Source organism: Clostridium sp., assembly GCF_050717545.1.
Classification (GTDB): Bacteria; Bacillota; Clostridia; order Clostridiales; family Clostridiaceae; genus Clostridium_AD.
Genome location: NZ_JBOITN010000008.1, coordinates 1 through 230,686, shown reverse-complemented (window position 1 = coordinate 230,686; position 230,686 = coordinate 1). Strand labels below are relative to the sequence as shown.

Genomic DNA, 230,686 nt, shown 5'->3' with positions numbered 1-230,686 from the left:
TATTATATTTCTTATAATGTCTTAGAATTAAATCTGAGCGTTTATTAAGCATCAAGGCATTTTCTAATTCTGTCTCATCATACCTACCATTTCTAAAAGATATTTTTGTATAATCTGTTTCATCAAAGACTCCATAATATCTAAATGGAACAAGCCAGCCCTTATCTATTGCTCCTTTTAATCTAACCTCATAAACAATATTGTAATCACAAAGTGCAAATACATCTTTGTTATCCATTCTCTCAGGAGTTGCAGTAAGTCCTAGTAGGAATTTCGGAGTAAAATAATCTAATATGTTTCTATAGTTACCTGCTGCTGCATGGTGAAATTCATCTATTATAATGTAATCAAATTCATCTTTTTTAAAATATTCATCACATAGATACTGCTTTTGCCCTATGGTTTGTACTGTAGCAAATAACACATCTTTATTTCTATCTTTATTTCCACCACTAAAGAAACCAGTTTTAATATTAGGCCGAATATTTTTAAATGATACCTCTGCTTGATTTAATATTTCTTCTCTATGAGCTACGAATAATATTTTATGAAAATTCAGTGAATCAAAGGCTGCAAGATATGTTTTACCTATACCTGTTGCTGCTACAACTAGTCCTTTATCTAATCCATCTTCTCTACATTTTTTAAGCTCATATAATGCTTCGATTTGCGCCCCTCTAGGTTCATATAATGGAATTACCGTTCTCAATTCTTCCTTGTTATCTTCAATTGCCTCTATTGCGCTAAAAAGTTTAGGTCTTTTCCAAACTGATGAATAACGCCGCATCTCATCATCGTCAATAATTATAGAATGATTTAAAAATAAGTCTTCAAAAACGCCCTTAAAATGTGTAAAATCCTCTAAGTTTTTATTCTTATTTAATCTGTAATTCCACTCAATGCCACTAGTCAATGCAGAATTCGACATATTCGATGATCCTATAAAAACATCTCCATCCTCTTCATATTCAAATATGTATGATTTAGGATGAAATGATTTATTAGCAATATTATAGAACCTTAGATCTACTTTATCTCCTAGAGCATCCTTCACTAAATATAAAGCTTGAGGTTGAGTAATATTAAGATAATTTCCTGTTAATATTCTTATCCTTACGCCACTACCAGCCACCTGTACTAAATCATTAATAATCAGCTTTACTCCCGATTCCATTAAAAATCCTACAATAATATCTATTGTCTTTGCCCTTTTTAGAGATGCTTTTAATTTGGGAAGTAAATAATCATTGTCTCCAGTAGAGCAGTTTGAATCACAATCTAGAGTAGCCTCTTTAAATGCTAAAGAATCACTTGTAATTATCCCTTTATTAATTATATCTACCTCAATCAATATGCTCAACACCTTTCATAAATTCTTATTATTAAATCTATTGTTAAATTTAATTAAGCTTAATAACATTTTTAACACTTACTTAACTCTGCTTAAGCTAATGTTTTCAACATGTTGATAAATGCTACGCTTGAATGTTAAGTTATATTATTGTTAAATTTAACTAAATTATAATTAAATTATAATTAAATTAAATGTTGTTACTTTAGTAATTCTTCATAGTTGTTTTTTATTTTTTTAATACAACTTCAGCAAATTCAGATTCCGACTAACTTAAGTATTATAAGGTTTTGAATTATCTATGATATGCTTATAAAAGTTAATAATATCAATTTGAATTAACCTTAGTTATAGTATTAATACAAATAATGTAATTAGTGCATTATGAAAACCATGAGCAATAATTAGAGAAAGTATCGTGCAATTTTTGATTTTACCTCCACTATTAAATTTTCTTGGTGATTTTAATAGTCATTTGAGCACTTACAACATCTGTTGTGCCCAAACTCTTTTTTTTCGTCTTATATTATAAAATTATTTCTTCTACTTATATTATAACATGTCCATAAATGCATCACATACATGACTCTGCAATTTAAATAAATATTCAAAAGCAACAAACATTTTCAGTGCAAAATTTGTTATACTTAGGAGAGTGAAAAAACTATGGGATATGATAAAGATTAAAAAATTAAAATTAATATATATATAAGTCATATAATCTCTAAGGTGGTGAAGTAAATGGAAGATAAATCATTTGAGCTAATGAGCAAACTGTATACGGAAATGAATTCAAAGTTTGATAAAATGAATTCAAGATTTAATGGAATAGATTCAAGGTTTGACATAATAGATAAAAAGCTTGATGCTAAAGCTGACAAAACTGATATTGTTCGAATTGAAGATAAATCGGATAATAATTCCAAGGCTTTGTTTGACGGGTATACTTTAAATTATGAAAATTATCTGATCTTGAGAAACAATTAAAGGATATTTCATCAAAGGTAGAAAAACAAGATATCGAGATTGGGGTTATAAAGAATATTGCAAATTAATTTTAAAAAACGAAAAAACCATGAAGATATTCGTAGCTTTTTCGTTTTTTTCTATGGGGTCGATTCCGTTACATATATTGGTAACTCAGTGGTCAATTTATGTTTGCAAGCGCAAAAGCATCACATACATGGCTACCGCAAGCGAAATCGCAATACCTGCACTGCCCACATTAAATCTATTGTTAAATTTAATTAAGTATAATAACATTTTTAACATTGACTTAACTCCACTTAAGTCAATGTTTTCAGCATGTTGTTATATGATGCGCTTGAATATTAAGTTATATTATTGTTAAATTTAACTAGATTATTATTAACCCTACGAGACATACATTGTGGAATAAATGGCATATAAATCTGTATACCACCATATACAAGACCCCCTCCTTAGTGCTATCAAAATATTATTACATTTCCATAGCTTTGATAATGATTTTGTAGGCTGTTATGCCTATTCAAATAATTCTTTAATAATTATTGATAATTTTTAAAACACTTCTGACCTTATAGTTTCAATGTGATGATATACATCTACTTTAGATGGCATATTATTTTTAAAGCTATCACAAATAGCATTTTTGTTCATTGGGTTAATAATCCAAATTACAGCTTCTAAGAAGATGATTTAATACAAGAAAATATGATACTTCGATTTTATAAACAAGTCTAAATTTATTTTTTTTCCTAATGTTGCATCTGAAGAGCCTGGTAACAATGCTTTTAACATAAAAGTTTTATTATTTTGGGTTTTAATCTTAAGTGTTGCACTGTAGTTCATACCCATATAGGTAAAGTTAACAATAGTACCTTTTAATGCTCCATTTTTATTTATAAGCACATCTTCTTCCCGTATCATAAATTTAGCTATAGTTCCCTTTTTATAAGGAATATCATCATTACATGATATAAGAATATCTTCCCACAAAATAGAATTTGAATCGTGAACTTTTCCAGTAAATAAATTTGATTTTCCTATAAATTCAGATACAAAAACATTTGCAGGTTTATTGTAGATATCATGTGGGGTACCTATTTGCTGAATCTTACCTTCATTTAATATGGCTATCCTTTGGGAAATTGATAATGCTTCAATTTGATCGTGAGTTACAAAAATCGCTGTTGTCCCTGTTTTTTTTAAAAGTTTTAGTACTTCAGTTCGCATGATTTCTCTAAGTTCCATATCTAAATTACTAAAGGGTTCGTCCAAAAGTAGAATATCAGGCTGACGGATTAATGCTCTTCCAATGGCAACTCTTTGTTGCTGACCACCTGATAATTGGTGGGGATATTTATCTTTAGACTCATAAAGACTTACTAGTTTCAACATATCATTAGTTTTATTCTTATAGTCAGCATCTTTATTAATTGCAAATGCTATATTTTGCCATGCTGTCATATTGGGGAAAAGAGCGTAATCTTGAAAGATCATGCCTATATTTCTTTTTTCAGGAGGCATCCATAGGTTCTTACTTGAAATCACGTTGCCATTCAATATAACTTGACCTTCACTAGGTACTTCAAAGCCAGATAATAATCGTAACAATGTTGTTTTACCGCAGCCGCTTTTACCTAGAATTGTTATTAATTCTCCTTTTTCCACTGTTAAATTTAGTTTATTTATAGTGAAATCGGGAGCATTATTATATTTTTTTGAAAGATTTTTTATTTCAACATATGCCATAATTAATCCCCTTTATAGTTTTTCAACATCAAATAAAGTGGTAAAATAGATACAAGTACAATTAGTAATCCAGCAGGGGCAGCATGAGTATAAAATCCATCGCTTGATTCTATCCATATTCTCACTGCTAAAGTATCAAAACCAGCGCCTCTTAACATTAATGATATAGGCAATTCTTTTAATGAACTTACTAAAACTAAAGCGCCTCCTGATAAGACTCCAGGTAATATTGAAGGAAGAATTACTTTCAGCAGTACGACATTAAAATTTTTTCCCAGACTATAGGCAGTTTCATCAAGATTTTTGGATATAAGTGCCATTGAAGCTTCTGTAGATTGTAAATTTCTTGACATATATCTTATGCTAAATCCTACCATTAATATTATTTGACTACCAATAAGCCATGAAAAATACTGACTTACAAAGAATACCATACCTAAAGCTAGCAGTGTTCCAGGTATAACCAGGCCCATGTGACAAATATTATTCATAATAAAAGTTAGTTTTGAAGGATTCCTTAACTTTAGATAAGCAACAGGTACTGAAATTATCATTGTAATAAAAGCTGCTCCTATACTAACAGTCAAGCTGTTTTTGATATATCCTAAAGTTTTTAAGGTGACAACACCATCATTAATACCTTTAATGCTCCAAACTGTTAAGGTTGATAAAGGTAGAATAACTGAGAATAATAAAACAATCCCTACAAAGGCTAAAGAAATATATTTGAACTTTCCTAAATTAATAGGATTTATTTTCCTATTTGATTTCGAGTTTTGATAAAACACTTTTTTATTAAGGATATATGCTTTAATCAAAAGTATGGCCGTTCCGAGTGCAACAAGAACAATACTTAAAATTGCAGCGGAGGATCTATCCAAACTTCCTACCATTTGAAAGTAAATGCTACTTGAAAAAGTAGTATATCTGAGCATGGAGATTGCACCAAAATCAGATACAATATAGAATAAAACAATAATGCTACTGGATAATATTGCAGGTTTCATTAGTGGTAGAATAATCCTTCTAAATATGATATAGTAGGACGCTCCACATGAACGACCAGCTTCTGCATAGTTTGCGCTAATTTTTCTAAGTGAAGCGCAAACAATTAAAAAAACATAAGGAAAAGTGAACATTGATAATATAAATGCAACTGAAAAAAATGAATATATATTTATAGGGCTTTCTCCTAAGGAAGAGTAGAGGATATCTCTTGGACCAAAGAAAATAACATAGGTCAATGCACCTATATAGGGCGGTATTAATAATGGAAGACTTAATGCGATTTTAAAAAACTTTCTACCCGGCAAGTTTGAGTGTTCAACAAGCCATGCAAGGGCAACGCCAATTATTGTAGTAATTAAAGTAACTGTTAATGCTAAGCTTAAGGTATTCCAGAGAAGAAAAGGAATACGTGTTTTAAATATTATTTCCCATTTTTCTATTGGAGCAGTTAATGCCCGCGAGAAAATATAAACTATTGGAATTGACATTATTAGTACAGTTATAATGTTTACAAGTAAAAGCATAGAGCGAGGTGGAGAACCATGCCAGGCTTTTACCCACATGCTTTTAATACTATTCATTTTAATCCCACCCTAATCAGAATAACCTGCATTTCTCATTAATTCTGTGGTTGCTTCCCATTCAGCACCAATTTCTCCAAGTGATGCTTCTGAGGCTTTAAATTCTTCACCATATTCGATTCCTTGAATATTTGGTATTATTGGAGTCTCTTCATTCATTTTTTGTTGCTCCTCTTGAAGTGAAAACTCTATAAATAAAAGAGCATTTTCAGTATTTTTTGCATGTTTGGTTATTGCAGCACCAGATACATTAACAAAGGTACCCATTCCGTTTTCACCTTGATCTGGATAAATTGCAGCAACATTATTCATACCATCTTCTGTTAGTTGTTCTTTAAGATGATAGTTATTAACAAGACCAAATTTAACCTCACCACTGCCAATAGCTCGTCTTACATCTGTATGACTTTGCAGAATTAATGGGTCATTAGCCATAATACCTTTCATCAATTGAAGTGTTTTTTCTTCCCCTATTATTGTTTTAATTGAAGTAAAGTAGGTAACCATAGATTCATTACCGGCTCTGTTTATAGCAAATTGTCCTTTATATTTTGGGTCTGTCAAATCAAACATTGATTTTGCCATTTCTTCTGCAGTTATAAGATCCTTATTGTACATAAAAATACGGGACCTTACAGTTATGCCTGTCCAAGTGTTATCTTTTCCTCTGTAATTCATAGGAACTTTTTCTAATTCTTCTGAATTGATCTGTGCCAACATATCCTGAATACGAAGATATTCTAACACACCAGCGTCATTTGCTAAGAATATATCCGCTTGTGTATTTTTACCTTCTTCAATAATTCTGTGAGCGTATTCAGTTGCTTTTCCTGAGATTAAATTAACTTTTATTCCAGTTTCAGCTTGAAACTTCTCAACAAGTGGAATTATAAATTTTTCTGTACGGCCATTATAGATAGTTAATTCCATAATTTTATCATTATCATTATTTTTACTTTTATTATTTAAAGATGCTGTGCATCCTGTGAAAGTCAGAATAGATATAACAAGTATAGATATAAGGACTTTTAAATTCTTCTTAAATGATGTTTTCATAAATTTTATCCTTTCTAATTTATTTATTCAATTTAATTCAATAAGCTTGTCTATATTTATTCAACTATAGAATTTATAGTTTTAATTTTAATATATACTCGTCCGCAATATAGTATATTAAGAGTTATCTATTTTAGTGACTATTTTTATACTAGATTATACTTTTTAAAGATAAAAAAGCCTAGCAATTACGCTAGGCTAAATTTAACACTAATCTATTTAGAAGTCCTCACATGGATATATATAATTGGCTGCGGTACGAACATCTAATTCAAGTGGGTCACATGTAATATCGTCGGGAAGTACAAACACTAATTTACGTTCAATAGTGCCACATTCGCCACATCCATTTTCTCTACATACAACTGTAATAAAACCTCTGAATGCAAGTATTCTATGACAGCTATCATATATAATGCATGCAACAGCTACTTTTTTATCAAAGCATACGTTCCTTACTTTTATTCTTACAGTTAGTAATCTTGCACCATGCTTTTCCATATCTACTGGATCTGCATTAATAACACTGCATAAATCGCATGAACTTTTACTGCACTTATTACAATTATCATCTTTACTCATTTAATACAACTCCTTTTTAAATTTAGAACAAGGCAATCCTTATTAATACTGATTTGGTCATTTAGATTTCTTATAGCTATATGCACCATTAAAATATTTTCAACATAAAGGTTCTACGTTAAAAATATGTTCCACTAAATCAGATTAATATGTTTAAGTGTCTTTATTATAAATTTTAAATGGGTTGATTAATGAGCTTTTATAGAGTATAGCTAATCAAAACTTATATTGGTAATTATCTCCATGCCCTCAGAGTTCGTATTAGAGTTTTCTTTAAATTTTTCAGCTAGTTTAGAGTTCTCATCGAATTCTTCATATTGATTTAATTTATTAGATGGTTTATTTTGTTTTTCTCCCCAATTAACTGTAATTGTAAAAACGCCATAATTAATATCACTATCAAGTTTAAATTCGTAATTTAATTCCTCATTATCTGGTATTAAAACACGTGTACCATCTATTTTGAGTTTATCCTTGAATAGCCTTATAACTTCATCCTTTAAGAAAAAATAAAATTCTTCTTTGCTCCCGGTATACTTTTCGATATAATCCATGAATAACTCCACCTTTCATTATAATAATATTCATATTCAACTATAAATGTGACTGTAATTGTCTTATTTTAAATAAAAAAAGTTAATTTGATTTTTCTATTTCACCAAAATAAAAAACCATCTAATATTAAGATGGTTTTTCAATACCTATGGCTAATTAGTTTCTTTAAATGCTAAGGAATCACTTGTGATTAGTTCTTTATGAGCAAGATCAACCTTATCCATCATACTCAACTAATGCCTCTTTTAAATTCCTCACTCCGCCCCTTGGGTCATCCACATCACCTATATATCTAGGAATTAAATGCACATGCAAATGATTTATAGTTTGTCCTGCATAAGTTCCCACATTAATGCCTATATTATATCCAGATGGTTCATATTGAATATCAAACATTTCTTTTACCTCATGCATTAATTTATATATTGCTTTAACCTCTTCCTCAGTTGCCTCAAAGAAGCTAGCAAAATGCCTTTTGGGTATAATTAAGCAATGTCCATTATTTACTGGGAAATGGTCAAGTATTGCAATTGCTAATCTATTTTCTACTATTATTTCTGATTCGTTATAATCACAAAAGATACATTCAGGCATTATTCTTATCTCCTTTATCTATAAAGTTTATTTTTATGTTGTTTTTATATTTATTTACATTCTTCTTTTATTTTACCATATATAAGGTTTCAGTTTTCACTTTCTACTTTTGCCTTTTCTTTTAACAAATCATATCTATCATTTTCAAAATACCATTGCATTAGCGAAGTTAGAACCCCTAAGACAATACCCATTAATAGTGCATAATACACTGTTTGGCTTTGTGCCTCACCATACAAGTTAAGATTGTTAAATAAAAAGAATAAGCCTATTACACCCATCATAGCAGTCATTATAATAGTACCTTTGATGACATGCTTTAAAATGCCTTTTTCTTTTATTTTTTTCCAAGATTTTTTAAAACTTTCATCATCTCTATAAAATAACTTTGATACTTTACTAGGTTTATAATTTCTTGCAGTAATTAAATGTCTATAAATTAAGGATATAACATTACATATAACAACTACGAGAAGAACTATTTTAAATATATTCATATAAATACCTCCTTAAATCTTTCATTATTAAAGTATCACCCATACTCATCATCTATACTAATTTGTACCAATTATATCATATATGTTTTATATTTTCACAACTCTAAAAAGCCCTAACCCATAATATCATTATTTTTTTCATCTTTAAATGTCGCCTGTGCTTTAGAACTATTTTTCGTCCCTTTATTTTGATTTATTTCTTTCTCGAAGTTATTTAGTTTTTCATTCTGCTCTGAATCACTGTACAGATTCAAAAGTCTACCTACTACAGCATCTCTATCAGCTAAATTAGATACATTAAGAGCCTTTAAAAGCAATTCTTCACCTTTAGAAAAATCAGGTTCTATCGTTCTATTAAGCCAATATTGATCAGACCATCCTATCCAGCCCCATCCCCATCCTGGATTTTCTAATAAATATTTTCCAAATAACTCCTCACTTTTTTTTATATTTCCTAAATAAAAGTGGGTTTCTGCTATAGCTCGTTTTGCATTTTCCAGAGTTAAATCTTCGCTATCATCTGTAAAACTTATAATTTGTTTATTCATGCTAATACGCAGATTCCCATAAACATCTAATATCTCGCCATTATTAGCGTTTGAAACTACGTTCCATAGGCAATCATCAAAATCATTTAACCAATTTACTACAAATTGAGTACCGTTATAAATACTGTCAAAACTAGCAAATGTTATTAAATTATCATTTTTCATATAATCCATTAATTTATTCCAAACGTCTATCCAACTTTTAACAGCTTTATCATATTTATTATCAGTTAAAGATTGATATCCTGCTTGCATCTCTTCATCAAACTCTATAAATTTATCTGAGGCTAACTGATGATTATTATACAAGTTTTTATTATTAATCCAATTGTTTTTCATGTGTGCACTACCTCTCTCTTCGTTTCTATCTAAAAGATGACAAGCACCTTTCAATAATAGGAAATCAACTTACAGTTTTTGTTTACTGTAGGACCGACTGAATCATAATCTAGAGTGGCTCTTTAAATGCTAAAGAATCATTTGATTATATTTATTTTTATGTTATTTGTATGTTTATTTATATTCTTCTTTTATTTTACCATATATAAGGTTTCAGTTTTCACTTTCTACTTTTGCCATTTCTTTTAGCAAATCATATCTGTCATTTCCAAAATACCATTGCATTAGCGAAGTTAGAACACCTAAGTCAACCCACATTTAATCTTTCACTATTCCATACTACTCCATATGGGACATATTAAATAATATAATATTAGTGATATTATTAAGTAAACTAACATATTCATAATTGCACCTAATATATAACTTGATGAAGTTATAAAACCTGCTACTATTAACATCAAGTTGACAGATAAACACAAGTACAGTCCCAATTTTTTCCACTTCAATATTAGCATTAAACCTATAAGTTAAATTAAAGGTAAAATAATTATTTTTAATTCAAAAACATTCATTAATCCTCCAGATTCTCTTAAAACACTATATATATTATCTAGTATACATAAAATATAAAATATGATAATAATCAATAAAACAGCCAAAAAAGACTCACCCACTATAAAAAAACCATCAAAATATTTATTATATTTTGATAGCTTTGATAATGATTTTGTAGGCTGTTATGCCTACTCAAATAATTCTTTAATACTTATTGATAATTTTTCAAACACTTCTGACCTTATAGTTTCAAAGTGATGATATCCATCTACTTTAGAAGGCATATTATTTTTAAAGCTATAACAAATAGCATTTTTGTTCATTGGGTTAATAATCCAATATTCTTCTACACCAGCTTTAGCATACAAATCTAGCTTGGTAATATAATCGTGACTACTGTTAGAAGGTGAAACCACCTCAACTATTAATGTAGGTATACCTTCGTATTGATTATTTTTAATATTTTCTGTATCGCATACAACAAATATATCCGGTTGAACTACACTTATATTGTTGTTTTCATCTATAAATCTAACATCAAGGGGAGCTACATATGGTTTACATTGTTTTCCTTTAAAATATTTTTTAAATTCAAATGCTATGTTTAAAACTACATCTTGGTGCACAGTACTTGGTGAGCCCATCATGTGTATTTCACTCTTAATATATTCACATCTGTCATTTTCACTTATTTCTAAATACTCTTGGTATGTATAAATTTTTTTTTCATTAGCAAGCATTATATCAACTCCTTTGCTATCTAATATTCAACTTCTCTTTTACCATATTATAACCAACACCTATATTTTAAATCTATTGTTAAATTTAATTAAGTTTAATAACATTTTTAACATTGACTTAACTCCACTTAAGTCAATGCTTTCAACATGTTGTTAAATGCTGTACTTGAATGCTAAGTTATATTATTGTTAAATTTAACTAAATTATAATTAGATTATATGTCCTTACTTTAATAATTCTTCATAGTTATTTTTTATTATTTTAAATACAACTTCACTAAATCCAGATTCAGACTTTAACGACTTGAAACCTTTTAATGTGTCATTTATAATTTCCTTTATCTCTTGCACATCAATCCTAGGTACATTATAATCATATTCTTTTAATAGTGGTTTATAATTATTTCTTGTAAATGATGTTGAATACCATGTGTTTTCTAAACCTTTATTATTAAGTACTCCTGATAATCCTAAATTATTATCAAAATTCGGTGCAAGTCCTACTGGTGCACCATCTTTTCTTAATATACCAAAATTAAAAGTGTGTCTATCTATGTTATAGCACAATGCATCCATAAATGTGATATTTAAAAATTCTTCTATATATCCAAGTTCTTTTATAATACTTATAGAGTCATCTATTTCCCAGTACTCACGAACAAAGCTGAACATTGGCTCAAAGTCCACTTCACAATTATTAGTAAAGTCTTTACATTTAACTAATGCTCCATCTTCAATAGGTTCATATTTAACAGCATTAAATCCCAAATTAATAGCAATATTAGCTATTAATACTTCAGCAAAATTTTCCTTATACGTACCTTTTTTTATCATATACCAATATCCATCAATGAGCTTCCAACATTTTTCAAAACTTCCTATGTTGGTAAGTTCAGGACTTATATCATCTTCGTTAAATTCTATTTCCGAAGCATTACCATATAAGGCTATAGTATTTAGCCCATCTGATAATCTACTTCTCACCTGCATATAAGTTATATCTTCATTAATCCATTTTAACCAATAACTATCTGTTATACAAATAGCTCTAGCTTTAATAACTATTTCCTTAGGAACATCTGATCTAACACTTAATCTACGCCTTACTTGCCTAGAATTTGTCCTATGAGTGTCTATTACTCTTGTTTTCAGCCATGCTTCTAAAGAACCTGTATTCTTATTCATCATTATTATGGGCAATAAATTATCATCCAAAGATTTTACAAACTCTGTATCTTTTATTTCAGCTACCGGTTTGTCCTTATACATCAAATACCCAGTAAAATTATATTCTGTATTTTTAGAATATTTATTTGCTATGTTTATCAAATCTTTTATCTCCATATAGCTCCTCCCCAATTTAGTACATCCATTACAATTCCCCTGTGCAAATTTAATCTTCGCTCTGTTTGTTTTGTATAGCTTTCTTATGAAATGTTATAATTCTAATTATAATCGATTTTTAGTTTCTTTGCATGTTCCCTTAATTATTATTAGATATTAACTACTTCAGTATTATAAGGCTTCGAATTATCTATGATATGCTTATGACAAGTGAATAATATCAGTTGGAATTCCGATCCTTTTTCCTCAGCATAATCTGTTATAAATTTTAAGGCTGCATCCATTCTTTCGTCGTCATACTGTATCATCACATCATCTAAAAATAAAGGTAACTGAGCGTTCTTATCAGAAATTAGTTCTGTAATGGCTACTCTTAATGCTAGATAAACCTGATCAACTGTTCCACCACTTAAATATCTCCATTCTCTATAATGAATACCTGACTTAATTGATATATCATAATCCTTTGTAACAAGTATGTTTCCATATTTCCCATTAGTAAGACTTTTGAATATTCCGGCCGTCTTCCGGTTAAGTTCTGGTCCAAAACTCTGGCGCATCTCATCTGTTGCTTCCTGCATTACCTCTGATGCAATTTTTAGGCAATTATAGTACTTTTCCTTTTCATTCACCTCTTTTTCCTTATCATTTATTTCTTCTTGAACCTGACTTAAGTTTTTATCTGGTGTTTTAATTTTTTTGCGTAACTCAAAAAATTGTTGATCCAGATTTTCTGATGCAAATTCCTTTTCTTTTTGCTGTAGTTCTTCGACTTCATAGCTATTTACACCAACTTCTAGTGCTTTAATTGATGGTTCAAGTTTACTTGTTTCCGACCTTAAATAATTAAGTGTTGGCGCAACATATCCCATACCCTTAGCAATATTAAGTGTTTCATCTTTTTCTTTTTCCAATTGAGTAACTTGCTGCAAAAGCTCTTGCATTAAAAGTTTAGCCTCTTCATAGCTTTGTACAATTTCGTATTCATTCACTTTACTTAAAAATTCTTCAACTTTCTTTGTGTATTCTTGCTCTACCTCAGTTATAGCTTTTCGATTTTTAGAATCAGAAGCATACTCAAAATATTTATTTTCAAACTCTTTCACTGATAGGCAGGATTTTTCTTTCATTTTCCCCTCAATATTACTACTCAAAGTATCGCAGAACTGCTTCACTCTATCTCTATATTCTCTAACAACAATTTCCTCCAAATTTTCTTGTTGTAACACTGTAATTTTAGCATCTTCATTAAGGCTTAAATCCTTGGAATATTTCTCAATAAGCAAGTTACTTTCTTTAAGATAAGTTTCTTGCCTAACATTAAGAAGATTTAATGCCATCTCTTTCTTGTTTTTTAATTTTGGAATCTCCGCTAGGGAATTTTGATAATTGTTATTCTTTTCTGTCAAAAAATTGAGCTTTTTTTCTAAGCTAGCAATAGTGTTTGAGATGGTTGATATAATTATTTCATTGTCTTCAGTTTTTTTTATAATAGCGGCTTCTTCATTATCGTTTTCTTCCCTTAGAGTTTTTAATTCCTGTTTTATGCTATTTATATCATCAGAATTAGTATCCTTTTTCGTTGCAATGTTTTGTTTATCGGACCTCACTGCCCGCGCGCCTATAATAATTGCAATAATTACACCAATTAAAGCCGGAGGGATAAATACAGCTAGTATTATAGAAATAATACCTATTACAATGCTAAGTGTTAGCATTGTATTTTTCTTTTTACTCTTTTCACTCCCAGTATTTTTTACCTGGGCCTTAATTGATAGTTTTTCAATAGTAAAATTAATCTGCTGCTCCCTTAGCTTTTTATCAGATTTCCATTGAACCTTTTCACTGTCAAAATTATTCATAAGCTTCACTTTATCATTAATATTAATATTTTTTTCATCTTGGTACTTCTGGAACTCTTCATGGAATTTTTGTAGTTCTTTAGCTAAGGCTTCTTCTTTATTTAGAAGTGTCTCGGAAGCTTTGTGATTATTCTTTGCCTCTATAAAAGAATTAAAAACTGGAATAAAGCCTTCATCTATTCTGTTTAATAGTTCTATAAGTGTTCTTTCCGCAAGGACTAACTCATTTATGTGCTTGTACTCATTTTCACATATAGGGACTAAACTACCTCCATTTTTTATATCACTGTCAATTGAACCTTTGAGTTTTTCAAGGCTGCCCTTAGTTTTCTCGCTTTCATCCATTAAAGAATTACAATCCTTTAAAAATCCTGTAAGACTCTCAGAGGGAATATTTTCTTTTTCTAATGTTTTTTCTAATTCTTTATATTGGGTTATCTTTTCAATAAGGGAGGTGAGTTGCTGAAATTTATTTTTATTTTTATTTAATTCCAATAAATTTTGGATATTTTTTTGCTGCTTAATCTGTTCATCCAAACGATGATATTTTTCCATGTTTTCCTGTTGCTCATTCTCTAAAATTTGAGTTTCAGCTCTTTCACTGCGTAACAATTCAAGTTCATTTTTAGCCTCAATAAAAATTCCTTTTTTTCGATTTTTTGACTCCATATCTTCAGCTGCATCATTTAGACGATTCATTACAAGTTGCTGTGAGACATTTTCATCTCCTGAGAGAACTAGGTTTGACATTAATTTTTCTGCAACCTCATCACTCTTAACCTTTGCGCCAAAACTTCCAATCTGGCTTATAAAAACGCTTCGTTCAAATCCAGCTAAATCAAGTCCAAAAAATCTTTTTCCAACTTCCTCATTCTTACCAAGTGGTACCATTTCTCCCGTACCCATTTTAATTAACTTCACTTTATCCCCGCCCGCAGTAGCACCTATATCTTTCTGCAATCGATATGATATTCCACCATGTGCGAATTCAACTGCGCCATTCATCATAGAACCATCCCATGGCTGGTATTTCTTCCTTGCATTTTTATCGATATCTCTTCCTCTTTCAATTTTGCTGTAAAACATCATTTTAATAAATGCCATAAGGGTTGATTTCCCATCTTCATTCTTGCCGTATACTATCTGAAATCCGTTTTTTAGCTCTAATTCGTAATCCTTGAACTTACCAAAACTGCCAATCTGCAATTTATTAATCTTCACTATATTTTACCTCCCCGAAAAATGCCTTTACTCCCAGTCTAAGTGCTATGTTTAAATCCTCTTTATCATTAGGAGCTGCATCATTTACCCGTTCAATCATTTTTCTCATAAAAGTATTCCTAAGGGTTGTTTCTGTTGAAACCGAATCAAAATCAATTTTTATTGTTGTATGATCTTTAATCTTAATAAAATATACTTCATTAAGGGAGGTTTTCATATCCTCAATATTAATACAAACATTATCGGAAATCATTCCCTCGAGGATCACCTTGTATAGATTATCAGAGTAATTCTCACCATATTTTGATTTCATTTTATCTAATATAATATCAACTGCCATTTTAGAATTAACAGCTTCAGAAACATCTACATGAAGTTCAATATTCATGCGCTGACACATCCTGTGATATTCCAGCTTGCAAATTCCTTTGGCTACTATTCCAATGTAAACGCCTTTTTCATCAAGTTCATCAAACCCTCTTCCCTCAGGGCAGCCAGAATAAGCATAGTATGTATCACCAGTCTTTAGCACCTGCGTCTGTTTGTGAATATGTCCAAGTGCCACGTAGTCCATTCTACTCTTTAACAGCTGCGTCTGAGTAATTGGATTGTAATTACTTCTTTGACTCGTTGCAACGAGCTCACCATGAATTACACAGATATTAATTAGCTCATCCCTAGGAACAGTAAAATTCGCAAGCATTGAAGTTGATACATAGGTTCCTGTAAAGGCTGCCCCCCAAAGACGAACACCTAATTTTTCAACCTCTACACTCTCTAAACCACTTTTAAAAATAATGACATTTTCAGGCCAAAAATCTTTTTTTAAATATGGGGAATCTTCCGTAAGAGGATCATGATTTCCTGGGGCAATTGCCACAATGGTACCCTTTATGCTTGCTAACCCATTTTTTATCTCTTCAAGCACATTATCCTCTACATTAACATTATCAAAAAAATCTCCTGCTATTAACAATAGCTGAACTTGCTCCGCTATACACAATTTTAAAATATTCATAAATGTCCCTTTGATTTCAGACTTGCGAGTTGCAGCTTTCCTCCCTAATGTTGTGAGTTCTGCTCCTAGATGAATATCTGCACAATGTAATATCTTTACCTGTTTCACTTCAATACCCCCATATATATTAAATTCTATTTTCTTTTCCATCCGTGCTAGTCCGCCTGGAATGCCTTTATTTTTTTTGCAAACAGCATTTATTACATAGTTTTCATAAAATATATCTGGAAGCTCAATAACGCTTCAACCTTAGTTATAAAAATTCACTACATTATCAATTTCTTTAGCATAATTAGTATGTATTAATTTAAATTGATTAATCACTCGCCGTACCCGTGGACGATTATACCTTTGGACAATAATAGGGTATATATTCAGAACTATATTTAGAAATATTAACCATATTGATTCTTTAAATGAATATACCCTGCAAACATATACGGAAATGATTGAAATTATTATAGCAATAATTACGTGTCCAAACTCAGAAGTTCGAGTTCTGTATTCATAGTATTCTAATAAAATTAAAGATTTTCTGATAGGAGTTTCTTTTTTTCTACTTCTTTCCCACCCACTTAACACCAGCAATTTTCTGAAAAAATGAACACCAAGATACCTGTATATTCTACCTTCATCTTCAATACGGTGACAATTAAAATAAGATGATTTGAGTTCTGGTTTCAATAATGTTTCCACTATAGACATCCAAATCATAAGTAGTAAATTTAATATAATGCTATATAATAACGAACTCATACTCATAAAAGGGAATAGAATAAAAGAAGCTATCCCACATGTGGTCATAGCTACAATAACACACTCGAGAAATGTGTTTTGCTTTGCAATCATGTTGTATTCACCGCCCTTCTTATATCAAGGATTATATATAAGTATTATTTTACATCAAAGTTATTATTCATCTTCTTCAACAATTCAAGGAATACATCTTTTTCTTCTTTCGAAAAATTTTTATATGCTATTAAATTAACCTTTTCAGAAATATCATTTACTTTCCCCTCTGTTGCTTTACCTTTTTGCGTGAAAATTACGTATGTTACTCTTCCATCTTCTATACATTTTTCCTTTTTTACATATCCTAATTTTGATAATTTATTGACTAATGCTGTAATCGTAGACTTATCTTTTCCTATTGATTCTCCTATTTCCTTCATGCTTAATTTTCCATTATTATTAAATAGTACTGTAAGGATATTGCCATATGATGGCACTAAATCATCCAAACCTTTTTCTTTTAATGCTTTTTCAATAAATCTAGTCATTTTTTTCTTAGTTTTACTTATAAAATATACTATATATTTATCATTCATAATGAGGCTCCTATACTAAATTTAATTTATAGATTTAATTATAGTATGGTATAAATTAAATAGCAATTGTTAAAATTATAGTATGGTATAAATATAAGTAGAAATTGTCTAAATCATGGTTTGACATAAAACTATATTTCTACTATAATTAGTTTTATACCAAACTATATTTATAAAGGAGTTTTGAAATGAATAACAACGAATTTACAGCAATGCTTGTAACAGAAACAGAAAATAAGGAATTTAAGAGAGAAATTACAACTAGACATATAAATGATTTACCAGAAGGCGATGTAATAATAAATGTAAAATATTCATCATTAAACTATAAAGATGCTCTTTCCGCTACAGGAAATAAAGGCGTAACTAGAAATTATCCACACACACCAGGAATCGATGCTGCAGGCATTGTAGTCCAAAGCAATAATGATAATTTTAAAATTGGGGCTGAGGTACTTGTAACAGGATATGGGTTAGGAATGAGTACATCAGGTGGTTACGGAGAGTATATTAGAGTCCCTGCGCAGTGGGTAGTAGAACTTCCTTCAAATCTTTCTCTAAGAGAGAGTATGATATACGGTACTGCTGGATTCACTGCTGCACTATCAGTATATAAATTAGTTAACTCAGGTGTTAAGCCTAGTGACGGTGACATATTAGTAACGGGATCAACAGGTGGAGTTGGAAGTATGGCCATTTCAATTTTAAGCAAGATTGGTTATAATGTCACTGCTGCTACAGGAAAATCTTCTGAAAAAGATATGCTACTTAAAATTGGTGCAAAAAACATAATTGATAGGAATGAAATAGATGACACTTCTGGCAAAGCACTCTTAAAGAATAGATGGTCCGGTGTAATAGACACAGTAGGCGGAAATATATTAGCTACAGCCATTAAATCAACCAATTATGGTGGTAGTGTAACTTGTTGTGGAAATGTTGCATCTGATGAATTTAAAACGTCAGTCTATCCATTTATTTTAAAAGGAATCTCAGTACTAGGAATAGATTCTGTTAAATGCCCTATGGATATCAGACTTGAAATTTGGGATAAATTATCCTTAGATTGGAAGATTACTGATTTATATACTGATGTAAATGAAGTAACTTTAGAAGGATTAAATAAAGAGATAGATGCTATACTTAGTGGAAATCACAAAGGTAGAACTATAGTTAATCTCGATTTATAGATTGTAAAAAGCCATACAATAAAAGGAACAAGAAAGTATATACTTTCTTGTTCCTTTTATTTCATAGTTAAATTAGATATTAAAGTGTTATAATTTAATTAACCTATAATATTAGATCATATTGCTATTTAATTTATTAGGTTATTATATTTAAAAAGGAGAAAAAAATGAAATTATTATTTGAAGAAGCTAAATTAGGAAAGATTTTATTAAAAAATAGATTTGTTAGAAGTGCTACGTGGGAAAATATGACTACAGAAGATGGTCATCTCACTAAAAAGCTTTTAAATATATATAAAAACTTAGCAACATCTGAAGTTGGATTAATTATAACAGGATATGCAAATATCATAAAAGAGGAACAACCTAACCATGGAATGATGGGAATCTATGATGACACTTTCATTGATGAATATAAAAATTTGACTAAGTTAATTCATAAATTTGGTTCGAAGATAATAATGCAAGTAGCGTATGGTGGAACAAAAACAACATATAATGTTGGGAAAAGATTAATCTATGCTCCAAGTGAAGTTGCCCAGAGGAGTACAGGTGTAGTAGGAAAAGTTATGACTAAAGAGGATATAGATCTTGTAATAAATGCTTTTGCAGATGCAGCACAAAGAATACAGAAATCAGGCTTTGATGGTATAGAGATACATGGTGCCCATTCATATTTAATAAATCAATTTCTAAGTCCTTATTATAATAAAAGAACTGATGAGTATGGTGGAAGCTTAGAAAATAGAATGAGATTTTTAATAGAAATTTATTACAAGATAAGAAAAAAAGTTGGGAATGATTTTACGATACTAGTAAAACTTACTTCCAGTGAATTTTTTGAAGGTGGAATGACATTTGATGAAACTAAGTTAATCTGTAGAAAACTAGAGTCCATTGGCGTTGATGCTATAGATATTACTGGCAATATTCATGGTAAAGCTAATTCAATGGTTGGCGAAATATTTGACGGCTATAAATTGCAAAAGGAAGGTTATTTTGTTGAGTATGCCAAAGTAATTAGTAATGAAGTTAGAATACCAATAATTACGGTAGGTGGATTTAAAAATATAATCAATATAGAAAATATCTTAAATGAAAGTAATATCGATTTTTTTGCTCTATCAAGACCTTTGCTTTCAGAACCTAATTTAATAAAAAGATGGAAATCTGGAGATAGAAAGGCAGCTATCTGTCTTAGTTGTTCTAAATGCAGAACGAACGAGGGAAATTATTGTGTTGTTTTCAATAAAGCAAACAAGTGAATTCATCTAATTAGAAGTTTCTTCCATAATCCTACTAAACGAAACATAGAGCAGGAACAATATCAAAATAAATCCAGCAAATGCAAACATAAATTCAATTGCGAATATATTAATATTAGTGAATATATTCCTAAATAAAGACAATGGCATAAGTAAATCGCAGCTATTAAATCTTAGAAATCTTCCAATATAAACTGCAAAGCCACTTAATAAGGATACTCCTGCGATTAAGAATACCCAGCAGTTGCTTGATGCCACACTAATTCTTCACTGTGTATATGAATCATATCAGTAACCATATACACAGAATTAGGAAAAAATATAAGCCACAGTACCGAGCACACCATTCCCCACCTATTAAAAATAATTATACAACTACGGCATAACTCTAACTACTCTACTCTATGAATTTAATATTATGTGCATTAAGTATTTCTTCAACATGCATTTGTTGTTTTAATACCCAGTCAATAACATTGTCTAGGTTATTGCCATTTGTAGCTTCTATATCAAAAGAATAACTTTGACTAATCTTCTCTAAAAAATCTTTATTTAATCTATCATAAAATACAAATTCAACATTTAATTTTTTTAGTTCACGTACTATGAACCTGAGTTTACTTTCTAAAGTTTCACCATATCCTAAGGAACAATCTAAATTTTCCTTATACCTTGATGATGCAAATAACGATAATCCATTATCGTACAATCTATAAAATTGTAAAATTTCATTTGTTTTATAGAACGAAAAATTAGTATAATTCCTATCCATCTGCCTTGTTATAACATCAAATAACCCCATTTTGAGTACATCTAGTTTAGTCTTACTAGGAGACTTAATCTTTAAGAATAATTTATAAAAATCTTCAAAGCTTCCTTGGTCGAGTCTAATTAAAACATTTGCAGGAATTAAGTCTTTAGTTTCATCTATTACCGAGAAACATAGACCTCTGGGCAATGCCCCTGCTGGTGAACATTCTATACCTAATCTCTTTGCTATTTCATAAGCTAACTCTTCTGATATATTATCATATGAATTAGTTTGTAGTCTTTCCTTAACCACACATAAATTCCCTTTAATTCTTGCTAAGTCTTTATTACATGCTCCATCAATATTTAGTCTTGTCTTTGTTTCATTTAACTTTATTACATCAAAAGAGTGGTTTATTACCTTACCATCATCTATCATTATTGATGCCCAAGGTGAACATTCCTCATAATTCTCATCTTCATTAAATGCTAACCATAATTTATCTTTAACGTTTATTGCCCTAGTTGCTATAAGCACCTTAAAATATAAATCTTCTTCATCTTCCTTTAAATCTAATGATGCTAAGAATGAATTAAATCCAACTTGGCTTACTGGTCTTATTCTATTTCTAACCCATTTATCAAAATGGACAGAGTCCATTATATTTTTATCTCTCATATCAAAAAATAAATCTAAATTTATGATTTCCATTGTTCTATTATCTATATCAATTTCTGCAACTGTTTTATCATAATATTTTAAATAATAATATCTGCTCATACAACACATCACTCCCATACATTTATTGTATCATAATTTGTCACAATTCTATGTTGTTTTTTAAACTTAAAATAGATGAATAATATCCATTCCAAACCTAAATGAGTGTGCTTTTATCACAAATCATTGTATAATAGAAGATATCAGATTATATAAGGAGACTATAATGAAGGATCTAAGAAATCTCAATAAAAAAAGGATAGATATTGATGAATTACGACAATATCTTAACATATCAGAATATATAGAACTAGCACGTACAGTCGCGAATTTAATTAATGATGAAGTTATAATGCCTATAAAAAGTAGTAAGCTAAATGGCAAAAAACCTGCTTTATATAATAGATATACAATAATAGATGAGAAAGAAGACATATCTATGTATATATCTGAATTATCATATGGTATTAATATTAGGTTAGATAAAACTTATTATATTAAAAACATTGATAGATATAAAGATGATAGAAAATTCATACTTTCTTTGAGTAACTTTCTTGACACGCAAATGATTCTGCTTAATACACAAGTATCAGCCAATGAAAGAAGTTTTCAAATTTGGGAAAGAGAAAAGTTTCTTAACCGCGAAGGTGGAAAAAGAATACTCAAAAACCTTAACTTATCCGCCCATTTTCTAAATATTTATGATACTACAGAGCCTCTTTCCTATTATTCTTATAGTAAAAACTCACCACAAAAGATATTAATACTTGAAAACAAGGATACATTTTATAGCATGAGAAAACATCTTATTTGCGGGAAAAGCAGAATATTCGGTGAGGAAATATCTACATTAATATATGGTGGTGGTAAAAATATATATAGAACCTTTGAAGATTTCGAGGTTTGTGCTGAGCCATATCTTATAGATAAAGATAATGAAATTTTATATCTTGGAGATTTAGATTATGAGGGTATAATAATTTATGAGGGGTTATATAAAATTTTTAAAGATGATTTTAATATAAAACCCTTTGTTAAAGGCTATGAATTTATGATAGATAAATTTACTAATGAAAATATAAGTTTACCAAAAACAAAAGATGGGCAAAATAGAAATATAGGACAAGTATTTACAAAAGAATTTAGTAAGTTGTATAGAGATTCTATTATGAATATACTTACCTCAAATAAATATATTCCACAGGAAATATTAAATATTAGTGATTTTTGAGAGATAGTACATATTAAGATTCTTAGAAGAGTTGGGAGGATTTAAAAATGCGAGTAGATTTTCTTAAAGATTTTAACGCACGAATGAAAAAGGTTGGAGCTTATGTTCTGCTTTGCAAAAATAGTATGTTTAAAAATACATGGAAGAATTATGGCTTTGAGGAGACTCATGAATACATAAATTTAATTTTTGCAGTTATGCTTTACATAATGGAGGAGTCTTTAAAGGATGAATTCTGCACTATGGATAATATAGGCAGTTTCATTGATGATATTAATATGAAATACTTCAAAAAACCCCTAAGTTATGAGCAGTGTAAGGACCTTGGTGAGTTCATTGTAAATATAGTATTGTGTGATGAAGGTAAAGCAATGTATTTTAAAGGTTTTGACTTTAAAGAAGGAGAATACGCTGATATATACATAAGTTTTGTTTCTAATAAGATAGTTTATATTGATGATGTTGTAAAGAGAACTTCTTATTATTTAACAGATGATGGCTATTCCCTCCTTTTATCTACTTTAGAAATTGAAAGCAACATGAAACTCACCATTCATGAAATGATTTTTAAACTTCACCTAGAAAAAGCTAGTTATGATAAGGCTGTAGATGATGTTAAGAATATATTTAATCTTCTTCGAATACAACTTCAAAAAATGCATGATGCTATAAGGAGAATAAGGCAAAATGCTCTTAATTATTCTGTAGACGAATATAAACAATTATTAGAGGGTAATATGGACTCTTTAACTGCAACAAGAAAGAAATTTAATGAATATAGAATTATGGTTAACCTTAGAATACAAGAAATTAAAGAGAAGGGAATAAATATTAAAAAGCTTAATGAAAAGGAACTTGAAAACTTAAAATTCTTAGGAATAATTGAACAGTATCTTGGCCGTGCAATTGAAGAGCAGCAAAAGATATTAAACTCTCATTTTGATTTCAAAAGCGTTTATTCAAAAGAATTAGAAGAAATGGCCTCTATGTCTCTTATAAAAAGATTTAATATTGGATCAGATCTCTACGACAAAATCAGTGCAGACAGCTCAAAATTAGGTTCTATCGATTATATTTTAAGATCTTTATATAGATCACCTATTAATAAAAAGTATAATCTTAATAAATGCTTGCAGTATCAGAAGCCTATAAAAGCAAAAGAACTTGAAGAAGATGAATTGGTATCCTTTGAGGAAGGCCATTGGATTGAGGAAAAAAGAGAAAAAGCAAAAATAAAACTAACGAAATACAAAAATTCTTTAAACTTAATTCTAGAATTCGCCTCTGAAAAAGGAGAAGTATCTCTTAAGGAAATATCTCAAAAACTTAAGGAAGATCAAAATACTCGTGAAGTATTAATACCCACCGTTGAGATATTTAGGGAAATAATAATTGAACTTTTAAAATATAATCATGTTGATATATCTGAACTTAAGAAAGAAAAAGAAGAAACTATATCAGTAAAAGAAAAGTTTGAGTTTGAATTAAATGAAACTATATTAGACTTAGTCCAGGACAATATTGAACTCAATGATATTAAATATATTTATATTTCTAAAGTATTGCGCAGCGAAGAAAAAATTAAATTTTACGGACTTCCAAGCGACAAAGGTATAGTTAAAACTGTTATATGCTCAGACGTGGCTTTTAAAGTAGAAAGGTAGTGATGAAACGATATGTACAATACATACGATATAAATACTAGCAACAAAATATTTTATTACTTAATTCAAAATGGTGAGCTTTCAGAAGAAAAGGAGAAAGATTTTTTTAGAATATATTCTGAAAGTGAACAGATAATGAATTTAGTCAAAAGCCAAGGGGAAAGCTGTAACTGCAAGGTTGAAAAATACAGTGGGGTTATATATCTTATACCAAATGAGGACAATGACTTTTTAGGATATTCTAAAGGAGAACTAAAAAAAGAACTCTGTAAGTCTAATAGCAATGATAAGGATTACTATCTATCTCAGTTTGTGATACTTACTCTATTAGTTGAATTCTATGGCTCACAAGGTAGAACCAGCAAGTGCAAATATTTTCTAAAAGGAGGAGAACTTTTAAATATAATAAGCAATAGATTAAAAGAAAGCGTAGAAAAAGAGGACTTAGAAGAGGTACAAATCAAAACAGGTATTGCCTACGCTAATATTTTAGAACGTTTTGAAGCACTTAAAAGTTCTGATAAGCAAACCACTGCCAGAACTACTAAAGAAGGATTTATATATACTATTCTTAACTTTTTAGAGAATCAAGGACTTATAAATTATGTACCGGTGGATGACATGATAACTACAACTTCAAAACTAGATAATTTTATGGATTGGAACATATTAAACAAAAATAACTACAGTAGAGTAGTTACAGCTTTTGGAGGTGAAATTAATGAGTAAAATAAATGCTATTAGGATCATAAACTTTAATTATAATAACAATTCAATGAAAATAGATGATGAGACATTTAAGCTGGGTGGAGAGAGTACCCTTTTGAGCCTTAGAAATGGTGGGGGTAAGTCTGTAATGGTTCAGCTAATGATGGCCCCTTTTGTAAATAAGAGGTATAGAGATTTAAAAGATAGAAAATTCAAAAGTTACTTTACTCAAAACTCACCAAGCTACATATTAACAGAATGGGTTTTGGATGGTGGTGTAGGTTATGTGCTTATTGGTATGATGGTTAGAAAAAGATTAGTCTCATTAGATGATGATTCCGGGGAGGATTTAGATATTATAACCTTTATACATGAGTATAGGGAAAGCAGCAAATATGATATTAATAATTTTCCAGCAGTTGAAATTGAGAAAAATATTAAGAAAATAAAAAGTTTTATGAGCATTAAGAGTTTACTTGAGGATCTTAAAAAAGATAAGAACATAAACTTTAATTACTTTGATATGACTACGCCATCACAGACTAAAAATTATTTTGATAATTTAAGGCAGTACAAGATAAATAATAAAGAATGGGAAAGCATAATAAAAAAGATTAATATGACAGAATCAGGGTTATCGGAGCTTTTTCAAGAAGCTAAAAATGTATCAGGTCTTGTGGAGAAGTGGTTTATTAAAGCTGTAGAAGATAAGATTAATAAAGATGAAGACAAAATAAAGAATTTTAGCGAAATAGTTAAAAAATACATATATCAATACAAATATAATCAATCCAAAATACAAAAAAAAGATGCTATTGAAGAGTTTAAAATCTGTGCAAAGGAAATATTAGATGTTGCAGAAAAATGCAATGAGCATAAAATTTATAGTGAAAGTTTAAAAAATAAAATAGCGAGTCTTATAAAATATCTAGAAGACACTTTAAATTTAGAAAACCATAAAAAAGAAGAAGTCCTAGATAAAATTTCAGAAATAGAGTCCTATATTAATGAAATTAAGTATGAAAAAATATCATCAGAGATTTACAGACTGTACGGCACCTCTGATAAAATAAATTCAGACATTGAACTAGCTAAGCAAGACGCATTAGATACTCATTCCAAAATAGCTATTCTTGAAAAAAAGAAAAGCATACTAGAATGCTCAAAGTTATATGAGGAATATGTTAAAGCATCAAGGGATGTTCAAAAGCTTGAAAACCAATTAGAACTTGCAAACGAAAAAAATAAGGATTTACAACCAGAAAGAGAGAATACAGGGTTTAGTTTGAAAAAATATTATCAAGGCCGCGAAAAAGAAACCTCAAATCTTTTACAAGAAAATGATGGGAACATAAAGTCTACAAAAGTAAATATAAATGATATTAAAAATGAAATTGATGAATTAAATATGCTCCTTCAACAAAAAAGTCAGTTAATAGGTGGACTTAAAAGTAATATAGCATCATTTTCGGTAAGTGAAGAAAATTTTAACAATAGATATAAAAAAGCTTTTACTCGAAACTTAATGGGTTATTGTAATGACAATTTTATAAATAAGCAGTCTTTATCATACAATGAAAGTCTAACTAAAAATAGTGAAATTCTTTCTAAAAGTAAAAAGTTAAGTCAATTAAAATCTATGGAAGTTAAAGTTAAAGAAAGAGAAAAAGAAGATGTTTCACAAGAAATAAGCAATATATCTCATGAACTTACCAATATGAAAAAAGAGAGAAATATTTTCCTTAAAGAAATAGAAAACAGAAAACACATTATAAAATACATAAATATAGATGAGAGTAAACTTTTCGACAAAGAGTATATAATAAATGAATTTAACAGTAAAATTAAAGTTTTAAAAGAAGAAGAAAATAAATTAATTATTAAATTAAATAAACTTCAAGAAGAAAAGAAAAAACTTCAAACAGGAAGAACACTTGAAATTTCTAAAGAAATGGAGGAAAAACTTCACCAAAAAGATATAACCATAATATATGGTATTGATTGGCTTAAGAAAAATAAACACAGCGAAAAAGAAAATATAAAATTTATAAAAGATAATCCATTTTTACCATACTCTCTAATTATGGAGCCTGAGGATTTAATAAAACTTCAAAAGGATGATCTAGGCATTTTTACGTCTTATCCTATTCCTATAGTAAAAAGGGAGAGTTTAACTAATAAATCTAGTGAAAAAGTTAATAGCTTGTGTTCTCTAAATGATATCACATTTTATGTTTCATTTAATAATAAACTTATAAATGAAGAAGAATTAAAAAAATTATTAATTGAAAAGCAAGGTGAAATAACTTCATTAGATGGGTATATAACTCAGAAACTAAGCGATATTGATTTTTATGAAAAAAGCCGAAGTGAAATACAATTTTCTGTTTTAGATAAAGAAACTTATGAAAATTTAGAAAAACACTTGTCAATAAATGAAGAGTTATTAATATCAAAGAAAAATAAACTTAATAATATTCGAGATACCATAAATGACATCAATATAGCTATAGAAAAGGCATATAAAACTATAAGAACCCAGGAAAGTAAATTACAACAGCTAACAAGAGAAATAGAAGATTTTAATTCATTGGTAAAAAGCTATGAAAAATATACTTTTGATAAGAAAAAGTTAGATAACCTTTCTGAAAATATAATTGGACTTAATGATGATAAAAAAATTAAAGAAAAAAATAAAATTAACTTAGAAGAGTCATTGTCAAATCTTCAAGAAGGATTTAGAAATTTATTAGGAAAGTTAGAAAAAATTCATGATAACGTAAGTAAGTACAATCAATATAATCAAGGTGAAATTTTGCAAAAGGATGTGGAAGACTTAGAAGCTAGATATGATAGTTTAACTAAGGAAATCTCCACTGATATTAAACTTTTAGAAGAGAGCTTGCAAGGTGCAAATGAACGATTTATAGTTAAAGAAAGAGATCTAATAGCCAAAGGGAAAGAATATTGTTTAAATGAAATTGAATATAGAGAAGTAACCTATGACAGATTTAAAGAAGAAGAAATAAAAGCATCATTAAAATCATTTGATGAAGCCAAATATAAAATCAATAAAACCATAAATGAATTAAATATAGAATATGCGAAAATTGAAACAACTATAAAAAATCTTTTACAAAAGATGAAAGATGATTTTAATAAAGAAACTCCAAAACCAAAAGAAGAGATACTAGATATAGATTTTAACAAAAGAACCTTTGCGAAAAATCACGAATTAGAACTGGCAAAAAAAGAAAAAACATTAACAGAAAATGCTATAAAAAAACTTGAAACTAATTTTTCTAATTTAGAAGAGTTTAGCGATTTTGTTATAACTACCACGCTTTCAATTGATGTTGAAATTCAAGAGCTTAGCAAATATAGCGGAGAACTTAGGCGGGACTATAGACTTTCTTTAGAAGAAGAATCAAAAAAGAGTCTTGATTTAAGTAATGAAATAAACAGAGTATCAAGAAAACCGCTGTTTTCAAATGATGATTTCTTTAAAAAATCCTTAGAAATCATTGCAAAAAGTATTGATAAGCCTGATATTGTAATAGAAAATTTAAATATTACGCTAGCTGCGCACAATGCGTTAATGGCAAAACTTCAAGCAGACATTGATTTAATTACTAGGGAAAAAGATAATGTATCTCAAAGCATTTACGAATATGTTTTAGAAGTTCATACTAATTTAGGGAAAATTGATAATAACTCTTCGATTAAAATAAGAGATAAATATGTAAAGATGCTTAGCATAAAACTACCAGAATGGGACTCAAACAGTGAACTTTATAGATTAAGAGTTAATGATTTTTTAGAAAGCCTTACTATAACTGCACTTGAAAGACTTCAAAACAACGAAAATATAGAAGATTTAATATCTAAGAGCATTAACACACGTGATCTTTATAATGAAGTTGTTTCTATAAGCAATATTGAGGTTAAACTATACAAAGTAGAAGAAGATAGACAAATTCTATTGGGTTGGAATGAAATTGCACTAAACTCAGGGGGAGAAGGTTTTCTTTCAGCTTTTGTAATATTATCAAGCTTGTTATCTTATATGAGAAGAGATGAGACAGATATCTTTGCAAGAAATGAAGGCGGAAAAGTTATCATAATGGATAACCCTTTTGCTCAAACTAATGCAGAGCACTTATTAAAACCTCTTATGGATATAGCTAAAAAAAGTAACACTCAACTTATTTGTTTGTCAGGACTCGGTGGAGAATCTGTGTTAAATAGATTTGATAATATATATGTACTAGATTTAATACCCTCAAAACTTAAAAGCGGGTTAAAGTATTTAAAATCAGAGAATATTAAAGGTGAAGAATTCATAGAAAATATAGTTGCTTCGAGATTTAAATTAGAAGAAGAAGAAGTAGCAATTGATCAAATGGAACTTTTTTAAAGTTAAGTAACACTCTTTTATTTTCAACATATTATGTAGAAGGTCTACTCTATTTTGTTTCTTATACCTAACTTTTATAATAAAGGAGTACTTATAATATGAAAGCATACGATAACCGTGACAAATTAAAGCTGATAAAAAGGTATTTTATACTTAATATGTTACAAGATCCATCTTGTTTTATAAATATTAATAAAGCATCTAAAAAAGGCTCAACAAATATCAAACAAGAAAACAGATACACAAATAATTCATCTACAGAATTTACACCGGAAGTTCAACAAGAAATCCCTGAAAATGATTCAGAATTTATGCTCCCTATATCTGATAAATTAAGTATGGCAAAATTTCTTATTACTTTAAGACTCTTACAACGAACACGTTATAACAAAAATATTGACAAAATATCTAAAAACAACTCAATAAATATTAATCATGAAAATAAGACAACTGAAATTAAGTCAAGTTTGATTAATAATTTAAAAAATAAATTTAATCCAAGCTTTACGTTTTTGATTCGACAAGTAACTTTTGGAAATATTTCAGATTTTATAAATACCATGAGTGAAATTAATACTACTACCGATGGCATTTATGAACCTTACGAAAATGAAAATACCGATTATTTAGAAAGCTTAATGCAAACGCCGCCCATTATAATAGAGGAAGAAGATATAGATATAGTTAATCCTAATGAATAACACTTGCATAGATTAACAAAATTAAATTTAATTAAGTTTAATAACATTTCAAACATTGACTTAACTCCAGTTAAGTCAATGTTTTTAACATGTTGTTATATTATTTATTTTCTACCCGTTGATTCTTCAAGTATACATATTGTTTTTGTTAAGGAATCTGTGAATTCTTCATCAGAAGAATTTTTGAAAATAAGCAGATCATCTTTTACACTAGGATCATCCAACGGAATAGGAACATCGAAATTAATACCTTCAATATATTCATTCCAATGCTCAAGTTTCCATGTATCCCTTTCAGAATTCCTATCGATCATTCTTTGCTGCGTTACTACAATTGAAGTTTCTACCCAAATAACGACTAAAGATGCATTCTTATCTTTTAATATTGCTTTTAAATTTTTGATATAGTTCAAATCTCGTATTTCTTTTGTAAATGGTGCATTAATTAACACAATATCATCATAATTTAAGGCTTCCAGTGCAATCGCTACTATTGTTTCGTATTCATAATCACGTATAATTTTATTAAAAAAATCTGAACTTCTATTGTATTCTTCACCTGCTGCAGCAAAAATTTGTTTCGATAGTGTTATGAGTGTATCCTTATCAAGATAGACAACATGTTTTAATTCCTCTGCAAGCTTTTTTGCGATATAAGTTTTTCCACTTGCTGGTGGAGATGTTACTAAAATTAGTTTTTTCACAACAATCCTCTCCTAATCAAAAAATATTAATTATAGTTTTTTTTATATAACGCTTATTATGCCCTTTTTCCTGTTTAATAAGTTATATTCCTGTAATTACGCTATATTATTTTTTTATTAATATTTTTATCCACATATTCTAATAGGCTTTCATCGTATTTCCCAAACAAATCCTTTAGCTTTTTTTTTGCCTTATGTTTTACTTTATCATCAATAAACATACAAACCGTTCCAATAGCTAATATCAACACTCCAAGATCATCAGTATACCCCATTGCAGGAATTATATCTGGAATTGCATCCAATGGTGAAATAAAATATCCCAATGAACCAATTATTGCTGTTTTTGCCCAACGAGGTGTTGTGGTTTTTTTAAAAGTGTAGAATAATAATAACCCGGCATAAACCACACTAATTCCTGCGGTTTTTGCTGTATTCTTTATTTTAGTAAAAAATGAACCCTCTGAAAATTTTTTAGCATATCTACTTACATCTAATATTTTATTCTGTTTCATATTCTTACCTAACATAGTCAACTAACACCGCCTTTAATTTTTTATCTCCTTTATTAATAAACTTAATAGAATATTAATTTATATTTACCTTTATTTTACCATATAAAAAGTGAAAATTATAACCTTCTGCGACAAAAATGAATATAATTTTTCAGTAATGTATCTTATAGTGACTACTACAAATAATAGTTGCCTAAGAAACTACTATGATGTATAATAGTTTCTTAGGCAACTATTATGAGAGGATGAAAATATGCGTGAATTAATAGGAAGAAATATTTCAATATTATATAGAAATGAAAATAATTTTATAGATGCTAAGCTTAAAAAATATAATCTAAATAAAGTTCAAGCGGAAATATTGTTATTTTTAAGGGAGAATAATGGGGCTAACCTAACCGACATAAATGAATTATTTTTATTTAATAAAGCTACTATAACAAAAATAATCACCCATCTTGAAAACTATAATTATGTTAATAGAGTAGTTAGTGAAAGTGATAGACGAGAAAAGGGCATATATTTAACCGATAAAGGAAGAAATATATGTCCTAGCATTACAGAAGCCTTGAAAGGATGGGAAGACATTCTCATTGATAACATTCCTAATGCTGATATTGCAAAAATAAGAAGTATGCTAGCCAAAATGGTAGATAATATAACCATATTAAAGGAGAATTAACAATGAAAGACAATATGTATAAACTAGGGAATATGGATATAAAGAAGCTGATAATAAAAATGTCATTGCCAGCAATGTTATCTATGATTGTGCAAGCACTATACAATGTTGTAGACAGCATGTTTGTTGCAAAAATATCAGAGAAGGCACTTACGGCTTTATCCATATCTTTTCCAATACAATTGATAATAGTATCAATATTTGTGGGGCTTGGATTGGGAATTAACTCATTTATGTCAAGAAAACTAGGTGAGGGGAACAAAGATGTTGCTATAAATACGGCGGAACATGGATTTGCAATAGGTATTGGTTTGTGGATTATTCTTGCGATTTGTTCGACATTTGTACCCGAAATGTTTTCTAAACTGTTTACAGGCGACCCTGTTGTTATTAAGTATGCAGTACAGTATACTAGAATTATTATGCTATTTTCATTTGGTAGCATTATAGCAGAAGTGTGTATGAATATTTTAAGATCTACTGGTGACATGTTAAGTTCTATGAAAATACAATTATTAGGTGCAATAACCAACATTGTTCTTGACCCAATCCTTATTTTTGGATTGCTATTCTTTCCTGAATTTGGTGTACAGGGGGCAGCACTAGCAACGGTGATTGGTCAAATATGTGCTATGCTGTATTCACTTAAACTCGTACTAAGAAACAATAATGGACTAAAACTAAATTTAAAGAAATTTCATTATAGTAGCAACATCACAGTTGAAATATTCAAAGTTGGAATCCCTGCTATGTTTATGACAATGTTAGGATCCATAATGGTATCTGGTATCAATTTGATTTTAGCAGGATTTTCTGGAACTGCTGTTGCAGTATTTGGCGCATACTTCAAATTACAGTCTTTTATATATATGCCTGTATTCGGTTTAACTCAGGGGATCATGCCTATAATTGGCTATAATTATGGCGCTAAGAATAAGCGTAGGGTCCTGGAAACTGTCAAGTATGGTTGCATATTTGCATGCGCAATAATGTTGGTTGGTACAACTATATTTGTAATATTCCCGAGGCAACTGCTTATTTTGTTTAGCAGTACACCACAGATGGAGGTAATTGGGATTGAGTGTTTGAGAATTATCAGTATAGGTTTTGTGTTTTCTGGAATTGTAATAGTTCTTTCTACGACTTTTCAAGCGCTTGGTAAAGCAAACGCAAGCCTTGTTATATCTTTTGCAAGGCAGATTATTATTCTATTACCATTATCATTTATTCTAAGTAATTTAATTGGATTAACCGGAATATGGATAGCGTTTCCAATATCAGAAGCAGTTGCTTTAATAATTTCGGGGTACTTTGTAATTAAAATATATCGAGAAAAAATTCAAGATTTAGATGTGGAAATACACGTTGCTAGTAACTGCAATTTGATAGAATAAATATAAAATTGCTTCAGCTGGTGCTTTAAACTAATATAAACCCAATAAGTTATATTGGGTTTTTACTATTTTTCATCATCTTCATGTTTTATATAATGTTTATCAGTTTTATCAGTTCTATTAGTTTTTTCGTTAATGTAGAATTCCTCGCCCCTTTCAACTATTCTAGAGCTGTAACCCTTAGAATCCAATAACTGCTTAAAGCTCTCCTGTGCTTCTTTATCTCCATGAACAAGCAGAATTTCCTTTGGTTTTTCCATAAATCCTTCTATCCAATTGAATAAACCGTTTCTATCAGCGTGTCCTGATAACCCCTCTAAATTATAAATATGAGCTTTAACAGCAATGAGTTCCCCAAATATTTTAACCATTTTTGCACCACCAACTATATTTTTGCCTAAGGTACCTTCTGCTTGATATCCTACAAAAACAATTGACGATTCTTCTCTCCACAAATTGTGCTTAAGATGATGTTTTATTCTACCTGCATCGCACATACCACTTGCAGAAATAACTATTGCATTTCTTTTAACTTTATTTATTTCAACTGAATCATGTGCAGAAATTGAGAATTTCAAACCATCAAATCTAAAAGGATATTCCCCCTTCATTACAAATTCTTTAGCCTCTTCATCATAATCCTCATTATGGATTTCAAATATCTTTGTTGCTTGAATAGCTAAAGGACTATCGATGTAAACTTTAATATCCTTCAATTCATCATTTTCTACATATTTATTTAATTCATATAAAATTTCCTGAGTTCTCCCCACTGCAAATGAAGGTATAATAACATTTCCTCCTCTTGCAAAGGTCTCCTTAATTATTTTCAATAAATCCTTTAAATCTTCCACAATCTCAGGATGAACCCTATCACCGTATGTGGTCTCTATTATCAAATAATCAGCATTATTAATGATGGTTGGATCTTTTAAAATCGGCTTATTTATATTGCCCAAATCACCACTGTATACAAGTTTTACTTCTTCTTCATGTTTTTCCGTGATATATAATTCAACAATAGCCGAACCCAAAAGATGCCCCGCATCTCTAAATCTTATTTTTAACCCTTCAAAAACCTCTGTAATCTCATCATAGCGAACTGCTCTAAAAAGATCAAGCGACATCTCAGCCAATTTAACTGTATATAGTGGTTCTAAAGCTTTTAATCCTCGGCGTGCTCTTTTTCTATTTTTCCACTGAACCTCAAATTCATGAATGTGTCCGCTGTCTGGAAGCATAATACTACATAAGTCCTTTGTTGCTTCAGTTGATAAAATTTCTCCCTTAAATCCCATCTTATAAAGTAGCGGTATTCTTCCACTATGATCTATATGGGCATGTGATAAAATCACATAATCTATTTCTTTAGGAATAAAATCAAATTCCTCATTTCCAATTACCTTTTCATCTCTGCCCTGATATAAACCACAATCAAGCAAAACAGTCTTTCCGTTTATGTGTAAAATGTGACATGAACCTGTAACAGTTTTTGCTGCTCCATAGAATTGAATTTTCATAATAATCCTCCTCTTCATCATGTAATAGCTTCTTAATATACTGTTAAGAGTCTCAGATTTACTTTTCTTTGAATAAGAATTCTCATTAATACGCTAGCTTTCATCTTAACTTTCAAAATATTCAGATATTTACTTATATTATATCAGAAATGTTATAATATATATAGCTTGTCTTTGACTATTTTTAAAATACTACGCACAACAATTTCTTTCTTTAGACGAAAAAAAACAAGGTACGATTTTTTGCTAAAATCGTACCTTGTTTTACTTGATCTTCCCTTTTTAACGACTTCAGAAGGAAAGTCTCCTCCTTCTGAAGTCGTTAATGCTTAGCTCCGCAGGAGATGATTTAATTAACTCTACGTCCATATGTAAAGCCACTATGTAATGGTTGAATTTTAATTACATCACCTGTGTGTGGCGCATTTATCATGCTGCCGTTTCCAACATATATTCCAACATGATGAGCAGGACTTCCGAAAAACACCAAATCCCCTGGTTGAAGGTTAGCTCTAGATATACGTGTTCCTACGTTTTGTTGTGCTTGTGCAACCCTTGGTAAGTTTACGCCAAAATGTGCAAATACATATTGTGTAAAACCTGAGCAATCAAAGCCTGAAGGGCTTGTCCCACCCCAGACATAAGGAATTCCCATAAATTTTGATGCATATGCTATAACTGCATTAGAAGAGACTGAAGCTCCACCTCTTGAAAGACTTACACTAGGAGCCGTAGCTTGACTTGCTACTAAAACAGGTTGACTAGCGGCAGCTTGTCTTTCTTCACTAGCTTGATCTGCTGAAAGCTGAGCTGTATATTGATTTTCCTCCGCATTTAACTGTGCTACTAATTTTGTTTGATCTGATTTTTGTTTTGTTAAAGTAGCGAGTTTGCTTTTATTATCAGTTCTTAAAGCTAATAACTTTGTATTTTCTGCATCTAACGTTTTCTTTTTTAAAACAATTTCTTCCTGTTTTGTTTTCAAATCATCAATAACAGCTTGATCAAATTTTATTATAGTTTTAACAACTTCTAATCTAGATATAAGATCCTCTACACCATTTGCACCTAATAAAACTTCTACATAGCTTGATGACCCATTCATATACATTACTCTCATTCTTTTATTATAAATAATTTGCTCTGCTTTAATATCAGCCTCTGCTTTTGAAATATCTATTTTATTTTGCTTGATGTCCTTTTGTGTTTTAGTTATATTACTTTCATTACTGTCTATTTTAATCATAACTGATTCAATTTGATTGTCCATCATCTGTACTTTATTTTCAAGATTGCTTCTTTGAGTTCTAACTTGCTGAATTTTTGCCTTATCTGATGCAGTATCTGCATGTGCAACACTAGTAAAACCAATGCTTATAGTTACCCCAATTGCCATTATAACTAAACCAATTTTTTTATTCAATTCTTCATCCCCTAATGTTATTTCATTTTACAATATATTATCCGTGAATATATTTATTAGTTACACATAAATATATTACTGCACATAAATATTATAATACACAAAAATATAGAATATGTAAAGGGACAAACTATACATCTAAGTAACCCCTACTGGATTTATATCCTCTAATCTCTTATATAGCCCTACTTAAAGTACTCTATAAATATTTTATTTGAAATTCAATCATCACGACTATGTTACACATGCAATAATAAGATAAACTATAAAGCTGTTAAACTGTAGTAATCCAAAAAGGTATGATAATGGTATAAATATATAACCTAGAAACTCTACAACTGGCATGAGCGTGATGTATATCTCATGCACCTCCACTAAAAATCGTCCTTAAGCAAATGAAAATTTTTAAATAAGAAAGATGGATCTTCTTCCCTATCGCTATAGAAGACAGTATCCTTTGTTTCACCTAATTTAGCCTTTTAGCCTTAAAACTAACATAAGAATCTTTATTTATCCACTTTACTTCAAATAATATTTTATTGTCTACATTCGATTGTAGTCTTAAGGAGTAACAATCTACATAAACTCATTCATAAACCCACTAATTTTATCTATATCAATTTCACTATCTACTAGTGGTTTACCATTTTTAAGAAAATCTAGTTTATCAGTATAATGAGGTTTTTCTTCTGCAAATAACACTCCTATTGGAATTTTATCTCCCCACTCCATTGCTTTCTCCATTGCCTTTAATTTATTTGCTCTATCATAGTTTTTATCAAGATTATATATCCTGTCTTTATACCACTTATGCGTATTGATTTTATTAAAACTTACACAAGGCTGAAGAATATCTACAAGTGCATATCCTTTATGATTTATTGCTTGTAGCATTATCTCATTGAGCGTTACCTTATCATTACTAAAAGCCCTTGCCACAAAACCAGCCCCAAGTGCTATTGCAAGTAAAACAGGATTCATTGGTATATTATTTGAACCAAATGGTTGCACCGTGGTTACGTGCCCTATATCTGAAGTCGGAGATGCCTGACCTTTTGTTAAACCATAAATCTGGTTATTATGGATAAAATGAGTTATATCAACATTACGCCTAACATTATGAATAAAATGATTCCCCCCCTCTCCATATGCATCACCCTCTCCTGTATTAACAATTACTGTCATTGCTTTATTAGCAATTTTAGCTGCAACTGCTGGGGGTAGGGCCCTTCCATGAAGGCCACAGAATCCATTTGTATTTATATACTGCGCTGTTTTAGCGGCCTGCCCTATTCCTCCTACTATTAATACCTCATGAGGTTTCTTTCCAAGCTCTATAAGAGTTTCTTTTAATACCGAAAGTATGTTTATATCTCCGCACCCTGGACACCATGCTGTTTCTGAAGTAGAAATATTACAATCAACCATGTTATATAACCCCCTTTAATCTTTTAACTATATCTTCAGAGGCTATTGGTCTTCCATCATACCTTAAATAACTTCCATCCATTTGTATTCCCGTATTTTCTCTTATAAGTAACGCAAGTTGCCCAGTTGCATTCTGTTCAACATTTATTGTTTTTTTGGCTTTAAGACTCTTCTCTCTAAGTAATTTCTCAGGTAATGGCCAAACATCTCCAAATACTAAAGCGCCATATTTCTCTGATCCCTCTGAGTTTAAAAGTTTAACCGCCTCTTTAATCGGTCCGTACAATGATCCCCAACCAACTAATAATGTATCTATATCCTCTTGCCCTATATATTCTGGTTCTAATAAATCTATCTTTAGAGATTCCATTTTTCTTAATCTTTTATCATTCATTATAACTCTTACAGGTCCCGATTCTGTTATGTGGCCAGTTTCATCATGCTCATCACTATCCACTAAAACAGTTTTACCTGGCAATCTACCCGGAGTTATTCTAGGAGAAACACCAGATGTCGTTACTTCGTACCTTCTATATAACTTATCCCCGATGTACTCCTCCTCACTTAAATATCTTTCAATTTTAATTCTCTTAAAATCAAAAGGTACTACTGTTTTAAGACAATCTGCAAGAAATTGATCCCCTAGCAAGATAACTGGAATTTGGTATTTATCAGCTAAGTTAAAAGCTCTCATAGTTTGGTAAAAACAATCCTCAGGGTCTCTTAAAGCTATTACCATTTTTGGGACTTCTCCTGGAGTTCCCGATATAACAAACTTAAGATCTGCTTGCTCTGTCCTAGTTGGAAAGCCCGTTGTAGGACCAGGTCTTTGTATTTCAGCAACCACTAGAGGCACTTCTAACATACTTGATAGTCCTATTGCCTCTACCATCAAAGCATACCCACCACCAGAGGTTCCTGTCATTGCACGTACTCCTGAGTAAGACGCTCCAATGGCCATATTTATTGCAGCTATTTCATCTTCTGCTTGTTCAACTACTATTTCAGCTTCCCCCATTTTTGAAGCAAGATAATCCATTATAGTCGTAGAAGGTGTCATAGGATAAGCTGAGTAAAACTTACACCCTGCAGCTAAAGCTCCTAAAGCAATGGCATCATTACCATTAATTAATATACTTTGGTCCTTTTTATTAGAAACAATATTATAAATAGGCGAAACTTCTTTATATCCAACCTCGAAAGCAGCAAAATTTTGACCAGCCACTTCAGCCTTAAAGGTTTCTTTTAATAAATTCTCCACAAAACTTAAATCTAAATTAAATAATTTAAGTAGTGCTCCTAGTGCTACACTTCCAAAAACTTTTGGGTTTCCTAGAGTTTTCGCAAGTGATATTAAAGGAAGACTGTACACTCTATCATCTTTATAATCTATCGCTCCATCTACAATAATAAAACCATTATCTTTGAGCTGATCTACATGTAATTCAATGGTTTCACTATTTAAAGCTATAATACCATCGATTTTATCGCAATGAGAACATATCTCTTCATCCCCAAAACGAATTTGAAAAAAATTATGCCCTCCTCTAACCCTTGACATGTAATCCTGCAACGTAAAAATTTCAAACCCTTTCCTTTTTAAAAGTTTCTCGAGTATTGTAGCAAGGGTTTCCATGCCTTGACCCGCAGCTCCTCCTATTAAAACATTATAAATCATTCTCTCAACCCCTTCTTATATCTATATATATATATAAGAAGGGATAAGATTATTCACAAAATACAAAAATGGCTTACCAGGCGGTAAGCCACATTCTTCAAATACACATAATATTTTTTTCTCTTGCAGCATTCGCATAATATTTAGCCCATTCTAATCTTCTTCCATTTTTGAGGAATATGTCTTGTATTGATTTCCATCCTTTCTCTTACTCTTGTAACTATAGATACCCAAAAATAAGTAAAAAACAAAACATATACATAATACTGCAAACAATGTATTTCTAATAATATCGTCTTGTGACATCGTCCATTTCCCCGTACTGTAAAATGTTACTTAATATATAACCTTCCAATTGTTATTAACCTCTACCTTAACTGTTTTTCTTACTAGGATATAGTTTGCAATTAGCTCCGCCATATCTATAGTTATATCTTTAAGAATAGGTTTCCCCTTAAACATTGAATAATTACCACCTCCACCTGCTCTGTAATTATTCATTACAACAGCATAGTCTCCCTCCATATTAAGAGGTTGGTTTTTATAATTAAGCTGGGTAATTCTTGAGTTTATAGGTTTTGAAACATCTATAACATATTCTATTCCTTCCCACATGTCATAATTATAATCATGGAGTTTAGAATATTTCCCATTCATTTTAACCTTTATTTTCCCATCCTCTATGCAAAAGTATCCTGCAGATTTTTCAAGAGCCGTTTTAATGTCAACGCCTTTTAAACTAATTACCTTAAGTGTATTGGGATATTTATAATTTGCTATGATATCTCTCATAGTAACATTGCTTTTAAATCCATGGGAGTTATTGTCAAAAATGGCTGCATTTGATATATCAACCTTTGCAATATCCATCTGAACATTATTTATAAATTCAGTATAAGCATTATCTTTAAGCCTTGCCTCAAATGTATCTTTAATAACCATGTCACCTTCTATATGTCCAATTGGAGTATCAAGCCATGTTTGCGTTGAGTCTTCTATGTTATGGGTCACATCTAAAATCTCTTTATTAACTTGTGTTCCATTTGCTTCAATAACAGAAGATTTTTTGCGCGTTATAGACCACTTCCCAGAGTTTTTAGTAAGCTCAATGTTTGCTTTGCCAATAACACTACCGTTATGACCTGGCTGCAAAACCAAAACACCATTTAAAAGTATATTTTCTACAATTCTATGTTGATGCCCAGTTAAAAGTACATCTATATTATCCACATTCATACATAATTCATAAGCTTGATTTTCTCCTGTGAGTATTTCCGAGGCCTTACCGGTCTCTAAATCTCTTTCAAACCCACCATGATAGGATACTATATTTATATCAGTGCCTTCATTTTTCATTATATCAAGCCATTTTTTTGCACTCTCCACTACATCTTCAAAGTTTAAGTCAATAATAGTTTCTGGATTTTCCCAATTAGGAATATACTTAGTTGTTAGTCCTAAAATACCTACTTTTAATCCATTATCAAAGGTTTTAACAATGTACGGTTTGCTCGTAAATGGCTCACCTGAAATTTTATTTGTTATATTAGCGCATAACCATGGAAAATTTGAAGTTTTAATAGCATAATCTAAATATGCCCTACCATAATTAAATTCATGATTGCCGATTACCGCAGCATCATAACCCATAAGATTCATGGCTTCGATCATTGGATTTGGAAAATTATTATTTATTTTAGCATGGAAATATGATAACGCCGAGCCTTGAAGCATATCTCCATTATCTATAAGTAAAGTATTACTGTTTATTTGTCTCTCTAAATTAATTATGTTGGATAAAGCAGCAAGTCCTAAACTGGCATATGAGTTATCGGAATAATTCACAGGTAAAACTGATCCATGAACATCACTAGTCTCTAGGATTGTTAGTAAAAATTTTTCGCTAATTGACATATTACACTCTCCATTCAAATCATATAAAATTTTATTACATATTCTCTATAGCTTTCCATATCTTTTCGTCTACTGGTATACCATTTTCAAAATTTTTATTTCTAGTATTTAATGTTCTCTCACCTGGGTAAAAGATTTCATTCTTTTCATCAACTCTTTCTGAATTTTTAATATTATTAATTACTTCATCAACTGCTGTTTTTAAAAATTCATTTTCGGACACTTTACTTGTATCAATTGCTATAAATATTTGTGACACATTATATTCTACATTGCCTTCAATTTTGCCTATTTTATAAGTTGAGTTACCACCAGATAAAATCGTAGCTATTAAATCTAGTAATATTGACATTCCAGAGCCTTTCCAATATCCTATGGGTAATACTCTGCCTGTTTTTTCAATTTCCTCTGGATCTTTAGTAATATTTCCCTGGGAATCATAACCTCCATCTACTGGTAATTTCTGATTGTTTAATTTAGTTACTGCAATTTTACCATAAGAAAACTGAGCCATAGCTAAGTCTACTACTACATGACCTCCTTCTCTTGGCACTGCAAGTATTAGAGGGTTATTTCCTATTCTACTATCCTTTGCACCCCAAGCTGGCATATTTGGAAGAGTGTTAGTCCAGCAAATACCAATGCAGCCAGAATCAGCTGCCTGCCATCCGTAACTACCACCTCTCAACCAATGGTTAGTGTTTTTTAATGCCACACATCCAATTACATTTGCTTTTGAAAGCTCAATAGCTCTATCCATGCAAAATTTAGCATTCAAATTACCCATTCCAGTATTTCCGTCCCATTTTTCAAAAGCTCCCATTCCTTCTATTTTACTTGGAACAGCTTCTATATCTATATATCCTTTATCTATATACTCAATTATTTTTGGAAATCTAATATATCCATGTGAATAAACTCCATCACAGCTAGTTTGCGTAAATAACTCAGCTGATGCATCTGCTCTTTCGTCACTAAGACCTTTTTTTATTAATACTCTTTTAAATTCATTTTTCATCTTTTCAAAAGAAACTCTCATTATAATACCACTCCTATAAATTAATTTTAAGTAACCTTTTTCCTTATCATTAATGTTGTTTATATTACCAAATATCATAATTACACTGTTCTAAATTTCATTATACCTTAATCTACATTTTTATGAAATATAGATTATAGAAAAGTAGCCTCTTAATTAAATAAGAGGCTACTTTTTTGTTTTTAGAAAATATTTCTAAACGTATATTTGATTAGTCAACATATTTTTTCAAAGTTTTTCTAATTGCACCTTTACCTGCTACCAACTGCTCAAAGTAATTTTCTACTATTTCGCCAAGTCCAACTTCATAAAGGTTTACTCCAAAAATATTAGAATTTGATAAAATCGGCTTAAGTTGTGCATTAAATGGTCCTTTATCTCCAAGAGTTATACCCGAAACGAAAGGCGTAACTTCTTCAAGCATTGGATCAGAACTTATCTCCATTTTATTTCCATTATCATCAATTCCCATTAGATATCTGCACCAACCAGCTAAAACAAGAGGAATAAGCTTTAAGTCCGTAACTTTAAGGTCATCTCTTTCTTTGTAAGCCTTTATTGTTTCACCAAAACGAATACCCAATTTAGCAGATGTATCTGTAGCAATTCTTTGTGGCGAGTCAGGCATAAATGGATTTGGAACTCTTACATTAAGTACTTCATCAATAAATTTCTTAGGATCTATAATACCTGGATTTACAACTACAGGTAATCCTTCTACATATCCTATTTGCTCTACAAGGGCTCTCAAATCATGATCTTCCATTTCCTTATAAATCAAATTGTAGTCAAGCAAACAACCATATATAGCAAGAGCTGTGTGTAGTGGGTTAAGGCAAGTACAAACCTTCATTTTCTCAACCTTATCAACAGTTTCTCTGTCTGTAAATATTACTCCACCCTCTTCAAGGTTAGGTCTTCCATTAGGAAAAATATCCTCTATTACTAGATACTGAGGTTCCTCAGCATTTACAAAAGGAGCTACATAAGTATTTTTTGAGGTAACAACATACTCTACATCTTCAAAACCAACTTTTGTTAACATCTCTTTTACGCTTTCATCAGGTCTTGGAGTAATCTTGTCAATCATGCTCCATGGGAAAGATACAAATTTGGGATCATTAATATAAGCTTCAAATCCTGCATCTACAATGCCGCTTTCTGCCCATTTTTTAGCAAATGTACTAACTGCATTATAAAGTTTAGTTCCATTATGTGAGCAGTTATCCATACTTACTAGTGCTAGTGGTATCTTCCCACTTACATATCTCGAGTAAACAAGAGATGTAAGTTTACCAATATAGCTTACTGGAGCATTAGGTCCATTCTTAAAGTCTTCAATAACTGAAGGAAGAAATTCACCTTTAGGACTTACTAAGCTATATCCTTTTTCAGTGATTGTGAAACTTACCATCTGAAGGCTGGGATTAACAAAAATCTCTTTTAATCTAACCCAGTTCACAACATCTCCTGAATCCACAATTAGAGATTCTACAATACTTGCTACAACTGTTTTTTCAATGTTTCCATCTGCCTTTAAAGTAACAAGCAGACTTAAATCATCATGAGGCTTATACATACTCTCTATAATTTCATAGTCATATCCTTCTGCAACTATAATCCCAGTGTCACTTTTACCTTTATTTAAAATATTCTGTTGCAGATTAGCAGTAAACGCTCTAAAAATATTACCTGCTCCAAAATGAATCCAATTAGGATTTGCCATAGTATTTTGTTTTATTTGCATGCGGTTAAACTTAGGGAGTTTAAATCCTGCATTTTCCCAAGTCGCAACATCTTTTAATGCATTTTCATTTAATTTCATACTAGTCACCTCTTCATAAAATTTTGTATTTCTTTATTTAGATGATTTATCTATTGCTTCCCATAACCCATTTAAGTATGTTGCTCCGAGAGCTCTGTCATATAATCCGTAACCAGGCATTGCAACTTCGCCCCATATCATTCTTCCGTGATCTGGCCTTATTGGGCCTTCCATACCAATATCATAAAGTGCTTTCATAATTTCAAACATATCAAGTGAACCATCAGATGATAAGTGCGCTGCTTCATCAAACTTACCTGGTGCAAGGTGTTTAATATTTCTTAGGTGAGCAAAATGAACTCTTCCTTTAAAACTTCTAATCATATCAGGAATATCATTATTTGGGTTAGATCCTAAAGATCCTGTACATAATGTTAGACCATTATTCATAACAGGAACCGCATCTAGCATTCTTTGGATGTTTTTCTTATTATTTATAATTCTTGGTAAACCATATACTGACCATGATGGATCATCTTGATGAATAGCCATCTTCATTCCTAATTTTTCACAAGTTGGCATAATTTTTTTTAAGAAATACACAAGGTTTTCAAATAGTTTTTCTTCATCCACATTTTTGTATAATTCAAATAATTCCTGTACTCTTGCAAGTCTTTCCGGTTCCCATCCTGGCATTACAAATCCATTAGAATTAGAATCAATTTGCTCGAACATTTTAGTTGGATCTATTTTATCTATAATTTCCTGATCGTAAGAAAGAACTGTAGACCCGTCTGTTCTCATCTTTGCAAGGTCAGATCTTGTCCAGTCAAATACAGGCATAAAATTATAACATACAAGATCGATTCCTTCCTTTGCAAGGTTTTCAAGTGTCTTAATATAGTTTTCTATATACAGATCTCTTGTAGGAAGCCCGATTTTAATATCATCATGAATATTTACGCTCTCAATTCCGGACACCTCAAGACCTGATGCTTCAACTTCATCTTTCATTGCTTTTATTGCGTCAGTGCTCCAAACCTCACCAGGTTTTGAATCATAAAGCGTTGTAATAACCCCAGTAACTCCTGGAATTTGTCTTATTTGCTTAAGTGTAACCGCGTCGTACTTACTACCAAACCATCTTAAAGTCATCTTCATAAAATTTTCCTCCTCATATTAGTTACTTTATTAATATTATTTTGTATACTAAGTATACTTGTATGCAAGTCTTATTAAATATGTAGGATACTTCCTACTTAAAATATGTAGGATACTTCCTACTTAAAATATGTAGGATACTCTCCCACTAATATCATTTTATCAACGTTTACTTTTGTCAGATGCTGACGAATTAATCTTACGCCAAGCGCGTTATCTTTGGCTTTAATAGCATTAATAATATTTCTATGTTGGGTAAGTACAGTCTTCATGTTCATGCTAGATATTATATTAAGTGCCCTTACACGATCAAAATCACCATTCATAAAATGAATTGCATTCCAAATTCGATCTTTTGAGCATCCTTTGAAAACAAGTTCATGGAATGAATTGTCCAAATCAAAAGCTCCAATATAATTTTTTTTATTAATAAAAAATTCTTGCTGATTAATAGTTGCTTCTAAATCAAATAAAGATTTTTCAGAAAAATCTTCACATGCGAGTATTATAACCGCTTCTTCTAGTTTTAATCTCATAAATCTTGCTTCTTCAACACGATTTAAATCTATATACGAAACCTGAGTACCTTTTTGAGGATAAATCTCTAACAATTCCTCCGAAACTAATCTAGCAAATGCTTCTCTAATTGGTGTTCTACTAACCTTAAGACTAGTTGCAATTTCATTTTCAGAAATAATTTGTCCTGGTTTAAGATTAAGATCAATAATATTTTTTCTTAAGACCTTGTATGTATAATCTTTTATAGACTCGGAAGGTTTCTTTTCAAATAATTCAATTTCCATAATTAAACCTCCCTTTATATTTAAATCTTGTATACCTAGTATGTTAGCATTATAAATTGATGCTGTCAATATCAGTATTAAATTATTTGGATGTTCCTAAAGAAACATCCAAAAATTCAAGTAAATAATTTTTTTTTATACATCATAAACAATATATTACTCCATTATATTTTGTTTCTGAATTTTGCTCATACTCTTCATAATCAATAAACGCACCTTTAAAATCAACAACACTTTCATATATACCAAATTCTTCTATACTTATTGTTTCTATTTCATGATTCTCATTAACGCAGGTGGCCAATGTATAATAGAAATCCTCTTCTTCATTATATATTATTGTTGTGTCTAATATTCTAAAGATTGCCTTTCTTATAATATTTTTATTTTCATTTAAGATTTCTACAAAACTAATTTTTCCCTCGCCATTTTCTTTTTCTTTTTCCTCACACATCAAATTCATGTTCCCCCTCTTCATTTTAATTATATTTTCTTCTCTACTATATCTTAAATTTTTTTCAAGATTAACAAAATTAGTAACCACTATATAATATTCATGGATGTTTTAATTCATTCCTTATATAGTATGAAACTAAAGTATAAAAAAAAGCCAACACATTAACGTCGACTTTTACATATCTCACTCTCTACTAAAAGAGTTTTTATTTAATTTAGTTTATCTTTTTTTATAAGTTTTTAGCATCTCATTATACTTACAAAAATATTTTCCTCCGTTATTTCTAATCATTCCTTCGCTCTTTCCCATAACTAAAAAACCATTACTATCTAAAGAATTATGGAAGTTTTTCAGCATTTTCTCCTGTAAGCTATCATTAAAATATATAAATACGTTTCTACACAATATCAGATTAAACTCGTTTAACGTCCCATTACTAATCAGGCTATGCTGGAAAAATAATATATTTCTTTTAAGTTCCTCTTTAACTTTTATGCAGGTATGATTAATATCAAAATACTGGGTAAAGTTTTTTTCTCCATGGGCGCTTTTGTAATTACTTATATCTTTCTCCAATGTAGTTTTGGAGTATATCCCATTTTTTGCCTCCTCTACAACAAAAGGATTAATGTCCGTTGCATAAATTTGAGTTTTTTCCAGTATTCCTGCCTCTTTTAACATTATAGCCAATGAATAAGCTTCTTTTCCATTAGAACAACCAGCGCACCAAATTTTAATATGATTATATGAATTTAAATAGGGCAATATTTTGGTTTTTATTAAATCAAACACGCTAGGATCTCTAAAAAACTCCGTAGTATTTATTGAAAAATCAAGAAACAAGTTCTCAAAATATAACTGATTATTCAAAACTCGCTCTCTAAATAAGTTAAAACTTGTGGTACCTTCCTTTATCATAGCTATGTTTAAACGCCTCATTATACTATCTATTTGATATTCGGTGTAATCATAACCGTAGACATTGTTTAGCTCCTTTAAAAAGCTATAAACTTCTTCCTTATCTAAAACTTCATTTTTACCAGATAAGTTTGACTTTTCTAATGATGACTTTCTTAAATCGAATTTTCTTTCAATGTATCTACATTTTAGTCCTATGTTTTGTAGATATGAGTATAAATATCTTTTTAAAACAAAAACTGTACATTTCTCTTGCTCTTGTATCATAAAAAACTTTTCTAATACAACCTTAGGAATTACATTAGCTCCTAGAAACGTTATATTAAAATTTTGTTTGCTGGCATAGTCCAAAAGCTCTATTAATCGTACCGCCTGCTTAGAGTCTTCAAACTCTCCCATAACAACTATATCAGCTTCTGCCTCATTGTAAATTATTTCAAACTCCAAATTTGTCCTCCATCACTCTTTAATCTTTAGTAATCCATGCTTTTACCAAGGTTATTAGCACATCATAATCAATTGGTTTTGCAATATAATCATTGGCTCCAGCTTCTAAACACTTTTCGCTATCACCTTTTAGAGATTTTGCTGTAGTCGCTATAATTGGTATGTGTTTGATTTTATCAGTATTTCTTATTTTTTTAATTGTTTCATACCCATTCATCACAGGCATCATTATATCCATTAAAATTAAATCCACTTCTTCATCTTTAAGCTTTTCTAGTGCAACTTCTCCATTTTCAGCTTCAATAATTTCTGCGCCATAATCTTCTAATACGGCTGCAAGTGCAAATATGTTTCTAGGGTCGTCATCTGCAATTAGTATCTTTTTATTATTAAGATTTAGGGCTATATCCTTATTAATTTTCGAAGTAATAATATTGTTATATTTTTCTTCATTTTTAACATTATGAAATATTAAAGTTAATTCATCAAGTAGACGTTCATAGGAGTTTGTAGTCTTAATGATAATGCTATGAGAATATAACTGAATCTCTTTTTCCTGCTCTTTACTTATGTTCATCTCCGTATAAATTATAATAGGTATTACTAAATTATTTTGTTCTAATATTTTATTAATTTCTTTAAGTAATTCAATTACATCTTTGCACGGTAATGCTAAGTCCAATAAAATACCATCAATTTTATTGTTTTTTTCATTTTCTTTTATAAGTTTAAGACCTAGTTCTGCACTAATTGATGTAATTGTTACAAAACCTATCCCCTCGGATATTGTATTAATAGATTGAATTGAATTTATATCATCTTGAATAATAAGCAATTTTTTCTGATTATGCTCGCTTACTGCTGCCACTTCTTGCTTTGCAACTTGCTCATGCTTATTAATAAACTCTTGCTCATGAGCAAGCGCTTGCTGCGCGACTATACATGGTAAATATAATAAGAACGTACTTCCCATTAAAGGCTCACTAGTTACTTTTATTTTCCCCTTCATAAGAGCACATAACTTGCTACTTATAGATAGTCCAAGCCCTGTTCCACCGTATTTCCTTGAAATAGATCCATCTCCTTGGTGAAACTCTTCGAAAATTGTCTCTAAGTTATTTTTTGGTATACCAATTCCTGTATCCAACACAGAAAATACTATGTTATTTTCATCATCTGTATCTCTTGCAATCTTTAGCTTTACAAGACCCTTCTGCGTAAATTTAAATGCATTAGATAAAAAGTTTCTTACCACCTGTGAAATTTTTTCTTTATCCCCATAAATTTTATCTTTAAATTGATCTTCCACTATAAATTGGATATCCTTCTCTCTTGCATTTTCATTAAACAAACCACTAAGTTCAGAAATTAGTTCACTTGAATTAAAATCCCTATAATTTATATCTATTTTCCCTGCCTCAATTTTTGATAAGTCTAAAAAATCATTTATTAAGCTAAGCAGATTCTGCCCTGAATTAAAAATAACCTTTATTTTTTCTTGTGCATCCAACGCAGTAATGTCCGTGCAACTTCTTATTAAAAGTTTAGATAACAATATAATAGAATTTAGTGGTGTTTTAAGTTCATGAGAAACATTTGCCAAAAATTGAGATTTATATATATTTGCCATTTCATATTCTTTTGATTTTTCCAAAATCTCTTGACCATATTTTTCTAATTCTTCATTTTTGATATTTAAAAGCTTTGACTGTTCTTCTATTTGAGATTGATTTTCCTCAAGCTGAGCGTTAGTTTGTTGCATCTCTTCACTTTGCTGCTGAAGTACCTGCTGATGCTCTTCAAGTTGAGCATTAGTTTGCTGAAGTTCTTCCGTTTGAACCTGAAGTTGTCCTTGTTGCTGTTCTAATACTTCATTTGCAGTTATTAACTCAACTGATATTTCTTGTGCCTTTTTAGTTGCCTTTTTACTTATCTCTAATAGTTCTTTAATCCTTTGATTTTGAATTGTAGTATATAGGTTAATAGCAATGGTGTTACTTGCTATTTCTATAAATTTCTTTTTTAATTTAGTAAAAGTTCCAAAGGAAGATAACTCAATAACTCCATATAAAGTATCCTCATAAATTAATGGGAAAGCATAAACATTAAGTGGAGCCTCATATATAGTTCCAGTGCAAATTACTGCTTCAGATTTTGTTATATTGGTAAGAAGTATAGGCTTTCTTTCTAAAGCTACTTGTCCAACTATTCCCTCACCAAGCTCGTATATGTTAGATAATCTATCTCTTTGCGTAAAAGCAAAGGATGAATTTAGCATAAGTTTCTTATCTAAATCATTATATAAGTAAAACGTTCCAGCTCCAGCATCTAATGATCTAGATAAAAAGTTTATTGCCCTTTGCGATAATTCTTTTACAGATATATTCCCATCCATTTCATCATTTAATAAGTTTAATTTATCATTTATCCAAAATTCATTTTTTAATTTATTTATCAATATATTATATTCCTGCGCCATTGCAGAAATTTCATTCTTTTGGGTGATTATAAATTCTTCTAAATCCCCTGACTCAGTTGTTTTAAACATATGCTTACTTAATCTTTTAATAGGATCTAAAACACTTCTTGACACCATTATAAATGATAATATTAGTATACTTATTAAAATTACTAAAGTAAAAATCAAGGCTATTCTCTGTGAAGATTGCAGTTTATCAGATTGCTGTATTAAACTGATTTCATTAGTCGCGGAACTTGAATATATATTATTAAGATCAAGTTCAAGTTGGGAAACGAAATCCGAACTAATCCCTTGAGATATATCTATTGCAACATCTTTCTTACCTGTAAGTACATTTCTTATAATTTCATCCCTTTGTGGCTTCCACCATTTAGATAGAAGATTATTAGCATCTTTTAAATTTCTTTTGGTGTTATCATCAGCTGAATTTGCTCCTATAGTATCTAAGTTTTTTTGAAGATCTATTTCATATTGATTAACTTCATCTATTTTCCTTTGAATCTCATCCTTATTTGATAATAAAATTACATCCTTAATAGAACTTTCAATTTTAATCAAATTCAATTTTCCTTTGACTGTTGCGTCAGAAACCTTTGATGATTGATTATATAGATTGTTAGTTATTTGTGCTAAGTTACTAAGCCCTGTTAAAGCAAAGGTTCCAAACCCTATGAATGTTATAATACAAATAAAAAATAATATAAAAAATCTTTGCTTTATACTAATGTTTTTAAACCTATTCATAAATTTCTCCTTAAAAGTAGACATAGAAAATCTATATCGCTTTGAATTTGTGTTAATATTCTATTTTTTTAATTTAGCAATATATTTATCGACATCCTCTGGAACAACTAATTCATTTGGAAAAACTACTATTTTCTCTACATTTTCGCCCTTTGCTATTTTAACTGCAGTATCTATGGCACACCTAGCCTGCAGTACCGCATTTTGGAATATTAGAACAGCTAAGTCGCCACTTTTTAAATAATTAAGAGCTTCAGGAGTAGCATCTATACCACCTACCGATATCTTGTCATGTTTTCCCGCAGCCTTTATAGCTGTTAATGCGCCAATTGCCATTTCAGAGTTGCTAGAGGCTACAACATTAATCTCTTTGCCAGATTCAAGCCAACTTTCCATTAACGCCATCCCTTTAGACATGTCCCACTCAGCTGTTTGCTCAGCAACAATTTTCATGTTCGAGTATTTTGCTATTACCTCTCGAAAACCTTGAGTTCTTAATCTCTCTGCTTCTTGACCCATGGTACCCATCATAATTGCTACATTACCCTTGAAATTCATTTTCTTTGAAAGATATTCCATTTCCAGTATTGCAGCCTGTTTTGAATCTGAACTTATATAACATGATGAATCATCTGGGTTTTCAAACGGAGTGCCAATACTTATGATTGGAATCTTAGAACGCTTTGCAATATCTGTTACAGGCTTCGATGAATCCGTATCAACGGGCCTTACAACTATAACATCCACTCCCTTAGATATTAACTCTTTAACATTTGACAATTCTATATTAGAGTCATGTTTTGAGTCCACATATTCTACTTCAACATCGTCTAAAGACTTAGAATAATTCTTCATCTCATCAAGTAAATATGAAGTGAATCTGTCATTAACATCCGAAACACAAACACCAATTTTAATCTTTTGGGTAGCTTTCGATGTATCATTTACTTCTATATAGCATCCAGTTAGTAATGACATTGTCAGAGCGATAATAAGGGTAATTGATAATATTTTTCTCATTTGTTTTCCCCCTTAAAAATAGATATCAGAAAATTCTACTTTAGTTTTTGAAACTACATCACTAAAAATATTACTAGAACTATTTTGAGAAATTTCAACATTGCTATTTTTAACAATAGGAATTTCAACAATGAATTCACTGCCCTTTAAATATTCACTATTAACCTGAATAGTTCCACCGTGCATTTCAATTAAAGATTTAACAAGATTAAGTCCAATACCTGTTCCCTCACTTCTTCTAGTAAGAAGCTTGTCCACTTGTTTGAATCTTTCAAATATTGACTGTTGCTTATCCAAAGAAATTCCTATACCTGAATCTTTAATTTTGATTTTGATTTTATTATTATTATTACTAATATTCACGTATATATTTCCATGCTCTGAGGTAAACTTTATAGCATTTGATAAAAGATTTAACATAATTCTTTCAATGGCATCTAAATCGCAATCCATCATTATCTCTTCAATATCCGTATCAAATGTTATTTTAATATTTTTAAGTGATGCATGTCCTACTACAGATGTTACAATTGTCTCCACAACACTTATAATATTATATGTTGATTTGTTAAGAGTAAAATTACCAGAATCTATTTTTGTGATATCTATCAAGTTGTTAACTAATCTTATAAGCCTATAACAATTTTGAACCTGTGTTTTGGTTTTTGTCTTTATTTTTTCTCTATCTAATACTTCATCATTTTCAAGATAATATTTTGTTAATTGCGAAGCTCCAAGCAGAATGTTTAAAGGAGTTCTAAGTTCATGGGATATATTTGCAAGAAACATATCTTTGGCTTCATTAGCTGCCTCAGCTGCATTTTTCGCTGCTTTTAATTCTTCAGCTTGCTGCTTTAGAAATATATTCATTTTCCTTTCTTTTTCAATAAGTCTTAAATATACGTTTATTCTATTTATAAACAAAAAGTCATCAATGGGTTTTGTAAGGTAATCTACTGCTCCTATTTTAAAACCCTTTCTTTTAAATTCATCATCTATATATGAAGCAGTTAAAAATACAATGGGAATATGTTGTGTCTTTTTTCTGCTTTTTATAATTTGTGCTAGTTCGAAACCTTCCAAGTCTCTTTCCATATGTACATCTAAAATTATTAAATCCACAGGATATTTTATGAGTGCTTGTAATGCGTTTGTGGAGTTTTCTGCAAGTATCACCCTAGCATCTATGTACTCTTTAATAAGAGCTTTTGCAGTAAATAAATTATTTTCGTCATCATCTACTACTAGAATTGTATACAAATTACTTGTTATCATTTTGAATACCTCACTTAATTCTTAATAATCTTTAGGGAGTACTTATTAAAGGCATATTTTCCTAAATTTATTTACGTTTCTACTTTTTCATCCAATTATATCATAAATTGCTTTAATTTTACAATGTTTAATTAGAAAATTATATTATTTTCATATTTTTTTTTACTTATCTACTTTAACGACATTTCAGCTCCGCAGGAGCTGATATAACGACAGAATATAACCCTATATATTAAAATAAGCAAAATACAAAATTAATTTGTATTGTGCTTATTTGTTTCTGGAATGTTAATGACGTATAAAACAAAAGCACAAACTAATATAACCATAGCACCCCATATTGCTTTAACTCCAATAATTAATGTTAACAGTCCACCTAAAGATGATCCTATTAAAAATGATAGAACAACTATAAAAAGTCTAATAGCGCGAATAGCCGCTTCATGGTTTTTTTGGGTAAATGCAATATATATTTCACGCGAAGCAGTTCGTAAATTTCCTGTGCACATAGTTGAGCTATATGATGAACCAGCTAGTTTAGGAAATGAAGATACTTGAATTGCTGCAACAAATGAAATTGTAACATTTACAATAATATCAGGAATGGTCTTAGGAATAAATCCTATTATAAATAGCACTATAATTTCAAAAATTAAAACAATTCGTGGCCAATCAAGTATAAATAGACGAGACGAATTACCTTTTATTATCTGAACAACTATTACTCCAATTACAAACGCTAATATAGGTGGAATATAAGTAAGAGAACTAATCCATTCTCCTTTTGAAGCGTATATACCCACAAGTACAATATTTCCAGTTTGAGCATTAGCAAAGACACCGCCGCGACTTATGAAAGTATAAGCATCCAAAAATCCGCCAGCAATTGCCAGGAGTATTCCAAATCTAAATGATTCATGGACGGGATGTTGTGAATGTAACTTTCTAATATATTTTTTAATAAAATTAATATTTCTGTTAATCAAAATTTATAGACTCCTTTATTTCTTTTAACTTTATCGCTTAACCCAATATTGCTTATCTCTAATATAAATGCCATAACTCCAATATACTCCATAATGCTACATTCCCCCCTAACAAATAGTATTATACTTATTTAATTAATATCTCTTATATCAATATAGTTCTTATTAATGTAGTTTTCATCCATATACCCAACCTGATATGATTTGCCTACGATGTCTCCGGCTATAGTCACTTTAAATTTAGCAATAGATTTTTTCTTTTGAAAAATATTTTGTATCTTCTCCATTGACTGAACACATTCTCTTTGAACTATAACTGTTTCCCTTGATAATTTTCTATATCTAAGTACAACTAAATCATCACCGGTGTACATGCCATTATCACCGAACTGTATATATTGCCAGATCACTATTATAGGTAGCAGTATAAATACGTAATATCCATAAGGCGCAAATTTAACTATTAAAGCAATTGCTATAATATAACCTATCAAATTAACCAAAAGGAATCCCTTTAAGGCTCTTCTAGGTGACTTCATTAAATCATAGGTAATATTCATTTCTGGTATTATATCCTCAAAAAACTTATTAAGAATCTTCTTCTTAGCAATAGGACAAATCATTGTGCTTTCACCTTTGTCTTTACCATACCCTATTGTCTCAACATTTAGCGAAAAATATCCAAATGACTTTTTAATAAGTCCTTCTACTATTGTTATACTTTGAATTCGCTTTACCGGAATAGTTACTTCTTTTTTATCTAATAAACCATATGATAATTTAATATTATCCTCTTCGCGTACAACCTCAAATTTATAATATTTTATTACAGTTATAAGGACAGATATTATCCATGATATAAGTAAAATAATAAGAATTAATATAACTATATATTTTATTATGTCGACCCTACTAACGTCTTTTACGCTATCATTAATAGACGACTCAGCCCAGTTTTTTAGCTCATCTGGTAGTATATCTTCTATCTTAGAATAGAATGCAAACATTATAAAAAATCCTGCTATAATCTTTGTAGACATTGTTGCCATCACAAATAAGTCTTTTAAAGAACAAGTAAATTTACGTGTATTATCTTTTTGCGCAATTTCAACCTTATTTTTCTCTTTACTTGCATTAAATATAACTTCTTTTACTCTTAATGCTTCATCTTTAGATAACAAAATAGAAATTTCAGACTTTTTATCTCCTCCAAGTGTGTCAATTTCAAGCTTACAAACATTAAATATTCTTTGAACTAGAGATGAGGATATATCTGCACTATGCACTTGTGAAAAAGGTAATGTTCTCTCATGAACTTCAAAAACTCCATATTTTAGATATATACCTTCATTATTAAAGCTATATTCGTTTTTCATCCATCTTAATATAGATAAAACAACAATTAAAATCAAAAAAATAATTACTATAAGAATTTCAGTATAATTCCCACCGTACTTCTTTGGAATTTTAGATCCTAATGATACTAAAAATATAATGAGTGGAAACATGCTGTCTTTTAAAGATTTAAATATTTCAGAAAATATAGTGAATTTATGAGGATGTATAAGTTCTCTCATATACTTATATCTCGCACAATATTTGTTATATCCAGTTGGAGTTTATCCCCTATCTCTTTTCCTAAAAAAGGAATCTTATAAGCTCCCCCAGCTGTATGAATTGTTAGGTTTATTAAATTATATCTTTTTATAATTATTCCTTGCTCTGTGTCGACATACTGTACCCTTTTCATAGGAATAATTACATTTCTTTGGCTAAACACTCCAAATATCAAACTAATTTTTTCCCCGTCAATATCATATCTAAATTTTTCATATTTATATTTTGGCATAATCCGTGAATATACTATTACTAATAATACTATTCCATATATACTTCCTACTAATATGTATTTCCATAAAGCATTAAACTCTAAAAACACATTCAAAATAACTGCAATTATCAGAAATATCCCCCCTGAGATAAATCCATCTAATGCCCACATCTTTCTTGAAAATGGTGAAATTCTTTTCATAATAACCTCCTAAAAATAATACAGTCAAGTCTTATTTAACTTAATTATACACATTATAATATAAATATGCATAAGAATCAAAGTTCCATTTGCTTTCATGGCATTATGTATGCCTTTGTATTTGCTGGTTTTATACTTACAATGATGAGAACCTATTTGTAAAAAAAATAAACGTCAAATTCGTATATAATATTAATGTAAATTCTTTAAATATATGGTAATATTAAAGGATATATTGACGCCATTATATGGAAATGGTTATATTAGTTTTGTGAGGTGTTGAGCGTGGAAAATACTGATTTATCTATAGAGTATAATAAGTACCAAGAATTGATGGAATCACAGACCATAAAGCATATTAGTATAATTAACGATTATGAAAAGCAAGTAGGTATGTTAAATGCCATACTTGAAATGTACAAATATTTAAATAACTTTCAGTTTTCAAATGATTTGTACGAAATATTAAATGATATGATAGTTGGAGTTCTCGGTGTTTACTATTGCACTATAGCAATAACTGTAAATAGAGAGTTAATAATAATGGCCTCAAGTAATCATAAAACAGGTACGAAGCTTGATACTAAAAGTTTAAAAACTAACTGTATCGTTGAGTATATAACTAAAAACAATGTAATTATTGGTGCTATTGAGGTACTTGCAAATAAGGACGCTACAGCTCAGAAGTATACAAAACAATTTTTAAAGCTCATCTGTGCGCAATTATTACTTATATTAGACAATAGGTCTCTTAATGAAAAAATATTGGTACAAGCTAATACCGATTTACTTACTGGTTGTTGCAATAGAAGAGCTTTTTATAACATGATAAAAACTAAGCATATTTATGAAAACGACTATTGCATTTTAATGATTGATATAGACAAATTTAAGCTTGTAAATGACATGTATGGGCATGAAGCAGGAGATATTGTATTAAAGAAGCTTGGTGAAATTCTTCTGAGCAGTACCCGCACAGATGATATAGTGTGTAGATATGGTGGGGAAGAATTTGTAGTATATTTATTTGGAGTATCTTCAAAAACATTATCATTTGTTAAAGCGGAGGCAATTCGAAAAGCAATAGAAAACTCTATTGTGCTAGTTGATGAATTTGAGATAAAATTTACAGTTAGTATAGGTGTAGCAGTCGCGACTACCATGGTGAATGCCATACAGGATGTAATAAAAATTGCAGATAATAATCTATTTGTAAGTAAAAATACAGGAAGAAATAAGGCTACCCTTAGTTTTGTTTAAATATTTAGTACTTATCTAATATATTATAACTTGGGACCTATTTCTTGTTGCCAAAATGTCTTAAATTATATATACTTTAATTAATAAATGTAATTTAATTAATACTATTAAATTTTGACATTACAAGTAACTGAATTACAAAAAAAAACGAAAGCTAAATGGTGATAAAATGGTAAAAGGAAAAAAGTTTAACAGGTACAATGTCCTACTCATAATTATGATAGCAATATTTTTCGCAATCGGTTCAAAGTTATATTATTTGCAAATATTCAATGGTCAATATTACAAAGACAAGGCAAAAGCTGCTGATAATACTCATAAGCTTTCAGTAGAAGCACCAAGAGGTCTCATAACCGATAAAAATGGAATTAACCTTGCAAATGAAACCCCTGGTTATAACCTTACATACACCAATACAAATAAATCAAGCGAGCAATTATTTGCAAATCTACAAGAAGTATTTAGCATCTTGGATGAAAATAAAGAGGTTCAGACTGATAGTTTTCCCCTAAAGATTGATCCATACAGATTTGAATTTAGTTCAAGTGATCCTGAGACAATACAAGTCCTATTGTTAAGATTTCTAAAAGATAGGGGACTTCAAGATGATATATTAAAAAATAATTTTGAAAATAAAAAAGAAGAAGATTTAACAACGTCTGAAAAAACGGTGCTTAATAATGAACTTTTGAAATTAACACCCCAGGAAATATACGAATACCTACTTAAGGAATATGGAGTAACAAAAGGAATTTCAAGTTTAAACATAAAAACAACTCCAAATTTAATTAGAAGATATTTAATTGTAAAAGATGCTATAAAATTGAATTTTTATACTCAATACAAGTCCATTAGCATAGCAACTAATATGAAAAAAGATACCGCTCTTATACTTGAGCAAAGTCTAGCATTATTACCTGGATTTAAGGTAGAAAATGTACCTTTGAGACAATATCCCTATGGGGAGCTCGCCTCATCAGTTTTGGGATATATAAGCAAAATAAGCCCTGCTGATAAAGCTAAATATTCAGCAAAAGGTTATGATACAAGTGTAGATTATATTGGTACTTCTGGAATTGAAGCTGCAATGGAAAGTAGCCTTAAAGGAGTTAACGGTGAAGAAGAGGTTATTATTGATGATGAGGTCACTTCCAAGGATGGTGCTTCTAATAAAGAATCAACTCCTGGAAATAATGTTCAACTTACAATAGATGCAAATCTTCAATATGCCACGGAAAGCGCTTTAAACACAGTAATGAAGAATTTACAAAAACAACAAATTACTAGTAAAGTAAATTCGTCAAATGCTACAAGAGGTGGAGCTGTTGTCATAGATATTCATACTGGCAACGTATTATCACTTGTTAGCCTGCCAGGGTACAATCCAAATGATTTTTCTACATCACAAGGTCTAACCCAGGCTCTATCAGAAAAGTACTTTAATCCTGACTACGAAAAGTTAGCAAAAGCTGATGGAATGTCACGAAGTTTAATTAATTTTATGTTCCCAATAGATAAAAACATAAAGGAAAATACTACGATTAGAAAAGATAAGTATGACTACTTCCCAAAATATCTATATAATTATGCAACAATGTCACTAATTCCTCCTGGTTCAACTTTTAAGCCAATGACTGCTATTGCAGGTCTTGAAACTGGAGTTATAAATGCTAGTTCGACCTACAATGATATAGGTGGTTATGACATTGGTGGCGAAAATAAAATAAGAGGTAATAATTGGACTTCTTTCGTTACAGATGGTGCACAAGGTGTTGTTAACGTAGTAAAGGCAATAGAAAAATCCAGTAACCCATTTTTTATGAATGTAAGTCAAAAATTAAGAGAAAAATTTGGCGATGATATTTTAGCTAAATATGCATGGATGTTTGGACTAGGAGCTAATCCTAATGAAAAAAGCCCTGGTACAGGAATAGAAATAAGTGAAAATTTCGGGCAAGTTTATAATAAAGAATCTCAGAAAAATATTTCTGCAACGCAATTTTTTTATAATATTGAGGAAGCTTTAACTAAGGGAGTTACTAGTGACAAATATAGAACTAAATTTCCCCCATTAGATTTGTACGATAGAGAAGGAGATAATATTATTGTTTATAATAATAAGAAATTATCTGAAATTAAAAGCGAAATTAAAAATATTATAAAGGACTCTGTAAAAACTGGAAGTTTTTCAAAGACTAACTATGAGGTTTTGTTTAAGCAGTTAATTGCTGCAGATCCCATGTATAAAGGAAAAAAGTTTACAGCTGCTAATATTCAATCAGTTCTAACTGAAGTGAAATACCATGTTAATGAAGGGCATAGTTCTTTAAGTCGACCATCTAACATGTTCTTTGCATCTATTGGGCAAGGCATGGACACTTTCACCCCTCTTCAGATGGCAAATTATATAGCAACTATTGCAAACGGTGGAACAAGATATAATCTTAATTTGGTTGCTAACGTAAAGGATTATAATGGCAAGTTAATATCTGAAACAAAACCTAAGGTTTTGAACAAAGTTGATATGGGTGCAGAAACAAGAGACTTAGTTTTGCAAGGTATGAACGACGTTACAGGTGAAGGGGGTACTGCTAAATCACTTGCTGATTTCCCTATCCCTACAGGTGGTAAAACAGGTACCGCACAATCTAATCTCCTTATACAAGATAAGATTGGTAGGGGAGATTATTCGTGGTATGTAGGCTACGCACCAGCTACTAATCCTGAGATTGCAGTATCTATAGTTATATTTGACGGTGGTTTTGGTAGTAGTGCTGTAGATGTTGCTAAAGGTATGTACGAAAGTTATTTTAAAGATGATCCACGAATGGCAAAGTATAATAACAAATATGATATAAAATTAAAAAAAGTTAATTAAATTATCTCCTTCAGAGCTAAAATTAAAGTTAAAACCAGAAGATTTATGAGCTATGCTCATAAATCTTCTGGTTTTTTTATAAAATAAATAAATCACAAATTTCTTTTTTAATAATCTGAAATTTTCATATTATATTTTTTGGCTAGTTTAAGAAGTTTCTTTTCACTTGCGTTACTTTGGTTTACGCCAAGAGCCGTAATTGTTAATGTACCTACTTTTTTAAGCAAATCTTCTTTTAATTTTTTGTAATTCAAATTTTCACCCTCCTAATTATCCATTTCCATAGTTTTTGTCTTCTACAGTTTTAATAAAATTTTTAGCAAGAATAAACATTTTCATATATGTACAATTATATATATTCTACATTAAATCCTTGATTCCTCTACAAAAAAACAAATATTCATAAATACTTTATTTTCTCTTGATGTATGCTTCGCTACGGTCTATACTGTTTCTAATAGATTTTAAATTATGGAGGTGCAAAATGATTAAAGATTTGGTATTGAAAAATAGATCTTACAGAAGATTTTATCAAAATGAAATAATAGAATTAAGTGTTATAAAAGAATTAATTAACCTTGCTAGGTTATCAGCATCAGCTGCAAACCTTCAACCACTTAAATATATTATTTCTAACGAATCTTGTGAAAATGAGAGTATATTTAAAACATTAGGATGGGCTGGTTATCTAAAAAATTGGGAAGGTCCTATTGAAGGTGAAAAACCAAGTGCATATATAATAATGCTTAATGATTCTTCTATTAGCAAAAATCCATCTTTGGATACAGGTATATCAGCGCAAAGCATACTACTAGGAGCTGTAGAAAAAGGTTTAGGTGGTTGCATGATTGCTAATATAAACAAAAAAGAGCTAAACTCTGTACTTAACATAGATGATAGATTTGAAATCACCTTAGTAATAGCACTGGGAAAACCTAAAGAAAAAATTGTTATTGATGAAATGGAATTACCTGATGATGTTAAATACTGGCGAGACGATAAAGAAATTCACCATGTACCTAAACGAGCATTGGATGAAATAATTTTAATATAATTTACTGTTTTACTAAGTTTCTTTAAGATTTTAGAATATTATTGAAGATAATATAGTAATTTAATATTAGGTTATTATTTTATCTATGTTCTAAAATTAAGATTGTAAAGCAGGTTGAAATATGAGAACATCTTTCAGCAGAAAAAAATCATTGAGGCTTTGGCCTTTAATATCAATAATAATAATATTAACCCTAGTATATATGATATTTACTATTTTCTCGAATTCTAAAAATCCATTAAGAGTCGACAAAGATTTAACAAACGGAGAGCAATACAGCGTTTTAATAGATGGAAATGATATAACAATGTATTCGGATACTTTTCTAGGCACTAATTACTTATGGGGTGGCACAACGCCCGCAGTATCCGATTCCACTGGTAAATATATAAGTGGTGGATTTGATTGTTCTGGATTTGTACAATACACTTATAAACATTTTGACATAGATTTGCCTAGAACATCCATGGACCAAATAAATAAGGGAATCTCTATAAGTATTAATGATCTTAAAAATGGAGATTTAGTCTTTTTCAAAACAAATCCAGCTCTGCCAAATCAAGTTTCCCATGTTGGTATTTATATTGGAAATAACGAGTTTATTCATTCTCCAAAATCAGGTGAAGTTATAAAAACCTCTGAATTAACTGGATATTACAAAGAAAGATTTGTTATAGGTAAAAGGATTATAAAATAGATGTTACTGTGTCTACCTCTAATGATTGAAAGTCTAAACATTCAGAAATAATTGCCTCTAGTTTTTAAATAAGTAATTAAAATATTGATTTCTATATAAAAAACATATAGAATAATATTGTATTCATAATCCAAAGTGCAGAGTAGGAAATTGTGCGTTAAGTGCCAGATGGACGGGAAGTTGCCACTGGACGAAAAATCAGAAATGATTTGCGGTATAATTTTTGCATTCCGCTGTCACAGAAGAGCACCATTCTCTTTGTGTGGCTATTTGTCATAAATAAAAAAAGAAGAGGTGCTTTATTTGAAAAATACACGAACTTTTATCTTTATGGGATTACTAATTTCAATTCAAATTGTTTTAACGCGTTTTTTTGCTATACAGACCCCAATTGTTAGAATAGGTTTTGGGTTCATACCAATAGCTATAGCTTCAGTTATGTTTGGTCCAGTTTTAGGAGGGATAACCGCAGCATTTTCAGACATACTTGGGATGATGTTATTCCCCAAAGGAATTTATTTCCCAGGATTTACTCTTAGTGCATTATTATCTGGCATAATTTATGGAATATTGCTTTATAAAAAGCCAAAAACTATGCTCAGAATAATTATGGCCGTAACTATTATCATAATATTTGTTGATTTAGGATTAAATACTTATTGGCTTTCGATTATTACAGGTAAAGGGGTTCTAGCTCTTTTAGTTTTACGTTTAATAAAAAGTATAATTATGTTGCCTATACAGAGTTTATTAATTTATAGTTGCCTTAAGTTCATACCACAAACAAAACTAGAAATTTATAATCTTTACCCTTTGTCAAAAATAATTAAATAAAAATGTATTGTAAATTTAGTGTTGGTAAGTGCATAAATTTTTGAGACCAAATGCTTAACTTAGGGCTTAGTTTGATACATAGTTTGTTGTATTAGAAGTTTGCATATTATCACCAGTTTTAAAATAAACCGTTGTTTTTAATGAAAATCTATTACAATGTTAGCTTTAGATGACTCATAAATACCAAACATTAATTGTAGCGCTTTGTGTGCTTCTTCAATATCTATTGGAAAATGTTTATTATTTTCTAAACACTCATAATAATGACTTATACAATTAAAATGACCATTCCCCCAATAGTTTTTTCCTACTACCTGTTCTTCTTTAAATGATAATTTTTCTTCTGATTTATCCGAATTTACGATAGTTACCTGTGTTTCTTCCATTTTAATAATCATATCTTCACAAACCAATTCAATTAATACTGGTGAATCAGTGCAGTATGCATTTGTTCCATAAAAACTTGCTGTAGCTTTATCAAACTGTATATATGCTTCTGCTGTATCCTCAACTTCTATAATACCTTTCAGATGGTGGTTTATAACAGTTCCTTCTACTGATAAAGGTTTTCCAAGAAAATAAATCAACAGGTCTAAGGTATGGATAGCTTGATTTATTAAAAGCCCTCCACCTTCAGTCTTAAGGCTTCCTCTCCAACCACTTTGCGTATAATACTTTTCTGCGCGGTTCCATGTAATAAATGCTCTTGCCCCTATTATTTTCCCTGTTTTACCGCTCTGCAAGAGTTCACGAATACATTGGACACTTTTATTATATCTATTTTGAAAACATACTCCAATTTGAACATCGTTTTTCACATCTCTTAGTTCAAGAAATTGTTCCTCAGATATAGCAAGTGGCTTCTCCATAAAAACATTTATATTATGGTTAGCTGCATAGATAGCCATAGGAACATGTAGATAGTGAGGCGTACAGATATGCAAAACATCAATTTTCTCCTTTTCTACCATTTCTTCTAGGCTTTTATATGCTTTACTTTCTATATCTCCATAATCATCAACAAACTTTTCCGCTTTTTCAAAATTAATATCTGCAAAGGCCACAAGTTTATGTTCTTCCAAATTATTAATATTATAAGCATGAACATTACCTATACCTCCACATCCTACAATTGCACTTCTCATTTATTTCCACCCCTTAAATATATTTATAGTAGCCTAATCATAAACGTTATTTGTTATTTTCATTTAATTTATTAGCAATTCCTTTTATCTGAGATTTAACTTTTTCATTTTCACTAACTGGAGAGTTATCTGTATCAAATGCAGTTACTATGCCCATACAATCCGCTCCCAAATCACCCAATACTCCTGTTAATATTATTTTGCCTGCTAAAAATTGCCTTGGAAAGGACGGTACCCCACCACACATCAATGCAATACCCTTTTTACTGCCTTCCTTAACATGATCTTTCCTTAAACTTCCTGCCCAGTATACCTGTAATCTATCAATAGTATTGATCATATCTTTTGTATGTCCGTACCCTCTCGCTGATCCAAACAAAATTAATGTTTTCACTATTATTTCCTCCATACTTATCTAATATTAAAAAACTACCTTTTAAATCATAACTTGGTAACTAGGTAGTGTAAACACTACCTCTAACCATTAGTTCTTTTATTCCCATAAATATTTATTACCAATAATACAATTCCAATCATTTGAATTAATGAACAAGTAACAAGTAGTGCCCTTATACCTACACTATCAACCATAAGTCCAGCTAAACTATTACTAATTATACCAGCCAAACTCAAATATGTGGCATCACTTATGCTTTGTGCAGTTGTATGAAACTCTTTCGGTGATGATTGGAATATATACTCCCGCATTGCAGGAAGCATTAAACCAAATCCTACTCCATTAAGAATGCTACAAAATACAATAAAGTCAGGCGTCTTAGCAATTGATGTTAGTATCAATGATAGAAAATACATTAAACCAGCTAACAACATCCTTTTTTTTGCTGAGATAAATGATAATTTATTTGAAAAAATCATAAACGGTACCTGTGCTAGCCCACTTGCAAACATTGTAAAACCAACGTATTTTACTGTACCTCCTACATTTGACATGAGTAATGGCATCATTTGCATCATTGGCGAAGTAGAAATACCAGTACAAAGAATTATAAATAAAATGAATATAAATGATTTATTTAAAATCAACTTCTTAAATGTATTTTTATCTGCTGATTTATCTAAATTCATAATGTCACTAATCTCTGCGTCCGGTATAAATATTGCAATGCAAATTGACATAATTACAAAAGAGGATGAAAATACAATCATAAAAAAGTATCCGTATTTTTCAAGTATGCCACCATAAAACAATGTAAACACTGCAAATCCTATCGAAGCACTGGCACGTATCGGACCATAAGCTTGAGGTGTTTTATGATATATTTTCAGTATCCAAGTATCAAGATTTGCTGCAACAGGTATTTCTATAAATCCTAAAATACCAAATGTAATAATTATAAGAGTCCAATTAGGCATATAAAATACAACAACATGCATTATTAATATTAGTATATTTGCAATAATAAATATCTTTTTATTCGACTTTAGTTTGTCACTCATTCTACCCCAGAATAATTGTCCCCCAAAAGCGCCACAGGTACTTATCATTAACATAACTCCAATTAGTGTAGCAGTCATACCTTTTGACTGCATATATGATACAATAAATGCACTAAATGCACCCACATTACACCAATATGTTATTTGTAGCAAACTAAATTTAATTTTTAACTTCTTTAATATATTTATATTTCCCATGTTTTTTACTCTCTTTTATTTATATTTTATAAAGGTATAATCTTTGTTAAATAACTAATAAAATATCAGCTTGATATGGCTTTAAAACTGAAGATGAACATTTACCACTATGTCCATAATTTGAAAGCAAATATTCAAAACTTTTTTCCGATTTAATAGGAATTTCAACATCAATTTGTTTATCAGTCAAATTAACAATCACTAGCCACTTTACATCATTAAAAGTACGCATGTACATATAGACATCTTCTCTTTCACATAAATACTCATGAAAATCACCATACACTAAAACTGAATTATTTTTCCTCAACGAAATTAAATTTTTATAATAGTAGTAAATGCTGTTCTGGTCACAAATAGCCTCAGAAACATTAATATGCGTATAATTTGGATTTATCATAAGCCATGGCGTTGCTTTAGTAAAACCAGCATTTTCACTGGAATCCCATTGCATTGGTGTCCTAGAATGGTCTCTGCTATATATATTTAAATAATCTAATGCTTCCTTAGATGTTTTACCACTTTTCAAAAGTTCAGTATACGTAAATTTCGCATTTATATCATTAAACGCTTGGATAGATGGGAAAGGTGCATTTGTCATACCAATTTCTTCTCCTTGGTATATATAAGGCGTACCTGGTAGTGTATGTATTATTGTTGCAAGCATTTTAGCAGATTCTACTCTATATTTTTTATCATTGCCATACACAGATACACTGCGAGGGTTGTCATGATTTCCCATATAATTACTATTCCAACCTGTACTGCCAAGCCCTTTAATCCAATTCCTTTGAACCCTTTTATACTTTGACCAAGTGAAATTTTCTTTCATTCCAACGATTTCAAAATGAAATATCATATTCAAACATTTATTATTCTCGTCAACATATGGTAATGCAATTTTTGGAGTAACCTCCACTGCCTCTCCTACTGTCATTGTATTGTACTTTGAAAATGTTTGTTTATTCATTTCTTGCAAAATTTCCAGTAAACCTGCATTATTTGCATATAGTTTAGGGTCAAAAGAAAAACCATCTGCACAATTTGCTGGTAAATCTGAATCCATTAATCCAGCTGGTTTTTTGTACAAATTTACAACATCCATTCTGAAACCATCAATCCCTTTATCTAACCAAAAATTCATTGAATTATATATTTCTTCACGTAATTTTGGATTTTCCCAATTAAGGTCTGGTTGCTTTTTTGAAAACAGATGTAAATAGTACTCACCAGTTATATCATCATATTCCCATGCAGAAGGCGAAAAATATGATCCCCAATTATTTGGCTCTCTTCCATTTTTAGGTTGTTTCCATATAAAATAATCACGATATTTATTATCCTTAGACTTTCTGCTTTCAGTAAACCATTTATGTTCATCGGAACAGTGATTAACTACCAAATCCATAATAATTTTAATATTTCTCTTATGTGCTTCATAAAGCAAATTATTAAAATCATCCATACTTCCAAATTCATCCATTATTTCGCGATAATTAGATATATCGTATCCATTATCATCATTTGGAGATTTATAGCATGGATTTAACCAAATAACATCTATACCTAATGTTTTAAGATAATCAAGTTTAGCAATTACACCATTTAAATCACCTATTCCATCATTGTTACTATCGTAAAAGCTACGTGGGTATACTTGATATACTACTGCTTCTTTCCACCATTTCTTTTTCATACAATATCCTCCCTAATTGTCTAGATAGCGCTAACACTATGTAAGAATAAAAAGCCTGCAACTTACTCATTAATTTTATATAGAGAGGGAATTCACTTGTTTCCCTCTCTACACAAAATTACTCTACTATTTCTGCTTGCATTTGAGCTTTAATACATAGTTCAGCTGCCTTGAATGCATGTTCTTGAGTCATTGCATTTTCTGTTCTATTTAAGCAATCCAAAATCAATTCACCGAAATATGGGAATCCAACTTTGTTATCTACTTCAAAGTGCTCTTCTCCAGCCTTATTTACTAAATAAACATGATTAGCTGTACTCTTATTTGCCACATCTATATATTTTCTAAGCTCTATATATCCCTCAGTACCTAAAATAAATAAACGTCCGTCACCCCAAGTACCTAAACCATCTGGAGTGAACCAATCTACTCTAAAATACCCAGTGGCTCCTGTATCAGTTATTAAAGTAGCATCTCCAAAATCCTGAAAATTTGGATATTGTTTGTGATTATAATTTCCCATCTTACTGTGAAGTACCTTTGCGTCCGTTGACCCTGTATAGAATAAAATTTGTTCTATTTGATGACTACCTATATCGCAAAGGATTCCACCGAATTTGTCCTTTTCATAAAACCACTCTGGTCTACCTAACCCTTCTCTGTGTGGTCCCATACCTAACACTTGAATTACTCTTCCTATAGCTCCTTCTTTAACTAATTGTCCTGCAAATACTGAGCTTTCATTGTGTATACGCTCTGCATAGTACACTGCATATTTTTTGCCAGTCTCCTTGACCTTTGCTTTTGCCTTAGCCAATTGTTCAAGTGTTGTAAGAGGAGCCTTGTCAACAAAATAATCTTTTCCGGCGTCCATTGCTCTTAAACCAACTGCACACCTATTTGATGTTATAGTCGCACTAGCAATTAAATTAATACTTTCATCCCTTAAAATTTCTTCCTCTGAACTTGCTATTTTAACTTGGGGATATTCTTTGCAAAATGCTTGAACTTTTTTAGGATCTGGGTCATATACCCACTTTAATTCTGCACCTGCACCAATAAGTCCTGCACTCATGCTGTAAATATGTCCATGATCAAGACCTACAGCAGCAAATTTAAAATCACCCTCTTCGCAAACTTTTTCAACTTTGCTCTTTGGTACATAATACATTCCATTAGCGTTATTCATTTTTACCTCCACCATTCCTCTATTATATTTTTTTATTTTATATCTCTACCTAGTGTAATACTCTCATTACTAAAATTTTCTATACTTTTCCCTTTTTCATAGAAATGAGGTGCATTTCTCTGTAAGCCATCAACAGTATAAAATTCATCTTCCTTTTGTAATGGAAGCTTTACTGGCTGCTTTGTTATAGAAGCTTTATAAATGGAAGTTATAAGTTCAATAGTATTTCTTCCATCTTGCCCACCAATAAACACATCTTCACCTGTCTCTAATGCGGTCAATACATTGTCTATTTGAGCTGTATGTCCTATATATTTTAAAGTCGTTAATCCATTATAAAAATCAGTAATTGCCTTTTCTGTTTTTTTATCCTTTACAGGAAATCCGTTTTCTAATTCCTTTGAAGCACTTACTTTAAATGGAGCGGATATTCTGGCTCTTTTACCTTGTAATATCACTTGTTGCTCCTCTCCATGATGGACAACAGAACTTGTAATTTGTCCCAACGCTCCACCTTTATATTTAAGCAATGCGATTGAAATATCTTCTACTTCAGCATTATCATGAGAGGTATTGCTCATAATAGCTTGTACTTCCTCTGGCATGCCCATCATCCAAGATATCATATCTATATGATGTACAGCATGATTAAGTGTACATCCACCACCTTCTTTTTCCCAAGTTCCTCTCCACCATAGATCATAATAAGAATGTCCTCTCCACCAGAATGAATCCACCTGGGCATGTACTATATCTCCCGCAAGTCCTGAATCCAATGTCTTTTTTAAATTCATAAATTCATTTCTAAATCTGTTTTGAGCAATTATTGACAATACTTTATTATTTTTTTTAGCTGCCTCTATCATTTTATCGCACTCTTCTAATGAAGCTGCCATAGGTTTTTCACTTAGTACATTCTTACCTGAATTTAAAGCATTTATGGCAATTTCTGCATGTACATAGGGTGGAGTACATATATCTATAAGATCAATATCATCTCGGCCCAAAACCTTTTTATGGTCATCGAATATCTCTACATTTAATAAATTATTTTTTTTTGCCTTTTCTCTTGCTTTGTCAGGATATATATCCACAAGAGCTACAATTACACATCTATCTTTTAATGCTAAATATCCTTCTATATGTGACTGAGAAATACTTCCTGTTCCTATAATAGCCACTCTTATCATATTTCCATCTCCTTTATCATATTATTTTACTATTTATTTGCTTTATCTAATGATTTTTGCATTTGATCTTTTATTGTTTTTGCAGTTTCTGCTGGAGTAGTCTTCTTATAAGCCACCTTTTGAGATTCTTGACGTACAATATCTACAAAATTTATACCTGCACCTTTTGCGAAGAAATAATCATCTGGTTTCATTGCGATTTTAGTAATATCGTTAATTGCTGTAAAAACCATTGCATTAATTGGTTCTAATGTTGGCTTTAACATTTCTTGTGATTTTGATGATGTAGGAACTCCTCTTACTGTTCTTAATATTTTGGCAGCATCTTGATCATTTATCATAAAGTCTAATAGTTTAGCTGCTGCTTGTTTATTTTCACTACTTCTGCCTATAGCTAGTGGATTAGTCCCTATAAGTGCTTCTCCTGATGGATTTGAAGTAGATGAATCTGGCAACAACACTATTCCCACTTCCCCTTTGTCCTTTAGAGAAACAGCATATCCATCAGCTGCAGCTGTGGCATCAATTTTCATTGCACTTTTGCCTGTAACGAATGTATTGTTTTGTTGTGTGTTTTCTATAATTGAAATATCAATTGGTGGAGCTAATTTTTCAGTCCTTAATTTCATGCCGAGCTCCAAGCCTTGCTTAAGTTGTTTTTCTGCATTTACCTTTAAATCTTTATCAACAAAAATGGCTCCTTTTTGTATTGAATAAATTATTAAATCATCAGTTAACGTAAAGTCAGATATAGCATACTTACCTGGGTTTCCTGCAACTAATTTTTTACTTATATTATAAAAATCTTCCCACGTCCAATCATTTTTAGGATATGGAACCTTTGCATTATCAAACATCTTTTTATTAAATAGTACTACTCTACTATTTATTGCTGTTGGAATACAGTACTGTTTACCCTTTATTTGTCCAGCTGAAAGTACACTTGATGATATATTGTCTATATTTATTTCTTTTCCTACAAATTCATCAATACTAACTAATCTTCCAGCTGATACAAAATCTCCTAAATATTTATCGTTTGCAAATTGAAATAAATCTGGTTCTGTTCCTGCTGCTATTTGTGTAGTTAGTTTGTCATGAAAACCAGCAAAACCAGATGGTTCTCTAATAACTTTGATATTCGGGTTTTTCTGTTCAAATAGTGTTAATGCTTTATTTGTAGCATCATGTCTTATTTGATCTCCCCACCAAGCAAACCTAATTTCAACTACTTTATCTGAGGTTGCTGACGAGTCAGTTTTTTTCTTACTTGAGCATCCTGATAATGTTACATTGGATAATAACAAAGTACTTAATAATAAACTAGTAATAATACGTGTTTTTTTCATACATATCCCCCTCGTGTAATACTTTAATACTTTAATTTGTTTTTAGTTTTATATTTAATTTTTCATAACTAACCTTTTATTCCACCGCTTATAACTCCGTCAACGAAATATTTCTGTGCTGAGAAAAATATTATTATACTTGGCAATAATGTAATTAAACTTATTGCGAGTATAGGTCCCCAAGATACTATTCCGGTGTTATCGATGGTCATTCTTAATGCTAATGGAACGGTTAATTTATCCACTCCAGTTATATAAATCAATTGATTCTGAAAGTCATCCCAATTCCACATAAATGCAAATATTCCTACTGTAAATAATACTGGTTTACAAAGTGGCAGTATAATTTTATAAAATATTTGAAAGGTATTGCATCCATCTATTTTTGCAGCCTCATCAAGTTCTTTAGGTAGTCCCCTCATAAACTGAACCATTAAAAATATGAAGAAGCCTCCGCCTACTCCTGCTCCTAAAAGGGATGGTATCCAAAAAGGAAGGTATGAATCTGTTATTCCAGCCTTTGTAAACATTATATACCTGGGAATTAAGGTAGTTACTGGCGGTAGTAACAATGTACCAATCAAAATTGTAAACAACGGTTTCTTTAATCTAAAATCTAACCTTGCAAATGCGAATGCTGTTAATGAACTTACTATCAAGCTTCCTACTAAGCATCCTATAGTTAACAAAAATGAGTTGAAAATAAATATACCAAACGGTCTTCCAGTTATAATGTTCCATCCTTGTGTTATATTACTAAACATAATCTTTTTAGGAAGTAAATTTATTGTAGTCATTACATCTTTGCTTGGTTTAAGTGCTGCAAATACCAACCATATAAATGGATATATTAATATCAATCCACATACTATTAGAGTAATATGTTTAAATATTGTTTTATTCTTTTTCATTTTTTTGCCCATCACCTTCCCTATTAATTATTAATTATAAAATACCCACTTATCTTCGCTCTTAAACAAAATAAAAGTAAATGTACCAATTATGGCTAATAATATCCAAGAAATTGCTGATGCATATCCCATATCAAATACTTGGAAAGCTTGATTATATATATACATAACTATCAAAAGCACAGAATTAAGAGGTCCATATTGTCCTCCATAAATTACAAACGGTCCACTAAAGGTTTGAAATGCACCAATAATTTGCATTATGAGATTAAAGAAAATTATTGGAGTTAATAATGGTATAGTTACATTAAAAAAACATTTTACTTTCGATGCTCCATCTACTTGTGCAGCTTCATAAAGTTCTGATGGTATTTGTTTTAGCCCTGCAAGGAATATTACCATAGATGATCCAAACTGCCATACTGCCAATAATGAAACTGTGAATAAGCTATAATTAGGATCTCCTAACCATGAAGGCCCTGTTATTCCTATTTTAGCCAACATTAAATTTATCATTCCACTATTTAAAAACAAAGCTTTCCATAGTATGGCAACACCCACAGAACCACCTATGATTGATGGAAGGTAGTAAACTGTTCTATATGCGCCTATTCCCTTAATTTTACTATTTAAAATATATGCAATGAACAATGCAAAGACTAGTTTCATTGGTACAGTTATAAATACATACTTAACGGTATTAATTAATGATTGAATTACCAATGGATCTGTTGCAGCTTGTATATAATTATCCATCCCTATAAAACTCATATTATTTCCTAAATTGTATTGAGTAAACGATGTTATAAAACTAAATATAATTGGTCCTAATTGAAGCGTTATTACTCCAATTAACCAAGGCATTAAAAATAAATATGGTGCCATTTTACTTAAGGTAGATTTATACTTTACATTCTTTTTCTTTATATTTTTGACAGATACATTCAAATCATTATCATTCATACTATCCCTCCTTATGTAATTGATTTCATAAGGATTGTATCATGTTGGTAATTTATTTTAATCTAGCTAAAACAACAATAATTCCATAAAAACAATGATTATTTGCCTTATATTACATTTTAACAACGTTTACAATTATATTTTCTGTATTTTATGGTAATATATATTTTATAAAAATGCATTTAATATTCTGAGGGGTTTATTCCCGTTATTTTTTTAAAACCTTGCCTGAAATTTTCATAGTTTTTATATCCGACCATATCGGCAACTTCAAGATTCTTATACTCTCCTGTTTTAATCAATTCTTTTGCTCTATTAATTCTAATATCCACTAAAATCTCTTTATAAGATTTATTAACGACATCTTTAAATATTTTCCCTATATAATTCGAGGATAAATAGAAATTACTAGCTATAATATTAAGCGTAATTTCCTTGTCATAATTTTCTTCTAAATATTTAATTATGTTATCACAAAGCCGCTTGTGTTTATTATGGACATTTATATCTTCATAATCGTTTTTTTCATCCATTGTAAATGAATATTTTACGCTCCTAGCCTTGATTTTTTGCATCATTTTCTCTATAATTTTCTCTATTTCATCTGGAGTCGTAGGTTTTACCAAATAATCTATTACATTATATTTTATTGCTTCTTTGGCATAGTTAAAATCCTTATAAGCAGTAAGTAAAAGTATTTCTATATTATCATAGCCGGTTGCTCTTATATTTTTTATAAGATTTATTCCGTCTATTCCTGGCATCCTTATATCTGTTATTAGTATATCTACATCGTTATCATTGATAAACTCAAAAGCCTGTTTACCATTATTACATGTATTAACCTTGTTGATTTTAAATTTATTCCAATTTACACATTTTTTTATTCCATTCGCAATTATGTCCTCGTCATCCACTATCAATGCGCTATATCCCATAATCCTCACCCTCCACAAAAAAATTATTATATCTGCATGGTAGTGTTATTTCCACATTTACTCCACTCTTATCACACATGTATGTAATTCCATAACCTTTTCCAAAATAAAGTTTTATTCTTTCTTCAATATTTTTTAATCCGTACCCATTTTTAACATAGGTTAAATCATTCAATTTTGAACCTTTGCATCCTACACCATTATCAATTATATTTATTACCAATACCCCTTGCTTATTATATGCCTTTATTGTAATCTTACCCATATATTCAATTTCATCAAAACCATGTATTAGACTATTTTCCACTATCGGTTGAAGTATTAGCTTTGGTACTATTGCATTTTTAACATCACCTTCTATCATTAAACCTACCTTAAATTTGTTTGGATATCTATATCCTTGTATATCTAAATAAGCCATAACATGCTCTATTTCCTCTTCAAAGGTGTAAAATTCAAATCCTTTATTTAAGCTTAACCTCATAAGCTTACTTAACTTTACAACCATAGCACTAATATCTTTGTTACCATTACTTAAGGCTAACCAGTTTACCGAGTCTAACGTATTATATAAAAAATGAGGATTTATCTGTGACTGTAATGCATTTAATTCAATAGTACGTTTTCTCTTTTCCTTATTTTCAACATCTTTTAAAAGCTTATTAACCTTTTCATTCATATTTTGAAATGAATCATACAAAAATTCAATCTCTCTTACGCCAGTTAACTTCTTAAGATTTGTTTTATTACTTTTATAATTATTCATTAAATTTGTAAGCTCTAAGATGGGTTTAAAAATCATTTGAGACAATACTCGAGATAATAAAATAGTTAATAAAACCGTAATAAATATTATTATTAAAACCCTTATATTCATTCTTTGCAACTTACTTTTAATGTAATCCGAATGAACAATAAAAATAATTTTCCAATTATATCTTTCAATTTGTTTTGAGTATATCAGGTTATTAAATTTCAATTTTTTTAAGGTATTCTCATCAGTACTAATTGCGCTCCCTATTACGTTTCCCTTATCATTGCTAAATACAACAATATCATTTTCATCTAAAATTGTAGCTTCTCCAAGAATACTGCTATTACTATTTTTAATAACACGTTCTAAATAATCTAATTTAATGTCTATCATCACATATCCCACAATTGTGTCGTAATTACTAGAATCATAAATTTTTTTAAAATAACTTACAATTTTTTGTTCTTTATTTTCAAACATATCAAAACTAACCATATTAAAATCTATTTTTCTTGGTTTTATCCACCCTGAGGAATTTTGATATATTTGGTTGATTTCCTTATTGTCCATGTTATTAATGTTACAATAACTATTTTTATTCATTTGCTTTCCCAAATTATTGTTGTCTACTATAATTCTTATGTTTAAAATATTAGGGTTTACATATTCCTTTGGTGAAATTGCAGCATTCATTTTTGCAATTTGCATAGCTCTATCTTCGTCTGTGGTGCTTGCCTGTAATTCTTTTATTTTGTTAACGATATCATAATCTACAGAAATATTTCCAGCAACGACTTCTAGATCATAGAGTTTATTATCTAATTCTTTGCTAATTATACTCAAATAGTTTTTGTATACTAAATCTGTTTGAGTAATTATGTTTTCTTTGTAATTCAGGTAGTAAATAGAATACATAATTGTTAGAACCATAATTGTTGTAGAAAATGTATACAAAAATATTATATTTTTAAAGGATCTGTTATTATGTTTTCTTTTCAATTAGTTCACCAACCTTTTATATAATTATTAAATAATATAATTGCCGAAATAGGACGTTGATATATCTAAGATTATAAATAATAATATGAGTAGTTTTGCCTATCCCCTATAAGAGGTATATCAGATAGGTACAAAATTTCCGCTTTAATTGTTCTAATCATGTTGATTAATTGATTTATAAAATGTTCTTTTCTATAGTTCCAATATTTTCATAACATTAATCACTTTTATAGTGTTTTCCTTGTACATCTTGAACATCTTGTCTAATGGTATTTTAGCCCTTTCAACTAATTCTACCATAAAAGTATGTTTACATGTAATCGCGTCTTTATGCTTATTATATTAAAACGTTTGTTTAAAGTCCATATACTAAATGAACGTTTTATATGTATATTCACCACCATATACTACTACATTGAAGGCTATTAGGGGTAGAGTTCGCAATTTATGCAAAATTATCGTTAAAAAAAGTTTTCTACATTTAAGTAAATATATAGTAAATATAGTGTGTTCCATAAAATTCTAATGTAATAAAATACAATAATCCCACCCTAGTATCTCTTGCTATATCAACCATTTATAACAGGAATATCTAATCTACTTTCTTCTATTGATACTCTTTGAGTTTCTGTCTACGCTTAATATGGACATGTCATGCTATCTTTTTTAATATTCTAATCATAGAAATCCACACTCTCTATATTTTCTAAGTATGTTAATAAAAGAACACCTAAAAATTCAGGTGTTCTAATTAATAAAACCATAATTTATTTCTTCAATGCAACATCCGTTTGAGTTTACAATTCTGTAATACACATATCAATACCAGCATCATAAGGTGAATTCATAGTTTTCATAAAATCTTTGAATTCTGACATTTCATAAGTCTTATATAATTTGCCAGTTTTATCACTTTACTTGTAAGACACTGCATTCATGAAGTTAATTTTAGGACTACTTATTCCATATTTCTGCGTAACCAACCGCCTCTTTACTGTCATTTACCTTGTTTATTTGGATCATCCAATGCTGTGCTTTTACCAAAATAATATGCAATAACAGATATTAAAATAGTCTTAAATTCTTCTGATATATTATTTGTCTTATTGAAAACTATAAAATAAATTTGCAAGCATATATATATAAATACTAAACTTAAGGTGATACTTCTTCTAGTTAGCCCTTTTGTATCTCTAATCTCATGAGTTTTTCTCATATTAATTATATCTAATATTATCGGAAAAGAAATAATAAGAAATGTTGTAAAAATTAAAATACAAAATAATATATAATCAGGCATTATTAAAAACACCCCCTCTATGCACTATTAAAATATTAATATTTGTATATATCATAATATTCTAATGGGGTGCTATTTGTCATATGATCATCATTAATTTAAGCTAACTTTTGCACATAATAGTTTTCATTGACATAATATTTATTGGTAATAATTGGATAATAATAAAAATAATTAATACGTTAATTACCTATTCATTAGTAATTTCATTCCTCGATAAACGAAGCTAATTCTTCATTAAATTTTTCTTTCTCATCAAAAAACAAAGCGTGACCACTGAATTCAAATGGAACAAGTCTAGAATTCTTAATACCTTGATTTTGTGCCTGTCCCAATGGAAATAAGCAAACCTTGTCATGAATACCATGAAGAATTAAAGTTGGAACACTAATCATTCCAAGGTCATAAAATAAGCGTTCCTCACCAAGCCAAGTCTTTGCCGTAGCCGCCGTGCCCCAACTCGATGCCTCAAGTCCTAACTTAAAAACCCACTCTGAGAATGCCCCAGTTTTATGTTGGAAGTAAAATATATCTCCAAAACCCTTAAGCATATTAGGTCTATCATTATATGTCCCTTTTATGATGTCATCCACAGCTTCCTTTGGCAGTCCATAAGGAAAATATGGACGCTGGATAAGACTAGGTGCTGCTGCTGCAAACAGAGCAAGTTTCGATACGCCGTGCTGCTTATGTCTGGCCATATATCTAATAGCAATCGCTCCTCCGGTAGAATGACCCGCAAGTGTAAAGTTTTTTAATTTAAGTGCATCAACAACTCCCCTTACATCATCAGATAATCGATCATAGTCATAACCATTAAAAGGCTTATCAGATTCGCCAAATCCTCGCTGATCTATACCAATGCATCTGTATCCCATATTAGGAAGTTCATTAAATTGATATTCAAATAACTTGTGATTTCCAGGCCAACCGTGAAGAAACAAAATTGTTTTCACGCCATTTGGGTTAATATCCTCTACATAAATCTTTACATTTCCTTCTACTTTAACATAATACCCCACTCAAATACCTCCAAAATAATAATCTTACATTGATATATTATTCTTGTTAAGTTAATTATGTTAATTGAATTATAAATAATATATTACTCCTGTAATATTCACTTTTGTATCCTCTTCATAGTCAATATATGCCCCCTTAAGTTCTATTACATTTTCATGTATTTCAAATCCTTCTATGCTTATAGTTTCTATTACATTATTCTCATTAACACATGTAGCCAATGTATCATAATACTCTTCTAAATCATTATATATAATCGCTGTATTTAATATTCTAAAGGTTACTTCTCTTTTAATTGTTTTATTATTTTTACCCAACTTGTTTTTTTGCTGTCCATTAATATTTTCTTTATCTTTAAATAAAAAGCTCATTTTCTTACTCCCCTTCATGTTAAATATAGAGTTAATTTTCTATTTAACAGATACCCATATATTATCTTTTATATAAAATCTCCACAAAAAGTCTTTCGCCTCCTCTGCATAATCAATTCCTACCCTTTTAACTTCTGCAACTGTAATTTTACTTTTATTCTCTACCTCTTCAATATATAGACCACTTGTACATAAATCTTGTTTGTTATTTCCCTTATTTATATTCATAGCAATGCATAACTTAGATGGACCTGTTGTTAAGTTTTTAATTTGAGCTTTTGTAAGTTCGTTATAATCTTTATTAAATCTTAGATTTGCCATTTCGCTTAGTCCATCTATTGGCTCAATTGCTCTAATTAGAACTCCTTCTGGCGACCCTTCTTCTTTTGTTATTATATTAAAACAATGATACATGCCATAGATAAAATAAACATATGCTATTCCTGGAATTCCATATAAAGTTTCCACTCTAGGTGTCCTTTTTCCCCCATAAGCATGGCATGCCTTATCTATTGACCCAATATATGCCTCTGTTTCAACTATCTTTCCTGTTAATATTACTCCATTCACCTCATGTACAAGTATTTTGCCTAAAAGATCCTTAGCAACTCCTAAAGTATCTCTAGCATAAAATTCTCTAGTAAGTCTCATTACTAATTCCTCCTTTGTAATATTATATGCCAAAATAACTACAACACTAAAACCAGTTAATATGCCCATACATATATTATCTCATATGTTAAAAAGAATAGAAACATAGAACACTGTGATTCTAAATTTATTTCACCTCCTATCAAAATATAGAAAATAACTTTGAGAATATACTATGTATAACTATGGAACCTCTAATCATTCATAATCATATAATAATATGCATGATGGCAATTGGTAAAATTGGAGGTCTTTATATGAGTAATAAATATAAAATTTGTGTATATGCAATTTGTAAAAATGAAGAGAAATTTGTTGATCGTTGGATGGATCATGTCAGTAACGCCGATATTGTAGTAGTTGTAGATACGGGCTCTACAGATAATACTATTAATAAACTTAAAGAAAGAGGAGCTATTGTTTATTCTATGAATATTAATCCTTTTAGGTTTGATTATTCTAGAAATGAATGTTTGAAATATATTCCAAGTGATATCGATATTTGCGTATCCTCGGATCTTGATGATGTTATTGAGGACGGCTGGAGAGAGCATTTAGAGAATGTATGGACTAGTGAAACTACAAGAGGATCATATCTATACAATTGGAGCCTAAATGAGGATGGTTCGCCCTCTGTGCAATATACCTGGTCAAGAATCCACGCAAGGCATGGATATAAATGGATCTACCCAACACATGAAATTTTAGAATATCAAGGTGTAGGCTTAGAGAAAGAAGTTTATATTACAGGTCTGGTTTATAATCATAAACCAGATGTTAGCAAAAATAGAAGTCTAAATCTTCCACTTCTAAAACTAGCTTTAAAAGAAAATCCTGATAGTAGTAGAAATCTATATTATCTAGGCCGCGAGTATATGTTTAATAGTAACTGGGATGATTGCATTTTAACTTTAAAAAAGTATTTAAAGTTACCAACATCAAATTGGGATGATGAAAGATGCTCGGCTATGAGGTTTATTGCGAAATCATATTATCAAAAAAAAGAAATATTAAAAGCCAAAAAATGGTTTCATAAAGCAGTAGGTGAATCTATTTCATTAAGAGAGCCCTATATAGACTTGTCCTTATTAGCTTACGATGAAAAGGATTGGATTAGTGTTTATTATTTTGCAAACGAGGCACTAAAAATCAAGGAAAAATCATTTTCTTTTGCAAACGATGCAAATGCTTGGGATTCTACTCCTTATGATTTAGCTGCTTTAGGCTGTTACAATTTGAATATGATAACTCGAGCAATAGAATTTTCAAAAGAAGCTATTAAGCTTTCTCCCACTAATGAAAGGTTATTAACTAATCATAAAATCTATTTATCTAGTCAACTAATATAATTATTTTACCTTATTTTTTAAAAGTATAGGTTATACTCTTAATCTATATTTTTAAAAATTATTGACTTTATATATATTTGAAATTTATTTGAAACTTGTATATATATATTTAACAAAATCAAATTATCTGCATACTATGTAAGGAAAGGTACAAGCATTATAAATATAAGGTACAAACTTCATAACTATAAAGTACAACCTCTTTTAAATAAAAATTTAAGAATTTCAAATATAAAAATATTCTTATTAAGGAAGGTGTCTATATTGAGTAAAAACAAATATTATTCTGACGAGGAAGACGGTTCTTATGATATTTTCGGCTATAAAAAGCAAGATTGTGATTATAAACATGATTGTTGTGACAAGCACGATTGCTGTGACAAACATGTTTGTTGTGATCCTTGCCATCCTTGCGAAGTAAAATGTATTGTTGGACCAACTGGTCCAAAGGGCCCTACTGGACCTACTGGACCTACTGGACCTACTGGACGAACTGGACCTGCTGGTCAAACGGGACCTACTGGCCCAACTGGAAGAACTGGACCTACTGGTCCTCAAGGTAACCAAGGTAACACTGGTGCAACCGGTCCTACTGGTCCTCAAGGCAACCAAGGTCCTCAAGGTAATACTGGTGCAACTGGACCTCAGGGTCCTCAAGGTAACCAAGGTCCTCAAGGTAACCAAGGTCCTCAAGGTAACCAAGGTAATACTGGTGCAACTGGCCCTACTGGTCCTCAAGGCAACCAAGGTCGCCAAGGCAATACTGGAGCTACTGGTGCAACTGGTCCCGCTGGCCCTCAAGGCAACCAAGGTCCTCAAGGAAATCAAGGCAATACTGGTGCAACTGGACCTCAGGGTCCTCAAGGCAACCAAGGTCCTCAAGGAAATCAAGGTCCTCAAGGTAACACTGGAGCCACTGGTGCAACTGGCCCTACTGGCCCTCAAGGCAACCAAGGTCCTCAAGGAAATCAAGGCAATACTGGTGCAACTGGACCTCAGGGTCCTCAAGGTAACCAAGGTAATACTGGCGCAACTGGCCCTACTGGCCCTCAAGGCAACCAAGGTCCACAAGGTAACCAAGGTAACACTGGTGCAACTGGTCCCGCTGGCCCTCAAGGCAACCAAGGTCCTCAAGGTAACCAAGGTAATACTGGCGCAACTGGTCCAAGTTTTAATTCCTATGCAAATGGTATTATAACAACACAAAAAGTATCAATTCCAGTTGGAGGCACTATCATTTATGATAATGTGGCCATTGTAGGAACTGATTTAAGTTATAATTCAGCAACAGGTATATTTACAGTTAATACAACAGGTGTTTATGTAATTGACTGGAAACTTTCTGTAACTCCAAATCCTGGAACTGTTTCTATAGAAGTTGATTTAGTATCATCCCTACGTGGCACTATTGCCGGTATATCTATTACAGCAACAAATCCACTAATAACTGGTTCTAATAGAATTTATGCCGCAACAGCAGGAGAAACTTTCAGATTTGTTAACAATTCAGATGGTCCTATTAGTATAGTATTGGTAGGTCTAGCAGGCCCTATTGGAACAGTATCTGTTTTTAGAATAGTTTAAGTCATTTAGTTAGCTTTTAATATAATTTATTTAAATTTTAATAATAAAATATTAAACAATCTCATTACCCTAAAAGGCTGCCTGTCGAGGCAGCCTTTTTTCATAAGCAAAATACATAAAGTTCACATATTAATTTGATAGTGATGCTACAATTTCTACACTTTTATGTGTAATAAATGCTAGTGTTGCCGCATACTAACTCCTATTATTTATATGTTAAGAATCTTTTCAATTTGCTTTTGCATCTCATCTTTTTTGCACACAGTTTTGTGAAGCACAGGTCTTGTTTCTAAATCCCTTATTCCTGCTGGAATATCTCCCTTTGTTATTTTGCTAAGTTTCTTTATTAGCTCAAAGTCATTTAATCCAATATATTTTGCATCTATTGATTTCATAACATCTGGAGTAAATTTATACGGACTTGCTGTAGACACAATAACTGTTTTGGTAGTATCTTTTGTTTGTTTCAAATATTTTTGATAAACTGCATAAGAAACTGCAGTATGAGTATCAATTACATAATTAGTATCTTTATAAACCTCAGTTATTGCACCTGCAGTCTCATCCTCACTTGCGTATCCTCCAAAAAAGTCTGCAAGTTCTTCTTTCATCTTATCATCAATCTCATATTTACCATCTTTTTTAAGCTTATCCATAAGATCTTTTATCTTGCTAGAATCTTCTCCACTTATGGCATATAAGAGCCTTTCAAGATTACTTGAAATTAATATATCCATTGAAGGAGACATTGTTATTACAAAATCCCTTAGTCTATCATATGTACCTGTATTTATAAAATCGAATAAAACTTTATTTTCATTTGAAGCACATATCAACTTTTTAATTGGTAATCCCATCTTTTTAGCATAATATCCTGCTAATATGTTGCCAAAATTTCCAGTAGGCACACAGAAATTTATCTCCTGACCTACTTCAATCTCTCCATTATTACACATTTGATTATATGCATAAAAATAATATACAACCTGAGGTATTAACCTTCCTATATTTATAGAATTAGCAGATGAGAACATTTTATTATTTTTCTGTAGAGACTTAAGAAGATTTTCATCAGTAAGCATCTGTTTAACTCCATTTTGTGCATCATCAAAATTCCCTTCAATCCCTATTACAAACGTGTTATCTCCTGCTTGAGTTAACATCTGACTTTTTTGAATTGCGCTAACTCCCTCTTGTGGAAAAAATACAATTATCTTTGTTCCTGGCACATTTGCAAACCCTTCAAGGGCTGCTTTTCCAGTATCGCCAGAAGTTGCAGTAAGAATAACCATTTCTTTTTCAATGTTAAGTTTTTTCACTGCATTTTTTAATAAATATGGCAATATTGATAGTGCCATATCTTTAAATGCTAGTGTAGGGCCATGATATAACTCTAAAAAATATGATTGTCCATGTTTTGTAAGTGGAGCTATAATATCAGTATCAAACTTTTCATCGTAAGCCTTATCTATGGACTCTAATAAATCTTTTTCCTCATAATCAGTCAAAAACTCACTCATTATAGTATACGCTAATTCCTTATAATTCATTTTTCTTAATTCTTCAAGTCCTATAGTTAACTTAGGAACCTGCGTTGGTACAAAAAGACCTCCATCATCGCTTAGTCCCCTTGCAATAGCTTCTGCTGATTTTACTAGTTTTTCATTCCCTCTTGTGCTTTTATAATATACTTGCTTCATAATATTACCCTCCTAATTATATAGCCCTTTTATATAGTTCCTTTTACAAAATAGTCCATTAACTTATATCCTTCTGGGAAATATAGTCCAGTCTCACTTGCCGAAAATTCATTATATCTTTCGAATGCATTGTCTTTTTCATCATTACTTTGATATATTAAAAAGGGAACTGGCTCACTTGTATGCGTTCTAAGTGAAAGAGGCGTTGGATGATCAGGAAGTATTATCATTTTATAATCCTCACCTATTCTATCCATTTCATCTTTAATAACCTTAACTATTTGGTTATCTATAAATTCTATAGCTTTATATTTATTTTCTATTTCATATCTATGACCACACTCATCAGGAGCCTCAACATGAATATAAACAAAATCATTACCTTTTACCATTTCACTAAGAGCTGCCTTTGCTTTACCTATAAAATTAGTATGAATGTTTCCAGTGGCGCCTTCTACATCAATAACATCCATTCCTGCACACATACCTATGCCTTTTATTAAATCAACAGCAGAAATTACTGAACCTTTTAAATTATACTTTTCATAAAAGCTAGATAAAAGTGGTTTCTTTCCTTCACCCCAAACCCAGATTGAGTTGGCTGGTTTAAGTCCTCTTTCAACTCTTTTTTTATTTATCTCATGTTCTGATAAAAACTTGAAGCTTTTCTTCGTCATCTCTTCAATTATTTCACTACCCGGTCCTTTAGGCATATAATCTTTTACCTTTTGACCTAATATATCATGTGGTGGTGTAAGTTTCCACTCATATGGTCCATTATCCCATATAATAAGGTGCCTATAACTAATGCCAGGGTAAAATTTTATCTCCTGAGTGCCGCCTAAATACTCTCCTAATGCTTTAATTAATACCCCTGCCTCATCTGTTGTTATTTCATCAGAACTATGATCAATCATAGTTTTCTCCTCATATGGCATATCCCCGGACACTGTTACCAAATTACATCTAAATGTTATGTCTGTATCTTTCATAGGAACTCCCATACTTGCAGCTTCAAAAGGTGATCGTCCACTATAATACACAAATGGGTCATACCCAAAAACAGCCATGTTTGCTGTATCACTTCCTGCTGGCATGCCTTGAGGTACAGTTTTAACCATGCCTAAGGTTCCACGCTTTGCCATGTAATCCATAGTAGGCGTACTAGCATATTGAAGCGGTGTTTTGCCTGCAAGCTCCTTCACAGGATAATCTGCCATCCCATCCCCTAATACTACAATATATTTCATATTAACACTCCTTCTGGTGATTTTTATTATCTAAAATCTTTATAAATATTATAATTTCATTGTTCTTTACCATATTACTCCTAATTTGCATATAACAAAAACTGCTTTCAGTTAAGAAAGCAGTTTTCCATATTACTATCCGTAAAAAACTGATTTTCTTATTACTCAGAACTAAGTTCTGCAGGAATTGACACCGCTGCATTCAAAAATGAATATCGGTTGTCGGGTTTCATAGGGCCAGTCCCTCCACCTCTCTAAATAAGAAATTTATTAAATTTTTGTTTGTTTTTTATTTTAACTCATATAGAATTAAATGTCAATACAAACATATACTTTACGACTAATTTTAAGATATTTATAATTTATTAAATAAATATAATATTTGCAATTATTATATTTATACTTTATTCTAATATAAAACTGATTGGAGGCTACTATGGAAATTGATAAAAAAGAAGTATTAAGATATTTAGGTTATAAAAACCAAATCATGGATGAAAAAATGATGAATTTAGTAAGTGAATGTTGCGCTGAAATTATAGATATATCTAAAGAACGTTCTGTATATGAAATTTTTGATATTGAAACAAAAGATGATAAAATATTACTTACTGGTAGCACTCTTGCACTAAAAGACAACGATATAAAAAATTTTCTTGCAAGCTCTAAAAAATGTGTTGTTATGGCTGCAACGCTAGGTTCAACAGTAGATAGTAAAATAGCATATTACTCAAGATTTAACATTACAAAAGGTGTAATTATGGATGCCTGTGCAAGCACCGCAATAGAATATGTTTGTGATCAACTTCAAGATGAGATTGAGAAAAATGCATTGATAGATAACTTATATATCACAACTAGATATAGCCCAGGCTATGGAGACTTTTCAATTGATAATGGGAAAGATATATTAAATGTTTTAGATGCTTATAAAAAAATAGGCCTATCTATTACTGAAAATAATATAATGTTACCAAGAAAATCGGTAACCGCACTTATAGGACTTAGTAAATATAAAAGTTCAAAACAGCATGCAGGTTGCGAAAGTTGCAAAAATGTAGGTTGTGAATTCAGAAAGGACGGGGGATATTGTGTACAAAAAAATAAATTTTAATAATTTTCTATTATTTGACGGTGCAATGGGAACTATGCTCCACAAATATGGAATTCAAAGAGGTGAATTGCCAGAAAGCTACAATGTACTTCACCCTGAGACCATTGAAAAAATACACAAAGAATACTTAGATGCTGGATGCGACGTTATAACTACTAATACATTTGGTGCAAATAAATATAAGCTTAAAAATACACAATATACTGTTGAACAAATTGTTGATAGCGCTGTTAAAATTGCAAAAAAAGTTGCTGGGGATAAACTTGTTGCACTTGATATTGGACCTATTGGTCAGTTAATGGAGCCACTTGGAACTTTATCATTTGAGAGTGCCTATGAGGTTTTTACGCAGCAGATCAAAATAGGGGCAAGAGCCGGCGCGGACATAATCCTAATTGAGACAATGTCGGATATCTATGAAGCTAAGGCTGCTATTCTAGCTGCAAAGGAAAACAGCAACCTACCAGTAATTTGTACAATGTCATACCAGGATGATGGGAGAACCTTAACAGGTACTGACCCGATAACTATGGTAAATGTACTTCAAAGTCTAGGAATAGATGCACTTGGAGTAAATTGTTCTCTAGGTCCAAATGAAATGCTTCCAATAATTACAGAAATACTTAAATATTCAAGTATCCCAGTTATAGTTCAACCCAATGCAGGCCTTCCTAAACTTAGTGGCACAGAAGCAGTCTACGATGTTTGCGCACATGAATTTGCACAGTATGCAAAAATCATGGCCGAAATGGGCGTTAGTATTTTAGGTGGATGTTGTGGAACCACTAGCGATCACATAAAAGCTATAAAGGATGTACTTTACGATTTATCACCTTTAAAACGCAACGTTAAAAAATTTACAGCAGTTAGTTCCCCTTCTTTAACAATATTACTTGGAGAAGAAGTGAAAATTATTGGTGAGAGAATAAATCCTACCGGTAAGAAAAAACTTAAAGAGGCATTAAAAAATAACAATATTGACTATATACTGCAAGAAGCCATTAATCAAAGAGATGCAGGAGCACATATACTAGATGTAAATGTTGGTCTTCCTGAAATTGATGAACAAGAAGTTATGATAAGGGTTATAAAAGAACTTCAAAGCATTATAAATCTACCGCTTCAAATTGATAGCGTCCGTCCTGATGTTATTGAATCAGCAGTTAGGATATACAATGGGAAACCCCTAATTAATTCTGTTAATGGTAAAGATGAAGTAATGGATTCCATATTTCCCATAGTAAAAAAGTATGGCACATGTGTAATAGGACTAACCATTGATGAGGATGGGATTCCTCCAACGGCAGAAGGTCGACTTAAAGTTGCAGAAAAAATCATAAAAAGGGCAGCTGAGTTTGGAATAGATAAATCTGATATTATAATAGATTGTCTTGTTTTAACTGCATCAGCTCAACAAAGTGAGGTTAAAGAAACTATAAGGGCTGTCCAGCTTGTTAAGAATACATTAGGTGTCAAAACTACTCTAGGAGTAAGCAATGTATCTTTTGGTTTGCCGCAAAGAGGATTATTAAATAGAACGTTTCTTGCCGCAGCCTTAACAGTCGGTCTTGATGCACCAATACTCAATCCACTATCTGAGGATATGATGACCACAATTAATGCATTTAATGTTTTATGGAATAACGATATTGCTTCAACAAAATATATAAATATTTATTCATCATTTGAAGGTAAATCCGTCACACATAATCCTTCTACAACTAAAGATTTAAGCACCATTATTATTGATGGTATGAAGGAAGAAGCCTCAAAAACAACAAAAGAACTTTTAAAAACAATGCCAGCAATGGAAGTTGTAAATACCTACTTAATCCCATCACTTGATATCGTAGGCAAAAAATATGAAACTGGCGAAATATTTCTTCCTCAGTTATTACAATCTGCTGAAACGGTAAAAAAATCATTTGAAGTAATCAAAGAAAAAATGATGGAAAGTACAGACAAAAAAATAAGTAAAGGCAGCATTGTGCTTGCAACTGTTAGAGGCGACATTCACGATATAGGTAAAAATATAGTTAAAATATTACTCGAAAATTATGGTTTTGATGTAATCGACCTAGGAAAAGATGTACATGAGGATGTCATCGTTAACGCTGTTCGCTCTGGCAACATTAAATTAGTTGGTTTAAGTGCACTTATGACTACAACCGTGAGAAGCATGGGAGAAACTATAAAAGCCCTTAAAGACAATAATTTGGATTGCACAATTCTTGTTGGAGGAGCAGTTTTAAATGAAGAGTATGCAAAAATGATAGGTGCAGATTATTATGCTAAAGATGCGACTCAAACTGTTAAATTCGCAAGAAAATTATTTGATTGTGAATAAATAAAAAAAGTATATATTACGAATTTATACGTAATATATACTTTTTTTTGAGTAAAAATATCTATTGTATTATATTCTTATTTGAAAGATTCTATTCTTATTACGCTTTCTACTTCGTTAACATTGTCTAGTTTTTTTATTTTTTCAAGTGATTTTCTTATATTTTTTTCTGCGCTTTTATGTGTAATAAATGCCAATAATACATATTCTTTATGCACTACATCTTGAGTAAGAGATGTAATACTAACATTATTGCTTCCAAATATTGCAGCTGCATCTCCTAAAACTCCTGCTCTGTCTTTAACGTTAAGTCTGATATAAAATTCTGATTCATTTTCATCTGATTTTTTTATTTCTTTAAAATCTTTTTTGTCATCTATATCTTTTAATTCAGAAGGTTTCACATTGTTCCTTAATATAGATATTATATCGCCCACAACTGCACTTCCAGTTGGCATATCTCCTGCACCTTGTCCGTATAGCATTAGCTCTCCAACCGCATTCCCTTTTATTAAAATCGCATTAAATGCATCATTTACATTTGCCATTGGGTGGGTTGATGGTATTAATGTTGGATGCACTCTTAACTCTAACTTATTATTTTCTTCTTTTGCTATTGCCAATAGTTTTATTGTATATCCAAATTGTTTAGCATATTCTATATCAACATCACTAATATTTCTTATTCCTTCCCTATAGATGCAGTCATGATCAACTTTAGTGCCATAAGCGAGTGATGCCATTATAGCAAGCTTATATACAGCATCATATCCATCTACATCAGATGTTGGATCTGCTTCAGCATAACCTTTGTCTTGAGCCTCCTTAAGCGCATCGTCAAAGCTTAGGCCTTCTGTTGTCATTTTACTTAATATATAATTAGTTGTTCCATTTATAATGCCTATTATATCCTCTATTCTATTTGCTGTAAGACTTTCGTTAATTTCTCGTATTATTGGTATTCCGCCAGCCACACTTGCTTCATAATAAAATAACACACTTTCCTCTTCTGCTACCCTAAATAACTCTTCACTCCAGTTTGCAATAACCAATTTATTAGCAGTTACAATATGTTTTTTAGCTTTCATTGAGCGTATCATATACTCCTTAGCAACATCACGTCCGCCAATAAGTTCAACAACAATTTTTATGCTCTTGTCATTTATAATATCATCAATATTATCTGTTAGAATTCCCACAGGTAGTTCAATATCCCTTTTCTTATTTATATCATTTACTAATATTTTAGCTACCTCTATATCATAACTTGAGCGTTTCATTATTTCTTTTTTATTTTCTTGTAATATTTTCCACACTCCTGTACCAACATTTCCAAACCCTAAAATCGCTATTTTCACCTTTTCCATATTTATTTCTCCTTTCTAAATCCTAAATTTATTATAACTTATTTTTCGAATACTTTATACACTGCTCTTATTGCATCTTCAAAATCATCGTTTTCTACTCCAATAATAATGCTTAATTCACTTGAACCCTGATTAATCATTCTAATATTTATATCCTCTTTTGATAATGCGGCAAATACTTTAGCAGATATCCCCTTTGTTCTTATAATACCTTCTCCAACAACTGCTATAAGCGCCATATTAGGGTGCGTTATCAATGAATCTGGTTTGCATTGGTCTTCAATTTCTTCTAATATTTTGTCTACCTTATTCTCTAGTTCTAAATCATCAATTACTAGTGATATTGAATCAATTCCAGATGGTATATGTTCAAAAGATACATTATTACTCTCAAGAATTGAAAGAATCCTTCGACAATATCCTATCTCCTTGTTCATTAGTGTCTTTTCTATTGCTAAAACTGTAAAATCTTTTTTTCCTGCTATTCCTGTAATATTTCCAGGTTTAACCTCTGACTTGTTATTTAAAATAAATGTTCCCTTGCATTTCGGGTCATTAGTGTTTTTTATGTTTATTGGGATGCCATCCTTTTTAACAGGGAAAATTGCCTCTTCGTGAAAAACATTTGCACCCATATATGAAAGTTCCCTAAGTTCTTTATAGGTTACTTCCTTAATAGGCTTAGGACTTGCTACAATTCTTGGATCCGCCATTAAGAATCCCGACACATCTGTCCAGTTCTCATAAACCGATGCGCCTACTCCTCTAGCAATTATTGCACCAGTAATGTCGGAGCCACCTCTTGAAAATGTTTTTATTATACCATTTCTATAAGCACCATAAAACCCCGGTATTACAGCTTTTGGAACCTTTGATAATCTACTCTTTATAGCATCATAAGTTGCCACTTCATCAAAACTTCCACTTCTCTTAAAAACAATGATTTCAGCAGCATCTATGAATTCATATCCCAAATATTCGGCAAGTATTAAACCATTTAAATATTCTCCTCTACTTGCTACAAAATCCTCTGAAACTCCCTTAATTATCTCCGCCTTAAGCTCTCTTAGATATTTTGATATATCTATAGAAAGCTTTAACTCGCTACATAAAAGAGTGTACCTTTCTTCAATTAATATTAATAATTCATCAAATGGAAGAGATTTTTTTGCATGTTGATGACATAGATATAAAAGGTCAGTGATTTTATAATCACTTGAACTCCTCTTACCTGGAGCTGATGGCACAACATAACATCTCCGAGAATCTGATAAAACAATATCTTTTACTTTCTTAAATTGATCGCTATTACATAAAGAACTTCCACCAAACTTTGCGACTATAACTTCCATAATTTCCCCCCTCGTATATACTACTATTTTCTACTTTCATATATTATAGTATAAATTTTGCTAATTATCAAAATTTTTTACTAAATTAACGAAAAATAAATAATATTGCAAGTATATTGCCAAATAAAAGTCATTTGTTTGATATTTAACAAATGCTACACACCTTCTTCATTGTTTTGACATATTTGTATGTTATCATTAATTTATAGTATTGTAGATTAGTAGATTAAAGTGAAGTCCCCCTTTACTTTAATAATAAAAGGTTGTGAATTAATAATTCACAACCTTTTCGTTCGTTTAAATTATAATTTATTTCTAATATATTTAAGCGTTATACTTGGATTCCTTGTTTTGGTTGATCTTATCTCAAATTGATTAAGCGATGCTACAAAAGGTGTAAGTTTTATATACCCATAATTTCTAGTATCAAAATCAGGATACCTCTTGTTAAGAGTACTACCTAATTCACCTAAAAACGCCCATCCATCTTCATCTGAAATTTCAGTAATAATAATTTTAATTGCCTCCACTAATTTAGCCGAACTTAACATCCCACCCTTTAACTCTGCTCCTCTATTAGTAGTTGCTTCATTTAGTATTGGAGCCATCGACGCCAATACTTCCAGATATTTAAACTTCTCACAAGCTGCAATAAATGGAGACGGAGTTTTCTTTTCTCCCATACCAATAACATACATACCAGCTTCTCTTAGGCGTGCTGCTAGTTTAGTAAAATCACTATCACTAGACACAATACAAAATCCATCAACATTATTTGAATAAAGTATATCCATAGCATCTATTATAAGTGCAGCATCAGTAGAATTTTTACCTGTTGTATAATTATATTGTTGTATTGGACTAATAGAATAATTGAGTAATACATTTTTCCATGAAGCTAGTTGAGGTTTAGTCCAATCACCATAAATTCTTTTATAAGTAGGTGTGCCATGATTTGAAATTTCATCAATTATATACTTTATATACTTATCGGATACATTGTCAGCATCAATTAAAACCGCAATCCTCATATCTTTTTCCATTGTTTTCTCCTTCACATTTTAATCTCTTTAAAATACTACAGTATAGTCTTCTACAAAATTCTAAATATTCCTTCTTTGTTTATGAAAATTACTCGTTAGAATGTTGTTAAGTACGTTTTGTTATAATCTTCATTAAGAAAAGTTTTATTATACCTGCAATAGGTACAGATAAAAGCATTCCAAGTATACCTGCTAAACTACCACCAATAGTTATTGCCATAATTACAAAAATCGGATGGAGTCCCATGCTATCCCCTACAACTTTCGGTGATATAACAGCGCTATCAAGTTGTTGAACAGCAAGAAGCACTAGTACTGCCCATAAAGCAATAATAGGATTTGGGCTAAGAATACCCACAATAACCGCTGGAACACATCCAATTATTGGACCAACATAAGGTATAATATTTGCAATTCCAGCAGTAAACCCAATAAGAATAGCAAAATCAATCCCTATAATTGATAGTCCAATACTACTAATTAGTCCAACTATCAAACCATCAAGCAATTGTCCTCTTATGAAATTTGATACAACACAATTAATTTCATGGACAGTTTTATTTATACTCTTAAATTTACTTTCTTTCATTATTAGGCTAACATTATTTAAATATAGCTTTTTAAAAAAATCATAATCCTTTAATAGATAAAAAGAAATAAATAATCCTATGAAGCTATTTACAATTCCATTGCCTATCCCCGCAAATAGATTTATTATGCTATTTATTGAAACTGATAAATAAGAGTATACCTGCTGTATAGCTTGTGATAAATAGCCTTTTAGATCAATAGATAATCCACTATCAGTTATTTTTTTATTAATATAATCAAATAACTCATTATAGCGTTTTACATAATCACTAATAGTTGCAAACATAACTGATAGGGTTTCATTACTGCTAATTTGTCCACCAATCATTGCATAAATACTGTAAATAAGTATAATAAATAATAAAATCACTGATAAATATGTTAGTATTATGCTAATTAAATGCGTCTTGTATTTAAGTTTTAAAGAATTATCAAGAAACTTATTTATAATCTTTGATAATGGATATAATAGGTACGCAATTATACTTCCAATAATAAGTGGAGAAATAATTGAAAATACTCCTTTTATTATAGCAATAATACTATTTAGAAATACTTTAAAATTAAAGACTACGTTATAACTTATAAAAATTAATGTCGCCGCAAGGGTCACATATAATACATACTTAACATATTTTCTATCTAATCTATTTTCCATCCTTCATCCTCCTAACAATTAAACAAAATATATAGCTGATTTAGTTCCTAAAAATTCTATTAAATGCCTTGCTTTAATAATATATCTTTATATAGTGTCACCTGACCTAATAGTATTATACTATTATTTTCTATTTTCAACTACCTAATTTTCTAAATTTCTCGTCATATCCTGGAATATATATCTCTATCTCTTAATATAAAATAAAGACATAGAATGTTATAATGGACATATAGGAAATAAATGTAGGATATCCTTGGCGATTATTGTATAAAAATATGAATAAAGAAGGAATTATAATGGGTGAATTATTATTTAAAGCGAGTAATGTTAAATACAAAACAAATCTTATTTATAATGATGTAAAGATTAAACAAGGTAAAGTTAATTTTATTGTTGGAGAAAGCGGTTCTGGTAAAAGTACTTTTTTAAAATTATTAAATCGCTCTATAAATCCAATATCCGGAACATTATCATATAAAGGCTTACCTCTAGATGAATATGACCCCATCTCTCTTAGGCGTGAAGTAAGTCTAGTTTCTCAGGAGGTTTTCCTTTTTGATGAGAGTATAACCGACAATTTTAAAACCTTTTATTCATTGAGACAAAAACCAATCCCTGATGAAGAATATATCACGAATATTACAAAGCTTTGCTGCGTAAATGTTCCGCTTTGCCAAATTGCATCCACGCTTTCTGGCGGAGAACGTCAAAGAGTTTATATCGCAATTTTTTTATCAATGTGCCCAAATGTTATAATGCTTGATGAACCAACCTCAGCACTGGATGAAACAAACAGCCATAAAATGATGATAAACATAACAAATTTCTGCAAAACTAAAGATATTGACCTTGTAATTGTAAGTCACAATAAAACTATTATTGATGAGTTTTGTGAACATAAAATCGAAATAGTTAAGGAGGTATGAATATGGAAGGCGCAGTAGAGCTGAGTATTTTGCAGTTTTCACTTATTTATTTACTTTTAATTATAGTACTTATAATTCTAAAAAAATCAAAGGTTAATCAATCAAAACTTCTTTTAGTTGCAAGTTTAAGAATGACAGTTCAACTTGTAATTGTTGGTTACATACTTCAATATATATTTGGTAATCCAAACCCAATATTAACTATAATTTTTTTAATACTTATGATAACATTTTCTATTCATAGAGTAATTACAAGTAGGCGAGACTTAAACCCTAAATTCAAAATAGCAATAGGTGTTTCTTTAACCTTTTCAGGGCTTTTTGTTCTAATCTTCTTTGTCACTGTAGTTGTTGGGAAATCTATATTTAACCCTCAGTATACTATACCCTTAGCTGGTATGATTATTGGTAACGCTATGACGGGTGTAACTATTGCAATAAAAACCTTTATGGATGACATAGGCAAAGAAAAAAATAAAATTAATACTTTACTCAATTTAGGTGTGGAGCCTAAAGATATTCTAAAACCTTTTGCTAATAATGCTTTAGAAACTGCCTTAATCCCTACGATGAATTCCATGCTAGGAATGGGAATAATCTTTTTACCTGGAATGATGACAGGTCAAATGTTATCTGGAACATTACCTACCACCGCAATTATGTACCAAATAGCCATTATGATTGCAATTTGTACTTCTGTTTGTATAACAGTTTTTTTATCTCTAAACTTAGGATATAAATCATTGTATAATGTTAAAAAACAGTTCTTATAAATAAAACCTGCAACTTAAAATATAAGTTGCAGGTTTCATTGTTTACTATTTTCTCTTATTCTCATTTACCCAATCATGATGAAATATTCCTTCTTTATCAACTCTTTCAAATGTATGAGCACCAAAATAATCTCTTTGCGCTTGAAGTAAATTAGCTGGAAGATTTGCAGTTCTATAACTATCATAATACATTAGAGCACTTGAAAATCCAGGTACTGGTACACCTAAATTTATAGCTGTAGATACAACTTGCCTCCAGTCTTTTTGATAACTATTAATAATTTTATTAAAATATGAATCTAACATTAGATTTTTAAGATCATCATCATTTTCATAAGCTTCGTTTATTTTATTAAGAAATTGTGCGCGAATTATGCACCCACCTCTAAATATTTTAGCAATTTCACCGTATTTGAGATCCCAATGATACTCTGCTGATGCAGCTTTCATAAGTGCAAATCCCTGCGCATATGAACATATTTTACTTGTGTAAAGAGCTCTTCTTACTGATTCTATAAACTCATCTATATCCCCATTAAATTTAGATTCTGGGCCTTTAAGTTTGGAGCTTGCTATCACTCGTTCATCCTTTATTGCAGACAAACAACGTGCAAAAACAGCCTCTGTTATTGTTGGTATTGGAACTGCTAAATCCAATGCACTTTGACTAGTCCATTTTCCTGTTCCCTTTTGCCCCGCTTTATCAAGAATAACATCAACCATATATTCTCCAGTTTCAGGATCTTTTTGAGCAAATATTTCACTTGTTATTTCTATTAAATAGCTATTAAGCTCACCCTTATTCCAATTTTTAAAGATATCATGGATTTTATCATTAGAGAGACCTAAAACGCTCTTTAAAAGTGCATACGCCTCACATATAAGCTGCATATCTCCATACTCTATACCATTATGAACCATCTTTACGTAATGGCCTGCACCATTTTCCCCAATATAAGTACAACACGGCTGCCCATCTACTTTTGCTGCTATCGCTATAAGTATAGGTTCAACTAACTTATATGCTTCAATCTCTCCACCTGGCATAATTGCTGGTCCTTTTAACGCACCTTCTTCTCCCCCTGAAACTCCTGCACCTATGAATTTAAACCCCAAGTCTTGAAGCTTTTTGCTTCTACGCACAGTATCCATAAAAAATGAGTTACCACCATCAATTACTATGTCACCCTTTGATAGATATGGTATTAATTTATCTATAGTTTCATCAACAGGTGCACCTGCTTTAATCATAATTAATATTTTCCTTGGAATTTCAAGAGAATTCACAAATTCCTCTATAGAATATGTGCCCTTAATATTTCTTCCTTTTGCCTCTATTAATAGATCATCTACTACATTTTTATTCCTTGAATACACCGAAACAGATACTGCATGGCTTTCAACATTAAAAGCTAGATTTTTGCCCATGACGCCAACGCCTAAAACTCCAAATTGCTGTTTATTCATATATATAATCCTCCTCAAAATAAACCTACTTTAACCTACTTATAGTTCCTATTATATTATAATATACCACATTATATTCAAATACATGATTAAAAAAACGTTATTGTATTAATAAATCACAATAACGTTTTTAATATTGAACTACTCTGCGCTTTTAAGTGATTCAATCATATCTATTTTACCAAATTCCTTATACATAGCCAAATTTACAATTATAGAAAAAGAAATTGTAAGTAAAACTGCATACAGAAAATAAATAGGATTTATTTCTCTCATAAACATCATTACATTGGTTTCTGATGTAGTAATAACATAATTGCTTAGGAGTATTCCAACAGCTATTCCTGTTAAACTTCCTATTACCGTTAATATTATGTTTTCACGGTATATATATAATGCTAGTTCACTATCATAAAACCCTAACAGCTTTATTGTTGACAATTCTCTTTTCCTTTCATTTATATTTATATTTGTAAGATTGTATATTACAACAAAAGCGAGTACCCCAGCTGATATTATTAATACTAACACTACTGAATTAATACTATTTGTAGTTTTGTTAAAACTAAATTGTGATTTATTTTTATAATTTACAGATCCTACATTGTCTATAGCTGTTAATGTCTTCGTGGTTTTATCTTCTGAACTATCTGTAATACTTTTTAAAAGTCCATAAAACCCATTAAATTTAATGCTATCTCCAGTTATTTTTTTATAATAATCAGGACTCATATAAATGTAATGTTGCAGATAATGCTGAGTTATACCTGAAATCGTAGCTTTTACCACTTTATCATTTATGGTTATTTGAAATGTATCACCAATTTTTTTATTCATAAGTTTTGATAACTTTTCAGTGATAATTACGCCATTATCATTAAGTTTAAGATCCTCACCTTTCATAGTAAGATTAATATACTTATTAATCTCATTTTTATCCTCTGCAACCACAATATAAGCATCTTCACGTCCAGATTTATAAAGATCAACTGTTGAATTTTTAGTATAAGAAAATAAAACTGACTTTACGTTGGAATCTTCCATTACTTTATTTTTTGTAGTGTCTTTTTCATTTGCGGCTATATCATCTCTAAATGTTGACAACATGTCATATCTATATATATCAGTAAATTGACTCTTAGCAGCCCCGAGTATTCCTGATTTAAGACCAAACCCTGTTATCATAAGACCTGTGCACACTGCAATACCTATAACCGTCATGAAAAATCTTTGTTTATATCTAAATATATTTCTTGCAGTAACTTTATTTGTAAAACTTAATCTTTTCCATATAAAAGTTATTCTTTCAAGTAATATAGTTTTCCCTGCCTTTGGTGGCTTTGGCCTCATAAGTGACGATGGTGCTTCTCTTAATTCTTCAAGAGATGCTGCAACCGCTGCAAGCGACGTGAATATTATAGCGATTAATGAAGATTGAAGCGCAAGACCCGCATTAAACGGCGTTAATGAATTTGGAATAGCATAAAGAGTTCCATAAGCATTCATTATAAGTGGCGGAAATAGCCTAAATCCAAAGGATATACCTAAAAGCGTTCCAGTAACACTTGCTAATAGTGCATATATCAAATAGTGCGTAGTTATTGCAAGCCTTGAATATCCTAAAGCCTTAAAAGTTCCTATTTCAATTCTATTTTCTTGAACCATTCTAGTCATAGTAGTAAGACTAACTAAAGCTGCTACTAAGAAAAATATAAGTGGGAATGCCTTTCCTATGTTGTCTATTCTGTCACTATCTTGCCTATATGTCTCATATCCAAGATTAGCACTCCGTCCTAGGACATACCACTCTGGAGTTTTAATATCCTTAATCTTATCTTTATTTTCTTTAATTTTTGCTTCTCCATCTTTTATTTTAACATTTGCTTTTTCTTCTTCTGCTTTGATTGTTTTCACATTTTCATTTAATTCTTTTTGTCCATCATCAAGCTTTATTTTCGCTGCCGCAAGATCCAATCCCGCTTGCTTTAGTGATTTTTCCTGCTGATTTAATTGTGTCCATCCTGAATCAATTTTTGTTTTTGAAAGATCAAAATTATTTTTTAAAAGCTCCATATCAAAATAAGGTTTCATTTGAACTAAAGCTCCGCTACCTTTTAATGAATTGTACATAGTTTCAAAATCTTTTCCCTTTATGTTTCCTAAATAAATTTTGTTTATTCCATTGTACTGAGCGATAAAAACTTCATTATTAGGATCTGAATCTAATTGTTTTTTTGCATCACCAACTTTCAAAGCAATTTCTGCCGATATTTGGGATGCAACTTGCTTTTTTCCTAAATCTAATTGTTTCTGACTATAAATAAGTTTGTTTTTCCCCAAAGCAATTTGCTTTTCTCCTTGTCCCTTTTTTTGATTATATAATGTTTGATTTTTTGCAAGTTCAGCTTTGCCCTTATCAATTTTAGTTTGCGCATCGCTTAATTTTTTATAACCATCTTTAAATTTATCCGCTGCTTCTTGTTTTGATTTGTTTAGTTTGTCCTCCGCTGTATTTATTTCGCTGTTAGCATCTGTTACTATTTGTGTATATTGTGCTTTACTTCTAATAACTCCTATATCCTTAAGACTTTGCTCCATATTTTTTGAATCAATTTTATACTTATCATTTAATATAAGACTATTCTTTGATATGCCGCTGTCCATTTTTAAGTACATTTCTGTATAAAACTCACTTTTAAATACATCAGGTTGTATATAAATAAATCCCTTTACTGATCCATTTCCCACAGAACTTAATTGCCTTTGAGCCGATAAATATAAAGGAGAGAGTGCCTCCCCCACTATTTTAAACTTACTAATTTTAAGGCTATCACCTATTGAAGTATCTTCACCTGATTTAAGTTCTATAACGTCTCCTATTTTAAAGTTATTAGCTTTTAGAAATCCTTTTTCAACTACAACCTCATTACTTGACGTTACTGCTTTTCCTGTAACAATTTTCATTTGGTTTATTCCGTTTTTAACAGGCACTGAATTAACATTAAGAACAAGTGAATGTTTGTCTTTTTCAACTATAACATCTATTGAATATGAGCCCTCAACCTTATCTACACCTTTTAACTTGCCTACTTCTGACAAATCATCTTTTGTAATTCCAAATGTAGAAATTAATTTAAAATCCATAAATCCAGCTTCATTAAAATAAGCATCTGCAGACTTTTTCATATCAGGGCTAGTGGCTCTTACTCCAGCATAAAAAGCTACTCCTATTGCAATAATTATTACTATAGATAAAAACCTTGAAAAAGTTTTTTTTATATCCCTAAATAGATTTTTGAAAAATGTCTTTTTCATTCCTACCACTCCAAGCTTTCAATTGCTATTGGATTATCGTTTTTAACAACGCTTTCAACTTTACCACTTTTTACTGTTATTATCTTATCTGCAATTGGTGTTATAGCAGAATTATGCGTAATAATAATAACAGTCATCCCATCTTTTTTAGATGTATCAGATAATAACTTAAGGATTGATTTGCCAGTATTATAATCAAGTGCTCCTGTAGGTTCATCACAAAGAAGTAGCTTAGGACTTTTAGCAAGTGCCCTTGCTATTGAAACTCTCTGCTGTTCTCCTCCTGATAACTGAGATGGAAAATTTTTCATTCTATTTTCAAGTCCAACATTTTTAAGTACTTCTACAGGACTCATTGGATTTTTACATATTTCAACTGCAAGTTCTACATTTTCAATTGCGTTTAGATTCTGTACTAAATTATAAAATTGAAACACAAATCCTATATCATCACGTCTATATTTTGTAAGCTTTTTTTTATTATATTCACTTATATCATTACCATCTACAATAATATTTCCAGTTGTAACTTGGTCCATGCCTCCAAGAAGATTGAGTATTGTAGTTTTCCCTGCTCCACTAGCTCCGATAACAACAACGAATTCACCTTTTTCTATAGTGAATGAAACATCATCCACGGCTTTAATGATAACTTCCCCAGTTTTGTAAGTCTTTTTTAAATTTTTAACTTCTATAAATTTTTTCATTTTTATCTCCTAACTTATATTGTCATAATCTAACTTGCTTATACCGCTTATTTTATTAAGCCTTGTTCTTATTCCTGTAATATGTAATTATTTATAGCATAAGCTATGCCCGATTCATTATTAGACTTAGTTATATATTTAGCATTTGACTTAACTTCCTCCACTGCGTTTCCCATAGCTATAGGCATACCAACACATGAAAGCATTTCCATATCATTATAATTATCTCCAAAAACAATGACTTCATTTAAATCTACACCTAATTTTTGTGATAAAATTTCTAAAGCATTTCCTTTAGTAATGTTTGATGCCATAATATCTAAAAGACACTCTGATGAACTCACTACGGTAAGATTATCATATTTTATGAAATATTTTTCTAACAATAGTACATCTGCATGATTTTCACAAACTAATAAGACTTTCAAAGCATCTATATCATTAATATTCTCAATTATATCATTGTCTATATATTTTATTGGTACTCGTAACTCTTTTTCTAATAGTTTATTGCGACTTTCATATTTTTTACCTAAGGGATTGTTTTTATTAGAATATACTATTTCATCTGTATATACAATATAATCTACATTATTACTAACGCAATAATCAACAATTTCTTTTACACTTTTTTTATCCATTATCTTTGAATAAATAATTTCTCCTGTTTCAATGTTTCTAATTAATCCGCCATTACAAGAAATAACAGGTCCCTTAAGCTCTAATTGCTTAATATAAACCTTCACCATAAGATCAATTCTTCCTGTAGCAATAATTACAGAAAGTCCCATCTCTTGAAGTTTCTTTAGTGCTACTTCATTCTCTTTTGAAATTTTATTATCTGCATTAAGTAAAGTTCCGTCCATATCACATACACACCATTTATATTTAATCATTTTCACATTCTCCTCTGCTTGCTCGCTATCATTTAAAAAAGTATATTATATCTAATAATCTACCCTTATATCATATATTTCAACACTAACTTTTAAATATTATTTATTTATGATTTTATTTAAAAGTTTACCAAAACTTCTTGATATTAACATCCTAAAAATATTTATTTTACATTTAAAATAATATGCCTCGGAATTCCAACCTTTACTTTTCCAATACTCACTATCTAATCCTATTAATTTATAAGCAAGTACCTTTTGAACTTGAAAATTTATAAGTTCCTTTAGTAAAGGTTTATAGCGCTCATTATTCATATTAAGATACTTAATAAAATTCTCACATTCCCTTGTCGAAATTTCATTATCTATGTTTCCAATTGATCTACCTATTTTACCCGCATTAATGCCACCCCATTGAATAACAACTCGATCTAAATATTTAAGAGTAGATTTAAGTCCGGAGCCTTTGGTTGTTGAGATAACTAGAACTGGTTTACCATAGATTTCTGGTCGATGAAACCATCTACAGGTTCTATCTATAAATGTCTTTAGCATCCCAGATACATTTTCCATATAAACTGGTGAACTTAAGATTATTCCATCGCTAGATTTTATTTTATCAATGATATCTTCAATCTGGTCATTCAATACACATCCACCTTTAACCAAACAATGTTCACAACCGATGCAAGTTTTTATATCATAATCGAAAAGATTTATTATTTCTACATCAATATTATTATCTATTAATATTTCTTTAACTTTCTCAATGAGTCCATAAGTATTCTTTTTCCTACTACTTGAATTTATAGCTATTACCTTTAACATACGTACTACCATCTCCTTCCTTTTTAGTATATCACTACATTTCATACATTCTATATAATAACAAAATTGATATAGAATATATAGTTAATATATAGTAGATTTATATTTAATAGGTGGTTTTTATGCCAAAACATAAAATAATCACTATAGCAACCTAATTTCTAAGTTACTATAGTGATTATAATTTTTCTTGTTTCATATTTTTTAATATACAGTTAGATAACTTATTTATTAAGCTTTTTCTATTACAATTTGATCGTCTTTGGCATCTACACCGATGGTAGATCCATCATTTATATCTCCCTTTATAATCTTTTTCGCAATAGATGTTTCTAAAACATTTTCAATATATCTCTTAAGTGGTCGTGCTCCATAAATTGGGTCATAACCTTCCTCTGCCATTAGCTTTTTAGCAGCAGTTGTTACTTTCATTAATATATTTTTATCTTTAAGCCTATTTTGAATATCTGCAAGGAATATATCAACTATTCCTTCTATTTCTTTTGTCTCTAAAGGTTTAAATAATATAATATCATCCAACCTATTTAGAAATTCCGGTTTAAATTTTGACTTTAACTCTGTCATAACTCTATCCCTAATATGTTTCTCTATACCTCCACTTTCTTTGTTTTCTAGGAGATAGTTACTTCCAATGTTTGAAGTCATAATAATTATACAGTTTTTAAAATTAACAATTTTACCTTGGTTGTCTGTTAGCCTCCCATCATCTAATATCTGAAGAAATATATTAAACACATCTTCATGAGCTTTTTCTATTTCATCAAATAATACTACGCTATAAGGTTTACGACGTACTGCTTCCGTAAGCTGACCACCCTCTTCATACCCTACATAACCTGGTGGTGCCCCTATAAGTCTTGATACAGAATATTTCTCCATGTACTCTGACATATCTATTCTTATTATATTTTCACTTGACTCAAATAAAACCTCTGCTAGAGTTTTAGCAAGCTCTGTTTTTCCAACACCAGTAGGCCCAAGGAATATGAATGAACCAATTGGTCTTTTCGGATCCTTCATGCCAGCTCTTGCCCTTATAACTGCATTTGATACCGCAGTTACTGCTTCTTTTTGACCGATTACTCGCTTAGTTAGTTCATCCTCAAGCCTTAGAAGCTTTTGTCTTTCACCTTCTTCTAAATTTGTTACAGGTATACCAGTCCATTTTGATACAATTTGTGATATTTCTTTTTCAGTTACCTCCTCTTTAAGCATAGCGGTTTCGTTATTTTGGTGAATTTCTGCCTCTTTTTGTTTTATCTGAGCTTCAAGTTTTGGTATTACTCCATATTTAAGCTCTGCCACTTTACTTAAATCATATTCTCTTTCTGATTTTTCTATTTCACCTCTTGAAACATCGAGTTCTGCTTTTAAATTTCTAATTTCCACTATCTTAGATTTTTCTTTTTCATATTTTGCTGTCATTTCATTATCTTTATCTTTTAAATTACTTAGCTCTTTATCAAGTACTAAAAGCCTTTTCTTTGAAGCATCATCTTTTTCTTTTGACAGTGCTTTCTTTTCAATTTCTAATTGAAATACCTTACGTTTAATCATGTCCATCTCAGTTGGCATGCTATCTATATCGGTCCTTATCATTGCACATGCCTCGTCAATAAGATCTATTGACTTATCTGGTAGAAACCTTGCGGTTATATACCTATCTGAAAGTTTAGCTGCTGCAACAATAGCTGAATCATGGATTCTTATCCCATGATATATTTCAAATTTTTCTTTAAGGCCTCTAAGAATTGATACTGAATCTTCAACTGTTGGTTCCTCAATAGTTACTGGCTGAAATCTTCTCTCTAGAGCTTTATCCTTTTCTAAATATTTTCTATATTCATCAAAAGTAGTTGCTCCGATGCAATGCAAACTTCCTCTTGCAAGCAGTGGTTTTATCATGTTACCAGCATCCATAGAGCCCTCTGATTTTCCTGCCCCAACTATGTTATGAATTTCATCTATAAATAAAATTATTTTCCCTTCACTTGTTTCTACCTCTTTTAGAACAGCTTTAAGTCTTTCTTCAAACTCACCTTTAAATTTAGCTCCAGCAATAAGAGCTCCCATATCTAAAGAAAATATTATTTTATTCTTAAGACCTTCTGGTACATCTCCTTTTACAATTCTTTGGGCAAGTCCTTCAACTATAGCAGTTTTACCTACTCCAGGTTCCCCTATAAGTACCGGATTATTTTTAGTTCTTCTAGAAAGTATTCTTATAACCCGCCTAATTTCCTCATCTCTTCCTATTACAGGATCTAATTTATGCTTTTTCGCTTGCTCCACAAGATTTGAGCCATATTTTACTAGCGCCTCATAAGTACCTTCTGGATCAGCACTTTCTACCCGCTGATTCCCACGGACGCTGGAAAGTACACTTAAAAATGCTTCTTTAGTTATATTGAATTCTTTTAATATATCAACAATTTCTTTAGTTTTTACACCCATTAATCCAAGCATTACATGTTCAACACTAATAAAAGAATCTTTAAATTTTTTAGCTTCTGCTTCAGAACAGACGAAAACTTCTTCAAATCTTCTAGTAGCATAGACGGACCCACTATCAACACCGCTTCCTGACACTTTTGGCATTCTATCCAGTGTATTTTTAATATCATTATTAAGGCTAATTATGTCCACTCCCATTTTACTGAATATATTAGGAATGAGCCCATCCTCTTGAGCTATAAGCGCTGCAAATAAATGAATTGTATCTACCTGTTGATGATTATTTTTTACAGCTAATAATTGAGCCTCATTTAATGATTGTTGAACCTTTACTGTTAATTTTTCTACATCCATTTAAATAACCCTCCCTTTAGTTTATTAAATTATTATTACCCATTTTATTTTGAAATATAAATTAATCACCATAGTCGCTTAAAATTCAAGTTACTATAGTGATTATTTTTTTAAATTATATGTAATGATATAATTTACTTTTACATTACTAATTTTATTGAAATTATTATTTAAGAAGTACTTGAGTTATTCTAATAAGTTGTTCTTTGCTCAGCGCTTCTAGATACATTTGACGTTCCGTAAACGTGCACTCTTCTAAGAGTTTTCTTACTCTATTGGTTTCTATATAAATACCTGAAACCATTAAGTCATCAGTATTTGTGTCCATATAATGCCTTTTCCAAATATTGTAATATTTTGTGGCAGTAGTCTCACTAAACCCTTTATTTATTAATTTCATAATACCTGTATTTCTATCTTGTTTTTCAAAACATTCACATAGTTTATATATTTTCGAAAGCATTATCATCTTTTTTTCCTTCCTTCTTGGTTAGCGAGGAAACATAGAAAACTTCAATCCCTTGTTCATTTTATCTTTCCGTACACAATTTCTATTTACCTTATATTATACCATAATTCAGATGAAATAAGTGCTCTTTATAGCAAATACTATATTTATTTAAGAAATATACTAAAAAAACACCGATTTACAATTAATCGATGTTTCACTATTTTTCACTATTTTTCACTATTTTTACTCAATACTTTTAATTGCATTTTCAGCCCATTTTGAATCCTTATATATAGCCCTAGCTACTCCAATTAGATCAGCTTTTCCATCCGCTAGGAGTTTTTGCGCAGCGCCGACCTGCGTAATTCCTCCTGCAAGTAAAACTGGGATTTTCGTAACTTCCTTAATAGCCAAAGTTATCGGTGCAAAATATCCTTGACTAGTATTACCTGGAATAGTATATCCGCAAAATCCTCCAGAAATATCAAGCATGTCTACTCCTACTTTTTCAAAAGCTATTGATGCAATCATACTATCTTCAATAGTAGTTCCACCCTCTATATAATCACAACCACCTAGCCTTAAAAGAATTGGAAAATCATTACCAACTATCTCACGTACTGCCTTGATAATCTCTAAATGAATTTTTATTCTCCCAGCTATTTCTCCACCATACTCATCTTCTCTTTTATTAGTAAGTGGTGAGAAAAATTGATTTAGGAGATATCCATGAGCAGAATGAATTTCTACCCCATCAAACCCAGCTTCCTTTGTTCTCCTTGCTGCGCTTGCAAATTCTGAAATTATAACTTTAATTTCTTCTATTGTAAGTTCACTTGGAACCTTACCTAAACGTGGATTTGCAATAGCCGATGGTCCAACGGGCGCGTGTCCTGTAACCTTTTCATTTGCTGCACTTCCGGCATGATTAATTTGCATTACTGTTTTAGATCCGTTTTTATGAATAACAGCAGCAAGTTCTTTTAACCCTTTCACCATACTATCATCTGCAACGCAGAGCTGTCTATCACTAGCCTTTCCCTTAATTGTTATAAAACTATGTTCTATAATAATAAGTGATATAAATCCACCTCTCGATTTTTCATCATAATACTCTAATATACCCTTACTTACCTTTCCATCTTCCTCAGACTTTGATGTAGCCATTGGTGGCATAACCAACCTGTTGTTTAGAGTCAATTTACAATTTTCTAGTGGTTTAAGCAAATCTAACATTTTGTAACCTCCATGTGATTATTTGTTTTAATTTCTACTTACTATTTCATTATCAATTCACCATCAGTATAATACTTATTCTTAATGCACACATATTTTAATCCATGTTTCAATAAAATCATATGGGTGTAATAAATTACGTACCACTAGTGCATCTATATAGGTTAGGAGTAGTGCCAACTGTTTTCTTGAATGCTCTATAAAAATAAGTTTCACTTGTAAACCCACACTTCCCAGAGATAACAGAAACATTGTCTTTAGTTTCTATTAATAGCTTTTTTGCCATCTCTATACGTTCTTCGTTTATATATTCTATTATAGTTTTTCCTGTATACTGCTTAAAAATTTTAGTTATATAAGTTGCAGTAAAACCTATATTATTAGAAATACCTTCAACAGATAAATTAACATCATTGTATTTTGTATTAATAATTGTGATTATATCCTTAGTCATATTCTCATACTTGAGTGAGCTCACGCTTTTAAAACTTTCATTAATTGTATCAAACAAATGAAACACTACTTCATTAAACATATCTAATGTTTCAATACTTCCCATTTCTGATGTAAAAGCGCCTAACTTTTCTGATAAATTATTATTTGGTGAAACTTTTACATTTTTGATGGCTTCACTTATTTCCCAAAATAAAAACGTCGTATAAATTTGAAAAGCCGCATAGGTACTTTTCTTCAATTCATTAACTACTTCTAAATACATATCTTTTGCTTTTTCACTTTTTCCTGTTATTAGCGATGATATAATTTCTCTATCTTTGTGTACTTGATAAGCATATTTTGTTTTACTTCTTTTTTTTATATCATCATAAAATATTACGCAACCTTGCCCATAGAAAAACCTATTTTTAGAACCCTCTTTTAACATGGATAGTGTATTTTCTAAATCCTTAAATCGAACAATTTTTTCGCTAATTGTCATGGACACTGAAATGTGAAAATAATTATTTATTAACCTTTGAATTTCGGTTACTTCTTTAGTTATGCTAGCATTGTTGTAATAATCATTTTTGCCTGTATCTACTAAAAACAGCATCTGATCTTCAGATATATAAATTATTTCAGTTATATATTGAGGTCGTAATGTGTCTTTAGTTATATTAGATATTGCAAATTCTATTAAATCCTTATCCTTTATATTTTTAGAAATTATATTCCACTTATCGATTTGCACCAGAATTAAAGTATATGTTGATTCTAGTGAAATGCTTATATCATACTCATCAAAACCCTTTTTAATAAACGATTCCTCCATTTGTTTACTGTGACAAATAAAGTTTATTAAAAATTTCTTCCTATTTTCATCTTCTATATCATGTTGCTGCGACTCATATAACGTTAATCTATTTAGCAGATTCTCTACAGGGTCATATAATCTACGTGATAAATAAATAGCTGCACCAATACCTAAAAGCAATATTACGCTGCAAATTGTTATAACTCTTATAAGTATACCTGAGATACTTTTATTAATAATTTTATATGGTATAACAGATATATAATTCCATTTTAAAGATGATATCTTTGTATAAGTAATTAGGCATTTATTTCCATTAACATCATCTACTATGGATCCACTAGTGTTTGGTTCAGCTACAACTTTTTGAATATATGGGTCGCTTAACACACTTAAAAATTTTTCTTTCCCATCGCTTGCAACCACGCTTCCCTTATTGTCAATTATTAGATTTTTTACACTTCCTACTTGCTTCATTTGCTGGAGTGTTCTTTTTAACCAAGCATCCTTCAAATTTATTATGACTATACTATTAGGTCCAAGTAAAACTTTATCATATAATAAAAAAGTATATCCATCAGCTTTTTTACCAGTCTTAAGATTTGGTACTTCTCTTGGAATAGGTGTAAATGTATTATACAACTTATAATCTTCAACGATGGATATTATACCCTTATCTAATAACTCATTCTTTGGCACAATAAGATTTGGTGCTGACTCATCACTTATATAAAATGTATCAGAATTGTAAATGAATATGGAATTTATATCGTTTACAGCTCTTCTATAATTAGTCATTTGCTGCAAAGCTGGTATGTATTGAGTGGCATCTGGTTCATTATAACTGCACAAAAGTTTAATATAATAATCATATTTTAGCTGTATACTTGTACTACGTATCATATCAATAGTCGACTGAGTATCTTTTATTGACTTTTTTATATCTTCAACATATATTACATAAAGTTGATTCAACATATTTTTTTTCATATTAAAAAATAATAAACATGAAACAAGCAAAATTGCTATCTCTATAGTTGATATAAGCATTATTAACATTCTCAAATATAACTTATTTTTAACTTTATGCTTAATTATAATATTCACCCCCAACCCACAAAATAAGTAGTTATCCTACTTTAATTGCTGATTTATAACTCTTAATAATTTTAATCAAATATACTAATTAATAGCTGATAAAAATAATAAGTAAACACCCATTATTTTCACCAGCTAATTTTTATTTAAGCTTTAACATGATTATAACATATTAAGTCAGTTATTTATTTTATTCCTTTCTTATTTAAATATTCATCAAGTTGTTTTTGAATATTATCACGATAATTCTCAAACCCAGCTGCCTTTAATTGGCCTTTAAATGTCTCATATGACTTATCTACATCCTTTACAAGTCCAGCCATTAGTGGATTACCATATTGATTTTTTACCTGATTAACTGCAGCATATTGACTCTGAATGGCATTTGTATCAAGTACAAATGCATCTAATACATTTAGAGTAGCTAATTTTTCATTAGCTGCCATACGGTTTTCCCAGTCACTCCATACTCCAACCTGAGCTTTAGCAAGTTCTTTATTTGTCCATGCCCAACTTGAAGGTGCTGTATGATTAGCAGTATCTATCTTACTATAATCTAACCTTCCATCAGCTGTCAAATTGTAAGTTAAATCTTTTATTCCATATTGCATTAAATCATAATATTCTTTGTCATTCTGAAGTTTATCTATTAATGCCAATGCTCTTTCTGGATTTTGAGATATTGTAGGTATTACTGTCAAGTTCTGAGTTGCGGATGATCCATGAACTTTATTTTGTATTCTGTTATATTCAAAAACTCCTATTTTCCAATCTGGATGTGCTTTTTCTATTTTTTCAACTTCGCCTTTTGCTTTTGGTAAAGTCGAATTAAAGGAAGCTGCTGCTTTTCCAGTTTCCACTGATACTACACCGTCTTCAGTGCTTGAAAGTGCACTCTTTGACCAGAATCCTAGATCTGCCCATAATTTCATTTTTTCAACGAATGGTTTGAATTCAGGTGTGTTTACAGTTTCAAGCAACTTATGAGGACTCTTAGGATCCATTACAAGATTCTTTCCTGAGGGATCATCAACTAATTCATAAGGTGTTGTATACAAGAACATGTTATCATAAGCTGCTGCCCCTACATCATTTGTAGGCATAATACCTTTCTCATTCTTTTTAATGGCAGTTAGATACTGCTCAATAGTATCCACAGAACTAATTTCAGGCAAATTATATTTGAGCCTCAAATCTTCTCTATATATGAATGCATTTTGCACATATTCTGGATTTTGATTCGGTACTGCATAAATCTTATCATCAACTTTAACACCCTCCCAGCTCTCCTTTGATATTTTGGAATTTAATATTGGAGCATATTTAGGAATTAAATTTGTAAGATCTAAAAAAGCACCTTTTTTTGCATATGTTGCATAGGTAAGCCAACTTGCGGAATACACAAGGTCCATATTTTGACCCGAAGTAAGCATTAAATTATATTTAGTTTGAAAGTCTGTCCAAGTTGAATAAGTCGCTTTTACTGTGCAATTTAAATCTTTTTTAGTAAGTTCATTTAATTTAGCCATTATAACAGCATTATCTTTAGCTGCATCTCCCATAAGGTACAAATTTAGTTCAACACTTTTACTTGTGTCTAACTTATTGGTTGCATCTGTTTTAGCAGCGCCTGCACCTGTACTAACATCATCTTTCTTTGCCCCGCATCCTACAGTCAAACTAGCTACAAGTGACAGTATGGTAATACAAGAAATAAATTTTTTTAATTTTTTCATGGTATTTCCCCCTCATATAATTTGTTTTATTAAATTGGAATTATATTAAATAATATTTTCATATTATGTTTAAACTTTTAAATAACTATTATCCTTTGACTGCACCAATTGTTATTCCTTTTACGAAAAACTTTTGAACAAATGGATATAACAAAATTATTGGTCCAGTTGCTACAACCGCTGTTGCCATTTTTAAAGATTCAGTTGGCACATTAGTGGACACAACGTATTGCGATGCCTGCGATGCATTTAGAAATTGAGCACTTTGAAGTGTTTTATATAATAAATATTGCAGCGGATATTTATTAGCATTTTTTATAAAAAGTGATGCCATAAACCAATTGTTCCAATAACTTAAAGCAACGAAAAGACCAACAGTTGCTATTACTGGTTTTGATAGTGGAAGCATCATTTTCCAGTATATTAGAAAATCTCCAGCACCATCTATCTTCGCAGATTCTATTAATGAGTCTGGTATAGACTTCATAAAATTTCTAAATAGTAATATATTAAACACTCCCACAAGCTCTGGTATAATAAGTGCTGAATACATATCCTGCATATTTAAATATTTACTTATAAGCATATACCAAGGAATTAATCCCCCACTAAAAAGTGTTGTAAAGTATAAGAAAAAAGCTATTTTATTTCTTGCCTCAAAATCTCTTCTCATGAGTACATAACCTGCCATGGACATGAGAATTAGTCCTGTAACGGTTCCAGAAACTGTTACTAGTATACTTACGCCATATGCTCTAAGTATTTGCTCTGGAAATGAAAAAAGCATTTTATAAGCTGCAAGTGAAAATTCTTTTGGTATCAATGAGAATCCAAACTTTGATATAGCCTCATCTGATGTAAAGGAACCGGACACAATAAGTAAAAATGGTATGAGGCATAGTAACATAATTATTGTTATTATTATATAACCAACAATATTAAATGCTATTATATCAGTACTAACCTTTTTGATTTTACTCTTTACCATTTCTTTCTCCCCCCTTTTTAGCTAAAATAGCGCATAGTCTTCATTTATCTTTTTAACAACAAAATTGAAAGAAAGGATAATTATAAGCCCGACAAATGACTGATATAACCCTGACGCAGTTCCCATTCCAATATCAAAATTAACAGTCAGTGACCTGTAAACATAAGTATCTATAATATCAGTAGCTTTAAATAATACCCCATTATTCCCAATAACCTGATAGAATAAATCAAATTGTCCACGTAATATTCCACCTAAGCTAAACAATAACAACATAACAAAGGTTGGCTTTAATAATGGCAATGTTAAAAATTTTATCTTTTGAAATATGTTGCAACCATCAATGTCCGCAGCTTCATATATCTCTCTGTCAATTCCCATAATCGCAGCTAAATATATAACAGTACCATACCCCAATCCCTTCCATACATTGAAAAATACAAGGATATATTTCCAAATACCTGGCATTCCATAAAAGTTTAAGGGTTCTTTTCCAAAACTCTTCAATAATCCATTAATGGCTCCGAATTCAAAATTGAATAGATTATATGCAAAAACTCCAACCAATACAAATGATATGAAAAATGGTAAAAACATTACTGATTGAGCAAATTTTTTGTATAATTTTCCTGATAGCTCGCTTAGTATAACCGCTGTAATAATTTGAAGAGAATTTCCTACAAATATAAAAGCTAAATTATACAGCACAGTATTTTTTGTTAAAGTCCATACAATACCTTGAGTCCCTCCCTGGAATAAAAACTTAAAATTCTGGAGTCCAACAAAATCACTTCCAAATAATCCTCCACGAAAATTGAATTTTGTAAATGCAAAATATATACCAATCATTGGCAGGTACGCAAATACTATAGACATACATATTACAGGAAGAATCATTAAATAAAGAGTTTTATGTTTTTTAAAGTCTTTAATAAATCTACCTTTCTTCTTTATTTTTTTAAACTTAATACTTATAGAGGGTTCTACATTAATATCACTCATATTTTATTCCTCCTGAACTAATTATTCTTTAAACGAATTAGCTAACATCTGACTATAACGATACTGTAAAACGTTTACTTTGTAAATTATACTTATGTTAAATCACCTATACATTTCATTGAAAAAGTACTGCACTTTTCCAATATAACTAACCTTTTAACGAATTCAATACTATTTTCTCATAAATAAGAGGAATATAGATAATATTGTTTTACTTCCATACAAAAGTCACTGCACTTTCTCCTGTTATTAAATATTCAAATGATTTTGAATTAACTTCTACTTTTATTAGCTTATCCTCTTTTTTTCTATTTGATATTATTAATACTTTAGTGTCGTCCGGATTTTTAAACGCAACATTTTCAATATCATCCTCATAGGTATTTGAATCTATTCTATATGCACCAGGCACTACAAATTTACTTATATGACCCATAGTATAGTAATCAAGGTTATATTTAATATTACCAGTATTTTGATTAATTGATACAATTCCGCGACAAGTACTATTCTCCAACAAGCTTGGTCCATTCTCATCATCAAGAGCTATATTCCACCACACAATAGATTTAGACCAATTTCTTGGAATTCTTATAATATGTTTCATCTGATCTAAGAATGCATCATGAACAGGTGGAATCCATTCTCCTCCTGACCCTTCTGTAAACCAAATATCTTTACCATGGTATTTATTATGAACTTTAGACATAGCTTCATGAGAACCATTATAGTAATGCCATGCTGAACCTGCAATAAACTTGCTTGCCTCAACATCACTAAAAATTAAAAGAGGATAAGACTCCATATCCCAATTGTGATCATAGCACATAATTTTTGTATCTATACCATTTATTTTAAAGGCTGGCCCAAGATTATTTTTTATAAAATTCAGCTGTTCTTCCGGTTTCATAATCATACCTGGATATTTTTCCGGGTTAAAAAGTGGCTCATTCTGTGGTGATATAGCATAAATTATGATACCTTGTTTTTTATACTCTTGTATAAATCTTGTGAAATATTGAGCATAGGAATCATAACAATCTAATTTAAGAATCCCACCTATCAAATTATCTGATGTTTTCATCCAACCTGGCGGACTCCATGGAGTAGCCATTATTTTAATATCCTTATTTATATCCATAGCTTCCTTAATGAGAGGGATAATATATCCTTTATCGTGGTCTATAGAAAATTCATCTAAATTAAAATCTGTTTCTCCCTTTCCCACATCATCATAGCTGTAAACATCTAATGCATAATCACTCGCCCCAATTGGTTGACGTAGAAAAGACATACCTATACCTTTATTCTTGTTAAAGAGCTGATGCATTAGTTTCATGCGGTTCTCTTCACTAAGCTTATTATGTATTAACCAAGCTGATGCATCTGTTAATGATGCGCCAAACCCATCCATCTGTTGATATGTCTTATTTTCATCAATATTAATTGTATACTCTTGTTTTTCACCATTTTCTTTAAAATTTATTTTCTCTTGCTTTTCCAGTAATTTTTTTTGATCTATTGTTGTTGCCCATACATCTATAGAGATTTTATCCATTTTTCCCCTCCTCTATTAATTCTTTATTAATTCTGTATAACATCTGAGTATAGGATAGTTTAAAACGTTTACTTTGTAAATTGTACATATAATAAATCATATATACATTTCATTAAAAAGGTACTACACTTTTGCAACATAACTAACCTTTTAATAAATTTAGTGCTACATATAGCATAGGTTGTGATAAATCTATTACAATGAAATATTTAACGCTATCTTAAATCTATTATTACAAAAAAATACAAAACGTAAAAAGAGAAGAAAAATTTAATTTCTTCTCTTTTTACGTTTATTTATAGATTTACACTTAAAGATTATTTTATATCTTTAGTTAATACATGATCCATATCTGTAAATTCTTGATTTTCGCCAACCATACCCCAAATGAAAGTATAGTTCTTAGTTCCAACTCCTGAATGTATAGACCAACTTGGAGAGATAACTGCTTGCTCATTTTTCATAACAATATGTCTTGTCTCTTGTGGAGTTCCCATAAGGTGGAACACAACATTATTTTCATCCATATCGAAGTATAAATATACTTCCATACGTCTATCATGAGTATGGCAAGGCATAGTATTCCATACGCTACCAGGTTGTAATATTGTCATTCCCATAACTAATTGACAACTTTTACAAACTGCTGGATGTACATATTGGTTTATTACTCTTTTATTACATTCTTCATCAGAACCTGCTTGAACCTTATTAGCTTGCTCTAAACTAATTTCTACTGTAGGATAATTTCTATGTGCTGTAGCACTATTTACGTAAAATTTAGCTGGATTTTTAGCATCTTTACTTGTGAAACTAACTTCTTTGATTCCTAGTCCAACATAAAGTCCGTCCCTAGCTCCTAGTTCATGTTTTTCACCATCTAAAGTAACTGTGCCTGCTCCACCAATATTAATAATTCCAAGTTCACGTCTTTGCAGAAAATAATCACAACCCAAAGCTTTACTTCCTTCTAAAGAAAGCGCTTTGTCTGTTGGCACTACACCTATTACTATTATTCTATCAATATGGCTATAAACCATCTTTATTTCGCCGCATGCGAATAAATCCTTGATTAAAAAATGTTTCCTAAGCTGAGTAGTATCGTACGACTTTGCATCTTCATTATGACTTGAATATCTAATTTCCATTATAATTCCTCCTAATATGTATTTATTACTTTTAGTTTATTCATTACATGATTTTCTTATAATAAGTTCAGGTTGCAATATAATCTTTTGTTTTACGACCTGATGATTATTTATCTCATCTATTAAGATTTTTGCCGCAATTCTCCCTAGTTCAAATTTTCTTTGATGAACTGTAGTTAACGGAACGATTAACATGGCAGCTTGCTCAATATCATCATAACCTGCAAGGCCAATATCTTTAGGCACAAGGATATTATTAATGTGAGCGTATTTCATTACTCCCATTGCTACAAAATCATTTATAGCGAAAATAGCATCTACATTTTGTTTTACTAGTATTTCAGCAAGTTTAAATCCATCCTCAAAACTTGCGTTACTGTTTAATAAAATTTCATTATCAACTTCTATATTGTTCTCCATTAATACATCTTTATACGCCCTTAATCTTTCATTACTTGCAGAAGATGTTTCGTCTCCAAGTATTACTCCAATTTTTCTATATCCCTGAATTATCATGTGATTTAATATTTTTTTAGCCCCAGCATAATTATCATTACCTACATAACTTATTTCTAAGCCATTAACATAATTTTCTGCCATCACAAGTGGCATATTTTCAATAATTTTCTTATAATCTGCGGCTTTAGGTTTTACAGGAACTAGAATTATACCATCAACTCTTTTCTGCGCTAAAAAATCAATATACCTATTTTCATTTTCTTTGTTTCTATCACTATTACAAAGTAATAGTCCATAACCGATTTTTTCTAAATATGAACTAACGCCTTTGCTCACATATGCATAATATTGATTAGTTATATCAGGTATTATAAGTCCAATCATATTAGTCTTGTTTAATATAAGACTTCTAGCAGCTGAATTTGGAATATAACCTTTTTCCTCACAAGTTTTGAGTATATATTCTCTTGTTTTTGTAGAAATTTCTTTACTATTATTTAATGCTCTAGATACGGTAGTTGCAGAAACATTACATTCTCTTGCTATATCCTTTATACCTACCATATTTCTCCCCTTAATATTAAATAATATATTTACGTTAACGTTAACGACTTATTTAAAGTATAACACCAATTAGCATATATTACAATAATCTTTATAAAAAACAAAAAACTTTAGCAAATATTTTTCTATTTGCTAAAGCTCAATTTTCTTAATTAAAATTTACTTATCATAAATTTATAAGATATATCTTTCTCTTTAAGTCTATATTCATCTAACAGGTCTGGTCCGCAACTACCTGAACCAATCCCAGAGTTTTTATAATCTATACGTACTATAGTATTATCATTTTCTATTAATTCATTTGTGTGTTTTGCGTTAGTAAGAACTTCTGATGTATAATTTGATACATTAAATTGAAATCCATTAGATTTTGGTCCTTCTGATTCAAATTCCAGACCTTTCGATTTGAATTTTAGCCCACCGATACATAGTTCTTTAGTTTTTATGTGATTACCATGTTCTTGTGGAACAATATATGGAACGTATTCTTCTTTTGGACTACTTTCGTACATTCCAACTTTAGTATGATGACACATGTCCATATAATTCTCAAATGGTCCCATTCCATAATATTTAAACTTTTCATTTGTTTTAGGAATCTCAAATTCAAAACCTAATCTTGGAAGATAAACACAAGTTTCTTTTACTTTTCCTTGAAGCTCAATCTCAATTTCACCCTTTGCTGAAACAGTGAAAGTGGTAGTAAATCTTAAAAATGGCGAACGTGAGATCCCAGCAAGGCTGCCACTAATTAAAATCTTATTCTCTTTTAATTCACAAGAATATACTTTTGAAAATATTCTATTGAAATTTTCACCACTTCTGTTATCTTCAAATAATCCCCACTTATATTTTATAGTTCTATCATTATCTGTTGGTGCACGCCATACAGTTAGCTTAACAACATCTGATAGTCTTTGGGTGCCATCAATTATGAGGCTCTCAAAATTTCCATAGTGTTTGTTAAATATATAGGTGAAGTTCTCACCAGTTATTTTTATAATCTCCTTTTCATCTGTAAAGTTTGCTGAGATTACTAAATCGCTAGTCTCATTTTCAACATCAACATCTAAAGAATGTTGCTCCATAGCGACTTCATATTCTCCCTCTAAGCTCACATCCATATAGCATCCTAATTTACAGCTCCTAGGCAATATAAAATCAAGAGTATATTCTTTAGTCATATGGGGCTTTATATCACAAATAAGTTCTCCGGTTTTTATAACTTCCCCGTCGATAGCGACCTTCCATAATAATTTATATTCATTTAAATTTGTGAAATCATAAAGATTAGTAACTGTTAACTTATTACCTATAATTTTAGTCTTTATATATTGATATACAGCTTTAACTTCTAGTGACCCCGCTTTAAACGTGCGATCAGCAAACACCATACCATCACAACAAAAATTCCCATCATGAGTAACTTCTCCAAAATCTCCACCATATTTATAGGTACCATCTACCATAACAGCATGATCTGCCCATTCCCATATACAACCGCCCATAAGTTTAGGATATTGATAAATCTTTTTCCAGTAATCGAAAACATCCCCGGGACCATTTCCCATAGCATGAGAATATTCACATAAGAAGAACGGTCTCATATCGCCGTTTTTAGCAAATTCTTCTATTCCATCTGGACTTGTGTACATTCTAGATACTACATCCACTGATGACTTATCATTAACTAAAGAAGCTCCCTCATAATGAACTAATCTTGAGCTATCTCTGCCTTTTGTCCATTCAATCATAGCATCATGATTACTCCCATAACCACTTTCATTTCCCATTGACCACATAATAACACATGAATGGTTTTTGTCTCTTTCCACCATTCTTTGAACTCTTTCCACAAAAGCATTTTCCCATTGATTTTGATTGCATATCCACTCTGGATTTTCAATATCGTATTTATAACCAGTATCTCTTGAAACAAATCCATGTATTTCAATATCAGTTTCATCCACCACATAAAAACCTATTTCATCGCATAGATTTAAAAACTCAGGAGTTGGCGGATAATGAGAAGTTCTAATACAATTTATATTGAGCTCCTTCATCTTAAGAAGTTCTGCTTTCATATCGGCGTAAGGTGTATAATGCCCTAAAGTTGGATGCGTCTCATGTCTGTTAACTCCTTTTAGCTTTACGCTAGTTCCATTAATTAGTAATTCTCCAAGAGCTGATACGGAAATATCTCTTATTCCAACTTTAAATGGAATATATTCATTCCTGTTTTTTACTACAACCGTATATAAAAAAGGTTTTTCTGCATTCCATAAAATAGGGTTGTCCAGTGTTTCTATTTTATTTTTTCCATCATAAATAACATAGTCCCTTTCAGAAACAATTATAGATTTATTCTCTACTTTAATCTCAATGTTCGGTCTGCTACCCTTAGCCCTGGAAAGCAAATAGACATCTCTAAATATTCCTGATAAACGGAAGAAATCTTGATCTTCTAAATAACTTCCAGAACACCATTTTAAAACTTTAACTGTTAATTTATTGTTGCCCTCAATTACATACTCCGAAATATTAAATTCACTTTGAAGATGAGACCCTTGGCTACTCCCTACAAATTTATCGTTTACATAAAGATACAAACAAGAATTAACTCCTTCAAATACGATATAAGCGTCTTTCTCACTCCACTGCTTATCAATATTAAAATTCATAGAATAAATACCGCAAGGATTATCATCAGGTACAAAAGGTGGATCAACAGGATGTGGATAATTTACATTTGTATAATAAGGGGCTTCATATCCATGCATTTGCCAATTAGATGGAACAGGGATCTTGTCCCATTTAGTAATAACCTCCGGCACATTGATATCTCTTTTAAAATAAGCAAAATCCCATACGCCATTTAATAATTTATAATACTTTGACTCCGCTTTATTACCTTCTAATGCTTTTTCTAAAGTATCATAAGGAATATAATAAGAACGCTGCACTTCGCGGTTTTCTTGAATTGAATTTAAATCTTCATAAATTCTCATTTATTCATACCTTCCTCTCTATAGTAAAAATTAATATCTAATAAATACATACTTTTTCTTAATTATAATACTATTGAACAAGTTTCTAAATACATATTATTGACTATAACATGCACAATATGATACAATTTTGCTTTTTTATTCAATTGAATTTTCAATTTCAGTTATTTTAGCTTCTACCTCTTCTTTTGATATAGCACTTAGAAATGTAAAATCGCACTTTAAGGCTTGATTTAAGTTTTGAAGTGCTTCCTCATTTTTATTTAACTTTAACAGTGTAAAAGCATAGTAGTAATATGCTGATGGAAAAGACGGTTTTTCTAACATTAATTCCTCATATATCTTTAAAGACTTATCATATTCTCCTAACATATAATAGTTCGTTGCTAGGTTGTCTAATATACCTGCATTTGTAGTATTATACTCATATGCTTCAAGATTCATCGCAAGCGCCACATCATATTTCTTTTGTAATATTAAAAAATATCCTAAATTTTGGTATATAATAGTGGTTTTATATTTTTCATATAATGGCATAAGTATATCTACTGCTTCATCTATATTATTCTTTTTCCACATTACAATTGACAAATTAAGTTTTATACTAATTTCATCATCTGAAGTTAATTTTTTCGATGAAAGCTGTTTCAATAATTTTTCAGCTTCTTGCAAATCACCGCGTAGCAACAAATGGTATACATAATATAATTTTATTTTCATTGGTGAGTTTTTTATTTTATAAGCTTTTTCAAAATAAATATAAGCCTCATCAATTTTATTTCTTTTATATTTATTGCTACCAATGTAATAAGTAATTGTTGCATAATTTTTATATATTACATATCCAATAATAAAAGCAATGGCTAGTACCTTGTTGTAAGCTATAAACACAACTAATGCCAAAATGACAACTATAATATTCGTGTATTTTTTGATGTTCATTTTTTATTACCCCCATATTCCATATTCATTCTAATTATAACTCAAAAAACTAATAATTTGTAAAAAAGTGATAACTATCGTAAAATAACAACTTTAGATGCTAACAAGATTTTAGGAGATATATTTTAAGTGATTTTATTTAAATTATTTTGTAGCAAGTATTTCATCTATTAACTCTTTCCATTCTGGATGTTCTGCATACGTAGGCTTAGCTGCATCCTGGAATTTAGCTTGTTGATCACTAGTTAGTCTAGTAATAGTAATGTCACCCTTTGAAACTATTGTAGCCTGAGCTGCGTCAGACTGTTTAATCCATTCAGCTCTTTCTACAGTAGCACCAACAACAGCTGCTGCTTTTAATATTTTCTGATCATCTGATGATATTTTATCCCAAGACATTTTACTAAATGCTATCATTTCTGGAACTCTTGTATGTTCATCTATTGTGATATATTTTGCCACTTGATAATGATTAGAAGATAAATAACTAGGCCAATTGTTTTCTGCTCCATCTACTACACCAGTTTGTAATGCATTATATACATCACCATAAGTCATTGGGGTAGCAGATGCACCTAATGCTTTAACCATATCCATCATAGGTTTACTTTCCTGAACTCTAATCTTTAAACCCTTTAAATCAGATAGCGATTTCACATCCTTTTTAGTATTATAAAAATTTCTTGCTCCAGAATCTACCCAGCTAAGTCCTACTATTTTACTATTTGCCTGTAAACTAGCAAATATTTTTTCTCCTACAGGTCCTTCTAAAACTCTAAACATTTGATCTTTATCCTTATAAAGATAAGGTAGCGTTAATACGCCAATTTCTTTATTAACCTCACTTAGTGGTGCAGCACCTACACGTATTGCATCAATAGCACCAAATTGAACTTGTTCTATAGCACTTTTTTCATCCCCAAGTGAAGCTCCTTCATATACTTTAATTGTTATCCTTCCATCTGTATTTTTTGAAACCTCATCTGCAAAAGCTTGATCTCCAATTACTGTGGGATACCCTTCAGGTTGACTATCTGATAATCTTAAAGTAATTAATTTAGTCTTAGATGTTATACCTTTTGTTGTATCAGTAGTTGCTTTTTTTCCACAACCAGAAAGTACCCCTACAATAAGAACTATGCATGAAACTATTGCCATAAATTTATTTTTTTTCACCATTTTTACCCCCTTAGCAAGTTCTAATTTATAAATCCATGTCTTTTAAAATATGAAAATCCCCGTTATCATATGTAAAACAAATGATAACCGGGAATAGTATGTTTTTAATTTTATTTAAGAAAATCTTCTCTTTGAGGTGTAAACACATCTAATATAGTTGCATCCTCTAGTGCAAAAACACCATGTGGTACATTGGGATTAACATAAAAAGTATCACCGGCTTTTACTATTTCTTTTTTATCGTCAATACTTACTTCAAAACTTCCTTTTATAATATAACTGATTTGTTCATGTACATGCTGATGAATATCTCCAACTGCACCTTTTACAAAATTAACCTCTACCATCATAATACTTGGAACATGTGCTAGTACTTTGCGACATACCCCTTTGCCAAGATCACTAAGTTTAACATCATCATTTCTTACTATCATATTTCTCTACCTCCTTGTATTTCGTTAGAAGTTATAGCAATTATTAATTATTATTTCTCCTACTTTTTAAATTGTTACTCTTACTAGTGATTATTTTAACTTATTAATATTATTTATGCAATTTATTGTTTCTAATTTCTAAATATTAATTTATATTTTTATTCACATTAACTATAAATTACAATATTTTTTTGGTGACATATTAGTATACTTTTTAAATGCTTTGCTAAAATAATTTTGGTCCGCATAGCCAACTTCAAAGGCAATCTGTTTAACAGATTTATTCCCTTCAAGTAGCATACTTTTTGCTTTTTCCATTTTCATCTTAATTACATATTCCTTAATGCTTATTCCGTATGCTTTAGAAAAAATTCTACTTAAATAAAAACTACTCATAGATACATATAAAGCCAAATTATCTAAACTTACATCCTTCATATAATTCTCTTCAATATAAAGTTTTACTTTTTCAATAACATCAATATTTTTGCTTCTTTTATAATTCGAAATGTAAGTAATAATATTTTTTAGAATTAGGCTTATACAATTCTTTAACTCCGATATTTCCCCTAGTTCAATCAATTCTTTTAATATTTTATCTTTACTGAAATGTTTAAAATCTTTTCCAATAAATTTACTAATGTCCTCAATAATATCATCAAACATTATAAAAAACGTTTGTTTTACACTTATGATATCAAGAGTTCCATTTTTGTTTAATAAATTATTTAAGATCATGTCTAATTCAATTATTACTCCATTTAAATCTTCATTTATAATTTTTTCGGTTAAAATATCATTAAATTCATTAATATTGTAAGTATTATCATAATTATTAATAGCCTTAGTCTCAGGAGCATATTCTTTATTTCCCTCTACTTTTAAGCACCTCTTTGCATCTTTATATGAAATATTTAATTGATTAAGCCCTTCATGCATGGCGGAATATCCTACTGATAATGTTACATCGTATTTTAATTTAAAATCATCCCTTAGATCATTTATCAAGTTCTCAAACATCGAACTTAACATCTTACTCCCAATAGCTTCGTCAAAAATAAATAATATAACATTATTTAGACATAAGCCCCCTACAATTTTGGGAAATAATAGGTTCAACTTCTGTTTTATTAAGACAACACTATTGTCATTGAAAATTTCTTTTTCACTTAAATTAAATATAATGCAAGAAAACTTAGCACTAACAATCTCAAAAATATCCTTATATTCATTAAATTGGTTGTCAGTTAATGTTACTCCATAAGCTATATTTTCAATCATTTGCTTTTCACCATAAGGAGAAATTTTCTTATAGTTATCCCTCAATTCATCCGACTTATTTACCATTAATTTTTTAGAATTTATTTTATTAATTACTTTATTTAACGAGTTTATGAACTCGTCATTTGAAAAGGGTTTTAATAAATAATCACTTACCCCAATATGTATCGCTTGTTTAGCGTAATCAAAATAATTAAAAGCAGTTAGTATTATGAATTCAGTTTTTTCATAACTTTTTTTTATAATATTACATGCCTCAAGCCCTCCCATTATTGGCATATGAATATCCATTAATATAATATGGGGTTTAAGTAATAGAGCCATATCAACAGCATCTCTCCCATTACTTACTTCACCTATGATTTCAATACTTTCAGAAAAATATTTTTTCAAAATAAATCTAAGTGCTTTTCTCTCTAATGCTTCATCCTCAGCAATTAAAAGCTTTAACACTCTCATCACTCCCTTCCCTTGGAATTGAAATTATAACCAGTGTACCGTAATTTTTTTTGCTTTTGATTTTAATTAAATCATTCCTATTAAAATATAGCTCCAACCTTTTTTTAACATTATAAACGCCAAGACCAGTTGACTTACTTTTGACATCACAAAGCAAAGCATTTATTTTTTCATCATCCATTCCAACTCCATTGTCGTAAATTGTAATCTGTATAAAGCAATCTACCTCATTTATAGAAATCTTTATTATACCACCTTTATCTTTTTCCCTTAACCCATGAATTATAGCATTTTCTACTATAGGTTGTATTAGCATGGGTGGGACTTTAATAGAATCCAATTTCTTATCAATATCAAATTGAAAACGCATTTGATCTTGAAATCTAGTTTCTTGTATAATAACATAGGCCTTTATCATGTGCATTTCTTCTTTTAGTTTTACCATCTTATCTTTACTATCTAAATTATACCTAAGTATTTTTGAAGTTGCCTCTATTAATTTCACAGTTTGGTCTGCATCCTCAAACATAGCCATTCTGCTAATAGTATTTAAAGTGTTAAATAAAAAATGTGGATCCATCTGTGATTGCAGGGCCGATAATTGTATTTCCTTAATCAATTTATCTTTTTGCGTACTTTTAAGTTTTTCTTCATGATAATTATTTTCAATTTCAGCTTTTTCATTTATTTTCTCAATAAGCTTACGAATACTGTGTTTCATTTTATCAAAGGCCTTGGCAAGACTATTTAATTCATCATACTTTTGATCTTTCAGATCAGGTATCTCCCACTCTGCATTCGATAGAAGTTCAGAGTATCTTCGAAGTTTACCTATAGTATTTTTAAGATCTCGACTTACCAGCATTGTGTAAATAAAACTCACAACAATTATAATTATTAACGTAATATAAATTTTTATTTCTGTATTTTTGTATTTTTGAACTGTTGTTGAATATAACAAATTACTATAGTCTAAATATGAAACAAGTAAAGACTCAGAATGTTTGGTTATATAAGAATTTAATGTCTTTATGTCAGTTAATTTATCATAACTATTTTGATCCAATATTTCTGAATTGATAACTTCACTCATCAAATGATAGGACTCAGTTTTATATGAAGCGAACATATTATTTAAATTTCTTAAATAAATACTACTGTTTTCAACCTTTTCAACATAAGGCTCAATTTCAATTACTAAATCTTTTATTTTGTCATTTGAATCATTATATTTTTTAATGTTTTCGTCATCTTTAGTTTTTACAAACATATCAAAATAACCCCAACTGTTGCTAAATTCTAATGAAAGCTTACTCAATTTGATATTTATACTCCTGTACTCTTTGTAATTCTCAGAAGTAATTTTTCTTTCATATAATGAAAAAATAAAGCCAATACTCATAAGTAAAATAATAAGTATGAAATTATTAAAAACTCTACTTCCTATTGTTTTTTTATTAACAATCCTCTTAAGTTTCATTGTAAGCTCCTTTAAAATAACAAATGTCTATTATAGATAATAATTTATGAACTATAAATTATGTCCTAATTCTACTCTAATTATACTATTTAATATATTTATAGTCTATTATTTAGCTCACAAAAAAAAGTGATACAAATAATAACTCATTGCATCACTTTTAAAATAAATTTTATAAATTTTCTTTAATTTTATTTATTAACTGATTATACTCTTCTTCTTTAAGAAGAACTTTTTCGCTAGGCATCATTTCAAATGTTCCTCCAAAACTAGGTCCATTCTTATATTTAGGAACTATGTGATAATGAAGATGAGTCATGGTATCAGCATAAGCACCGTAATTAATTTTATCAGCAGAAAATGCTATGCTTATAGCCTTTGCAACTCTTGCAACATCCTTCATGTAAAGTACGCGCTCCTCATCACTTAAATCGAATAGCTCGCTTTTATGTCCATTATATGCTACAACGCATCTTCCCTTATAAGTCTGTTCTTTAAATAAATATAAGGTTGAAGCCTCAAGTGTACATATTTCAATCATTAAATTAGTAAGTCGTGCGTCTTTTACGCAGTAAAAGCAATCATTATTAAAACTCATGTTTATTTCTCCTTTTATTATATATTTTGTTTAAAGGGTTACTCCACTCTTAAAAATAGCTAATTCCCTAAAATCATTTTTTTCATTATTAACTAATTTTCCATTTGCTACTTCAATGATATATTCTATAAATTCTTCTGTCATAGCTTCTAAAGACTTATCTTGAACTAGTGTTCCAGCATTAAAATCTATCCAATGAGGTTTTAATTCAAATATTTGAGTATTTGTTGATATCTTCATTGTTGGTACGAAACTTCCAAATGGAGTACCTCTGCCCGTAGTGAAAAGAACCATTTGACAACCAGCTGCAGCAAGTGCAGACGCTGCTACTAAATCATTCCCCGGAGCACTTAATAAATTAAGTCCTTTGGTGCTTAATGTTTCTCCATATTTAAGCACGTCTACAACAGTTTCGGTACCTGCCTTTTGCGTACAACCTAGTGATTTATCTTCAAGTGTAGTTATGCCTCCAGCTTTATTTCCTGGTGACGGATTCTCATAAACTGGCTGATCGTACTTCATAAAATATTCTTTAAAGTCATTAATTAAAAATACTGTTTTATTATATACCTCTTCATTTTTGGATCTAGCCATTAGAAGCATTTCTGCCCCAAACATTTCAGGTACTTCTGTTAATATTGTGGTGCCACCTTGAGCTACAAGAAAATCAGAAAGTTTTCCAACAAGAGGGTTTGCAGTTATTCCTGAGAGTCCATCAGAACCACCACATTTCAATCCTATTTTAAGTTCTGATAAGCTACACTCTTCCCTTTTATCAGATTTCATAACTTCATAAAGTTCTATAAGCAAATTAGCTCCTTCTTGTATTTCATCAGAAACTTCTTGAGAAATTAGAAATTTAACCCTCTTTTCACTAAAATCACCTAAAGATTTTTTGAAATCAGCCATACCATTATTTTCACATCCAAGTCCTAATACCAAAACTCCGCCGTTATTTGGATGTTTAACTGCATCGCCTAATATCGTTCTTGTGTTTATATGATCATCACCAAGCTGTGAGCAACCATAATTATGCTTTAATACCTCTACATTATCTATAGTTACAGTGCACACCATTTCTTTAAATCTATCAATAATTCTATCTGCTATACCATTAACGCACCCTACAGTTGGAACTATCCAAAGTTCATTTCTAATACCCACATTCCCATTCGATCTTTTATATCCATTAAATGTTAAATCTCTTTTTTTATAACTATTCTCTATAAGTTTTTGATCAAATTTGTATTCCTTTATTCCTTCTAAATTTGTTTTTATATTATGAGTATGGACCCATTGACCTTCAGTTACATCAATAATAGAATGACCTATAGGAAATCCATATTTTACAATATCCTCATCTAATTTAATATCGCTAATTGCTATTTTATGTCCTCTTTTAACTTCTTCTTTTAATGTTACACTTTTACTACCTATAATAATTATTTCATCCTTTGATAAATCAGTTAAAGCCACTACTATATTATCAATTTCATTTATCCGGATTATATTTTTCATTCACTTAACCTCACTTTCATTAAATCATCTCCTGCGGAGCTGAAATATTAAGATTTATTATGATATAGTATTTATCCCCCACTTATAAAGGTGGAGGATAAATACTATAATATGGTTAAAGAACTTGTTTTATTGCTTCTACAGTTCCAACTTTTTCAATGCTAAATAAATACTGTGTTACTGCATCTGTTAATCCTTGAACTTCATTTAAATCCATTTTCCAAACTTTTTTATATGAAAGTACAGTAGTTACTAGTTTCTTTATACCTACTTCACTTCCATCACAATTATCCCATGCAGCTTTGTATAGTTCTAAAACATCAGCATCATCAGATAATTTTATTACTTCTTCTCCCCTTTTGCCTTTATAGAATTCCATAAGTGCAGCTAAAGAGAATACTAATCTTTTTGGTAATTCATTCTTTACTTTTACAAATTGTAATAATGAAGGTAAATCCCTTGTTTCATATTTTGACATTGAATTCAAAGATATACTCATTAAGTAATGTTTAACATAAGGATTCATAAATCTTTCAAGAACAACCTTAGCATAGTATGATAATTCCTCTTCTGGAAGGTCTAATGTTGGAATTATTTCCTTGTATATTGTATCTTTAATGAATTTCCCCATAACTTCATGTTCAACAGACTCTGCAACTGTGTTTAATCCATAAAGGTACGATACTGGCACAAGTGATGTATGTGATCCATTAAGTATTCTTACCTTTCTTGTTCTATATGGAGTCATATCGTCAACAAATTTAACATTAAGTCCTGCTTTACCTACTGGGAATTCATTTTCAATCCATTTTGGTCCTTCTATAATGAAAAGGTGGAAATGTTCTCCAACATTAACTAAATTATCTTCATATCCAAGTTCCTCTGTTATCTCTTTTATAGTATCTCTTGGGTACCCTGGAACTATTCTGTCAACAAGTGTGCAGCAAAATGTATTTGCTTCATTTATCCATGTAACAAACCCAGCTTCTAAATTCCAAATCCCAGAAAGTTTTAGAATTATCTCTTTAAGTTTGTCACCATTTCTATCAATAAGTTCACAAGGAATAATTATTAATCCCTTTTCTTTTTGACCGCTAAATGTTTTAAATCTATGATACAATAATGCTGTAAGTTTTCCTGGGAAGCTCTTTTGAGGTTTATCTTCTAGCTTATCAGTTTCATCGTATGCAATTCCTGCTTCAGTAGTATTAGAAAATACAAACCTCAATTCTGGGTTTTCAGCTATCTTCATGTACTCATCATGTTGCGTATAAGGGTTTATTCCACGACTTATACTGTTTATTACTGAATGCTCAGCTATTGCTTTGCCATCATTCATTCCTTGTAAATAAAGAGTGTACAAACCGTCTTGCTCATTTAATTTGTCTACAAGTCCAAACTCGATAGGCTGAACTACTACTACACTACCATTAAAACCAGCTTCTTTATTCATCTTATCAATTTGCCAATCTACGAAAGCTCTTAAAAAATTACCTTCCCCAAATTGAAGCACTTTTTCAGGGAATTGTTTATATTCTTTATAGGTTGTTTTATTTAATTTCATTTTTAAACCTCCCTATCTTTCGATTGTTTTAGTTTTTCCAATAAACGCCATTAGTTGTTCATTATTTGGATAACCTTCCATGTCACCCTTTACAAGGACTGCCATGGCGCCAACCCCATTTGCATATTCTGCGCATCCTTTTAAATCTAATTTATTTAACATCCCTGATAAGAAACCTGCAGCAAATCCATCACCTGCGCCCACTGTATCTTGTGGATTTTCACATATATATGGATTTACATATAATTTATTTACTGAGTCAGTTACATAACATCCTTCTTTACCAAGTTTTACAGCTACAATATTACATCCCATATCCTGAAACCTTTGTGCAATGTCTTCAGGTTTAGTAAGTCCAAGGAGCATTTCACCCTCATCAATACCTGGAAAAATTATGTCCGATTGTTTTGCAATTTCAAGTAGAACTGGAACTGCATCTTCCTTGTTCCATAATTTAAGTCTAATATTCGGGTCAAAAGACACCATAACATTATTACTTTTTGCAATTTCTATAGCTTTAAATAAAGTTTTCCTGCAACTCTCAGAAAGGGCAGGAGTTATACCAGTAATATGAAGTATCTTTGTGTTTTTAATATACTCTTCATCTAATTCCTCTGGCCTTAATGTGCTGGCAGCGGAACCTTTTCTATAATAATATACATTAGGATTAGAATGCATAAATCTTTCCTTGAAGTATATACCTGTACTTTTCCCAGGTTCAAAAATTACTCTGGATACATCTACGCCTTCTCCTCTTACTGTAGTTTGAATGTACCTTCCGAATTCGTCGTCTCCAAGCTTTGAAAACCATCCAGCCTGATGTCCAAGTTTAGCTAGAGCAATTGATACATTTGACTCTGCCCCAGCAATAGACTTGTTAAAATTTTGAACGTATCTTAAAGGCCCTGAAGAATCTGGACTAAATAAAACCATGGACTCACCAAAAGTTACAACATCCATAATTATCTTTGCACCCTTCCTGAAGCATCACCATTCATAAGCGTCTCTACTTCTTCTTTAGACACAAGGTTAAAGTCACCTTCTACAGTATGCTTAAGGCAAGAAGCCGCAACTGCATATTCAAGAGAATCTTGATTAGATAGACCTGATGTTAAGCCGTATATAAGTCCTGCTCCAAATGAATCGCCGCCTCCAACTCTATCAACTATATGCATTTTATATTTTTTTGAACTATAAAATTCTTTGCCATCATAAAACATTGCAGACCAACCATTATCTGAAGCAGAAAAGCTTTCGCGAAGAGTTATAGCAACATACTTTAAATCAAATAAATCAGTAAGTTTTTTAGCAACATTTTTATAACCTTCACCACTTAAAGTTCCACCAGTTACATCTGTTCCTTCAGCGCTAATACCAAATACTTTTTCGGCATCTTCTTCATTTGCTATTACTAAATCACAATATTTAACGATTTCGCCCATTACTTTGCCGGCTTTTTCACTGCTCCAAAGTTTTTTTCTGAAGTTCAAATCTACACTTACCATAACTCCAGCATCTTTTGCTGCTTTTACTGCGTCTAATGTTATTGCAGCACATTCATCAGATAGTGCAGGTGTTATTCCTGTAAAATGGAACCACTCAGCATCAGCAAAAATTTCCTTCCAATTAAAATCTTCTCTTTTAGCCTGGGCAATAGCTGAATAAGCCCTGTCATAGATTACTTTAGAAGGTCTTTGAGATGATCCCTTTTCACAGTAATAAATACCAACACGATCTCCGCCACGTACTATCATCTTAGTATTTACACCATATTTTCTAAGTTCATTTACTGCTGCTTGACCTATTTCATGTTCAGGTAATTTTGTTACAAAGTAAGCATCCTTGCCATAATTTGAAAGTGATACAGCAACGTTTGCTTCTCCTCCACCATAAACAGCACCGAATTCTTTTGATTGTGCAAATCTTTCATAACCAACTGGTGCAAGTCTAAGCATAATTTCACCGAATGTAATAAATTTTCCCATAATATTGCCTCCTATAAATTCAGTACACACCAATTGGTATGTACTGCCTTGATATTTATTCTATCTAATATGTAACCAAATTATTCTTAAGCTCTTGCTTTTTTAACCGCTTCAACAAATTTAGCAGCAGTCTCTGTTACTAATTTATAATCTCCAGTTTTAGCACCTTTTGTTAAGTCTCCGCCAGTTCCTACTGCTACTGCGCCAGCCTTAATCCAATCCTTAACATTATCAAGTGATACTCCACCTGTTGGCATAAAGTTAGCTTGTGGAAGTGGTCCTTTTAAAGAACTTATTATTTGTGGTCCAAAAACATTACCTGGGAATACTTTAACTATTTCAACTCCAAGCTCTAATGCTTCAATAGCTTCTTTAACTGTCATAATTCCTGGCATAACAGCAATTCTATATCTGTTACATAATTTTATAGTTTCTGGATTTAAGCTTGGACTTACTATATATTTTGCTCCAGCTAAAATACATGCTCTTGCAGTTTCTGGGTCAAGAACAGTTCCAGCACCAATAAGTATTTCTGCATTATCTTTATATATCTGCGTTAATTCTTTTATTACATCTATTGCGCCTGGTACTGTCATTGTAACTTCAATTGCATTTATTCCGCCTTTTGTAACTGCATCTACAATTTTCACGCCTTCTTCTTTAGAATTTGCTCTAATTACTGCTACTAACCCATACTCAGTTAATTTTTGAACTATTTTAATTCTTTTCATTATTTACACCTCTTATTTTATATTTTGAAAATATTTGTCTTATTATATTATATCATATTTTGCATTATACTTCATACAAATATGTTAACGTGTGTTATTTAATATTATTTACTATATCCCATTAATGTTGGCAACCACATTGTAATTGCTGGTACGTATGTTGTAAGCAGTAATACAGCAAAAATAGCAATGTAATATGGTATTAATTTTAGCATTACATTTTCTATCGTTGTTTTAGCAACCTTAACACCAACAAAGAGTATATTTCCTACAGGTGGTGTAATTGTACCTATACATAAGTTAAATGTTACCATTATACCAAACTGAATTGCTGACATCCCAAAACCCATACAGATTGGTAAGAATATAGGTGTAAAAATAAGTATTGCAGGTGTAATATCCATGAACGTTCCTATAAACAATAGTACAATGTTAATTATTAATAGGATTATTATATGATTACTGCTAACAGTTAATAATGCAGTTGAAATCGCAGAAGGTATTGCAGTGAATGCCATAACCCATGCCATAACACTTGATACACCTATTAAGAATACTATAATACCTGTCATTTCAGCGCTTTCTTTATATATATCATATAAATCCTTAACTTTTATTGTCTTATAAAAGAATATAGATAATATTAAGCTATAAGCAACAGCTACTACTGAACCTTCCGTAGCTGTAAATATACCAGTGACAATTCCACCTATAACAATTAAAATCAATAACAAACTTGGTACAGCCTCAAGGGTTATTTTTAGCGCTTGTTTAAGTGTAACACGCTCCGAAGTTCGATATCCTTTTTTTCGTGCTATGAAGAAAGCAACGACCATGCAGCTAAAACCCCAAAGAATTCCCGGAACATAACCTGCCATAAATAGTGCTGCCACTGAAGTTCCTCCACTTACAAGCGAATATGTTATTAACACATTACTTGGAGGTATCAATAATCCTGTTGGCCCTGTTGCTATATTTACAGTTGCCATATAATCACGGTCATAACCATCTTCCACTGCAATTGGTCCTATAATAGAACCCATAGCTGATGTCGCTGCAACTCCTGAACCTGAAATAGCTCCGAACATCATATTTGCAACTACATTAGTATGTGCCATTGCCCCTGGTATTCTACCTGATAAAATTTTGGCAAAATTAATTAAACGTATTGCTATTCCACCCTTATTCATAATGTTTCCTGCAAGAATAAAGAAAGGTATTGCTATTAATGTAAATACAGATATTCCTGAAAATGTTCTTTGAGCAGCTGTCAAAACGGCAGCATCAAAATTTAACGTCGGCAATATAGCCAATAATGATGCTATACCTAATGCTACTGAAATTGGAATTCCTGCAAGTAACAATATTATTAAAACAATTGCTATAATTAGTCCTGCTGATAATGCTATAGACATATATTTTCCTCCTCTTTAGTTAATATTTTCTTTTTTTAGTTCGATCATCAATTCATTTATATTAAGAATGTTATAGATGACCGTTAAAACTCCACTGATAGGAACTACCACATATACTAACGCCATAGATACTCCAAGCGACGCTGTAATCTGTATAGTTGTAAGTTTTGTAATTGAGATTCCACCATAAATGAGTATTAAAACAGCAAATAATAAAACTACTACTTCGGAAAAAATACTTAAATATATTGAATTTTTACCTTTAAAGAAATTTGCAACATATGACATTCGCATATGCTCACGTTTTCCAAACACCAATGCAGCTGAAAGCAAAGCCATCCATGTGAATAAAAATGTTAACAATTCTTCTGAAATTGTACTAGGTGAATTAAATACATATCTTGTTATAATTTGATATAATCCAATAATTGTTATGATTGCAAATAAAGAGATACATATTATTTCTAATATTTTAGTTAGCTTCAATTTGAAATTTGCCATATTATTTCTTCTCCTTCATTTGTTTATTAATATTTTGAATTTTATCATATATAGGTTGTAATTTTTCATTTTTTAATAATAACTCTTTTTGTAATGGTAGAACTTTATCTCTAAATAATTCAACATCCGGTTTTATAAATTCAACTCCCATTCCTTTTGCCTGTACAACAGCATCTGCTATTTGAACATCCCATTGTGAACGCTCAACTTTTGTACATTCTCTCGCTGCATCATCAAAAATTTTTCTCTCCTGCGGTGATAAACTATTTAGAAATTTAACATTTCCTATTAATAAATCTGGAACCATTTGATGTTCATCGTATGTATAAAATTTAGCAACCTCACCATGTTTGTTGTTAGTAAGTGCCAATTCATTATTTTCTCCACCGCCAATTACTCCTGATTGTATAGCTGTATATACTTCTCCGAAACTCATAGGGGCAGCCGCTGCACCAAATAATTGCATCATCCGTACATTTGTAGCACTTTGTTGCACACGAATTTTTTTACCGCTTAAATCTTCTGGTTTTCTAATAGGTGTTGTAGAATAAAAGTTTCTTGTACCTGCATCTAGCCAAGTAACTGCTTCAAACCCAGCTTCACCTGTAGATTGGTAAATACCATTCATTAATTCTTTATTTTCCATTACCGTGTGGTAGCTATCTACGCTATCAAATAAATATGGCATACTAAATATTTGATAAATATTGTCAAACGATTCAAGATTACCAGTACTTGCAACCGTAAAATCAATTGCTCCGGTTTGAACAAGTTCTATAGTTTTTACAGAAGGTCCTAGTAATTCATTGGGGAAAATCTGAACATCATACTTATCACCTAATCTAGATTCTATATATTTTTCATACGCCAAAAGCCCTAAATGGTCAGGATGAGTTTCCGATTGTGAGTGGGATATACGAACAATTCGTTTTCCATTAGTAACACTACTGCACCCAATTAAACCAAAAGCTAATGTTGATATTAGTATAAAAGCCATAGTTTTTTTCATAATTTTAATCATGTTTTTTCCTCCTTTGTTTGCCTCTTACAATATTAATCTTATAATTACAAAAATATTATTACTAAAAAATTCCATAATAATATTTTATTGTTAACGTGAACAATTTTTCACAAATCAGTGGCAAACTATCTTATTCTTAACACTGATTCTCTTTCAACTAGTTCTGTATTAATGTAAATCTTTTCGCCTTTAAGACTATTACCACTTATAATGTTTAATAGACTTTCTGCGCCTTTTCTACTTACTTCATTAATAGGTCTTTTCACAGTAGTTAAGGCAGGTGTTAAATAATCACCTAACTGCCCACCATCAAATCCAATAAATGAAATGTCGTTGGGAACATTTAATCCTGCCTCTAATGTAGCTTTCATTGCTCCAACCGCCATATCGTCGTTAGAACAGAAAATCGCTGTTGGCCGAATGTTTAATGACAATAGCTTTTTCATTGCATTGTATCCACTGACTATAGTATAATTTCCTTCAACCATATATTGACCGCTTACTTGCAATTTATTTTCAATTATTGCTTTTAAATATCCATTTTTTCTCTCTGTAGTAGATGTAAATCCCTGTGCACCTTCTATTATAGCTATATTTTTATGCCCATTATGTATCAAGTATGTTACAGCCTCATAAGCGCCCTTTTTATCTGCCGATAATATATTAACTACTGAACTCTCATCTATATCCGTATTTAGCACAACTAAAGGGATTTTTTCATCCATTAAGTAATATATAAATGGAGTATCACTGTTACTTTGGCTCATTAGTATAATTCCATCAAATCTTTTGCTATTGACGAATCTAAAATCCTTATAATCATCAATTCCTCTAACTACTAGATTATAATTTTCCTTTATAATACTATTAACACCACGCACCGTTTCATAAAAAAAGCTAGAAGAAGTAACCTCGCTTATTGTTGTAAAAATAAGCCCTATGTTATAGGACTTATTTAACACCAAACTCCTAGCACTATAATTTGGTACATACTTAAGCTGTTTTGCTATTTCTTTTATTCTAATCTTTGTGACTTCGTTAATAAAGGGGCTATCATTAAGTGCTCTTGAAACCGTTGTATGTGATACATTTGCAATTTTAGCTATATCTTTTATTGTCACTTGCATTTTAGCACCCCTATTTCACTAATAGACACCTATACGTTAGAATTCAAGAGAAGTATAATTGTTTTAACGTTTGATATCCATAGTTTTTTTAGCAATCTAATCCGAAATATGCCTTTGCATTATCATAACATATTCCTTTAATAATACCACCTAAAAGCTCCATATCATCAGGAAATTCTCCATTTTCAACCCATTCTCCAATTAAATTACACATTATTCTTCTAAAATATTCATGTCTTGTGTAAGATAAGAAACTTCTTGAATCAGTTAACATCCCTACAAATCTGCTTAATAAACCAGTATTCGCAAGCACCTTCATTTGTTCTATCATACCCTCTTTATTGTCTAAGAACCACCAAGCAGCACCAAACTGTATTTTTCCTGGTACCTCTGTTCCTTGGAAGTTTCCAATCATAGTACTAAGAACATAGTTATCTTTTGGATTCAAAGTATATAAAATGGTTTTAGGAAGCGAGTTATTTTTTTGCAATGAGTCTAAAAATTTCGATAAAGCAGAAGCTATTTGTTCATCATTAATAGAATCAAATCCAGTATCTGGTCCTACCTTATTAAGCATCTTTGTACTATTATTTCTTTGAGCTGCAAGATGAAGCTGCATTGCCCATCCAAGTTCTGAATATAACTTACCTAAGAACTGTAACACAGCCGTTCTATATTTACTTTCTTCGTCAGGAGTTGCAACTCCTCCATTTAATACCTTTGTAAATATAACAGATACTTCCTCTTTTGTAGCCTCCATATATGTTAAACTATCCAAACCATGATCAGATATCTTACATCCAACTTCGTTAAAAAATCTTACTCTTGATTCTAAAGCTACTAAAAATTCATCATAACTTTTAATACTCATGTTAGATACTTCTGCAAGCTTTCCTACCCATGGTATAAATGTCTCTTTATTTATTGAAAGTCCTTTGTCTGGTCTTAATGCAGGCAAAACCTTTACAGTAAATTTTGTATCTTCTTTAAGTTTTATATGATATTCAAGTGAATCAATCGGATCGTCTGTAGTACATAAAGCTTTAACATTAGATTTCTCGATCAAGTCTCTTGCGCTAAAACCTTGACCATTTAATTGCTTATTAACTTTTTCCCATATAGCTGGTGCTGTTTTTTCGTTAAGAACCTCATATACGCCGAAATATCTTTGAAGTTCTAAGTGTGTCCAGTGATAAAGTGGATTACCTATAGCCATTGGCATTGTTTTTGCCCATGCCATAAATTTTTCATAATCACTAGCATTCCCAGTAATGTATTTTTCATCAATACCATTACTTCTCATAGCTCTCCATTTATAATGATCTCCATATAACCAAGCTTCAGTTATATTTTTAAATTGCTTATTTTCAAAAATTTCTTTTGGATTTAAATGGCAATGATAATCAATGATTGGCATATCTTTTGCATAATCATTGTATAAATTTATTGCAGTATCGTTAGATAATAGAAAGTTTTCATCCATAAATTTTTTCATAAACTCACCTTTTCCTTAATAAATTTGAATTAATGTTAACGTGAACATTAGTTTATGTTTTCATTATAAACTAATGTTTTTTATAATGCAATAGTGAATTTTTTATCATCCTATGTTATTAAAAAAAAGAATAAGAAAATTCACTCTCTAATTTTCTTATTGTAAAATAACTTATTGTAAAATAAAAGAATATATTTAAATATTTTTTATATATTTTAATGCTATTTCTTGTGATTTAATTACATTATCACAAAATAGGTCGAACACTTTATCTTCAATTTGCAGTTCTGGATGCGCTAATATGTATTCAATTGAAAGTCTGACGCCTTGATCGAATCTTGTAGTAGCTATATATTCTGGTACCAACCTCTTAATTTTACTATTATCAAAAACTACAGTGTTTGCTTTATCTCCAACTAATCCGCCTTCTAAATCAGCTTTAAACTTCACTAAAAAATCTGTAGCTACATGGTATTTGATAACTTTAACATTAAGTGCCTCACCAATGATATCGTAAATTTTATTCCAAGTTATAGATTCATCTGATGTGATATGGATAGCTTCACCAACAGCTGCTTGATTTCCCATAATTCCAACAAAAGCCTTTGCAAAATCAGTATTATGAGTAATTGTCCAAAGTGAATTTCCATCCCCAGGGACTATTACAGGTTTTCCTTTAATTATTCGGTCTATTACCTGCCAGCTACCTTTCTCTCCATGAATAGCTACCGGTACACTTCCCACTCCATATGTGTGGCTAGGTCTAATTATTGTTATAGGAAAATCATTTGATCTATACTGGGCAATTAATAATTCCTCACAGGCTATTTTGTCTCTAGAGTATTTCCAGTATGGATTAGCAAGTGGCGTGCTCTCGGTAATTTTGTAAAAAGCTAATGGTTTTTGGTAAGCTGATGCTGAGCTAATAAAAATAAATTGTTTTGTCTTTTTACTAAAAAGCCTTATGTCTCTTTGTATTTGCGATGGTTCAAATGAGATAAAATCTGCTATAACATCAAAATCAATATCCTCAATTAACCTTGCTACCTCTACTTCATTATTTATATCAGCAGTTATTACCTTTACGCCTTCTGGAACTCTGCTTGATTTATTTCCCCTATTGAGCAAATACAATTGCCAACCCTTTAAAACTGCAAGTTTGGATATTTCAGTACTAATCGTTCCTGTTCCACCTATAAATAAAGCTTTCATTAAACTTCTCCATTCTGCCATATTTAAATGGCATAAAATTTATATTAAATTTATTAATATATAAAAATAACTCATCTACAAAATCTTCTATTTACAATATATCCTTAAAAGTATTTCCTTTATGTTTAATTTTAAAAGCAAACAATGCTCCACAAAGCCCACCAATAATATGAGCAAGTTGAGATATATTATCCTGAGCAAACGCACCACTAAAAATTTCTCTGCCTATGAACACAAAGAACACAATTATTAATGTCATTGGAATTTTCCCTCTCTGGGCATTTGTAAATGAACTTAAAATAATAAACATATAAACAATCCCGCTTGCACCTAGAAGTGCCGTACTGGAAAAAATTGTATGTATTAACCCTGTAACTAAAGCCGTTACTAGTATTAACTGCACTAAAACCTTTGAACCATACTTTTCTTCAAGCATAGGTCCTGTTATTAAAATTATTATAAAATTACCAGAAAAATGAGCCCAATTAGCATGGCCAAGTATATAAGAAAAAAGCCTCACATATTGCATAGGATCAAGAAAAGATGTTCTATAATTTGAAAAAACAAGCTGAGTAGAAAGACCGCTTGTTAAGTAACCTAGTAAGTAACTACCAAGAGCTAAAAAAGTAAAAGTTAATATCACAGGTGAATTATATTGTATTTTCTTTAGTTTCATATTTTTTCTCCTCCACTTAAAATTACTAAGTTATACTTCCCTACTTTAGATTTTATAATACCTTGATATAACCAATAACGTAATTGAAACAAAATATATAACTAGTGGAATATATTGTTTTTTATCTATAGGTTTATCATATATTCTTGTATTATTTTTTTCAAGTTCTAATCCATTTTTTTTCTCTTTATATTCCTTTAGTTTTCTTAAGTTTATAAATAATATAGCTCCCCCGATTAGAAAAAATAACGAGGCTCTAAGTATTACTACTATAAAACTTGCATTCATAACCTCATTTGTGGCCGCCACTTGTGCTGGGTCTAGCACTCCATCTTTTATTCCAGTAGCACTCATAATCATAACTACCTTACTTAAGACAAATGATATTGCATTATTTGCTGCATGAAATGTCATACTCCCTACGAGTGAACCACTATATTCACGTACCTTAAGTATAATAAACCCCAAAAACATTACATATACAATTTGCATTATATTACCATGAAATGTTGCAAATATTAAAGTTATTATAAAATATTTTATTTTTCTATTTAACCCTTCATAAGCATCTAATAAAACTCCTCTAAAAAATATTTCCTCAAAAAATGCAGGAACTAAAACTACCACAATCAACCCTAATAATGTTGAACTATTATTTAATAGGTTAGATATTTTCATACCATCTTCTATTGCAATTGGAAATAACTTCATGCTTACAGAATTAACACCAACTGCAAAAATATAAGTCCCAAATGCTACAAACATAATTGTAATAAGCTGTTTTATTGATATTTTCTTAATTACCATTACCTCGCTAAATCCTCTCTTAGTAATTCTGCAATATAATAATGTTATTCCCCCAAATGTTATAACAGTAGTTACACCAGAAAGGAGTAGTGAAATATCCCCACCTAAAGAACCGCCTAGATTAAATAACGTATTTACTATAATAGGAACTAATACAAATAATATTAAAGCTAGTATTAATAAACTATTTGCCAATAGTATTTTTTTACTTCTCATAATTTTTTCTCCTCAAAATATAAAATTTTTTCAAATAAACTGACTTAATCAAAATCTTTGTTTTATTTATTTATTTTAATTATATAACAATAATTCAAATAGTGCCAACACCCCTAAATATTAATTAACTAAAATTAAATAGGTTTTCAATGTACCAAAAGATATCCTTTAAGAAAGACTTGAAAAAACACCGTACCCAATGTACAGTGCGTACTATAAGGTACGTTGCGTACTATAGGATACGGTGCATAGTGTTCTTCAATTACATTTTTACAATTACACTCTTATCATCACATACGATTTTAATTTTATTTCCAATTTGTGTTGTTTTTAAATTTACGGTATGTCCCCATAACTCATGTATATATTTTAATGTGGCTTCTGCATATGCAATATTTAACTCTCTTCCATCAAAAACATGTTCTAGAGTTAACATTTTATCCTTTAGAGACATTTCTGTTACCCTAATAAGCGGTATAGAACCCACACCACAAGTACTAGCTAATGTGTTCCTAATACTTATAAACCCGTTATCATCTGCCACTTCTTTAACTACATAATTTCCATTTTTAGCAGCATATTCAAATAAATTAAGATCTTCACATAGTTCCTTTGTTAAATATTTTCTTAAAAAAGATTCATCTCGTTCAATGGCACGAACTTCAAATATTTTATTCATTCCATATCTTTTTAAAATATCTTCGAATATCTTAAACCCAACGAAATATGGATTTATAGATCCTTGCCCTGGTGCTATAACATCATTGTGACGCTTAATGAATTCTAAATATAATTCATCTGGCAAATTCAATTTCTTTAGTATATTATAATGCCAAAAGCTAGCCCATCCTTCATTCATTATTTTCGTTTCTATTTGTGGCATGAAGTACGAGGTTTCCTTTCGTACAATCTCCAATAAACTTTTTTCCCAATCCTCCATATCCCCATGTTTTATTATAAAATATAGAATATCGTCTTCTGGTTCTATTGGTATTTTATTTATTTCTGGAAATTCTAATTTTACGTAAACATCTAAGTTGCTATGAATTTCATTATTATTTTTATAATCATCTAAAATTCTTTGCTTTAAAACTTCTTCGGGTATTCTCTTTTCTCCAACGACCCTTGATGTTTGAAACTTTATGGCGTGGGCCGCATCTAATATTCTTTCTACCTTTTCGTAACCTATACTTGGGTCATTTATAAAACTTCTTACCGTATCTGCATGAAATTTAAACATCTCAACTGTTGATGCAGCTCTAGTTCCCTCTTTAAAAAGTCTATTATTCTTAAAAAAGTCATTATGTCCATATACATGAGCTATAGTTAATATTTGTAATAAAAATGTATTTTCCTTCATTAAATATGCTAAACAAGGATCAGAGTTTATTACCATCTCATAAGGCAATCCACTTAAATTATATTTATATAATGTACTATTCTTTTCATAAGATTTGCCAAAACTCCAATGTGGGTAACTCGACGGCATCCCCACATAAGATTCGTAAGCTAGCATATCTTTATATCCGATTATTTCAAATTCTTGAGGATAGTGATCAAGTCCTATCTCATTTACTATAGCCTCAATTTTTTCATTCCAATATTCTAAGTCCTTTAAGGTATACTCCAAAACCATATCACCTCTCTTGATCTTTTTTTAACATATATTTAAGTCCTTTCCATAAATCCTGTTTCTGCTTTACTTCCACAGAAAGAAAGTTTTTATTAGTTACTCCCTTATCAAAAACCTGTTTCATTGAAGCAGCATAGTAGCCATTCATAAGTTCTGCATACCCAAAGAGATTGCTTATCTCGCAAATATTTTTTGCAGCCTTTATTGCTTTTTGATTGTCTTCATTCCAATTGTCTCCATCACTAACGTAAAAAACATACACATTCCAATTATCAGGATTATACCTTTTTTCAATTATTTCTAGAGCCTTATTTAATCCACTTGAAATATACGTCCCCCCTGATTCAACTTTATGGAAAAAATCAACTTCGTTTACCTCCTGGGCAACGGTAGTATGCGCAATAAAACTAACCTCAACATTTGAATATTTGGACTTAATAAATTGAGAAAGTACAAAGAAGAATGAACGTGCTAAATATTTTTTTGTTGTATCCATTGATCCCGATACATCCATGACACATATAATAACCGCATTTGATTCTCTTTTTAAAACTTTTTTTACTCTATGATATCTCAAATCTTCATTTTTAAATGGTAATCTTTCAATTTTTTCATTATCTGATGCCTCTATTAACGCTTTATTTTTAGCCTGCTCTCTTTTAATTTTCTCAGCTACTGTTCTTTTTTTAGCAAGACGTGGATTAATACCATGTTTTTGATATCCTGCTCTTTTGATACCATTTTCTGTTAGAATTTCTGAAAATTTTGTTTTATCTATATCTGGAAGTTCTAAATCCTCTAATAGATAATTTAGTGCATCCTCCAGGGTTATCTCTGTTTCATAGATATCTTCCCCTTCTTTATCTCCTGCCTTAGGTCCACCTTTTCCATCACCTTCAGCCTTTTCTTTACCTATAACTTGATCTCTTTTTTCACTGCCATCGCCACTTGAGACCCCACCCATATTTCTCCCAAATATAAATTCATATTCCTTTAGACCTTTTATTGGTATCTTAATTTTTTTATCCTTGCTTTGACCTATTATACTTTCTTCTGACAATATATCTCCAAGGTTTTCTTTAATAGATTTCTCAACAAGTTGACGATGACGCCTTCTATCCTCAGAGGCTCTATCATGATCAATTGGAGTTATATTATAGTCCCTAAATATTGTCATTGGATTAATCCTTCCATAAATTGTTCGCTGCGTATTTAAGTATTACGTCACAACAATGATCACAATAGCCATTTTCCTTCATTTGCTCAACCATTACATTATATTTTTCATCTTGATCTTTGTCTCGAACTCTAGACCTAGTTACAATTCTTGATAATTCTTTTACGGAGCTTGTTAATTTCTTCTCAATTGCTTCCTTTAAAGGTTCATAAGACTCATATTTAATTTTCCCACCATTTCTAACCACATAAAACATATACGAAGTTACATCACTTCTAAACCCTTTTGAAGAGCTTTCAGATATTCCAATCTGTTCTTCAATAGACCTCATAAATGACTCATCTGCCTGAAGTTCCTCACCAGTAGCTTTATCCTTTAATTTCGCCTTATTAACAAAAGCTTCTGCATTATCTATATAGTTATCGAATAAACTTTCGGCTTGTTCTTTATAACTGTGTATAAAAGCCTTAGTTACTTCTTTCTCCAATATTTTATTATATTCTTTTCTTATACTGTCCTGAATAAATCCCATATATTTCTTCTTCTCATCCTCAGCAATATCCATTTCCCTAACGGATTTAATTATACTTTCCATAATGCTTAAGGGATTTATACAATCTGATTCTGAATTTGAAATAGCATTGTCTATCGCCTTTACTATAAATCTTGTGGAAATACCATGCATACCTTCATCAGGTCCTGCTTCTTCCCTTAATTCACTAATGTCCATTTTCTTAGTAGTTCCCTTTTCTACTATTTCTTCACCATTATAAATCTTGAGCTTTGTTATAGGATCTACCTTATTTGAAGGTGTAAACCTTGAGAGCAAAGCGAACATCGCAGCAGTTTCAATGGTGTGTGGTGCTATATGAGGCTTAAAGTTGCTCTTCTTGAGTATTTTATCGTAAATTTTAATTTCCTCATTTAGCTCAAGACAATAAGGAACCTCTACCTTTACAATTCTATCTAGAATAGCTTCATTTGTATGATCTGACTTAAATCTATTCCATTCTGCTTCATTAGAATGGGCAATTATTATACCATCAAAATATATCATAGATCCCTTTCCTGGTGATGGTATTGATTTTTCTTGAGTAGCGGTTATTATGGTATGAAGGTATTCAACATCATTTTTAAATACCTCTATAAATTCTACAAGCCCTCTATTCCCAACATTGAATGCACCATTAAGAGAGAAAACTCTAGGGTCATCCTCTGAATACATATCCATTTTAGATATATCAACCGATCCTGTTAAAATAGAAGTATCTTGGTTATTAGGATCTACTGGTGGAACAACACCTATACCTTTTCTTGATCTTATTGAAAATGAAGTAGTGGTAACAGGGAATTTTTCATATTCTCCATTGTATTCATTTAGTAACCTATACTTGCATGCTGGACAAAGATCCCCTTCAATTTTCACCCCTAGCATTTCCTCAAAATCACGTCTAAGATGCTTTGGTACTAAATGTAATGGCTCTTCATTCATAGGACATCCTTTTAAAACGTATACTGGTTCTGTATTTTCAAAAGCATTCTTCAAAGCTTCCACGAGTGATGACTTTCCAGCTCCTACAGGCCCTGCTAAATACAATACTTGCCTTGATTCCTCTCCCCTCATAGATGCAGAGTAAAAGTAACTTACGAGTTTCATTAATACTTTATCAATTCCGAAAAAGTCATCTTTAAAAAAGGCGTACCTTTTTATAATATCATTACCATATATTTTCCGAATTCTTGGGTTTTCTTCTGGTTTTAAAATTTCAAAACCACCCTTTATTATTGTGTCATACATCCTTTTATGCGATAACTTAGCTTTATCCGGATCTGCTTTAATTATATCTAAATACTCTAAAAAAGTTCCTTGAAATTTACTTTTAACTTTATTTCCTCTATCATTTTCTATTATATTTTTAAAGTCCATTAAATACCTCCTAAAGTATAATTATTTTAATGTTATTATCTATATGCATTAACATCTCCTGAACATGATTAAAAACAAAAAATACTTTTAAAATATAAGCAATAAAAAAGCAAGCTCATATTAATATGAACTTGCTTATCTTAATTATCAAATCTATCCACTTTAAATAACTTTAAATCTTCATTTTTTCTACCTAAATATAGATCACTAAGCATCATTCCACCTAAAATTGAAAATAATATGCCATTAGCTCCATACCCTAGACAATACCATAATTTATCATTATTTGGGTCTTCTCCTAAAAAACCTAAATTATCCTTAGTTGATGCAAAAGCGCCACAATATTTATATTCGATTTCTATGTCGTTAATATCTTTAAACATAGATTTTAGTCTTTGTTCAAGTATATTATATTTCTCACTAGCAACTTTTTCATTAAAGATGCCCTGAACAAAACTTATATCTTCTCCACCTATTATTATTCTATTATCCGAAGTAGTTCTATAATAATTATAAATTAAATTATTATCTCTAATAAGGGCTCTATTGTGCCACCCTGAAAAATTACTAATAGGTTTTGTTGCTATATTAAATGTAGTAGTTTTAGTTCCAAAATTTCTTTTACTAAATAATTCTGTATTATATCCGCAGGCCACTATAATTTTAGCTGCACGTACCTTGTAACCATAAGTAGTCTCTACCACTACACCACTATTTTCATAATCAACTTTTACAACTTCTGTATTCTCATAAGCCCTAACTCCATTTTTTAAACAAACCTCTAATAACTGATGAGTATATTTATATGGATCAAATTGTGCTCCACCATTGTTACAATAAACACCTGCTTTTAAATCAAAACCAAACGGATTATTTTTCTCGTCTAAGAATTGTACATTAAATCCGTTTTCTTTCCGAGCTTTATACTCCTCATATATTTCATCAATTTCTAATTTTTTAGAAGTGTATAATAATGTGTCTTTCCTTTTATAATCACAGCTATTCCCATATTCATTTACGAAACTATCTATCTCACATAGGGCTTTTTCGCCTAATTCATAGGATCTTATTACATTTCTCTTTGTTGTAGCCTCCAGTAAATCATTGAGATTATCATCAAGTTCATATTGAAGCAGCGAAGTGGTAAGACCTGTACTGCAATAACCCATTCTATGTTTTTCTAAGATTACGCATTTAACATTATGTTTAGAAAAGTAATATCCTAAAATACTTCCTGTAACTCCTCCACCCACTATTATTACATCTGTTTCTATATCACTTGTTAAATAATCATACTGCCTAGGCACCTTATTTATATTCGTAAAGAGGGGTTCACCTTGAACATATTCCAAATTCATTTTATCCCACCTATTCAATTTTTATAGTTTTTCATTTTACCCCATTTCAGACTATCTTTAAAATAAATTATTTTATAAACATTAACGTTAGTGTTTCTTAGTTATAAAATCTATATACCTTATAATTAATATTTATTTAAATTTTTTATTTTATGTGTTTCATATTCATTTTTGCCTCTTAATATTTTTATGGTACAATATAGACTAATATAAAAATACTTATTATTATTAGTAATGTTACAACTTAATTAATAATAGACTTTATAATTTTACATATATTAAAAATTTTAAATATGTTTTAAAACAACATATTGAGTGTAGAGGAGATGTACCCCTTTGGAAAAGTTATATTATGAGAATCAATATTTAGCGGAATTTACAGCTGAAATTGTAAATGTAACCCTAAAAGAAAACAAATACCATGTTGAACTAGATAGGACTTGTTTCTACCCAGGTGGAGGTGGCCAGCCATGCGACACTGGCTATATTAATAGGTATGAAGTTACTTATGTGTATGAAGAAGAAGGCATTATATATCATGTAGTGAATGTTAAACCACTAAAAATTCACAAGGTTAAATGTAACATCAACTTTGAACTCCGTTATGACTATATGAAACAACATCTAGGGCAACATATACTTTCGGCATCTATTTCTAATTTATTCAATGCTAATACTATAGGTTTTCATCTTGGCGATAGTTCTACAACTATTGACCTTGATAAAGTTATTAGCAATGACGATATCAAAACTGCCCAGACAACTGCAAATGAAATAGTAACAAATAATATTAATGTAGAAATTTTATACCCAACCAAATCTCAGCTAAAAAAATTATCACTTAAAAAGATACCAATAAAAGCTTTCCAAAAAGTAAGAATAGTCAAAGTTGCTGATTTTGATATAAACCCTTGTGGTGGTGTGCATCCTAATTCAACTATTGAAGTACAATTGATTAAGGTTATAAAATTTGAAAAATATAAAACTGGCTTAAGAATTGAATTTTTATGTGGACAAAGAGCAGTTAATGACTATGTTTTAAAACATGAAACTCTTGATAAAATTTCTAAACTTTTATCTTGTAATAATGTTACGCTATTACCTGTGATAGAACGCCTCTCCAGTGAGCTAAGTAATGCACTTTCGCAAAAAAGAGCCCTAAAGGCTACTGTAGCTGAATATGAAGTTCAAAACATGTTAGATGCGGCTCAAAAAATAGAAGATATAAAGGTGCTAAAATTCGTTTATGACAATGGAGATTTAAAATACACTAATACCTTAGCCACAAAACTAGTATCAAATCCTAAGGTTATAGTTTTATTCGGAGTAACCTCTGATGATAAAGCAAATCTTTTATTCATGTGTTCAAAAGATTTAAATATTATTAACATGAGTGACCTACTAAAAGATGCCATAACTTTAATTGATGGCAAAGGTGGGGGAAACGCGAATTCTGCACAAGGTGGAGGAAAAAATAATAATAATTTAGATTCATCACTAGATTATGCAATGAGTAAAATTAAGGAGAGTCTATCCTCTATTTCAAATTCAAAATAAATTAAATTTCATATACTAGTAAATATTGATGGACATAAATATTAGGCGTTTCTAAGTAGATAGCACTGTAGTATGCTTTCTATATAAAAACGCCTAATGTTTTTATTTGGTTAGAATTTTTGGAACTCTACTTGCTCTAAGTCTATGTGCATAATGCATGTCTGAACCTAATAGCGGTCTTGCATAACTTAAAAATGCATCAGTTACATTATTGCACTCTTTATTAATGAAATCATCAGGCATAATCTTTGTTTTACCTGCTACTTGCTCTATTGGTGTAAGTCTATAGTCTACTGAATAATGCCCCGTTCTATGAATAGTAATTGAACCATCAACATTATCCCATAACGCAAACTGTGCAGCTTTTTCTCCTACTTCACGAGCTTCATTCATATCTACATCTGAGACACATCCCATAAAACTTCTTTGAGGATATCCAAATGTATCCGATCTAACTCTACTAATATTTAATTTGTTTCTAATATACTTACATAGGAGATCACCTAATGCACCAGTTCCTGAGAGTTGAATATTTCCATGAGCATCTTTTTCTATTTTTTCCATTAGACTTGCAATAATTGGTACTCCATTTTCATCTGCAATGCCCTCTGAAACAGCTATGACACATCTTCCATATTTTTCATAAACATTTTTTACATCAAGTAAAAATTTTTCAATTTTAAATACTTTTTCTGGTAAATATATTAAATGTGGCCCATCATCTTCGTACTTTTTTGCTAGTGCTGATGATGCTGCTAAAAAACCAGCATGACGTCCCATAACTACCCCAATGTATACACCTGGCAGTGCTCTATTATCAAGATTAACTCCAATAAATGCATTTGTTATATATTTAGCTGCAGATCCATATCCAGGGGTATGGTCATTAATCATCAAATCATTATCTATGGTTTTTGGTATATGAATTGCCCTAAGATCATAATTTGCTATTTTAGCTTGCTCATTTACTATTCTAACTGTATCCGCTGAATCATTTCCGCCAACATAAAAAAAATATCTTATGTCATGAACTTTAAGTACAGTAAATATTTCCTTACAATATGCTATATCGGGCTTGTCCCTTGTAGATAAAAGCGCCGATGACGGAGTCATACCTACTTGTTCCAAGTTATGAGTTGTTTCACGGCTTAAATCAAAAAAATTCTCATTAATAATTCCATGAACTCCATTTATGGCACCGTATACTTTTGTTACCTGCGCGAATTTTCTCGCTTCAAGCACTGCCCCCACTAATGATTGATTAATAACGGCAGTTGGCCCTCCACCTTGAGCAATTAAAACTTTACCTTCCATTGTCATAATTTTCCACTCCTCGTTGTCTTAACTTAGTTTCTTATTTTAATAAATAACTTTGTTATATGTCTTACCATATATCTTACCATATTTTTCAATATTACTCCATACGTTATAAAATTATAAATTATTATAAAAAGCCCAATAGAATTAAATTCTATTGAGCTTTTCTTTTAATATTTAGTTTTTCACTTCATATGACTCAAAAGTTCCTCCGCTGCTTCTTTTATATATTTCTTTCCTAGAATGTCTGAAACTACTGCTATTCCATCAATATTTGCTATTTTCAACAATTCTACATTTTTTTGAGTTATCCCACCAATTGCAACCACAGGAATAGAAATATTATTTTTTATTTCCTTTAATACTATCACAGAAACCGCTTTTGCATCTCCTTTAGTAGTTGTCTCAAACATTGCCCCAACCCCTACATAATCTGCCCCTTGCCTTTCTGCCTTTTGTGCCTGCTTAAGTGTTGAGGTAGAAACCCCTAATATCTTATTATTTCCAATTATATTCCTTGCAATATCTACTGGCATATCGCTTTGACCCAAATGAACACCTGCTGCATCTATAGCTAGTGCTATATCAATTCTATCATTTATTATTAATGGAACATTATATTTATCAGTGATAGTTTTTATTTTCACTGCAATATTATAAAATTCTAAAGAGCCTAAACACTTTTCTCTAAGCTGAACTAATGTAACTCCACCTTTTAATGCCTGCTCCACTCCACTAAATATATCACAATCAATTAGTACATCTCTATCTGTAACAAGGTAAAGGTTGTAATTTAGATTATTCTTCATTTATTTTCCCTCTTTTCATTATCAAATCTTTTGATAAATTATAAATAACATCTAATATTCTCACTTTTAAAGTTCCTGTACCTTCACTACCTTTATCTAAGCCTTCATATGCTGTTTCTCCTGCAATGCCCATAGCGCAAGTTCCAGCCACAGCAGCTATTAAGTTATCATCTCCTGCTCCAAGGAAGCTGCCAATAAGTGAAGTACACATACATCCTGTACCCGTAACCTTAGACATTATCTTGTGACCATTACGAATTACGTAAATAGTTTTACCGTCTGTTATAATGTCTCTAGCTCCAGTTATAGCTATTACGGTATTTAACTTAATAGCAAGACTTCTTGCCATTTCTTTATCCACTAAAAATTCATCATTACTAGTATAATCACTCTCAATAGAATCTACACCTTTTGTTTTGGTTTCTATTCCATAAAGTGTTTTTATTTCAGACAAGTTCCCACGAATAACTGCGAATTTTACTTCATTTATAATTGTTTTAGCGGTTTCTGTTCTGTAGTTTGTTGCACCTACTCCAACAGGATCTAATATAACAGGAATATTTAGCTCATTTGCTCTTTTCCCTGCCACTATCATAGATTCACTACTATTCAACGTTCCTATATTTATAACAAGTGATGATGAAATTGAGACCATCTCGCGTGCTTCATTAATATCATCAGCCATAACTGGCGATGCACCAATCGCAAGCGTAATATTCGCACAATCATTGACTGTAACATAATTTGTTATATGATGCACCAGTGGATTTTTCTCTTTAACATTATTTAATAATTGTACTATTTTTTTATTAATTTCCATTTAGACGTCACCCTCCAACTTATTGTATATATAAATCCTGTAATAACCATTACTGGAACTGTAGCTCCAAGTATCAAATCTTTTTTTATAAATATATTATAAGTCGCTATTCCTATAATCCAAATTACTATTGCTCCGTAGTTTATAAGTACATTAGATTTCACTTTTGTATTTTTCTTTATTATAAAATAATCAGTTATTAATATTGCAAATAGTGGTGAGAATACCGATCCTATAGCATATAAAAATCCCTCATAGTTTCCCATAGGAAATATTAGAGCCGCAATTGTTCCAATAATAGCCATAATAATACCGATTTTTCTCTCACTGATTTTAGGGATAATATTTAGGAAAGATACCCCTGCTGAATATACATCTAAAAATGTAGTAGTTACAGTAGATAATACCACTATCCCTAGTGCTACTATTCCTAAATTTGCAGCAAGCATCATAACTGATGGGTCAGAATTATTTGAAACTATAGCAGCCCCAAGACCTATAATAAACATCCAGCAACTACCTAAAAAGTAACCTATAAAACTTCCATATGCTCCTGCCTTTTCACTTTTTGCAAACCTTGTGTAGTCTGCAATTAATGGTAGCCAAGAAAGTGGCATAATTATACTAAGTTCAAGTGCACTTCCAAATGAAATTTCTCCCTTACTTGCCTTTATTAATAATGTTTTATCTTTAAAAATAATTGTTCCAAGGACCAATGTTAGTATAAAAAGTAAAGATACTGCTGTAATATTCAACTTTTTTATACCCCTATTTCCAAAGCTAAGCCACAATATTGTAAGTATTCCAATAAGCAATATACATACTAAAACATTATCGAAATTCCATAGACTTTGTGATATTAAGTTTACAGAACTAGCTGCTACTTTTATCATAATTGCTGTCCACCCAATTAGCTGAAGTATATTTAAAATTGAAAATAAATAAGTACTATATACTCCAAATGAAATATTGGTTGATGTCATTGATGGCACCTTCTCCCTAGTACCTATAATTCCTCCTAGCACTAATATTCCAGTTCCAATTAAGTGTCCAAGTAAAATCACTATTAAACCCATTTTAAATCCTAAGGGTGCAATTAATCCTCCCGTAAGTATTTCCGCAGCAGAAACCGCAGCTCCAAACCATAAAAATACAAAGGTCCAAAACCCTAGTTTTTCATTATCCTTAATCATTTTTCATACCTGCCCTTTTGTATAATTCGTAAAAGTGATTTGTAGGTCCTACTCCGTGACCAATATCTAAAGAATGTTTTATAGCTGTTGTTATATAATCTTTTGATTTTTTTATTGCATCTTTCATCTCATGTCCCAGTGCTAAATTTGCAGCAATTGCTGAAGATAACGTACATCCAGTTCCATGAGTATTTTTTGTATTTATACGACTTGACGTAAAATGCAATATTTCTTTTCCATCATAAAATACATCTACCGCATCTCCTAACATGTGTCCTCCTTTTAAAAGAACACTTTTACATCCTAGTTTGTATATTTCTTTTGCTGCTTTTTCCATATCTTCTACTGTTTCAATGCTTTTAATATCTGAATTTATTTCTTGAAGAATTTCTTCAGCCTCGGGTACATTGGGAGTAATAAGTGATGACATTGGAATTAGTTTTCTAATTAAAGCAGATTTTGACTCTGGCTTTAAGAGTGAATACCCACTTTTTGAAATCATTACAGGATCAAGGACTATATTTGTGGGTTTATAGAGTTCTAACTTATCACTTATAACATCAATAGTTGAAATTTTAGAGACCATACCTATTTTAACTGCATCTACATTTATATCTGTAAAAACTGCGTCAATTTGTGCCTTAATGATTTCTGGTTCTAAATCATTTACTGCAAAAACGCCCATAGTATTCTGCGCTGTTATCGCTGTTATAACACTCATTCCATATACTCCGTTTGCGCTAAAACTTTTTAGATCCGCTTGAATACCTGCACCTCCGCAGCTATCAGAACCTGCTATTGTTAAGACTTTTTTCATATAAATTTTCCCCCTTCTCGTATATAATTAAAAAGAATAAATACTGAACATTACTGCTATGGAAGGATAATATAAATTAGGCAACGAAAAAAACACAAATCCATAGGATTTGTGTTTGAATTATCGTGCTATATAAAAAAATTATATAATACACCAATAAACAACTTCCTACGCTGGCATTATCCAGTTCAGGTCATAGGGTCAAAGAATTATTGTTCTTTATCTCAGTTGGCATATCCAACTCCCCTGTGTTAGGTTATTCTTTTTTACTTTATATTATAATAACATATCTAAGTAATATCCACAATTGATTTTAGTTATTTTTACTCAAGTCTTATCCCTGATCTCTTAACCGCAATATGCCATCCATGAAGTAATTCTTTCCTTTTCTCGTCTTTCATTTGTGGTTTAAAACTCCTTGATATTGCCCAGTGTTTGGCTACTTCCTCTTTACTCTTCCAATACCCTACTGCAAGACCTGCAAGATAAGCTGCGCCAAGGGCTGTAGTTTCAGTAACTTCTGGTCTGTCTACTTGAACCCCTAAAATATCAGATTGAAACTGCATTAAAAAGTTATTAAGGCAAGCTCCACCATCTACTTTAAGTTCTGTAAGCGTAATTCCTGAATCTTCTTGCATTGCCTTTAAAACATCATGTGTTTGATATGCAAGTGCTTCAAGAGTGGCTCTTATTAAATGTTCTTTTTTTGCTCCTCTTGTAAGTCCTACAATCGTTCCTCTTGCATAAGGATCCCAGTATGGAGCTCCAAGTCCAACAAAAGCTGGAACTACATATACTCCATTTGTATCCTCTACAGCATTTGCATACTGCTCACAATCAGCCGCATTATCAATCATGCGCAGTTCATCTCTTAACCACTGTATTGCAGCTCCTGCTATAAATACACTACCTTCAAGTGCATATTCTACTTTACCATCTATTCCCCAGGCAATGGTCGTAAGTAATCCTTGGGTTGATTCAATTGCTTTTTCGCCTGTATTCATAAGCATAAAGCATCCTGTACCGTAAGTATTTTTAGCAGTTCCAGGAGTGTAACAAGTTTGACCAAACAATGCTGCTTGTTGGTCGCCTGCAGCACCAGCAATTGGTATTTCTCCACCAAACAATGAAGCATCAGTATGACCGTATACGTAACTTGAAGGTTTAACTTCTGGAAGCATTGATTTTGGTATATTTAATGTTTCTAATATTTCCTCGTCCCATTTAAGTTCATGAATATTAAATAACATTGTTCTTGATGCATTTGAATAATCTGTTACATATGTTTTTCCTTTTGTTAAATTCCAAATTAACCAAGTATCTATATTACCAAACAATAAATTGCCCGCTTCTGCTTCTTCTCTCGCGCCTTCTACATTGTCCAATATCCATTTGACTTTTGTTCCAGAAAAGTAAGCATCTAGAATCAATCCTGTTTTAGCCCTAACAACTTTATCAAAACCTTTTTCCATTAGCTCATCGCAGTACTCTGCTGTTCTTCTACATTGCCATACAATTGCATTATATACTGGTACGCCGGTTCTTTTATCCCAAACTACAGTTGTTTCTCTTTGATTTGTAATACCTATAGCTGCTATGTCACTAGCTTTAGCACTAACTTTAGCCATAGCCTCGCATGCAACACTAATTTGGCTTGACCATATTTCCATTGGATCGTGTTCTACCCAGGCAGCTTTTGGAAAAATCTGAGTAAACTCCTTTTGAGCAGATGTTACAATAAGTCCCTTCTCATTAAATAGAATGCATCTAGAACTGGTTGTCCCTTGATCAAGTGCCATTATATATTTAGCCATCTTAGCAAAACTCCTTTTTGTATTAGTTTTAATTAATTATTTACATTTTTAATATAAATCGTTTACAATTTGACATATAAAAAACCCGTATTAAAATAAAGCATAACACTTTAAAATAATACGGCTCATCTTCTCTGCCACTTCTTATATATCATTAAATTAATTATAACTTATTTTAAAAATATTTGCAATGAAAGTTATAAATTTAACAGTCTGGCTTTATTATTGAAATTTACAATTTATTAATTACTACAATACCATAATTTTTATAATTTTTATGGGAACAATATTATTGGAGGTTTGATTTATGAAAAAGAAGAAAATTTTTTGGCTTTTTTCAATTCTTATCTTATCTATAACAATATATAGTTATTTTTATATTAAACATTTAACTACAACAACTTACGGGAAGGTTGATACAATATTTTGTGTAATGCTAAAACTAGGAAAATGTTTTAACCCTATCTCCCTTGAAAATAAATCTATATATGAAATTCGTGCTTCACTGCACGATTCAATAGCAATGTGGAGTTCTAAACCTATATCATTTGCTAATATAAAAAACAGGGAGGTAAAAACGAGTTTAGGCCAAGTGCCAGTGAGAATATATACACCTGATAAAGGCAATAATTTCCCTATTATTATATATTCTCATGGTGGTAGCTGGGTTAGTGGTAATCTTGATGATTATGAAAATGTTTGTAGGAAACTTTCAAAACAATCAAAAGCTATAGTTGTATCTGTAAATTATCGTCTTGCACCGGAATATTCCTTTCCAGCAGGACTAAACGATGTGTACAATGTATTTTTGTGGGCTTCTAAAAATGCTGAAAGTATTAATGGAAACTCAAACCTTATATGTCTTGTTGGTGACAGCGCTGGAGCAAATCTTTCCGCTGTAGTTTCACAAATGACCCGTGATAAGGTTGGGCCTCACGTTACTTCCCAAGTACTAATATACCCATCTACAAATATTTCTGAGCTAAACACTAAATCTTGGCAATATTTTGGAATAGATTATAATCTTAATAGAGATAATTGTTATGATTTTATATCATTATATGCTCCAATTTTAGAGGATAGAAAAAATGAATATGCATCCCCTCTATTGTCTAAAAGTTTTAAAGATTTACCTAACACCTTAATAATTACTGCCCAATTTGATCCACTAAGAGATGAAGGTGAAGCATACGGCAATAAATTAAGACAAACTGGTATTGATGTGGTATTTAGAAGATATAATGGCGTGACACATGGCTTTATCACAATGGACAAAATTACAAAGAAAGCTGATCAGGCTATAATCGAAATTTCCAGCTATCTACAGAAACAATTTATTAAAAATAAAATTAAAAGCTAACTTTTAGTTATAATATTCCCAATACTTACACCTATATTTTATAAATAAATGGGTAAACTATTTATGCACGGGAGTTTATTTAGTGTAATTTTTATATCGAAGGGAGATTATAAATATGAATAACAATTTACAAGAAACAAAAGCAAATCAAAAATCAGCTTCAAACGGAGGATCTAACAATTACTCTAAAGCAGGAATGACTAACAGTACAAATAGTGCTGATTTACAAGAGACAATACAATTAAATAATCAATCAGCTGCAAATAAAGGTACTAGTGGTATTTCAACTAAAAATGTTAACAGTGCATCTAATATGTCTAGCAGCACAAGTGATGCTAGTATAGAAGAAACAAAAAAATTAAATGCTCAATCAGTTGCAAATAAAGGTACTAGTGGTGCTTCAAATTCTGGTATGTCTAGTAGCGCTAGTGATGCTAGTATAGAAGAGACAAAAAAATTAAATGCTCAATCAGTTGCAAATAAAGGTACTAGTAACTAGTAAAATTTTATTTATATATTTATTAAAATATAAAAATTAAGGGAAGCCAATCGGTTTCCCTTAATTTTTGTATTGCAATTTATCCATACTTAAATATTTAAATATAATCACAATATAATACTTTGGAATATAATAAACCGTACTTAACTATATATTGGAGGTTTAAATTGGATCAAAATGAAAACAGAAAAAAAACAGTAAAATCTTCTACAATGAATAATTGTATTCCACAAGAAACCGTAATTAAAAATGTTAGATTAGCAGCAGCATATGTTCCCTTTCAAAAACTTTGCACGCTTTTTTCGCCTTTAGAAGCGCTTAAAAGAGGAACTGCTTTTCCGGAACTTTTTAGTCCTTACGAAGGCGAAGATAAAAAACATCGTCCATCAGAATCAATGAAGAAGGGGAAAACTTATGCAGAATAAAATGGAGCTCTTAAAACAAATTGTCTCCTATGAATTTATGAAAGATGACCTGGGCTTGTATCTTAATACTCACCCTATGGATCAGGAAGCTCTTGCTAAGTATAACTATTATGTGATGGAGTCAAAGGGACTAAAAGAACACTATGAGATGAATTATGGAATGCTTACTGAACATTCTTCTCTGAGCCCTTACCCATGGCAATGGTCAAATAATCCATGGCCATGGGAACCCGAAGCTAATTTTAGTCTTAAAAAGGAGGATATGTAGTTATGTGGACATACGATAAATTTTTACAGCATCCCGTTAAAATTAAAACCCCAAACCCTGCAATGGCAAAAATCATTATAACCCAATACGGCGGACCAGATGGTGAATTAGGTGCTTCATTAAGATATTTAAGTCAGCGATTTTCCATGATTACACCTCAAGCAATATCATCTTGTAATGATATTGGGACAGAGGAACTAGCTCATTTAGAGATGGTTGGTGCTATGGTTAGGCAACTAATGAAAGGTGCAAGTCTTGAAGAAATTGAAAAAGGTGGCATGGCTGGCTATTATGTAGACCATGGCAGGGGAGTATATCCACTAGGGGCTTCAGGCGTCGCATTTGATGCTTCTTATCTTCAATCAAAAGGTGATCCAATTGTAGATCTTACTGAAAACTTAGCTGCCGAGCAAAAAGCAAGGGCAACTTATGAATATCTAATAAATATGGCTGACGATCCAGATGTACTTGAACCTTTAAGGTTTCTGCGAGAGAGAGAAGTTGTTCATTATCAAAGGTTTGGTGAATGCCTTAGAATTGTTCAAGATTACTTACAAGAACCTCATCTATTTACTATGAAATAATTAAGTTCAATCCCTAATAAAGTATTAATTAAATGTGCATATCCGCACCTCAAATTAGGGATGCAGGATATGCCTTTAATTTTTCTTTTGTTGCTTAAAACGTGAAGGTTATTTTTGCCTCCTAGCATTTCATCTATTAGATATCTTCTTCCACATAAGTAATGTTACCATCAAAAACATAATTTAGTGAAGTTTTTGTCCCTTCTAGAGCATACATCATTTTTTCAATTATTACTTGTTCTTCCTTGTTAGTTGTTATTGAAAGTTTATCTGCTTCATTAACTTCAGACTTTAACTCAAATTCATATATAAAATCATTTATTAACCTTACCCACTCTGCAGTGTCATACGACACTACATTCTCCCTCTTTTTAAACTCTTTAAAGGTTCTGTCTAATTGTTTCTTTGTATATCTTAATATATAAGCCATTATTTTACCTCCTAATAATAAAACTAATAAAAAAAAGGATGAATTTTTTCTTTTCATCCTTTTTTGTTGTATATTTTATATTTTATTATGCTTTAACTTCTGGTTCAACAACTGGTTGAGCAACAACTTCTTCATCAGATTCATCTTCAACTACTTCTTTCATTTGTACTACAGCTGCATAAACTTCATCTTCATTATCAGTAATTTTGATTTTAGCATCTAAATCAAAATCCTTTATAGTAATTGTATCTCCAAGTTTCATTTGTGATACATCTATACTTACTCCATCAGGCATTAATTGCATATTACCAGAAACATCTATTTCAGATTTATATATGTTCAACTGAAGTAGGTTATCTATTATATTGTCTTCACCATTAAAAGTAATAGGTAATTGTACCTTTACTTCCTGACCTTTAGATACAAGTTGTATATCTATATGGTTTATCATTGCTGATACTGGATGTCTTTGTATTTCTTTAACAAATCCAAATTTAGTATCGTCTCCGTATTTAATCCATACTTTAGCATTAGAACCATGTTTTCCAAGAATCTTTTTAAGTTCTACTGTTTCAAATTTAACAGGAGTAGCTTCTTTAACTCCACCACCATAAAATACGCCTGCAATAAAACCTTCTTCTTTAAATTTTTTATTTCCTATTGTTCTTTCAAATGCATTCAAAATAATTTTTTCCATAATAATTCGCTCCTCTTGGCTTCACGCCATTCTGTTTATTCTTTTGCATACATATGTTACCAATAATAATTTCCAGTTAAATTTAGGTTGAACTTAAAAATAATTTGTTTTTTAACCAACAGTACTTATAAAATTTAATATATATAATCATAAACATTAAAAGACAACAAACTACTCTGCTGCCTCCTCTGTCATTGTAAATACATATGTTAGATTTCAATGTTATATCTATTATTTATATAAACAAATAAAAAAACCAGCATCACTACGCAAAAGGTAACATTAGTAATTAAAACATAATTTTATTATAACATATTATATCACATATTAGCAAACACAAGTTATACACAAGTATATTACATTTTGTTAATTTTTTTAAATATATATGCATATTATATCATATTTTTTTTATAAATCTAGGTTTATAAGTTCTTTTAAAATGTTATAATTAAATAAGGCATTTATTTATTATTATTCCATATTTTTGAAATCCATTATTACATTTGTATGTATATATACTGATCGGAGGGATTCTATTGATTCAATATAAAAAAATACCATATATAAAGTTTCTACCTATAATTATAATTACTTTCCTTTTATATAAAATAGTAATTAATATAGAAAATATATGGTCGATGTTATTAAACTTTTTTTCCGTGCTTAGTTATTTTATATGGGGGTTCGTTATAGCATATATACTCAACCCACTTATGGTGTACTTAGAAAAAGAAACGAAAATCAAAAGGGTTTATAGTATAAGTATAATTTACACTATATTTATAGGCATAATACTTTCGTTAATAATTTTAGTTACACCTAATGTTATTAAAAGTGCTGTTGATTTATTTAACAATATTCCTCAATATGCTAATATTGCCTACTCCTGGTCAATTAGTTTTTTATCAGAAAGTGAATTGTTAAATAAATTTAACATAACCACTTACCTAAAAAATTATCTAAGTACTTTTAACGAAGATATAACTACATATTTTACTCCAGGCTTACAAATTATCATTGATAATTTAATGGGATTAAGCTCTTTATTTATAAAATTAATGTCTGGAATTGTAATTTCTATTTACTTGTTAATTGACAAAGAAGCTATTATTTTAAATTTAAAAAAATTCATTTGTTGTATTTTAAGTCAGTCCTCTTCTATTAAAATGATTAATTTTTTAAAAATAGTTAATCTTACTTTTAAGCAATATTTTGTGGGGAAAATGATTGATTCTATTATCTTTGGCATTATTACTTTTATTGGACTTACAATATTAAAAATACCCTATGCTCTTCCTTTTAGTTTATTTATATGTGCAACAAATATGATTCCTTATTTTGGAAACATTATAGGAATGCTTCCCGCTATTATAATAACAATGTTTTATAATCCAATAAAATCTGTAGAAATAGTGTTGTTTATTACAACCTTAAGTAATATTGATGGATGGTTCATATCCCCAAAAATCATTGGAGATAAAGTTGGAATTAGTCCTTTACTTACAATACTTGGAGTTGTAATTGGTGGAGGATTATTTGGAATTATCGGTATGTTACTTGGAGTACCAGTTATTGCCTTAATAAAAACGCTACTTGAACATTTTATGGATAACCAAATTAAAAAGAAGGAAATACAATAAAATCAGTAAAATGGGAACCACAGCGAACTCCGATTCCCATTTTTCAACCTTTTTTGCTCGTTTTTAAAGTTTCTTGCAATGATTTTATTCCAAGGTGACCGCTGCTAATTGCAAGTTGTGCAAGTTCATCAACAGTTGAATTTTCCCTAGCTGAAAATACTTGTAGCAACATAGGAATATTTATTCCAGTTATTATGTCCATGTTTTTTTCTTTAGCTACTAGTCTGCTAGCAGCGTTAAAAGGGCTTCCACCAAACAAATCTACCATAAACAACACCCCCTCTTCGCATCGCAACGTTTTCAAAGTGCCCGCATATTTTCTTTTTAAATCATCTGCATCTTCGCCAGGTAAAAAGGTTATTGTAGCAATATTTTCTTGCTCTCCTAAAATCATTTCTGCTGATTTTAATATTTCCTCTGAAAACTTACCATGTGTTCCTAATACTATAGCTATCATAAGTTAACCATCTCCTTCAAGTATTTGATACATTATCAACTCTTCTTAAATCTCGATTGCACCGCTCGCTTTACAACATCAAAAAAACTTAACGAATTAACCATATTATTTGGATCAACATATTTTCGAACAGCACGGAGTACTTTTTTGGGTTCTTTAGAAGAAAAAATATAAGTAACATTTTTCTTCGTTTTGATCGCATATCGTGGAATCCACTTTCCTTTTAGCAATATGGATGCAATGACCTTGTCAACCTCTTCCCAAGGAATTTGAATATATTTGCGAGAATCACGAGAATTATAAAACTCAAAACCTTTGTCACCAATCATTATTTTACCATACTCTGTAAAACCCGTTAAAGATGTTGCATCAATTACTAAATCCACCTTTGTATTGAGTGATTGAACCATACTATCTACCTCTTTTCTGTTATATGTTTTTTATTTATTTCTATTAATTAATAAACGGCTTTATATTTCAACAAAAGCCCGAGCTAAAAAGCCCAGGCTGATTAAAAAATATTACATTAAACCGATTAAGTGGAAACCAATGCCGACTGCGAATAGCCCAAAAATAATTGTAATTGGAGATACTTTCTTCTTAAGCAACCACATACAAAGTAATGTAAGTAATAATCCTGCAAGTCCAGGAATCAAAGAATCCAAATTATTTTGTAATGTTGTAACCTTATCAGCAGTTAATGACAAACCACTTGATTGTTGCAAAAGAGCTTCTTTAATACCAGCCGCTCCAGCAGGAAGTTTGTCCCAAACAATGAAGGCACCGTCAGCTAACTTAACGGATGATACTATCGGTGTGAATATAACGGTTACCCACCTGTTAACTAATGATCCCAAAATGAACATACCAAGGATGGATGCTCCTTTTGTAACATCTTGTAGTAACCCACCTGATACATCATCTGTAATATGAGAACCTGCTTTGTAACCAAACTCTTGTGTATACCACATAAATGACATACGAATAATATTCCAAGCGAAGAAAAATATAATTGGTCCAAGTATGTTACCAGCCATAGCAAGAGAAGCAGCTAATGCCCCTAAAATTGGCCTAACAGTAAACCAGAAAACTGGATCTCCTATGCCCGCTAAAGGTCCCATCATACCAACTTTAACACCTTGAATAGTTATGTCATCGATTGGTAGACCATTTGCACGGTCTTCTTCTAAGGCTAATGTTACACCAATGACTGGTGAAGCTACATATGGATGAGTGTTAAAGAACTCCAAGTGACGTTTCAATGCATCTGCACGGTCTTCTTTAGTCTTATATAATTTTTTGATTGCGGGTATTAATGCGTATGCCCAACCACCGTTTTGCATTCTTTCATAGTTCCAAGAACCTTGAAGGAAAAATGAACGGAACCAAACAGAAATACGATCTTTCCTAGTTAATTTTAATTTATTTGCCATTTTCGTGTTCTCCCCCTTCTTAGTAAGTGTCAATAATATCGCCTATTGGATCACCAGTATTTGAGCTTCCACCATCACCTGAGCCGCCTTGTTTAGTAAGCGCCAAGTAAAGAAGAGCCACACATACACCGATTGTACCTAGTCCGATAAGTGTAATCTCTGAAATAGTTGCAAGCACAAAACCAATTGCAAAGAATGGCCATACTTCTTTTGTAGCCATCATGTTAATTACCATTGCATAACCTACAGCTACGACCATTCCACCACCGATTGCGAGTCCACCTGTTAACCAAGTAGGCATAGATTCAAGTATTGAACGAATCGGAGCAGCACCAATAGCTAAGATAAGGCCTGCTGGAATTGCAATACGTACACCCTGCATACAAATAGCAATGATGTGCCACATTTCAACTTTTCCAAAATCTCCTTGTTTAGCAGCAGCATCCATGAAATGTACAAATGCTGTAGCGATTGTACGACAAATAATTGTTAGTAATAGCCCTGCAACTGCTAGTGGAACAGCAATAGCGATAGCTGAACCAACTCCAGCTGTACCTTGTCCACCTAAAACTAGAATAATTGCAGATGCAACAGATGCAAGCGCTGCATCTGGTGCTACGGCAGCACCGATATTTGCCCAACCTAAAGCAATCATTTGAAGAGTACCACCTAATATTAGGCATGGTAGTAAGTTACCTGTTACTAAGCCGATTAACGTACAAGCAATTACTGGTTGGTGGAATTGAAATTGATCCAAGATACCTTCCATACCAGCTAGAAATGCCACGATAACGACTAATAATATTTGGATAATATTTAAATCCATGATTATTAATCCCCCTTTTTCATTTAATTAATTAGATTATTTTAGTTTTTTTAATTCCTCTTGTGCTCTTTTAATGATTTCGCCCATATTTCCTTTTGAATCATTTGGAACTTTACGAACATCAAAAGTAAGTCCAGCTTGTTTAAGCTTATTGAAGGTATCAATATTTTCTTGACTGAAAGCAAGTACTTTGTTTGGTTGAACTTTACCCAGAGAGTGAGCCATAGAGCCAACATTGATTATCTTAAGTGGTACTCCACCTTCTACCGCGCGAAGTACATCTTCTGGATTTTCAAAAAGAAGCAATGCACGTTGTCCCCCAAAATGTTGATCATCCTTTGCAAGTTTAATCATTTGATTAACTGGAACAACATGAGCTTTAACACCCGGAGGAGCAGCTTGAGTAATCAATTTACTACGAAGCTCATCTTTGGCTACTTCATCTGATACCACAATAATACGGGTCGGTAGCACATCTTTTGTCCAAGCAGTAGCTATTTGTCCATGAAGCAAACGAGAGTCAATACGAGCTAAAACATATTCAAATGATCCAGGTGCACCCCCATTCGATTGCTTAGCTGAAGCTTCTGACGATTTACCATTATCTTCTGGCTCTAATTCTTCCGGCTTAACTTTAACTCCTTCTTTAGCTGGTTTTAATATATAAGCCGCAAGCTCCTGTGCGGATTCCATTGAAGAACGAGAAGCATAAGCTTCAATTACCATTGGTAGATTCATACCAGATACGATTGCCCATTTATCTTTGTGTTCTTCAAATAGACTGTTCGCTTGGTTGAATGGTGTACCGCCCCAAAGATCAACTAAGAATAAAACCTCATCTTGGTTGTCAAAGGATGCGATTGCTTCTTTCATTTTTGCTTTAAGATCATCAGGACCTTCACTAGGCATCAGCGTAACAGCTTGAACATTTTCTTGTTCTCCGAAAATCATCGCACCAGATTGCAAGATGCCTTTAGCAAATTCTCCATGACTAGCAAGAATTATTCCTACCATCTTTATACCTCCTATTTTTTATTTGTTACAGTAATATCTATAAAAAGTTTCGAAAAACCTGTAACCAAAATTAATGATTATTATAGTTTTGACATTAAATATACTTTTGCATCTGAAGAAATTTTTCTTATTTCTAGTTCAATGCCTTTTTCATTTAATTTATTGAAAGCTTCAATATCTGTATCATCTACTGATACTACACTAGTTATTTGTTTCTTTCCTACTTTAAATGACATACCACCAATATTTACACTTTTTATGGCTACTCCACCTTCAACCATTCGTGCGACATCAGTTGGATTAGTGAATAGAAATAGTACTCTATCATCTTGGTATCTTGGATTATTGTAAGCTCTTATTGCCTCATCAATTCCTAGTACACTTGATTTAATTCCTGGAGGTGCAACTTGCTCCAAAAGTATCCTTCTAATTTTGTCCTTTTTTACATCATCATTACATACAATCATTCTTTGACATTTTGTGTATCTTGACCAAATTGTTGCTACTTGACCATGTATTAATCTGTCATCAATTCTTGCTAGTGTAATTATCATTTTATAATTCCTTCCCTTTGCTATTTGCGCAAGTTCACCTATCGTTTAATCTTCTCAATTTGAAAATACCCCAATCAACATAATTAATACTTTATTTTATATATATTAACATAGCAAAAATAATGCCAATATAGTGTATCAAAATATAATTTCCTTGTTAAATCCCTAACGAGCGTATATTTTCATAAAAATTATTTTATTACACATTACAATTAATACACTATTTATTGATTTTAATACTGTATTAATAATATTATAGGACATTCTTATTAAACGTCACTAAATTTCTATGCTAATTTTCAATATATATACTTTTATTACATAATCCTAAAATATATTTAAACTTTTTCTAAATACCATTAGGTTCTTCTTCAAAAATTTCACAAATATAATATATTTCGTCATCTGTTAAGCTAATATTAAGTGTCTCCTTAAATTCGTTAGCCGCGTTTTTAACATATATTAAAACATCTGATTTTACGGCACTTTCATCTTTATTATAAGTAAGTGGTGCTTTTATAACCATTCGCTCTAAGGCACAGCCTACATGAAGCATTAATTTAATTTTAAAAGCATTACTAAAATCCTTAGTAGCTACTTTTTCTAATGCACATGTAAAATTCATTAATACACTAATAATCTTATGTGGATTTAGAAATGTTAGGAATTCATTTAAACTATCTTCACATAGCTGCTTAACCACTATATTTTCTTCTTTCTTATCTGTAGGTATATTATTTTTCTGTATTACATTCATAAGTCGTTTTTCACCATTACCACCAATAAGATCTTCTAATGATATAAATGGCGCATCAATTTTAGGGTTCATAACACCTACAGTGGCTAGGATGGTATAGTTATTCAATAAACTTTCTAATTCTTCTTTTATATTCATAATTCCTATAGGTATAACGCTTATTTCATCTCTTGTTATATTAATTACAATATTATGAACTAATTCTTTAAGTTTTTTTGCTGTTCCCTCGCCAGTTGAACAAATGGTTATTATAGCTGCACTCCTTTGCACCACTACATCTTTAAACTCTTTACTATAAAGGCCATAACCTCTAAAGTCTTTTAATGAATCATATAATGTATCTAAATCCATATCAAGCATATTAGCCTTTCTAACAGCTTCAAGAACTAATGCCGTTGATACCATATCAATAGTTTTAACCCTTATACCTGTTTTCTCCATTATTATACTATCAAAACTCGTTAGAGAACCCATATCAGCAAGTAAAAGCACGCCACGTCCCATATCAATTTTATTTACCTTTTCTATTATATCTTTAAGTACCGTCTTAGGACTTACATCCAGTGGCATATCTATGCTTTCAACAATTCCTTCACCTAGGAGATTTTTAGCTACATTAACCATAGAACTGGCGCTACTACTACCATGTAGTGTTACTATTACGGCTACCCTTTCATTGTTTTGTTCTTCTTGCACTGAACTAATAAGAAGGGTTAAGTAAATTACCTCCATATCAGGTACTATTATATTATATTTTTCCTCAATAAGATCTTTTATTTTAAGCGATATATTAAACTCCTCCGGTTTATCATTAATTATATTCTTTATATTGGTGTATTGCAGACTACGTCTGCTTTCTATTCTTTTTAAAAATGCACTAAGATGAAGACTAAAAGCGTATAAAAACCTTTCATTGAATTTCCTTTTAAGTTCTGTTTCTACAAAGTCCCTAATCTCTTCAGCAAATTGAAGAGTATCTTCATTTACAAGCTTTAGAATTTTTTCTCTACCATGAGCACTATTTATACTCTTCTTGTAAAAGCTTTTAAGATGAATGTTAATATCAGTTGTTATAAATTTTTTTATATATTCATCATCTGCACCTTCGTCCTTTAAAATAGCTGCCTTGTCTTCAATTATTTTATATAAATTAAATGTTGGCTCAGACGAATCCTCATCAATTAGAACCTTATATCCTTGTGGTAATACTACCATTTGATCATCAAAATACTTAGAGAACTCTTCCATATCTATCTTTTTACTACTTGAAGAAAATAAACCATTTTTTATGTCAGATGGTAATGATTTAAAATCTATCTCAATAAAATCTTTATTATTTATACTATTTAGAAATCCAGTAGCACACACCAATTGTATATTAGATTTCATCTGACCAATATTTCCATATGATGCACTTCCAATAATTGCCTTTACAGCCTCAGCTTCTACCTTTATTGGCTTGTTTACTCTATGAGCTTCATTTGTTAAAAGAAATTTCATTATATCAAATTTATCCTTACCTGATCTTTCCTCAAGTGATGGTAGTGATATAACTATAGGAATTCTACGAACAAAGGTCTTTAGGAGTGATGATGCAGGATTTTCGGTGGTTGCTCCTATAATAAGCACTGTAGATTTTCTGTTTCTCTCTGTTTCGCCAAGTTTGTTATAACTTCCAGTATCTATGAAATAAAATATCATTTCTTGGCCTTCAGGTGGAAGTCTATGAATCTCATCAAGAAATAAAATCCCTCCATTAGCCTTAGCTACAAGTCCTTCCTTCTCACTATCCGCCCCAGTAAATGCACCTTTTATATAACCAAATATATGTGCTAATAAAAGCTGAGGGTTATTATAATAGTCTGCACAATTAAATAGTACAAAAGGAGCATTAGTTTCCAACCTTTTAACATATATTGCATATTTATACATCATATTAGCAAATAATGTTTTACCAACTCCCGTAGGGCCTACTATAAGTGTGTTGAGTCCATGTGGCGGATAAAGTACAGCCGCTTTAGCTTGCTCAATATGAGTTCTTAAACTAGTACTATATCCTATAAGACTATCAAACGGGTTCTTATCTGACTCATCAACCTTCTCCTCACCTAAAAGTTCATGAAAATCTTCAAATTCTAAAGGTCCAGTTTTCAATTTGTATTCTAAAAGCCTCTCTATAGTTTCCCTGCTTAAAAATAGTACAGGCCTACCTTTTATTTTTATTATTTTATCTTGTCTAAGTAAATTATTTAACTCAAGACTTACATTATTTCTAATCATAGAAAGATCTTTTGCTATGTACCCAGCACTAAAACCTTTCCCTTCTTCAATATCTTTTAAAAGGATCCCTTTAGATTCTTCAACTATATAATTATATATTTTCTCAATCCTTTTCATAGCTATCACCTTACCTATAACAAATTATTTTATTAATTTTATATTTAAATGATTCAAAGTAAATACACTACCTATTATAATACTCTTTTATTGATACACTAATCAATAGCGTATTAACATTAAACACAAATTTATGTTAATAACTCACTAAATATAAAAAGCACAGTAGAATTATTTTTCTACTGTGCTTTTTATATCTATTTTTTCCGCTAATGTATTTTCCCACTCAGGCCTTAATAATCCGTATAAATACATATCATACCGCTTGCCGTCCCGGTGAATAAATTCTCTATAAACACCTTCTCTTTTAAATCCTAATTTTTCATATAGTTTTATAGCAGGTTTATTATATTCAAGCACAGTGAGATATATTCTATGGAAGTTTAATTCCTCAAAGCCAAACTCTATTGTTAATTTTAGAGCTTCTTTTCCATACCCTTGTCCTCTATGTCTATCTTCTCCAATTCCTATGTATATTAGAGATGTTCCATTGTTCCAAGATATATTTTCAAATCCTGTAACACCAATAATTTCTTGATGCTCAATTTCTTTTACAGCAAAAATATATGCATTACTACATTTGTTTACATCCATCACTAGTTCTTCTATATCTTCTATGTTTTTAGGCGATGCGATTGTAGTATCGTAATTACGCATAAAAGCCACATCATTGTGCCACTTTTGAATTACCGAAATATCCTCTTCATTTATAGATGTAAGTTTTATTTTTTCTCCAACCAAAAGATTTTTCATTTTTTCTCCTTTCTCAATGTTAATAATGACTACAGTTAACAAAATAGACTAGCTGCATGCTAGCCTATTTTGTTAACTTAATCTAATTATATATTATTAAAACCAAAAATGAACTTTTTCTCTAATTTAAATGGATGATAAGATAATTTAGATTTTCTAAGTCCTAAAATTCCAAGGTCTTGTTCCCTGTTAATTAACTTAACATCACTAAAATTCCTGTCAACAAAAGCTCTATTTACAAAGCTATATACTCCATTATAAGCAACATCTGCTTTTTCTATATGAACTACCGCCAAATTATCATTTAACTTTTCCCCTAAACTAAATGCCACTATAACGCCTTCTACATACACAGCTATTCCAATAGCATTTAAAAATTCCCTATTTTTCAATACATCTTTTATTCCCTGCAGTTCGTACTTAAGTATATAATCATCCTTATTACCCTCATACCATTTTTCTGCTACTGTTATCACATTTCTTATTACTTCTTCATCTTTTATATCTTTAACCTCATAATTATATTTTTTTACAAAAGAATTATAATGATTCTTTTTTCCGTGAAGTTTTTTCCCTGAAAGTTTTATAAGTTTTTCCGATTCATATAAATAATCAAAATTATCTCTATCTTCTTGTATGTCTAAATCATTTGTATCTCCATAAATATCTTTTATTACTTCCATAAATTCTTCATCTAAATCTTTAAATAAATACTCCATGTTATGTTCTTTTTTATACTCAATTAGCGTATTTATTATTTCTTTAAGGTTTTCCTTGTTATAACCTAGAGGTTGCATAAAATAATATTTTCCGTCAAAATCCGTTTTCTTTATTATTAATGTCCTCTTATGAATAATATAACAAATATCACAAGCCTCTCTCCATATATACAAAGTTGTAAATGAATATTCACAACTTAGAAATTTATACGGATATATAAATTTTTCCAATATGTTCTTATCTTCAATAGTAAGTCTTTTAAAAATCATAATCTCAACCTTTCACCTTAGAGTATACCATTAACGTCTTTATTCTTTTATATTCTAATTTTATTTTAGACCGTAAGCTCGTTTTTTACAAGTAGATACTTTTTTGAACCCTAGTTACAAAAAGGGTACCTTATTGTGATAATAATATGTATTATTTACTACAATCCCATTGACGGCCTTTAAAATAACTAAACTTTACACTTATAGTATTACCTAGTAATAATATATTAATATATTAATACTATATTATTATATTATTTCATTATTGACACACTTTCCTGATTTAAATTAGTCCTATTCATAGGTAACTCTTATATATATATAAATTACGATGATAAATTTTTTATATGCTGTGTGCAATACTATGCATTAAGACTATGCGTTAATGATAATTTCATTTAAAAAACTTTTATTTTATGATATAATTACCTTGGTTATATCTTAAGGAGTGTGAAATAAATTATGGACCCCGACGGTACGTGGCAAATTATATCTTTAATAATTTTATTAGGATTTTCAGCTTTTTTTTCTGCCTCTGAAACCGCTTTGATGACTTTGAGCAAACTAAGGTTAAGGCACATGGTAGATTCACAAATCTACGGCGCTGAGTTAATTAATAAATTACTTAAAAATCCAAGTAAACTTTTAGGTGCTATTTTAGTTGGAAATAATGTTACTAATATTGGTGCTTCAGCACTTGCAACTTCTCTTGCAATTAAATATTTGGGAGACTCTGGAGTGGGCATAGCAACCGCTATTATGACAATTCTTGTTTTAATTTTCGCAGAAATTACACCAAAGTCCTTAGCTGCACAAAACTCTGAAAAAATTTCGTTGAAAGTTGCCAGGCCATTAAGCATGCTTACTTTCGTTTTAAACCCACTTATTGTAGTATTAATTTATATAACAAATTCGATTGTAAAAATATTTGGTGGAGAAATTAATAAGCAGAAACCTTTTATCACTGAGGAAGAACTAAAAACTATGGTTAGTGTAAGTCATGAAGAAGGTGTACTCGAAGGCGAAGAGAAACAAATGATATATAATGTGTTTGATTTTGGGGATTCTAAGGCTAAAGACGTTATGACTCCAAGAACTGATATGATTGTAGCAAACAAAAATTCAACATACGATGAGCTCATAAAAATTTTCAAGGAGGAACAATTCTCAAGACTTCCTATCTATGAAGAGACTGTTGATAATATTATTGGAGTTTTATATATTAAAGATTTGATTTTTTACGAAGACGGTAAAGATACATTTAATATAGAAAAACATATGCGAATTCCATACTTTACCTACGAGTTTAAAAGCACTGTTGATTTGTTTGCAGACATGCGCTTAAAACGAGTTCCCATAGCAATTTTACTTGATGAATATGGTGGCACTTCAGGAATTGTTACTATTGAAGATTTAGTAGAGGAAATCGTAGGAGATATAGATGATGAATACGACGATGATACAGATAAAATTGTGGTTATTAAAGAAGATGAATTTATTGTTGATGGTGATACAAAAATAAGCATGGTCAATGAAATGATAGGCTTAAATATCGAGTCAGAAGATTTCGATTCCATAGGTGGTTTCGTTACAGGAATACATGGAAGACTTCCAAAAACAGGTGAGACAATAAATTATAATGACACAAAATTCATTATACAAAACACCAGCAAAAATCGTATAATTAAGATGAAAATTATAACTTAATATACAAACAATAAAAAACCTAAAGTTGGTTTAAATATCAACTTTAGGTTTTTTATTGTTTAGTCTAATATTTTTCTAGGGATCTTAACTTTTATCTTCTTTTCTATAGCATCTAAAAGGAATTTATCTTTTGGTGCTGAAAATAAATATGTATATCCATCTTCACCAGCTCTTCCAGTTCTTCCAATTCGGTGTATGTATCCTTCCGCGCTCTCAGGCATATCGTAATTAAAAACATGACTAACGCCATTAATATCGAGCCCTCTTGCTGCTACATCTGTGGCAATCAAATACTGAATATCACATTTTTTAAATTCCTTCATTATTTTTTCCCTCTTTGACTGAGTTATATCAGAATGAAGTTTTTTACAATTATATCCTTTTTTATAAAGAGCCATTTCAAGATCATCAACTCTTCTTTTAGTTCTACAAAAAATGATAGCCATAAATGGGTTGCTCTCATCCATTACTTTGCATAAATCCTCTTGCTTTTTTCTATCTGTAGTTTCTATCAGAAATTGTTTTATATTTTTAAGTGTCGTCTCTTCTTTTTTGATTATAACTTCAGTAGGATCGTTCATATACTTATAAGCAAGTTTTTTTACCGCAGGACTCATAGTTGCTGAAAAGCATAAAGTTTGTCTTTTCTTTGATGTTTTTTCTAATATATCCTCAATATCATTTTTAAATCCCATAAGAAGCATTTGATCTGCCTCATCTAATACTAATGTCTTTAGGTTTTCTAGATTAATTGTGCCACGGCTAAGATGGTCTAATAACCTTCCTGGTGTTGCAATTACTAAATGAATACCGCCCTTTAACTTTTTAAGTTGTACTCCAATGTCCTTGCCACCGTAGGCTGCCAAAATATTTAAGTTTTTACATGATGCAATTTTTTTAGCTTCCTGGGTTATCTGAAGTGCAAGTTCCCTTGTAGGTGTCACTATTAAGCCCTGAATTGTGTTTACATCAGCAGACATATTATCAAACATGGGTAGTAAAAACGCAAGCGTTTTCCCTGTTCCTGTCTGTGCCTCCGCTATGACATCCTTACCGTCTTTTATTAGTCTAATGCTTTGCTCTTGAATAGGTGTCGGCTCAGTAATGCCTTGAATTTTAACCATATTTAATATATCATCGCTTAGTCCTAGTTTTTTAAACTTTATCATTTTTATTTACCTTTCTATTTAAACATATTTTTGTTGTTTTTTTTACAAACCAATTAATTATATCAGACATTCATTATAATAAGAAGAGTTTTATGAATTTTCTTCATTAAATCATCTCCTGAGGAGCTGAAATGGCGATAAAGTGTAGATTGCATTAAAAAAAGCAAATATCCATTAGTTTTACTAATGGATATTTGCTTTCAATTTGAGTAATTTTAAAATTATTCATTATGCTTTATTTTTTTAATTTTTGAACTCCAGTTACTGAACTTTTATCATCCATTTTAAATGTAGATTTAGCTTCATCTGTAGTAAAGTATATGTTTCCATCTACCTTAGCATCTTTTAACTGAAAGTTACTAGCTGTTACATAAAGGTCACCTTTAAAAGTTCCATGTTCTATGCTTCCTGCCGGACTATTAAAAGTTAATTTTGGAGCAGTTAGAGTAAAACTTGCAGTTACTTTACGATCATCATCTTGTGTATATAGAGCTATTTTACGTTGTGCAACTGCTGGATCTTTAGTGTTTTTAAAATCACCATCAACTACTATATCTTTGTCATAAGTTAAGTCCTTTAATGTTGAAATAATCCATGTACCTTTACTGCTTATTGCATTTTCAAAAGCGGCTTCAGTATTTACTAATGAAGCTGTTGTTACAACATCAGCAGTTTTTGTTTCTTCTTTTGCTGGAGTAGTAGTTGTTGCCTCTTCTTTAGCACCACAACCTACTAATAAAGTTGCACCTAGAGCTAGTGTTAATAATATTGCTTTTATTTTCATATGAATACCCCCTATAATTTTGTTTTCAAACATGTTAAATCTCTTAACAATCATAGTATAGCACATGTGATAAAAAAATAACAAGATGAACTATGACTAGTTCTCAATTACAATATGAACAAAATTATTAGCCACTTTATACTCATAACAACCCACATTTTAAAATCCATATAATGTTACCTTATTATGATTGCATCGTATTAATATCCATATTAATTCTTCCATCTTTTATTTCAATTATTCTATCAGTTTTTTCTGCTATCCTCCTATCATGTGTAATTATTACGAAAGTTGTCTTGAATTTTTCATTTATATCTCTAAGTATGGTATAAATATTCTCCGTTGACTGCGAATCTAAATTTCCAGTAGGTTCATCTGCAAGTATTATTTTAGGGTTATTTATTAAAGCCCTAGCAATAGCAGTTCTCTGTTGCTCTCCTCCAGACATATTAGACGCCAAGTTATCCTTTACTTTGTAAATTCCAACCAAATTCATGAATTCTTCTGCTCTCTCTATTATTTCTTTAGGAGGCTTCGGATTATTCATCATGTATGGAATAAGTACATTCTCTATAGCCGTAAATTCTGGTAGCAAATAGTGAAATTGAAAAACAAACCCCATAGTTTTATTTCTAAGCTCAGCTAATGCATTCTTATTCATGCTATCTGTTCTTTGTCCGTTTATATAAACCTCCCCACTAGTTGGTTTATCTAAAGTTCCCATAATATTTAATAAAGTACTTTTACCACTCCCTGATTGACCTATAATAGAATTGAAGGATCCTTCTTCAAAACTTAAATTTGTATCAAATAAGACCTGAGATTTAACAACAGATCCGTAAATTTTATTTATGTCCTTTAATGTAATAATACTAGCCATTTTTAATAACCTCCATTGGTTCTAGTTTCGAAGAGCTCCTTGCCGGTATAAGTGCAGCAAGAGATGCAGACACTACTGCTATTGCTCCTGATATAGCAATGAATTTATAGTCTAAATAAAGTGGTATTATTGATGTTCCATCAGGATTTAAAGCAAATTTTGTAAAAACAAGCATAAGTGTAATTCCAAGAATTATTCCAAGGATAGCCCCCGCAATCCCTAGTAAAAAACCTTCATACAAGAAAATTTTACTAGCATCTCTATCTTTTATACCCATAGCTTTAAGTATTCCAATTTGCTTAGATTTTTGAACAACTGTTATAGCAAGTACGCTAGCTATTCCAAGAGTTACAGAAATAAGTACAAAAACCTGTATCATTAAGCTAGAAACACTTTGTCCATTAAGTCCACCAAGCAATTCTTCATTTTGATCTTTCCAATTTTCAACCTTTATATTATTATCCGATAAATTTTCCCCTATTTTTGTTGCAATTTCATCTGCTTTAAATACATCTTTTGAATTTAATTGCATTTCTATAGAGGTTACTTTGTTGTTAAACCCGAATATTTCCTGGGAAGTTTTGAGACTTGTTATAATCCATGATTTATTTATATTAGATACTTTTAGATCATAAAACCCAGTTACTATAGATTCTTTAGTTTTTCCAGTTGGAGTAAGCAAAGAAATTTTTTCTCCAATATTTATATTCAATTCCTCCTGTAAATTCTTGCCTATTAGTATTTCATATGGTTTTTTAGGAATATTGCCTTTATATATTTTGGATTTTATATTGTATAAATCATTTTCCTGCTCTAAATTTAAACCTCTTATAATTATTGGAGCAGTTTTATCACTATATTTGATAAATGCAGGTGAATCAGCCGCAGGAGATATCTTTTCTATTGTACTGTCTGTTGCTTTTATTTTTGATATCTTTTCTTCCCATTTTTCTATAGTTTTATCATCTTTGTTAGATATAACAGTTATTTGAGAAGAATTGCCTATAGTTTTATCTATAAGACTCTTTTGCAGCCCTTGTATAAGTGATCCTATAAAAATTTGTACCGATACCCCAATAGCTATTCCTGTTGCTATTAGAATTGTTTGTCCTTTACTAGACTTTAAGAATCTTACAGCAATTTTAAATGGTAATTTCATTTTAATTCCCCTTTTGCAATTTTTTTATGTCATCAAAATTATCTATAACCATATCTGCCCCAATGTTTCTAAAAGCTTCAGGATTATTTTTAAAAGCATGGCCTCCAACTAATATAATTAATTTTTTATTACTATAATTTCTTATTTTCTTAATAGTGCTTTTAACTTCTACAAGATTATAATAATTTGTTACGCTTATGGCCAAATACTTCGGATTTATATAATCTATGGCTTTTAAAAACTCATCTTTAGGAGTGTTACTACCTACAAAAATAGTATCGTAACCACACAAAGTAAAGAAATCCGATACAATCCTAGCACCTATGTCATGGTACTCTTCAGATGGGCAAATTATAATAACTTTTCCGTAATTTGTATTTTTATACATTTCATTTTTTTGTTTAATAACATAAGGATAGCAACATTCAATAATAGTCCTGATTATCGAACTCCTAACATGCTCTTTCCATATTGACACACCCACATCATCAATATCACCTTTCATATTATTTAAAGAAGGAGCTAATATATTGTTGTATAACGAGATTATATCAATTTTTTTCTCTTCTAAAGAAGATAATATTAAATTTACAGCATCTTCTTTGTCCTCTAGCTCTAATAAATTTATAAAGTTATTATAAATAGTTTCCATATCAATTCCCTCTTTCCTTTAATATTTAATTATTATAAGTCTATTATAATTAATATTACTTTCTTTTACAATACTATAACTTTCGATATTTGTAAATACATATTATTATCTAATATCTTTTGTCTTATTAATTATTTTAAAACTTACCCGCTACAAAGTTATATAATCAACTAAAAAAAACAAAAAAACTCTATTTAACATCAATTACATGTATACTGTTTTATTTTATGTCCATAATTGTAATATGTGACAAATTATAATATATAATTTTACATGAGAGGAGAACTTTAATGAAAAATAGTATTAAACTAATAGATGATGAAGTTTTAATTAAGGAATACATAGAACGTGGCAAAAGGTTATTCAATGACTGCGAGTTTGAAAAAGCATTTAGGTATTATAACAAAGCTATATTTCTTGATAATGAATATGCCGAAACTTATTTTGTCAAAGGCAATGCCCACTTACTACGATTTGAAGCAGAAGAGGCAGAAAGTTGCCTAAAAATGTATCTAAAATTAGTTCCAAGTGAACCAAAAGGATACTGGAAGTTAATTGATCTACACGATTTAACTGGTGACTTTGATAAATGTATTTACTATTGCGAAAGGCTTATTAAGATGGACCCTACAAACTCAATTACATATCTAAAAAAAGCAGAGTTTTTAGCCCTTCTTAATGATTTTAATGAGGCTATAAATTGTTTTGATATTTGTTTAAGTTTAGATTCTAATTTTTATGATGCAATGTGTGGCAAAGCTAGTGCTTTACTCTCGCTTCGAAATAAAAAGGATGCTCTTGCATTATATATTAAGGCTACTTACGCAGATATTACAAAAAGTGCCGCATATTTTGGAACGTCCGAAGTTTATATGTCTATGGGGTATTTCCAAAAGGCCTTAATATTTGCAGAAAAAGCATATAATATAGAACCTGAAAACGAATGGTATAAATGTCATTATAGTGTGTTAAAAAATATGTCTGTTGGTATTAGATAATTAAATGCTCCAGCAATTTAACAAGAATATGTTTAATTACTGGAGCATTTCGTTATTTACACTTTTCCACAACCAATCGTATTTTTTTTAAATGATTATCATAATCACTTACAATAGCTTTGACTTCACTCATAAGGCTAACATCTAGATCCTTATTTTCCTTTATAAACTTTTCTCCTTGGGTTATCCCCATTTCCATAGCAGATATTGCATGCTGACACACCTGCAAATCAGTATTAACAGGTATAAGCTTAATTTTTTCAAAAAAATCTGCCATAGTGCCTATTATCCCCAGAGTATCTGCAGCATTACCATCTAGCATTTCTATCCTATTAGTAATTGCCTCTTCATGTTTCTTAAATGATTCTATAACATTAACTAGTTCATTTTTAAGCTCTGGATTTTTAGATTTACTTAGGTAATCTTTAAAGGTAGCACCTCCCATGTGTATTCCTTTTAAAAATTTATTCATTTCTTTTACATCAATATTTGTATTCATAATCTCACCTCAGTTTAGTGTGAGCATTAATTAATTTCATTATACACATTAAATTTATGCACTGTTATTTATTAATCATTTCTTACCTGAAAATTATTCCTTTATTTCAAATAATCCAAATATATCTTCCTCGCTCATTGATTTAAATCCTTCACCACCAGACATCTCATCTCCCATGAGTTCAGCTGCAAGCTTTTTCTTTTCTTTTTGAAGCGTAAGAATTTTCTCCTCAATAGTTCCCTTCGCTATAATTTTTATAACGCTCACAACATTTTTTTGTCCTATCCTATGAGCTCTATCTGTTGCCTGTTCTTCCACTGCTGGGTTCCACCAAGGATCAAAATGAATTACAACATCTGCTGAAGTTAAATTTAAGCCTGTACCTCCAGCCTTTAAACTTATTAAAAACACAGAATTTTGTCCTTCATTAAAATCTATCACCATATTCATTCTTTTTTGAGCAGGAACAGCTCCATCCAAATAACTAAAGGATATCTTCTCAACTTTAAATCTCTTTTGTATATTTTTAAGAACAGATGTAAACTGTGAAAAAACAATTAATCTATGTCCCTCTTCTATGCAATTATTTATATATTCAACTAGAGCCTCTATTTTTGCACTACCCCCACTATAATCATTCATTAGAACTGTAGGGTCTAAACATATTTGTCTAAGCTTTGTTATATAAGATAAAATTTCTATCTTGCTATTCTTAAACTCCTCATCACGTACCTTCTTTTTAATAAGCTCCATAGCATGATTTGCATATGTTTTATAAACTTTCTTTTGCTCCTCATTCAAAGTTACCAAAAGAGTTTTTTCTATTTTATCAGGTAGTTCCTTTAAAACATCTTTTTTGTATCTTCTTAAAATAAATGGTTTTATAAGTCTATTTAAATCCTCTATTACCTCAGGATTAGCCTTGATTTTTTTATGATATCTTACACTAAATCTTTTTTCATCATATAAATATCCTGGCATTATAAAATCAAATATTGACCATAAGTCCATAAGCGAATTTTCTATAGGTGTGCCCGACAATGCAAATTTTGTTTTAGCTACTATTTCTTTCACAGATATTGCATTTTGAGAATTTGGATTTTTAATATTTTGTGCTTCGTCTATTATACAATAATCAAACTCTAATCCCGTGTAACAATCTAGATCTCTCTTTACTAGGTTATATGTAGTTATAATTACATCATAGTTTTCTATGTTTTTAATTATTATATCTCGGGAATCCTTATGACCACATACAGCCGCAACATTTAAACCAGGTGCAAACTTTTCAAATTCAGAAATCCAGTTATATATTAAAGAAGTAGGTGCTACTATTAAAGTCTTACTTTCTTTAATTGATAATATAAAAGTAATAGCTTGCAATGTTTTACCCAGACCCATTTCATCGCCTAAAATACCCCCAAATCCTAAATAACTCAAAGTTTTAAACCAGTTATACCCAATTTTTTGGTACTTTCTTAATTTTCCATTTAGGTCTAATGGCACATCAAAGTTCAGCTTACCAATATTTTTAAGCTTGGTAGTTACTTCCTTTAATTCTTTTTTACCTTTTATATATCTCATTTTATTATCTTCTAAATAACTATCTAAAAAAACAGCTTTACTTTTGGATATTTCAATATGATTGTTATCAGTACCATTTGGACTAACCACATCTAGCAGCTTTAGAAATTTGTTAAGTTCTAATTCTTCTAAATCAAGATACTCCCCACTTTTCAACTTATAATATTTAAGGTTATTTCTAAATGCCCTTAGTATGTTTTTTGTTTCTAAGGGATTTATATCTCCTAATTTAAAATCCATTTCAAAATAATTATACTTTCCACTTTTTATATCTCCACTAATACTTTTGGTTCCTAAAGATTTTATACCTTTAAAGTTCTGGGAGTAATATACATCTCCTATTTCTTGAAGCCTTGTTATATCACTTTTAAAGAATTTAAATATATAGTCCTCTCCCTTTTGAAAATAAAACTTATTTTTTATTTCCTCAAAGCTCATTGATTTTAGAACACCGATAATCTGGGCTTCTTTTTTTGAATCCCTATATATAATCTTCTCTACGCAGTCTTCAAATATATTAAACTCATAAGTTCCATACTTAACCTTTAATGTTAAATTTATTACTTTACCCTCTTGGTCAAAATAAAAATTAAATTGACTCTTCGCCATTATTATTTTATCGTGGATAGACTTAGATAAAACAACGTTTGGTGATAAACCATTAAGATCTGGTATCAGCCGTCTTAATATTTTCTCTTCCTCAACAGCAGGCATTGTTACAACTTTTGCCTCATTAAAAACTTTAAGGTATGGACTTATTTTATAACAAAACTCATAATCTGGAATATATATACTACTTCCATACAAAAAAACATCATTTTTAAAGCCTAACGATACCGGCATTCCACTTGATGATTTAAGCACATAATTATCTTTTATAATTTTCAAATCGAAATCTAGTGGTGGGGCCTCATATAAAATCTCAGTATCCACAGGCCTGTAAAAAAAGCCTTCATTAAGATATACCCTATGTTTATTTATAACATCAAAAAATTCTCGAACGCTATATTTCGGAATATTTATAATTTTCCCTTCTATGTACTGACATTCACCTCTATTTAAGTTTCTTTGTGCATCACCCATTTTTTTTACCATTTCAATAAAACCAATAAGCCTTTTATCCTTTGTTGATAGCTTTTGATTCTCCATGTTAAAAGTGAAATTTTTGCTGTAATTTACAGGAAGTTTATTATAGTAAGCAAGTAAAAAGTGATTTATATCCTTTAGCACATATAAATTACTTGCACTCATGGAGCTTAAACCTATCTTAAACTCAGCTGTGATATTTCCAGTCCATTGATTTTTATTTATGTATACTTCTATTTTAGTTTCACTTTTATGTTTTTCATCACCTAAAAGCATAGATAATATATTTGTATCACAACGCTTTATACATGCCTTCACAATATCGTCTTCTCTTAAAAGAGGGTGGACGACAAGTTCCTCTAGAGCTTTATAAAAAGTTGCCACTAAATGTTTACAACAATAATTTTCTTTCTTAAATTCATTAGTTTCAAAATCAGCGCAACTGCACGAAGTAGAGAAAATACTTCTTAGGGCTGTATCAATCTCAATTTTCGTATGATATTCATTAAAAAGCTTCTCCGAAATCACATTGCCATCTACGCATATCAATTTATCTTCAGTTGTGATATCTAGTGAAGAAACCAAATCATTACTAAGGACCCTTTGCCCTTTAGAATTATTATTACCACCGGTTCCTTCATTAAATATTTGTAATAGCATATCTTCTTTTAACATATTTTCTCCCTAGTTCTTTAAATTTTATACTGTTTTAAGTATACCATAAATATAGAAAGAACATAAAACTAACGCTTTATGTTCTTCTAGAATTCTATTCCATTGAAGTTTCACAATTATTACTTTGTTTTCTTAATAGGTATTATTACCTTATCAAATAGCTGTTTATTTTCATTTACTTTAGTTTCACTACCAACAACACAAAACATATTCTGCTTTAAAACTCTTTCAAGTACAACAGCAAATTCTCTAATATCATTTTGCGTTGTAGCTAATACTTCATCACGGATTGTTTGAATATCTTGATGAGTGATTCCCGCAAAATACATGCTGTCAGCTAATAATCCTTTGTCATTTGGACTCATTAAGTGATCAATACTGCCTATTGTTCCTATTATATAGTTAGTCATTTCGGAATCAGTTGTTTTAAAGCACTTTAAGAATTTAACTGCCTCATCAAATGTATTTAAAGTTTCCTTTAAATTAGGGTCTCTGTAAGAGTAGAATATTAATTCATCCCTTGTGAATCTCATTGCTCCCCCATAAGCACCACCCTTGACTCTGAGTTCCTTCCATAAATAATCGCTATTTAATATATTTTCAAGTACCAACATGTGTCCATTATAGGTATACCCTGATTTTTTAAAAATCCCAGCCTTTACAACATACTGAACTTGAGACGGAATCACGAAGGCTTCATTTTTATCTGCGAAATCATATTTATATATTTGACTTGGAAATTTTTTATTATTAATCTTTTCAGAAAGTTTATTAAAAGAAATTGCGAAGTCTTGATAATTTTTTTCATCACCAGTGTAACTTACTACTAATCCCTCTTTGTTAAACACTAGATCATTTACATCACTTAGATTTTTTATGATATCATCGAACTTGTTATCAAAATTGTCATCCAAATCACAAATAAAATTATAGTAAGGTAAATAATTTAAATCCTTGTACTTACCAACATCTGATAAATAAGATAAGGTACGATTTACTGCAAGGGTATTGCCTCCATTTACAAGCATAACCTCATAATTTGACCTTAATGATTTAATCAAAACCTTCATACGTTTTTTATCATCAAATTTACTATGATTAATTACTTCGTCTATTAGCTCAAACGCCTTTGGTACTTTACTATTAATAGCATTTACTGAAACATCCATTTTCGGATAATACTCATGCTGCTTCGTCTCATCATTATCATTATTTTTAAATACGGTGGAATTAAAACTAATTCCACCAGTATACTTCATCATTTCATTTGACAACTCCATTACATTATATTTTTGCGTACCAACATTTCCTAAAACACTTGATAGCAATTTTAGATATAATAATTTGTTCTGAGGCACCTTTGAGCTATCAAAGTATAAATTAGAATATGCAATTCCATTAGTAAATATAGGATGACTTAATATTTTAGTTCCTCTCTCTAATTTTTCTACAGTTGGAAGTTCTTCCGATTTCAAGTTTAAATCATTTCGTTTAAGTGTTGGTACTTTAGATATATTTTCCTTAGTATCAGAGGTTATCTGCCATTTTTTTAATTCTTCTGACTCTTTTATAATTTTAGCAAGTTCAGGCTTCGATAGCGATTTTTTATACAATGCAAGTTTTGTTTTCACCTTTTCTTCTTTAATTTCATTTAATCCCTTAGAAGGTTTTAACACAACTAATGAATTATGTTTATTTTCAATCAAATATTTTTGCACTAATTTTTCAAAGTATTTATCTGATATTTTAGACTTTATAATGTTCAGTGTTGGCGTAACATCCAGATATTCTGTAGGATCTACATCATAATTCCAGGAATTTAAAGCTGATGACATGTAATTCATACCTCTGTTGGCATCGGAATTTTGAGTTTTCAAGCTTAATTCTATTGCTGTTACCACCGAGTTCACTAGTTCCTTATCAAAACCATCTTTTACTACTTGCTCAAGCGCACTATCCACTAACATTTTAAATTTATATTTTTCTGTCTCATTTGCATTCGTTGTTATTATACTGAAAGTAGGTTGTTTAGTTGATTGATTGAAACTTGCATAAACATTTGTACCAATTCCTCTCTCTATCAAAGCTTTTCTTAAAGGTGAAGATTTTGTATTTAAAAGAATTTCTTGTAAAATTTGAAAACCCAAAATATTTTCAACGTCTATTTCCTTATCTATTACATAATTAGATGATAAATAAGTCATGTTTGACGTATTTGCATCAGTAGACACTGGGTAAACCTCTGTTTTTTCAACATTTTCTTCATACTTTTTTTGTGATTCAATTTTGCTATCTACATTAGTTTTTTTTTGTTTACTTAGATAATTATCATCCATAAATTTCAATGTACTTTCAATATCTAATTTCCCATATAAATATATGGAGCTATTTGATGATGTGTAATATTTTTTATATGTTTCAATAAATCTATCATATGTTAAATCAGTAATATTTTCTGGATTTCCACCAGATTCATAACTATATGAATTATTATTAAAAAGTGATTCATTAATAGTATTTGACAATATTATTTCTGGTGAGGAACTAGTACCTTTCATTTCATTGTATACTATCCCATTGTAACTTAACTCTCCTGTTTTATTATTAATTTCATAATGCCAGCCTTCCTGTTTTAGTATTTTAGGGTCTTTAGACATATTTGGATAAAACACAGCATCCAAATATACACCCATTAAGTTTTTAAAATCTACATCATTTTTACTTGCTACTGGATACATTGTAAAATCAGCCCCTGTAAAAGCATTTAAAAATGTACTGAGTGATTGTTTAGTCATAATTAAAAATGGATCTTTTACAGGATACTTTGCTGAACCACATAAAACAGAATGTTCAATAATATGATTCACCCCAGTATTATCATGGACTGGTGTTCGAAAATTTATTGAGAAAACCTTGTTTTCGTCATCATTTTGAACGTAAATAAGTTTAGCTCCACTTTTAATATGTTTAAATATCATGGTAGTAGAATGTATATCTTCAATCCATTTTTTAGATTCTAACTTAAATCCTGATATATTTTCACCTATTTTTATGTTTCCCTTAAGACTTATCTGGGATTTATCATACATTGATAACGCTTGCTTATTTTTCACACCTTGTGCACCTAGTGCCACAACATTAGCTGAATTATTAAAAAATAATCCTACTACTAATAAGATGGTTGTTATTTTTGTAACCTTCTTCATCTGATTCCCCCTTAATTATCATTTTTTGATAATATTATTTTTTTATGCTACAAATAGTATGTTACAAATAGTATGTTTGATTTTTAATATTAAATGCATATGTATTTTTTTATTTAGTAATTAATAAATTTTCACCTAGATATATCTTTTAAAATAAAAAGAACACTACAATATTTTAAAATTTCAAATATTGTTAGTGTTCTTTATAATTTATTTTATTTATATTTATTAAATTTTAATAAGAATAGCATTACTTTTTTTTACACATATTAATATAGTTCAATATATATTATTTAAATAACTCTTTGTTCCCAAAATCATAACATTATGAGAATGTAATTTGTATGCAGTTAGCTTATTTATAAATTATTTTTTTTAATGTAAAATTAGAATATTATTTATAGTTTAGCTTATAGAGGGTGAATAATGTGCAGAATGAAATCAATTATGTGAAAATTGGAAATAGAATAAGGATTGAACGAGAAAAATTCGATATGACCCGTGAAAACTTGTCTGAAATTTTAAACATTTCCACCTATTTTTTAGGGCAAATTGAACGAGGAGAAAGAAAAATGAGCATTAATACCTTGATAAACCTTTCTGAATGTTTACATATTTCAATTGACTATTTGTTTTTTGGAGATGTAACTATTAATACTAATAATGATGTACTTCATTCTTTAATTGATAAATGTTCAGAAAAGGAAATAAAAGTTATTGAAGGACTTATAAAACTTATATTGCCACACCTTACAAGGTAAAAAGTATTAATAACATACGTTTAGCGACATCATTAAATAAAATGTGCTAACTATATTCATAAGTCATTAGCACATTTTATTTATATTCTTTCAAATATATTAAGATATGAACAATAGGTAATTGAACATAAGTTAATTTTTACTACTATTATATCCATTCTTTTAAAATACATTTTATCTTAATATTAAATAAAATTGTAGAGCATGTCCTACTTAATCTTAATTTCAACTCATACTCATATTTGTCAAATGTAGGTCCCATCTTTTGTTTAATTCTATTATGTAAAACATCATGACTATAATCCATATCTGCATAAGGAATATTATCTATGATGAGAAATTCTAATTCGCTACCCGCAACCCCTTTAATTTGAAAATTATTTGCCATCTTATTGAACATGAACCATTTCTTTATATTTTCATACTCTTTTAACATTTTTGCCATAGACATATTATATATGGCCTCTTCCAAGAACGGAACTTCATGCAAACAATTCACATTCATTGTATTTTCTTCTATATCTTCTACAAAATAAAACATTTTATACCCCTCCAAAAACTATACATATATTTTCAACCTAACAAGGTTATCAATTATAATATTATAACGTACTTTCATCCTGTTTTCTATTAATACATTAACCCATAAAATAAATATAATTACAATTTATTAATATTTTTCTATTTATTCATAACTATATCTTATTTTATTTATGAATTATGGGTAGCTTAAGTAATAGTATTATTGATTTAATTATAATGTTTTTTTTATTTGTCTTTATTCTTTTAGAGTGCTATTATTTATATATGTACATTATAAAAGGGGGACAGATGATATAATGAGTATAAAAAATATTACAACACTTTTTGATACAAAGTATCTAAAACTTTACAATGCTGAGTACTTAAATAAAAACGGTGAATGTAAAAATTGGTCCATTGCATCTAGAAAAGATTTAGATACCTTAAAAACAAATTATTTTCAAGGTATTGAGGACCAAATAGATGCAGTTATAATAGTAGCTACTCATATTGATGAAAATAAATTAGTTATTATAAAACAATTTAGGATTCCTCTAAATGATTATGTTTATGAAATACCAGCAGGGCTTATAGATGTTGGAGAAGATTTTGAAACTACAGTAGGGCGCGAATTAAAAGAAGAAACCGGTCTTGATTTGCTCAAAATTAATTATGATCAGACTAAATCTAAGGCATATATTTCAACTGGCATGACTGATGAATCCGCTGCTTTAGTATATTGTACTTGTAATGGAAATTTGTCTAGCGAGTTTTTAGAACCTGATGAAGATATTGAAGTTATGTTATTATCAAAGCAAGAAGCTAAGGTTTTAATTAAATCTAATGAAAAAATAGATATTAAAGCTTTTCTAGCACTCACAAATTTTATAGGTTAAAACGATTCGAGCAGAATATTAATTTATTCCGTTTGAATTTTTTTGTTTTTATAAGATTTTATTCTTATTTCTATTACCTTCATTATTGTTGTTTTAATTTATTATTTTTTATAACCTAATGCAATATAATGTATTATTTTTTATTTTTTGTTAAAATTCGATCTTTTCGGATATAATTATTGTTTATTTTCGCAGTTTTATTGTAATACCACCAAAACTGTGTTATAATTATATTTATGTTTTTACAGCATAAAGTATCATTAGAATTAGGAGGATTTTATGGAATTTATTATCAATAAAATAAGCGAACTCATATGGAGTAAAGCACTTATATATTTATGTCTAGGTTCAGGTATTTATTTCTCGTTTAGAACTCGTTTTCTTCAAATAAGACTCATTAAAGATATGGCAAAACACTTATTTAGTGGTAGTGAGTCCAAACATGGTGTATCCTCATTTCAGGCCTTTGCGTTGTCAGTAGCTGGTCGTGTTGGTACAGGCAATATAGCCGGCGTTGCTACCGCCATAGCAATGGGTGGCCCTGGTTCTATTTTCTGGATGTGGGCTATATCATTTCTTGGTGCAGGTTCTTCCTTTATAGAATGTACCCTTGGTCAAGTTTATAAAGAGGATATTGATGGAGAATATCGTGGAGGCCCAGCTTACTATATGGAAAAAGCTATGGGTAAAAAATGGTATGCAATTATATTTGCAGCTGTAACTGTAATCGGCATGGGACTTTTCGCTCCTGGAGTTCAATCAAATAGTATTGTAGCTAGCATGAACCAGGCCTTTGGTATTAAACCATTTATAACTGGAGCTGTAATAGTTGTTTTACTTGCTTTTATTGTATTTGGAGGTACAAAACGCCTTGGAAAAATTGCCGAAGTCGTAGTTCCGTTTATGGCACTTGCGTACATATTAGTTGCATTAACTGTATTAGCATTTAATATCACTGCTATTCCACATATGTTTGCTTTAATAATAAGAAGCGCTTTTGGTACTGAACAAGCCTTTGCTGGTATCTTAGGTACTTCAGTTGCATGGGGCGTTAAAAGAGGCATTTACTCAAATGAAGCCGGACAAGGAACAGGTCCACAATCTTCTGCTGCTGCCGAAGTATCCCATCCTGCTATACAAGGTTTGGTCCAAGCTTTTGCGGTTTATTTTGATACATTATTTGTATGTTCTGCAACTGCATTCATGATTTTGGCAACAGATAAATACAATGTTATAAATCCAGCAGGTGGATTTATAGTAGAAAATATTCCAAATGTAGCTATAGGTCCTGGTTATACTCAACTAGCAATTGGAACAGTCTTTGGAAAGTTTGGAGGTCCTTTTGTTGCCATAGCATTATTCTTTTTTGTAATTACAACTCTAATGGCATACTACTATATAGCTGAAACAAACCTTACATATTTGGTTAAAAATTCTAAATATAGCAAAGCCATTACTAATGTTCTACGATTGGCAATTCTTGCTTCTACTTTTTATGGTTCTATTAAAACAGCAAGAGCTGCTTGGGCACTTGGTGATATCGCTGTTGGTACCATGGCATGGCTTAATGTTATTGCCATATTGATTCTCGGAAACATTGGTCTTAAAGTTTTAAAGGACTATGAAGCTCAAAAGAAAATGGGAAGAAATTCGAAAACATTTATATTTGATCCTAGAAAATTAGGAATTAAAAATGCAGATGCATGGTATAAAATTAATGAAAGAAAAGTTAAAAGAGATAAGGACAATAAACAAGTTATAAGAAATTATACTATCCCCCCCCTTTAAATTATTACTTATAATACACATCAGATTTACATATAATACAACAATATATTATTATTGTTGTATTATATGTTATTAACAAGAGTTTAGTCCACAAAAAAAATCAAGATCATAAGATCTTGATTTTTTTATGGTGCTCCATCAGGGAATCGAACCCTGGACACCCTGATTAAGAGTCAGGTACTCTAACCAGCTGAGCTAATGAAGCATGTTCGACAACTATCTTAGTATATATTATTTTTTTGTATTTGTAAATACTTTTTTTATAATTCATTCAATTTCAATTAAATATTTATCTTTTTTAGGCAAAATCAGCAGAATTAATTTATCCTGCTGACTCCAATCTATACATATTACATTATTATTTAACATAGTTTACTGTATTTTCTTTTCTTGCTGGCGCATTAGTGATTTCTATTTTTTTGTATCCAAGGCAGAATGAATGTATTTGCTTAAATCCTTCTGGAATTTTAAGCTCTTTTAAAAATTCTGCTCCCTCCTCACTATTTAACAAGTATGCGATAAATCCAACCCAACAAGAACCAATTTCTAAAGATTCTGCAGCTAGTAACATGTTCTCTACAGCTGCGGCGCAATCAACTGGAGCTGACGGATTAGTAGCATCACCAGATACTATTACCACTGTTGGTGCATTATAAAACACATGAAATTTTTCATTATCAGAAAGTCTTCTAATATACTCATTTTCCGATTTTCTTGCTAATTCTTTAAATTCATCACTTAAACGATCTATAATATCTTTTCTTTGCACTACAGTAAAATGCCATGGCTGATTATTGTTAGCACTTGGTGCATAAATACCTGCATCTATTATATCTGTCAAATGTGCTGAATTGATTTGTTCTGGCAGAAATGCCCTTGTACTTCTTCTATTTGCTATATTTTTTAAAGTTTCATTCATAATTTTTCCTCCGTTTTGTAATATCGTTTTTATTTATATACCTCTAAGATATCATTATACTCTAATTCCACTTGCAATAAAGTAAAATCTATCTTTATAATTTTTTAGTTCTAATTTTACTCTTATTATTTTATTTATTAAGAGCATGTATTACACTAAAAAATAAATATATGATATAATTAAATTCACAAATTTAAACTTAAGAGGTGAAACAAATGATAGAAATAAATGATACGATATCTGCTTTCATAGAAAGTCTAAAAACTGCAGATGATAAACAAAGATCTGCTATAATAAATAAACTTTCCCTTGATTATAATAATGCTATTCCAATGTTATGGTCAAAAATAATAACTGAAGAAAACCCAAGAGCATTGCTTTCTGTTATACGCGATATTCTTAAAAAAGAAAAACCGAGAGGGATGTTTAAAAGAACTATTGGTAATTCAAAAGAAAAACTTAGTAATTTACTAAAACATTCAGACCCAAAGGTACGAAAAAATGTATGTAGTGTTATCGGCGAACTTGGAGATTCATCATATTTAGAGGCTTTATACGACGCTTATAATTCAGAAGAAAAATTATTTGTTAGATATTCTTATGTACTTGCAATAGGAAATTGTGGTAGTGCAAAAGACGGTGAAAAGCTAAAGAAAATGTTTGAGGACGTAGTGAATAATGAAAAAGCAAACGTCGGAAGCGATACTCATGTAACAACAAACAAACATATTAATGAAGAGAAACTTGCGCTCACAAGGGCAATTGATAAATTATCACCTACCATTCGTCATGAATTTAAGGGTTTTGAAGCCCCTGTGCCTATGCTACTCACGATTATGAATTATCAGTACCAGCTTACTTTAACTGAACTAGACGATAAATGGATAGACGGCAAACTTGTAGATGATGGCATACTTATATGTGAAAAAGATTTAAATAAAATCTACACCTTGCGCACCTTTTATGAGCTACTCTATCCACTAGAAGGCTGCATAGATTTAGAATTTGAATATAAACTAATAGCTTCCGAAATTATAAATGCAAATATTGTAGGTTTTTTAAACCAGTGTCATGTAAATGATTCTAATGATCCTTTTGGATATAGAATTGAATTTAAAACTATTGATTCAAGTAGAGAACGCTCAGAGTTTGTAAAGAACCTCTCTAGAGAAATAGATGAACTTTCTAATGGGAATCTAAGAAATAGCCCTTCTTCATATGAGGTTGAAATACGAATACTTGAAAGAGATAATCTCTGCACTGTTTATATTAAACTTTATTCTTTCAAAGATACTAGATTTGACTATCGAAAAAATGATTTGGCTACATCCATAAATCCTATAACTGGCGCTATTGTTATAAAATCTATAGAAAGATGGCTAAATGCTGATTCCAAAGTTATAGATCCATTTTGTGGCGCCGCAACAATGCTTATTGAAAGAGCTAAAATAGGAGAATCAAAATCATTAACAGGAGTTGACATTTATAGAGAGGCAATCTCTGCTGCAACAATAAATTCTAAATTAGCTAATGTGGACATAGAACTTATAGCCGATGACATATTAGAATTTATTCCTTATGGCCAGTTTGATGAGATGATAACAAATATGCCTTTTGATAATAAATCTACCACTCATAATAAATATGCTGATCTTTACAACGAATTTGTTAGTAAAATTTCTGATTTTGTAAGGCCAGGTGGAATGGCATTTATCTATACTATAGAAAAACAATTATTTAAAGACGTTTTAGCAGGTCATGATGAACTTGAATTACTTCAAGAAATAAAAATTGAAAGCGGAAGACTTACACCTCATATATTTGTGCTTCAAGTTAAATAAAACATCTTAAATGTCCAAAAATACTTTTTAAAAAAACAGATGCCCTAATTCTTAGGTGCATCTGTTTTTTTACTCGTATTATTTTATACATAAGTTCTGCTGGATCAAGATTAGGGATAGATGTGTACTTTTTTGGTATGTTGAAATTTACACCTCTTAAACGATTATACTAGATCTTTTATTAAAACTATCCTAGCCGGTGCACCATCAACTCCCTTAATTTTTAGTGGTAATGCACACATAAAATATTCGCCCGCTTCAATATCTTTTAACCTTACTCCTTCAATTATAGTTATACCATTTTTAAAAAGAGTTTTGTGAGTCTCGTGATTTGCCTGAGCACGCTCTATTCCAAAAGAATCTATTGCTACTCCGATTATTCCTTTTTCCACTAAATACTCTGCTCCACTTTTTTCAACATAAACAAACTCAGGTTCAAATTCATCTACATATGAATTTTTTGTTTTAAGTAATATGAATTCGCCTGGCATAATTTCTTTGCATATAAGATCTTCTTTTGTTATCTTATCTACTACTTCAGTTAACTCCAAAACCCTGCACTTTGTAATTAATTTATTTAAATCAACCGATTCAATTGTAGCTCCATTGTTATCTACGTGATATGGTGCATCAATATGTGTTCCTGTATGTAAATTCATATACATACTAGATTCATTAATGCTATCCCTCGGAATTCCCCTCTCAAGTTTAATTACAGGCCTTTTCTCCTCTTTATTCTTGTATACTCCCATTCCTTTTTCAATTGTCATTGATATATCATATATTATCATGTTAAACCTCCTCGCTGACTATAATGTTCCACCATTGCCTTCCATCCTTTTCAATTAGATCTATGGCCCCTTTAGGCCCGGCTGTTCCTGCCTCATAATTAGGATAGTTTAGTACATTGCCTTTAATTTCTTTTTCAATGCTTTCTATATATTTCCACGAATATTCAAGTTCATCCCATCTTGTAAATAAAGATGAGTTATTTTTGCTTGCTTCAAGTATTAACCTCTCATAAGCTTCTGGTGAATCATTGATATATTTACAACTTTGACAATAATCAAGTTCTACCTTTTCCATCCTAAATTCATTACCAGGCTTTTTAGCATTAATTTGAAAGAAAAAACCCTCTACTGGTTGAATTTTTAAAACTAAAAGATTAGGCCCAATTTCATCAAATTCCTTGTAATAATTAATTCCGGGAAGCTTTTTAAACTCAATAACTATCTCAGTACTTTTAGTGTTCATTCTTTTTCCAGCCCTTATATATATGGGAACCCCACCAAATCTAAAATTATCAATATAAGTTTTAAGTGCTATAAAAGTATCTGTATTTGAACTTGGGGACACATCTACCTCTTGCCTATATCCTAGCGTTTTCACATCATCAAGATTACCTTTGCCATATTGACCGCGGACCACATCCTCCTTAAAAGACTGCTTAGTAAAAGGTCTAAGAGACCGTAATACTTTTACTTTTTCATCTCTTATAGATTCAGGAGCAAAATCTACTGGTGGCTCCATAGCAATCATAGTTAACATTTGTAACAAATGATTCTGAAGCATATCCTTTAAAATACCAGCATTCTCATAATAACCGCCTCTACTCTCCACTCCTAAAAGTTCATTGGACGTAATTTGAATATTATCAATATAGTTTGCATTCCATAACGGTTCAAATAATGAATTGCCAAACCTGATTGCCAATATATTCTGAATCATTTCTTTTCCAAGATAGTGATCTATTCTAAATATATCATCTTCTGATATAAGTTTTGATATATTATGATTTAAAATTCTAGCGGTTTTTAAACTTGATCCAAATGGCTTTTCAACCATTATCCTCTGCCACCCAGTAGATTTTTTAATCATACCATTATTATTTAAATTTCTGATTATACCTTCAAAAAACTCCGGTGCAACCGCTAAATAGTATAATCTTTTCCCCCCAGTTAAATGATTAGAATCCATCTTTTCTAAAAATGAATCTAACTTCTTATACCCTTTATTATCTGAAGTAAAATCAAAGTTTTTATAAAAAATTCTTTTACTAAAATCATGCCATAATTTATTATTTAATGGAAACCTAGAGAATTGCTTTACAAACTCATACATTTCATCTCGATATAACTCATTCGTCTTTTCTCTTCTGCCTATAGACACAATCGTAAAATTATCAGGTAATCTTTTTTCGTGCATTAAACTAAAAATTGCTGGGATAAGTTTTCTTTTTGTTAAATCACCAGTACCTCCAAAAATCACAAATATACTAGAAAGATCTATATCTATATTTTTATCCATTCAACATTCTCCTTTATAATACTTTATAACAGCATACTTTTCATTATACTCATACTTTATTTTTTATTCATCGTGTTATTCAATAATATATAATATTCATGATAATTTTCCCATAAGAACAATATACCACAAACTAATAAAATACGTATACCTTATTTTGTAAGTACCTTTATTAAAAAGCATATATTTTCTAATTTGTAATTTCATTCTAAAAAAAGTCAACTTGTAAAAAACTCACAAGTTCACTTTTTTTATTATAGTTTATTTTATATATTTTTTTTCATTTTCTAACTGTTCCTTATAAGTCTTACTAAATATATGTTTATTCCCATTTGCCAAATAATACAAGTAATTATTTTTTTCAGGATAAAGTGCGGCTTCTATTGAAGCTTTCCCTGGCGAAGCTATTGGACCTGGTGGCAATCCCTTATATAAATATGTATTATATTTAGACTGAATCTTAAGAGTACTGAAATATACCTTTTCAATAGTCTTTTCTCCTTTTGTATGTGCATAAATAACTGCTGCATCAATCTGAAGTAGCATTCCTTTTTTAAGCCTATTATATATAACTCCTGAGATTCGACTTCTCTCACTATCATTTGCAGCTTCTCTTTCAATTAACGAAGCTATTGTTATAACTTCATTAACATCTAACCCTAATTCTTTAGTTCGCGCTTTATCTTTATCTGTAAAGACTGTTTTAAATCTATCCACCATTAAATTTATTATCGTCTCTTTCGAACTGCCTTCAAGTATGTAATAGGTATCAGGAAATAAGTATCCCTCCAAATCATAATAAATATCTTTTTTGCTGAGAAATAAATCGTTATTTTTTAAAACATCAAGTTTTTCATTTAATATGTCCTGTTTTTTTACAAGATTGTTTTTTTCAAGGATATCCCCAATTTGATATAATGTATACCCTTCAGGTATCGTTATAATAGTGAAATCTGATTTTCCATTTTTAATTTTTGTTATAATATCATCTAATTTTGTTTTAGGGTATATTATATAATTTCCTGCTTTTACATTTAACTTAAGACCCTTTTTACCTGCGTGATGTATAAAAGCCTCCTGGTTTTTTATTACATTTTTTTCTTGTAACATCTTTGCTACTTGTTCAATTGATTGATTTTTTTTTAATATAATATTTATATCGCTCACATTTATTGTCCTTATATGCTGATAATATAAATATACACCTCCTAAACTTAAACCGCATAAAATTATTACTATACTTACTAATAAAATTTTTTTTCGCACTTTATCAACTCCATTATTATCATACACTTCTTAAGAAAATGCATCGGAAAGTTCCACTTGCAAATCTTTAATTTTGATTCGAACTGTTCTACTAATTAATAATTATAACCTATTCATTTATATTTATTCGCTGACTTTGTCATTTTTTATATAAAATTGTAATTATTTAAATTTTAGCATATCTTTCTTTGCAAGACAATAATAATATCGTTATTTATTGTTTATTAAAAAAACATTGGCTTGTCATAATTAGACAAGCCAATGTTTTAGGATTAATCTTACATTTTAAATTATTATAAATTAATTACTCCTTTTAATCCGGGTTTATTTCCATCCGTAGGATTAAACTTTATTATATCTGGTAATTCCCAATTTCTTTTTCCTCTATTAAATTTCTTTGGTAATAAATATTTATGTGACCTTTCCCCCCTTTTTCGTGTATGCATTATCAATTCTTCAAACATATATTTTACCTCAGCCATATGACAATTATTTATTGTAATTTGTTTGAAATTAAGTTCATTTACAATTTTTAAAAATCTGTCTACTTCACTTTGAAAAACTTTAACAAAAAAAGCATTTTCCTTGTCAGCATCACAAATTAATATTGGATTTAATTGACTTTCACTAATAATAGCTTTCAACTTATCTACGCTTTTTTTGCTCCTCCCAATAAAATATCCATAATTAACATGATTAGGATCATTGTCCTCAGGGAAAATCACATTATATAACAATTCTTCTTGTTTCATTTTAATCCTCACCTTTCTAATAAATTATTAGATTAACAAAACTAAAATTCTCAAAGTTCTTTAGTTAAAATTGATATTAAAATAGATTCATTTCAAATTAGATTCAATACAATTATTATAGTCGCTAAGTGTAAAGTTTATGTTATCAAATTGTTTAGACCTAGTTAATTATTTAAAATTCCTCGTGGCACCAAAATAATATGATTTATTTTTCTAACTGTCAATAAAAAAGCTCATTGGATTATTGAAAAGTAACGTAAAAACATCTTCATTAACATATTCACTAAACTTTAAATCAATACTATGTTTGCACTTAAGTATTTTATCTATATTTTCTAAAAACAAATCTACAATTTCTCCTTCAAAATGTTTATTCCTTTCTGATTTTAATATTGCTAAACAAGTTTCAATTGGAAAAGCCTTTTTATATACTCTCTGCGTAGATAATGCGTCAAAAACATCTGCAATAGCTACAACTCTTGCTGTAAGTGGTATATCCTTTCCCTTAAGACCTGACGGATATCCACTACCATCCCATTTTTCATGGTGACTTTGTGCTAGTTCATAAGCCATTGTAATCACCTCTCTCTTTGACCCTTTAAGTATCCTTGCACCAATAGTTGTATGTGTTTTCATTATTTCAAACTCATGGGTTGTAAGTTTGCCTGGTTTTAAGAGAACTGAATCTGGAATCCCTATCTTTCCTATATCGTGCATTAAGGCTGCATAATTCATCAATTTATTTTTTTCCTGTGATGTCTCTACCTTTTCATATAAAATTGATGTGTATATACTCATTCGCGCCATGTGCACCGCTGAATCATCATCCCTATATTCTGCTGCATAACATAACCGCTTTATAATTTCATTTGTAAGCTCGCCATTTTCACTTAATGCATTTGAAAGCATATTATTTTTGTTGATCAATTGGGAACTCTTATCTTCTATCTCACTAAGTGTGCGATTTATAAAAAAGCTCATTTTTTTAGTTATAATATCTTGCTCTTTATTTTCCCGGTCAATCTTTTTTAACTCATAATCAATACCATATTTTTTTAGTTTATTTTGTATTACTATTAATGCTTCTGCTAATATATTTCCAGAAAAACTTAAAAACCCATTAAACTTTCTAAATTGATCCTCTATTGCAGACTGATTATAAAACACTTCCTTACTTATGAAAACGGCGGGATGTTTTTCGTCATTCACTATAATATTCCACTCTTCTATCATTAAATCATTTTCATTAAGTTCAATAAATATGGTGTTTTTGAAATATTTTACACAATCGAAATTAATATTTCTAGCAAATACATAAACTTTTTTACATATACTATCAAGAATTTTGTATCTTTCAACTTCTACCATAAAAAATTCAAATTTTTGAAATACCACAAAAATCTCCGAATTCAACTTAAATTCAATTACCATATCTTCAAGACCGTGACTTATACCGACCAGTGAAGATTTTGAATATATTTTTTTCTCAATATTTGATTCTTTAGATATAAGAATATCACTTAATTCAAGCATCTATTCACCAACTTTCTATTCATTTTAGGTTGTAGTAATAAACATCACTTAGTTTTGTATTTACTACTCTTCTTATACTAGTACTATCTCTATCTTACCAGAATAACAAACCTTTATAGTATAATATGCAATATTTTTTATATATTTACATTTAAATTTTTAAACTAATTTATTCGAAGTGACACTGATTATCTATTAATTCATGTACAATATCCATAATAATATCAATTTCTTCAACGGTTATATTATCAACATGAACGCCACAGGTAACTACCACATCTTCCCTTTGAAATAGCAAAATCTTTAGTGATGATTATATTATTAAATCATAATTTATACATAAAAACGTAATACTATCAACTTATTTGTTGAGAGTTTTTTTTAACAAAACTAATATCTGATCTAAATACAAGTAATAATACAATAACTATTACAATAGAATTAAAAGGAATCATAAATAATGTATTAGATATTTTAAAGGAGGACAATATTTTGAAAGTTATAATAATCGGTGGTGGATGGGCTGGTTGCACAGCAGCCATCACAGCAAAAAAAGCTGGTGCAGAAGTTGTTTTATATGAAAAAACAGACATGCTTTTAGGACTTGGTAATATAGGCGGTATAATGAGAAATAATGGTAGATACACTGCTGCAGAAGAGATAATAGCATTAGGTGCAGGTGACTTTATACAAATCACTGATGCTAATAGTAAACATAAAAATATTGATTTCCCAGGACATAAAAATGCCTGGCTTTATGATACAAACAAGATTGAACCAGCAATTGCAAGATATTTAAAAGTAATGGATATTGAAGTTAATATGATAACAAGAGTAGTAGATATTAAAAAAGAAGATGATAAGATAAAAGGTATTTATTTATCAGATAAGACATATGTTGAAGCTGACGTATTTATAGAGACTACAGGCTCAGCAGGTCCAATGAATAACTGCGTAAAATATGGAAATGGTTGCGCAATGTGTGTTTTAAGATGTCCGGCTTTTGGAGGAAGAGTAAGTATAAGCAATAAAGCTGGAATAGAAGACTTAAAAGGCGAACGAGAAGATGGTGTATATGGTGCCTTTAGTGGTTCTTGTAAACTAGCCAAAGGTTCTTTATCTGTTGATATTACAAAGGAGCTGGACGCTACGGGAGTAGTTGTAGTAAAAATTCCAGATGAAGATGTAAATTTGGATAAGCTCAAACTAAAGGTGTGTCAGCAATACGCCCTAAAAGAGTTTGCAGAAAACATAATCCTAATAGATACAGGTGATGTTAAACTTATGACGCCTTTTTATCCATTAGAAAAATTAAGAAAAATTAAAGGATTTGAAAACGCAAAATATGTAGACCCATATGCTGGAGGCATTGGAAATTCCATACGGTATTTATCTATAGCCCCAAGAACTAATAGTATGAAGGTTATAGGAATAGACAATTTGTTCTGCGCAGGAGAGAAATCAGGGCTATTTATAGGTCACACTGAAGCTATGATAACAGGGGCCTTAGCTGGTTATAATGCAGTAAAAAGTTATCTAGGAAAACCTCTTTTGATATTACCTCGGACGCTTGCCGTTGGCGACATAATAGCATCTGCAAATGAAACAATAAACTCTAAGAATGGAAGGAAAATCAGATTTACCTTTGCAGGAGCAACATATTTTAAAAGAATGAAAGAACTTGGACTTTATACTTTGGATATAGATGAAATTAAGAAGAAAGTAGATAGATTAAACTTAACTAATATATTTAATGAAAAATTAATATAAATAAATAAATAAATGAAAAGGTCGACATCAAGTCCAGTCCTTTTCATTTTTATTTTCATAGAAATTGTTGTTAACTTTGTTTATTTTCTAACCTTTTTTCTATATATAAAATTGAAGCAATTGATCTCTCCCCCAAGCTGCCACACGGATTGTTTATGATTTCATCATTATAAAACATAGTAGAAGAAGATCCGCCATCTAAATTAGTAGCGTTATAAGCACCATGATCATAAAGCACATCTTGCGCCTCCTTTAAAGTAGCACCTATGCTATTTAGTTTTCTACCATCAATGACCAATAGTAATAGTGCTCCATCCTCCCTTTGGCCAATACAAGTTCTTGGTGCTATTCCCCATCCCCCATCGCCTTTAGTTATAGCCTTACGTCCATTAACTATCATAGCTGGTCCAAAAGACACGGCTTCCATTACTCCAAAATCCTGTATTTCTTTAATTGAATATAAACCAACTAATAACTTTCCTGATTTAGTTAATGCTACAGTTTCCCTTGTTTGATTTTCATTTTTTATACCATCAAAAATAATTTTTCCATTAGACATTATGATTCCAACTGGGTTTGAACCTGTACCTGTCCACTTTGATCCAGCAAGGTTATCTGTAAAACCTCCACCATTAATTGCCGCAATAGCATTATTGTCTCTCGCCATATCACTGGTTAATTGTCCTTCCATGCCTAGCATATTGCTATAACCTACTTTTAGTCTAGTTGGGTCTTTAATAACTAACAAGTGTCCCTTAAATTTCCTCCCTGTAATCTCATATCTTTCAATACCATCATCATTCTTATTTTCTACATTTACGCCAGAATCTACTCCATTTAAATTATCTTGAGCTATAACATCCACAGTTTGTTCACTCATAATTTGTTCTATTTTTTCATCTGATAAAAATGATGTTGCGAGCCACTGTAATGTGAAAGTAGTCATAGCTGCTCCTACAACGGTAGTCTTTACATTTTTAAACGGACCATAATATAGTATAAATGGTCCTGTAACAGCAGTGAACATTAACTCAAAAATTATGAATAATAAAATAATTCTACTCTTTTTTCTTATCATTTTCGTATTTTTTTTTATATTTGTCATTATTCCCATCCTTTTGCTTATTGGGTGGTATACTGCAATAATCACATTATAAAATATATAATGTTTTGCCTTGCAAATTTTATCCCATAAGATTTTCTCACTTTGTATTATAATTTTATTTTATATTATATACTTATTTTATGGTTTGTTTTATCAAATAAGTGAATTATTATTGCACTACATAAAAGCCCTAAAACAATCCCCGCCAAAATGTCTGTAGGATAATGTACATATAAATATAATCTTGAAAATCCGATTAAAGATGCTAACCCTAAAAACGCAACTGCATAACGTTTAAAATATCTTACAAGTACTCCTGCCACCGCGAATGATGAAGTAGTGTGCCCTGATGGAAATGAATAAGATAAAGGTTTTGAAATTAGAAGGTCCATTGCAGATATATTTTCTGATGGCCTAATACGCCTAACTACATTTTTCAATATCTCTTCTCCTAAAATTGTACTTAATACTAAAGCTCCTAAAGCCATAAATCCAATTTTTCTATATTTTTTATTTATCAAAAGCATAACTATTATTATAATCCATATGACTCCTCCATTACCTAAGTATGTTGATATCACCATGCTTTTATCCATAATAGTCCCATGCATGTTATCTTTTATATACAATAGTATTGAGCTATCAAATCTCTGCATTAACGATATCATTTTCATCATTCCCCTTTTTCATCTCTAGATGCCTCTATAAACGCCCCAATATTGTATATTATATATAATCAAAATTAAAATAAGATTAAAAATGTCTTAGATCTAACTTAATAATAGATAAAAAAGTATATATTGCTGCTAATGCACTGACTTCGCTAAGAACTACTAATTCAAATGCATTATCCGTAATATATACTTTTTTTACACAAACTGTTTCCTCGATAATATCTAAATATTCAACATAATGGTTATCTTTGTTCCTATACCTTCCGTGCTTTCTACATTAATACTTGCTTTATGTAAATCCACAATCAATTTAGCAATTGATAATCCAAGTCCCATGCCACCTTTTTCTTTAGATCTAGATTTATCAACAGTATAAAATCTTTCAAATATGTTTTGGATATCTTCTTTTGGTATTCCTATTCCACTATCACTAACACTTATTTTTACCTTTTTATTTTGAACCTCTGAACTTATATCAATTTCTCCTTGTATGGGCGTAAATTTTATACTATTATCAATTAATATCCTATTCATCTGCTTTATCATTTTATAATCTGCAAATATACTAACAATATCATTTTTAGAACAAGATATTAGATGGGTATTATCTATAAGTATGCTTTCTCCAAACACTTCGCTAATAAGCTCATTAAGCAAAAATTGTTTTTTCTCTATTCTTTGGTTTACGCTATTACCCTTTGCAATAAATAATAATTTTTCAACTAAACTTGCCATATTACTACTTTCTAATTTAATAGCATGGATAGACTTTTCTAAGGCTTCTCTGTCATCTTTCCCCCATCTATCTATAAGATTTGCATATCCCTGAATAACAGCAATAGGTGTTCTAAGCTCATGTGATGCATCAGATACAAACTGAGTTTGCCTATCAAAAGCTTCCTGAAGTCTATAATTGAAAATATACTACCTATAAAATCAGCTATTATCATTAAAACAAATAAAATTTTCATAAAATCATATTCGTTATCCATGTTTTTAACTACCTGAATATATATGGTCCCGTATGCTTTAGTGCCAATTTTTAAATTTTTATATACTAAATGTTTATCATTCTCTTTAGAATCTATTATCTTATCAAAAGGAATTTATTTCTTTGATACACCCTAATTCTTGCCAATAGTTCTTCTATTGCAAATGGTTTTGTAAGGTAATCATTCGCACCTACATCTAGACCTAGAACCTTATCAGATATATCACTTTTTGCAGTAAGCATAACAATAGGTACTTGGGATGATTTCCTTATTTCTTTGCAAACCTCAACTCCATTAAGTCCTGGTATCATAACATCGAGAAGTATTAAATCATAATCATTTCTATCTGATATTTTTAAAGCTTCACGCCCATCATACGCCACATCTACTTTATATCCTTCATGATCTAATTCCATCTCAACAAATGTTGACATAAGTTTTTCATCTTCAACTAAAAGAATTTTAAAATCATTAATAATATCACCTTCCTCTTATAGAAATATAGTGAGCAATTAGCCCACCATATAATACTAATATATGCTATTTTCTTATATTTTAAATCATTCTACTACTGCTTCCATTACATTAATGCTTCCACTTTCTGCATCCATTTTTACCTTTGCTCCAATTGGAAGAGTGAGTTTTGGATAATCGTGTCCTGAACAAAACCCTGAAAACATAGGAATGTTTAAATTGTATAATCTATCGTGAAAAACTTCTTCGAGTGTTAGGCTTCTTTCATAATGAGGTAAATCACAATTTTTAAATTGTCCTAATATAATGCCACTGCATTGCTTAAGTTTTTTAGCTAATAGAAGTTGTGTTAGCATTCTATCAATTTTATAAGGCGCCTCACCAACCTCTTCTATAAATAGTATTTTACCCCTAGTATCCATTTCATAAGGAGTCCCAAGCGAGCTACATATTAAACTAAGATTGCCACCTACAAGGTTACCCAGGGCTATTCCTCCAGTAATACAATTAGTTTCAAATGCTGACGAATTTTTAATAATATATGGATTATACCCCTCCGTAAATGTGTACATAAAACTTTTAAATGTTTCAATGTCTTCTAAATTAGAAGTTCCCATTGGGCTATGGAATGTAATAAGTCCGCATTTTTCATAAAATAAATTTAGAAAAACTGTTATATCACTAAATCCTGCAAATATCTTTGGATTCTTTTTAATTATATCAAAATCTAGATATGGGATTAGTCTGCTTGAGCCATAACCACCTCTTATGCAGAGTATCATATCAACTTCGTCATTTTTAAACATTTCCATAATATCACTTGCTCTGTCTTTATCCTTGCCTGCGAGATATCCCCACTTATCATATAAGTGTTTTCCCTCTACTATATTAAACCCTTGATTTTTTAAAAATATTATAGCATTTTTTATTGCTTCTACATTTTCTGGACTGGCAGGCGAAATAAGCCCAATAGTGTCCCCTATACGTAATCTTCTCCCAAGCATTATTAACACTTCCTTGAATTGATTTGAAATAATATATATTTATTACATTTAATTGAAATCTATTATAATCTCCTCCAATTATATATGCAAAACCATAAAAAAACAATAACATCTGTACACTGTAGAGACATGAAGCAACTAATGGGGATAAAAACAATTTAGCTGGAAAACCTTTTATATGTGTTGCTGCTCTTGGAGGAACTGGTAATGGATGTATTTCTACCCTTGCTTCATTCTAAAGATTTGTAGATCATGTTAAAGGTATAAAATATGATTTTATTGGAGTAACCCAAAGAAATAGAGAATATACGCTAAATACCATAAAAACTGCTGTAAAAAGTATGGCAGCAAGCTTAAATAATTCAAATTAATAATAGCTGAACCATTGAAAACAATATAATATTGTTTTCAATGGTTCAGCTATTTTTTTTATAACCAATATCATAACTTCACAACAAAGTAATATAAAAGCTATTATATTTATTTAAAATATTAAATTAGTATTTAGGAATTTCTAGAATAGCACCTTTATTTCCTGATGAAACTAATGCAGCATACCTAGCAAGATAACCTGTTGTAATTTTAGGTTGTCTTGGTTTCCAATTTGCTTTTCTTATTTTAAGTTCTTCGTCGCTTACTTCAAAATCAATAGTATTCGCATTGATATTTATTGATATAATATCTCCCTCTTCAATTAATGCAATATTTCCACCAACAGCCGCTTCAGGTGAAACGTGCCCAATTGCAGCACCACGAGTTGCACCGCTAAACCGTCCATCTGTTATAAGAGCTACACTATTACCGAGTCCTCGTCCCATAATTGCAGATGTTGGATTTAGCATTTCTCTCATTCCAGGCCCACCCTTAGGACCTTCATAACGAATAACAATAACGTCTCCTGGAATAATTTGGTCTGAATTTATAGCACTTAGCGCATCTTCTTCACAATCAAACACTCTTGCTGGACCTTGATGTTTTAACATTTCATCTGACACAGCTGAGCGTTTTACAACGCATGAATCTGGTGCAAGATTACCTTTAAGAACAGCAATTCCACCAGTAACACTATAAGGATTTGTAACAGTTCTAATTACCTCTGTATCCTTAATTTCGCAGCCTTTAATGTTTTCTGCAACAGTTTTACCTGTGCATGTAATCAAATTTGTGTTTAACAAATTCAATTTGTTTATCTCATTCATAACTGCATAAACTCCGCCTGCCTCATTCAAATCCTCAACATAAGTGTGTCCTGCAGGCGCAAGATGACAAAGATTAGGAGTCTTATCACTAATTGCATTTGCCATATCAACATTTAATTCAATACCTACCTCATGTGCGATTGCTGGCAGATGAAGCATACTGTTTGTACTACATCCAAGTGCCATATCCATAGTTAGAGCATTTTTAAATGCACCTTCTGTCATAATATCTCTGGGTCTTATATCCTTTTCAAGTAATTCCATGATTTTCATGCCAGCATGTTTTGCAAGTCTTATCCTCTGCGAATAAACCGCCGGAATAGTTCCATTACCGCCAAGTCCCATTCCAAGAACTTCGGTTAAACAATTCATGCTATTAGCCGTATACATACCAGAGCAAGAACCACAGGTAGGGCAACACTTATTCTCAAACTCTTCTAATTTTTCCTCTGTAACCTTACCTACATTAAAAGAACCAACTGCTTCAGCTATGCTTGAAAAACTTGTTTTGCATCCATCGATTTTTCCAGCAAGCATTGGTCCACCACTTACAAAAATAGTCGGTATATTAACTCTTGCTGCTGCCATTAGTAGACCTGGTACATTTTTATCACAATTAGGCACCATTACTAATGCATCAAAAGCATGTGCCATTGCCATTGCTTCTGTAGAATCTGCTATTAAATCCCTTGTTGCAAGTGAATACTTCATTCCTTGATGTCCCATTGCAATTCCATCACAAACGGCAATTGCAGGAAAAACAATCGGAGTACCTCCTGCCATTGCTACACCAATTTTTACAGCTTCTACAATTTTATCTAAATTTATATGACCAGGTACGATATCATTCTTTGAATTTACAATACCTACAAGGGGTCTTTCCATTTCTTCTTTTGTTAAACCCAACGCGTTAAGGAGTGCACGTTGAGGTGCTCTGCTTGTACCTTTTTTTACTACATCACTTCTCATAACATTACCACCTTTTTATATTATAATAATTAGTTGTATGTTTCATTTTACGTTGTATGATGTCTGTTGTCAATAGTATAATATTCTTTTATTCATTCTGTATTCCAAGGCCCCGCATAGCACGCAAAATGTGAAGTTTCATTGCGGTTTTAGCCCCTTGGGCATCACGCGCCTGTAAAAATTCCATGATCATATGATGATCATTTAGAGTATTCGCAATTATAGATTCATTTTCGTATGATAAAATTACTCCCTTATCAATAGCCTTATAAAGTATAGGCATTAACTTATTCATAAACTCATTATGAGTTGCTTTTGCTATAGATTTATGAAAGGCTTGCTCAGCCTCAGTACGGTCAACTTTACTCAAAATTTTTTCTTCCTCTAATTTACCGTAATGTATTATTCTTGCAAGTTCTTTATCTGTTGCACGTTTTGCTGCATAGTATGCAGTTTGAGGTTCAAATATTAATCTCATTTCATACAAATCTTTTACATTCATCTTAATTGTAGAAAACTCATCTAACCCAAAATCACCATTAAGCTTTTCATGATTTGCTACAAATGTTCCCCTGCCTCTCTTTATAACAAGTATATTATGAGTAGTCAAAATACGAATTCCTTCCCTAAGTGTTGTTCTACTTACTTGCAACTGCTTAGATAATTCATTTTCATTTGGTAATTTATCTCCAACAGCAAATTTTTTATCTATATTAATCATTGCAAGAATATCATCAGCAACACTTTGTGATAAACTTTTTTCTTTACCTTTCATCTTCTTAGCTCCTTTAAAACTGTTCTTCTATTCTATAATACATCATATAATATATTGTGGTTTTTTTCAAGGTAGATGTCTGATGTCTAATTAAAATTATTAAATTATTTAATTATTAAATTATGAATTTACTTATCCCATTTTAAAAACGGTGTTAGTATAGTATAATAAACATTAGTAAATTAAAATATTAACAGAATGGAGTGATAAACATGGAATTAAATTTTGATGAAGACTTGAAATTTTCTATGGAGATAACTGTAGAAAACAAGGATACCGCAAACTCATATGGATCTGGAGATCTAGATGTTTTTGCTACCCCTGCCATGACAGCACTTATGGAGAATGCAGCAAGAACCTGTGTCTTAAAAGGACTTCCTGAAGGTTTCACAACGGTTGGTATGGAAATTAGTGTTAAGCACCTAAAGGCAACTCCTATTGGTGTTGTAGTTAGAGCAGAGGCGTTACTTGAAAAGATAGAAGGCAAAAAATTATTTTTCAAAATAGAGGCCTATGATGATTTAGGTAAAATAGGCGAAGGATTTCATTCAAGATACATAGTGAACGCAAAAGACTTCATGAAAAAAACAGTACGTTAAATCATCTCCTGCAGAGCTGCAACAGCTTTTATAAATTTATTTTATCTGCAAATAATAATTAACGAAAAAGTAGCCTATTCTAATAGAACTACTTTTTCATTTATTTTATACAATAAGTATTAATTTTGTAATAAGATTAAATATATATTTAATCTAAGGGGGAATTTATAAGTGAACGTTACTAGAATATGGTTTAATAGGTGGTTTAGTAGTGCCTACAATATTATAGATTTGATAAAGAACAACGAAGATGGGAGAAAGTTTGAAATTTTTGTATCACATTCAAACGAACACTCTATCACTCTTCAAAATGCGGATTATGCATTCATTGAGCCTAACCTTTCAGATAATGATTACATAGAATATTGTTTAGACTTTTGCACAAAACATGCTATTAATATATTTGTACCTTACCATCAATTGATGTTAATCTCTAACAATATAGATCGATTTGAAAAAATAAACATTAAAGTTCTTGCATCTAACAATATAGATTTACTTAATTTAATTGATGATAAAGTACTTTTTTATAATGATATAAAGTCTAAAAACATATTAAAAATACCAGAGTACTCTGTTGTTAATACAAAAGAATCATTTATAGTTGCATATAATAAATTAAAGTTAATTGGAAGGGTTTGTTTTAAACCGACTGATGGAGTTGGAGGTGCTGGTTTTAGAATCATTAAGGAATCAAAAACCACCATTGAAGATATCTTAAATGGGTTTCCATCATATAGTATTTATCTTGATGATATATTAGATCTACTCCCTGAAGAATGTAGTTTCCAAAATATTATGCTAATGGAATACTTAGATGAGTATGAATACAGTATAGATTGCCTTGCTGACAAAAATGGCAATCTAGTTAGAGCTATCCCTAGGAAAAAAATTGATAAATATAATAGATATTTAGAAAACAATGAAGATTTAATTAGAATCGCTCATAAAGTAAGTGAATCTTATAAAATTCCCTTTATATATAACATACAAGTTATATATAAAAATGAAGAACCTAATTTACTAGAAATTAATACAAGAATGGCCGGCGGTGTTCATTACACTTGCATGTCTGGAGTGAATTTACCATACGAAGCAATAAAAGTCTTAATGGATGAGTCTATTTCTACAAGTGATGTAAATTTAGATATAATGGTTGGTAATATTGAAACAAGTATAATTTGTGATTCTATAAATAATGTAAATGTATAGTTTCAAGCATAAGAAGATGCACCTATATAACAGTGCATCCTCCTACTTTATATTATTAGTCTTTATTTAACCTCAGCTAAATATTTTATTATTCCATTAGATATATTCAAACCAAAATTAACTAAAGTTGTCTCATTAGATAGCTTGTCGCTATCAGATGTATTTGAAAGAAATCCACACTCCACAAGTACACTAGGCATTTTACTATTTCTTAAAACTGATAAATCCTCTCCATGTGTACCCATGTCTTTCCATGAATCATCATTTAATATTTCCTTTTGAACAGACTTAGCAAGTTTAACCCTATCCGTTTGTATGCTACTAGATTCACCATAGTAATAAGTTGATACACCATTATATACATTAGCTGTATTTGAATTAATATGCACAGAGACAAATACGTCCGCCTTTGCATCATTTGCTAAATAGGCCCTTTTAACTAAATCTGTTTTTATAATCTTATCTAACATAATATCTGTCTCTCTTGTAAGGGTAACTTTATATCCGTTATATCTCAAATTATCTACCATATATTTAGAAATTTTTAAGGTTAGATCCTTTTCGCATAACTTTCCATAAAATGCACCAACATCAACCCCTCCATGCCCGGGATCTATTACAACGTTATATTTAAATGAACTTTCTTTCTTTTTTATAAAAATCATTATCCTAGTGTCATTTCCATAATCTAAATGTGCATAGTTTTCATCTCCAGTTAACTTGTTGAAAGTTAGTGTAAATAAGTCTTTATTGTCTTCAATATTAATTTCACTTGAATTAAATTTATCTAATTTTGTTATATCTATATTTAATAATTTAGACTTATCTAAATTAATTTGAAATTTATCCATGTCTTCTTTAGGATTAAAATTAGTTATACTTTCAGTACAATTAATAGTATACTTTTTATAAAATTCATTTTCTTTAAATGAAATACTTGCATTTTCAATATTGCCTATGACTAATTTATTAGAAACTTCAGCTTTTATAAAGAAGGAACTCAGCATAAGTATTAAACCTAAAAATACAGAAATAGTAACTATTCTCCTTATTAGGAATTTAGTCTTTAGTTTCCTATTTTTGTTAATTTTAGTCATTAGTTCACCCCTTTCCAAATTTAAATTGTGATTAAATTGCAATAACCTGTATTTTATAGTAATTCACGTCTAAGTTATGCTTTTGATATTATTATATCACCTATTTGGAAATAATTGTATTATTATTAACAATTTATAATCTTTTTTAATATTAAATACTTTGTTCACTTTCTTTTACTTTTTTTATTTCATCAACTATTCTCGCTGGAACAGGAATATACCCTTCCCAATTTTCTGATAATCATCTCCTGCGGAGCTGAAATATCATTAAATAAACTTTCTTAACCTTTCCTTTGTTTTTAAATCAGCAAATGCTGCATCAACACTATTATAATATACTTGCTTATACTTAAGGAAAAGTCTATCACAAGGCATTCAAACTGTTGCTTTTTTACAGTTATATCGTATAATTAACATTGTAATAGTAATTTTGGATAATATGTATTAAAATACCATTTTAAAAGGTTTAAGCTATAACCAAAAAATAATCTATTTTTTAAAAAATACTATTGCGTTTCTGAATATATTTGTTACATTTTTCTTTCATTTTAACTTTATATTATTAAGGAGGTCGTAAAAATGTTTTGTAAAAACTGTGGTAAAGAAATGAAACCAGAACAAGCATCCTGCTCAAATTGTGGTGTCAAACGTGAACAAGAAGATGCTTTCTGTAATAACTGTGGCAACAAGGTGGATCCAAATGCAAGTACATGCTTAAAATGTGGCTCTGCTATTAAAAAGAAGAATATATCTTTTGATTTAAACTTAGGGGGTAAAATTAACAAAGCTTACATCTTAAAAAATATTAATCTAATTTTATCTGCAGTATCTGTTATACTATTATTCCTACCTATTTTTCAATTAAATGCTTATGAGCTTGGATATAACAACGCCTTAAAGATAACAGGATATGAGTCACTTTTGGGAATGACGTTTACAGATGGAACAAGAATGAGTGGTAGTATCTTCGCACTACTATTATTTGTATTTCCAGTTTTATTAATAGTTTCTAAATATGCCAAAAATCTCGAAAAATTTAGAAGGCCAATAATGCTTATTTCGCCTATTGGAAGTATTATATCTTTGTTCATTGTAAACTCCGGCATCGACAGTAAAATTTCTACTACTATTTCTACTGCCTCTGGATTCTGGTTATACTTAATAGTAAGTGCTTCTTTATTAGTTGTGGGTTATTTTGAATTTAAGAATATACCACTAAACAAAGAATCACTGTCCAATATTATAAACCAAAACACTAAAGGATAAAAAGTTACTATAAAGAAGCTTTATCCTATTAATAATATAGGTTAAGCTTCTTTTATTTTTTGTTTTTGAGGAATATATAGCTCAATATTCTTTTATTTGAAATTGTTAATACTTATTTATCCGCTCTATTATTATCAATTTTACATCTCAATTATCTATTGTTTTTGTTAGTTTCTCAAACCATTTCGCATCTCTAATTCTCTTTTGTTTTCCATGTGCTACATTAAGACTCTTCATGAGAGATATGGCGGTTATTATAAGTATTATGGAAAATGGAAGCCCTGTACTTATAACTGCAGTTTGAAGGGCTGCTAATGCCTTTTCTCCTCCTATAAGAAGAAGTACGGCTGCTAGTAGTCCCTCCATACAAGCCCAAAATATTCTTTGAGGGATTGGTGAATCTAATTTCCCACCTGATATTATATTGTCTACAACTATGGATCCCGAATCTGAAGAAGTAATAAAAAATGATATTACGAGTATTGTCCCAATTATTGATAAAATACCCCTAAATATACCACCCAAAAACGGAAAATTAAGTTGATTGATCATTTCAAATAACGCTACTGGAAGATTGTTTTGAACTACATCAAATAATGCGCCTCCCGATGCTGAATTAAGGTACATAGCCGCACCACCAAAAACTGATAACCATATAAAAGATAGTAACGAAGGTATTAAAAGAACTGCAAGAATAAATTCTCTTATAGTCCTACCTTTAGAAATTCTAGCTATGAATATTCGCTTTTTTTCAAGTTCTACACTAGTTACTTCCTTTTTCATAAAAACATCCTCTCTAAAGTAATGTTCTATTTTAAAATACTGTATACAATCTAAGCAAAAATTATCATCACAGTAAATAGACACATCATGAATTATAACAACATTATTATACTAATACAAATTTATGATTTAATAATAAATCAATTTTCATACCGATAACATCACATACTCTTAACGCCCTGCGCCCTCCCTTGTTTAAATCCAAATTATAATTAACGCAATAAAGAACTCACTTTCCAGTGAGTTCTTTTAATTTGGCGGAGAAAGGGGGATTTGAACCCCCGGAACGCTTTAACACGTTCGCCTGTTTTCGAGTTGTGCTGAAGACTTTATTTATAACTTTCTCTACTTAACGTTACTTGCCTCTAGTGATGTTTAGTTTGGGGTGCAAACACTGTTACCTTCTTCTAATTATTATTGGTGTGACTTAGTGACGACTATTTTGTCGTCGTATCGGCGCCACTTTACCATTTATTATTTCTTTTAACATAAATAATATAGGATTGGAAACAGTTCATCGTATTTACTCTAAATGCAGTTTTTATTTCAACTATTATGAGTAGAGTAATTGATATGTACCTGTCATCATCAGCGAATCATAGTACTTTATCTTAGGGTTATGAGCATTTGCTTTCTTCAATTTTTCTTTATCTTCATATGAAGTATTCATACCAAAATAAATCGCTTTTATCAGCTTTGAGTCGTATTTAATTACGCCTTCAGCTCTACCTCTAATTCTATATTCATTCTCATAACTCCACGAATTATGTTTTGTCATGAGACTGTTATAAATAATTGAATCGAATTTGGAAAAATCACCTTTTCCTTTTATAATGACATCATCAAATTTTTCTGAATATTTTACTTTTATAGCCTTCTGCATAATTGAATGGGTTGCATCGAATTCAATTAATATGCCTTTATGATTATCGGTATAATGTCCCCACATTGGCAAAGAATTACGGTTTGTTGTTAAACAATAAATACCCATATGCTTCTTAATAGCTCTTTTAACCGAAGTTTCAAAGATCCTAGAAAATAAGTTCATCTTCTTTTCTATATCATCAATTTTCTCAATTTGCAAAACCATTTCCGTTGGTAAATCACACATCTCCCTAATATGAGTGTAGAAATCATCAATTAATTTCCGGTCAACCACCATATTAATTGAACCTTCATAAGGGTCATTCATTTTATTGACCACGTTAAGATACAGTTGATTATTTTTAAAATTCTCAAACAAATAATCATCAATTCTTCGATAAGAATATAATGATTCCATATAATCACCCCACCTTAAATTCTGACCTTGAAAAATTCTTGCTACAAACCTTTCAAATGAGCTAATTATTTATTCACATCATACACTGTTATAGTAAATGGCAAGAAAATTTCTTCCCTATTTTTATTATGATAGAGCCCTGTTGAATTCAATATTAACTCCACTGACTATGCCTCCATTATCAAAACAGCAGTCACTTGTGATGCGTACTACAATGTTGTACTAGCGACCTCACTTTTAGATTTTCTAGAGAAACTTTCATAGCTTTCCTTATACTTATCCTTAAATATTTGTCCCATTTCGCCCAAATCCATTTGCATTCCACTTTTGTAATATGCATTACAAGCCCATCCAAACGCAAAAGTTACAGATGATGCAACTGCACCTGCCAATGCCATTACTGCACCTTCTCCTAGTGGTCCACCTAGCCAACCAAGCCCCTTTAAACTTTGAATACCTAATTTAAACAGTTGTTTACCAAATGACCCAGTTATTGTACTCCCAACTAATGACATGACATCATTTTTTGTAGCTTTACAATTATAAATATAAGCTATTCTAAGAGCAAGAGCAACTTGAAGGGTAGTTAAAGGTATTATATCAGCCCCTGGTATTGGTATTAACCCTATTCCAAAAGCCGAAACAGCCGCTCCATTTATCCAACCCTTCACATTTTCTTCTTTGTATCTTGATATTTTAAGAAAAAGTAGGTCTTTTCCTTCATACTGTAAGCTCTCGACTATTTTATTACTCAATTTATCAATATTGATATTCTTTCTTGCCGAAATAGGAATTACTTTTTGTCCTGTTTCGCTTTCTATTTGACTTATTACCGTATTATATGATTCGTAATCTGTAAGTCTTCCATTTTCATACCAAATGTCAATATAGTTTAGTACAATAATAATTGGTCTATTTAATTTTTTCAGTCTATGGTATGTGTCCACTATAGGTTTGGATGCCCCAACAGCTGCATTAAAAAATAACATAATAATGTCTGAGTCCTTATCTACAGATTCTACTGCCTTTCTACTAACCTCTTGATTTATATCATTCAATCCAGGTGTATCTTCAATAAATACATTATCTGAATATTTATAGAACTTTACATCTTTGGTTTCACCAGCAAATGCACTTACGTCTGAAAGTTTCCTTCCGGTTAAGGCATTAATTGTAGAGGACTTACCACTATTAACATCACCAATTAAACTAATAATTAATTTGCTTTTTGTAATTTCTTCATACTTTAAATTTTCATTATCAAATGATTCTTCAAACTGCTCTTTATAAAATTCTTCATTATTCTTCATTACTACTCACCCCATATTTTTTATTAGTATTAGTAGTTGCGTACTTAGTATATATTTCACCTGCAAGAATAAAAACTGCACTTATGCTCATAAATATAATAAACGCTTTTGTATTCTTTTTACCTTTTTTCATTTTTGCCCCCTAAATATATTCATTTAATAATTGTAGTATTCTACATATTATACCTAAATCCTTTACTTTTCACATTTTTTAACTTTTCTATTAAATCTGCTTAGTCTATAATGTTCATTGAATATTCCAACTTTTCATTTTCTCTCACATTCTATTCAGTACCCTATATTCACCATTAGCTCCTTTTATAAATTTGAAGATGAAGTTTACCTATTAAATATACCGTGTTCAATTTTATCAGCAACGTCCTTTTGCATAGTAGTAACATGAGAGTATAGGTCAAGTGTACTACTAACTGAAGAGTGTCCAAGCCTTTCTGACGCAACCTTAGCAGGAATGCCATAAGTTAGCATCAGTGTAGCATTGGAATGCCTCAGGTCATGTAACCTAATATGCTTTAGTCCTTTAGTTTTCAAAAACCAAGCAAATTTTTTACTGAAATTCTTACATGTATCTCAAGCTATCTCATCTTATATTTATCCATACTATTTTGTATTAATCAATTTGTTTGTTATAGGACTGGATTATAATATCCATTACATCATCTAATTGTAGTACATTTTCTAAACGAACTTCTATATCACCATTTCCCCATCTTCCTTTGTCTGTAACATCTATGCACAGACCTTTCGGGTCATTAATTTCATGGAATTTCATATTAATTGAAAGTCTTAGTCTAGATTTTTGTGGAACTATATCAACAAAATTAGTATCCGCTTTATAAGCAATGTATAATTTTTTTAATTCTCTTTTTACATAAGAAGAAATATTAAGAATTCTTATATTTAGTATATTAAATAATTCAAGCATATCCTCTGATAAATAATCGTAATCTTCCAATGTGTATTCAGATGTAGACTTATCTTCAGGGAGGAATTCTGTCAATTCATTTTCAGTAAGCTCTGGATATTTCCATATTTTTTTAGCTAAATTAGATAATTCTTTTGCTCTTGCAATGATTGTACTTTCATTCCAAGTTGTTTGTTTAACAACATAGCTATTTATTCTTAAAGCACTTTCTTTAAATCCACCTGTCATTTCTAACTTTTTAACAAACGAATAATCAGACATCTCAGGATTATATGCTGTTAATGTAAGATTACCAATTGAGTGTAAATAAGTCTTTTGTACCTCCTGCCAATTTACACCTAGCGACTGTTTCCATTCAGGTAATGGATTTTTATTCTGTGGCATAATGTGTTCAATCGTATAATTTTCTATATTAATTGGAGCTTTATTATTTACATTTTCAAGTTTACTAAAAATATAATTACGAATACGCATATTGTAGACATCTTTAATTATGAAGTCATTTTTAAATTCTTCATCATCTGGAAATAATTTATAAGAATCCAACATAATCATATATGCCTTTACTGAATTTAAATATTTATCTGGATTTATCTTATTTGCCATTAACATAAACGTTTTATTTAAAGAATTTGTTGGTATTCCTGCTATAGCCCTCCTAAATACATAACTTTCACAGCATTTAAGTATTTCAATGAATTCTTCTTTAGTTATTAGATTCGATTCATAATCTGCATAAACCTTTAGTAAAAATGGGAAAGCAACTTCCATTTGTAACTGACTAATGTCATTAAAAATAATATCTAGTTGTTTATCCCCACTCTTTGCATAATACATATTCGTATAGTATTTAGCATATGTATATAATTCTTTGCAAAATTCAACAACACCCCTTTTGTACTTATATCTATGATAGTGCTTAAATTCTTCATACACCTTTGAAAAATTAGGGATTTTCCCATTACTAAAAGACAAATAATCTCTAAAAAATTTATCCATAAGTGACGTCTGCTTCTCATAATCAAATAATTTCTCCATCAGCGACCAATAATTCTCATAGATATTATGCTGCATTCCTGGTTCTAATCCCATTAAAATATAGTTTCTAATTAAGTCAGATTGATATAAGTCCATTCCCGTACTATTCAAACTCTCAAAAATCAACTGTGCATCATCTACTGCTCTGTCCAAAGTGATATTTACTATCTGTAATTTCGCTACACCTTCTTGTATTTCTTGAGTACTTAATTTCTGCTCTGCAATTTTGCCTACAAAGAATTTGTAATTATCAATAATCCTCGATGCTTTAATTCCATCCAAAGGACTACGTTCAATTAGTTTGATAAGTACAGGCTTATCTGTCTGTGTTAATAACATCTTGTATTTTCCTTCACCAGTAGCATAATCATTCTGAAGACACATGCCATTAATTTCTTTTGGATTAATAGACTTGTCTTCTATATGTTCAAATCCAAAATCTCTTAGTGCTATTAATAACAAGGTAAGTGTAGTCATTCTTTGTTGACCGTCTATGATCATAAATTTTTGTATACCTGTTGGCATTGCCTGTTCAGCTATATTTACAATAGAACCGACAAAATGTCCTGTTCTACTCTTCTGTTGCATTTCAACAATATCATCCCATAATCTTTGGCATTGTTCTTGTTCCCAGCTATATTTACGTTGGTAAACTGGAATAATAAATTGCTTAGATCCGTTTAAAATTGAGTTTATATTTCCTTTTATAGCATCCATCGTTTTTCTCCTTTATTAGACTCTAATTTTGTTACATTAACTATATCACTTTCAAGCTTCCAGCAAATTTTTATCAGAATATGTTCTATTCTTGCTTATTGAAATCAAACTTCCATAACATTGCTTTTGTAATCACTTTTTCATCTTCAACATTTACACCTTGTCCAACTCCTGTATTTAACTTATTTACATTTGTCATTTTCTCTTCTAAACCCTTATAAAAAAGTATCTATACGAAATCAACATTAACGTAATTTAATACATTTACCATCGGAAGGAGCAGTATTCCTATAGACATGACCTTGCATATCTACATAATAAGCAGCAGATTCCGCCACTTCAAAAAAATATGCGGTCTTACCTCGAGCTTCTGATGGAATATAACTAGAGGACTCTATTTTTATAACACCTATGAAAACTAGTTCAGCATCATTATCAAGGTTAGTAACTGACATAACTAAATCATAGGCTTTAGGTTGCGTAATACTAGTAGTATTGTTATTACTACTAGTTGAAGTAGTAGCCTTTTTTTTAGCTTCTGCTTCAGCCGCCGCTGCTGCTACTTTAGCTTTTCCCTCATATTCTATTCTAGATAATTCAGAGCTTATTACTGACTTTAAATCTTCAATTTGTTGTGTTTGATTTTCACTTAATTTTTCTTTTCCTAATCCATCTATTAATTTTTTACCCTCATCATACTTTTTTACCTTTACTAGCTCTCTAACTTTATTTATATTATTGCTTGTTTCTGTATCTTTTTTTATTGATTCATTTATCTCAGCCTTTAAACTATCAACATCTTTATTAAATCCATTAAAGTTTGAATAATTTCTACTTATTTCTATTACTTCTTTGTTAGCCTCTTCTGTTTTCCCTTCATCAAAAAGCTTTTTAGCCTCTAGATATTTTTCTATCATATCCTTAGATTCTAGGACTTCTTTATCATTTGGTTTATCATCTAAAGCTAAATCAAACGCGGCTATTGACTTATTGTATTCCTTTTTTGTCATTAGCTCTATACCTTTTTTAACTATTTTATTAGCACTTAAATTTCTGTAGATAAAGAATGAACCTGTACCTAGAATAATTATTCCTATAACTCCTGCTATTATTAACTTATACTTCTTATTCATCAATCTGTCCCCCTTTTGGTGTTACTATTAATCTGTTTTTGTAAAATGACTTTTTACATACATCATTATATATTTATTCATACATGTTTATCATTCTAAATTAAAATTAATAATCAGAAACTTTCTTAACAAAAATAGACTGATCAACCGATATACTTATAATCTTTGGGGTATTAACCTTAATTTCAAGATTAAACATACCTCATATACTTAAATCTTGTTTATGTCTTCTTATAATAATGAATTAAAACTCATTTTCAAACAATTGTTCATCATAAATACTTCCTTTTGCTTCGTCATTATCAGTGTATATTGTTAGTGTCTTACTACCTACTAAAAACATTCTTACCCTATCTCCATTAAACCACGATATAGTAGCGTAATAACATAGTTCGCCGTTAATATTTCTATCTAAAGTTGGATTCCCAAGTGAACCCTTATCTAATGAACTTAAAATACTATTAACTTCAGCCTTTGAGTGTAGATTATTAGTCTCTTCTTTCTTTTTCTTTTCCTCAGCTTTTTTTTCTTCTTCAGCTTTCTTTTCTTCCTCAGCTTTTTTTTGTGATTCGATTTTAGCTAATTCTGAATTCATTTTAGAGTTTAATTCATTTACTTCATTTTTTTGTTCTTCATTTAACGAATTTTTATTTATCCCTTCAATTAGAGTTTTTGCTTCACCATATTTTTTCTCTCCAATTAACCCTTTTAACTTAGTTATATTATTCTTACTTTGTTCAACTTCTTTAAACTTTTTTTCAACTTGATCCTTTAGTAAATCTATATCTTCTTTTATTGCATAATTACTATATTCCTCATCTATTCCATCTAATACATTTTTTGCTTCATCAATATTATTCTCTTCTAGTGCCTTTTTGGACTTTTGATAACCCTCCAATATGGAATATAGCTTTTTAGCCTCTTCATTACCATTATCCTCATCTAATGCTAATTCTAATGCAACTAAAGCTTTATCATAATTCTTACTTTTAATTGCTATATTAGCTTGTTCGATTGATTTTTTAACAATGTTATTTCCACATCCAATTAATGTTACTGCTAGTACCATAAGTATTATTGCAAATGTTATTTTTTTCATAGTTATCCCCCATTAGTATTTATTTATATATTATCACCATTATTTTACACTATCTATTATAAATTTGCTATATTTTTTATGATAAATCTTGGGTCTGTTTACCCAATTTAGGCCAATTTTATTGGGCTATAAAACCATTATTTGATATTAATTGCAAGCAAAATAAAAGTAGCATAACCCCCATCATGTGGAGATTCTCCTACTTTTGTTTTATGGTTATCTCATTTATTATTAATTGTAGTAATATTTTCTTTTTATGTCTAATTATTGTTGGTATAGCTATGCTAGTGCTATCTAGCCTTTTAGAACTACAAAGATTGCAATATCAATTTATATTTTATTAATGCTTCAGGTTTATACAAACTTAAACTGAATTCATTATTTAATACTAAATCCTTTATTCCTTTATTCATTTCATAAAATCCACAACTATATCCTTCTAATCTTTTTTCTTTCTCCAATTCGTCATGGCATTTACCTCTATGACAAGTAGTTACATCAATTACTTGCTGCTCCTTTGTTTTAATTAAAAGTATAATATCATCTTTAGATAATGTTTTTCCACACTTTTCACATACTAAGTTACCCATTTACAAAATTCCTCCTTAAAAAAGCTTTTAGTAAAATAATACCACAAATACTGGATAACCCCAATATATTATTGTTTTTTTTGTGTTATGAATTTAACTACCTATTTCTTGTGGGAATATACGAATTGGTTCCATCATCTTTACTCCTCTTCAATTTATTAATCGCTAAATATATTTTATATTGATTTTTTCCGTTAATGGTAACATTGCGCGGTTTCCCTATTTTCGCATCTATAGTTGTGTTAGCATAGATCATTTTTTGATGATTAGCACATAATATCACCATATTTTCTTCATTTTATTTTCCACCTTTAGAAACTAATACCCAGTTATGCTCCTCTGAATATTCATTACCATCTTTCTTCATGAGTGTACACTCGCATCCCTCAATTTGGCATTTATTTTTATATTTCTCTTTAAGCTTATAAACAATCTTTAGATTTCGCTTAACCATACTAATATTCAATTACACAAAATATTATAAAACTATTTATAGACCACATTATAATTTTAGTGAAAAGAATTAGGTAAATAGAGAAAAGGAACTATCTATTTAAGATAGTTCCTCTTCTTAATTTGAAGAAGCAGTTAATCTATTAAATATACCATTTTCAATCTTATCAGCTACATCCTTTTGCATATTAGCAGTAACATGTGAGTAAAGGTCAAGCGTAATACTTATACTAGAGTGACCAAGCCTCTCAGATGCCACTTTAGCAGGAATGCCATATGTCAGCATCAAAGTGGCATTGGAATGCCTCAAATCATGAAGCCTAATATGCTTAAGTCCTTTGCTTTTTAGAAACCAAGCAAATTTTTTACTGAAATTCTTAGGTTCATAGATATTTCCATCAGGATAACAACAAACTAGATCATTAGTACCATAAGCACTACCTAGCTTAATTCTATTTTCCTTTTGTGCCAAATTGTGTTCTTTAAGAAGAGTTATGATACCCTCTGACAATTCAAGTGTACGACAGCTCTTATTAGTTTTAGGTGTTGTAAATACAGCTCCAGCACTTGTGCTAACTAAGTTATTATTAATAGTCATTCTACATTCTTTTAAATTAATATCAGACCATTTTAAACCTAATATTTCTCCACGCCTCAGTCCAAGTGTAGCACCTAATGTTATAGGCACCTCCATTTCTGTTCCTTTACAGACATTTAATAGATTTATAAGTTCAACTTCATCATAAATCTCTGCCTTATAGGGCTTTACTTTTGGAATTGTAACTAGTGTTGAAACATTTCGTTTAATTTGTTCCATTCGCAATGCTTGGTCTAGTGCTTTCCCTAGAGTCCTATGAATAGCCCTAATTGTGGTTGGAGATAATCCTCCTTTGCCATCTAACCGGCCATTTTGAGATAGTTTAAGATACATGTCTTGTAGATGCATTGGTGATAATTTTTGTAATAATATATTCCCTATTCTAGGAATAATGTAATTCTCAACATTTGATTTGTAGCCATCTATTGTTGTTGGAGCAAGGTTTGGTTCAACATAGATCTTTATCCAATTTCTTAGATAAGAAGCTACCGTAATTTTTGTATCTTCAACAAATGTGCCACCATCTAGCTCATTCAACATTTGTTGCATTTCCTTTTCTGCATCTTTTTTCGTTCCATATATAGATTTAAACATTCTTTGTCTTTCACCATTTTCATCAATACCGAGTTCAATAGTTATTTGCCATGTTGTACCGCTTTTATATACTCTTTTCCTTATGTGACCTCTTGCCATTTTTAAACCTCCTGTATAATAAAATAGGGGAGAACAAACTCCCCCTTTAATTAAGCTATTATTTTTTTATTGGGTTCAGTCACCCATGCTTCAAAAACTTTTCTTGACACTTTGAATATGTGTCCTATTCTGATCGACGGTATATCGCTATACTTTAATAAGTGCAAAGCTTTGGCATAGCTAATATCCATATACTCAGCTATATTTTTAGCAGTCATTATTTCTGGATACTCAATAAGATTTTTCATTTAATAGTACCTCCTGTAATCATATTAATAATATATATTTATTGCTATAGAATTTCAACTTTATATATAAATGTTAGAGTTTGTAATCCTGTACAAATTTTGAGTACACAATCTCGTTAGTATGTTCTTTTCTATTTCAAAGAACCCCTCTTAATCCATTAACCAGTTGGTAAAGTAAACTCCGAAATCAACTCCGAAAAACCCTATATTTTTTTGTTAACCTTAATCCTTATAATATATTTTCACATAAGATTGTTTTAAGAGAAAACTTATCATTTCCGGAGTCTTTTTCGGTATTTTATTAACTCTATTTATCTCCCCAATTGTCTGCTATTACTGCTTCAGCTACAATTGGAACTTTTTTCAACAGGTTATTTCCTGCCATCTCCATGGTGTTTTGTAATATTTCTTTTATTTTATCTGCCTCTTCAACATCAGCCTCAATTAATACTTCATCATGCACTGTGGCTAGAATTTTAGCGGACGTTCCTCTCAAATTCTTTGGTAACATTCCAAGCGCAATCTTTAATATATCAGCACCTGTTCCTTGCACCGGTGTGTTAATAACTTCTGTAAATGAAGGTTCACCAAGCCACAACCTCCTTCTATTTACTAAAGTCCTTGTTTCAAAATATTGATTAGCCGTAATGCCCTTGAGCTTAATAGAATTGATTTTATGCCATTTTTTGATGCCCTCATAATAGGCAAAATATTTATTTCTAAATTTTTCAGCCTCTTCTAGACTCATTTCAACCCCATAACTGTTCATAGCATAATTTTTAAACTTACTACTACCCATTCCGTAAAGTAGTCCGAAATTCAATGCTTTTGCAGATTGTCGTTCAGCTTTTGTAACTTTATCTAATGGTATATTATTTACCAATGAAGCAGTTAGAATATGAAGGTCTTGATTATTTTTATATGCTTTAATAATTCGATAATCATCTGCTATTTCACTTGCTATTCTAAGTTCTATTTGTGAATAGTCTGCCATTACCAATACCTTACCTTCTGGTGCTGTAAAACATTCCCTCATATCAGGCTCATGGGGGATTTGCTGAAGATTAAAATCCGTGCAAGAAAATCTACCTGTCTTTGTGCTACATTGAGAGTAGTTAGAATATATCCTTTGTTCTCTGTCCACAGTACTAATAATTTTTTCTGTAAATTGAAGTAATTTGCCTATCCTTTTGTACTGGAGTATTAATCTAACTACCTCATATCTCTTAGCGATAGGTAGCAATTCTTCTTTTGATGTGCTTTTAACGTATATATCAATGGCTCCTAAAGCTGTTTTTATTTGTGCAGGACTATTAAAATTAATATCATCACTTGGGAAATACATGTTTAACTCCTCATACAATGAATTTTGTTCACCTCTATATCTACTATGGAGGGATTCAAGCTTTTTAATATCTACATACATGCCATTAAGCTCCATTTGTGCTACTGCCGGAATGGCTGCAAACTCTATAGCTGCTGTAAATGTAAGGTTATACTTTTTTAATTTTTCATTCATAGCCTTTCTTAATGGCAACAAAACATATGCATCATAAGCTGAATATACAAGTTGCTCTTGTGGCAGCTTATCCATCGCCCAATCATTTTTTTGATATTCAGTGTCCATGGTTATATTAGTATAGTGAGCTACCAAATCCCTCAACTCAAATTTAATACCATAGTATCCTGAATCAATAACCTGTGCTGAAAGCATTGTGTCATATAAGTTTTTTGATATATCTATACCTTCAACAAATAGGAATTTGTAATCATTTTTTACGTTATAAGCCACTTTAATTACATCAGACTCTAAAAAAGCCTTTAAAGCCTTCTTCCCCTCTACATCTATTTTGAAAAAATCAATTATTATGACTGCTTTCCCCTCTACAGCTATTTCAATAATCCTTAACTTATTGTGCCTTGGATCTAACCCAGTTGTTTCAGTACGTAATCCAATACAATTCACATTCTCTATACTTTTCATAACTTCTTTTAATTCTTCATTGTTATCAATATAATTATAATCAATCATTTGTACCCTCTCCTTTTTTAAAGGACTATAGGTAATCTTCATCCCCATAGTCCTTAATAAATTTAATTAAATAGTGCATTATTATATATATTTGATTCCGGTATACTACCAATATCTACAACTTTAATTTCTTTGTTCAACACATTCACTTTTGGCAAATTACTTTCATCCGAATTTTCTACATTCCTGTGTGATATTAGGAGTAGGTCTTCCCAATGAAAGCAAACACACTTCTGATCTGGTTTTGTTTTTTTCACTAATTCAACTCCTGCAATATTCTCAAGAGTAGAAGTAAAGTTTTTCTTTAAGAAAGGCTTAATTTCTTCATCTATGCAAAACTCTTTGTAGTTATCAAATACTTCTTTCAACGTATAAACACACCTACTTTCATTAATAGAATCATTTCTATTATTAAACCAGTAGACTACAGAGTTATTTTCTTCACGCATCCTTGACTTAAGTTCCAACATTGAGCAACTTTCCACAAAATAACCTCTTGTTAAAAGACTAATTCTTCCCTCAATTGCCCAATTCAAAATGCCACTTAATTCTCTCTCTAACTTAGATTTTAACTCTGTATCCCGCTCACTTTCTGACACATAATTATTAACTGGAATAGCCAAAGTTCTTTCATCCATTGCACTTGATCTGTCTGCAATATATGGAATTTGGTTAGCCGCAAAAATTAATTTCGCCTCATTTTGAAAACTTACAGGGTTCTTATATAGTGCCTTACCAGAAATTTTATCTTCTCCAATCATCATTTTAATAAAGGATGTTTTGAATTTTTCTGTAGCATCAATTTCACCACCTATATTAGCTAGTTTGCCAATTAACGTTGCTGCATTAACTTTATCATGTAACTCCCCTATTGAATATGCAGTAACATTCTCATCACCAGCAATGCAGGTCATGATGTGCTGTATAACACCCTTCCCTGTACGTGGCTTCCCAATTAGAAAAAGCATCTTTTGTAACTGGTTTCCAGGAATCAACAGATAACCTAGCCATTCCTGCAAGGCTTTAATAATAACTTTTTTATCACGTTCGTCTATAAAAGTTCTGTCAAGAAACTTTAACCATGTTGGGCACTTAGCATTTTTATCATATTTAATTCCTAGCTGATTCAGACAGTTGTAGCTGCTATCATGTGGAAGTAGTTTTGGACATCCTTTATCAGATATCAAAATCATTCCGTTCTTTAAACATATCATATTTTCTTTTTTATTCTTATTTGAATCCTCTACCTTAATTGCTGTTTTTGATGTTATATAATAAAGTATATTTTCAACTCTTGATTTCGTGTATCCATCTCCCAATTTTACAATTATTTTTTTTTTCAGTATTTCGTCTTCTATTGCCCTATAATATCCCACCTCATACTCATAAAACGTTTTAGCAATGGATACTAGTACAGATGTGCTCATTATTTCATCCCCTATTTCCAAATACAAATTTTTATCATTTGTATTATGCTGTTTTTGTAATTTTTTTATCATAGTTACACTACCATCAATATCTAGCATCTTCATAGCTTTCTTTATATATTCTGATCTTATTAACTCTTCATTTGTATTCTCATTAAGTATATTTGCAATGAAATCATCAAGCTTCCTCAAATTTTTAACACTATCACTATCAGGCTCTAATCTCCTAACAGCATCATTAATTACTTTGTCTTTTTCAATGATTTTTCTTTCATTAATGATTTTACTAAAAATGTTTCCCGCAACAGATTTTTTGTTACAACTAAGATTACATCTAAACCCTTCTTCACACACTTTAGAACATGTTACTGGACCAACATTACCTTCAACTATATTTTTCGACATACTATTAAATATGTTTTTCGCTTCCTTTTCCTTATATTCATTATTCTTTTGGCTTAATTCAAGAAAAATATCTTGCCCTATACCTCCAAATACTGAAAGCGTTGATGCCATAAAGGTCCAGTAGGTATAACTTTGATCTTGGGGATTTTCATACATCTGCTTCATAAAATCACATTTCAAAACTTCATCCATTACTTGATCTTTGTTTAGATTTTTAAGTTTTCGAACAGCATAATATAGAGTCTCATCAAGACTACTCTTAGAAACATACTCATCAATTTTTATTAGACCCGCCAATTTTTCAAAGTCATATTCAGTTTCTTCATTGAAACAAATAACTTCACAAGGCTTTATGTCTTCTAAATCTTTTACATTATTGGTACATGGTAATCGCAACATGTGCGCTACATTACAAACTGCCATATCTCCTTTAAACTCAGGGATAATATTTGCTAAATATCTGAGTAAACCTTCAAATATTACCCTGTCTTTTACAACATCTATTACATTCTTAGTAGTCCAATAACAATGTATACCATTTCCTGAATTAACTATTAAAGAAGGTTCATAACCTAATTGAGTCAGTTGATGTATTAACTTCTTTTTCAATTTTTCCCTCTCTAAGGAATCCATATCACTAAACTTAATTCCACAATGTTCATCAAAATCCACATATAGGCTTGATGCTTTAGTACAAAATTCTGCTGTTCCTTTTTTATCATTTCTTATTACAGGACCGTAATATATATTATAATTCCTATATTTATGAATTATTTCAATTACTTCGTTCACTGCACTATTAACATCACCCTCTAGAGCTACAAAAAATTCTACAGGTTTTAGTGAAGTTTCTTTATTAGGAATAGCCCTTATATTAATAAAGTCTTTTCCCTCATCTTTACCTTCCCTCGTAAAAAGCAATTTTACTATTTCAGATATCTTATCATATTTTTTCTTTTCCATAATAAACCTCCCTTAATTTTTTAAATTTAATTATAATATCTACATCTTTGTTTGAGTTGAGATTTTAAATAGCTTAATTGAATTTTTTATTCCGTGTTCTAGGAACAAAATAAAAATTATTTCTAAATAACCCATGTTTTTTTTTGTTAGGCTATGTTGCTTATATGATTTTAAGTAATGTTAGTATCATTATCTCAATTCCAAAATAACCCACAAATTTTGAAAAAAAATAGTATTATGATATATTAGTTCGTTAAGGTTATGTTGCCTATGAGATTTTAAGTAATGTTAGTACCATTATCTCAATTTCAAAGTAGTCCACAAATATTGAAAAAAAATAATATTATGATATATTAGATAATAAGAATCTTTATTAAGGGAGAGATGAAATGATTACTACAGATACTAGGAAAGAAATATTTATTCTACGCTTTATTAAGCTTAACTCTATAAGACAAATTAGTAGGGACCTTAATATAAGTAGGGTTGCATTGAGTAATATAATCAAAGACTGTATGCAAAAGATAGAAAGCCTTGATTTACAATATAAAACAGACTTATTACCTTTTATTAATGTGATTGTTGTACCACCAATACGTAAGCAAAGAATTGTACACAGGTATAAGGTTACTGAAAATCATATCACAATTATTAAAGAGCTTATAATTAAAAATGAGTGGAGAAGGACTCGTACTAATAATGCAAAAAGCGTACTTACACTTTACCGCGATTTTCTGGCAAAGCTTACCTCCTATGGGGAAGAAGTTATTTCATATAGTACTTTTTCTAATATTGCAACCAAAGAAAAAAAGTTAATAAAATAATACTTAACAAAGAAATATAAAATAACAATTAGAATCTGGTTTTTATTTAATTTTAATGTCTTGGTATGCCTTCCTACAACTTCGAAAGTGCTATACCTATTTTCAGCAGTATCTAAGCTTTTTCAGGAGTAATTGATTTTTGTGATAAGTAATTTAGGACAATTTTTTTGATCTCTTTTCCCTACAAAATTTCAAATTGGAGAGACTACTATTACCATCACAAAAAAAAATAGCAGCTATCACTTTAGCTGCTATGGGACATCACCTCCACTTATTAGGTAGGAAGTCCCGCAATGTATTGAAATCCATCCCACTTTTTTTTGCAACCATCAATGTGGCCTCAATTGCATTTACTTCCTTTTCAATGATGAGTATTATCTTTCCTACTAGTGCTAGTATCTCTGCCATTGGTAGTACCTCCTTTTAGTATTCTTCGGCAAGTAGCATTGTAGAATGAGTTTCGTCATCAATAATAAACACCTTATAATTTGCCATTTCTGTAGCAAATACTCTATGTGTCATGCTATATTCTGGTACTTCCTGCCTATGCTCTATCCTTTGAAAGAATACCTCATCGACTCTTTCATTTGTTATTTCAAATACCTGAAGATAATCCATGTTATTTGCTTGCTCCTTAAGTGTATCTATACAATCCCACATGAATAGCTGTAACTCTAGTGGAATTTCCTGTTGAATTCTTTTAGTAATGTACCTATTATTTTTATCAAACATCTTTCCCATCTCCTTATTTTAAAGTATTCCTTTTTCTTTTAGGCTACAGTATTTACCCTCTGAAGTTATAATTATGTGGTCAATTAGTGATATACCAATTAATTCTCCACATTCCTTTAGCCTCTTAGTTATGCTAATATCTTCCTTAGATGCGGTTGTATCACCTGAAGGATGGTTATGACATAGAATTATGGATGCAGCATTAGATAATAATGCAATTTTATATACCTCCCTAGGGTGTACTATTGAAGAATTTAGTGACCCAATGCTTATTACACTTATTGATACCGGCTGATTCTTAGTATCGAGACAAATTGCAATTAATTTTTCCCTGTCAGATTCCTCTAGGAATTGTCTAGCTATTTCTGCAGCCTGCGAAGGTGTCGTTATTTTACGGCCTTCATATAAAATGCTACCTTGCTTTACCATCTTTATTGATACAATATTTACCCTCTTAGCAGGAGTATTACTATTTTCGGCCACTATCATTTCCTTTCGGCCTCCATTTACTTTGCCAACACAGTATATTGAACTTGTCATATTATTATCATTCCTTTCTTATATTGAGGCATAAAAATAGTGCCTAACCTCAATTATTTGAGATTAGGCACTTTACATATTTCAATTCCTTATTAGGTTCTATATCTTCCAGTAAAATAACTTAATTTATTGGTAGTCTATCATTTTTAGATATTATAATTACACCCTTCATATACTTTTTAAATAATAAGTAAATATTGAACTGCTGCAAACTGTTTATCCGTTTATTGATAGTATTAGGTTTGATCTTTTGTTCAATTTGCGATTTTATAAAGTCACTGTACTGTGCAGAATTAAATTCTCCGGTAAATACTATTCCTAGCCTTTCAATGAAATAAATAAAGCTGTTTACATCAAATATATATGATTTAATGGTTGTTGATGCCTTATTATTTTTCATTAAATTTTCTTTGAATTCTTCAATTATATTCTTAGCCTCTTCACTGATTTTAAACTCCATAGGCTGTCTTCCATTTGGCATCTTTGTTATAGGTACCATCATCTCATCCAAGCTTTCTTGTTTAGTAATTTTCTTTGTTTTAATTGTTGACATTAACTATTCCTCCTAAAGTAAAATACCCTTAACCTCTATATTAAGGTTAAGGATTAATTCTCTATAATATACTTTTATTGAATCCTAAGTATTATAAGCCTATTTCTTGATGTTACTTCTTCTGATTGGATATAAAATAGGAGCTTTTCTACTTCTTCATCTGTAAATACTTCTACTTCTTTTTCACTACCTGCAGCTAGTTTTAACTTATCTTTTTTTAGATTTACCACTTGCTCAGTTTGATATTTTTCATCCATTAGGAATTGATTGAAAGATTGTAGGCTATTAATTTTCTTATTAATGCTATTTATCTCATAGTCTTCTTGGATTAAGCAGTTCCTGTATGAAGTGATATGGAATCTCTTTAGATTACCTGTGAAGGTATTCCCCTTAGACTCCGCCCATTTGAGAAAAACTCTGATATCTCCAACGTAGCTTTCTACTGTCTTTAATGCCTTACCATCCGAAACTAAAGCTTCTTCAAAATCTTTTATTATCTTTTCTGCAACTATTTCAGCGTTATTAGCACTCATTGCTATTCCTCCATGTAAGCAAGTAGTTCTTTAGAAGTTAGAGATAATTCCATTATTAAGACTATAGCAAAATCATTGTTACAAAGTATTAATGAGCTAGTGTACTTACCTCCATCACTGCATTCAATTAAATCAACATATTCTGGTATAACATCTGCTACATCTATTGCTATTTCGTCATTAAGTTTCTTGATATCCTCTTTGTTTTCTACAACTAAAACATATCCTCCATAAATATTTGCATCCCTTACTTCACCATAATTTTCATCTAATATAGTTGATATTTTTAATACTTTTGCTATTACCTCTACTGGTAGGTTTTTTAGAGCTCCTGCTTCTATTTTGTTTGCTATCTTCATCATCTCCTATTCCTCCCCACTATTGTAAGCGTAGTAGGTTCTTTCACCATATGAATCTATGTAGCCCCTTTCTGATTCTTCACATTCTAATACATCCCACCAGTCATTATCCCTCAAATATTGCTTTGCCGTTTCTTCTTTAGATGTGCCAAATATCCACATGTCAGCTATTTCTTCAATGTCAAACATACTAGTTACTTCATAAGCATCTTCTAGTTTTGCATCCAATTCCTCTCTAGCTAAATCTTTCATTATTTCCTCATCCTTATATAAGTAGTAGCCTTTAATTTTACAGTATCCTTCATCATTTAGAGATGCGTATGACTTTATAGCATCATCTACACTTATATCTAAACTTACATTGGACCTTAGAAATAGATAGCATCTTAAAAGGTCCATATCCTCTAAAGACTCAGTCACTTCAGCTTCTGCTTTTGTAGCATTATAGTTTAGGTATGTATCAAAGTCCAAAGTATTTTCTTCTATCCTTTCTATGAATTTTCTTATGGTACTTATCTCTTCTTCTGATATGCTTTTATATCTGCTGTAGATGTTCTCAACCTCTTTAGATATGAATTTACCGATGATTAAATTATTATTTGCATCCATAATAGTTCCTCCTTGAATTCGAAGATAGTGTAAACACTATCTTTGTTTTATTTATTTAAAACCCTGCTATTGCAAGGATTGTAGCTACTTTTAACAAAAAAAGCAATGACCCCCCTCTTTCTGGTATAATTGTTGTATCTAACC

198 protein-coding genes, 1 tRNA gene, 3 pseudogenes and 3 riboswitches (1 of these 205 cut by a window edge) are annotated in these 230,686 nt (G+C 30.5%); of the genes and pseudogenes, 39 read left to right on the top strand and 163 right to left on the bottom strand.

Annotation, left to right across the window (positions count from 1 at the left end):
- Positions 1-1,351 carry the 5' portion of a DEAD/DEAH box helicase family protein gene (locus tag ACREVX_RS02355; protein WP_431542497.1) on the bottom strand. Its footprint begins 1,145 nt before the window's first position, so the window shows 1,351 of its 2,496 coding nt (coding positions 1-1,351); its start codon is at positions 1,349-1,351; its stop codon lies beyond the left edge, outside the window.
- A gap of 741 nt (positions 1,352-2,092) precedes the next feature.
- Between ACREVX_RS02355 and ACREVX_RS02350 the strand changes: the two genes are divergently transcribed.
- On the top strand, positions 2,093-2,338 hold the full coding sequence (locus ACREVX_RS02350) for a hypothetical protein (RefSeq protein ID WP_431542496.1): 246 nt from the start codon (positions 2,093-2,095) through the stop codon (positions 2,336-2,338).
- 693 nt (positions 2,339-3,031) lie between these two features.
- Here ACREVX_RS02350 and ACREVX_RS02345 read toward each other — a convergent pair.
- The 14 genes from ACREVX_RS02345 to ACREVX_RS02280 form a co-directional block, all read right to left on the bottom strand.
- The gene (locus tag ACREVX_RS02345) at positions 3,032-4,087 is read right to left on the bottom strand and encodes an ABC transporter ATP-binding protein (RefSeq protein WP_431542495.1); all 1,056 of its coding nucleotides are present in this window, start codon (positions 4,085-4,087) and stop codon (positions 3,032-3,034) included.
- A 2-nt stretch (positions 4,088-4,089) separates the two neighbouring features.
- Positions 4,090-5,676 (bottom strand): ABC transporter permease, encoded by a 1,587-nt coding sequence (locus tag ACREVX_RS02340; RefSeq protein ID WP_431542494.1) that lies wholly within the window; start codon positions 5,674-5,676, stop codon positions 4,090-4,092.
- A 12-nt stretch (positions 5,677-5,688) separates the two neighbouring features.
- Positions 5,689-6,732, bottom strand: a complete 1,044-nt coding sequence (locus ACREVX_RS02335; RefSeq protein WP_431542493.1) for an extracellular solute-binding protein — start codon at positions 6,730-6,732, stop codon at positions 5,689-5,691.
- 219 nt (positions 6,733-6,951) lie between these two features.
- A complete protein-coding gene (locus ACREVX_RS02330; protein WP_431542492.1) occupies positions 6,952-7,314 on the bottom strand; it encodes a hypothetical protein in 363 nt (120 codons plus the stop codon).
- A 212-nt stretch (positions 7,315-7,526) separates the two neighbouring features.
- Positions 7,527-7,868, bottom strand: a complete 342-nt coding sequence (locus ACREVX_RS02325; protein WP_431542491.1) for a hypothetical protein — start codon at positions 7,866-7,868, stop codon at positions 7,527-7,529.
- A 217-nt stretch (positions 7,869-8,085) separates the two neighbouring features.
- Entirely contained in the window at positions 8,086-8,463 is a 378-nt protein-coding gene (locus ACREVX_RS02320) for an HIT family protein (protein WP_431542490.1), read from the bottom strand.
- 89 nt (positions 8,464-8,552) lie between these two features.
- A complete protein-coding gene (locus tag ACREVX_RS02315) occupies positions 8,553-8,960 on the bottom strand; it encodes a hypothetical protein (RefSeq protein ID WP_431542489.1) in 408 nt (135 codons plus the stop codon).
- 113 nt (positions 8,961-9,073) lie between these two features.
- Positions 9,074-9,901: a hypothetical protein gene (locus tag ACREVX_RS02310; protein ID WP_431542488.1), complete on the bottom strand. Its 828-nt coding sequence runs from the start codon at positions 9,899-9,901 to the stop codon at positions 9,074-9,076.
- 692 nt (positions 9,902-10,593) lie between these two features.
- Positions 10,594-11,145: a Uma2 family endonuclease gene (locus ACREVX_RS02305; RefSeq protein ID WP_431542486.1), complete on the bottom strand. Its 552-nt coding sequence runs from the start codon at positions 11,143-11,145 to the stop codon at positions 10,594-10,596.
- A gap of 225 nt (positions 11,146-11,370) precedes the next feature.
- A complete protein-coding gene (locus ACREVX_RS02300) occupies positions 11,371-12,489 on the bottom strand; it encodes a HipA domain-containing protein (protein WP_431542484.1) in 1,119 nt (372 codons plus the stop codon).
- Positions 12,490-12,638: 149 nt separating this feature from the next.
- Entirely contained in the window at positions 12,639-15,572 is a 2,934-nt protein-coding gene (locus tag ACREVX_RS02295; protein WP_431542483.1) for an AAA family ATPase, read from the bottom strand.
- Positions 15,562-16,740 carry a metallophosphoesterase family protein gene (locus ACREVX_RS02290; RefSeq protein ID WP_431542482.1) on the bottom strand — a complete coding sequence of 393 codons (1,179 nt, stop codon included), beginning with the start codon at positions 16,738-16,740 and terminating at the stop codon, positions 15,562-15,564. The genes ACREVX_RS02295 and ACREVX_RS02290 overlap by 11 nt, the downstream gene beginning before the upstream one ends.
- 99 nt (positions 16,741-16,839) lie before the next feature.
- Positions 16,840-17,346 (bottom strand): glycosyl-4,4'-diaponeurosporenoate acyltransferase CrtO family protein, encoded by a 507-nt coding sequence (locus ACREVX_RS02285; protein ID WP_431542481.1) that lies wholly within the window; start codon positions 17,344-17,346, stop codon positions 16,840-16,842.
- Positions 17,347-17,483: 137 nt separating this feature from the next.
- A complete protein-coding gene (locus ACREVX_RS02280) occupies positions 17,484-17,918 on the bottom strand; it encodes a MarR family winged helix-turn-helix transcriptional regulator (protein WP_431542480.1) in 435 nt (144 codons plus the stop codon).
- A 188-nt stretch (positions 17,919-18,106) separates the two neighbouring features.
- Here ACREVX_RS02280 and ACREVX_RS02275 point away from each other — a divergent pair, with 188 nt between their 5' ends.
- The gene (locus ACREVX_RS02275) at positions 18,107-19,108 is read left to right on the top strand and encodes a YhdH/YhfP family quinone oxidoreductase (protein WP_431542479.1); all 1,002 of its coding nucleotides are present in this window, start codon (positions 18,107-18,109) and stop codon (positions 19,106-19,108) included.
- A 167-nt stretch (positions 19,109-19,275) separates the two neighbouring features.
- A complete protein-coding gene (locus tag ACREVX_RS02270; RefSeq protein ID WP_431542478.1) occupies positions 19,276-20,373 on the top strand; it encodes an NADH:flavin oxidoreductase in 1,098 nt (365 codons plus the stop codon).
- A 6-nt stretch (positions 20,374-20,379) separates the two neighbouring features.
- On the opposite strand, the gene ACREVX_RS02265 is transcribed toward ACREVX_RS02270, so the two are convergent.
- The 3 genes from ACREVX_RS02265 to ACREVX_RS02255 are packed head-to-tail and all read right to left on the bottom strand — an operon-like array spanning position 20,380 to position 21,904.
- On the bottom strand, positions 20,380-20,631 hold the full coding sequence (locus tag ACREVX_RS02265; protein WP_431542477.1) for a DUF1361 domain-containing protein: 252 nt from the start codon (positions 20,629-20,631) through the stop codon (positions 20,380-20,382).
- Positions 20,601-20,720 (bottom strand): DUF1361 domain-containing protein, encoded by a 120-nt coding sequence (locus tag ACREVX_RS02260; protein WP_431542475.1) that lies wholly within the window; start codon positions 20,718-20,720, stop codon positions 20,601-20,603. The genes ACREVX_RS02265 and ACREVX_RS02260 overlap by 31 nt, the downstream gene beginning before the upstream one ends.
- Before the next feature lie 50 nt (positions 20,721-20,770).
- Positions 20,771-21,904: a hypothetical protein gene (locus tag ACREVX_RS02255; RefSeq protein WP_431542474.1), complete on the bottom strand. Its 1,134-nt coding sequence runs from the start codon at positions 21,902-21,904 to the stop codon at positions 20,771-20,773.
- A 166-nt stretch (positions 21,905-22,070) separates the two neighbouring features.
- Between ACREVX_RS02255 and ACREVX_RS02250 the strand changes: the two genes are divergently transcribed.
- The 5 genes from ACREVX_RS02250 (at position 22,071) to ACREVX_RS02230 (ending at position 30,568) form a co-directional block, all read left to right on the top strand.
- Positions 22,071-23,078 carry a Wadjet anti-phage system protein JetD domain-containing protein gene (locus tag ACREVX_RS02250; RefSeq protein ID WP_431542473.1) on the top strand — a complete coding sequence of 336 codons (1,008 nt, stop codon included), beginning with the start codon at positions 22,071-22,073 and terminating at the stop codon, positions 23,076-23,078.
- A 47-nt stretch (positions 23,079-23,125) separates the two neighbouring features.
- Entirely contained in the window at positions 23,126-24,742 is a 1,617-nt protein-coding gene (locus ACREVX_RS02245; RefSeq protein ID WP_431542472.1) for a hypothetical protein, read from the top strand.
- A gap of 12 nt (positions 24,743-24,754) precedes the next feature.
- Positions 24,755-25,471 carry a DUF6063 family protein gene (locus ACREVX_RS02240; RefSeq protein WP_431542471.1) on the top strand — a complete coding sequence of 239 codons (717 nt, stop codon included), beginning with the start codon at positions 24,755-24,757 and terminating at the stop codon, positions 25,469-25,471.
- On the top strand, positions 25,464-29,867 hold the full coding sequence (locus ACREVX_RS02235) for a hypothetical protein (RefSeq protein WP_431542470.1): 4,404 nt from the start codon (positions 25,464-25,466) through the stop codon (positions 29,865-29,867). The genes ACREVX_RS02240 and ACREVX_RS02235 overlap by 8 nt, the downstream gene beginning before the upstream one ends.
- Positions 29,868-29,965: 98 nt before the next feature.
- Positions 29,966-30,568 (top strand): hypothetical protein, encoded by a 603-nt coding sequence (locus ACREVX_RS02230; RefSeq protein WP_431542469.1) that lies wholly within the window; start codon positions 29,966-29,968, stop codon positions 30,566-30,568.
- A 104-nt stretch (positions 30,569-30,672) separates the two neighbouring features.
- Here ACREVX_RS02230 and ACREVX_RS02225 read toward each other — a convergent pair whose 3' ends face one another.
- A complete protein-coding gene (locus ACREVX_RS02225) occupies positions 30,673-31,272 on the bottom strand; it encodes a P-loop nucleotide/nucleoside kinase family protein (RefSeq protein ID WP_431542468.1) in 600 nt (199 codons plus the stop codon).
- Positions 31,273-31,373: 101 nt separating this feature from the next.
- Positions 31,374-31,787 (bottom strand): YkvA family protein, encoded by a 414-nt coding sequence (locus ACREVX_RS02220; protein ID WP_431542467.1) that lies wholly within the window; start codon positions 31,785-31,787, stop codon positions 31,374-31,376.
- Between the two features lie 253 nt (positions 31,788-32,040).
- On the opposite strand from ACREVX_RS02220, the gene ACREVX_RS02215 reads away from it, so the two are divergent.
- Both ACREVX_RS02215 and ACREVX_RS02210 read left to right on the top strand, forming a co-directional pair.
- A complete protein-coding gene (locus ACREVX_RS02215; protein ID WP_431542466.1) occupies positions 32,041-32,469 on the top strand; it encodes a MarR family winged helix-turn-helix transcriptional regulator in 429 nt (142 codons plus the stop codon).
- 2 nt (positions 32,470-32,471) lie between these two features.
- Positions 32,472-33,863, top strand: coding sequence for an MATE family efflux transporter (locus ACREVX_RS02210; RefSeq protein ID WP_431542465.1), 1,392 nt, complete (start codon positions 32,472-32,474; stop codon positions 33,861-33,863).
- A gap of 65 nt (positions 33,864-33,928) precedes the next feature.
- Here ACREVX_RS02210 and ACREVX_RS02205 read toward each other — a convergent pair whose 3' ends face one another.
- The 18 genes from ACREVX_RS02205 to ACREVX_RS02120 all read right to left on the bottom strand — a co-directional run bounded on the left by ACREVX_RS02205 (position 33,929) and on the right by ACREVX_RS02120 (position 56,955).
- On the bottom strand, positions 33,929-35,383 hold the full coding sequence (locus ACREVX_RS02205) for an MBL fold metallo-hydrolase RNA specificity domain-containing protein (RefSeq protein WP_431542464.1): 1,455 nt from the start codon (positions 35,381-35,383) through the stop codon (positions 33,929-33,931).
- A 349-nt stretch (positions 35,384-35,732) separates the two neighbouring features.
- Complete coding sequence (locus ACREVX_RS02200) at positions 35,733-36,806, bottom strand: C40 family peptidase (RefSeq protein ID WP_431542463.1); 1,074 nt, start codon at positions 36,804-36,806, stop codon at positions 35,733-35,735.
- Between the two features lie 576 nt (positions 36,807-37,382).
- A complete protein-coding gene (locus tag ACREVX_RS02195; RefSeq protein WP_431542462.1) occupies positions 37,383-38,234 on the bottom strand; it encodes a 2-oxoacid:ferredoxin oxidoreductase subunit beta in 852 nt (283 codons plus the stop codon).
- A 1-nt stretch (position 38,235) separates the two neighbouring features.
- Positions 38,236-39,912 (bottom strand): 2-oxoacid:acceptor oxidoreductase subunit alpha, encoded by a 1,677-nt coding sequence (locus tag ACREVX_RS02190; RefSeq protein WP_431542461.1) that lies wholly within the window; start codon positions 39,910-39,912, stop codon positions 38,236-38,238.
- A gap of 153 nt (positions 39,913-40,065) precedes the next feature.
- Positions 40,066-40,218, bottom strand: a complete 153-nt coding sequence (locus ACREVX_RS02185) for a hypothetical protein (protein ID WP_431542460.1) — start codon at positions 40,216-40,218, stop codon at positions 40,066-40,068.
- 30 nt (positions 40,219-40,248) lie between these two features.
- The gene (locus tag ACREVX_RS02180; protein ID WP_431542459.1) at positions 40,249-41,826 is read right to left on the bottom strand and encodes a bifunctional metallophosphatase/5'-nucleotidase; all 1,578 of its coding nucleotides are present in this window, start codon (positions 41,824-41,826) and stop codon (positions 40,249-40,251) included.
- Between the two features lie 34 nt (positions 41,827-41,860).
- Positions 41,861-42,865, bottom strand: a complete 1,005-nt coding sequence (yiaK, locus tag ACREVX_RS02175; protein WP_431542458.1) for a 3-dehydro-L-gulonate 2-dehydrogenase — start codon at positions 42,863-42,865, stop codon at positions 41,861-41,863.
- A gap of 211 nt (positions 42,866-43,076) precedes the next feature.
- Entirely contained in the window at positions 43,077-44,690 is a 1,614-nt protein-coding gene (locus ACREVX_RS02170) for a mannitol dehydrogenase family protein (RefSeq protein WP_431542456.1), read from the bottom strand.
- Between the two features lie 33 nt (positions 44,691-44,723).
- A complete protein-coding gene (gene uxuA / locus ACREVX_RS02165) occupies positions 44,724-45,791 on the bottom strand; it encodes a mannonate dehydratase (RefSeq protein ID WP_431542455.1) in 1,068 nt (355 codons plus the stop codon).
- 119 nt (positions 45,792-45,910) lie between these two features.
- A complete protein-coding gene (locus ACREVX_RS02160) occupies positions 45,911-46,594 on the bottom strand; it encodes a GntR family transcriptional regulator (protein WP_431542454.1) in 684 nt (227 codons plus the stop codon).
- A 142-nt stretch (positions 46,595-46,736) separates the two neighbouring features.
- Positions 46,737-47,057, bottom strand: coding sequence for a hypothetical protein (locus ACREVX_RS02155; protein WP_431542452.1), 321 nt, complete (start codon positions 47,055-47,057; stop codon positions 46,737-46,739).
- Positions 47,058-47,270: 213 nt separating this feature from the next.
- Positions 47,271-48,416 (bottom strand): CheR family methyltransferase, encoded by a 1,146-nt coding sequence (locus ACREVX_RS02150; RefSeq protein ID WP_431542451.1) that lies wholly within the window; start codon positions 48,414-48,416, stop codon positions 47,271-47,273.
- 19 nt (positions 48,417-48,435) lie between these two features.
- Positions 48,436-51,642 (bottom strand): response regulator, encoded by a 3,207-nt coding sequence (locus ACREVX_RS02145; RefSeq protein WP_431542450.1) that lies wholly within the window; start codon positions 51,640-51,642, stop codon positions 48,436-48,438.
- 60 nt (positions 51,643-51,702) lie between these two features.
- Positions 51,703-52,662, bottom strand: coding sequence for a sugar ABC transporter substrate-binding protein (locus tag ACREVX_RS02140; RefSeq protein ID WP_431542449.1), 960 nt, complete (start codon positions 52,660-52,662; stop codon positions 51,703-51,705).
- A 12-nt stretch (positions 52,663-52,674) separates the two neighbouring features.
- A complete protein-coding gene (locus ACREVX_RS02135; protein ID WP_431542448.1) occupies positions 52,675-53,937 on the bottom strand; it encodes a hybrid sensor histidine kinase/response regulator in 1,263 nt (420 codons plus the stop codon).
- Between the two features lie 254 nt (positions 53,938-54,191).
- Positions 54,192-54,923 carry a YoaK family protein gene (locus ACREVX_RS02130; protein WP_431542447.1) on the bottom strand — a complete coding sequence of 244 codons (732 nt, stop codon included), beginning with the start codon at positions 54,921-54,923 and terminating at the stop codon, positions 54,192-54,194.
- 131 nt (positions 54,924-55,054) lie between these two features.
- Positions 55,055-56,500, bottom strand: a complete 1,446-nt coding sequence (locus ACREVX_RS02125) for a PH domain-containing protein (protein WP_431542446.1) — start codon at positions 56,498-56,500, stop codon at positions 55,055-55,057.
- Positions 56,497-56,955: a PH domain-containing protein gene (locus ACREVX_RS02120; RefSeq protein ID WP_431542445.1), complete on the bottom strand. Its 459-nt coding sequence runs from the start codon at positions 56,953-56,955 to the stop codon at positions 56,497-56,499. Before ACREVX_RS02120 ends, ACREVX_RS02125 begins: the two co-directional genes overlap by 4 nt.
- Before the next feature lie 285 nt (positions 56,956-57,240).
- On the opposite strand from ACREVX_RS02120, the gene ACREVX_RS02115 reads away from it, so the two are divergent.
- Together ACREVX_RS02115 and ACREVX_RS02110 are read left to right on the top strand one after the other, a co-directional pair.
- Positions 57,241-58,215, top strand: coding sequence for a GGDEF domain-containing protein (locus tag ACREVX_RS02115; RefSeq protein ID WP_431542444.1), 975 nt, complete (start codon positions 57,241-57,243; stop codon positions 58,213-58,215).
- Positions 58,216-58,384: 169 nt separating this feature from the next.
- Entirely contained in the window at positions 58,385-61,093 is a 2,709-nt protein-coding gene (locus ACREVX_RS02110) for a peptidoglycan D,D-transpeptidase FtsI family protein (RefSeq protein WP_431542443.1), read from the top strand.
- Between the two features lie 107 nt (positions 61,094-61,200).
- Here ACREVX_RS02110 and ACREVX_RS02105 read toward each other — a convergent pair whose 3' ends face one another.
- Positions 61,201-61,347, bottom strand: a complete 147-nt coding sequence (locus tag ACREVX_RS02105) for a hypothetical protein (RefSeq protein WP_431542442.1) — start codon at positions 61,345-61,347, stop codon at positions 61,201-61,203.
- Positions 61,348-61,577: 230 nt separating this feature from the next.
- On the opposite strand from ACREVX_RS02105, the gene ACREVX_RS02100 reads away from it, so the two are divergent.
- The 3 genes from ACREVX_RS02100 to ACREVX_RS02090 all read left to right on the top strand — a co-directional run bounded on the left by ACREVX_RS02100 (position 61,578) and on the right by ACREVX_RS02090 (position 63,678).
- Positions 61,578-62,147 (top strand): nitroreductase family protein, encoded by a 570-nt coding sequence (locus tag ACREVX_RS02100; RefSeq protein WP_431542440.1) that lies wholly within the window; start codon positions 61,578-61,580, stop codon positions 62,145-62,147.
- 121 nt (positions 62,148-62,268) lie between these two features.
- Entirely contained in the window at positions 62,269-62,844 is a 576-nt protein-coding gene (locus ACREVX_RS02095; protein ID WP_431542438.1) for a C40 family peptidase, read from the top strand.
- A gap of 136 nt (positions 62,845-62,980) precedes the next feature.
- A riboswitch (THF riboswitch) is annotated at positions 62,981-63,082 on the top strand.
- Positions 63,083-63,147: 65 nt separating this feature from the next.
- Entirely contained in the window at positions 63,148-63,678 is a 531-nt protein-coding gene (locus ACREVX_RS02090; RefSeq protein WP_431542437.1) for a folate family ECF transporter S component, read from the top strand.
- A 137-nt stretch (positions 63,679-63,815) separates the two neighbouring features.
- On the opposite strand, the gene ACREVX_RS02085 is transcribed toward ACREVX_RS02090, so the two are convergent.
- The 15 genes from ACREVX_RS02085 to ACREVX_RS02015 form a co-directional block, all read right to left on the bottom strand.
- On the bottom strand, positions 63,816-64,823 hold the full coding sequence (locus ACREVX_RS02085; RefSeq protein ID WP_431542435.1) for a Gfo/Idh/MocA family protein: 1,008 nt from the start codon (positions 64,821-64,823) through the stop codon (positions 63,816-63,818).
- A 46-nt stretch (positions 64,824-64,869) separates the two neighbouring features.
- Positions 64,870-65,217, bottom strand: coding sequence for a hypothetical protein (locus tag ACREVX_RS02080; RefSeq protein WP_431542434.1), 348 nt, complete (start codon positions 65,215-65,217; stop codon positions 64,870-64,872).
- 83 nt (positions 65,218-65,300) lie between these two features.
- Complete coding sequence (locus ACREVX_RS02075) at positions 65,301-66,479, bottom strand: MFS transporter (protein WP_431542433.1); 1,179 nt, start codon at positions 66,477-66,479, stop codon at positions 65,301-65,303.
- 46 nt (positions 66,480-66,525) lie between these two features.
- The gene (locus ACREVX_RS02070; RefSeq protein ID WP_431542432.1) at positions 66,526-68,175 is read right to left on the bottom strand and encodes an alpha-glucosidase; all 1,650 of its coding nucleotides are present in this window, start codon (positions 68,173-68,175) and stop codon (positions 66,526-66,528) included.
- A gap of 118 nt (positions 68,176-68,293) precedes the next feature.
- Positions 68,294-69,364 (bottom strand): Gfo/Idh/MocA family protein, encoded by a 1,071-nt coding sequence (locus ACREVX_RS02065; protein WP_431542431.1) that lies wholly within the window; start codon positions 69,362-69,364, stop codon positions 68,294-68,296.
- Positions 69,365-69,396: 32 nt separating this feature from the next.
- Positions 69,397-70,554, bottom strand: coding sequence for a Gfo/Idh/MocA family protein (locus ACREVX_RS02060; protein ID WP_431542430.1), 1,158 nt, complete (start codon positions 70,552-70,554; stop codon positions 69,397-69,399).
- Positions 70,555-70,583: 29 nt separating this feature from the next.
- The gene (locus tag ACREVX_RS02055; protein ID WP_431542428.1) at positions 70,584-71,903 is read right to left on the bottom strand and encodes an ABC transporter substrate-binding protein; all 1,320 of its coding nucleotides are present in this window, start codon (positions 71,901-71,903) and stop codon (positions 70,584-70,586) included.
- Between the two features lie 68 nt (positions 71,904-71,971).
- Positions 71,972-72,814: a carbohydrate ABC transporter permease gene (locus tag ACREVX_RS02050; RefSeq protein ID WP_431542427.1), complete on the bottom strand. Its 843-nt coding sequence runs from the start codon at positions 72,812-72,814 to the stop codon at positions 71,972-71,974.
- 30 nt (positions 72,815-72,844) lie between these two features.
- Complete coding sequence (locus ACREVX_RS02045) at positions 72,845-73,777, bottom strand: carbohydrate ABC transporter permease (protein ID WP_431542426.1); 933 nt, start codon at positions 73,775-73,777, stop codon at positions 72,845-72,847.
- Between the two features lie 182 nt (positions 73,778-73,959).
- Positions 73,960-74,715 carry a response regulator transcription factor gene (locus tag ACREVX_RS02040; protein WP_431542425.1) on the bottom strand — a complete coding sequence of 252 codons (756 nt, stop codon included), beginning with the start codon at positions 74,713-74,715 and terminating at the stop codon, positions 73,960-73,962.
- Positions 74,705-76,468 (bottom strand): sensor histidine kinase, encoded by a 1,764-nt coding sequence (locus ACREVX_RS02035; protein ID WP_431542424.1) that lies wholly within the window; start codon positions 76,466-76,468, stop codon positions 74,705-74,707. Before ACREVX_RS02035 ends, ACREVX_RS02040 begins: the two co-directional genes overlap by 11 nt.
- A gap of 997 nt (positions 76,469-77,465) precedes the next feature.
- Positions 77,466-77,768, bottom strand: a complete 303-nt coding sequence (locus tag ACREVX_RS02030) for a hypothetical protein (RefSeq protein ID WP_431542423.1) — start codon at positions 77,766-77,768, stop codon at positions 77,466-77,468.
- Between the two features lie 206 nt (positions 77,769-77,974).
- Positions 77,975-78,790: an alpha/beta fold hydrolase gene (locus tag ACREVX_RS02025; protein WP_431542422.1), complete on the bottom strand. Its 816-nt coding sequence runs from the start codon at positions 78,788-78,790 to the stop codon at positions 77,975-77,977.
- Between the two features lie 69 nt (positions 78,791-78,859).
- On the bottom strand, positions 78,860-79,162 hold the full coding sequence (locus tag ACREVX_RS02020) for a hypothetical protein (protein ID WP_431542421.1): 303 nt from the start codon (positions 79,160-79,162) through the stop codon (positions 78,860-78,862).
- Positions 79,163-79,201: 39 nt separating this feature from the next.
- Complete coding sequence (locus ACREVX_RS02015; RefSeq protein ID WP_431542420.1) at positions 79,202-79,813, bottom strand: DNA-3-methyladenine glycosylase; 612 nt, start codon at positions 79,811-79,813, stop codon at positions 79,202-79,204.
- 257 nt (positions 79,814-80,070) lie between these two features.
- On the opposite strand from ACREVX_RS02015, the gene ACREVX_RS02010 reads away from it, so the two are divergent.
- Positions 80,071-81,162: a tetratricopeptide repeat-containing glycosyltransferase gene (locus ACREVX_RS02010; protein ID WP_431542418.1), complete on the top strand. Its 1,092-nt coding sequence runs from the start codon at positions 80,071-80,073 to the stop codon at positions 81,160-81,162.
- Between the two features lie 426 nt (positions 81,163-81,588).
- Positions 81,589-82,746 (top strand): collagen-like domain-containing protein, encoded by a 1,158-nt coding sequence (locus ACREVX_RS02005; protein WP_431542513.1) that lies wholly within the window; start codon positions 81,589-81,591, stop codon positions 82,744-82,746.
- 209 nt (positions 82,747-82,955) lie between these two features.
- Here the strand turns inward: ACREVX_RS02005 and thrC are convergent, their stop codons facing one another.
- Both thrC and ACREVX_RS01995 read right to left on the bottom strand, forming a co-directional pair.
- Positions 82,956-84,446 carry a threonine synthase gene (gene thrC / locus ACREVX_RS02000; RefSeq protein ID WP_431542417.1) on the bottom strand — a complete coding sequence of 497 codons (1,491 nt, stop codon included), beginning with the start codon at positions 84,444-84,446 and terminating at the stop codon, positions 82,956-82,958.
- 29 nt (positions 84,447-84,475) lie between these two features.
- Positions 84,476-85,696 carry a cofactor-independent phosphoglycerate mutase gene (locus ACREVX_RS01995; RefSeq protein ID WP_431542416.1) on the bottom strand — a complete coding sequence of 407 codons (1,221 nt, stop codon included), beginning with the start codon at positions 85,694-85,696 and terminating at the stop codon, positions 84,476-84,478.
- Positions 85,697-85,851: 155 nt separating this feature from the next.
- Positions 85,852-85,961, bottom strand: a riboswitch (SAM riboswitch).
- Between the two features lie 171 nt (positions 85,962-86,132).
- Here ACREVX_RS01995 and ACREVX_RS01990 point away from each other — a divergent pair.
- Positions 86,133-86,810 (top strand): vitamin B12 dependent-methionine synthase activation domain-containing protein, encoded by a 678-nt coding sequence (locus ACREVX_RS01990; protein ID WP_431542415.1) that lies wholly within the window; start codon positions 86,133-86,135, stop codon positions 86,808-86,810.
- Complete coding sequence (locus ACREVX_RS01985) at positions 86,788-89,157, top strand: homocysteine S-methyltransferase family protein (protein ID WP_431542414.1); 2,370 nt, start codon at positions 86,788-86,790, stop codon at positions 89,155-89,157. Before ACREVX_RS01990 ends, ACREVX_RS01985 begins: the two co-directional genes overlap by 23 nt.
- A 77-nt stretch (positions 89,158-89,234) precedes the next feature.
- Here the strand turns inward: ACREVX_RS01985 and ACREVX_RS01980 are convergent, their stop codons facing one another.
- From ACREVX_RS01980 to ACREVX_RS01965, 4 genes are all read right to left on the bottom strand, one after another.
- A complete protein-coding gene (locus ACREVX_RS01980; RefSeq protein WP_431542413.1) occupies positions 89,235-90,524 on the bottom strand; it encodes a homoserine dehydrogenase in 1,290 nt (429 codons plus the stop codon).
- Positions 90,525-90,562: 38 nt separating this feature from the next.
- A complete protein-coding gene (locus ACREVX_RS01975; protein ID WP_431542511.1) occupies positions 90,563-91,879 on the bottom strand; it encodes an aspartate kinase in 1,317 nt (438 codons plus the stop codon).
- Positions 91,880-92,178: 299 nt separating this feature from the next.
- The gene (locus ACREVX_RS01970; RefSeq protein WP_431542412.1) at positions 92,179-92,919 is read right to left on the bottom strand and encodes an NYN domain-containing protein; all 741 of its coding nucleotides are present in this window, start codon (positions 92,917-92,919) and stop codon (positions 92,179-92,181) included.
- Positions 92,920-93,025: 106 nt separating this feature from the next.
- Complete coding sequence (locus tag ACREVX_RS01965; protein WP_431542411.1) at positions 93,026-94,168, bottom strand: AI-2E family transporter; 1,143 nt, start codon at positions 94,166-94,168, stop codon at positions 93,026-93,028.
- Positions 94,169-94,467: 299 nt separating this feature from the next.
- Here ACREVX_RS01965 and ACREVX_RS01960 point away from each other — a divergent pair, with 299 nt between their 5' ends.
- Both ACREVX_RS01960 and ACREVX_RS01955 read left to right on the top strand, forming a co-directional pair.
- Positions 94,468-95,097 (top strand): ABC transporter ATP-binding protein, encoded by a 630-nt coding sequence (locus tag ACREVX_RS01960; RefSeq protein WP_431542410.1) that lies wholly within the window; start codon positions 94,468-94,470, stop codon positions 95,095-95,097.
- Between the two features lie 2 nt (positions 95,098-95,099).
- Positions 95,100-95,870 (top strand): ABC transporter permease, encoded by a 771-nt coding sequence (locus ACREVX_RS01955; protein ID WP_431542409.1) that lies wholly within the window; start codon positions 95,100-95,102, stop codon positions 95,868-95,870.
- Between the two features lie 45 nt (positions 95,871-95,915).
- Here ACREVX_RS01955 and gnd read toward each other — a convergent pair whose 3' ends face one another.
- The 39 genes from gnd to ACREVX_RS01760 form a co-directional block, all read right to left on the bottom strand.
- Positions 95,916-97,337, bottom strand: coding sequence for an NADP-dependent phosphogluconate dehydrogenase (gene gnd / locus ACREVX_RS01950; protein WP_431542408.1), 1,422 nt, complete (start codon positions 97,335-97,337; stop codon positions 95,916-95,918).
- A 141-nt stretch (positions 97,338-97,478) separates the two neighbouring features.
- Positions 97,479-100,652, bottom strand: coding sequence for an ABC transporter permease (locus ACREVX_RS01945; protein ID WP_431542407.1), 3,174 nt, complete (start codon positions 100,650-100,652; stop codon positions 97,479-97,481).
- Between the two features lie 2 nt (positions 100,653-100,654).
- Positions 100,655-101,359 carry an ABC transporter ATP-binding protein gene (locus ACREVX_RS01940; RefSeq protein ID WP_431542405.1) on the bottom strand — a complete coding sequence of 235 codons (705 nt, stop codon included), beginning with the start codon at positions 101,357-101,359 and terminating at the stop codon, positions 100,655-100,657.
- Positions 101,360-101,427: 68 nt separating this feature from the next.
- Complete coding sequence (locus tag ACREVX_RS01935) at positions 101,428-102,255, bottom strand: Cof-type HAD-IIB family hydrolase (protein WP_431542404.1); 828 nt, start codon at positions 102,253-102,255, stop codon at positions 101,428-101,430.
- 99 nt (positions 102,256-102,354) lie between these two features.
- On the bottom strand, positions 102,355-103,083 hold the full coding sequence (locus ACREVX_RS01930; RefSeq protein ID WP_431542402.1) for a flavodoxin family protein: 729 nt from the start codon (positions 103,081-103,083) through the stop codon (positions 102,355-102,357).
- A 231-nt stretch (positions 103,084-103,314) separates the two neighbouring features.
- Complete coding sequence (gene clpB, locus ACREVX_RS01925; protein ID WP_431542401.1) at positions 103,315-105,912, bottom strand: ATP-dependent chaperone ClpB; 2,598 nt, start codon at positions 105,910-105,912, stop codon at positions 103,315-103,317.
- A gap of 166 nt (positions 105,913-106,078) precedes the next feature.
- The gene (locus ACREVX_RS01920) at positions 106,079-106,381 is read right to left on the bottom strand and encodes a hypothetical protein (RefSeq protein WP_431542400.1); all 303 of its coding nucleotides are present in this window, start codon (positions 106,379-106,381) and stop codon (positions 106,079-106,081) included.
- Positions 106,382-106,606: 225 nt separating this feature from the next.
- Complete coding sequence (locus ACREVX_RS01915; protein WP_431542399.1) at positions 106,607-107,599, bottom strand: NADH:flavin oxidoreductase; 993 nt, start codon at positions 107,597-107,599, stop codon at positions 106,607-106,609.
- A gap of 136 nt (positions 107,600-107,735) precedes the next feature.
- Positions 107,736-109,841 (bottom strand): AraC family transcriptional regulator, encoded by a 2,106-nt coding sequence (locus tag ACREVX_RS01910; RefSeq protein ID WP_431542398.1) that lies wholly within the window; start codon positions 109,839-109,841, stop codon positions 107,736-107,738.
- 293 nt (positions 109,842-110,134) lie between these two features.
- Entirely contained in the window at positions 110,135-111,685 is a 1,551-nt protein-coding gene (locus tag ACREVX_RS01905) for an ABC transporter substrate-binding protein (RefSeq protein ID WP_431542397.1), read from the bottom strand.
- 88 nt (positions 111,686-111,773) lie between these two features.
- Positions 111,774-112,673 (bottom strand): carbohydrate ABC transporter permease, encoded by a 900-nt coding sequence (locus ACREVX_RS01900; protein WP_431542396.1) that lies wholly within the window; start codon positions 112,671-112,673, stop codon positions 111,774-111,776.
- Positions 112,674-112,694: 21 nt separating this feature from the next.
- Complete coding sequence (locus ACREVX_RS01895; protein WP_431542395.1) at positions 112,695-113,675, bottom strand: ABC transporter permease; 981 nt, start codon at positions 113,673-113,675, stop codon at positions 112,695-112,697.
- Between the two features lie 211 nt (positions 113,676-113,886).
- The gene (locus ACREVX_RS01890; RefSeq protein ID WP_431542393.1) at positions 113,887-115,233 is read right to left on the bottom strand and encodes a glycoside hydrolase family 30 protein; all 1,347 of its coding nucleotides are present in this window, start codon (positions 115,231-115,233) and stop codon (positions 113,887-113,889) included.
- A 317-nt stretch (positions 115,234-115,550) separates the two neighbouring features.
- Positions 115,551-116,381 carry a 5-dehydro-4-deoxy-D-glucuronate isomerase gene (kduI, locus tag ACREVX_RS01885; protein ID WP_431542392.1) on the bottom strand — a complete coding sequence of 277 codons (831 nt, stop codon included), beginning with the start codon at positions 116,379-116,381 and terminating at the stop codon, positions 115,551-115,553.
- A gap of 36 nt (positions 116,382-116,417) precedes the next feature.
- A complete protein-coding gene (locus ACREVX_RS01880) occupies positions 116,418-117,404 on the bottom strand; it encodes a LacI family DNA-binding transcriptional regulator (RefSeq protein WP_431542391.1) in 987 nt (328 codons plus the stop codon).
- A gap of 152 nt (positions 117,405-117,556) precedes the next feature.
- Positions 117,557-120,412 (bottom strand): glycoside hydrolase family 2 TIM barrel-domain containing protein, encoded by a 2,856-nt coding sequence (locus ACREVX_RS01875; RefSeq protein WP_431542390.1) that lies wholly within the window; start codon positions 120,410-120,412, stop codon positions 117,557-117,559.
- 138 nt (positions 120,413-120,550) lie between these two features.
- Positions 120,551-121,354, bottom strand: coding sequence for a tetratricopeptide repeat protein (locus tag ACREVX_RS01870; RefSeq protein ID WP_431542389.1), 804 nt, complete (start codon positions 121,352-121,354; stop codon positions 120,551-120,553).
- A 144-nt stretch (positions 121,355-121,498) separates the two neighbouring features.
- Positions 121,499-122,533 (bottom strand): TRAP transporter substrate-binding protein, encoded by a 1,035-nt coding sequence (locus ACREVX_RS01865; protein ID WP_431542388.1) that lies wholly within the window; start codon positions 122,531-122,533, stop codon positions 121,499-121,501.
- A gap of 110 nt (positions 122,534-122,643) precedes the next feature.
- A complete protein-coding gene (locus tag ACREVX_RS01860; protein ID WP_431542387.1) occupies positions 122,644-122,967 on the bottom strand; it encodes a cupin domain-containing protein in 324 nt (107 codons plus the stop codon).
- Positions 122,968-123,138: 171 nt separating this feature from the next.
- Entirely contained in the window at positions 123,139-124,701 is a 1,563-nt protein-coding gene (locus ACREVX_RS01855; protein WP_431542386.1) for a response regulator transcription factor, read from the bottom strand.
- Positions 124,679-126,187, bottom strand: a complete 1,509-nt coding sequence (locus tag ACREVX_RS01850; RefSeq protein WP_431542385.1) for a sensor histidine kinase — start codon at positions 126,185-126,187, stop codon at positions 124,679-124,681. Before ACREVX_RS01850 ends, ACREVX_RS01855 begins: the two co-directional genes overlap by 23 nt.
- 172 nt (positions 126,188-126,359) lie before the next feature.
- Positions 126,360-126,785, bottom strand: coding sequence for an HIT family protein (locus ACREVX_RS01845; RefSeq protein ID WP_431542384.1), 426 nt, complete (start codon positions 126,783-126,785; stop codon positions 126,360-126,362).
- A 30-nt stretch (positions 126,786-126,815) separates the two neighbouring features.
- Positions 126,816-128,303, bottom strand: coding sequence for a UxaA family hydrolase (locus tag ACREVX_RS01840; protein ID WP_431542383.1), 1,488 nt, complete (start codon positions 128,301-128,303; stop codon positions 126,816-126,818).
- Between the two features lie 115 nt (positions 128,304-128,418).
- Positions 128,419-129,867 (bottom strand): tagaturonate reductase, encoded by a 1,449-nt coding sequence (locus ACREVX_RS01835; RefSeq protein WP_431542382.1) that lies wholly within the window; start codon positions 129,865-129,867, stop codon positions 128,419-128,421.
- 12 nt (positions 129,868-129,879) lie between these two features.
- Positions 129,880-130,827 (bottom strand): sugar kinase, encoded by a 948-nt coding sequence (locus ACREVX_RS01830; protein WP_431542381.1) that lies wholly within the window; start codon positions 130,825-130,827, stop codon positions 129,880-129,882.
- A 2-nt stretch (positions 130,828-130,829) separates the two neighbouring features.
- A complete protein-coding gene (locus ACREVX_RS01825) occupies positions 130,830-131,852 on the bottom strand; it encodes a PfkB family carbohydrate kinase (RefSeq protein ID WP_431542380.1) in 1,023 nt (340 codons plus the stop codon).
- 86 nt (positions 131,853-131,938) lie between these two features.
- On the bottom strand, positions 131,939-132,583 hold the full coding sequence (locus ACREVX_RS01820) for a bifunctional 4-hydroxy-2-oxoglutarate aldolase/2-dehydro-3-deoxy-phosphogluconate aldolase (RefSeq protein ID WP_431542379.1): 645 nt from the start codon (positions 132,581-132,583) through the stop codon (positions 131,939-131,941).
- Positions 132,584-132,687: 104 nt separating this feature from the next.
- Positions 132,688-133,998, bottom strand: a complete 1,311-nt coding sequence (locus ACREVX_RS01815) for a TRAP transporter large permease (protein WP_431542378.1) — start codon at positions 133,996-133,998, stop codon at positions 132,688-132,690.
- A 15-nt stretch (positions 133,999-134,013) separates the two neighbouring features.
- Positions 134,014-134,499 carry a TRAP transporter small permease gene (locus ACREVX_RS01810; protein ID WP_431542377.1) on the bottom strand — a complete coding sequence of 162 codons (486 nt, stop codon included), beginning with the start codon at positions 134,497-134,499 and terminating at the stop codon, positions 134,014-134,016.
- A gap of 1 nt (position 134,500) precedes the next feature.
- A complete protein-coding gene (locus ACREVX_RS01805; RefSeq protein ID WP_431542376.1) occupies positions 134,501-135,520 on the bottom strand; it encodes a TRAP transporter substrate-binding protein in 1,020 nt (339 codons plus the stop codon).
- 125 nt (positions 135,521-135,645) lie between these two features.
- On the bottom strand, positions 135,646-136,647 hold the full coding sequence (locus ACREVX_RS01800) for a LacI family DNA-binding transcriptional regulator (protein ID WP_431542375.1): 1,002 nt from the start codon (positions 136,645-136,647) through the stop codon (positions 135,646-135,648).
- Positions 136,648-136,735: 88 nt separating this feature from the next.
- Complete coding sequence (uxaC, locus tag ACREVX_RS01795; protein WP_431542374.1) at positions 136,736-138,142, bottom strand: glucuronate isomerase; 1,407 nt, start codon at positions 138,140-138,142, stop codon at positions 136,736-136,738.
- Between the two features lie 195 nt (positions 138,143-138,337).
- Entirely contained in the window at positions 138,338-139,354 is a 1,017-nt protein-coding gene (locus ACREVX_RS01790) for an SDR family oxidoreductase (RefSeq protein WP_431542373.1), read from the bottom strand.
- A gap of 91 nt (positions 139,355-139,445) precedes the next feature.
- Positions 139,446-140,030 (bottom strand): rhomboid family intramembrane serine protease, encoded by a 585-nt coding sequence (locus ACREVX_RS01785; protein WP_431542372.1) that lies wholly within the window; start codon positions 140,028-140,030, stop codon positions 139,446-139,448.
- 45 nt (positions 140,031-140,075) lie between these two features.
- Positions 140,076-141,053, bottom strand: coding sequence for a CPBP family intramembrane glutamic endopeptidase (locus ACREVX_RS01780; RefSeq protein WP_431542371.1), 978 nt, complete (start codon positions 141,051-141,053; stop codon positions 140,076-140,078).
- Between the two features lie 262 nt (positions 141,054-141,315).
- On the bottom strand, positions 141,316-142,683 hold the full coding sequence (locus ACREVX_RS01775; protein ID WP_431542370.1) for a SpoVR family protein: 1,368 nt from the start codon (positions 142,681-142,683) through the stop codon (positions 141,316-141,318).
- 7 nt (positions 142,684-142,690) lie between these two features.
- Positions 142,691-143,863, bottom strand: coding sequence for a sporulation protein YhbH (gene yhbH / locus ACREVX_RS01770; protein ID WP_431542369.1), 1,173 nt, complete (start codon positions 143,861-143,863; stop codon positions 142,691-142,693).
- A gap of 4 nt (positions 143,864-143,867) precedes the next feature.
- Positions 143,868-145,790 carry a serine protein kinase gene (locus ACREVX_RS01765; protein ID WP_431542368.1) on the bottom strand — a complete coding sequence of 641 codons (1,923 nt, stop codon included), beginning with the start codon at positions 145,788-145,790 and terminating at the stop codon, positions 143,868-143,870.
- A 140-nt stretch (positions 145,791-145,930) separates the two neighbouring features.
- Positions 145,931-147,148 (bottom strand): NAD(P)/FAD-dependent oxidoreductase, encoded by a 1,218-nt coding sequence (locus ACREVX_RS01760; RefSeq protein ID WP_431542367.1) that lies wholly within the window; start codon positions 147,146-147,148, stop codon positions 145,931-145,933.
- Positions 147,149-147,484: 336 nt separating this feature from the next.
- On the opposite strand from ACREVX_RS01760, the gene ACREVX_RS01755 reads away from it, so the two are divergent.
- On the top strand, positions 147,485-148,705 hold the full coding sequence (locus ACREVX_RS01755; RefSeq protein WP_431542366.1) for an alanyl-tRNA editing protein: 1,221 nt from the start codon (positions 147,485-147,487) through the stop codon (positions 148,703-148,705).
- A gap of 102 nt (positions 148,706-148,807) precedes the next feature.
- On the opposite strand, the gene ACREVX_RS01750 is transcribed toward ACREVX_RS01755, so the two are convergent.
- The 6 genes from ACREVX_RS01750 to glpK all read right to left on the bottom strand — a co-directional run bounded on the left by ACREVX_RS01750 (position 148,808) and on the right by glpK (position 155,475).
- Complete coding sequence (locus tag ACREVX_RS01750; RefSeq protein WP_431542365.1) at positions 148,808-150,025, bottom strand: 6-phosphofructokinase; 1,218 nt, start codon at positions 150,023-150,025, stop codon at positions 148,808-148,810.
- Between the two features lie 182 nt (positions 150,026-150,207).
- Positions 150,208-150,831 carry a thiamine phosphate synthase gene (gene thiE, locus ACREVX_RS01745; RefSeq protein ID WP_431542364.1) on the bottom strand — a complete coding sequence of 208 codons (624 nt, stop codon included), beginning with the start codon at positions 150,829-150,831 and terminating at the stop codon, positions 150,208-150,210.
- The gene (thiM, locus tag ACREVX_RS01740) at positions 150,821-151,651 is read right to left on the bottom strand and encodes a hydroxyethylthiazole kinase (RefSeq protein ID WP_431542363.1); all 831 of its coding nucleotides are present in this window, start codon (positions 151,649-151,651) and stop codon (positions 150,821-150,823) included. The genes thiE and thiM overlap by 11 nt, the downstream gene beginning before the upstream one ends.
- On the bottom strand, positions 151,630-152,844 hold the full coding sequence (cytX, locus tag ACREVX_RS01735) for a putative hydroxymethylpyrimidine transporter CytX (protein ID WP_431542362.1): 1,215 nt from the start codon (positions 152,842-152,844) through the stop codon (positions 151,630-151,632). Before cytX ends, thiM begins: the two co-directional genes overlap by 22 nt.
- Positions 152,837-153,661, bottom strand: coding sequence for a bifunctional hydroxymethylpyrimidine kinase/phosphomethylpyrimidine kinase (gene thiD / locus ACREVX_RS01730; RefSeq protein ID WP_431542361.1), 825 nt, complete (start codon positions 153,659-153,661; stop codon positions 152,837-152,839). The genes cytX and thiD overlap by 8 nt, the downstream gene beginning before the upstream one ends.
- Positions 153,662-153,808: 147 nt before the next feature.
- A riboswitch (TPP riboswitch) is annotated at positions 153,809-153,919 on the bottom strand.
- A gap of 65 nt (positions 153,920-153,984) precedes the next feature.
- Positions 153,985-155,475, bottom strand: coding sequence for a glycerol kinase GlpK (gene glpK / locus ACREVX_RS01725; protein ID WP_431542360.1), 1,491 nt, complete (start codon positions 155,473-155,475; stop codon positions 153,985-153,987).
- Between the two features lie 307 nt (positions 155,476-155,782).
- Here glpK and ACREVX_RS01720 point away from each other — a divergent pair, with 307 nt between their 5' ends.
- The 5 genes from ACREVX_RS01720 (at position 155,783) to ACREVX_RS01700 (ending at position 158,611) form a co-directional block, all read left to right on the top strand.
- The gene (locus ACREVX_RS01720; RefSeq protein ID WP_431542358.1) at positions 155,783-156,835 is read left to right on the top strand and encodes an alpha/beta hydrolase; all 1,053 of its coding nucleotides are present in this window, start codon (positions 155,783-155,785) and stop codon (positions 156,833-156,835) included.
- Positions 156,836-156,950: 115 nt separating this feature from the next.
- Positions 156,951-157,334, top strand: a complete 384-nt coding sequence (locus tag ACREVX_RS01715) for a hypothetical protein (RefSeq protein ID WP_431542357.1) — start codon at positions 156,951-156,953, stop codon at positions 157,332-157,334.
- Positions 157,335-157,501: 167 nt separating this feature from the next.
- A complete protein-coding gene (locus ACREVX_RS01710) occupies positions 157,502-157,759 on the top strand; it encodes a spore coat associated protein CotJA (protein WP_431542356.1) in 258 nt (85 codons plus the stop codon).
- Positions 157,749-158,027, top strand: a complete 279-nt coding sequence (locus ACREVX_RS01705; protein WP_431542355.1) for a spore coat protein CotJB — start codon at positions 157,749-157,751, stop codon at positions 158,025-158,027. Before ACREVX_RS01710 ends, ACREVX_RS01705 begins: the two co-directional genes overlap by 11 nt.
- A gap of 2 nt (positions 158,028-158,029) precedes the next feature.
- Entirely contained in the window at positions 158,030-158,611 is a 582-nt protein-coding gene (locus ACREVX_RS01700; protein ID WP_431542354.1) for a manganese catalase family protein, read from the top strand.
- Positions 158,612-158,747: 136 nt separating this feature from the next.
- Here the strand turns inward: ACREVX_RS01700 and ACREVX_RS01695 are convergent, their stop codons facing one another.
- Positions 158,748-159,041 carry a hypothetical protein gene (locus ACREVX_RS01695; RefSeq protein ID WP_431542353.1) on the bottom strand — a complete coding sequence of 98 codons (294 nt, stop codon included), beginning with the start codon at positions 159,039-159,041 and terminating at the stop codon, positions 158,748-158,750.
- An 85-nt stretch (positions 159,042-159,126) separates the two neighbouring features.
- Positions 159,127-159,738 carry a 50S ribosomal protein L25 gene (locus ACREVX_RS01690; RefSeq protein ID WP_431542352.1) on the bottom strand — a complete coding sequence of 204 codons (612 nt, stop codon included), beginning with the start codon at positions 159,736-159,738 and terminating at the stop codon, positions 159,127-159,129.
- Between the two features lie 503 nt (positions 159,739-160,241).
- Here ACREVX_RS01690 and ACREVX_RS01685 point away from each other — a divergent pair.
- Entirely contained in the window at positions 160,242-161,378 is a 1,137-nt protein-coding gene (locus ACREVX_RS01685) for an AI-2E family transporter (protein WP_500861849.1), read from the top strand.
- A gap of 43 nt (positions 161,379-161,421) precedes the next feature.
- Here the strand turns inward: ACREVX_RS01685 and ACREVX_RS01680 are convergent, their stop codons facing one another.
- From ACREVX_RS01680 to ACREVX_RS01640, 9 genes are all read right to left on the bottom strand, one after another.
- Positions 161,422-161,835, bottom strand: a complete 414-nt coding sequence (locus tag ACREVX_RS01680) for a mannose/fructose/sorbose PTS transporter subunit IIA (protein WP_431542351.1) — start codon at positions 161,833-161,835, stop codon at positions 161,422-161,424.
- Positions 161,836-161,870: 35 nt separating this feature from the next.
- The gene (locus ACREVX_RS01675) at positions 161,871-162,245 is read right to left on the bottom strand and encodes a DUF956 family protein (RefSeq protein WP_431542349.1); all 375 of its coding nucleotides are present in this window, start codon (positions 162,243-162,245) and stop codon (positions 161,871-161,873) included.
- 111 nt (positions 162,246-162,356) lie between these two features.
- Positions 162,357-163,268 carry a PTS system mannose/fructose/sorbose family transporter subunit IID gene (locus ACREVX_RS01670; protein WP_431542348.1) on the bottom strand — a complete coding sequence of 304 codons (912 nt, stop codon included), beginning with the start codon at positions 163,266-163,268 and terminating at the stop codon, positions 162,357-162,359.
- A 19-nt stretch (positions 163,269-163,287) separates the two neighbouring features.
- Positions 163,288-164,094, bottom strand: a complete 807-nt coding sequence (locus ACREVX_RS01665; protein WP_431542347.1) for a PTS mannose/fructose/sorbose transporter subunit IIC — start codon at positions 164,092-164,094, stop codon at positions 163,288-163,290.
- A gap of 36 nt (positions 164,095-164,130) precedes the next feature.
- Complete coding sequence (locus tag ACREVX_RS01660; RefSeq protein WP_431542345.1) at positions 164,131-165,108, bottom strand: mannose/fructose/sorbose PTS transporter subunit IIA; 978 nt, start codon at positions 165,106-165,108, stop codon at positions 164,131-164,133.
- Positions 165,109-165,188: 80 nt separating this feature from the next.
- Positions 165,189-165,662, bottom strand: a complete 474-nt coding sequence (locus ACREVX_RS01655) for a mannose/fructose/sorbose PTS transporter subunit IIB (protein WP_431542343.1) — start codon at positions 165,660-165,662, stop codon at positions 165,189-165,191.
- Between the two features lie 349 nt (positions 165,663-166,011).
- Positions 166,012-168,816 carry a sigma-54-dependent transcriptional regulator gene (locus ACREVX_RS01650; RefSeq protein WP_431542341.1) on the bottom strand — a complete coding sequence of 935 codons (2,805 nt, stop codon included), beginning with the start codon at positions 168,814-168,816 and terminating at the stop codon, positions 166,012-166,014.
- Positions 168,817-168,987: 171 nt separating this feature from the next.
- Entirely contained in the window at positions 168,988-169,569 is a 582-nt protein-coding gene (locus ACREVX_RS01645; RefSeq protein ID WP_431542340.1) for a GNAT family N-acetyltransferase, read from the bottom strand.
- An 86-nt stretch (positions 169,570-169,655) separates the two neighbouring features.
- The gene (locus ACREVX_RS01640) at positions 169,656-170,558 is read right to left on the bottom strand and encodes a DUF2156 domain-containing protein (RefSeq protein WP_431542339.1); all 903 of its coding nucleotides are present in this window, start codon (positions 170,556-170,558) and stop codon (positions 169,656-169,658) included.
- A 462-nt stretch (positions 170,559-171,020) separates the two neighbouring features.
- Between ACREVX_RS01640 and ACREVX_RS01635 the strand changes: the two genes are divergently transcribed.
- On the top strand, positions 171,021-172,265 hold the full coding sequence (locus ACREVX_RS01635; RefSeq protein ID WP_431542338.1) for an HlyC/CorC family transporter: 1,245 nt from the start codon (positions 171,021-171,023) through the stop codon (positions 172,263-172,265).
- A gap of 59 nt (positions 172,266-172,324) precedes the next feature.
- On the opposite strand, the gene ACREVX_RS01630 is transcribed toward ACREVX_RS01635, so the two are convergent.
- From ACREVX_RS01630 to ACREVX_RS01610, 5 genes are all read right to left on the bottom strand, one after another.
- Positions 172,325-173,434 (bottom strand): DEAD/DEAH box helicase, encoded by a 1,110-nt coding sequence (locus tag ACREVX_RS01630; RefSeq protein ID WP_431542336.1) that lies wholly within the window; start codon positions 173,432-173,434, stop codon positions 172,325-172,327.
- A gap of 235 nt (positions 173,435-173,669) precedes the next feature.
- On the bottom strand, positions 173,670-174,218 hold the full coding sequence (locus ACREVX_RS01625; RefSeq protein ID WP_431542335.1) for a hypothetical protein: 549 nt from the start codon (positions 174,216-174,218) through the stop codon (positions 173,670-173,672).
- Between the two features lie 184 nt (positions 174,219-174,402).
- Entirely contained in the window at positions 174,403-175,098 is a 696-nt protein-coding gene (locus ACREVX_RS01620) for an ABC transporter ATP-binding protein (RefSeq protein ID WP_431542334.1), read from the bottom strand.
- A complete protein-coding gene (locus ACREVX_RS01615) occupies positions 175,091-176,257 on the bottom strand; it encodes an ABC transporter permease (RefSeq protein ID WP_431542333.1) in 1,167 nt (388 codons plus the stop codon). Before ACREVX_RS01615 ends, ACREVX_RS01620 begins: the two co-directional genes overlap by 8 nt.
- A gap of 1 nt (position 176,258) precedes the next feature.
- Entirely contained in the window at positions 176,259-176,909 is a 651-nt protein-coding gene (locus tag ACREVX_RS01610; protein WP_431542331.1) for a cobalamin B12-binding domain-containing protein, read from the bottom strand.
- 290 nt (positions 176,910-177,199) lie between these two features.
- On the opposite strand from ACREVX_RS01610, the gene ACREVX_RS01605 reads away from it, so the two are divergent.
- Positions 177,200-177,907, top strand: coding sequence for a tetratricopeptide repeat protein (locus tag ACREVX_RS01605; RefSeq protein WP_431542330.1), 708 nt, complete (start codon positions 177,200-177,202; stop codon positions 177,905-177,907).
- 52 nt (positions 177,908-177,959) lie between these two features.
- On the opposite strand, the gene ACREVX_RS01600 is transcribed toward ACREVX_RS01605, so the two are convergent.
- The 3 genes from ACREVX_RS01600 to ACREVX_RS01590 form a co-directional block, all read right to left on the bottom strand.
- Complete coding sequence (locus tag ACREVX_RS01600) at positions 177,960-178,406, bottom strand: ferritin family protein (RefSeq protein WP_431542329.1); 447 nt, start codon at positions 178,404-178,406, stop codon at positions 177,960-177,962.
- Positions 178,407-178,499: 93 nt separating this feature from the next.
- Positions 178,500-181,751, bottom strand: coding sequence for a DEAD/DEAH box helicase (locus tag ACREVX_RS01595; protein WP_431542328.1), 3,252 nt, complete (start codon positions 181,749-181,751; stop codon positions 178,500-178,502).
- Between the two features lie 119 nt (positions 181,752-181,870).
- Positions 181,871-184,957 carry an insulinase family protein gene (locus tag ACREVX_RS01590; protein WP_431542327.1) on the bottom strand — a complete coding sequence of 1,029 codons (3,087 nt, stop codon included), beginning with the start codon at positions 184,955-184,957 and terminating at the stop codon, positions 181,871-181,873.
- Between the two features lie 428 nt (positions 184,958-185,385).
- On the opposite strand from ACREVX_RS01590, the gene ACREVX_RS01585 reads away from it, so the two are divergent.
- Positions 185,386-185,718, top strand: coding sequence for a helix-turn-helix domain-containing protein (locus tag ACREVX_RS01585; RefSeq protein ID WP_431542326.1), 333 nt, complete (start codon positions 185,386-185,388; stop codon positions 185,716-185,718).
- 148 nt (positions 185,719-185,866) lie between these two features.
- On the opposite strand, the gene ACREVX_RS01580 is transcribed toward ACREVX_RS01585, so the two are convergent.
- Complete coding sequence (locus tag ACREVX_RS01580) at positions 185,867-186,259, bottom strand: hypothetical protein (RefSeq protein WP_431542325.1); 393 nt, start codon at positions 186,257-186,259, stop codon at positions 185,867-185,869.
- 298 nt (positions 186,260-186,557) lie between these two features.
- Between ACREVX_RS01580 and ACREVX_RS01575 the strand changes: the two genes are divergently transcribed.
- Together ACREVX_RS01575 and ACREVX_RS01570 are read left to right on the top strand one after the other, a co-directional pair.
- Entirely contained in the window at positions 186,558-187,136 is a 579-nt protein-coding gene (locus ACREVX_RS01575) for an NUDIX hydrolase (protein ID WP_431542323.1), read from the top strand.
- A 279-nt stretch (positions 187,137-187,415) separates the two neighbouring features.
- Entirely contained in the window at positions 187,416-188,924 is a 1,509-nt protein-coding gene (locus tag ACREVX_RS01570) for an alanine/glycine:cation symporter family protein (RefSeq protein WP_431542322.1), read from the top strand.
- Between the two features lie 128 nt (positions 188,925-189,052).
- On the opposite strand, the gene ACREVX_RS01565 is transcribed toward ACREVX_RS01570, so the two are convergent.
- A tRNA-Lys gene (locus ACREVX_RS01565) sits at positions 189,053-189,129 on the bottom strand.
- Positions 189,130-189,282: 153 nt separating this feature from the next.
- The gene (locus ACREVX_RS01560) at positions 189,283-189,843 is read right to left on the bottom strand and encodes a nitroreductase family protein (RefSeq protein ID WP_431542321.1); all 561 of its coding nucleotides are present in this window, start codon (positions 189,841-189,843) and stop codon (positions 189,283-189,285) included.
- A 215-nt stretch (positions 189,844-190,058) separates the two neighbouring features.
- Here ACREVX_RS01560 and ACREVX_RS01555 point away from each other — a divergent pair, with 215 nt between their 5' ends.
- Positions 190,059-191,684 carry a methyltransferase gene (locus ACREVX_RS01555; protein ID WP_431542320.1) on the top strand — a complete coding sequence of 542 codons (1,626 nt, stop codon included), beginning with the start codon at positions 190,059-190,061 and terminating at the stop codon, positions 191,682-191,684.
- A 164-nt stretch (positions 191,685-191,848) separates the two neighbouring features.
- Here the strand turns inward: ACREVX_RS01555 and ACREVX_RS01550 are convergent, their stop codons facing one another.
- The 6 genes from ACREVX_RS01550 to lpdD form a co-directional block, all read right to left on the bottom strand.
- Positions 191,849-192,475, bottom strand: coding sequence for a cyclase family protein (locus ACREVX_RS01550; RefSeq protein WP_431542319.1), 627 nt, complete (start codon positions 192,473-192,475; stop codon positions 191,849-191,851).
- Position 192,476: 1 nt separating this feature from the next.
- A complete protein-coding gene (gene zwf / locus ACREVX_RS01545) occupies positions 192,477-193,991 on the bottom strand; it encodes a glucose-6-phosphate dehydrogenase (protein WP_431542317.1) in 1,515 nt (504 codons plus the stop codon).
- Positions 193,992-194,252: 261 nt separating this feature from the next.
- Positions 194,253-195,257: an endolytic transglycosylase MltG gene (gene mltG, locus ACREVX_RS01540; protein WP_431542316.1), complete on the bottom strand. Its 1,005-nt coding sequence runs from the start codon at positions 195,255-195,257 to the stop codon at positions 194,253-194,255.
- A 293-nt stretch (positions 195,258-195,550) separates the two neighbouring features.
- The gene (locus ACREVX_RS01535; protein WP_431542314.1) at positions 195,551-196,009 is read right to left on the bottom strand and encodes a hypothetical protein; all 459 of its coding nucleotides are present in this window, start codon (positions 196,007-196,009) and stop codon (positions 195,551-195,553) included.
- A gap of 213 nt (positions 196,010-196,222) precedes the next feature.
- Positions 196,223-197,542 (bottom strand): HD domain-containing phosphohydrolase, encoded by a 1,320-nt coding sequence (locus ACREVX_RS01530; RefSeq protein WP_431542313.1) that lies wholly within the window; start codon positions 197,540-197,542, stop codon positions 196,223-196,225.
- A gap of 169 nt (positions 197,543-197,711) precedes the next feature.
- Positions 197,712-197,819, bottom strand: a complete 108-nt coding sequence (gene lpdD, locus ACREVX_RS01525; RefSeq protein ID WP_431542312.1) for a prenylated flavin chaperone LpdD — start codon at positions 197,817-197,819, stop codon at positions 197,712-197,714.
- Between the two features lie 215 nt (positions 197,820-198,034).
- Here lpdD and ACREVX_RS01520 point away from each other — a divergent pair, with 215 nt between their 5' ends.
- Entirely contained in the window at positions 198,035-199,312 is a 1,278-nt protein-coding gene (locus ACREVX_RS01520; RefSeq protein ID WP_431542311.1) for an FAD-dependent oxidoreductase, read from the top strand.
- Between the two features lie 70 nt (positions 199,313-199,382).
- Here the strand turns inward: ACREVX_RS01520 and ACREVX_RS01515 are convergent, their stop codons facing one another.
- The 8 genes and pseudogenes from ACREVX_RS01515 to ACREVX_RS01480 all read right to left on the bottom strand — a co-directional run bounded on the left by ACREVX_RS01515 (position 199,383) and on the right by ACREVX_RS01480 (position 206,504).
- Positions 199,383-200,417: a phosphodiester glycosidase family protein gene (locus ACREVX_RS01515; protein WP_431542310.1), complete on the bottom strand. Its 1,035-nt coding sequence runs from the start codon at positions 200,415-200,417 to the stop codon at positions 199,383-199,385.
- Positions 200,418-200,542: 125 nt separating this feature from the next.
- On the bottom strand, positions 200,543-201,085 hold the full coding sequence (locus tag ACREVX_RS01510) for a phosphatase PAP2 family protein (protein ID WP_431542308.1): 543 nt from the start codon (positions 201,083-201,085) through the stop codon (positions 200,543-200,545).
- 228 nt (positions 201,086-201,313) lie between these two features.
- Positions 201,314-201,826: a sensor histidine kinase gene (locus ACREVX_RS01505; RefSeq protein ID WP_431542306.1), complete on the bottom strand. Its 513-nt coding sequence runs from the start codon at positions 201,824-201,826 to the stop codon at positions 201,314-201,316.
- Between the two features lie 18 nt (positions 201,827-201,844).
- Positions 201,845-201,922 (bottom strand): annotated as a pseudogene (locus ACREVX_RS01500) (hypothetical protein); the annotation flags it as partial.
- A gap of 268 nt (positions 201,923-202,190) precedes the next feature.
- A pseudogene (locus tag ACREVX_RS01495) lies at positions 202,191-202,559 on the bottom strand (response regulator transcription factor); the annotation flags it as partial.
- Positions 202,560-202,643: 84 nt separating this feature from the next.
- Positions 202,644-203,561: a S66 peptidase family protein gene (locus tag ACREVX_RS01490; RefSeq protein ID WP_431542305.1), complete on the bottom strand. Its 918-nt coding sequence runs from the start codon at positions 203,559-203,561 to the stop codon at positions 202,644-202,646.
- Between the two features lie 497 nt (positions 203,562-204,058).
- Positions 204,059-205,729 carry a dihydroxy-acid dehydratase gene (gene ilvD, locus ACREVX_RS01485; protein WP_431542304.1) on the bottom strand — a complete coding sequence of 557 codons (1,671 nt, stop codon included), beginning with the start codon at positions 205,727-205,729 and terminating at the stop codon, positions 204,059-204,061.
- Positions 205,730-205,817: 88 nt separating this feature from the next.
- Positions 205,818-206,504 carry a FadR/GntR family transcriptional regulator gene (locus ACREVX_RS01480; protein WP_431542303.1) on the bottom strand — a complete coding sequence of 229 codons (687 nt, stop codon included), beginning with the start codon at positions 206,502-206,504 and terminating at the stop codon, positions 205,818-205,820.
- Between the two features lie 212 nt (positions 206,505-206,716).
- Here ACREVX_RS01480 and ACREVX_RS01475 point away from each other — a divergent pair, with 212 nt between their 5' ends.
- Both ACREVX_RS01475 and ACREVX_RS01470 read left to right on the top strand, forming a co-directional pair.
- On the top strand, positions 206,717-207,103 hold the full coding sequence (locus ACREVX_RS01475; RefSeq protein WP_431542302.1) for a thioesterase family protein: 387 nt from the start codon (positions 206,717-206,719) through the stop codon (positions 207,101-207,103).
- A gap of 171 nt (positions 207,104-207,274) precedes the next feature.
- Positions 207,275-208,315 (top strand): ATP-grasp domain-containing protein, encoded by a 1,041-nt coding sequence (locus ACREVX_RS01470; protein WP_431542300.1) that lies wholly within the window; start codon positions 207,275-207,277, stop codon positions 208,313-208,315.
- A 62-nt stretch (positions 208,316-208,377) separates the two neighbouring features.
- Here ACREVX_RS01470 and ACREVX_RS01465 read toward each other — a convergent pair whose 3' ends face one another.
- Positions 208,378-209,412, bottom strand: a complete 1,035-nt coding sequence (locus tag ACREVX_RS01465) for an N-acetylmuramoyl-L-alanine amidase family protein (protein WP_431542299.1) — start codon at positions 209,410-209,412, stop codon at positions 208,378-208,380.
- A gap of 579 nt (positions 209,413-209,991) precedes the next feature.
- Between ACREVX_RS01465 and ACREVX_RS01460 the strand changes: the two genes are divergently transcribed.
- Complete coding sequence (locus ACREVX_RS01460; RefSeq protein WP_431542298.1) at positions 209,992-210,678, top strand: zinc ribbon domain-containing protein; 687 nt, start codon at positions 209,992-209,994, stop codon at positions 210,676-210,678.
- 147 nt (positions 210,679-210,825) lie between these two features.
- Here ACREVX_RS01460 and ACREVX_RS01455 read toward each other — a convergent pair whose 3' ends face one another.
- From ACREVX_RS01455 to ACREVX_RS01390, 14 genes and pseudogenes are all read right to left on the bottom strand, one after another.
- Positions 210,826-211,461: a BCCT family transporter gene (locus tag ACREVX_RS01455; RefSeq protein ID WP_431542297.1), complete on the bottom strand. Its 636-nt coding sequence runs from the start codon at positions 211,459-211,461 to the stop codon at positions 210,826-210,828.
- A 553-nt stretch (positions 211,462-212,014) separates the two neighbouring features.
- On the bottom strand, positions 212,015-212,743 hold the full coding sequence (locus ACREVX_RS01450) for a DUF2971 domain-containing protein (protein ID WP_431542296.1): 729 nt from the start codon (positions 212,741-212,743) through the stop codon (positions 212,015-212,017).
- Between the two features lie 209 nt (positions 212,744-212,952).
- Complete coding sequence (locus ACREVX_RS01445) at positions 212,953-214,053, bottom strand: GTPase (RefSeq protein ID WP_431542295.1); 1,101 nt, start codon at positions 214,051-214,053, stop codon at positions 212,953-212,955.
- The gene (locus tag ACREVX_RS01440; protein ID WP_431542293.1) at positions 214,043-214,186 is read right to left on the bottom strand and encodes a hypothetical protein; all 144 of its coding nucleotides are present in this window, start codon (positions 214,184-214,186) and stop codon (positions 214,043-214,045) included. The genes ACREVX_RS01445 and ACREVX_RS01440 overlap by 11 nt, the downstream gene beginning before the upstream one ends.
- 206 nt (positions 214,187-214,392) lie before the next feature.
- Positions 214,393-214,617, bottom strand: a pseudogene (locus ACREVX_RS01435) (tyrosine-type recombinase/integrase); the annotation flags it as partial.
- Positions 214,618-214,681: 64 nt separating this feature from the next.
- A complete protein-coding gene (locus ACREVX_RS01430) occupies positions 214,682-216,751 on the bottom strand; it encodes a GmrSD restriction endonuclease domain-containing protein (protein WP_431542292.1) in 2,070 nt (689 codons plus the stop codon).
- Between the two features lie 245 nt (positions 216,752-216,996).
- The gene (locus ACREVX_RS01425; protein WP_431542291.1) at positions 216,997-217,884 is read right to left on the bottom strand and encodes a hypothetical protein; all 888 of its coding nucleotides are present in this window, start codon (positions 217,882-217,884) and stop codon (positions 216,997-216,999) included.
- A 244-nt stretch (positions 217,885-218,128) separates the two neighbouring features.
- On the bottom strand, positions 218,129-218,983 hold the full coding sequence (locus tag ACREVX_RS01420) for a tetratricopeptide repeat protein (RefSeq protein ID WP_431542290.1): 855 nt from the start codon (positions 218,981-218,983) through the stop codon (positions 218,129-218,131).
- A gap of 308 nt (positions 218,984-219,291) precedes the next feature.
- Positions 219,292-219,573, bottom strand: a complete 282-nt coding sequence (locus tag ACREVX_RS01415) for a hypothetical protein (RefSeq protein ID WP_431542289.1) — start codon at positions 219,571-219,573, stop codon at positions 219,292-219,294.
- A 298-nt stretch (positions 219,574-219,871) separates the two neighbouring features.
- The gene (locus ACREVX_RS01410; RefSeq protein ID WP_431542288.1) at positions 219,872-220,027 is read right to left on the bottom strand and encodes a hypothetical protein; all 156 of its coding nucleotides are present in this window, start codon (positions 220,025-220,027) and stop codon (positions 219,872-219,874) included.
- 117 nt (positions 220,028-220,144) lie between these two features.
- Complete coding sequence (locus ACREVX_RS01405; protein ID WP_431542287.1) at positions 220,145-221,317, bottom strand: tyrosine-type recombinase/integrase; 1,173 nt, start codon at positions 221,315-221,317, stop codon at positions 220,145-220,147.
- Between the two features lie 50 nt (positions 221,318-221,367).
- Positions 221,368-221,565 (bottom strand): hypothetical protein, encoded by a 198-nt coding sequence (locus ACREVX_RS01400; protein WP_431542285.1) that lies wholly within the window; start codon positions 221,563-221,565, stop codon positions 221,368-221,370.
- 307 nt (positions 221,566-221,872) lie between these two features.
- Entirely contained in the window at positions 221,873-223,597 is a 1,725-nt protein-coding gene (locus ACREVX_RS01395; protein WP_431542284.1) for a DNA polymerase, read from the bottom strand.
- Between the two features lie 62 nt (positions 223,598-223,659).
- On the bottom strand, positions 223,660-226,392 hold the full coding sequence (locus tag ACREVX_RS01390) for a DNA primase family protein (protein WP_431542283.1): 2,733 nt from the start codon (positions 226,390-226,392) through the stop codon (positions 223,660-223,662).
- A gap of 389 nt (positions 226,393-226,781) precedes the next feature.
- On the opposite strand from ACREVX_RS01390, the gene ACREVX_RS01385 reads away from it, so the two are divergent.
- Entirely contained in the window at positions 226,782-227,216 is a 435-nt protein-coding gene (locus tag ACREVX_RS01385; protein ID WP_431542282.1) for a hypothetical protein, read from the top strand.
- Positions 227,217-227,477: 261 nt separating this feature from the next.
- On the opposite strand, the gene ACREVX_RS01380 is transcribed toward ACREVX_RS01385, so the two are convergent.
- From ACREVX_RS01380 to ACREVX_RS01350, 7 genes are all read right to left on the bottom strand, one after another.
- Positions 227,478-227,624 carry a hypothetical protein gene (locus tag ACREVX_RS01380; RefSeq protein ID WP_431542281.1) on the bottom strand — a complete coding sequence of 49 codons (147 nt, stop codon included), beginning with the start codon at positions 227,622-227,624 and terminating at the stop codon, positions 227,478-227,480.
- Between the two features lie 15 nt (positions 227,625-227,639).
- Positions 227,640-227,948, bottom strand: coding sequence for a DUF960 domain-containing protein (locus ACREVX_RS01375; protein WP_431542280.1), 309 nt, complete (start codon positions 227,946-227,948; stop codon positions 227,640-227,642).
- 18 nt (positions 227,949-227,966) lie between these two features.
- Positions 227,967-228,488, bottom strand: coding sequence for a JAB domain-containing protein (locus ACREVX_RS01370; protein ID WP_431542279.1), 522 nt, complete (start codon positions 228,486-228,488; stop codon positions 227,967-227,969).
- A gap of 121 nt (positions 228,489-228,609) precedes the next feature.
- Positions 228,610-229,041 carry a phage integrase N-terminal SAM-like domain-containing protein gene (locus ACREVX_RS01365; protein WP_431542278.1) on the bottom strand — a complete coding sequence of 144 codons (432 nt, stop codon included), beginning with the start codon at positions 229,039-229,041 and terminating at the stop codon, positions 228,610-228,612.
- Positions 229,042-229,115: 74 nt separating this feature from the next.
- Positions 229,116-229,574, bottom strand: a complete 459-nt coding sequence (locus tag ACREVX_RS01360) for a tyrosine-type recombinase/integrase (RefSeq protein ID WP_431542276.1) — start codon at positions 229,572-229,574, stop codon at positions 229,116-229,118.
- Between the two features lie 2 nt (positions 229,575-229,576).
- Positions 229,577-229,936, bottom strand: a complete 360-nt coding sequence (locus tag ACREVX_RS01355; RefSeq protein WP_431542275.1) for a hypothetical protein — start codon at positions 229,934-229,936, stop codon at positions 229,577-229,579.
- Positions 229,937-229,939: 3 nt separating this feature from the next.
- Positions 229,940-230,542 carry a hypothetical protein gene (locus ACREVX_RS01350; RefSeq protein ID WP_431542273.1) on the bottom strand — a complete coding sequence of 201 codons (603 nt, stop codon included), beginning with the start codon at positions 230,540-230,542 and terminating at the stop codon, positions 229,940-229,942.
- Positions 230,543-230,686 lie beyond the last annotated feature (144 nt).

Excerpts from the sequence above, each read along its gene's own strand:
- ACREVX_RS02040 (WP_431542425.1), bottom strand. The coding sequence starts at position 74,715 with ATGGGATATAGCGCATTGATAGTGGATGACGAGGACATAATTGCGAAT.
- ACREVX_RS01845 (WP_431542384.1), bottom strand. The coding sequence starts at position 126,785 with ATGAGTTTTAATAATGATTGCTTTTACTGCGTAAAAGACGCACGACTT.
- ACREVX_RS02210 (WP_431542465.1), top strand. The coding sequence starts at position 32,472 with ATGAAAGACAATATGTATAAACTAGGGAATATGGATATAAAGAAGCTG.
- ACREVX_RS01610 (WP_431542331.1), bottom strand. The coding sequence starts at position 176,909 with ATGGAAACTATTTATAATAACTTTATAAATTTATTAGAGCTAGAGGAC.
- ACREVX_RS01380 (WP_431542281.1), bottom strand. The coding sequence starts at position 227,624 with ATGGCAGAGATACTAGCACTAGTAGGAAAGATAATACTCATCATTGAA.
- ACREVX_RS02095 (WP_431542438.1), top strand. The coding sequence starts at position 62,269 with ATGAGAACATCTTTCAGCAGAAAAAAATCATTGAGGCTTTGGCCTTTA.
- ACREVX_RS02160 (WP_431542454.1), bottom strand. The coding sequence starts at position 46,594 with ATGGAAATTGAATTATTTGAAAAGAAACCTTCCGAGTCTATAAAAGAT.
- ACREVX_RS01460 (WP_431542298.1), top strand. The coding sequence starts at position 209,992 with ATGTTTTGTAAAAACTGTGGTAAAGAAATGAAACCAGAACAAGCATCC.
- ACREVX_RS02235 (WP_431542470.1), top strand. The coding sequence starts at position 25,464 with ATGAGTAAAATAAATGCTATTAGGATCATAAACTTTAATTATAATAAC.
- ACREVX_RS01535 (WP_431542314.1), bottom strand. The coding sequence starts at position 196,009 with ATGAAACAAGAAGAATTGTTATATAATGTGATTTTCCCTGAGGACAAT.
- ACREVX_RS01445 (WP_431542295.1), bottom strand. The coding sequence starts at position 214,053 with ATGAAGAATAATGAAGAATTTTATAAAGAGCAGTTTGAAGAATCATTT.
- ACREVX_RS01695 (WP_431542353.1), bottom strand. The coding sequence starts at position 159,041 with ATGGCTTATATATTAAGATATACAAAGAAACAATTAGACAGAACCTTT.
- ACREVX_RS01965 (WP_431542411.1), bottom strand. The coding sequence starts at position 94,168 with ATGGAAAATAGATTAGATAGAAAATATGTTAAGTATGTATTATATGTG.
- ACREVX_RS01760 (WP_431542367.1), bottom strand. The coding sequence starts at position 147,148 with ATGAATTTGGAATATGTTCAAGGTGAACCCCTCTTTACGAATATAAAT.
- ACREVX_RS01970 (WP_431542412.1), bottom strand. The coding sequence starts at position 92,919 with ATGGAAAAAGATATGAGGATTGCGGTTTTAATTGATGCTGACAATGTA.
- ACREVX_RS01765 (WP_431542368.1), bottom strand. The coding sequence starts at position 145,790 with ATGGACTTTAAAAATATAATAGAAAATGATAGAGGAAATAAAGTTAAA.
- ACREVX_RS01720 (WP_431542358.1), top strand. The coding sequence starts at position 155,783 with ATGAAAAAGAAGAAAATTTTTTGGCTTTTTTCAATTCTTATCTTATCT.
- ACREVX_RS01895 (WP_431542395.1), bottom strand. The coding sequence starts at position 113,675 with ATGAGTGATATTAATGTAGAACCCTCTATAAGTATTAAGTTTAAAAAA.
- ACREVX_RS01930 (WP_431542402.1), bottom strand. The coding sequence starts at position 103,083 with ATGTTAAAGGTAATAGCTATAAATTCAAGTAGTAGGAAAAAGAATACT.
- ACREVX_RS01595 (WP_431542328.1), bottom strand. The coding sequence starts at position 181,751 with ATGTTAAAAGAAGATATGCTATTACAAATATTTAATGAAGGAACCGGT.
- ACREVX_RS02145 (WP_431542450.1), bottom strand. The coding sequence starts at position 51,642 with ATGAATAGGTTTAAAAACATTAGTATAAAGCAAAGATTTTTTATATTA.
- thiD (WP_431542361.1), bottom strand. The coding sequence starts at position 153,661 with ATGAAAAAAGTCTTAACAATAGCAGGTTCTGATAGCTGCGGAGGTGCA.
- ACREVX_RS01515 (WP_431542310.1), bottom strand. The coding sequence starts at position 200,417 with ATGACAAATATAAAAAAAAATACGAAAATGATAAGAAAAAAGAGTAGA.
- ACREVX_RS01620 (WP_431542334.1), bottom strand. The coding sequence starts at position 175,098 with ATGGCTAGTATTATTACATTAAAGGACATAAATAAAATTTACGGATCT.
- ACREVX_RS01400 (WP_431542285.1), bottom strand. The coding sequence starts at position 221,565 with ATGAAAAATCTTATTGAGTATCCAGAAATAATGACTGCTAAAAATATA.
- ACREVX_RS01465 (WP_431542299.1), bottom strand. The coding sequence starts at position 209,412 with ATGACTAAAATTAACAAAAATAGGAAACTAAAGACTAAATTCCTAATA.
- ACREVX_RS02055 (WP_431542428.1), bottom strand. The coding sequence starts at position 71,903 with ATGAAAAAAACACGTATTATTACTAGTTTATTATTAAGTACTTTGTTA.
- ACREVX_RS02340 (WP_431542494.1), bottom strand. The coding sequence starts at position 5,676 with ATGAATAGTATTAAAAGCATGTGGGTAAAAGCCTGGCATGGTTCTCCA.
- ACREVX_RS02245 (WP_431542472.1), top strand. The coding sequence starts at position 23,126 with ATGCGAGTAGATTTTCTTAAAGATTTTAACGCACGAATGAAAAAGGTT.
- ACREVX_RS01900 (WP_431542396.1), bottom strand. The coding sequence starts at position 112,673 with ATGGTAAAGAGTAAAATCAAAAAGGTTAGTACTGATATAATAGCATTT.
- ACREVX_RS01840 (WP_431542383.1), bottom strand. The coding sequence starts at position 128,303 with ATGAAAAATATAATCCGGATAAATGAAATTGATAATATAGTAGTGGCT.
- clpB (WP_431542401.1), bottom strand. The coding sequence starts at position 105,912 with ATGGATGTAGAAAAATTAACAGTAAAGGTTCAACAATCATTAAATGAG.
- ACREVX_RS01550 (WP_431542319.1), bottom strand. The coding sequence starts at position 192,475 with ATGATAATATATGATATATCAATGACAATTGAAAAAGGAATGGGAGTA.
- ACREVX_RS01890 (WP_431542393.1), bottom strand. The coding sequence starts at position 115,233 with ATGGATAAAATCTCTATAGATGTATGGGCAACAACAATAGATCAAAAA.
- ACREVX_RS02345 (WP_431542495.1), bottom strand. The coding sequence starts at position 4,087 with ATGGCATATGTTGAAATAAAAAATCTTTCAAAAAAATATAATAATGCT.
- ACREVX_RS01705 (WP_431542355.1), top strand. The coding sequence starts at position 157,749 with ATGCAGAATAAAATGGAGCTCTTAAAACAAATTGTCTCCTATGAATTT.
- ACREVX_RS01475 (WP_431542302.1), top strand. The coding sequence starts at position 206,717 with ATGGAATTAAATTTTGATGAAGACTTGAAATTTTCTATGGAGATAACT.
- ACREVX_RS02020 (WP_431542421.1), bottom strand. The coding sequence starts at position 79,162 with ATGAGCTTTTTATTTAAAGATAAAGAAAATATTAATGGACAGCAAAAA.
- ACREVX_RS01700 (WP_431542354.1), top strand. The coding sequence starts at position 158,030 with ATGTGGACATACGATAAATTTTTACAGCATCCCGTTAAAATTAAAACC.
- ACREVX_RS02275 (WP_431542479.1), top strand. The coding sequence starts at position 18,107 with ATGAATAACAACGAATTTACAGCAATGCTTGTAACAGAAACAGAAAAT.
- ACREVX_RS01905 (WP_431542397.1), bottom strand. The coding sequence starts at position 111,685 with ATGAAAAAATTAAAAAAATTTATTTCTTGTATTACCATACTGTCACTT.
- ACREVX_RS01450 (WP_431542296.1), bottom strand. The coding sequence starts at position 212,743 with ATGGAATCATTATATTCTTATCGAAGAATTGATGATTATTTGTTTGAG.
- ACREVX_RS02335 (WP_431542493.1), bottom strand. The coding sequence starts at position 6,732 with ATGAAAACATCATTTAAGAAGAATTTAAAAGTCCTTATATCTATACTT.
- ACREVX_RS01405 (WP_431542287.1), bottom strand. The coding sequence starts at position 221,317 with ATGGCAAGAGGTCACATAAGGAAAAGAGTATATAAAAGCGGTACAACA.
- ACREVX_RS01370 (WP_431542279.1), bottom strand. The coding sequence starts at position 228,488 with ATGACAAGTTCAATATACTGTGTTGGCAAAGTAAATGGAGGCCGAAAG.
- thiE (WP_431542364.1), bottom strand. The coding sequence starts at position 150,831 with ATGAAGAATAATCTAAATTACAACCTTTACCTTGTTACAGATAGAGAT.
- ACREVX_RS01350 (WP_431542273.1), bottom strand. The coding sequence starts at position 230,542 with ATGGATGCAAATAATAATTTAATCATCGGTAAATTCATATCTAAAGAG.
- ACREVX_RS01945 (WP_431542407.1), bottom strand. The coding sequence starts at position 100,652 with ATGAAAAAGACATTTTTCAAAAATCTATTTAGGGATATAAAAAAAACT.
- ACREVX_RS01830 (WP_431542381.1), bottom strand. The coding sequence starts at position 130,827 with ATGGATGTTGTAACTTTTGGTGAGTCCATGGTTTTATTTAGTCCAGAT.
- ACREVX_RS02260 (WP_431542475.1), bottom strand. The coding sequence starts at position 20,720 with ATGGTGTGCTCGGTACTGTGGCTTATATTTTTTCCTAATTCTGTGTAT.
- ACREVX_RS01570 (WP_431542322.1), top strand. The coding sequence starts at position 187,416 with ATGGAATTTATTATCAATAAAATAAGCGAACTCATATGGAGTAAAGCA.
- ACREVX_RS01990 (WP_431542415.1), top strand. The coding sequence starts at position 86,133 with ATGGAAATTGATAAAAAAGAAGTATTAAGATATTTAGGTTATAAAAAC.
- ACREVX_RS01490 (WP_431542305.1), bottom strand. The coding sequence starts at position 203,561 with ATGCTTGGGAGAAGATTACGTATAGGGGACACTATTGGGCTTATTTCG.
- ACREVX_RS02170 (WP_431542456.1), bottom strand. The coding sequence starts at position 44,690 with ATGAAATTAAATGAAAATGCATTAAAAGATGTTGCGACTTGGGAAAAT.
- ACREVX_RS01935 (WP_431542404.1), bottom strand. The coding sequence starts at position 102,255 with ATGATTAAATATAAATGGTGTGTATGTGATATGGACGGAACTTTACTT.
- ACREVX_RS02330 (WP_431542492.1), bottom strand. The coding sequence starts at position 7,314 with ATGAGTAAAGATGATAATTGTAATAAGTGCAGTAAAAGTTCATGCGAT.
- ACREVX_RS01690 (WP_431542352.1), bottom strand. The coding sequence starts at position 159,738 with ATGGAAAAAATTATTTTGAATGCATTTGAAAGAACAATAGGAAATAAA.
- ACREVX_RS02215 (WP_431542466.1), top strand. The coding sequence starts at position 32,041 with ATGCGTGAATTAATAGGAAGAAATATTTCAATATTATATAGAAATGAA.
- ACREVX_RS02070 (WP_431542432.1), bottom strand. The coding sequence starts at position 68,175 with ATGAAAAAGAAATGGTGGAAAGAAGCAGTAGTATATCAAGTATACCCA.
- ACREVX_RS02185 (WP_431542460.1), bottom strand. The coding sequence starts at position 40,218 with ATGTCACAAGACGATATTATTAGAAATACATTGTTTGCAGTATTATGT.
- ACREVX_RS01790 (WP_431542373.1), bottom strand. The coding sequence starts at position 139,354 with ATGAAAGCTTTATTTATAGGTGGAACAGGAACGATTAGTACTGAAATA.
- ACREVX_RS02010 (WP_431542418.1), top strand. The coding sequence starts at position 80,071 with ATGAGTAATAAATATAAAATTTGTGTATATGCAATTTGTAAAAATGAA.
- ACREVX_RS01635 (WP_431542338.1), top strand. The coding sequence starts at position 171,021 with ATGGACCCCGACGGTACGTGGCAAATTATATCTTTAATAATTTTATTA.
- kduI (WP_431542392.1), bottom strand. The coding sequence starts at position 116,381 with ATGGAAATTAGATATTCAAGTCATAATGAAGATGCAAAGTCGTACGAT.
- ACREVX_RS01355 (WP_431542275.1), bottom strand. The coding sequence starts at position 229,936 with ATGATGAAGATAGCAAACAAAATAGAAGCAGGAGCTCTAAAAAACCTA.
- ACREVX_RS01825 (WP_431542380.1), bottom strand. The coding sequence starts at position 131,852 with ATGGGAAAATTTATTACATTCGGTGAAATTATGCTTAGACTTGCACCA.
- ACREVX_RS02325 (WP_431542491.1), bottom strand. The coding sequence starts at position 7,868 with ATGGATTATATCGAAAAGTATACCGGGAGCAAAGAAGAATTTTATTTT.
- ACREVX_RS02220 (WP_431542467.1), bottom strand. The coding sequence starts at position 31,787 with ATGAAACAGAATAAAATATTAGATGTAAGTAGATATGCTAAAAAATTT.
- ACREVX_RS02240 (WP_431542471.1), top strand. The coding sequence starts at position 24,755 with ATGTACAATACATACGATATAAATACTAGCAACAAAATATTTTATTAC.
- uxaC (WP_431542374.1), bottom strand. The coding sequence starts at position 138,142 with ATGAAAAAATTTATGGATGAAAACTTTCTATTATCTAACGATACTGCA.
- ACREVX_RS01440 (WP_431542293.1), bottom strand. The coding sequence starts at position 214,186 with ATGAAAAAAGGTAAAAAGAATACAAAAGCGTTTATTATATTTATGAGC.
- cytX (WP_431542362.1), bottom strand. The coding sequence starts at position 152,844 with ATGATTAAGGATAATGAAAAACTAGGGTTTTGGACCTTTGTATTTTTA.
- ACREVX_RS02125 (WP_431542446.1), bottom strand. The coding sequence starts at position 56,500 with ATGAGAGAACTTATACATCCTCATAAATTCACTATATTTTCTGAAATA.
- ACREVX_RS02085 (WP_431542435.1), bottom strand. The coding sequence starts at position 64,823 with ATGAGAAGTGCAATTGTAGGATGTGGAGGTATAGGTAATGTTCATGCT.
- ACREVX_RS02350 (WP_431542496.1), top strand. The coding sequence starts at position 2,093 with ATGGAAGATAAATCATTTGAGCTAATGAGCAAACTGTATACGGAAATG.
- ACREVX_RS01995 (WP_431542416.1), bottom strand. The coding sequence starts at position 85,696 with ATGAAATATATTGTAGTATTAGGGGATGGGATGGCAGATTATCCTGTG.
- ACREVX_RS01625 (WP_431542335.1), bottom strand. The coding sequence starts at position 174,218 with ATGAAAATAAAAGCAATATTATTAACACTAGCTCTAGGTGCAACTTTA.
- ACREVX_RS02050 (WP_431542427.1), bottom strand. The coding sequence starts at position 72,814 with ATGAAAAAGAATAAAACAATATTTAAACATATTACTCTAATAGTATGT.
- ACREVX_RS02015 (WP_431542420.1), bottom strand. The coding sequence starts at position 79,813 with ATGAGACTTACTAGAGAATTTTATGCTAGAGATACTTTAGGAGTTGCT.
- ACREVX_RS01575 (WP_431542323.1), top strand. The coding sequence starts at position 186,558 with ATGAGTATAAAAAATATTACAACACTTTTTGATACAAAGTATCTAAAA.
- ACREVX_RS01785 (WP_431542372.1), bottom strand. The coding sequence starts at position 140,030 with ATGAAACTAAAGAAAATACAATATAATTCACCTGTGATATTAACTTTT.
- ACREVX_RS01630 (WP_431542336.1), bottom strand. The coding sequence starts at position 173,434 with ATGATAAAGTTTAAAAAACTAGGACTAAGCGATGATATATTAAATATG.
- ACREVX_RS02100 (WP_431542440.1), top strand. The coding sequence starts at position 61,578 with ATGATTAAAGATTTGGTATTGAAAAATAGATCTTACAGAAGATTTTAT.
- ACREVX_RS01660 (WP_431542345.1), bottom strand. The coding sequence starts at position 165,108 with ATGGTAGGAATAATTCTTGCTAGTCATGGAGAATTTGCTAAAGGCATC.
- ACREVX_RS02060 (WP_431542430.1), bottom strand. The coding sequence starts at position 70,554 with ATGATAAGAGTGGCTATTATAGGAACAGGAAGTATTTCTCAGTCACAT.
- thrC (WP_431542417.1), bottom strand. The coding sequence starts at position 84,446 with ATGAAGCAAGTATATTATAAAAGCACAAGAGGGAATGAAAAACTAGTA.
- ACREVX_RS02065 (WP_431542431.1), bottom strand. The coding sequence starts at position 69,364 with ATGAATAACGCTAATGGAATGTATTATGTACCAAAGAGCAAAGTTGAA.
- ACREVX_RS01960 (WP_431542410.1), top strand. The coding sequence starts at position 94,468 with ATGGGTGAATTATTATTTAAAGCGAGTAATGTTAAATACAAAACAAAT.
- ACREVX_RS01850 (WP_431542385.1), bottom strand. The coding sequence starts at position 126,187 with ATGAAACTTAAGAGGATTGTTAATAAAAAAACAATAGGAAGTAGAGTT.
- ACREVX_RS01670 (WP_431542348.1), bottom strand. The coding sequence starts at position 163,268 with ATGGCAAATAAATTAAAATTAACTAGGAAAGATCGTATTTCTGTTTGG.
- ACREVX_RS02120 (WP_431542445.1), bottom strand. The coding sequence starts at position 56,955 with ATGAAAAGAATTTCACCATTTTCAAGAAAGATGTGGGCATTAGATGGA.
- uxuA (WP_431542455.1), bottom strand. The coding sequence starts at position 45,791 with ATGAAGATGACTTTAAGATGGTTTGGTAGTAAGTACGACGCGGTTACA.
- ACREVX_RS02285 (WP_431542481.1), bottom strand. The coding sequence starts at position 17,346 with ATGAGTTCGTTATTATATAGCATTATATTAAATTTACTACTTATGATT.
- ACREVX_RS02045 (WP_431542426.1), bottom strand. The coding sequence starts at position 73,777 with ATGAATGATAATGATTTGAATGTATCTGTCAAAAATATAAAGAAAAAG.
- ACREVX_RS01655 (WP_431542343.1), bottom strand. The coding sequence starts at position 165,662 with ATGATAATTACACTAGCAAGAATTGATGACAGATTAATACATGGTCAA.
- ACREVX_RS01605 (WP_431542330.1), top strand. The coding sequence starts at position 177,200 with ATGAAAAATAGTATTAAACTAATAGATGATGAAGTTTTAATTAAGGAA.
- ACREVX_RS01810 (WP_431542377.1), bottom strand. The coding sequence starts at position 134,499 with ATGGCAAATTTCAAATTGAAGCTAACTAAAATATTAGAAATAATATGT.
- ACREVX_RS02195 (WP_431542462.1), bottom strand. The coding sequence starts at position 38,234 with ATGGTTGATTGTAATATTTCTACTTCAGAAACAGCATGGTGTCCAGGG.
- thiM (WP_431542363.1), bottom strand. The coding sequence starts at position 151,651 with ATGGAAATTAATAAAAAAATAGTACAATTATTAAATAATGTTAAAGAG.
- ACREVX_RS01750 (WP_431542365.1), bottom strand. The coding sequence starts at position 150,025 with ATGACAATGGAAGGTAAAGTTTTAATTGCTCAAGGTGGAGGGCCAACT.
- ACREVX_RS02075 (WP_431542433.1), bottom strand. The coding sequence starts at position 66,479 with ATGGGAAATATAAATATATTAAAGAAGTTAAAAATTAAATTTAGTTTG.
- ACREVX_RS01715 (WP_431542357.1), top strand. The coding sequence starts at position 156,951 with ATGAATAACAATTTACAAGAAACAAAAGCAAATCAAAAATCAGCTTCA.
- ACREVX_RS01395 (WP_431542284.1), bottom strand. The coding sequence starts at position 223,597 with ATGATTGATTATAATTATATTGATAACAATGAAGAATTAAAAGAAGTT.
- ACREVX_RS01430 (WP_431542292.1), bottom strand. The coding sequence starts at position 216,751 with ATGGATGCTATAAAAGGAAATATAAACTCAATTTTAAACGGATCTAAG.
- ACREVX_RS02290 (WP_431542482.1), bottom strand. The coding sequence starts at position 16,740 with ATGGAAAAGAAAATAGAATTTAATATATATGGGGGTATTGAAGTGAAA.
- ACREVX_RS02255 (WP_431542474.1), bottom strand. The coding sequence starts at position 21,904 with ATGAGCAGATATTATTATTTAAAATATTATGATAAAACAGTTGCAGAA.
- ACREVX_RS01390 (WP_431542283.1), bottom strand. The coding sequence starts at position 226,392 with ATGGAAAAGAAAAAATATGATAAGATATCTGAAATAGTAAAATTGCTT.
- gnd (WP_431542408.1), bottom strand. The coding sequence starts at position 97,337 with ATGAATAAACAGCAATTTGGAGTTTTAGGCGTTGGCGTCATGGGCAAA.
- ACREVX_RS01880 (WP_431542391.1), bottom strand. The coding sequence starts at position 117,404 with ATGGTAGGTATAAAGGATATAGCAAGAGAATGTAATGTTTCTGCAACT.
- ACREVX_RS01530 (WP_431542313.1), bottom strand. The coding sequence starts at position 197,542 with ATGCTTGAATTAAGTGATATTCTTATATCTAAAGAATCAAATATTGAG.
- ACREVX_RS01590 (WP_431542327.1), bottom strand. The coding sequence starts at position 184,957 with ATGAAGAAGGTTACAAAAATAACAACCATCTTATTAGTAGTAGGATTA.
- ACREVX_RS02320 (WP_431542490.1), bottom strand. The coding sequence starts at position 8,463 with ATGCCTGAATGTATCTTTTGTGATTATAACGAATCAGAAATAATAGTA.
- ACREVX_RS01915 (WP_431542399.1), bottom strand. The coding sequence starts at position 107,599 with ATGTTAGATTTGCTTAAACCACTAGAAAATTGTAAATTGACTCTAAAC.
- ACREVX_RS02135 (WP_431542448.1), bottom strand. The coding sequence starts at position 53,937 with ATGATAACAAGTAATTTGTATACAATTCTAGTAGTAGATGATGACGAA.
- yhbH (WP_431542369.1), bottom strand. The coding sequence starts at position 143,863 with ATGACAATATTTAGGGACTATAATATAACTCCAATTGATCATGATAGA.
- ACREVX_RS02250 (WP_431542473.1), top strand. The coding sequence starts at position 22,071 with ATGAAGGATCTAAGAAATCTCAATAAAAAAAGGATAGATATTGATGAA.
- yiaK (WP_431542458.1), bottom strand. The coding sequence starts at position 42,865 with ATGAGAGTTTCTTTTGAAAAGATGAAAAATGAATTTAAAAGAGTATTA.
- ACREVX_RS01360 (WP_431542276.1), bottom strand. The coding sequence starts at position 229,574 with ATGAGTGCTAATAACGCTGAAATAGTTGCAGAAAAGATAATAAAAGAT.
- ACREVX_RS01600 (WP_431542329.1), bottom strand. The coding sequence starts at position 178,406 with ATGAATACAAATATTGATGTAAAAGAAATGAATAAATTTTTAAAAGGA.
- ACREVX_RS01820 (WP_431542379.1), bottom strand. The coding sequence starts at position 132,583 with ATGAAAAGAATTAAAATAGTTCAAAAATTAACTGAGTATGGGTTAGTA.
- zwf (WP_431542317.1), bottom strand. The coding sequence starts at position 193,991 with ATGGATAAAAATATAGATATAGATCTTTCTAGTATATTTGTGATTTTT.
- ACREVX_RS01615 (WP_431542333.1), bottom strand. The coding sequence starts at position 176,257 with ATGAAATTACCATTTAAAATTGCTGTAAGATTCTTAAAGTCTAGTAAA.
- ACREVX_RS01865 (WP_431542388.1), bottom strand. The coding sequence starts at position 122,533 with ATGGTGAAAAAAAATAAATTTATGGCAATAGTTTCATGCATAGTTCTT.
- ACREVX_RS01480 (WP_431542303.1), bottom strand. The coding sequence starts at position 206,504 with ATGAAAGGTAAAGAAAAAAGTTTATCACAAAGTGTTGCTGATGATATT.
- ACREVX_RS02030 (WP_431542423.1), bottom strand. The coding sequence starts at position 77,768 with ATGCCTGATTATATATTATTTTGTATTTTAATTTTTACAACATTTCTT.
- ACREVX_RS01410 (WP_431542288.1), bottom strand. The coding sequence starts at position 220,027 with ATGGTTAAGCGAAATCTAAAGATTGTTTATAAGCTTAAAGAGAAATAT.
- glpK (WP_431542360.1), bottom strand. The coding sequence starts at position 155,475 with ATGGCTAAATATATAATGGCACTTGATCAAGGGACAACCAGTTCTAGA.
- ACREVX_RS01365 (WP_431542278.1), bottom strand. The coding sequence starts at position 229,041 with ATGTCAACAATTAAAACAAAGAAAATTACTAAACAAGAAAGCTTGGAT.
- ACREVX_RS01645 (WP_431542340.1), bottom strand. The coding sequence starts at position 169,569 with ATGAAAAATCTTTTGGTTGGAGAAAAAATAAAACTTACATCTATAAAT.
- ACREVX_RS01980 (WP_431542413.1), bottom strand. The coding sequence starts at position 90,524 with ATGGAAAAGGTGAAAATAGCGATTTTAGGGTTTGGAAATGTTGGTACA.
- ACREVX_RS01510 (WP_431542308.1), bottom strand. The coding sequence starts at position 201,085 with ATGATATCGTTAATGCAGAGATTTGATAGCTCAATACTATTGTATATA.
- ACREVX_RS02205 (WP_431542464.1), bottom strand. The coding sequence starts at position 35,383 with ATGAAAATTCAATTCTATGGAGCAGCAAAAACTGTTACAGGTTCATGT.
- ACREVX_RS02280 (WP_431542480.1), bottom strand. The coding sequence starts at position 17,918 with ATGAATGATAAATATATAGTATATTTTATAAGTAAAACTAAGAAAAAA.
- ACREVX_RS01425 (WP_431542291.1), bottom strand. The coding sequence starts at position 217,884 with ATGAATAAGAAGTATAAGTTAATAATAGCAGGAGTTATAGGAATAATT.
- ACREVX_RS01505 (WP_431542306.1), bottom strand. The coding sequence starts at position 201,826 with ATGGCAAGTTTAGTTGAAAAATTATTATTTATTGCAAAGGGTAATAGC.
- ACREVX_RS01940 (WP_431542405.1), bottom strand. The coding sequence starts at position 101,359 with ATGAAAAAATTTATAGAAGTTAAAAATTTAAAAAAGACTTACAAAACT.
- ACREVX_RS01860 (WP_431542387.1), bottom strand. The coding sequence starts at position 122,967 with ATGATAGTAAGAAATGATGATGTTAAACTTAGTGATCTTGGCAAAGGG.
- ACREVX_RS01415 (WP_431542289.1), bottom strand. The coding sequence starts at position 219,573 with ATGGGTAACTTAGTATGTGAAAAGTGTGGAAAAACATTATCTAAAGAT.
- ACREVX_RS01805 (WP_431542376.1), bottom strand. The coding sequence starts at position 135,520 with ATGATTAAAATTATGAAAAAAACTATGGCTTTTATACTAATATCAACA.
- ACREVX_RS01555 (WP_431542320.1), top strand. The coding sequence starts at position 190,059 with ATGATAGAAATAAATGATACGATATCTGCTTTCATAGAAAGTCTAAAA.
- ACREVX_RS01665 (WP_431542347.1), bottom strand. The coding sequence starts at position 164,094 with ATGGATTTAAATATTATCCAAATATTATTAGTCGTTATCGTGGCATTT.
- ACREVX_RS01675 (WP_431542349.1), bottom strand. The coding sequence starts at position 162,245 with ATGGTTCAATCACTCAATACAAAGGTGGATTTAGTAATTGATGCAACA.
- ACREVX_RS01835 (WP_431542382.1), bottom strand. The coding sequence starts at position 129,867 with ATGAAATTAAATAAAACAACCTATAAAGAATATAAACAATTCCCTGAA.
- ACREVX_RS01800 (WP_431542375.1), bottom strand. The coding sequence starts at position 136,647 with ATGCAAGTGACAATAAAAGATATAGCTAAAATTGCAAATGTATCACAT.
- ACREVX_RS02180 (WP_431542459.1), bottom strand. The coding sequence starts at position 41,826 with ATGTCAATTAGCGAAAAATTTTTACTAACAATCCTAGAGACTAGTGAT.
- ACREVX_RS01650 (WP_431542341.1), bottom strand. The coding sequence starts at position 168,816 with ATGAAAAGGATTGAGAAAATATATAATTATATAGTTGAAGAATCTAAA.
- ACREVX_RS01815 (WP_431542378.1), bottom strand. The coding sequence starts at position 133,998 with ATGTCTATAGCATTATCAGCAGGACTAATTATAGCAATTGTTTTAATA.
- ACREVX_RS02230 (WP_431542469.1), top strand. The coding sequence starts at position 29,966 with ATGAAAGCATACGATAACCGTGACAAATTAAAGCTGATAAAAAGGTAT.
- ACREVX_RS01875 (WP_431542390.1), bottom strand. The coding sequence starts at position 120,412 with ATGAGAATTTATGAAGATTTAAATTCAATTCAAGAAAACCGCGAAGTG.
- ACREVX_RS01560 (WP_431542321.1), bottom strand. The coding sequence starts at position 189,843 with ATGAATGAAACTTTAAAAAATATAGCAAATAGAAGAAGTACAAGGGCA.
- ACREVX_RS02110 (WP_431542443.1), top strand. The coding sequence starts at position 58,385 with ATGGTAAAAGGAAAAAAGTTTAACAGGTACAATGTCCTACTCATAATT.
- ACREVX_RS01580 (WP_431542325.1), bottom strand. The coding sequence starts at position 186,259 with ATGTTTTATTTTGTAGAAGATATAGAAGAAAATACAATGAATGTGAAT.
- ACREVX_RS01420 (WP_431542290.1), bottom strand. The coding sequence starts at position 218,983 with ATGAAAAAAATAACATTTGCAATAATACTTATGGTACTAGCAGTAACA.
- ACREVX_RS01385 (WP_431542282.1), top strand. The coding sequence starts at position 226,782 with ATGATTACTACAGATACTAGGAAAGAAATATTTATTCTACGCTTTATT.
- ACREVX_RS01920 (WP_431542400.1), bottom strand. The coding sequence starts at position 106,381 with ATGATAATGCTTTCGAAAATATATAAACTATGTGAATGTTTTGAAAAA.
- ACREVX_RS02140 (WP_431542449.1), bottom strand. The coding sequence starts at position 52,662 with ATGAGAAAAATATTATCAATTACCCTTATTATCGCTCTGACAATGTCA.
- ACREVX_RS02300 (WP_431542484.1), bottom strand. The coding sequence starts at position 12,489 with ATGGAGATAAAAGATTTGATAAACATAGCAAATAAATATTCTAAAAAT.
- ACREVX_RS01375 (WP_431542280.1), bottom strand. The coding sequence starts at position 227,948 with ATGTTTGATAAAAATAATAGGTACATTACTAAAAGAATTCAACAGGAA.
- ACREVX_RS02305 (WP_431542486.1), bottom strand. The coding sequence starts at position 11,145 with ATGCTTGCTAATGAAAAAAAAATTTATACATACCAAGAGTATTTAGAA.
- ACREVX_RS01910 (WP_431542398.1), bottom strand. The coding sequence starts at position 109,841 with ATGAAAAAAAATATGTTGAATCAACTTTATGTAATATATGTTGAAGAT.
- ACREVX_RS01640 (WP_431542339.1), bottom strand. The coding sequence starts at position 170,558 with ATGATTTTTAAAAGACTTACTATTGAAGATAAGAACATATTGGAAAAA.
- ACREVX_RS02315 (WP_431542489.1), bottom strand. The coding sequence starts at position 8,960 with ATGAATATATTTAAAATAGTTCTTCTCGTAGTTGTTATATGTAATGTT.
- ACREVX_RS01680 (WP_431542351.1), bottom strand. The coding sequence starts at position 161,835 with ATGATAGCTATAGTATTAGGAACACATGGTAAGTTTTCAGAGGAAATA.
- ACREVX_RS02270 (WP_431542478.1), top strand. The coding sequence starts at position 19,276 with ATGAAATTATTATTTGAAGAAGCTAAATTAGGAAAGATTTTATTAAAA.
- ACREVX_RS01955 (WP_431542409.1), top strand. The coding sequence starts at position 95,100 with ATGGAAGGCGCAGTAGAGCTGAGTATTTTGCAGTTTTCACTTATTTAT.
- ACREVX_RS01870 (WP_431542389.1), bottom strand. The coding sequence starts at position 121,354 with ATGAACATCAAAAAATACACGAATATTATAGTTGTCATTTTGGCATTA.
- ACREVX_RS02155 (WP_431542452.1), bottom strand. The coding sequence starts at position 47,057 with ATGAATTTGATGTGTGAGGAAAAAGAAAAAGAAAATGGCGAGGGAAAA.
- ACREVX_RS02190 (WP_431542461.1), bottom strand. The coding sequence starts at position 39,912 with ATGATTTATAATGTTTTAATAGGAGGAGCTGCGGGTCAAGGCATGGAA.
- ACREVX_RS01455 (WP_431542297.1), bottom strand. The coding sequence starts at position 211,461 with ATGAAAAAGGAAGTAACTAGTGTAGAACTTGAAAAAAAGCGAATATTC.
- ACREVX_RS01780 (WP_431542371.1), bottom strand. The coding sequence starts at position 141,053 with ATGAGAAGTAAAAAAATACTATTGGCAAATAGTTTATTAATACTAGCT.
- ilvD (WP_431542304.1), bottom strand. The coding sequence starts at position 205,729 with ATGAGAAGTGATGTAGTAAAAAAAGGTACAAGCAGAGCACCTCAACGT.